Origin of the sequence: Clostridioides sp. ZZV14-6009 (genome assembly GCF_020658095.1) — a bacterium.
GTDB lineage: Bacteria > Bacillota > Clostridia > Peptostreptococcales > Peptostreptococcaceae > Clostridioides.
Map to the genome: position 1 here is coordinate 57,672 of NZ_JAGWDG010000003.1, position 213,108 is coordinate 270,779.

A 213,108-nucleotide genomic window follows, 5' to 3' on the forward strand; every position below is an offset into this window, starting at 1 on the left:
AATCATGCGAAAGATTAACAATGGCTTTTATCATAACCTTTGTTTTTGAGTTAGTCACTATATCTAATATAAGTGACCTATCAATTTTTATAACATCTACTGGTATCCCCTTAAGATTGACAAAATTTGAGTTACCTATACCAAAGTCATCCAATGATATATTCATACCTAAAGATTTAATTTCATAAAGTCTCTCACTAATAAACTTTACATCATTTAAAGCTGTTGTTTCTGTTATTTCTATTTCTACAAGTTTTCTAGGAACATTATATGTATCAAACATTGACTTAAAAAAATCTACTAAATCATTCTTATAAAGTTCTACTCTAGATAAATTTATTGAAACTGGTAAAACATTTATCCCTTCTGAAATCCACTTATCAATAGTAATAAAAACTTCTTCAATCACCCATCTACCAATATTATTTATCAAACCACTTTTCTCAGCTATAGGTATAAAATTATTTGGAGCAACCATACCTAAAGTTGGATGAATCCATCTTATTAATGCTTCTGAACCTATAATTTTATTTGTTCTTGAATCAAATTTAGGCTGGTAGTGAATTATGAACTCTTTGTTTTTAATAGCTAAAAATAAATCTTGTTCTATTTTCATAAGTGATTTTATTTCTTTTTCCATAGCATCATCAAATTCCACATATTCTATATGCTTTAATCCTTTTGATTTAATTCTTGCCATATCAGCATTGTCTATAGCTTTTTTTATGTCAATTTCATTACTATTAAATTTATAAATACCAATAGAAGCTTCAATGTTTATATTCATTTTAAAACTATCTATCTGACTCAAGGTCACAATTTTATTTTTAATAAGGTTTACCAAATTATGAATCTTTTCATCTCTATCTTCAAGTTTTATTATTAATACAAAGACATCGCTTTTTAACTTTCCATAAATAGCTTCATTTCCAAAATAATTTTTTAAGTTGTTTGAGATATTGTCTAATACTTCATCCCCTAGCTTATAACCATATATATCATTTATAAGTTTAAGTCTACATAAATCAAAGCATGCTAACACACAATTTTCTCTCTTATTAGCAAATATATAGCTTTGAATATGTTCTAAAAAATTATCATTCTTAGTAATGTTTATAAGTTTATCTGAATTACTTGTGACATCTAAATTAATTTCATCTTCATATGTCTTAACCTTAAGGTATGAAATAAACATACTTATGCTAAATAAGATTAATAAAATCAAAATTTGACTCTTAATGTCTATTCCAATATGCCTTGTAAGTAAAACTATTCCTAAAATCCCAATTATAATAAAAACTATTTTATTTAACCAACAAATTTTCATTATATTTTTTTTATTCATATAAATTCCCCTATATTATTTTTTAAATTATTTTATGAGCAAACTTTTTCTATATTCTATATTAATTATAAGGCACAATTGATAGTAAATCAATCTAACTTAAAATCACATATAAATAACTCTATTTCTACGATTTTATTTCTCTATTTTTTGCAAATACCAACTAATTTTGACAAAAAAACTATGAAATCAGACATATATAAAGTAGTCTGTAGTTTCATAGTTCTTGAATCTAAATAGTATTTTTAGTATGAAATTATACTTTTAATATAATTCACACCTTTGTATTTTTAATTTAATTTTTACATTTAGATAATAATTAAATTATTTATTTCCCTTAGAATCCAAATATGAAAGTATACCTTGAACAATTCCCTCTGTAAGTTGCTCTTGATATTTCTCATTTATTATTTTTTGCTCTTCTGAAGGCGTTGTTAAAAAACCACACTCTATTAATATAGCTGGCATATTTGATTCTCTAAGTACTTCAAAATTATTTTCAATTATTCCTCTATCCCTTACTTTAACATAAGATACTATTGTACTTTGAACTGTTTGTGCAAGTTCTTTTGAGCCATCTGTAGCTTTATTTCTATACCATGTTTCTATACCTGTTGCTGTATTTCCATTTTTTTCTGCATTTAAGTGTATAGAAACAAGTACATCCGCAGAGCTATTTTTTGCTAAGTTTACTCTATCCATTAATGATACATATGTATCATCAGTTCTAGATACAACTACTTGAATGTCTTTTTGCTTAGCTAATTTATTTGCTAATTTCTTTGAAATTTGTAAAGTGAGGTCTTTTTCATATCTGTTACTAGTTTTACTTTGAGTTCCTTTATCATTTCCTCCATGACCTGGATCTATAAATACAGTATATTTTTTGTTTTTATTTTCATTTTCATCACCAAGGTCAAATTGTTCTGAGTCAACTTTTTGTTGTTGATTTGTTTTATTATTTTTATCCATCCCTTTGACCAAAGCTACTACACCTTGAGTAGCCTTAAATGCAATAAATAAAAATAACACTGTAAAGCAAATCAGTAGTACTAACTTTTTTTTATTTATTTTTCTTTTTTTTCTGTTCAGATGGCTGGTATTTTTAGATTTGTTTCTTGAATTATTGTTATTATTGCTTTTTGACATTTCTTCACCCTTCTTGGTATAGATTTTTACATTTTTTCATATTATTAGTGTTATTTTACCACCAAGAAGTTTTTTTTTCAATAATTTAAAATACTCTACAATCTAAAAACTGAAATTTCTTAATTATCCGCCTAGAGTGACATCTTGTGTATCATACCAACTAAAGGCATCTTTTATATCATCACCTTTGAAATCTGGCCAGTAATTATCTATAACATAAAAGTCTGCATAAATTGATTGCACAGGCAGGAAACCGCTTAATCTACGTCTTCCACCCCATCTAATTATCAAGTCCAGTCTTGACACATCAAATGACTGTATGTAATCCTGTATGTTATTCTTATTTACATTTTCTACCCCTGATATATTATTTAAATCCCAATACCATCCATAATTTACCAGTAAATTTGCTCTTATCTGTCCGTCTTTAGCTTGAATTCGATTTGTATATGGTAATAATTCTTCTGGGAACATTGGAGATTTTGTGTTTCCAACAACTAGTAAGGCTGCACCTTCTTCTATTAGTATATTTGCTGCATCAATACATGCTTTTGTAAACGCTTTAGTCTGAACTGATGGACGTCTTGTATTATCAGTTGTAAACCCATAAAAAGTTACTTCTTCACAACCTAAATCTCTACATAATCTATAAGATTCTAGTCCAGGATCTATTCCACTTTCATATCCTCTATCCTTTGTCATTCCATTTTGACTTGCCCATCTTCTATTTCCATCTGGTATAATTCCTACATGTTTTGGTACTCTCATTTCTAATCACCTCTTAATAGGTATTATTATCAAAATATTACATTATTAATCAAAACTGTAACATTAAATACATTTATTTTTATATAATTATGTAGTAAACTAAATTAAGATAGAGTTAAAAAACTTGGAGGTTTCTCATGAAAAAAATTTTAATGTTGTTTTTTTCAATAATCTTATCCTTTGGAATGGTTAGTTGTTCTTCAAGTAGCGATTATAAAAACGTTTCTACATCAAAAATTGAAAAAGCATTAAAGTCTTCTGATTTACTTATAAAAGAATCAAAAATTTTTGATGCAAAAGAATTTAATTATTTTAATGATGTGGAAGAAGACATTACACAAGGTTTTGTAATCAATTCTTCTGAAAAATTATATCTAGAAGATATCATTGTCATAAAAACTGATGATGTAAATAAAATCTATAAAACTCTAGAAAATTATAAAAAAGACATGATTCAAGCACCTTTTGGAGAAGGACATGGAGAAAAAAGCAATTCTGAAATAGCAAACAATACTATCGTTGAAAAAGCAGGTAAATATGTTTATTTGATTTCTGCTGAAAATGCATCTCAAATAGAGGAAAAGATATTAAGTATTATAAAAAAATAGATATTAGTTATCTAATATCTACCAAATATCAATGTAATTTTCATTTTAATAATATTGTTTAATGAAAATTACATTGATATTTCTTTATTTCAATTCCTTTAAAATAATCTTTTTCATTTAGACCCCCATCATAGATGGCTATCCAATTTTTATGACTTCTTTTATCTTATCTACAACACCATTTTCAGTATTTCTTTTTGCTCTGAATCTAGCAATTTCTTTCAAATACTCATTGGCATTCTCCATGGCATAGCTATGATAAGCACTCTTCATCATTTCTACATCATTCAATTGGTCACCAAATACCATAGTTTCTTCATATTTTATATCTAACATTCTTTGTACTTTTTTTATGGCACTTCCTTTATTTGCACCTTTTGCAGTTAAATCAAGCCACTCTACCCCAGAAATACATACTTGAGCTCTATCAGAAAACTTGTCAAAGTAGATACTATTGTTATGTTCTGCACCTTTGAAGTCAAATATGGCTATCTTTAATATATCACCTTCTACTTTAGTCAAGTCATCTACAACTTTAAACTTTGCATAGTAAGTACTAACTTCTTCTATAAACGCTTCATCTTTGCTCTCTATATAGGCGTATTTTTTACCACTCATTACAATTTTTTTCCCTTTTATACTTCTTGTTGCCTCTATGATTTCATTTACTAACTCTTTATCCAAAGGATTTGATAATATTTCTTTTCCTTTATATACTACTAATGTTCCATTTTCTGAGATAAACATCATATCATCTTTTATATCTTCAAATTTTTTTATAAGATTTTGATACTGCCTGCCACTTGCAGCAGAAAACATTATCCCCCTCTCTCTTAATTTTTTAAATACTTTATAAAACTCTGGATTTATTTCGCTCTTTTCATCTAACAAAGTTCCATCTAAGTCTGTTGCTATTAATTTTATCATACATTTCCTCCCCCAAATTATATAATTTATAATTATTTTTTATTAATTTTTATCAGTTTAATTTTTCAATTCCTATTATACACCAAAAATTCTAAATTACAATTTACACCTTTTGTAAGATAATATAACTACATTCAGGAAAATATTTTTTTCAATATATACATCAACTTATAAAAATTTAAATCTTTATATAATTATATTCCAAGAAAATTAATAATAACTACACGCTTCCTTCTATAAAATATTATAAAAATAATTATATTATGACAAACTTATGCTAATTTATTGTGTTTTTTATTGCTTATGTAACAATTTTTTAATATAATTAACTATGTGTAATTAAAAAATTTAGAAAGTAGGGGATATTATTGTCAGGACTCAAAAAGTTCGTTATATTTCTAGCCCTTTTAGTCATAGCATTTCCTGTTAGTGTATACGGATATGTTTTTACTAAATTAAAAACTATCCAAGATGATAGTATAAATACAGAGGCTCTTAGCAGTAATGACTATAAAAATGAAGAAGATATTACAAATATATTATTATTAGGTACAGATGCAAGACCAGGTGAAGAAGTTTCTCGTTCTGATGCCATGATGATATTAACTATTGATAATAAAAATAAAAGTCTTAAATTAACTTCATTAAATAGAGATACGTATGTCAACATACCAGGACATAGAGAACAAAAATTAACACATGCTTATGTATATGGTCAAGCTAATTTATTAATAGAAACTATAGAAGAAAATTTCCAACTCGATATACAGAATTATGCTGTAGTTGACTTTTTTTCTTTTATGGATATAGTTGATGCTCTAGGAGGGGTTACTGTTACAGTTGATAAGAGTGAAATAAGAGAATTAAACAAATTTATACCTGAAACTTACAAATGGAATAAAAACTCTGACAAAGGCTCTCTTGAGTATATAAGAAGTTCAGGCGAGCAAAAACTAAATGGATATCAAACACTTGCATTTTCTCGTATAAGAAAAAATGATAGTACAGATGAGAGAGATAGAAGACAAAGAAGTGTTATACAAAGTTTAATAAATGGTGTTAAGGATTTACCAGTTACCAAATATCCTAATCTAGTTAATACTATACTTCCATATGTTAAAACTAATATGAGTCCTAATGAAATAATTTCTCTAGGAACAAAACTTTTAAGTATTGGAAACTTAGACTTAAAATCAATGGAATTCCCTCTTTCTACTGAAAATGGTAGAAAAATTGGTAGTGCAGGCTATGTAATTCCTTTTGAAGAATATGAATTAGATGCAATGCACGATTTCATATTTGAAGATATTATGGTTGAAGAGTAAAATATTTATTTAAAGTAATAAAAAATCATGTACAGAATTTGACAGTAAGTACATACCTTTCAAGAAGCAAATTATTTTGTAATTGACAGGTGTGTACTTATTTTTATTGTAAAAAATATACAAACCCTATTTTTCTTTAAAATTTTAATTAATTTTTTACATGATATACTACACATACTTTTAATTATATATAAATTGACAAATTTTCTTATAAATTATATCATTGTCTTTTTTTTGTAACTGAAACAAGTATTGAATATATCTCAATACTTTAATATAATTAAGTGTATGCTATTAAAAAATATACAGGAAAAAGAAGAAAGAAGGGGTACTTTTGTCAAAATTAAAGAAATTTGTTATACTACTGGCTTTCTTGGTAGTAATATTCCCTATAAGCGTCTATGGATATTTTTATTATAAATTATCTACTATTCATGACTCGAGCATAAATAGTGATTTATTAAATAATAATGACCATAAAAATGAAAATGGAATAACTAACATACTACTTATGGGAACAGATGCTAGACCAGATGAAGATTCTTCAAGGTCAGATGCTATGATGATATTAACTATTGATAACAAACATAATGATATCAAACTTACATCATTGGCTCGTGATAGCTATGTAGACATCCCTGGTCATGGTAAACAAAAACTTACTCATGCCTATGCTTATGGACAAGCTGATTTGTTAATACAAACAATTGAAGAGAACTTTAATGTTGATATTCAAAATTATGCTTGTGTTAATTTCGAATCATTTATGTATATAATTGATGCTATTGGTGGCGTTGAAGTTACAATTGAAAAAGGAGAAATAAGTGAATTAAATAAATTTATTCCTGAAACTTATGGTTGGAATAAAAGTGATGATAAAGGTAGCATACAATATATTAGGAAATCTGGAGTACAAACTTTAAATGGATATCAAGCATTATCTTTTGCACGTATCAGACATAATGATACTGCCTTTGCAAGAGATGGAAGACAAAGAGAGATTATACAAGCTATAATCAAGAAAACAGAAACTTTACCTGTTACTAAATATCCAAGTTTATTAGATGCTGTTCTTCCATATGTTAAAACTAATATGAAGCCTAATGCAATACTTTCTCTAGGAGCTCAAGTTTTAAAAATGGGCGACTTAAATATTAAACAATTTGAATTCCCTATTGATGATGAAATTCATAGTACAGGTGGTATATATGGAAAAGCTGGTTGGGTTCTTAGATTTGACCCAGATACTTTAGATATATTACACGATTTTATATTTAATGATATAGAATTTAAACAATAATAACAATAAAAAACATTTAACGCAAATATTATTATAGAATATAAGATTAAATATATAAAAAGAACTATATTACATAATTATTTTCAAGTTATTATCCATGCTTGATTATAAAATGTATATAGTTCTTTTTTTACTTTCTACTTTAATTTAATACTTTTTAATTTAACATTTTCCAATTTGATACTTTTATTTTAATTTGCCTTTATAGCATTTATAATATAGTATCTTTATTAAATTCTTACTATTGAACTAGGTTTAATAAACTGTTTAATGCAGTTTGATTTATTCCATCTCCAGCTTCATATACTAGGCTTGTCTTTTTAGGCTCTAGAGCAGTTTTCTGAGCAGATGTTACACTATTTCCAAGCATAACTACTGGTGATTTTAATTTTGCTGCTAAAGGTCCTGATGTTAATGCATCTACTAACTGATTACTCTTACTTACAAACATTGATGAATATTCAGCATTTGGATAGAATTTCTGTATTACTTTTCCATTTGTTTCTTCTCTATTTTCTCCAGCTATTCTATTTTTAGATACATCATTTGTAATAACTTTATCTAATTTATTTATTACTGAATCAGATATACTTAAATTACCACCTATAAAATATGCATCTTTTACATTTAAATCTGATACCCAATTATAGATTTCATCACTTACATTATCTTTTGATACTAATACGATTGGCTGTTTTTCTTCTCCTGCTTTTGAAGCTATAGAAAGAGAATCTGCTTCACCTGTACCACTTGTTATATATAGTTTGTCTACTGGATTAGTCTTTGCTAATTCTTTTGCTATTAAAAGAGATGTGCTATATCTATCTGAGCCACCCACTCTGTTTATTGATACATTTGATAATGTATCTTTTATCTCACTTTCAACTTTATCTCCAATAGAATTATTTCCTCCTATTAAGATAACTTTACTTGGATTAAGTCTTTTTATTTCATTTTTAGTAGATGTTGGTATATCACCCTTATTTACTAATAATATAGGTGCATCATTTGCAGTAGCAAGTGGAGTTGATGTTATACCATCGACTATAGAATATCCATTTACTAATACTACTGTATCTGAATTTGTAGCCCATCCTTTTTTACTTATTGCAACTGCTGTATCATATCTTTCAGCACCTCTTAATTTTTCCACCTTGACATTAGATGGTGGAGTCACTGGCTGTTCATTACTGTCAGAGTACAAGCTCTTTAAATCATTTTGTATAGATGTACTATTTGCTATATCTTTAGCTGAAAAATACATACTACCCTTTATTTCACTATATTTTCTATTTAATGTTACTTGCTTCACTATTTCTTTTGCTATGTTTTGCCCATTATAACTTGATTGCCCTTGTTTATATATACCTTGTCCTATGTATAAGTCTACATTTGTTCCTTTTACTTCATTTGCCCACCATGAAACTAATTTAGAGTAGTCTGCGGCTTTAAGACCAATTGGCCAGTAAAGTTGTGGAACTACATAATCAACTAATCCTTGTTTTATCCATGCTCTTGTATCTGCATATGTACCTACATAACTTTCATTACCTGATGTATCTGAACCTGTTGGGTCACTACTCTTGTTTCTCCATATTCCAGCTGGACTCACACCAAATACAACTTCAGGCTTTATACTCTTTATAGATGCCTTTACATCTCTAAGTAGAGTATTTACATTTTCTCTTCTCCAATTGTCTTTGTTTTGTCCTTGTCCATATTTTTGATATGTAGCAGTATCGTTGAAACTTACTCCTGGATAGAAATAATCATCAAAATGAACACCATCTATATCATAATTTTGAACTACCTCTGTTATACTATCAACTATGTACTTTCTAACTTCTGGTAAACCTGGGTCATAGTAATACTTATTTCCATGTTTAACTACCCAACTTGGATTTTTCTTTGCTGGATGGTTTGCTGGCAATTTATCTATGCTCTCATCTGCCATAGTTATTCTGTATGGATTAAACCATGCATGGAATTCCATTCCTCTTTTATGTGCTTCTTCTATTAAAAATGGTAATGGGTCATATCCAGGGTCTTTACCTTGAGTACCTGTAAGATATTCAGACCATGTGTTTATCTTTGATTTATATAAAGCATCTGATTTTGGTCTTACTTGAACCACTGCTGTGTTTATTCCTGCACTTTTTAATTTGTCTAATAAGTCTGTGTATTCCTTTTTTTGCTTGGCTTCATTATTTTTAGTCTTAGGCCAATCTAAGTTATAAACTGTAGATATCCAAGCAGCTCTCATTTCCTTATCATTTGACGAATCAGCAAATGAACTTACACTACACATTGTAAGTGTCATTACCAACGATAATAGTAATATACTTGTCTTTTTCATTTCATCCCCCTTAATTTCTTAAATTTATTTTTTTCTACAATATACTCCTTACTAAGTATATCTAAAGTTCATATTATCTGTCAAATATTGAATAATATAGTTAATATTTATATTTAATATTTAATTATAATATGAAATAATTTATTATAAAAAAAACAGCAAAGAAATTTATATTCTTTGCTGTTTTTATAACGTTCATCACTATTTTAATATTAATTAATACTTCACTTTCTATGTAAAACATTAAACATAACTATATTTAATGTTAATATTCAATCCTATGTAAATTAAATCTATTATTATTGTAAAACACGTGTAGCAGTTATAAGTCTTCTAGCATAATTAGTTCCTGGAGCCATACTAGTAACTTTTACTACATCTCCTGTTTGTGGTGAATGTATAAATTTAGAATCTCCTATATACAACCCAACATGATTTATTGAACCACCTGAACCAAAGAAAACTAAATCTCCTGCTTTTAATTCTGCTCTAGATACTTTCTTTCCTACTGTTGCTTGTGATCTTGATACTCTTGGTAAATTAACTCCTGCTCCATTTTTGTAAACATACGAAGTGAACCCAGAACAATCAAAAGAGTTTGGTCCAGTTGCTCCCCATCTATATGGTTTACCTTGTTGCTTAAATGCTAAGTTTAAAACATTTTGTACCTTTGCGTCTACATTTCCACCTTCAATAGTTAAATAATCTCCATTTACCCATCCTGTAACATTGTCAACTGTTCTTATTTTTATCCATCCATTTGAATGTAGTTCTAAAACTTCAACTTTGTCACCTGTGTTTATCTTTCCTACTATTGCATCATTTGCACTAGCTCCACTTCTCATGTTTAAGAAATCACATTGATCTACTGTCGCATTCATAGGTGAATTAGATAACTCTGCTGCACTAGCTGTTATTGCTCCTGCCTCTACTGTAACAACTCCTGCTATTAACACCATTGCTATAAATTTTTTCAATATATGTTTTTTATTTTTAATATTCATCATAATCTCAAATACCTAATCCTTTCGAAAATTTAACATTTTGTTCCTTCATTTCCAATTCCTAATTAACATTCTAACTTACATCAAAATAAATTGCAACCTTTTTTGTAATCTTTTTGTAATCTTTTTGTAATCTTTTGTTTCTTTTTAGTATCTATTTGTTTCTTTTTGCTCCCCCTGGTTACAAATTAGAAATATATTCTACTTCTCTCGAGTTGTTGCAATTTCTTTGATATTAGCATCTTCTGGTTTAATGTAAGTTGGTACTAATTTTCTCATGACACCATCTATTTTTTCAGTTTCTTCATTGTTTGTAATTTCTTTTAAAAGTTTTAAGTATTTTGTTATTTTTTCTCTATCAACATCTATTGGCCTACCAATAAAAATCTTTTTATGCTCTGTATCTAACAGACCTTCTTCTGACATAAGAAGTTCTTCATACAATTTTTCTCCTGGTCTAAGACCAGAAAATTCAATTTTTACATCAACATCTGGTTCAAGCCCACTAAATTTTATTAAATTTTTTGCTAAATCCAATATTTTTACAGGCTCTCCCATATCAAGTACAAATACTTCTCCACCTTTAGCCATAGCTCCAGCCTGTATAACAAGCCCTACAGCCTCTGGTATTGTCATAAAATATCTAATAATATCTGGATGTGTAACAGTTACTGGTCCACCATCTTCAATCTGCTTCTTAAAAAGGGGAATTACACTTCCATTACTTCCAAGTACATTTCCAAATCTAACTGCAACAAACTCAGTCTGACTTTCATCATTCATTGTCTGTATAATCATCTCGGCAGCTCTTTTAGTAGCTCCCATTATATTTGTCGGATTTACAGCTTTGTCTGTAGATATGAGGACAAACTTCTTAGCTCTATATTTTGAAGATAAACCTGCTATATTTAAAGTTCCAAATATATTATTCTTTATAGCCTCACCAGGGCTTGACTCCATAAGAGGAACATGTTTATGAGCTGCTGCATGGAATACCACTTCTGGCTTATATTTATTAAATATTTCATCCATTCTTTTTTCTTCTCTTATTGAAGCTATTATTGCTTTTAAATCCAACTTATTTTTATATTTTCTAAGCAATTCTTGCTGTATTGCATAAGCATTATTTTCATAATTATCAACTATAATAAGCTCTTTAGGATTAAACCCTGCAATCTGTCTGCAAAGCTCTGAACCAATTGAGCCTCCTCCTCCAGTTACAAGGATTACTTTTCCTTCAATATAGTTACTTATCTCTTTTAAATTTGTTCTTATAGGCTCTCTACCCAATAAGTCTTCTATTTCTACCTCTCTAATCTGTTTTATATCAACTTTTCCATCTATAATTTCATAAATTCCTGGTATTGTCTTTATTTTACAATTAGTATTCTTACACATATCAATAATTTCTTTTTTTCTGTGTTTTTCTATGTTGGCAATAGAAAAAATTATTTCATCTACTTTATATTCTTCAACTATATCATTTATCTTTGAAGTTGTTCCTACAATCTTTACATTATGAATTATTCTTCCGATTTTATTTTTATCATCATCGATTATAGCTACTGCTACTTTTTTAAGTTCTGGATTTCGCTTTAATTCTTGTATAACCATCTCTCCAGCATCTCCTGCTCCAATTATAAGAATGTTAGAAACCTTCCCTCTAGAGTATGTCTTATTCATGACTATTCTTATAGCCCTGTAGCCTATTCTCACTCCACTTGTAAACATTATAATAAATATCGTATTTAATACATAAAGCATTATAGGATAATCGAGTCCCAATATTCTATTTATCACATAAGCTGGAATTAGATAAGCTAAAGTTGCAATAAAAATCGAAATAATTTCTTCTTCTCCTGCATATCTCCACAATGTGTTGTAACACTTAAACAATCTAAATGACACTATATGGAGTCCAATATATATACAAACTGAAATTATTACATTATTAACATTGAATACATCTAAATTGCCTGTCAAACTCAAAGACATTCGAAATGCTACTAGCACGCTACAAATATCTAGAATTAATAATGATAGTTGTCTAAATTTATATTTTTTTAAAAGCTTATTAAAAAAGCTTTCTTTCTCTAAATCTATACTTTCTCGCATAACTAGAAGCCCTCCATTAAACAGCAAAAGCTACGCACCTAAGCATAGCCAACAACATCTATCTTTTGCTGTATTTTTCAATTCTTATTTTTTATATTTATCTAATATAGAGTCGTATATTTTTTCTATATCATTAAAATTTAAATTAACTTCATAATTTTCTCTAACAAACTTACGCCCTTTTTTACCCATATTAAGTCTAAGCTCATCATTTTCCATTAGTTTTATTATAGCATTTTTTATTTCTTCTGCTTGCTTTGGCTCTACAATTAGCCCCGTTTCATTTTCCAATACAGATTCTGGATGCCCACCTACATTTGTAACAATAACAGGAACTTCACAAGACTCTGATTCTATTGCAGCTACACCAAAACCCTCTCTCAAAGAAGGAAATACTGTTACATCAAAAGAATTAAAAGTCTTACTGACATCCTCTGGAGATATTCTACCTAAAAATTGAACATTATCTTCCACGCCTAATTCCTTAGTCAGATTCACTAAGTTATCCATTTGACTTCCAGAACCACCTATTTTTAAAATTATTTTCTTTTCTTTATATTCATCTTTCAACATCTTAAATGCTTGTACTAAATATTCAATTCCATATTTTTTTTCCAAACTCTTTATAATTCCTATTACAAAAGCATCTTCTTTTTCTACTTCCATAGGTTTAAATCTATCCATATCTACTCCGAAAAAGGTTACATCTACATGCTTAGTTGTATATTTATTAGCTTCTTTAGCCATGTCTCTACTATTTGAAAATATATAATCTGCTTTTCTAAAGTTATGTTTTATAATTTGTTTTTGTATAAAACCATTGTTTGGGAAATCATAAATATCAGTACCCCAAACAGAAATAATATATGGATGATACCCAAGTAAACTACCTATAAATCCATAACTACTTGCATATTGTGCATGAAGTATATCTGGCTTTATTTCATTTACTAGTTTCTTTATTTGTTTTATTGAACCTAAGTATCCTGTTTTTTTAGAAATATTTTCATTTTTCAGTTCTTCTACATTAGAACCAAAGTCATAAATTTTAATTCCTTCCATGTGACCTCCATTTAAAGAGATAACATGAATGTTGTATCCTTTATTTTTAAAAAAACTACACCATTTTAAAGTATGAGGATTTGACCCATCAGCCAAATAACAAACAGTCTTCATAATATTTACCTTCCTATCGAATAATACTCAATACCTAGTTCTTTCATATCTTCAAGCTTGTAACAATTTCTTCCATCTAGAACTAAAGGATTTTTCATCTTTTCCTTATACTTATGTATATCATAATTTAAGACATCTTTCCACTCTGTCATTATAAAACATATCTCTGCATCTTCTATTGTATCATCTATAGATTTAGCATAAAGTATAGAATCCCCAAATATTTTCTTAGTATTTTCAACTCCTATTGGGTCAAATGCAGTAACTTTTGCTCCTCTTTCAAGTAAATATTTTATATTTGGAATAGATGGGGCTTCTCTTATATCATCAGTATCTGGCTTAAATGTTAATCCTAAAACAGCAACTTTCATATCTTGAAAGCTCTCTACTAGTTTAGATGCCTTTCTAACTAATTTAAGTTTTTGACTTTCATTCACTTCTATAGCAGCCTTTACTGTTTTTAATTCATAACCGTTATGCTCAGACAGCCAATGAAGGGCTTTTGTATCTTTAGGGAAACAAGAACCTCCATAACCTATACCTGCTTTTAAGAATTTACTTCCTATTCTATCATCATAACTCATTCCTAAAGCGACATCTTCCACATTAGCACCTGCTATCTCACAAAGATTTGCAATATCATTCATAAAAGATATCTTAAGTGCTAAAAAGTTATTTGATGCATATTTTATCATTTCAGCACTATTTCTATTAGTTACTATTATAGGTTGATTAAAAGGTTTATAAATTTCTTCCAGTATTCCTCTTGCCCACTCACTTTCCACTCCTATAACAATTCTTGAAGCATGTAAAGTATCTCTTACTGCACTACCTTGTGATAAAAACTCTGGATTAGATGCAAGTTCAACTTTTACATCATTTTTTAAGTTTTTATTTATATAATCTTCTATTTCTTCATTTGTTCCAATTGGTACTGTAGATTTTATTACTACTAAAGTATCTTTTGTTACAGTTTCAGCTATTTGCTTTGCAACTGCCTTTATATAATCTAAATTAGCTGAACCATCACTTCTTTCTGGAGTTCCTACAGCTATTAGTATTATATCTACATCTTCATAAGCTTTTTTATAATCTGTAGTATAATCTATTCTTCCTTTTTCATAATTTCTAACCATAAGTTCTTCTAGGCCTTCTTCATATATAGGTGCTATCCCAAGTTGCATTGATTTAACTTTATGTTCATCTATATCAACACAAATTACATTTTCATTGCCTACCTCTGCTAGACAAACACCTGTTACTAGCCCTACATATCCAGTCCCAGCTATAGCTATTTTCATTTTTTTACCTCCAAGTATATAAAACTTATACTCTTTTTTTAATGGCATTAAAAACATAGAAACAAAATACATATAGGCTTTTTGGTAAACTTAAATTTTCAACATTTCTATAGGTATTCCAAGTTCGTTTTAATGCTTTTATCTTATTGCTTGATATAGAATTTCCAACTAGCCTATAATTCACTAAATCTTCTTGAATTCCATATGCATATTTTTCCTTTTTAAGTAATTGTAACCAAGTTGCAGTATCTTGTCCTCTTCTTACTAAAGGCATACTAAATTCACCTATGACATCCCTATCGATGACTACAGTAGAACACCCTATTATAGTATTTTTAAGTAATCCTTCATAGTCAATCTTTTTAGGTGCTCTTGCAACTTTACTCGTTTTTGTTCCATCTTGTCTCATATATCTATAAGATGTAAAAGAAAACCCGATATTTTCTTTTAACATATGTCCTATCTGAATTTCTAACTTTTTACTATCCCATAAATCATCACTATCTACAAATGCAATAAATCGCCCTTCCGCATTTTCAATACCAACATTCCTAGATACTGCAGCTCCAGAATTTTTTTCAAGCTTTATATATTTTATTCTAGCATCTTCTTTTTGAAAACTTTTTATAATTTCACTTGAATTGTCCTTAGAACAATCATCCACTAATAAAAGCTGCCAATTTTTATAAGTTTGATTTTGGATTGACTTTATTGTCTCTGATAAAAACTCTTCTGAATTATATACAGGAGTAATTATCGATACTAAAGGCTCATTCATATTTTTACTCTCCTTATATAGCAACTAGCAGTACTATACCAACAAGTTTACTTAGATACTAACTTTCTTTGTCCAATATATTTGTAATATCCTAATGGGAACAACACTAAATACAATAATTTATCAGATATTTTTTTGATTTCGCCAAAATAATGACTGTCAGATAACAATGAGTATCTAGCTAAATTTATGTAATTCTTTATCCACATATATGGATATCTACCTAAAGGATATGTATTTTGATTTATTAAATATAAAAACTCTAATGCTCTACCTTTTAATGCATTTTTATTTAATATATTCTTAGTCAAACCATCATCCAAATAATCTCTTATTATCATAGGTTTGTTTACACATTTAACTTTATAGTATTTAGACATTTCATTCCATACTACACTTTCTGGTAAAAATCTCACTTCTTTTCTTTCTGGAAAAGGAAATTTTATAAGCTCATCAGTTACAAATACTATGCTTTTATCTCCCTTAACACCATATTTAAAATATAGGTCTGCAAAGTGACATATTTTTTTATCCTCAGGCATTTCTGTGCCTATTAAATCTCCGCTTGGGTATACACAAAGTCCAACAACCCCACTAAATCCTTCTTTATTTTCTACAGAATTCCATTCATCATTAGCAATTTCAAGAGAATCTTTAATTAAACCATCATCACTATCTACAATGAAAAATAGTTCTCCATCTGCATTTTTCACACCTAGATTTATTGCAGTATGTTTTCCTCCATTTTCTTTGTATATATATCTTATATTTAATTTATCTTCTGATATAAATTTTTCAACTAATTCTTTAGTACCGTCGCTACTTCCATCATCGACAATCAACCATTCAAAGTCGTTGAAATCATATGTTTGAGCTTTTAAATCATTGTACAAATTTTCAAGTAAATGAGCTCTATTGTATGTTGGAGTAAATACAGTAAATTTATATTTATACATTAATTAAATCTTCCTCTCTATCTAACTTTTTTTAATTCCATTTATTCCATAATTAATAAAGTAGTATATAGCTTTGTATAGAGGTATTTTTTCTATATTTCTATATATATTCCAAGTCCACATAGCAGCCTTTATCTTATTACCACTAAGGGAGTTACTAGATTTTCTATATAATGCTAAAACTTCATTTATTCCATGAGCAATATGTCCTCTTTTCAATATAGATAACCACAAGACATAATCTTCATGTCTTACACCACTCATCTTAATTTCAAAATCCAGTTTAGACTTATCAATTACAACAGTAAGACATCCCAAAATATTTCCCTTTAATAACCTTCTGTAATCCACATTAGGAGGCACTTTTATTACTTTATTTAACTTTTTATCATTTTCGTCCATCAGTTCATATGAAGTAAATGAGATTACATAGTCATTTTCTAACATAAAGTTTACTTGTTTTTCTAACTTACTACTATTCCACTGGTCATCACTATCTAAAAAAGCTATAAATTGTCCTGTCGCATTACTTAATGCTAGATTTCTAGCATTAGAGACACCCTTATTAGTCTCAGTCTTTATGCATTTTATTCTACTATCCTGTTGCATATAAGATTTGACTATATTAGGACTATTATCTGTTGAGCAATCATCAATAATTAACATTTCCCATTCTTGATAAGTTTGGTTTAATACTGATTTTATGGTTGCTTCAATAAATTTTTCAGAATTATACATGGGAGTAATTATAGATACTAAATTCTTCTTCATATTACCTTCCTCATCATTTATAAAATATTTATTTAATTTTACTTAATACACAATCATATATCCTCTTGCAGTTCTTATTGTCATTATATCTGAAAAACTTATTTCTTTCATTTTTTTGGTTATCCATAACCTCAAAATTATTTTCAATAATATCAATAAGTTTATTCACAGCTTCATCATTATTATAAGCCAAAGACCCAAACATTTCACTTTTTAAATCTATATACGAATCAACTTTTTCCATATATTCATCTAAATCAAATTGATAAAATAAAATAGGTCTGTTCATATATAGAAAGTCTATGGCAACACTTGAATAATCAGTTATGTTTACAGCTGATTTTCTTATTTCATTTGCTAGAGTTACCCCTTTATCTAAAAATACAATTCGTTTACCAGTTATGTTTTCTTTTATATCATCTATAAACTCATGCATAAGATGATGCATATAAATTTTTACATTTATATCCTTCTCATCTAATATTTTATTTAATTTATCATCATTCAAGAAATTCATTATATTTTTAAAATAATCTGTATCTGTAAATTTTCCTGAACTAAATTTTATCCAGTCTCTCCATGTAGGAGTATATAATATATCTCGTGTTTGTGCAACTTCATTTGTTGGTAAATTGTCATATCTTGCATTTCCAATTATATAAACTGAGTCATCTAACATTCCCCAATCATTTACCATGACATTTCTTTCAAACTCAGAACTTGCTGTAACTATATTATAGCTTTTATATAGGTTATCTATAATATTTTTGAACTTTTTATTCATTGGTTTTCTCTTTTTAAAACTTATAGTTCCATGATTTAAGAACACTTTTATCGTCTTTTTATGAAAATAATTAAGAACAGGTACAGCAAAGTTATAAGGTGCTATATCTGCTGATGGCGCATGTGAAAATACTATAGCTTTTGAATTGTAATAATATAGATAGTTTTCTACACTTCCTCTTATTAATTTTTTGCCTGGAATTTTATCAAATACTTTACTGTCTTTATTTACTACCCAATAAGTTTCTACATCATTATGCTCTTTCAACATATACTCATAAAAGAACTTGGAATTATCATTGTATATATCTCCTGAATGTCCACCTATAAGCCAGATATTTCTACCATTAAACTTATGCTTACTAAATGGATACATAAAAAAAGCCAAAAGCATATTTATTAAAAATTTAACCTTGTCCATAAACACCATCCTCATTATAACTTATACTGTCTAAATCCATTAATTCTTCCTTTTATAGTGGCACTATGATAATCTCTGTTGGAACTCAATATAAGACCGCCTATATTTCTTACAAGTTTTGATGCCATAACCTTTACAAACTTATAATTCTTTCTATAGACTATTTCTTTTTTGCAAAGGGCTCCAAAACCTCTTCCATAGTTATAATCTTTTTGATACTTTTCTTTAGATTTAGAATGTTTTTTTGCAGGATGGTAAATTATATCATTCCCAAAATATTTTCCTTTAAATCCTAAACTCAATAAGTTTAAAACATAATCTATCTCTTCACCAGCACCAAAATCTCCACCAACACCTAATTTTTCATCAAATCTTGTATATTCTTTCTCTCCATAATCAACAAAAAAAGTTATGGATGTTATAGTATTTAAAACGTTGGAACTTGTGATATCACAAGTTCCATCATACATTTTCTTAAATGCATCAATTTTATTTGCATCCATAGTTTTACAACTGTATATTTTATAATCTTTATTTTTATTAAAGAAGTTTATAACTTTTTCTAATGTATCATTTTCGTAGACACAGTCATCATCAGGAAAACCTATAATTTGCCCTTTAGCATTGTCTATTCCTACATTTCTATTATAACTTAATCCCATCTTATCGCTTTTTATATACTTTATATCTAACTTATCAACGTATTTATCAACTATCTCCTTAACTTTGCTATTATCGTTTTGATCTACTACTATAAGTTCAAAGTTTTTGTAAGTTTGATTTTCTAGGCTGTCCATAAGTAAATATATATCATCATATCTATTTAATGTTGGCATTATTAATGATATTAACATTACTACCTCCTACTTTTCACTTTCCACAAATCTACCTCTCTTTTATCGTTTAATATTACTTCTTTTATTAGTAATACTATTGCAAAACTAAATGAAGCTTCTAATAATAAGTTTTCTGCAAAAGAGTATATTAAAAATAGAAATAAAGCTACTAAATACTCTTTTTTATCTTTTTCTATAAAACTTTCTATACCTTTATACATCAAATACATAAATAATATGCAAGCAACTACTCCTAGTACACTAATTATATATATATAAGAACTATCTAATGGATTAGTTGCTTTTATAGCAGCGCTATATGAATTTCCAAAAGGTTTCATAAAATTTCCCTCTTGAGATAAGTATACATTCCAAAACTTAGGTCTACTCGCTAATAATCTATTTAGTACACTACTTTTAGAAAACATTATACCAATAAGTACACTAGATAAAGTAAGTATTATCGGTGATGTCTTTATAAGCATTGGTAGTCCTTTTACTTTTTTTAGGTCTATCAACCTTATTATTTCTACAAATATTAATCCTGCTAATATAGTAAAAAAACCAGTTCTACTATATGTAGTTTGATAAACAAAAAATGCAGATCCAAATAAAATTATTCTATCCCATTTATTATAGTTTTTATATCTTAAGAATATATATGCTGCATATATAGTAACCATATGATAAAATACCCCATTTGGATTACCAAGTCCAAAATCCATTCTTGTAACAAGCGTATCTAATTTTCCTATATATCTATAGTGGACTTCCTGATTAAATACTAATGAAGGAAATAAATTAAATAACAATATAGCTCCTATTAAAAAACATGCAGATATTATTAAATAACTTTTAACTATATATTTATCATCTATTTGTTTAGCTGATACAGCTAGCAAAACAATTAATAATATAGCCCCTTCTCTATTTAATATATAAAGTAATACACAGGCTCCAACTAGCACCATTTCTGTTATACTTTTTCTCTTATCAAATAAAAAAAGTAGCATTAGTATTCCTATTGAAGAATAAAATAACGCTGATTTAATCATCCCTATACTCATATCTGGGTCAATAAATGATATCATATACTTTCTAAGTAATATGATAAACAAAACAAATATATAAAGATATTTTTTAATCATAATATTTCTATCATCGTTTAAAGTCTTCATTTCACTTTCTCCCTTTTAGCTTCGTAAAGTATTACTTGCAAATATTTTACAACACTTCCATATCTTATTTACACCTGTTAAGTGCTTGCTTTCTAAGAAATAATTTCTTTTCTTAGCCCAACTTTTTCCCCACCAATGTATTCCATAAGTATTTTCTGTAATACATTCTGGTGTAAAGTCTTCTTTAAATCCAAAAGGATAAAAATATTCTTTATCATAGACACGGATACCTTCTTCATAGTTATTTTGGTCAATCTTTTTATAATTTTTTTCCATAAGATAAGTCATAACCTTTGGTATTGTAAACAATGAAGAAGTCAGGACTTCTTTTTCATAGTACTCTAATAAGTCTTTAAAAAAAGGATGTCCTTTTTCTACACCTACTATGGCTGCATTCATGTATTCTCCATCATCTTCATATCCACATATAAGCCTATTATTTTCTAAAAGAGGAGTTATATCCTTTAATATTTGCATATCTGTATCCATATAAACTCCACCTTGTTCATAGAGTACTCTTATTCTTGTATAATCTGATATGAATGCCCAAAGCTTTCTTTTATAACATTCTTCCAAAAACTTATTTCCTTTTATTTCTTTCTCTATATCAAAGTTTTTTTCATTCCACTCTACTATCTCATATTCTGGAAGTTTCTCTTTCCAGGAATTTATACATATATTTTCTATATTTCCTTTTGGTCCACCAAACCATACATAATGTATTTTTTTAGGAATCAAATTAACACCTCCTACATATATTCTTGTCTATCTTCTTCTTTTAATTGCTCTACTATCTTTTTGACATCTTGAGCTTTATCTTTTCTACAAACCATAACTGCATCATTTGTAGATACTACTATTAAATCACTAATACCTATTGTCGATATTAATTTGTCATCTGAATATATAATTGAGTTTTTAGTATCTATAGTAATATTTTCACCTCTTTTGATGTTACCTTCATCATCAGTTGGATATATTGCACCTAGAGAGTCCCAAGAACCAACGTCATTCCACCCAAAATCACCAGGAACTACTATAACATCATTACTTCTTTCCATAATACCATAATCTATAGAAATTGATTGTATTGTTGGATATATTTCTTTTATTTTTCCTATTTCATCTTCTGTTCCTAAGTAATTACTGATTTCCTCTAATTTTTCATATACTTTTGGTAAGTATCTCTTAAAATCTTCCAATATCTTAGATACTTTCCATACGAACATTCCACTATTCCATACATATTTTTTAGAGTTTACATATTCTTTAGCAATTTCATAGTTTGGCTTTTCTACGAACTCCACTACCTCATATGCAACATTTTCTATTGTGTTTTCTCTATTGAAATTTATGTATCCATATCCTGTTGATGGAAATGTAGGAGTTATCCCAATAGTTACTAGTTTATCATTATTTTCTGCTATATAGATAGCTTTTTCTAAAATAGATTTAAATTCTTTTTCATCTTTTATATAATGGTCAGCTGGATATACACACATAACACCATCACCATATTTTTTCATTATGTTAAAGGCTGCAAAACCTATAGCTGCTGCCGTATTTCTGGCACATGGTTCTGGCAAGATATTGCTATCTAAACATTTATCTTTTACTGTATCCTTTAAAGCTTCCAATTGCTTCTCATTAGTTACTATAAATAAATCCTCTTTTTTTGCTAGAGAATCTATTCTATTTATAGTTTCATTTATTAAAGCATCTTCTCCACTTAAATTTATAAGCTGTTTAGGTACTTCTTGTCTACTAAGTGGCCAGAAACGAGTCCCTCCTCCACCAGCCATTATGACATTGTATGCTTTCATTATTTATCTCCCCTTAGCTCTTTATATAGAATCCACCACATTTAATATATAAGATATTAAATTATTCAACTTAGATTCTACATCTTCTTGGTTGTCTGAATTTGCTCCAAAGTAAAATTTAATTTTAGGTTCTGTACCTGAAGGTCTTATAGCTATCCAAGAACCATCTTCAAGTAAAAATTTAAGTACATCTGATTTAGGTAAATCATCGACCCCATCTTTATAATCTAAAATCTTATCTACTTTTACATCAGCCACATTATCTATTTTAACACTTCTAAAGTAAAGCATCATCTCTTTTATTTTTTTTATTCCATCTATGCCTTTTAAAGTAACTGACTTTAAGTCCTCTTTGTAGTATCCAAATTTATTATATGTATCTATCAAAGCTTCATACAAATTCATACCTTTTGAAAAATAATATGCTGCCATTTCACATATCATAAGTGAAGATACAACACCATCTTTGTCTCTAGCATGAGTTCCAATTAAGTAACCATAGCTTTCCTCATATCCCATTATAAAGCTTCTATCATTACTTTCTTCAAACGCTTTTATTTTTTCTCCAATAAATTTGAATCCTGTTAAAGTATTTAAACAATCTACATTATAAGCCTTTGCTATTTTTGCACCTAGTTCTGATGTAACTATAGTTTTTATTATTGTAGGATTGTTTTTAGGAAGTTTATTTTCTTCAACTAAACTCTCTAATATATATCTAACTAAAAGTGAGCCAACTTGGTTTCCATTTAATACTACATACTCACCACTAGAATCTTTTACAACAACACCTACTCTGTCACAATCAGGGTCTGTTCCTATTATCAAATCAGTACCATTACTCTTTGCCATTTCAATAGCTATATTAAATACTGACTTTTCTTCAGGATTAGGATACTTAACTGTTGAAAAATTAGAATCTGGCAATTCTTGCTCCTTAACCACCATTACATTTTCAAAGCCACATTCATTTAAGACTCTTCTTACTGGTTTATTTCCAGTTCCATGAATAGGTGTATATATTATTTTTAATTTTTTTCCATATTCATCTATTGTATTTTGTCTTAAAACTTGCTTCTTAACAGCCTTTATAAACTCATCATCTACTTCATTATCTAATATAGTTATTAAATTTTTAGATAAAGCTTCTTCAAAATCTGCACTTTTAATAATACTGTAATCATCAATCTTATTAACTTCTGCAATTATATCATTTGCCATATCTATACAGATTTGACCACCATCTGAGTCATATACCTTATATCCATTGTACTCTTTAGGATTATGGCTTGCTGTTATTACTATTCCCATAGCACACTTTAAATATCTAACAGCAAAAGAAAGTTCTGGTGTAGGTTTTAATTCTTCAAAAATATAAGCCTTTACACCATATGCACTTAAAGTTTTAGCTACTTCTATACAAAACTCTCTTGACATGTATCTACTATCATGTGCTATAATAATTCCTTTTTGCTTTCCTTCTTCACCTTGTGTCTTCATAATATAATTTAAAATTCCAAGTGTTGCACGTCTAACAGTATAAATATTTATTCTATTAGTTCCCGCTCCTATTATACCCCTTAGACCACCTGTCCCAAATTCTAAATTTTTATAGAATCTATCTTGTATTTCTTTTTCATCATCCTTTATATTTAATAGCTCTTCTTTGGTTTGTTCATCAAAATAAGGAGAATTTAACCACATCTCATAATTGTTTTTATAATCCATATTTTCATCCTTTCTGACTCTATTTTAATTTTTTAAGATAAATGTCTATCTTTTAAGTAGTTTTTGTTTTCCTTTTCTCAAAAACTCAAAAGCTAAATCCATTTCTTCTACCTTAAATAAAACTATCAATATTGTATATACAGAAGCCCCACCTAATACTCCAGCTCCAACTGATATAATTTCTTTAATTGTTCCTGCACCTATAAATGCATATAGATTGTTATATATCAATAAAGTGACTACTGCCATCACACCTGATGCTACCAAACTTTTAAGGCCAGTCTTTATGATTTTATCTCCTCCAAAATATCCATTTTTCTTTTTAAGAGATATAAACAATAATATAACTGTAATTATATTAGATGTACTAGTTGATATAGCAATACCTGCATGACCAAGTGGTCTTATCAATATTAAATTAAGAACTATATTTATTATTAAGGCTATACTTCCATTTATCATTGGTGTTTTTGTATCTGAAAGAGAATAGAAGGCTCTATATAAGACATCTCTTACCCCACAAGCCAATAATCCTAGCGAATATAATCTAAGAGCTATAGATGTAAGGTCTGTTGATAAGGCGTCAAACTTACCTCTTTGGAATAATATTCTAACAAGAGGTTCTGCCAATATAATAGCTCCTATAGATATCGGAAGCACCACCAATATAATACAATTTGATGATTTTACAATAGTACTTATAAATCCTTCTTTATTATCTTTACCTGACATTTTTGCCAGCTTAGGATATATAACGGTTATTATAGATGTAACAAATAATGCCATAACAAACTCATTCAGTCTATTTGCATAGTTAAGAGCGGACAACTTCCCATCCCCTAAAGTAGTTGCCAATAACCTGTCAACAAATATATTTAACTGTCCAACAGCTACACCTATTAACATAGGCAGGACTAGATTCACTAGTTCTTTTATGGACTCATCCTTTAAATTTATATATGGTTTATACTTGTAGGACTTCTTAAATGCAAATGGAAGTTGAAACAATAGCTGACTTGCCATAGCAACCAGTGCTCCTGCTGGTAGTATCCATATATTTTTTCCTGCACTTAGTGCTATTGCTACTATTATTATGATATTATATGGAATTCCTATAAGTCCAGGAATTACAAAACTGTCATTCACCTGTAAAAATGAACTAAATATTTTACTTCCACTCAAGAACAAAACTCCTGAAATCATTATTTTAGTAAATAATATTGCTGCTTGAAACTTAGCAGGGTCACTTCTAAATCCTGCTGCAAATACTGTAACAAATTGCTCTGTAAATAAAAGCCCAAAAATAGCTATTATTATAGCCATTATATAGCATATATTTAAAACATTATTAGTAAATTTTAAGGCACCTTCATCTCCGAGTCTTTTCTTCGTCTCAAAGTACATAGGTATATAAGTTGTAGCAATTGCAGAACCTATGACTGCTATGATTAAACCAGGTATATTTAGTGTTAATACAAATACATCTGCATACATACCTGTTCCATAGAAATTTGCAAGTACAAGTTCTCTAAGGAAACCTAATACTTTTGAAAACATAGTGGCGGCCATAATCCACAATGCTGCTTTAGCTGTTTTTGACATTTTATTTCTCCTTATCTAATTTAAACTCTAAAAGTAGAACTTTTAAAACTGCTTATAAACATTATTCTAATTAAGTAAATTTAACCTATGAAAAGCTTCCTTATAAATTAAATACTATATTGACTCATATCTAAGTGCCCTAAATGTAATCAATAGTAATAATAGTATTAATATTATACAAGATAAGAATGTTAGATTAAATATACTCTTAAGTAAACTATAATTACCTACTGTATACCCAACTTCAATTACATCACTTATGTTGTTATCTTTCAAGAATTTATCTTGTGCACGACTTAAATTATCACTACAAATCAGTATTGGCATATTTTCTTTAGCCGATACTACTCCCAAAGAAATATATTCGTTTACATCAGCTCTACTTCCAAAGTCTAATCTAGCAGTATAGATTTTATTTATATCTTTTACATCATAAAACTTCTTTATTAAATCGATATTTGTCGCTGACTTATTTATTTGCTTTATACCTTCTATATTCTTTAAGCTAGAATCAATATCTGCAATAAACTCTTTTGAATCACCTAAGGCATATATTTTTTCAAGGTTTTTACCTTTTAAGAAATCAATTTGTTCTTCAAAACCTTCATCTTGAGCCCATATTATTGGCATTCCACTTTTAGCTGCATAAGAATACACAGATATGGCATTTTCTAATCCTGTAGTTGAGCTAAGTAAAAATGCTTTATCGAATCCTACTGTTCTGTACATTTCTCTAGCTATCTTTAAAGATGTATCATATCTGTCTTTTCCTCTTATTCTTTCTACTTTCATTCCCATTTTTTCTATATTACGTTCAGCATCTTTAGATACTGCCTTTAAACCACCTATTATCGTAACCTTCTCTGGACCTAGTTCTTTTAGATAATTTCTTGTTACTCTACCAAGATTTTTACTCTTAGTTACAACTATTGGAGCATTTTTTGCATATGCTAAAGGTGTTGCACTTATACTGTCTACAATTGACTCTTCATTTACAAGAATTACTTCTTTAGAATTCTTAAATGCTCTTTTATTTAATTCTGTTGAAATCTCTGGTATACTACCTTCTATCAACTCTTTTTTAGGATTTGCATCTGCAAATACTCCTATCGTACTAGAAATAGAGATTAGCAAAACTAACGATAATATAGTAGAAAATTTTTTAATCATAAGTTCTCATTCCTTTTCTTTTTTGTATTTTTTGACAATAAAAAAGCTCTTTTTAAAGAGCTTTTTCATTGATTAGTAATCTAATATTTTAAAATTATCTAGCTCCGTCTCCTGTCAATACTACTTTAACAGTTTTAAAGAGTATCTTAAAGTCAAGTAATATACTCCTATTTTTTATATAGTAAATATCTTCTTTAAGTTTTTCTTCAGGAGTGATTTCGTATCCACCATTTACTTGTGCCCAACCTGTAAGTCCAGGTTTTATAGCAAGCCTGTTGATAAATCCAGGTATTTCCTCATTAAATTGAACAGTAAAGTTTGGTCTCTCTGGTCTAGGGCCTATTAAACCCATGTCCCCCTTTAATATATTAAACAGCTGTGGAATCTCATCAATTCTAGTTTTCCTAATAAACTTTCCAACCTTAGTTATTCTAGGATCATCTTTTTCAGCCCATTGTGCGCCAAATTTTTCTGCGTCTGTTCTCATAGATCTCAATTTATATATATAGAATCTTCTCCCGCATTTTCCTAGTCTTTCTTGCTTATAAGTTATTGGTCCTTTGTCCTCTATTTTAATAAGAATTCCAAATATTGCTATTAAAGGTAAACCTACTACAAGCCCTAATATCGATAAAACTAAATCCATAACTCTTTGGTACAAGTCAAACAACACTGTGCCTTTTACTATGCTATAGTCAATCTCACTTGCAATTTCTTTATCTGCCCCTGGATAGCTTGTAACTTTAGGTATTTCACATTCATCATTAGTATATCCAGACATAGTTACCTCCATATTGGAATAAAAAATTTTTAAATTCTTAATTTCAACGTATTTCTATCTTATTTTTGACTTATTTCTATATTATACTCAATAATGAGCAGTTTATCAATACAATAAACGTCATTGTAAATAATTTGATTCTTTGCAAAAATATATCATCTCTTGCTATATTTTATATTATAACAGGAGATGATATATTTTGCTTTAATATTTTTTATTTTATTTTACTGTATCTTCTATTCCTATTCCAATTTGAGTTCCCATTGTTTTTACTTTTTCTGCTGTATTTAATTTATCCATATCGCTCTTATTGTCTATAAATGCACACTCTACAAGTATTGCAGGATATTTATTGTTTCTTAATACATATAGGTAATCATTTCCATTTGCAAGTGTTCTTGTCTTGATTCCTCTATTTTTCATATTAAATTTCTCTAATATTCTTTTTAAGATATTTGATGCAGCAGTCTTAGTTGTTCCACCATTTTTATCTTTTACTTTGTAAAAAATTTCCACACCATTACCTGCTCCATTAGATGCATTGTAATGTATACTTGTAAATAAATCTGGCTTTATAGTATTTGATAATGTTGTTCTTTCTCCTAAAGCCATCGTTTTATCTGTATCTCTTGTCATAACAACATTTATACCTTTTGAACGTAAGTATTCAGTAGTTGCTAAAGCTGTATTAAGAGTATATTTCTTTTCTTGAGCTCCACCATTTAGTCCACTAGTTGCACCTGAATCAGAACCCCCATGACCTGGGTCTATCACTACAGTCTTTCCTGCTGCTGAACCAGAATTATCTGGTTCTGTTGGTGCATTGTGTTTTGATAAACTAGATGCTATAGAGCTTATAACACTCTCTTTCATTCCATCACCAATTTGATATACTGTTCCTGCTGTTTTTTCTGATAAGTTTGTACTATGATATGCAGAAACGTAAGTTTTTGGAGTTATAAGTATTGGAGATTTCAACTTAGCTGCTAAAGGTCCTGCTGTTATTGAGTCAACTATTATGTCAGATTTTGCAACTAACATTGCACTCAACTCTTTATCTGGATAGAAAGTCTTAATTACCTTTGCATTAGTTTCATGTCTATCAGCTCCAGACACTCTGTTTTTTGAAGTTGCATTTTTTGCTATCTTAGATATTTGGTCTATAATTTTTGATGATAAACTTTGGTCTCCACCTATGTAGTAAGCTTCTTCTAAACCTTGTGAAGATAACCAATTATATGTACTTTCTGGTACAGAATCTTTATTAGCTAATATTATAGGTTGTTGGTCTTCACCTGCTTTTGATGAAATATTAAGAGCATCATACTCACCAGCATATCCATTTGCTATATATATCTTATTAACATCATGATACTTATCGATTTCTTTTGCTATAAGTAAAGATGTTTCATGTCTATCAACTCCACCAATACGAGTTACATTTACATCTACAGCAGATTTAATTTGAGATACTGCCTTCTGTGAAACTGAACCATCATCACCTATGATTATTACATCACTTGGATTTAGACGTTTTAATTCTGCCTTTGTGCTTTCTGGTATATCATCTTTGTTTGCAAGTAATATTGGTGCATCATATGTAGAAGCAAGTGGAGTAGCTGTTATTCCATCTGCTGCTAGTTCTCCATTAACTATTACAACCTTACTAGCTCCATCTTTCCATCCTTGTTTACTTATCTCAACAGCTGTCTCAAATCTAGTAGCTCCTGCAAGTTTTTTTACTGGTGCAGAAGTTTTTCTCATATATTCATTTACTGCTTTTGTCGAGTTAGCATCACTTATTATAAATTCTTGTGTAACATCATAATCTTTAAGATTTAATCCCATAGATTCTAAGTCTTCTTTGTTTAAAACTTTCTGTTCATCTTTACCATTTACTTTTATGCTTTGAAGTTCCCATACATTTAAATATTCTGGGTCTTTATTGTAATTTATTACACCTTCATATGCATCTGTCTTTTCATTGTAATTTAAAGTAGCTTCAAGTGGCATATCATAACACATAAAATTTAATGTTATTGAATCAGCGTTTAATTTTTCCTTAAATTTTACACTTGCATTCGATTTACTTCCTAACACTACACTTTTTCTTTGTAAATTTATATTAATATCTGAATTAGATTCTGTATTTGCAGTAGTATTTTCTGCTGCTAAAGCCACGTTTGGTGCCACCATTGCTATAGACAACATTCCTGTTGCTAATAATTTTGTTCTTTTTCTCATTGTATCCCCCCTAGATTTTTAGATCTTTAAATCTTATTTAATTCTTCTTGAACTTGTTTTATATTACATAAATTCAATATTATGTAAATCTTTTTTCATTATAGCACAAAAGATTACAAATTGTAATCTTTTTGTAATCTTTTATGGCATGTTTTTTTAATTTTCGCTAGGGAAAAACCGGATTATTCCTGAGAATTTCTGCATATTTGAACAAATTAAAGAAATATTTTTTTAAACAAAATACTACATTAAATTTTAATAAATATTTTCTTTTTATACATAAACGACATTATTATAACCCAAAACAATACATACAAGAGAGAAAATACAAGAGAATCCCACGTTGTACCTGCCCAAGGTGTTATAAGTTCATATGTAGTCCATTCCACCAAGGTAGTGGGATAATCTACTTTATCAGTAAGTTTTGGTAAATTCCAAAACACATGACTCAATATCTCAAGACACATATATGTAAAAATAGGGCTACTTCCAAGTGCTATTATTGGAGTAAATATTTTGCTTTTATTTTTGATGTCACATATAAAGTAAAATATTGCCAATAAAATACCATAACTTCCAGCCATTAAAAGTACAAATGAGCTTGACCATAATCTCTTATTAAATGGAAAATATTGATTAAAAGCAAAAGCACATGTAAGTAAAATGATACTCATAATTAATATTTTAAAGAATTTTTTATACTCTCCTATATTTTCTTTTAGAAGTACACATCCCATAGTACAGCCCAACATTCCTGAGGAAATAGCTACTATACTTGTTAAAAATCCGTCTGGTTCAAACTCTGGCTTGTACAAATGTCCTTTAAAAAAATGGAAATCCACTAATTGTGCAAGAGAACCTTCTAATTCAAATCCATAAGGTTTTGCAACTATGTAATACCCCACTATAATAAATGCAGATATACACAAGAAAGTAATTATAGTTGCAGTGCTTCCTACATTTAGCTTTTTTAGTAGTAAATACACTAAACTAGTTACAAGACACACTAGCCCCATACGTTGAAGCACTCCAAGTATTCTCACAGTACTTAAGTCATGATTTCCTAGGTAATTTAAGAAAAATCCAAACAACATTAGTAAAATACTTCTCTTAAATATACTTAGTATTATTCGTATTGTAGACTTATTATTCTTTAGTTTACTGTTTATTGATATTGGAATTGTAACACCTAAAGATATAACAAAGAAAGGGAATGCAAAATCTGCAAGTGTTACACCATGCCATATAGCATGTCTTAGTTGTGGATACATTCTCATCCAAGTCCCAGGATTATTGCAAACTATCATGAGAGCTATTGATAGCCCTCTTATTATATCTATTGATTTAACTCTGCCTTTTATAGTTTTTGTATTTAATTTACCTTCAAATCCACTCTCCATATTACCTCCCCCAAGATTTAACTTTATATTTAGCTTTAGCTATGATTCTATCTAACTATATATCTTCATACATAAGTCTAAAATATAGTTCTCTTAAATATACATCTTTTTAGTTAAGAAATTTCTTTAGAAATCCAAGTTTATCTAGTATGTCTTGTATTTTATTAACTTTCTGGCTTATAGAATCTATAGCTTTTTCAATAGAATCAACCTTAGCTTCTAAATCCTCAACCTGATTTACTTTTTTGTCTATAGTACCATGATTAGTTATATCACTATTGGATGAATTATCTATAAGTTTTCCTATATATCCATCATTAATCAATTTTGTATCATTAGCAGATGCTAATATCATCAACGTATCTATATCTGAATTTCTAGTATTTTCTATAACTCTACCATTTTTGTCACGAACTGACAATATAGTTATTGTATCATGATTATTAAATCCACCTTCACCAATATTTCTAACTATAACATTTACTAGAGTAGCATAGTTATTTACCTCACCATTAGGCATATCAACAGTGATAGTCTTTGAACAATCCCCTTTTATATTCACAGTTATTGGTTTATTTGTTACCATTCTAAAAGCTTCATTTACAGTATCCTCTTTTGGATTAAAGTTAATAATGTCATTAGGACTTGCAATATTTATCATATTAGTTAATTCTTCAACAGTTTTAGCTTCAAAGATAGTCTTATCTTGTAAAGTCTTAATCTCATTAAAAGCTTCTTCATTTCCATTTCCACCAACTTGTGTTACAGTACTTAATTTTTTAGTACTAAGTACATCCCTTTGCTTTGTATTTAGTTTATCACCGACCAAAACAACAGGTGATTCATTTTTTGCTGCCAATACTCCAACTGCCAATGAATCAATAAGTTGATTTTCATTTTTACTTCCATCTTTGGTTACATATAGATTATTTAAATCTACATCAGAATAAAACTTTTCTATAACCTTAGCATTAGTCTCATTTCTATCTTTTCCACTCAATCTTTCTGCATTAGGGAGGCTCTTTTCTACAGCTCTTGAAACAGAATTTGTACCTCCAACTACATATGCTTTTATAACTTTCTCATCTTTTATAAATTTTTCAAATGGTTCTACTCCATTCTTTGGACTAGATAAAACTACAGGCATATTATTTTGAGCAGATGGTGCTCCAACACTTACAGCATCACTTAGCCCTTTTTCCCCATTCACAACAGCTATCTCCTTAACATCTTTAATATCTTTTAGTTTATTTGCTAAAAGTAATGAAGTCTCATATCTATCATTACCACTAATTCTTTCCACATTTAATCCATCATTTTTTAATTGATTCTCTATATCCTTATTTAACACAGCAGTCCCACCAATTAAATAAATATCCTTAGCTCCCAAACGCTTTAGCTCTGTTTTAGTTCTATCATCCAGTTTATTACTTTCTGTTAAAAGTATTGGAGCTCCTTTAGCTTTTGCAAATGGTGTAGCTGAAAGAGCATCAGCTAAAGAACTATCATTCACTAATACAGCATTATTACTTGAACTATATGCTTTTTGACTTATCTTTACAGCAGTTTCATATCTCCCTTCACCTATTAATTTTTCTTCTGTAAGTGCATATGATGAAGTTATAGAAATCCCACTCAAAGTAAGCGCTATTGTCAATATAGTTAAAATAGTTTTTGGTGCTTTCATTTTATTACCCCCTTATTTCGTTTAAAATCTTACTATCTTATATTATAGAGTATCTTTACACTATTTTACAGTTTAAAATTATTACATTTTTCTCTATAGAAAATTTCTCAAGAAATAAGCCCCAACCATATTAACGGTTAGGGCTTATTTCTTTTATATATCTTTAAAGCTATATTAAATATTTTTTAAATTACAAAATATCTAACATTATTATTTTCCTAAAAGAGTATTTAATTCATTAAAAGCACTTTCATTTCCATTTCCGCCAACTCTAATTGGAGTTTCAATCTTCTTAGATTTAAGTACAGTCTTTTGACTTTCATCTAATTTATTTCCAACCAAAACAACTGGAGAATCTGTCTTAGCACCCAATGCTCCTACTGCTAGTCCATCTATTAAGTCACCTTGACTTTTTGAACCATCTTTAACAACAAAAGCATATTTTAAATCTGAATTAGTATAGAACTTATCTATTATCTTAGCATTAGTTTCATTTCTATTACTTCCTGCAAGTCTTGTTGGATTTGAAAGCTTGCTTTCTAAGTTTGATGATAAAGTAGCTGTACCGCCAATTATATAAGACTTAGTTATTTTTGATGAATTTAAAAACTCATCAGCACCTTGTAACTCACTCTTTTCATTAGTAAGTATTATTGGCATATTGTTGTCAGCTGCTGCTGCACCAACACTTATTGCATCTGCAAGTCCATTGACACCATTTGCTACTGCAACTTGTGAAACTGATTTTATACTATTTAGCTTTTGAGCTAGTGATATACTAGTCTTGTATCTATCACTACCACTAATTCTCTCTATTGATATACCCATACTACTAAGTTGAGTTTGTATATTCTTGCTTAAAGAGTTTTCTCCACCTATTAGATAAACTTTTTTAGTTCCTAATCTTTGTAATTCAGCTTTAGTTTTTGAATCTAAGTTATCTTTTCCTGTTAAAAGGATTGGAGAATCAATTGCTGCTGTAAATGGTGTAGCTGTTAAAGCATCCACTATTGCATTTCCATTTACTAGCACTGCATTTTGTGAAGAAGTCCATCCTTTTTTACTAACTTTAACTGCTGTTTCATATCTATCTGCTCCAGTTAAAGATTCTCCTGAAGTAGCTTGTCCAGAAGATGTTTTTGTTATAGCTTTTATAACAAAGTTACAAGGAGAGAACTCACTGTATGTATTTATATCTTCAAATTTATTATTTTGAAGTATGTAACTTTCACCTAAGTTTGCTTTAGCTTCATATAAATAATATGCATCTATATTAGTCTCATATGCTAAAGTAGACTTTTCTTTGTTAGGATTTGCTGTGTTGTCTATAACTACTACTATAGCTCCTTTTCCTTTTGGTAGGTTATAAGAGTTAGTAGCTACATTTATGTATCCAGAGTATGATACTGTTCCATTTGCAAGTTTTGTCATTGAGTTATTTTGAGGAACTCCATTTACTACTGGTGCATAGTATACTTCATATTTTGCTCCTACAGAGTCTGTTTCAAACATAACTGAGTCAAGTTTTTCAGAATCTCTACTAAAATCAAATACATTTGCTGCTGTTATCTTATTTGACATTATTTTACTTAGACCAGCGTATTCAAGTTGGTACATTTTTTTGTCACTATCTGGTTTTGATACTGATTTCATTGCATAGTTATCTGTATCTGTTAGTAATGTCTTATCTTCATAAGAAATCCAGAAAAATCCTTTCATAGAATTGAATTCTCCCCAGCTACTTTTTACTAACCATGCTCCATTTGATTCTGGCTTAACGTCAGATGCAAAATTATCTTTTGAATAATTATCATCCCATCCCACAATTGCTACAGAGTGATTTAAAGGAGCTCTCTTATTTGTACAATTATATGCTGTTTCATCATCATTAAAATAATTTGAATAATGTGCATAACCTGATGTCACTGAACCATATTGCATTATAGCATTTTTTACAGTTTCTTTATCTTTTCCAAGACGAATAACATCTGTCACATTAAACTGTGTAGGTGCAGTATCCATATTTGAAGGTCTAGTTGCACCTTGCTCTTCAGATTTAAGATTATATGGTATATCCTTATCTAATTTAGGCCCTGCCCATGCAGTCAAATATCCTATGGCTGTTACATTTGAACTACCTGTCATATCTGTTAAGTTCCATCCATGTGTTCCACCAGTTGACCACCATCTAAAATGTTCTTCTGAAAGGTCATAAGTTCCATATCCTTTTAACTTTAAATATGATTCTAAAGTTGACATACCAGAAAATGCCCAGCATGTATTAAGGTCTCCCTGATTTTTTGCTGGTGTAGTCAATCCTAAATTCATTGGATTGTATGCTGCACTTGCTTTGTACGATGATGGAAGAGTGCTTCTTCCCTTATTTTGAAGTGTTGTACCTTCCATTTCATGTGGAACTGGTATTACTCCATTATATTTTGCTGTGTCTCCATTTTTGACATCTTCTAGATATTGAAGATAGCTTTCAGAATACTCTGCAGTTTCTACTCCATCTAGAGTTTTATTGTTTTCTGCTGAGACAGGTATTGTTGACACTATTAAAAAGCAAACTGTCAACAATGCCAGTAGGCTTGACAATTTTTTTGATTTGTACTTTCTCATATTTACCCCCTTGTATGTATTTAATTTTTATTATATCAGATTTCTAAATCTAGGTCATATTTTATTTTGATAAAATCTGGATTATTGGTGCATATTAACTGTAAAATATTATAATTTTATTTTTTATTATATTTTACAATATGTTGATTAGTTAATGTATGTGTTATACTAAAGTGTGTTAGTAGTCTTTAAAAAAATTATATTTGATTAGTTTAGGAGGATTATATTTGATTTTTAAAAAGCCTAAGGAGACAATATTATATTTATTTTTTGGAGCATTTACTACCCTTGTAAATATCGTTTCATATTTATTTTTTACTAGAATTATTTCATTTAATTTTATGGTTTCAAATGCTTTGGCATGGATACTTGCTGTTTTGTTTGCTTATGTTACTAATAAGTTTTTTGTGTTTGAAAGTAAGAAAGTTGAGATAAGGTTTTTATTTAAAGAGTTTTTGTCTTTTGTTAGTTTTAGGTTGCTTTCTGGTATTATTGAAATGGTTATTATGTATGTAATGATTGATTTACTTTTTGTAAATGATATTATAGTTAAGGTCTTTACTAATGTAGTTGTTATAGTTTTGAATTATTTATTTAGTAAATTGATAATTTTCAGAAAATAATTAGCTATAAATGAAAGCGATTTAATGAAAAATGTAACAAAAGGGCTGCTTATAGCTTTCCTTTTACAAAAATCTATTACAGCCATCATAAACAATATTGTATATAAACATCTACCACTATTAGATATTTATATATACATCAATAAAAAACTAATAACATATCTCCCTGTAATTATTTATTATAATAATATTTAATTTGCTTTTAAATTACTCTATATTAAAACCATCATTTGTAGCATTAGATACTCCCCACTTATAAACCTTATCTGTTGAAGTATTTATTTCAACAGCTTCTATATATGATCCATTTTCAGCTTTAATTATAAATGCACGATCTGACATAGGGACAATATTCCATTCGTCTGGATCAATTCTATCTCCAATATGTTTGGGTGAAGGCTCAGAATCAATAACTCTATAATACACTTCATAATCAGAATTTCTAGGTTCAGTAGAAATTTCAACTTTTATATAACCTTTTTCAGGTACAGTGCATGGTTCTACTTTTGGATATATTCCATTTGCTTTTTTATCATCATCCTTCACTGTATCATTAATATCTGGTTTTTTGCCACTTATTGATGGTTCTTTATTTCCACTAACGGTTTCAATCTTACCTGAATTTTTTATGCTTAAACTTAAACTACTATTAGAAATTTCAACTATTTTCCCTCTATTTTCTATATATATATCTTCTGATCCTTTATATACATTTATAAGCCATATATTACCTGAACTTTTATTTTCAATTTTACATCCATCATTATCGTATACATCAACATAATTTATTTCCCCTTCATTAATCAATGTACTATTGCCAATATTAAGTATCTTTATAGTCCCATTAACCTCACCAAAATTAGTTATATCTCCATTTGGCATATTTATTGTTATTGTTTGAGTATAAATTCCTTCAAGTTCAACACTTATAGATTTATTTGTATCTATTGTAAAAGACTCTGTAATATCTTTGCCCTTTTTAGGTTTAAACTTTATGATATCATTTGTATCAGCTTTTTTTATAGCGACATTAAGTTCATCAATAGTTTCAACAGTATACTTAGTCTCTTCTTGTATATAAAGTATATCTTCTACAACATTTTCATTCCCTAGACCACCAATTTGAGTAACCTTATCTATAACTTTAGTATTTAGCACATCTTTTTGAGCAATATCCAACTTATTTCCTGCCAATAATATTGGAGAACTATTTTTAGCTGCTAACACACCTACCGCTAAAGAATCTATTAAATCATTCTTATTCTTTGTACCATCTTTTGTCACATAAATGTTTTTTATATCAGTATCTTTATAAAATTCTTCTATAATCTTTGCATTTGTCTCACTTCTACTACTACCTGCTATTCTTGTTGCATTTGGTAGATTTCTTTCTACAGAACTAGAGATAGAGTATGTACCACCTATTACATATGACTTTTCTATATCTTTACTATCTATAAAATTGTCAGCTACTTCAGTTCCATTATTTGTGTCAGAAAGTATTATTGGCATATTTTCTTGAGCAGCTATAGCTCCAACACTTACTGCATCAGCAAGCCCTTTTTCCCCATTTACTACAACTATTTTAGATATAGATTTTTCCTTATTTAGTTTTTCAGCTAGTTTTAAAGAAGTATCATATCTACTATTTCCAGATATTCTTTCAAAATTTATGTTTTCCGCATTTAACTGCTTTTCAATATTTGAACTTAATGCAATTGAACCACCTATCAAATACACATTTTTTACACCAAGTCTTTTTAATTCTGTTTTTGTTCTATTATCTAATTTATTACTTTGAGTTAATAATATTGGTGCATCTTTTGCTTTTGCAAATGGAGTAGCTGATAAAGCATCTGCTATTGAATTATCATTTACTAACACAGCAGTATCAGATTTCGTCCATCCAGCTTGACTTATTTTTATTGCAGTTTCCCATCTTCCAGAACCTGTTAATGTATCTTTTGTAGATGCATTAGATGTACCTCCATATAATGTAACAGACAAAAATGTTATCGTTAATAAAGACACTATCTTTTTTGATATTTTCATTAATTCTTACCTCCTAATTCTTTTATAATATTTTATGGAGCATGTATATACTGTATTTTATTTATAGCTAGTTCATCAAAATGAGATTTTACTGAATGATATCCTATAGCATAATGCCCACTTTCAGGATTCCATTTCTTATATGCATTCATTGCACTTAATAACTTCTCCTCTTGACTAGGTAATACCTCCCATACCTCTACATTTGGATTGACTTTTTTAAAATCTTTATAGTCATATGGTTCTACATAAAATCTTAAGTCTTTTATTTTTCCTTCTTTATATAATTCTAAAGCTGCTTCACCTAATGCTCTATGGTCTTCATGTATACCACTAGCTTTAAATGGAGTAACGGTCTTCACCTTTGCATCTGGATATTCTTTTAAATACTTAAGGATTATTTCCCTTGCTTTTTCTTTATTTAGCTCACCATCATGAGCTCTATTATCTTCTATATGTATATTACTTTCTTTTACACCCATTGCTTCACAACTGTCTTTAAATTCTTCATCTCTCTCTTTTGAAAATGTACTTTCTGATAGAGAATACTTATGCACATCTTTAATATGATAAGAACATGACCCTCCATCATCTAAGACTTTTCTTATTATTGATTTACTACCATCTGTACACAATATTACATGTGTATCACTTTTTTCAACATGCTCAATTATAGCACTACCCATACTTAAAGTTTCATCATCTTGATGTGGTGAAAAAAATAAAGTTGCATCTACCACTACTGTATCCTCCCTATTCCATAAAATGTTATAATTTACAATAAATAGCATAACTATAGAAAAAGATTCCTCTGTTTATTAAGGAATCTTCTCCACAGTATAAGTTATTACCAACCTAGTATCTTAGCTATCTTTTGTATTACTGTCAATTCAACTCCATTACCTATTTGAGTTACTTCTGCACCAAGATTTAATTTTTTATCAAGAGCATTCCTTTGTGAGTCTGTTATATCAGTTTTAGCTAGAAGTATTGGACCTTTACCTGCTGCTAAAGGTCCTGCTGCCAATGCATCTACTAGCATACCATTATTTCCATATCCATCTTTTGCTATATATAGTTTATCTAATTTATCATAATATGTTTCTATGACTTTAGCATTTGTATCGTGTCTTGTTTCTCCTTCAACTCTTTGAACTTTTCTATCTTTATCAATATCAACAAGTTGATTTTCAATTTGGCTAGATACATTGTTAGAACCACCAACTATGCCAATCTCTTTTCCATCCATCAACTTTATGGCTTCTGCTGATAGATCATTCCAACCATTTACTATTATAGGAGCCTTAAGTTCAGCAGCTTTAGCAGCTATACTCATAGCATCAGCTTCCCCTTTTTCACCTACTACAAATGCGTCTTTAAAAGAAGCCATAGCTTTTGCTACTGCTACTGAAGTTGTATGTCTATCATCTCCAGCTAGTCTTTCAACATTTTTAGTTATTGATTCTAGTTGCTTTTTAGCTGTATTTGATACTGCTGACTCTCCACCTACTATATATATTTTAGCAGATGGGCTTTTCTTAATTATATCTTTTATATAATCTAAAGTTACTTTTGGTATTTCATTATCAGCTGCCAACAGTATAGGTGCTTTTTTAGATTGAGCTAGTGGTGTAGCTGCTAACCCATCAACTAATTTATTTGAATTGACTATAACTACATTGTCAGTGTATTTTGTTTGTTTTGCTATAGCTACTGCTGTTGCATATCTATCATCTCCAGCTATTAATTTAACTTTTGAATTTCCTTCTAATGCTGATTTAGTGTCTTTTAACTCTTTTTCGTTAGTACTTTCTACAGTAAGTTCTATCGCTTTTCCAGATGCATCAGTATATTTAACAGTAAATTTATACTTTCCTGTTTCTGAATCTTTTGCTGAAATATCACTAATTGATTTTGATGTACCATTTACTACCATATTGCCTTGAACAGTTAATCTATATCCATCATATAAATCTTGTGGTGAAACTGTGTTTAAATCACTATTTTTTATAGTTATTTCAGCTAATTGAATATCATCAATATTTTTAGCTCCTGCTACACCTAATTTATTGATTTTTTCTACTTTAAAACCTTCTGCAGAAGGATCTAAATTTGTCCCAGTTGAATCAACTGGATTTACTGTTAAATCAACCTTTTCATCGCCAACACCCACTGTTATAGTTTTAGAAGTTACTATTTCTGCTTTATCTCTTAAAGTTATAACTAACTTATCTTTGGCACTATCATATGAAGCTTTTACATCTGCAACTTTATAAATTCCATTAGTTTCAGTTTTAGCTTTTTCTGTTATGGAATTAGCTTCAGCTGAAAGATCTGCTGAATTTTCATATTTTTCAATTGCTTCAGCAACTATTTCATTTGAACTATTTGTTACATGCCCTTTATCTGTTATAGTTACAAGAAGTTCTTTATTTTCTCCCAAAGCATTTACTAATTTTTCTAACTCATCTATATTAGTTATTATTTTTAATTGTGATGAAGTTTCACCAACCTTTATTTCATATATTGGTTGTCCAACTTGAGAACCTCCAGTATATTTTTGAGACATTAGGTCTCTAACTTTTGAAACTAATTCTGTAGCTTCTTTTTTAGTTATTGTTTGTTTTTTTACCTGTGTAGTTTCCGCAGCAAAAATTGGAGCTACTGATGTACTTATCATTGCAGCTGCCATAACTACCGAAAGATTTTTTCTATTCATGGTATTTTCCCCCTAAAAAATTCAGTTTTTTATCAATTTTTCCTTATTTACCAATTATAATATATATCTGACATTATTTCAATAAATAGGATCTATTGTAATAATTAACTATTTACTCTAAAATTCATTTTAGTACTTTATTTTATAAATATTTATGTATACAAAAAAGTAACAAAATTGTAATTTTTTTTTATAATCCAGTTTATAACTAATAGACTTTTCATCTTCTTTATAGTATAATATTAAATGGAAGAAAGAAATTTCAAGCATCTCTTTTTTCCGTATTTCTCACACAGAAAAAGAAGCTGATTTTCAGCTTCTTTTTCATTTACACACATTTAATTGTAATTACAATATAAAAAGTCAAAATATATTATTCTTTTTTTTATTTAATGAAAATTAAATGAATATTTTTTAGTTAAATTTATATAGGTATTGTACTGTTGCTTCCCTTATATTTTTATTTAATGCTTCAAACATGTCATATCCTTCTAAAGCATATTCTTTAAACGGATCTTTTTGGGCGTAAGATTTTAGACCTATATACTGTCTTAACTGTTCCATAGCATCTATATGTTCTATCCAATATTGATCAACTACTTTTAAAAGCACTGTTCTTTCCTTCTCTCTAACCTTATCAATACCAATCATTATTTTTTTCAAATCATATACTCTCTTTGAAATTTCATAAGTACTATCAACTATTTCTTGGACACTTTTCTTATCTACGCTAGGAATTAATAATGTATCTGCTGGCATAAATGTTGCATATAGGTGTTTAAAATATCCATAGTAATCTCTTTTTCTTCCAACCAAATAAACTTCTCCTGCTTTTTCTATTATGTCCTTAACCATTTTTTGAATGTCTTCCTGTATATCCTCATCATTTAATACTTTATTTCTTTCATTATATATAACTTTTCTTTGTTCATTAATAGTATCATCATATTTAAGGACATTTTTCCTTATTTCAAAGTTTTTACCTTCTACACCTTTTTGAGCTCTTTCTATAGCTCTTGTAAGTGCTTTGCTTTCAATAGCTATATTTTCCTTTGAACTTGTTCTCTTCATAAGCTTCTCGATAGTTTTCCCACCATAAAGTTTTATTACATCATCTTCAAGACTTACAAAAAATCTTGATGTTCCAGGGTCTCCTTGACGACCAGAACGTCCTCTAAGCTGATTATCAATTCTTCTTGATTCATGTCTTTCTGTACCAATAACATAAAGACCACCCAAATTTTTAACTTGTTGTTCTTCTTCTTTATCTCCTGCACCTAGAGAGATATCTGTACCTCTACCTGCCATATTTGTAGCAATAGTTATAGCATTTAATTTTCCAGCTTTAGAAATTATTTCTGCTTCTTTATCATGTTGCTTTGCATTTAAAACTTGGTGCTTAATACCTTGTTTCTTAAGCATTTTAGATAACTTTTCAGACTTTTCAACAGAAACTGTTCCTACAAGTATTGGCTGTCTAGTTTTATGTATCCTTATTATTTCTTCTACAACAGCATTATACTTTTCTTCTTCTGTCTTAAACACCTTATCATGTAAATCTCCTCTAATAACGGGTTTATTAGTTGGTATTTGGACAACATTTAGCTTATAAATTGACTCAAATTCACCTTCTTCTGTCTTTGCAGTACCAGTCATACCAGAAAGTTTTCCATATAGTCTAAAGAAATTTTGATAGGTAACAGTAGCCATAGTTTTAGATTCATTATTTATCTTAACACCTTCTTTAGCTTCTATAGCTTGGTGAAGTCCATCTGTATACCTTCTTCCATCCATTACTCTTCCTGTAAATTCGTCAACTATCATTACTTCTCCATTTGAAATAACATAATCAACATCTTTTTCCATAAGTTTGTATCCTCTTAAAGCCTGATTTATATGATGATATAACTCTATGTTCTTTATATCAGTAAGATTTTCTATACCAAAAAATGACTCAGCTTTAATTATACCACTTTCTGTTAATGCTATAGTTTTATCTTTTCTATCCAATTCAAAATCTTTTTCTTCAATCGTTTTTATAAAGCTATTTGCCAATTCATAAAGTTTTAAATCTTCATCACCATCTCCTGCAATAATAAGAGGAGTTCTAGCTTCATCTATTAATATTGAGTCTACCTCATCTACTATAGCAAAGTTTAATTCTCTTTGTACTTTGTAAGATAAATCAGGCACCATATTGTCTCTTAAATAGTCAAACCCAAATTCACTATTTGTACCATAAGTTATATCACATTTATATTGATCTTTTCTTATATTTGGATCTTGGTTAGCTATAATTACTCCTACTGTCATACCAAGAGATTCATAAACTGGTTGCATAAGCTCTTTATCACGTTCTGCTAGGTAATCATTTACTGTAATTACATGTACACCTTTACCTGTAAGAGCATTTAAGTATACTGGTGCTACTTCAACTAGTGTTTTACCTTCACCAGTTTTCATCTCTGCTATCTTACCTTGATGTATTACTATACCACCAATTAGCTGTACTCTATATTGACGCATTCCTAATTTTCTTTTTGATACTTCTCTTACCACAGCAAATGCTTCTGGAAGTATATCATCTAAAGTTTCACCTTTTTTTAGTCTATCCTTAAATATTGATGTCATATTTTTTAATTCTTCATCTGATAAATTTTTCATACTCTCTTCTAGTGCATCTATTTTATCTACTATAGCATTCAATTTCTTTATTTCCTGTTCATCTGCTTTGTCAAGTATTGCATCTATAAATGACATATAATAACCTCCTTTTCTATTGTCCAATTACTATTATACATTAAAAAAGCATAATAGTAGACAATTATTTTAATTTATAGTATAATGATTTTACTTAAATAATTATACATCTTTTTATTTGAGTATTTCTCACATGAAAAAGAGGCTAACACTAGCCTCTTTTTCATTTTATATTCTTTTTTTATTTTAAAAAGCTTCCTAATAACTAGGAAGCTTTTTATTTAATTTAAATTTATTATATTTTATCTAATCTTATAAATCTAATAAATCTTTTATCTTATTGATAACTGAATCAGCAATTCCTCCACCAACTCTAACTATAGTATTATTAGCAGTAGATGAATCATCAACAACCTTACTTATTGCTACATGTTGATCAGAAGATAAATTATCAGTAGCTAATACTATTGGTGCTGGATTAGCTGTACTATCATCTGTTGAACCATAATTTCCTGCTACAGCTGCTGCTGCTAAAGCATCTACTAATTGATCTTCTTTAGTAGATCCATCTTTAGCTACAAAGAAATTATTAGTAGCTTTTCTTGACTCACCTTTAGTACCAAAGTATTCTTTTATAACTTCAGCATTAGTAGCTTGTCTATCATCTCCACTTACTCTAGTTGAAGACTTACCTATAGCATCTTCTACATCTTTCTTAACTTTTGTAGATACAGAATTTTCTCCACCTATTATATCTACATTCTTAGCAGAATCTATAAAATCTTTTGCATCTTTAGATAAAGTATCAGCTTTTCCATCTACTACAACTATTGGTCTAGCTTCTCCATCTTCATCTAATTGAGATGCTACTGGAGCAACACTCATTGCATCTGCCAATCCAGTTCCTCCAACAACAAATGCTTTATCTCTATCTAAATCTACTTCATCAGCTATTGCTAAAGAAGTAGAATATCTATCTTCTCCTGATAGTCTTTCAACTTTAACACCCATATCTTTTAATGTTTGCTCAACATCTTTAGATATAGATTTTTCTCCACCAACTAAATAAACTTTCTTTTTAGAATTTATAGTAGAAGAAGTACTTAAATTCATAACTCTCTTAATTTCATTCTTAACATTATTATCTAACTTATCAGATGAAGTTAATAATAATGGTGCTTTCTTCTCAGCAGCTAAAGGAGATGCAACTAATCCATCAACTATAGCAGTAGATCCAACTAATACAACATTATCTCTCTCCTTAGTATAAAGAGGCTTATCATCTGCATTAGTATTGAAATAATATGTTCTACTTAACTCTATAGCTGTTTCAATTCTATCATCACCAGATATACTTGTTATATCAGAGAAAGTTTTATTATAATCTTTGAAATCTTCTATTCCATCTACAAAATCATCTTCATCAGTTGATTCTATTACTAATTTAAGAGGAGTATCACCATCAGCTAAACCACCAGCAAACTCATCTTTATTTATTTTTCCATAAGAAGAAAATCCTTGTAATCTTTTACCTGTTGCATAGAATACCGCTTTATAAGTACCATCAACATCATATTTACTTCCATCAAGATCATCTGATTTATTTAATGACTCTACATCATTGTATATTTGTTGAACTTCAGTAGGATTGAATTCATATTTTTGTGTTATTGCCTTTAATGCATCATTATCTGTTGCTTTTATAGTTTTTTCATCAGCAGTTACAACTCTAACTTTTACTGTAGCTCCTAATTCACCAGTAATAGTATCTTTAGCTCCTGATTTTTCAAATCCAGCTATTTTTCCATCAACATCAAGAGTAGGCTTACTAAAGTCTAAATCCTCATCTTTTGCACTAACAACTATATCTTTTGTTGAAACTTGAGTCGTTCCATCTTCTTTAAGCAAAGCATTTGCAGTAGTTGCACTAGCTACTGGTACTGCTTTTATAGTAAGCTTTGTTGTATCACCAGTTCCAGTTATTGTTGATTGTGCAACATCAAAGTTAGCTTTAAAAGCTGCTTTTGCTGCATCATCATCAGCTGGTTCAGCAGCAGAAGAACCTGAATAAACTTTAGTCACACCTATAGCAGCAAGAGAATCTTTTGTTACTTTTCCAAGCACACTTGTTGCTAAATCATTCTTTAATCTTAAAAGATCTGTTTCACTATATACTTTTGTTGTATCTGTATCAGCTTTTTTTGTATTTGTAATTTCAAAATCTACATATTCATCTGTGTCTAAACCTTTTAATGTAGTTTCAACATAATCTGTATCAACTACAGTATTATCTATAACATATGATAGTGGTATTTTAACTTCATCTCCACCTGATGACTTAACTTTTTTCTTTATCATTGTTATTTTATTAAGTGTTCCAGCATCCATAGCTTCTTGAATTTTTTGTGTACTATCATAAGCACCAGTCTCATCTTTAGATATGATTGCATTATTTGCTTTTACTAAATCTTTAACCTCATCATAGACATCCTTGTACTTATCCTTTACTATTGTGTACTCTTTAACAGTTGTTGAATCTGCAAACACTGGAGCTGCTGCTGAAACAACTGTTATAGCTGACATAGCTAACGCTAAATTTTTCTTATTCATTTCTTAAATTCCTCCCAACATTATATTAATTACATCTCTTTTATGTACATTAAATTTCCATGTTCATATATTCCAAATATTTCTCACATTTCTATCTTAAACTATATAAAATATATTTTCAATATTTTATGCAATTTTTTTTGATTTTTTTTCCAACATTTTTCGCTATTTTTATTTTTTATATTTTTTTTTAAAATTTAATTTTATTTTTATTCATCTTTAAAGTATTTAATTTTATTTTTTAATTAACTATTTAGAAATTCTATCGTTGAATGAACCTCACCTTGTTCAGAAACAAACATACCAAATCCAAAACTGTAAAACTCTTCACTCAACATGTTAACATTATATTTTGGTGACTTCTTCCATAAATCAAAAATAGACTCAGCCATTTCTTTTGCATCTTTAGAAGTATAAACAGACTTAACATTCATAGGTAAATATGCAATATTTTCACCACTTCTTGCTCCAAATCCAAAAAACACTTCAGCTGCATTTTTTCCGTCAATCTCATGTGCAAATATCTTCTTCTCATCCATATACTTAGACCATGCATTTGCCATTCCAGCTAAAGAATCTAATTCCCTTAAAGGCTTCTTACCTTTTTCTTTTCTATATGAATTAACCAAATTGTACATCTCATTAGAAACCATAGCCTTAAACTCATAACTATTCGGGTCTTTTGTACTTGTATTTACAATTACCTTAACATTTACACTAATCTCACACTTCTGACCAAAATTATCAAAAGTACTTATTTTTAAAACATATGTGCCTGCCTTACTGGTATCTACATTTCCTTCAATATTAGCCTTTAAATCATTTCCATAATAATCAGTAGCAACTATATTCAACATACTATTATCAAACTTATCCCCTACAGAAATCTCAACATCATTAGCAGTTATCGTAGGCAAAGTATTTTTATCAGATGCAGAACTAACACATTGGTCAACAACCTTCCTATCCATTCCACCTAAAGAAGTAACTTCATCAGCACCTCTAAGTACACTCTTATCACTTCCATCATTAACAAGAACTATAGGCTTGTCCTTAGCTAGTGGAGAACCAGCCACAGCATCAACTAACTTATATCCTTGGGATATATAAAACTTCTTTGTTCCCTTATAAAAGCGTTGTATAACTTTCTTATTAGTCTCAAATCTATCCTTACCAGCAATTCTAACAGAATTAGTCTTACTTACAAGTTCATTACTCATTATCTCTTCTGACCCAAGAGAATAACATTGAACATCATCAACCTTAAATGGTATGCTCTTTCCATTAGTAAGTATTACAGGCACTCCATCTCTAGCTGCAACAGAAGATACACTCATTGCATCAGCCTCACCTGTATATCCATTTACAAGAAATACTTTATCACCTTTATTTACTGGCTTAATAGTAGAAATCTCTTTTACTATAAGATAACTAGTCTTTATTCTATCTTCTCCACCAATTCTCTTAACCTCAATACCCTTATTCTTAAGTTGATTTTCTACAGATTTACCTATAGTATCCTCTGTACCTATAACATAAGCATTCTTAACATCCTTTAATCTTTTTTCAACATCAGATGGTATCTTATCTTTTTGTACCAACATTATAGGTGCTTTTGCAACTCCTGATAATCCACTTGCACTTAATCCATCTACTATAGAATTATCAGTATTTACTAATATGACTGTGTCATATATTTGTTTATCTGCTATCAATGCAGAAGTCTCATATCTATCTTTCCCTTGTATCTTCTCTATACTTGAAAGTGCATTGATATTTATTGCCCCTGCCATTATTAATGATACTGTCAATCCTATTGATAATATTCTCTTATTTACCTTCATAAAACTCCTCCTACCAATCTTTTAATAATTCAACTCATTATAAATTACATCCTCAGTAGTTATTCCCTTAAAATTTATAAATGTCTAAAATAAAAAACATCTAAAATACCATAATCTATAAAGCAATAACAAAATAGACTACAAAAAGTACTTTAGATGTGATTTTAAATTTTATGATACCAGTAAATTAATAAAAAAACAAGATTTATGGTAGTTTTTTACAAACTACCTTCGTTACCATTTAAAAATTCTTGAGTAGCATGTACCTGACCATCAGATAATATATAAAGTCCAAATCCAGTACTAGAAAAATCATCACTAAGCATATTTGCATTGTATTCAGGTGACTTTTTCCAAACTTCAAATATAGTCTTTGCCATATCTTTAGCGTCTTGAGTCGTTTGGACATTCTTAGAATTAATATAAATATATGCTATATTTTCCTCGCTTCTCATTCCAAACTCAGAAAATACTTGTGGAGCATTTTTACCATCTATATAATGTGCAAAAACTTTTTTATCCATCATATACTTAGACCATGCACTTGCCATTCCTTCTAGCCTACTAGATACTACTAAAGGTTCTTTACCTTTTTCTTTTCTATAAGAATTAATTAAGTTATACATTTCAGTAGACACCATCTTTTTAAATTCTAGACTATTATAATCATGAGTTTTATCATCTAGCACTTTTATTTCTATTCTTTTTTCTGTACTTTTTCCCCATTCATCTGTAGCCTTTAGTGTCAATATATATGTACCTACTCTATTTGTATCTATAAATCCATCAATTTCTATTGGTAAAACCTTCCCAGTGTTATCTTTAGCTACTATATTCAATTTACTACTATCAAATTTTTCACCTTTATATATCTCTGTAACTCCTATTGTAATTGTTGGATGTTGTCCATTTGACTTTGATGCGCTTATACATTGTTCTATTACCTTGTCACTTAACTCACCTATAGAAGTTATATGTTTAGCTCCTTCTAACACAACTTTGCTACTACCATCATTTACTAATACCATCGGAAAATCTTTAGTTAATGGTGCAGCTGCTATAGCATCTACTAATTGATAGCCATCTGATACATAGAATACATCTGAATTTTTATAAAAGTAGTCTATTACCTTCTTGTTAGTTTCAAATCGGTCAGTTCCTTCTATTCTTACTGAGTTTGTATTCTTAACTATAGCACTACTCATTATTTCTTCTGAGCCTATACAATATGATTGTATACTTTTAACATTAAAAGGCACACTCTTCCCATCTGTAAGTATGATTGGAACTCCATCTCTAGTAGCTACTGATGATACACTCATTGCATCTGCTTCTCCACTGTAGGCATTAGTTAATAGTACCTTATCCACTTTTTTTATAGTTGCTATTTCTTTAGCTATTAGATAACTTGTTTTTAGTCTATCTTCTCCACCAATTCTCTTGACTTCTATATTTTTAGAATTTAATTCTTTTTCTACTGATTTACTTATAGTATCTTCTGTACCTATTATGTATGCTTTTTTGATATTTTTTAAACATCTATTTGTATCTGTTGGTATCTTGTTTTTTTGTGTAAATAATATTGGTGCTTTTTTGGCACCTGACAACCCGCTTGCACTTAATCCATCTGCAAGCGATTTTTCTGTATTCACTAAAATTACTGTTTCATAAGTTTGTCTATCAGCTATCTTTGCTGCTGTTTCATATCTATCTTTACCATATATTTTTTCTACTGATGATGATGCATTTACATTTTTAAAGCTCACCAATATTAATGATACTGCTAGGCCTAATGATAATATTTTTTTGTTCATTTTCATATCCCCCTGATGATTTTTATATTTTATATTTATAAAAGAAGTACTGTTTCTTTATTTTTCCTTTATTTTCTATACATTATAAAGTATATCCTATATAAATATCTTTCGTCTAGATATTAATATCCTATTTCGTCAAAATTTATATAAATTATTTTTAGGTATATTTTTAATATTTTAAGACACAATCTATGTATAAAAACTATTTTATATAATAGTCTGAGGTTAAGATTATACTCTGTTTTAACTAGATTTTTACTAAAATAACTTAAACAAAAAATAAGAATGTACTTTAGGTATATAAATTTATATATCTAAATACATTCTTATTATAGTTATTCTTAATATAGTTATTTTGATTCGATTAGGCTCTTAATCTTATCTACTACTGATGAAGCTATTCCTCCACCCACTTCAAACAACTTAGATGAATTTTTATTTTTTAATGACGATTCTTGTGATTTATCTAACGTATTTGTAGCAAGTACAACTGGTGAATTATTTTTAGCTGCCAATGGTCCAACTGCTAAAGCATCTATAAGCTTATCTTGATTAGCAACCACAACTCCATCCAATTTAGACTGAGAATAGAATTTATCTATTACTTTAGCATTTGTCTCTTGTCTGTTTTGACCTGCTATTCTATTTTTTGATACATCTTTATTTGCTATTTTTCCGACTTGTTCAACAGCCTTGTTAGATATTTTCTCTACTCCACCAATAAAGTATACATTTGACACCTTGTTTGATTTAATAAATTGTTCTGCTTCATTATCTACACCATCTTTTTGTGTAAGTACTATTGGAGTTTTTTCCTTACCAGCTAATGATGCTATTGATAATGAATCTGCTTCTCCATTTCCTGCCCCTATATACAACTTGCTTACATTATTTGTCTTATCAATTTCTTTTGCTATATTAATAGAAGTTTGATACCTTGTATCTCCACCTATTCTTTGTACTGATATTTTTGAATTTACGCTTTTAATAGCTTCAACAACTGAATTTGGCATTGAGTTATTTCCACCTATTACAATTACTTTTGATGGATTTAATCTTTTTAGTTCCTCTATAGTTTTTTGAGGAAGTTTATCATTTGAGGATAAAAGAATTGGTGAGTTTTTTACACTAGCAAGTGGTGTAGCTGTAAGTCCATCCACCATACTTCTATCTTCTCCATTTACTATTACAACTGTATCTGCATTTGTCCAACCACTTTGAGATATTTTAACAGCAGTCTCAAATCTGTCAGCACCTTTTAATTTTTTTACTGTAACATTAGATGTAGAGTCACTTGAACTCCCACCTCCAGAGCCTCCTCCAGATGAGCCACCTGAATTACTTCCACCACCATTATTTTCACCACCAGAATTATCTGGTGGTAATTCATCTGGTTTAGCTAACTCATTTTCAACTACATACTCTAAACTTTTAGGAAGTGTAACTTCAACATACTTACTTATTGTAGCCTTTCTTCCTTTACTTGATTTTTGTGATAATCCAAGCTTCAATATTATATTTGAACCACTTTCTTCGGTTTCTTTACTAACAACAGAATAGTTTATTCTAATATTATTTAATAAATATTCAAGTGATTCACTTTTCTCAACCTTATATTTTTCAGGGTCGTTTTTACTAGAGCCAGTTCCTCCTATTGGTTTTATTTCATCCTCATTGATAAGAGTGAAGTTTAAACTTTCACTAGAATCTACACTTTCATAATCAACTGTTTTATTGTTATAAGTTACAATTTTTAAAGCTGGCTTAGAACGTTCTCCATTACCCAATATTTTATACTTAGCACTTGAATTACTTCCAGATTTTTTTACAGATATTCTACCTATATTTAATGTATTTCCATCTAACAAATCTTCATTTGATGTAACATATATATCTAATGTTGTTGTATTACTTGCTTTATCATATGTTGAAACACAATTAGCATTTGCATTTCCACTTTTTATCTGAGCGTCTATATTATCAGCCCACTTAATCTTTTGTCCTTGCTCATTATCTGCTACTTCCACTTCACCTTGTACTTTTATACTTGCTTGAAATGAATATACTATATTTTCTACTGAATCCACAGATATATCTATAGTATTTACTTTTTCATATGTTTTTGCCCCTTGTAATACTGGAGCTGCATATGCACATGTAGCACTACCAGTTATAGCTACTGCCATAGTCGACACTGCCAAAGTTCTTATAAGAGATTTTCCTTTACTCATAACACCCTTCCTTATCTACCATTAGCTAGGTGCATACAATCAAATATCCACCCAGACTTATTTATTTGATTTATAGACTATCTTAATTTTATATCTACATCCATGTACTATATTTACTTCATATTTAATATTTAATTTTTTATTCTTTAGAATTTTTAATAGCTATTAACATTGACTATTAAATACCATAAGTATCATTTTATTATATTTAAATTTCTATTAACTATTTGTCTCTAACAATATTACCTTTTACTTTATTATTTATAGATATAATCTTCTTGTTACTTACATCAATAACATTTCTTGTAGCTTTTCTAGCTTTACTATTACTATCAGTAAGACTTATAGTCTTTAACTCATCATAATTTTTAGCTTCCACAGGTACATACATTGTATCACTTACAAATCTTTGACCTACTGGAGTATCTCCTTGAAGTTCATTATATCTATATAATTCAGCCTTAACCTTATCACTTAAAGAATCAAAGCTTTCTTTTGGCATATAGTAAACCCATGTACCTTTACTTATTTCACCTAATTCACCTTTTTCTGGTATCTCTGCAAATAAGAGTGCTTCTCCAGATATAGTTTTATTGTTTTTATCTATAAGTAATGGTAAATTAAATGCTGGATTTCCACTGTATTCTCCTGTAATTACTATTGAACCATCTGGAATCTTAGCTTCTTCATTTTCACTTGTATTAGGGTCATCACTTTGATATACATAATCTTCTACTAGTTTTCCAATTCCATTAGTACGAGTTTGGTCTACACTATTTACTGTTCCAATCTCTATATTGTCACCTGGAGGCCCAATTATATCCAACTCTGCAACTTCTATATTAGACTTATTGTTTGATATTAGTTTTACATATCTAGCTTGGTATATCCAAAGTTTACCATCTTTATTAAATGTAACTCTAGCTTCATTATCTTGGTCTTTTCCTCCACCAACTAAGTCTTGTCCATATTCAAAAGTTCCTTGGCTAACATCTTCCCAATTCTTTTTATCATTACTTACTTGTATCTTGTAATTAGTTAAAGGGTTGTATGTTGTACTAGTATCTTTTCTAAGGTTGAATAATCCTTTTAATGAGAACTTTCTAGCTTCAGTTTTTGGCTTTGTATATTTTAACCCTACTATAGGCAATGTCTCTTTCATGTCTACTATTATATATGGATTTTCTTCTACATTTATATCTGGGTCTTTTTGTGGGTCTTTGTTCCACTCAGCTTTACTAATTCTCTTTCCTTTATATGTTGTACTTGCATCATTATCCTTTATATTATCAATTTCTGGATTTTGTAATGGTCCATGTGAGTCATTTTCAGTTCTAACATCACCATCAGAAACAGTGTTTGTTATAAATGACCATGCTGACTTGTTTATTTTTCCTTCATCTGATAATTTTACAGTACCAACTTCAAACTCATCTGTTGGATTTAGATGATAATCGTACGCAACTACTTTATATGTAAATGCTCTATTATTAAGAGGAGATATATTATCAGTAAATTTAGCTTGACTATTTCCTTTTGCATCCACAAATCCTACTGTTCTGTATTTTACTTGAGTTCCATTCTCACCATCTAAATAGTTTCCATCACTTCTTATTATCTCATATCCTAATATCTTATCTTTGTCTTTATCAACATCTAGGTCTATAGATATTTTATTAGATTTAACTAGAGAACCACTTTGTACTCCATCAGCAAAGCCAGCACTTACTTTAGTATCTTCTGCCATACTTACTATATTTTCATTTAAAATCTTTCTTCTAGCTTCATCATTTATATATTGTATCTTTCTAGTCTCTTTTTCGTACTTTTTACTATCCATTATACTGTTTAGCTCTGGTGTAATTTCTACTCCCCATGCCTTAAAGTAATCTCTTAAATCTTTTTCAACAACACTTGATGCCATTGCCACTAACATTTGGTCTTTTGGTAAGTTGTTTATTGGGTCACCACTTGAAAGTGCTCTGTATTTTCTTGAAATTTTAGCATAGAATGTGTCATTGCTTAAATCAGCATCTGAGTTATTCTTTAACATTGAACCAGTAAAGTCATTGTCATAAGCTAAATGTAATTGCCACAACATTCCAAGTCTCTCAAATACATTACTCGGTATACCTAAACTGTTTGAAGTTACATGTTCATATATCTTGTCCATTGTTGAACCTTCAAGTCTTGAATGTGTCTTATCATCAAATGTTTGAGCAAGTAAAGCAAGTACATTATTACTAGTTTCGCTATATGTCATCTTACCAATGTCTGTAACATGTCCTATCTCATGACCTATTCCCCATCCAAATAAACTTCCTCCTGTAGCTTTTCCACTAGCATCTATTTGGAAAGGTACTCCATTCATAAGCCCTGGAACTGAACCATACTCTACTCCTACATGTAAACCAGAAGCATACATAAATGCTCCAATAAACATTCTTTGATATTTTATGTTCATACGAGATTTAGGAGCCATATCATTTTTAGTTATGTCAAATTCATTGTCATCTACAGTTCCATTACCATCTAAGTCTTGTGTCTTAAATACTCCTCTTTCAGAATATATTAAATCCATCATCTGTTCCCATGCAAGCATACTATTGTATAATCTATCTACTTGTGTATTTAAATCAGAATTTCCTTTTGATATTCCTTGATATACAGCTGTTGCTGGAACATTTAGTGTAACTTTATCACTTTCAATATCTGTAGTGTTTAATACACCAGTTGTTTCTGAATATCCATATGAATTACCAATATTCGTTCCTGGATAATATGGTTCTCCCTTTATATCATTCTTATATTTAGTTAATTCTTCTATATAGGCTCTTATCTTTTTCTTAGATTCAGAAACTCCTTCAGGACTCTTATCATTTATCATTCCATTTAAGTTAAGATGTGGTATCTTAGTAGCCCCTGCTACACGTACCTTTATATCTCCACCACTTTGAGTATCATAAGGGTATCTTATGTACAAGCTTCCTCCACACTCTACATCTAAACTATGAAGCTTACTTAACTGAATTACATTTTTACCAGTGTTAAGATTTATTTCTCCACTCTTATATGCACCAGACTCTCCATAGTATTGTGTATATATTAGTTTAGGAGTTCTACCACTTTTACTTCCAACATATATCGTGATTTCATCTCCAGCTCTAGCAGCTACACCCAATGCCTGCCAGTCATTTCCCATACCTAGATTATTAGACTTAACAGTATAGTTTCCGCTCTTATCTTTGTATTTTCCTGAAACATTTATATCTTGATTTACAGTTGTTATATCAGTAAGTGTAGCTCTATCATTATATAAGTCTTGTGCTAGCTTTAATTCTCTATCAATAATTGTCTTATATGGATGATATTCTCCACTAGCTTTATCTGGAGTATTAAGTCTATCTTTTAATTCAGTTATTTTTTCTTGAGTTACATCTTCTTTTAATTCAACTTGTAGGTCATCCATAAATAGATTTCTTACATCATCTTCTATACTGTCATATTCATATAACTTAAGCTCTGATATATTAGACTTATATGAATATGATGAACAAACACTAACTTGTATTTTAGTAGCATTTATTGGTTCCTTTAATCTTACCATTACATATCTATTATTATTTACAGGGTCTGTCTTTGTTTCAAAAGGTACATCTCCCAGGTTATGTAATTGACCATTTTCATCCCAGTATTGTATTTCAAAGTCATTAATTGTCTTATCAGAAACATCAAAACGAGGTGTAGCCATAAAAGTATCCATAGTATAAGCTTTATCGAAAGTTATGATTGGTCCTCTATTCGTTCCTTCAGCTGCATTATATCTTGGGAATGTCCAGTGTGTTGTAAAGTCTCCATCTACTATATTAAATTTATTAAATGGATTTTTATCACTATATTCACTTTTGTCATATCCAGCTGGATAAGTAACATCTACTATATGATTTGTTGGTATTCCAGAACCTGCATCTAACTTAGGAGTATTAATTAGTCTATAGTTAGGTGTTGTTGGAGCATCCACACTTTCAGTTGTTCCTATATATGTTTTAGACATTCCACTAGTGCCTAAATGATTAGTAGCTGTCATTCTAACTTCATATGTTGTATTATCCTTAAGCCCTTCTATTTTTAAACTTGTTCCACGAATAAGTTTGTCATTATATTTTGTCCAAGAACCATTAGAATTTTTTTCTCTATAATATAAATCAAAGTCTTTAGCTTGTTTATGATTTTTCCAACTTACATCAAGAGCCTTAAATCTACCTTTGACATTTATACCTTCTGGTGGTTCTGGCTTTGTATCTGGAACAACTTGAAATTCTATTATACTATCTGGACTAAATTGTATAGGCTTATAGTTTGAGTCTACATTTTCTGGAACTCCATCCAAGTTTTCTGCTGTTGCATCTTTGTATCCACTACTCCAATCTCCATTTAAAGACTGTATGCTAACTCTATATAATCCATATGCTTGTATATCTCTAACATCTATAGTATTTTTACTAGTTTGTAATTTTTTAGTCGATAATACTTTTCCTTTACTGTCAATCGTATCTAATGTAAGTTCGTATGCAGATACGTTTGCTTCGTTATTCCAATAAAAAGATACCTTTTCATTTCCAACAGCAGTACTAGTAGATATTTTATTGATTTTAGGTATATTCATATCTGGTTTTGGTATTTCTTTATATACATTATTTAAAAATTCAACTTTAGATATTTCTGCAAGATTTCTATCATTTGCTGTTGTAGCTGTTATTTTTATTGTTATCTTTTTTACTGCTACTTGTTTACCAAGATTTATTACTATATCGCTATCTTGAACTTCTGCATATGTTTCTACTGCTGACCTACCGTATGTAGATGTTGTAGAACTATCATCTTTGCTGATATTGTCTTCTTGTTTTGATGTATCTTTGTCTGAATCAGACTTATCTGTTGATGAATTTTCTTTATCATTATTTTCTTTATCGTTATTTTCTTTATCAGTTGTATTTGAAGTTGAATCTTCTTTATCATTTTTTTCTTCTTGATTACTGTCTAAGTTATTATTATCAGGCTGCTCTATATTTTCATCTTTATTACTTGTTTCTTCTTGTTCATTGTTTACTTCTTCTTGCTTCTGTTCCTCTTTCAAAGTTTCCACATATTCTTTATTTTCATAAGGAACCTGTTGAACATTACCATCTTTATCTGTAACTTCAACTATTCCTTTTGCTGGAGCATTCCCTTCAGGTGCTTTTATATTTATGACTTCCATATTAAGTGCTTCTGATAAAGCTATATCCATTACTGCTGGTTTTTCTTCTGATATCTTATCACCTGCATTTGCTGGAGATATTTTAACTCCACTATTCTCTCCACTGAATAAATCCTCTACAGTACCCTGAATATTTGTATCACTGTTTTTTTCTAATGTTACTTTACTTGTATCTACTATAGGATTGGTAGATACTATACTCTCTAGGCTTTTTGCATCTTCACTTTGCCCTAAATTTTTCTGAACATAATCTAGGTCAGCAATATCTACCTTTCCATCTCTATTTAAATCATATTCACTTTTATTTGAATTTATATTTTTCAATACATCCTCATAATCACTCTTATCCACTTTTCCATCATTATTTACATCGCCCATCAAGAATAGTTCATAGTTTAAAGGTTGATTTTTATCATCTACACTTGCTCTATTGCTTAATAAAACTCTTTGTGAATAACTTGATATATCAATGTCTTTAATTTCCTTACTATTAAAGCCTCCTCCAGATACTTCTACATTGTATTTTCCAACAGGTAAATTATTAAATACAATATTATAATATGATATATTCTCATCTTTATTTTTTATTTCACTTCTACTTGCAGATAATTTTTTTATAGTATATTCTATGTTATCTGCCCCAATATTTAATATTCCTGAATCTTTTTCTCCAAGCTTTATTATTCCACTATTATTACTATCATCTTTTAATTCCAATTGTATATTGGTTATACTTTCTGATTCATTATTTTTTATTGGAAGTGAAAAATTTAAATCTACTTCAAGATTCCCCTTTAACTTCTCTGTAACTGATTTTTCAACTGCCCTTAACTTCCCCTCTAATATAGGTTCTGCAAAAACGTTTAGTGGTGCACTACACATTGATACTGCTAGCACACAAGATATTGCTTTTTTCATGAAACAACAATCCTCCCTCAATAAATTTCTAATCTCTCATGAATTTAAATACTATAGTTTCAGACAATAAAAAAAGACACTCAAAGAGAATCTTAATTATAAAATAAAAAGACTTTACTCTTTTTAGCAACTGGCTGATATGGCTTTAAAAGCTTTAATCCCTATAGTTTTGCGTCATTAGATTTCCCTAATTTTGCCATTTAATTTTCACTACTTTCTTACCCATTTTATACCATATTTAAACTTTTTGATACAATTTTTTTCTACTAAATTATAAAAAAATAACATTTATATTATTATATTAATATAAATGTTATTTTCCATTATAATTTTATTATTTATATATTATTTTATCACAACTATCATTTTGTATATATTTTTATTATTCTTTATATCTTCCATAAAACTCATGTGTTGCGTATATATTCTTATCTCCTGTTATGGCTATTCCAAATCCCATTATTTCATATCCTTTATGTAGCATATTGGTACCTTCTTCAGGATTTGTCTTCCACTCATTAAAAATAAAATTTCCTATATCATCTGCATCTCTATTTGTGTAAACAGGTTTATCTGGAATTTTATATTTAATTATATTTTCACCCTGAACTGCAACATATCCAGGCTTAATCGCGCTCCAATCTAAGTACTTTAAAAAAGTAGAATATGAATTTTTCCCATTTATTGTATGAGATAAAGTCTTCTTATTTGCCATTAAATTAGACCAGTCATTTGCTAGTCCCTCTAATCTACTTGCTACAGATAACTCTTTTACTCCATTTTCTTTTCTGTATTGTTTTGTAAGAGCATATACTTTTCCCTTTATTCTGTCCTTAAATGCTCTATCATTTGGATTATAGTATAATCCTTGTTGATTTGGAGAAGCTTGATTTATACACTGTTTGATTATATTCTGATTTATTCCTCCAAGTACTGTAAGTTTGTCTGCTCCACTTAAAATACTTTTATTGCTACCATTTTCCACTAAGACTACAGGAGCATTTTTTGCTATTGTAGAAGCGACTAATGCATCTGTCAATTGTAGACCCTTGCTTAAGTAAAACTCTTTACTGTTTTTATAAAACTCTTGTATAACTCTCTTATTGGTGTCAAACCTATCTGTTCCACCTAGCCTAACGGAATTTGTACTTTTGACCAATTCATCACTTATTATCTCACTAGAACCAAGTGCATAACTCTTTAATCCTGTTGTATCAAATCCTACACTATTTCCATCTGTAAGTATTATAGGTACTCCATCTCTTGCAGCTACTGGCGATGCACTTATCGCATCTGCTTCTCCTGTAACTCCATTAGCTATAATTACTTTATCAATACGCTTCATTTCTTTAATTTTCTCAGCTATTTTTACGCTCGTATCAAATCTATTCTCACCAAATATTCTTTGTACAGCCTTCTTTTTAGAAAGTAATTGATTTTCAATATTTTTACTTATTGTCGATTCTGAACCTATTATATATACAGTGTTTGCTTTGTTCAGTCTTTCCATAGTAGTACTTGGAATTTGATTTTGTTTTGTCATTAAAATAGGCGCATTTAAAGCTCCAGCTAAACCACTCGCACTAAGACCATCTGCCAAGCTATTATCTGAATTAATTAGTATTGCTGTACTATAGCTTTGTTTATCCGCTATTTTTGCCGCTGTTTCATACCTATCATTACCTTTTATTTGCTCAACTGATGTCAACGCATTTACTATAGGAGTATTTACCATTACTAAAGATAGTGTAAGTCCTATAGCTAATATCTTTCTACTATTCTTCATATTATTATTTACCCCCAATATATTTTTCATATTTTTTTATCAATATTTTTGTCTATTCTCAATAAAAAGTTACAGTTTTGTTACCATATTTTATATATAATACCATAGTTATCCATATAACTCAAACACTATAATTAAAGTTTTTATTCTCCATAAATTCAAAACATTATAACTTATTTTATTTAATTAAGTAATAAATTCAAAATAATATATGTTAATAAGGTGTTTAATCATTATAAACAATATCATTTATAATAATTTTTTTATAATATTAATTTTACAGTATTATAATCAAAAAATAAGAAAATAAGGTACCTCAAATCAATTCTAAATGAGATACCTTATTTTTATTATTTTTATTTCATTATTTGTATATATTTTATATTGTAGACATCATATCTTATCTAAGCATCTTGTATAATTTTATATTATAGACATTATATCTTATCTAAACACCTTGTATAATTTTATATTATCTAAACAAGCTTATAACATCAGATCTTATATATTATTAGTTCTTAGTAAATAAGTTTATTTTTTCTGCTATTTTTTCAATAGCATTTTTAGCTATTCCTTCACCTATTTGTACTAACTTAGTAGCATTTTTAAGTCTTAACTCAACTACTTCTTCTTGTGACTTAGAAAGTTCTTCTGTAGTTAATACTATTGGTGCTTTTGAACTAGCTGCAAGTGGTGCTGCTGTCAAGGCATCAATTAATGACATTTGCAGATGAAGATAGAAAAAAATATCTTTATCAGTAGATAATCCTAGAGAGGGTATAACTTAAGTAGAGATTAAAGATACTATGGATTTAGTCGTATCTAAAAATATAATAAGTATGAAATAGTAAACTAAACTGTATGTAAGTTTGTGTAAATAAAACTTACATACAACTTTAACTTATTATAAAAAATTAGGTACTGATTAATATAAATACCTAATCGTTAATTTAAGTATATGATATAATTTGCTAAAATCATACATTATATTTAAACCTCTACAATAATTGATTCATTTATAATTGCATCACAATTAGTGAAATACTTAATATTTTTATAGCTTTCATAATTAGTAATAGCCATGATAACAACATCTTGTAAACCACGTGATTTAATTAAATCTTTATCAAATGATATTAGCTTATCCCCTTTTTTTACTTTATCTCCTTTTTTAACAAAAAGGTCAAATCCTTCACCATTCAAAGAAACTGTCTCAATGCCAACATGAAGCAAAATATCCATACCGTTTGATAATTTCAATCCAACTGCATGCTTACTATCATCCATAGTCAAACTTATTTCACCATTACATGGTGAAACTATTAATCCATCATTAGGATATATAGCTAATCCATCCCCTAAAACTTTAGATGAGAAAACAGGATCATTTACCCCAACTATAGGTATTACTTTACCAGAAACAAATGCATGTATTGATGTCTTACTCCTATTTTTCTTGAAAATTGATAACATATTATTAAGCTCATCTCCCAACATAATATTAATCTTTTTTATATAGAACCATTGATTCATATGGCCTTAACTTCATAGAACTATTTAAAATACTATTACTATAGTTTGACAAAATATTTTTATATTTGTCTAAGTCTTTAACATCTAATACAACTTCGTTTTCTTCACCATAGAAATTATTTATAACAATCAGTGACTCATTTTCAAAAGTTCTTTCATATGCAAATATAGAATCGCTATCCTCTAACAATGGCTTGAAATCTCCATACGCTACTACATCTAGCTCTTTTCTTAAAGTAATCATTTTTTTATAATAATATAAAATCGAATCTTTATCTTTTAAATTTTTATCAACATTAATATCCCTATAATTATCAATTACTTGAATCCATGGAGTTCCACTACTAAATCCAGAATTAGTAGTATCATCCCACTGCACTGGAGTTCTAGAGTTATCCCTTGACCTTTCTTGTAAAATCTTATATATCTCTGCTTCATTAATATCTTTTGACCTTAATATTTCATAATAATTTAAACTTTCTACATCCACATATTGATTTATATCATTAAAATATGCGTTAGTCATACCTATTTCTTCACCCTGATAAACATATGGTGTTCCTCTTAAAAAGTGAATCATTGTTCCTAGCATCTTCGCTGACTCTTTATAATATTGTTTATCATCACCAAATCTGGATATAATACGTGGTTGATCATGGTTACTCCAGAAAACAGCTTGCCATCCATTATTATTTTGCATACCTAGTTGCCACTCATTTAAAAGATTTTTTAGCATCATAAAGTCACAATCTTGTAGATCCCATTTGTTTTGATTCTTATAATCTACTTTAAGATGATGGAAGTTAAAGCACATAGACAACTCTTTTTCATCTGGATTAGAATACTTGATACAGTTATCAATAGATGTAGATGACATCTCCCCTACAGTTAGCATATTTCTCTTTACCATTCCACTTTCTATACACATTTCTTTTAATAATTCATGTACCCTACGTCCATCAGTGTAGAAACGTCTTCCATCACCTTCATAATCATCCTCATATTTTTCAGGTTTAGATATTAGATTTACAACATCAAATCTAAATCCTTTAATTCCTTTATTCATCCAGAATTTTAATACATTAACCAATTCTTTTCTTACAGATGGGTTTTCCCAATTTAAATCTGCCTGTGTTTTGTCAAATAAGTGTAAATAATACTCATCGAATTTTTCAACATATTCCCATGCTGAACCACCAAACTTAGAAATCCAATTTGTAGGAGCCTTATGATCTACACCCTTTTTAAATATATAAAAATCCTTATAATATGGATCACCTTCAAGTGCTTTTTTAAACCATTGATGCTCTGTAGATGTATGGTTAAACACCATATCAAGCATTATTTTTATTTCTCTTTGGTCTGCTTCTTTTATTAAATTTTCTAGATCTTTCATAGTTCCATATGACGGATCTATATTATAATAATCAGCTACATCATATCCATTATCTTTTTGAGGTGATACAAAAAATGGTGTTATCCATACATAATCTACTCCTAAGTTTTTAAGATAATCCAATTTTTCTGTAATCCCATTTAAATCTCCAATACCATTACCATTAGTATCATTAAATGATTTTGGGTATATCTGATATACTGTACTTTTTTTAAAATCTAACATAACTCCCCCTTCTACTGTGCACATATTTATATTTAATAATTAATTTTTACTCCATTTAATACATTTAAAAATATTACAAAAACAACAATATATTGGTAAACTACCAATACTGTATCATCCTTTAAAGTTTTGCTCAGTTTTGCTCCTAGACTTCCACCTAGTATAGCCGCCGGAATTATAAATACTAACAAACTTAAATCATATCTTGCATATCCGACAGATAAACCTATTGAAGCTAACTTAGATAGTTGCGAAAATAATATTATAATTATAGAATATACTGTTGTTTCTTTTATAGGTATCCCAAAGAAAAGCATAATAATCGCAATATTAATTGGACCACCACCGATTCCAAGTAATGTAGATAATAAACCTAAAAACCCACCAACCAACACATACCATTTAATATCTTTAAGCTCTAAAGATTTCCACGATTTTTTAGTATACAAATATGCAAATCCTAAAGATATTATTGTTAATATTATTTGAATTCCCATAACTGTATTTTCTGAACTACATATCTTTAGCAAAGTTTGAAATAATGTATTTCCAATCCCCCCTCCAATTACTGATGCACTAGAAATCGCTATAGTTAACTTATAATTTATATTAATTCCGTTTTTTATTTGCTTAATTGTAGATACAATAGCCATTGTAAAGACAGCCACACTTGAATAAAATGATATTTCTGATAATGAGTGTACGCCAATAGCATCAAATAATGGTTTTATTATGACACCTCCTCCCATGCCAGATACAGCACCTACAGTATTAGCAAAAATAATAACAAAAAAATAAATTAATCCAATATGCAATATATTTCACTTCCTTCTTTGTATTAGATAATACGATTTAGTGAATTTAAGATATATGCTAAAACATCGTTATATCCACAGTATGTATTATCCTTATTTATGTACATAGATTTTTGCATTCTTTTACATCCTCCATTACATAATCTGACATATTCACAATTTTTACAGATTTGCGTGAGTTCTTCTTTATTATTAATAAATTGTTGTGCCTTTTTATTATTGAATATCTCTTTAAGAGAATCTTTAGTTATATCTCCTATCTTATATTCATCTAACACATAAAAATCACATGGATATACCCCACCATCAGCTTCTATAACATACTGTATTTGACACTGTCCCGACATGCCACATGTTCCTGTTCTACCTCTTGTTAATAAATTAGCTATATTATCAATTAGTCCAATACTAATATAATTTCCTTTTTTATATTCTTCTTCCCATAATGGGTATATTTGTTTGTAAAAACTTGAAAATCTTTCAGGTTTTAATGCATGTTTTGACTCATTTGAACAATCTAAATCATTTAGACATGGTATAAATTGAATATATTTAATATTATTATCAATAATAAACGAGAATACTTTTTTAGGATATCTCGCAATATTATTAGTCAAAACACATAATATATTGTAGTCAATAGAATTTTTATCAAACATCTCCTTTGTTTTAATAACTTGATTAAATGTTCCTTTTTGATTAGCATCAACCCTATTTTCATTATGATTATTTGACATGCAATCAATAGATAGTCCCACAATAAATCTATTTTCTTTTAAAAATTGACACCACTCCTCATTAATTAAAGTTCCATTTGTTTGAATAACATATTGAACTTTAACCTTACTATTTTTAGTATTTACATATTCAACAAATAATCTAAAAAAGTCTATCCCAGCAAGAGTTGGTTCGCCTCCTTGAAAGGCGAATGTGATAATGTCATTCTCTTCTAGATCTCTATATACATTATCAATTAATTTTTTCATTGTACTATCATTCATTATTCCATAAGATTTAATTTTTCTTGCATCGCTTACATCAGCATAAAAACAATACTTGCATCTTAAATTGCATAATGATGATGCTGGTTTTATAAGTACTGATAAATGCTTCATATATTGTTCTACCCCCTCTTTTTCATCTATACTAATTTTAATATCATAAAATTTACTATAATTATTAAATTGCCTCTATATTAAATTAACTAAAATAGTTAATCACAATATAAAGGCGATTTATTTATCTACATATGTTACACTAATTCATAAGGATGTCTACGCTTTAATTCTTCTACCGCATCTCCACCACGACCTGTTACCTCTAACCTTTTTATGTATTCTTTTAAATGACCTTTGGCATGATGTGGACCACCTTCTCTTATTACAGTCCACAATGGATCTACTTGATTATCCATTGTCATCATCATTTCATCATGCCAATTACTCAATCTATAAACTGCTTCCTTACAAATCTCCGGATGCTCTTTTGCTATATTGTTAGTTTCATATGGATCTTTTTCTAGATCAAATAACATTTCTTTAGGGAATAGATAATATCCATCATGGTATGTTCTTATGTACATATAGTTCTCAAAACGAACTGCTCTCTGACAAACATGAGCCATTTGCCCTATTATCAATTCATCATGCCCTGTTTCAATATCTTCAAATATACTTGATGCATAACTTTCACCATCCCATATACATGGTTTGTCAACATCTACTATATCAGCTACTGTTGGGCATAAGTCAAGGTTATAGTGAAGACCTTTATCCTCCACACCTTTTCTAGAACCAGGCCATTTAATAATCATTGGAATATTCGTTGTTGCCTTATCAGCAGTAGCATGCTCTGCATAAATAGCAAGTTCTCCTAAATTCTCTCCATGGTCAGCAGTTACTATAATCGCTGTATCCTCATAGATACCATTTTCTTTTAGCTTTTCTATTATTTTACCAACATGATAGTCTGCATAATGAATACCAATGTCATATCCATCAATAAATGTTCTTAAATCCTCAAAGTTTGTTAATTTACCAAGTGCTCTTGGCATTTCTGGCTTTGGATTGTCATGGTAAGAATATAGTTCTTGTGATGTATGGGGCCCAACAGCCTTCATATGTTTCTCTAATAGTTCCTCTGTATAAAAATCTTTTAATGGTTCATTTTCAAAAGGATTTCCATACTCACTAGGTGCTCTATATGGTGTATGTGGATCCCAATAGTTCACATATAAAAACCAGTCATCATCATCTGCATTTCTATCTAACCAAGCTTGTATTGTTGGACTTATTTCTTCTGCTGACGCTCTTCCTCTTCTACCAGTATTGTATATTTCATCAAAACCAGCGTAGAATGACCAAGTTGAATGTCTCTCACCAAATGGGCTTATTAATGCTGTTTTCATTCCTTTTTTCCTAAATATTGCTGGTAAGCATTCTTTAGAAAGTCTGTCTTCCATATCTCTATTAATACCTTCGTATCTGAAATCGGCTGCAACACCGCCATGATTAACTACTCCAGTATGTATGCCAAAACGTCCAGTCATTAAAGCTGTTCTTGATGGTAAACATGGTGCGTCTGAACAGTGATAGTTGCTAAATCTTACACCCTCACTAGCTATTTCATCAATATTCGGTGATGTATTTCTATGATACCCATAGCACCCTAAATGATCTGGTCTTAATGAATCGATATCTATTAATAATACTCTCATGTCTAATTCTCCTTATTCCTCTTAACTATTTAATACCTCTGTAAATTCAAGTTCTCCTGATAATTCTTTCTTTTTATATACTGCTGCTGTAAGGAAGAATGGCACTATTATAGCTACAACCATCGCACCTGTAAATATCAGCCAATACTGAGGTTGGATACTTAAAATTGCAGGTAAACCTCCAACACCTATACTATTTGCCATTGTTCCAAAAGCATTGGCTACAGCACAAGCACATGCTGCACCTATCATAGAACAATAGAATGGGAACTTGTATCTTAAATTTACTCCATACATTGCTGGTTCAGTAACACCCAGGTATCCTGATATTGTTGATGGAATAGATATTTCTCTTTCTTCTGTGTTTTTATTCATAACTGCAATAGCTAAACTAGATGATGCTTGTGCAATATTACTTAGCGCTACTAGTGGGAATAATGGTGTAGCACCTAAAGTTGCTATAAGCTGTAAATTTACTGCATTAAATACATAATGTACCCCTGTAATTACAATAGGTGCATATAATAATCCAAACAAGAACGCAAATATTATACTATATGGACCTGTAATTGCAGAACCAACCATATTCCCTATACCATCACCAATAAAACGTCCTACTGGTCCAATAAATGCATGTGCTAATATTACTGATGTTAATAATGTTATAAACGGAACAAAAATCATTGATATAACACTTGGTATAACCTTTTTTAATCCTATTTCCATATAGCTCATTGTCAGAGCTGCTAATACTGCTGGAATAACTTGACTTTGATATCCTACTCTAGCTAGTTGAACAAATCCAAAATCCCAATATAATAATTCACCTGTAGCTAATTGAGCTGGTGGTAATAATTGAGGTGATATTAATGTTAATCCTAATACTATACCTAGTATTTGACTTGTACCCATCTTCTTAGATACTGACCATGTAATACCTACTGGTAAGAAGTGGAATATAGCTTGGGCTGGTAACCATAAAAACTGATACACACCATTCCAAAATACACTTTTTGAAGCTAATGTAGCCCCTCCAAACTGTATATCTCCAATAATATTTCTAAATCCTAATATTAGACCACCTGCTATTATAGCTGGTAATAATGGTATGAATATTTCAGCTAATGAACCTAGTAATCTTTGGAATAAATTTTTTTTAGAACTGTCATTTTTTGATGCTGACTTATGATCTGGATTCATTTTATTTACGTCAATAAATTTTTTGTATACTTTTTCTACCTCTGGCCCTATTACTACTTGAAATTGACCACCATTATGAAGACAACCTTTTACAAATTTAAATTCTTTAATCTTATCTTTGTTAACAATTGATTCATCTTTAAGTACGAATCTTAGTCTTGTTACACAATGTGTAACAGAAATTATATTACTTTCCCCTCCAACATAATCATGAAGTTGCTTTAGTTGAGTATCTGTATGCTTCATATTTCTCCCCCTAAGATAATTATAGTTCAAAAACATCTTAATCTAGTATATACCAGTTGGTATATACTAATTATATACGTTTTCCCGAAGCTGTACAACTATTTTTTTTGTAAATATTGTAATTATTTAGTATACTATATAATGTAAATTAAGGTAGTAGAGAGGTGAATAGAAATATGAACAAGTATTTTTCTATATATACGGACTTAAAAGAACAAATAATTGATGGTGATTATCCTGTAAGAAGTTATTTGCCAAGTGAACAAACTTTAGCTGAGAATTATGATACATCAAGGGAAACGGTTAGAAAGGCACTTAGATTATTATCGGATGAGGGGTATATACAAAAAAAACCACGTAAGGGAAATATGATTATAGATGCAAAAAAATTTGTACTATCTGCATCAAATCTATCTAGCTATAAAGAATTTGCAGAATCTCAAAGCGAACTCGAAATCGAAAGCTCAACCATTGTCCTTGATTTTAATACAATTCCATGTCCTCAATTCTTAAAGGATAGATTTGAGACAAAAAAATTACCAGAAATTCATTATATTTTAAGGCAGCGTAAAATAAATAATGAAACTATAATCCTTGATAAAGATTATTTAGTAAGAAACATAGTTCCTAATTTAACAAAAGATATAGCAGAGGATTCTCTATATGATTATATAGAAAAAAAATTACGCTTAAATTTAAGCTATGCTCGAAAAGAAATTACTGTTGAACCTGTAACTAAAGAGGACAAACAGTATATGGATTTAAATGGTGATACTCATGTTGTAGTTATACGAAGCGAAGTATACCTTGAAGATACACGATTTATCCAGCATACTGAATCTCGACATAGAATTGATAAATTTAGAATTGTGGAGTTTGCCAGAAGAAGAAGTACTTAGATAAAATACAAAAAATTAGGAAGTATATCAAAATAGTCAATTATTTTGATATACTTCTCATCCCTTGTATGTATATATTCCTTATTATTTCAACAGAGCTTAGTGATGAATTACATCATGGGTGTTATTTTAAGGAAGGTTTCATTCGCGCAGATGGAGACAAAAAAAATAAAAAAGGATACCTCATTAATGATAAAAGAACCATTTTGAGATACCCTCTTACAAACAACTAAATCAATACTTTTCTATCTTTCACACTCTTGATTTGCAACTGTACAAGAAGTCTTACAAGCTGATTGACAAGAAGTTTGACACTCTCCACATCCACCTTTTGCAGCACTTTGCTTTAAAGTAGCTTGAGATAAAGTTTTTACATGTTTATTTTCCATTTTCAACGCCTCCATTTCTAATTGTTTCCTATTGATTATATCACAAAACCACTTTAATATAAACTCTATTTAAAGTTGACACCCAATACGCCTCCAATACCTCCTGCTGCTGATATAAGCAATAACTTATAAATCATTCCTACTTCAAATACGAAGCTCTCTTGTGCTAAAAACACAGTCAAAAAAATACACACTATGTACAAAAGTCCAACTAAAAGCCCATACATAAGTCCCTTTTCTTGCATGTGTTTTGAAGTGTAAAAACCGCCTATAGCTGCAGAAATAGTAGTTATAAATGATGCAACCATAGTTATATTATCTCCACCAATATCTGTAAATGTCAAAAATAAGTTATACACTAATAAAACAGCCAAAGTTATTATATATGCATATCCCAAACCTTTAAAAATATAATTAGATTTTCCCATAAAAAAACCTCCTCTCAAATTAATATATATTCGAGAAAAGGCTTTTAAATTACTATTTTACTGTTCTTCTATTTCTTCTTTTCTAGATTGAACTGTACCTATAGCCCATTTTTCAAATGGAACTTTAGTTCTATTTGGTCCTAATTCTAATATTACAACATCATCTTCAACTTTAGCTACATTAGCTACTATTCCACCTATTGTAATGACTTTGTCTCCTACACCTAGGCTACTTCTCATTTCTTTTAATTGTTTGTCTTTTTTCTTTTGAGGTCTAATCATTAGGAAATAAAAGATTGCTATTACTACTATCCATAGACCTACACTCATCATTATTTGTTGCTGTGGCATTAATTTTTCACTCCTTTGTAAATTATACTCTTTTGTAAATCATAATAAATGTTTATATAACAATTTACTTTCTTTAGCTTTGAGTACTATTGAATATTATATATTAAAATGATTATAATTAATAGTGCAAAACCTATATTTCATACCCATATTTTGCAAAAAATTCATTTCTAAAATCAAGTAATCTATCTTCCATTATCGCTTGTCTTATTTGTTTCATTAAATTTAGTAAAAAGTGAAGATTATGAGTAGTTATCAATCTTGCACCCAATATTTCATTTGCTTTTACAAGATGTCTTATATAAGCTCTTGAATAATTTTTGCAAGCGTAACAATCACATTCAGGGTCAAGTGGAGTAAAGTCTTCAGCATAAGTTGCATTTCTAACCACTACTTTACCTTGACTAGTCATTGCAGTTCCATTTCTAGCTATACGAGTAGGTAAAACGCAGTCAAACATATCTACTCCTCTTATAACACCTTCTACCAAATCATCTGGACTACCAACTCCCATTAAGTATCTTGGTTTGTCCTTTGGCATAAATGGAGTTGTGTGTTCTAGTACATCGTACATAAGTGGTTTTGGTTCTCCAACACTAAGTCCACCAATTGCATATCCAGGTAAATCAATACTTGTTATTTCTTTTGCTGATTGCTCTCTTAAATCTTTATACATTCCACCTTGTATTATACCAAATAAAGCTTGCTTGTCTGTATTATTATGGGCATCTTTACATCTTTTTAACCATCTTGTTGTTCTTTCTAATGAATTCTTTACATACTCTCTATCTGCTGGGTATGGTGCACATTCATCAAATGCCATCATTATGTCTGAACCTAACGCATTTTGTATTTCCATAGCTTTTTCTGGAGTTAAAAAATGTTTTGAACCATCTAGATGTGACCTAAATTCTACGCCTTCTTCTTTTATCTTTCTCAAAGGCCCTAAGCTAAATACTTGAAATCCTCCACTGTCTGTAAGTATTGGCTTATCCCAGTTCATAAACTTATGAAGTCCACCAGCTTTTTTTATAAGTTCATGTCCTGGTCTCATATATAGATGATAAGTGTTGCTAAGTATTATTTGTGAACCAATCTCTTTTAATTCTTCTGGTGTCATAGATTTTACTGTTGCTTGAGTCCCAACAGGCATAAATATTGGTGTTTCTATAATTCCATGTGGTGTGTGTAATCTTCCAAGCCTTGCACCACTTTGTTTACAAGTTTTTATCAGTTCATATCTTACTGCGTACATAAATTTCTCCTTAATAATTTTTATTTCTAGTTATTCCATAATATATATTTTTACTAATCTAAACATCTAATATATTTTCTAAATAGATTTATCTTTATCTTCTTTGCTTTGTTGTTCTTTGATTGCTTCTTCATCATGGATACTCGTTATATTAAGAGCACTCTTGTCTTTTGTTACTAAAAACTTTTTTATAGCAAATAGTCCTGCAATAGCTATAACTCCAATTAAAACATCTATCATCCCTTCATTTTTAGGAAGTAATAACATTTTTCTGGCTATAGCATATAGTAGTGCCTCAATAAATGCTCCTGGTATGTGAAGTGATAGCATTACTACAAGCTCAACACCTATCACTAAAAGTAATATTTGTGCTAAGAAATCATTAAGCTGACTGTATTGTACTGGATTTTGAAAATCAACTATATATGCTCCCCACATAAGTCTTAATACATCTATTGTACCTAAAAATACTGCTATCAGAACTACTACTGCTAATACACGTTCAAATATAAAAGCAATCTTTAATATAGGGTTATTCTTTTTTTGTTTTTGTAAACTATGCATCTATTACCTCCCTACTTTATAATCATAGCATCTCCAAAACTGAAGAATCTATATCTTTCTTTTACTGCTTCATTATATGCATTTAATACATTATCTTTTCCACAAATAGCACTTACTAACATGATTAAGGTAGACTCTGGTAGATGGAAATTAGTTATAAGTCTATCCAAAACCTTAAATTTATAACTTGGATATATAAATATGTCTGTCCAACCACTAGTTTCTTTCATCTTGCCATTTTCATCACAAGCTGATTCTATAGTCCTACAACTAGTAGTTCCAACACATACTACATTGTTCCCACTTTCTTTTGCTCTGTTTATTTTGTCAGCTGCATCTTGACTGACCATATAATATTCTGAATGCATCTTATGATTTAAAACATCATCTACTTTTACTGGCCTAAAAGTACCTAAACCAACGTGTAAAGTTATAAATGCTATATCTACACCTTTTTCTTTTATTTCATTTAATAATTCTTCTGTAAAGTGTAGACCTGCTGTAGGTGCCGCTGCTGAGCCATTATGTTTTGAATAAACAGTTTGGTATCTTTCTTTTTCCTCTAATCTAGCAGTTATATATGGAGGAAGTGGCATATTTCCAAGCTCATCTAAAATCTCCTCGAAAATTCCATCATAATGAAACTTTATAATTCTTGAACCTTCATCTGATAAATCTACAACTTCTCCAATCAATTTTCCATTTCCAAAGGAAAACTTAGTTCCTACTTTTGCTCTTTTACCTGGTTTTACTAAAGCTTGCCAAGTATCTTCTTCTGTTCTTTTTAATAATAAAAATTCAATTTTTCCACCAGTCTCAAGTTTTTCCCCTATTAATCTAGCAGGTATAACTCTAGTGTTATTTAAAACTAAACAGTCTCCTGGATTTAAATATTCTATTATGTCTCTAAATACTTTATGCTCAATTTCTCCTGTTTCTTTATCTAATACCATCAATCTTGAACTAGCTCTGTCTTCTATAGGAACTTGAGCTATAAGTTCCTGTGGTAAATCAAATTTAAAATCACTTGTTTTCAATGTCAAACTTCCTCTCTTAAAATTTCTCTAGCTACAATAATATCAAAAAAACAACTTATTTTCTACAATATTACCAGAATATATCAATAAATCCCTATTTTTAACATACAGTATATCCACAATATATAGATATTTTTCCACGATATGCACGTCTTATCCACAATATATAGATACAGTACACACATTTTTCCTTGTATTTATCCACAGTATCTACAGATATAATTACCATTTTGTGGATATGTTTGAATTTTTACCCATTTTAGAAATATTTTAATTTAATGATTATTTGTTTAATTAATACCTCTTTTTGTATTTTTATCTATCACTAGGATAAGGTATTTTTAAATGTTCATAGGCTAGGGGCATGGCTACTCTACCTCTAGGTCCTCTATTTATAAACCCTAGTTGAAGCAAATATGGCTCATACACATCTTCTATTGTATTTCTATCTTCACCAATTGAAGCTGCTAATGTATCAAGACCTACCGGGCCACCCCTAAATTTTTCTATTATAGTCATAAGAAGCTTTTCATCCACAAAATCAAGACCTAAATTATCAACTCCCAAAAGTTCAAGAGCATCCTTTGCAACTTCATCAGTTATCCTTCCATCAGCTCTAACCTGTGCAAAATCTCTAACTCTTTTTAGTAATCTATTTGCTATTCTTGGAGTCCCTCTTGAACGTTTTGCAAGCTCTAAAGCTCCTTGAGATTGTATTTCTGCATCTAAAATATTTGATGACCTAAGCACTATTTTTGAAAGTTCATCAACTGTATAATAATCTAATTTACAAATAACACCAAATCTATCTCTAAGTGGATTTGTAAGCATACCAGCTCTTGTAGTAGCTCCAATAAGTGTAAACTTAGGAAGGTCAAGCCTTATACTTCTTGCAGATGGTCCTTTTCCAATTATTATATCTAAACAAAAATCTTCCATTGCTGGATACAAGACTTCTTCAACACTCCTATTGATTCTATGTATCTCATCTATAAATAAAACATCATTTTCATTCAAATTTGTAAGTATAGCTGCTAAGTCCCCTGCTCTTTCTATTGCGGGTCCTGATGTAATCCTCAAATTTACTCCCATCTCATTAGCTATTATACTCGCTAGCGTAGTTTTTCCAAGCCCTGGTGGTCCATATAAAAGTACATGGTCTAACTGCTCATTTCTTGATTTTGCTGCCTCTATAAATATACTAAGTTGCTCTTTGGATTTTTCTTGACCTAAATAATCTTCTAGTGTCTTTGGTCTTAAACTATTTTCTATATCTATATCTTCCATCTTCATGGTAGATGTTATTATCCTATTTTCATCTTCAAAATCTTGCATCTATACCCCTCCTTCCATAATTTTGGAAATCTACTTTATTTTAAATATTATTTTACATTTACAAATTAAATGCTATTTCATAGATTTACTCATTATATATGTAAGTGCTTTTTTTATAATGTCTTCTGTATTCATCCCATCTTTTTTACATTTTTGAACTGCCTCTTTTGATTCTGCTAAGGTATATCCCAAAGCTACAAGTGCATCTATAGATTCATCTTGAGATATTAAAGTAGGTTTTTGTGATAATAATGTTGGTTCAAATTCTATATTATTTTTATCCACTTTATCCTTAAGTTCTAAAACAATTCTCTCTGCTGTCTTTTTACCAACGCCTGGAGCCTTAGATAGTTTCCCAACATCTTCGCTCAAAATATAAGCTCCTAGTTGTGCTGGTGATGCAAATGATAGTATTGAAAGCCCCACCTTAGGCCCTATTTTTGACACAGATGTAAGCAATTCAAACATCTTTAATTCTTCCCTACTTGCAAAACCACAAAGACTCATATCATCTTCTCTTACTATTAGTTTAGTATATATTTTTGCAGTATTTCCTATTTGCAAATTCATTATTGTATTGGATGACACATTTATCTTATATCCTATATCATTGTTTTCAACAACTATACTGTCTATATATATCTCTTCTACTGTACCTTTTATATAACTATACATACTTCCCACCTATATTCTTTAGAGTTTTTTCAAGTTTATTTGAATGAGCATGGCAAATAGCCACAGCTAGAGCATCTGCAACATCATCTGGTTTTGGAACTTTTTTTAAACTTAAAAATGAGGTTACCATCTGTTGAACTTGTGCTTTATCTGCTCTACCATATCCAACTACACCTTGTTTTACTTGAAGTGGAGTGTATTCATATATTGGTTTACCATTATGTGCACAAGCAAGCATAGTAACTCCTCTAGCCTGTGCTACTGTTATAGCAGTTTTTACATTCTTGTTAAAGAATAGTTCTTCCATTCCAACTTCATCTATATTGTAATTCTTTACTATTGTATCAATTCCTTTATATACGAGTTCTAACCTCTTAGAGATATCCATATGCGCAGGTGTTGTTACTGCTCCATAATCTATTACTTTAAATTTACTATTTTTATATTCAATTATACCATATCCAACTATGGCTATACCTGGGTCAATCCCCAATATCATCATTTTAAAAAATTCCTCCTAAAAATAAAAGAAATACCAAAATGTATTTCTCATAAAAACTTATGTTCTAAATCATTATACCATAAATAATATTAACAAATAATAAAATGGTTTATGTTAAATATAAAATCAAATAAAAAAGTTATATCAAAGCAAACTTATCACTTCAATATAACTTTTATATTTAGTACAAATAAATTATTGTATTTTAATAGGCATTAAATATAGTTTAAATCTTAATATTAACTTGCAAAATCTTCTAATCTTGAATAGGCATCTTCCTCTGTATCCATAACTACACCTTTTTTAAGTTCATCTTGAACGGTCTTAGGAAGTGAATCTACTCTTATTTTTGTTTTTTCTACTAATGTTTTATTTCCACTATCATCGTATTTATACAATGCTATATTTCCATTATCATTTTCAATTGTATATTTACCTTTTATAGTATTGTTCATTGCTTGTACATCTTTATTATCACTGTTTTTAGATTCTACCAATATGATTTCATTTTTATCCATACTCTTTATTTTTTTAGTTGGATATTCTTGTTTAAAATATGATACTATTTCTGATTTTGTCTTATCTAATAATGACTCTGGAACTACTCCAGCCATTGTAAGTACTCTCTTATAGTTAGTTTCGTTTTCGCCTTCGCCTTGAAGCCAAACTTCGCAGTTTTTATTTAATCCAAAAGCTTCTTTTGATTCTTCACTCATATTCGCACTAGTACTTACAACTTTACCAGTTTGAACTCCATTGTTTTTTAATTTTGTTCCTATATAAACTCCACTACTTAATACAAAGACTCCTACTAGTACTAATGCAGATATTTTCCAAGGAAATAATTCTTTTTTCTTCTTTTCAAACATTGATTACGCCTCCTTTTTCTATTATTTTCTCCAAGCTGTAAGTTTTTATACAATTTAGGTAAATTTTAGAAGAAAATATATCTGTATTTCAAATTATTCTAAAAATAGATATTTTCTAAAAGGAAGTTTTCTCTTAAATGTTATATTCTTGCAATTATATGGACATAATTTATAATAAATAATAGTTTAGGAGGTAATAACTTTGGAAAGAATCAATTGTAATGTAACTAACTGCTCACATAATAACAGCCATATATGTTATGCAGATAAAATTTTTATAAATGGTGAACAAGCTCATAATGATAGACATACTTGCTGTAGTTCGTTTTTAGATGAGTCTATTTATAGTAATCTATCTAACAATGTTAACAATAGAAATTGTGAAGAATTAGTTTGTAGTGTCAAGACTTGTAAGTACAATAAAGATGGTAGCTTATGTAATCTTGATAATATATTAGTCGCTCCTGAAACTGATAGAGTAAATCTTTACACTGAAACATGTTGTTCTAGTTTTAAATGTAAATAAGTAAAATATAAATAATATAAGGGTGTCAAAGTTAATCAAAGCAATATACTGTAGAGTATCTACAGGTATTAGTTCGATTATACTTGACACCCTTATTTATTTTAAATAAAATCTCATTGCTATAGTTCTGCATATAATATTATAATTGTAATTAAATTTGATAAATTTCTATAAATTGGTATAATCAATATGTAAATTAAGTTTAAGGTGATATAGTTAATTATGAAAGAAAATATCAGATATATAGTATTATATAATGTTATATTAACTAGAAATGAGGTATTTATGAGTACATTTTATATTCAATTTCTTTATTTTGTAATTTATAGTTTTATAGGATGGTGTTGTGAGACTACATATTGTTCTGTTTTGCAAAAACAATTTGTAAATAGAGGTTTTTTAAATGGACCCTTTTGTCCTATATATGGATTTGGGGCACTAGCAATAGTAGCTACACTGACTCCTTTTGTTCATAATATTCCCTTATTATTTGTATTTAGTATAATTATAACCAGCATAATGGAGTATTTTACAAGTTTTGTATTAGAAAAACTATTTAATATGAAGTGGTGGGATTATTCCAATCACAAGTTCAACATTCATGGAAGAGTTTGCTTAGAAAATTCACTTATGTTTGGTGTATTATCATTAATTGTAATGCTGATAATACATCCTATTGTAGTTGATTTCATAGATTATATTCCTAAAAATATACTATTTATTCTTGGTATATCTATAGAAATTTATTTTGTTTTAGATTTAATAATTACAGTACACACAATTTTACAATTAAATGGTAAATTAAAACAAATCCATCTTATAATTAAGGAATTAAAAGATAAAAAAGAATACTACAAAATCATTACACAAGAAACTATTGAGAATAAGCTTGAGACTTTGGTTGAAAATAGACTTGAGACTTTAGAGGATAGATTTGAAATATTAAAAGAAAGAGAAAATTATCGTTATGCTAAAAACAGAATTGAAGAACTTAAAAACAAACTTAATACTCTACTATCTAGCCACAAATTGCTTCATAGACGTATTATTAAAGCGTTCCCTAATATAAGCTCTAATAAGCATAAAGATATTTTAAATAAAATCAAAGAAGATATTAAATCAATCAAAAAAAAATAAATAATCTAAATCATATGCCATATTGTAATATAAATATTTATAAATACAAATAAGAGGCTGTCTCAAAATAGAGATAAGCCTCTTTTTCATTGTTGAAATGATGAAATAAAAGATTTTCTTCTAACCCATTAATACTTCAACAGCTTCTCTAAGTGTGCTAACTTCTCCAACATTGCCAGGGAAAATTATATATGGCATATTAGGAAATTTACTTTCTTCTCCTGTCATCCATACTGGTATACCAGGTTTTATTTGACCCATTACAGTAGCTTTTTTTACTTTTAGTGCCTTAGTTCCAACATCACTAGATGTAATTCCACCTTTTGCTATAATAAAATTTGGTCTTACATTAAGCATACCAACTATACTAGTCACAGCATCTGAAATTTCTACAGAAACCATAAGTTGTTTATCTTTATCATTCGTATCTAAATCAAAACGCTCACGTCTAGTATACACAGCAACAGTCTTTCCATTAGTTATTTTCTCTTCTACAACTTGTATAACTCTTTTTACTTCATTTTTCAAGCCATTTTCCTGCAAAACTAAATGTTGATTAAACTCTATAAATTCTATAGGATGCTTACAATTTTTAAGTTCTTCTAGTTGCTGAGTAGTTTTATTTACATGTGAACCAACAAGTATAATACCTCCATTAGTATTATCTTTTAATACTAATTCCTCTTTAGTAAGTAATTCCTTATCACTTACCCCACCAAGTACCTTTGTTATAGCAGCAGCGCTTCTAAATATAAATTCTTTACCACTATTTACTGCACGTATAAACGCAATTGTAAATACCTTTACATCTACATAATCTATTGCATTTACAATGATTTTGTTGAAGTTCTTAGCCATTTTAAGCTTTTCTGTTATACTATCAATATTTAGACTTCTAAGTTCCTCTAATGAAACGTATATCATATCACTAGATTTATATTCTCCATTTGTTTTTTCTTCACACCATTCTCCTATATCGGAAGATTTATAGCCAAAGGATTTATCTTTTGCAAATTCAGTCATTCCCGCTGGTACAAGCATCTCTCCTTCTTTTACATAATGTACATTGTCTATGGTAAATCTTCCACCTTCTTTGAAAAATGGCATTATTATTTCACCATCAAATAGTTTCCCTGATAATTTTTCCACCTCATTTTTCAACAAATTAGTTTCAAGAGGATAATGTCCCCTCATTGTTGAATCACTTCGGCTTATAATAATAAAATCTTGATTAACTTTTTGAGAAATATCCACAATATTTTTTGAAATTTCCTTATGCACTTCTGTTGTTTGAGCAACTGTAAATCCCCTTGAGTTAGTAAGTATAAAAAACATACTATTTTCTTCATCAAAGCCTTGTTCTATGCTACTCTTATCCCAATCAGTATATACAGAAACATCATGAACTGTTTGTACTCCAGTTGGGTCATCATCTAATACAATAATCTTTCTATTTAAATTTTTAAGTTCATTTACAAGTAATTTATTTAATTTATCTTCATCTACGGTCTTAAAAGTATCAAGTATATCTATGTTAATTGAATTGACTTCTCTCACTAAAAATCCCCCTTTATGTAATTTATTATAGTATGCTTATGTTTAGTATTTATATTTTTTATAAGCCTGGAAGTGGTACAATACCGTTTATAACACTAAGTAATAAAACCATTATAAATGCTGTAACACCAGCAATTGTACCTCCTATTGTCCATGAATTTAAAGTATCCTTAACTGACAAGCCACTAAATCTTGAAAGTACCCAGAATCCAGAATCATTTGGAAGAGAGAAACCAACACCACCAGCACATATAGCAAGCCCTACTAAAACTGGTGACATACCAGTTGCTAAAATGGTAGGTCCTAAAATTGATGATGTAGTCACTAGTGCTACAGTAGCAGAACCCTGAGAAATTCTAAGCAATGCACTTAATAAGAATCCAAGTACCACAACTGATATACTAAGTCCAGACATAGTGTCAACTAAGAAGTTTCCTATTCCACTAGCATTTATAACACTACCAAATGCTCCTCCTGAGCCTGTTATTAATAATATCAATCCTGCTGAATCAGCAGCTTCAATAACAACATCTCCCATAGGCTTACTTATGTACTTCTTCAAAAATACTATTGCTACCAATATTCCAAGCAATATTGCTATATTCTTATCCCCTATAAATGCAAGTATTCCACTCATTTTAGAACCTTTTTCTAAAAACATACTAAATACGTTTGATACAAGTATAAGAAGTATTGGAAATAATAAAGAAAACATAGAAACTCCAAAACCTGGCACTTTATCAGAGTTATCATTTTCAAGTTCAATACTCTCTTTTCCTTGTTCTAAATTTTTTTCTTTATTATTTTCGTCAATTGCATAAGCTGGATACTTTTCAAAACGTTTTCCATAAATCCATCCTCCTGCAAGAGCTGCTGGAAATGCAACAATTATGGAATAAAGTATAAAACTGCCTACATTTGCATTTACATTTGCTGCAACAGCTAAAGGCCCTGGTGTTGGTATTACAAGTGCATGACCTACTATTGTACCAACTCCTAATGCACACACAAAAACCATAAGAGATTTCTTGGTTACTCTTGAAACATATTTAATTATAGGCATCATTATAACAAATGCTGCATCCATAAACACTGGAATTGAAATTAAAAATCCTGCTGTAGTTATAGCTAATGCACTATTTTTTTCTCCAGTTCTAGCCAGCAATCCCTTTGCAATAGATTCTGTTGCTCTTGATTCTGAAAGTATATTTCCAAATATTATTCCAAGCCCAATTACAATACCAATACTACCTAATGTACTTCCAAATCCAGTTGATATTGTAGTTGAAATTTCATTTATAGGCATCTTAACCATAAATCCTGTAATTATAGATGTTATAAGCAAAGCCAAAAATGGATTTACTTTAAACTTAATAATCGACACAAGCAAAATTCCTATAGATATAATAAATGCTATCAAAAGTCCATATCCTGTAATCATAATCTTTTCCCCTTTATAATTTACTTTATTATCTCTTAACCTTATTTTTTCTTTTATTATGATACCGTAACTCTATTGTCTTTGTATAATATAATCTAAATCTAATTTTAATAATACATACCTACTATCCCATCAATATATTTGCCATTAGTTATTGTGTTTTTTTATTTCAACACCTGCTAATTTTTCAAAATATTGAGCTATTCCACCATGGTCATCTTCTAAATGTCCATGTACTTTTAATGTTTGCATAATTTCTAATAGCTGACTTGTCATAGGTAGTGGCACATCCAAATTGTGTGCTGTCTGCATTACATTTTTTATATCTTTTAGATTGATAGATATTTTTCCACCTGGTTTAAAATCACGATTCATAATCATTGGTATTTTTGCATCCAATATTGTACTGCCAGCTAGACCTCCTCTTATTGCCTTGTACACTTTTTCTGGGTCTGCTCCTGCTTTGGCTGCAAGTACAAATGCTTCAGATACTGCTGCTATTGTAAGATTAACTATTACTTGATTTGTAAGTTTTGTAACACTTCCACTGCCATTGTCTCCAATTAAAATAGATGAACTTCCCATTATATTAAAAAATGGCTCTACTTTTTTATATACTTCTTCTTTACCACCAGCCATAAAAGCAAGTGTTCCATCAATTGCTTTTGGTTCACCTCCACTTACTGGTGAATCTATAAATTCTAAGTTCATTTGCTTTAATTTTTCTGCACATGACATAGATTCTGTGGGAGTAACTGAACTCATATCTACAATTATACTGCCCTCTTTTAAAGTATTTGTTAAACCATCAGCTCCAAATAATATATCTTGAACAATGGCTCCATTTGGAAGTATTGTAAATACAATTTCACACTCTTCACCTATTTCTGAAAGACTTGCATATTTTGCACCATATGATACAAGCTCATCTACAGCAGATTTATTAATATCATATACTAAAAGATTGCATCCACCTTTTATTAAATTCTTAGCCATTGGTTTTCCCATTATTCCTAATCCAATAAATCCTAACTTCATTATACACCCCTCCATATTTTCACATTTTTGAAAACGTTTTTTATGATTTAAAGTATACTACACACCAGTATACCGGTCAACATAAAATATAAAAGTATTTATTTTAACAATAAAGCATTCTTTTTAGCCTTCTATAATAGAATTCAACTCTTATTACCATATTTAATACACACTATTTATGTTAAATAATCCACACTATTTCCATATTATATTTAATCGTACTTTATATTAATTATTTTTCTTTATATTAATTATTTTTATCAATAATTAAGTATCATTCAACTAAACCTTTATTTATATCGCCCAATATATAATTTAAATTTCAAAGGATTGACCTTAATTTTACTATGTTGTATTCTTAACATTATATAAGTTTTTGTATTTTCACATTGTTTAGGGGGTATAAAATATGGCTACATTTAAAAGATTACAAGAACAAGCATATGACTATTTAAAAGAATTAATACTATCTGGTGAAATAATAGAAAATGAAATATATTCTGAAACAAAGCTTGCGAGTGAAATAGGTATCTCAAGAACGCCTATAAGAGATGCTCTTCAAAGACTCAGTCAAGATGGTTTTATAGATATAATTCCAAGTAAGGGTTTTAAAATTCATCAAATCACAGCTAATGAAATTGTAGAGATATTTCAAATACGCTCCGCAATAGAAGGGTTTTGCACTTTTTTAATTACAAGTCAATACAAAGAGCCTAGAGCAATTGAAACTATAGATAAATTAAAGTATCTTTTAGATAAACAAAAATACATTGTATCAAGTGATAAGAATTTAAATACATTTGCAGAATACGATACTCTATTTCACACAACAATCGTCTCATATGCTCAAAATACTGAATTTGATAAGATGTTCAACAGCTATATGTACAGAATAAAAAAATTAGCTCTTGATTCACTATCACATGAGGGAAGACTAGAAACAACATTAAAAGAACATACAGATATTTTTAATAATATATCTAACGGATGTACTGAAGATATTTATAAAACAACACTTATTCATATGGAAACTCCTAAATACATCAATTTAGAAGATTTTTGTAATAATAAATTATTTTAATAATCTATTTATATTTACTAAAATTTTATTTATCTTAAATCAATTTCTTATTTATAAAAAATACTCTATAATTATAGTGTAACTACTATTATTTTAAGGAGTGATTTTTTTGAACAAAGATACTGTAACTAATGAAACTATCGACAAAGATTATGCTATTGAAGAAGTTCGTATGGCCTGTAAACACTTTGGTGATTTATATTTTTATTTTACCAAAGTATTAGTTGAGGAATTTGGAAATGAAAAAACTGCTGAAATATTGAAAAAAGTTTTGTTTGAAAGATCAGAAGAAAGAGCTATTGCTATGAGAGAAAGAGCCAATGAAAATGGAGATGAATTGATTGCTGACAATATTGCTAGTATAACTGATGTTCCATTTTTAGGTTGGGTTCCTGAATTTGAAGAGTTACACTGTCCTTATGGAGCTTCCTGGCTTTCACGCTTTGAAGAAAATCCTTGGTTTAAGGAATTTGCATCCCTTTATTGTGATGTTACTGATACCACTGTTGCTGAGGTATTTACAGGAGATACATCACATAAAATAACAAAAAATATTCTATGGGGAGATAAAATTTGTGAGAGAATATATTTTCATGATGATAATATATCTCAAGGTAAATATACTTATGGAACCAGAAACTGCAAGTAAATAATTTAATTTTTCTATATTTTTATACTATATTTTGTACTTTTTCATATAAATATTATAACTAGTCTTTTATTTTACTTTTGTTTAACTTAAAGATAATTTACTTTTAACTTCTATGAATTATTATATAAGTAATAAAAAATTTATCTTTATAAAATTATAGTCTTTAGGCTTATAATTTACATAATATTTATGCTCTTTATAAAACTTTTTAGAAGCTTCTATTGTTATACTATAAAACTATCTTGAGAAAGGCTGATTAAATGTTTAATAAAATATATGAAAAAAAAGAATTTATAGTTTTTCAAGTTAAAAACGGTTATGTAGTTTATAATACTAGAAAGAATTTTGAAGAAGGTCATACACATTTAAAACATTTTGAAGCAGCAAAAACAGCTATTGACTTAGCTATAAACAAAAAAATTCCTCGAAGTAAAGACGGATATTATCTAACTAGTTTAATTCGCATAAGTGACGATTGTTATTACATCAATAAGTTAAGTGAGTTATTATATGTCAGAGAACAAAAAGGTAAAAAAGAAAAATACTGCAATTCTAGTTATCAGATATAACAAGATTAGTTGTCAAATATAAATATTTTAAGCTTAAAGCTAAAGAGTATCAGTAAGTTTATAAAAAAATAACTTTGCTGATACTCTTTTTAATTATAACATTAGTAATTTAAGTTATAGCTATTATATAAACATATATTTTTTTATTCAGATTCTGTATCTGCAAATTGGCTATTATAAAGCTTCTCATAAAATCCGCCTTTTTCCATTAATTCATCGTGATTACCTTGCTCTATAATACTTCCATTATTCATAACCAAAATCAAATCAGCATTATGAATTGTAGAAAGTCTATGTGCTATAACAAAACTAGTTCTACCATTCATAAGATTTCTCATTGCCTTTTGAAGCATCAATTCTAACCTAGTATCAACAGAGCTAGTAGCCTCATCTAATATCAATATCGAAGGGTCTGATATAAAGGCTCTAGCTATAGTTAAAAGCTGTTTTTCTCCAAGCGATATATTAGATGCTTCTTCATTTAAAAACATATTATATCCATCTGGAAGTGTAGTTATAAAGTGATGTACATTTGCTACTTTTGCTGCTTGTATAATTTCTTCCTTAGTAGCTCCAAATCTACCATATTCTATATTTTCAAAAATAGTACCATTAAATAGCCATGTATCTTGAAGTACCATTCCAAACATTGAACGTAAATCTTCACGTCTCATATCTCTAATATCTACTCCATCAACTTTAATAGCTCCTCCCTTTACATCATAAAATCTCATCAATAAGTTTATTAATGTTGTTTTACCTGCTCCAGTAGGGCCAACAATAGCTACCATTTGACCACTTTTTATTTCTACATTTAAATCTTCTATTAAAGTTTCACTTTCTCCATAGCCAAAATTTACATGTTCAAATGTGACATTTCCTTGTACATTTTCTATCTTAATTGGATTTTCAACATCAGGAATTTCCTCTTCTTCATCCAAAATTTCAAATACACGCTCTATTGCTGCAAAAGAAGATTGTATTACAGTTGATAATTGTGTCATCTGTGAAAGAGGCTGATTTATTTGCCATATGTAACGTACAAATGCTTGTAAATTTCCAACTGTTATCCCTCCACTCACTGCATATATAGAGCCAACTACTGCTACTGCTGCAATTCCAAAATAAGTTACTAATGAAACCATTGGATTCATCATACTTGATATAAACTGTGCCTTAAATCCATTTTCACAAAGTTCTTGATTTACTTTTTTAAATTCTTCTATAGAGTCTTCTTCTTTTCCATATAATTTTATTTCATTAAATCCAGTATACATCTCTTGTACTTTTCCATTTAATTTTCCAAGAGCATTTTGTTGTAATGAAAATCTATTTTGTGATTTTTTTACTATGAACTTAGATACAAAATAACTAATTGGAATTATAAAAAGAGCTATAAATGCCATATATACATTAATTGTAAACATCATGGAAATTGCCAAAATTATTACTAAAATTGAGTTGATAATTTGCATAAAACTCTGCTGTAAAGCATTTGATATTGTATCTACATCATTTGATATACGGCTTAGTACATCTCCAAAACTATTGCTGTCAAAGTAACTAATAGGCAATTTTCTTATCTTATTTTCTACTTCATTTCTTAAGTCTCTCATTGTATTTTGAATAGCATTTGTAAGTAAAAAACTTGAAGCATACGTAAAAATTGCATTAGCAACATATATACATGCTAAGAGTGCCAAAATTTTTACTACATAGTTAAAATTCACAGATGCTCCTGGTATTCCTTTTGCTATACGAATTACATCTTTAGTTAATTGTGTTATTATTAATCCCTCTGTTTTAGGAGCAATTGCATTCATAGTAGCTGCTAAAATTATACATATAATAGCTATAATAAATGAAAATTTATATTGCTTTACAAATGGAAGAAGTCTACCAATTGTTTTTTTAAAACCTTTAGACTTTTTCATTATTCCAATTCCTCCTTTTTCAACTGAGATGTTGCAATTTCATAGTATATTTCACAATTTTTCAATAATTCTTTATGAGTTCCCATTCCAACAACTTTTCCTTCATTTAGTACTATAATTTTATCAGCATCAATAATTGAGCTAATTCTCTGTGCAACAATCAATACAATTGCATTTTTTGTTTCTTTTTTTAGCTTAGAACGAAGTATTGCATCAGTCTTAAAATCTAACGCAGAAAAGCTATCATCAAATATATATATTTCAGGCTTTCTTATAATAGCTCTGGCAATAGAAAGTCTTTGCTTTTGACCTCCAGATACATTAGATCCACCTTCACTAATTAATTCATCAAATTTTCTAGGTTTTTTTGATATAAACTCATATGCCTGTGCAACTTTGGCTGAATGTTCTAATTCTGATGTTCCTGCTTTATTTTTACCAAATCTAATATTATTTGCTATACTACCAGTAAAAAGCAATGCTTTCTGAGGTATAAATCCTATTTTTTTTCTTAAAGCCTTTAAGTCATATTCCCTTATATCTACTCCATTTATCTTAATGCTACCTTCTGTTACATCATAAAATCTAGGTATCAAGTTAATTAGAGTACTCTTTCCACTACCAGTACTACCTATAAAGGCAACTGTTTCACCTGTCTTTGCAGTAAACGAAATATCTTTAAGCACAGAGGCCTCTCCATCTGGATAAGTAAATGTTACATTGTCAAATTCTATAAGTCCTTTATTTTCAGTATCTTTTACTCCATTTTTAGGATTTTTTATAAGTGGCTCTTCTTCTAAAATTTCTTTTATCCTATTTGCTGAAACTTCTGCTCTTGGATACATGATAAATACCATTGAAAAAAGCATAATTGAAAACATAGCATGGAAAAGATATTCCAAAAATGCAACTAATTGTCCAACTTGAATTTCTCCAATATTTATTTTCTCACTGGAAATCCAAAACACAGCTAAAACAGCTATATTTAATAGTAAAAAGAATGCGGGTTGAGTAATTGACATAAGTTTAAACAATTTTTTAGAAACATTAGCATAATATGTATTTGTTTCTTCAAATCTTTTTGTCTCATAGTCATCATTCCCAAATGCTCTGATTACCCTTATTCCAGTTAAATTTTCTCTTGATATAAGGTTTAGTTTATCCAGTCCTTTTTGTTGTTTGGATGATATTGATTGAGAAACTTTTGCTATTATTGCTACTCCAATAATTATAAAAGGCACTGATATAGCTAATACCAAGGAAAGCTCTACACTTGTTCTAATTGTCATGATTATACTTATAATAAACATGACTGGAGTTAATAAAGCTGTTCTAAGAAGTATATTTACAAATTGTTGAATTTGAAATGCATCATTTGTAGTTCTTGTAATCATTGAAGAAATCCCAAATTTATTGTATTCAGTGTGTGAAAACTCTTGAGATTTTTTAAATATATCATTTCTTATATCTCTAGTTACTCCTGTTGATATTTTTGCAGAACAATAACCCAATAATACACTACCTACAACTCCTATAATAGAAATAACAACTATTACTATTCCCATTTGTTTTATGTAAGTTGTGTTTTGATTTGCAATACCATTATCAATTATTTTAGCTATTATTGTTGGTATACCTAATTCAACTAATGCAAAACTAAATATAGCCAGTATATTTAATCCTATTAATAACTTATAATTTTTTAAATAATTTAAAATTAATTTCATATTCTACTCCTTTCTAAATTTTTGAGACAGTGTAATTATTATGTAATAATACCAAGCTTATGAATACTTGCTTTTATAAAAAAAGGAGAAAAGAGTTAGTGCACTCTCTTCTCCAGCATATTCTTTCTAATACACCCTCCGATAAGTCGCTTATATGTTACCATATTTGACAAGTAATGTCAATTCATATATAATTTAAGTTTTTAAATACTTTATTTTATAAAATGATAACAAGCCAGCACATACTTTATACTTGTTTTTTACTATATTCTAATTTTACAAGTTGTTCTAAATTACTAACTTTTTTAAGATTTAAATTTGTTCTCTGTATTCCAGTTTTAAATAATGGAATTCCTCTACCTAATATTGTTGGCAATACATATACAAAATAATCATCAATTAGATTATCTTTTATAAATAATTCTACTATTTCACTTCCTCCAATTATCCAGATATCTTTTCCTTCTTTCTCTGCTCTAATTTGTTCAATTAGTTTTTTAGGTTCCAAATTTGTATACTTTACATTTTCAGTAACTCCACTAGTAGTCTTTGAATACACATAACATTCTTTCCCTTCATAAAACCATTCATTTGGGCTTAGTTCATTTATTATTTGTGTATATGTTGAATTTCCCATAATAACTGTACCAATTGTATCGTAAAAAGTATTATAGTCTTCTTGTTGAGAATCTGAAGCTACTTCATCTAAAAAAGCTACACTACCATCTTCTTCTGCTATATAACCATCTAAACTCATTGCAATATAAAGTACTACTTTTCTCATATTTATTACCTCCAAAATTTATAATATAAGTTTTTTATGCTAAAACAAAATTTTCACTCACTTAAAATACCCTATTAAATAAAACTCAAACAGTTTTAAGTAAAACCACAAAGTAAAACATTATTATATATACAGTTTAATAATCACATAATTTTACAGCTAATAAATATATTGAAAATTCTAATTAATCTAAATAAATATTGCTCTAAATTCATACTAGTTCTATAATATAATTAGAAGATATTTATATTATAGAACTAATCTTATCATAATATTTTATTAATATCATAAAATCAAGACCTATGATTGATTTTACTTTTATTGAAAGGTGGTAAACAACATGAAAATTTCAGAAATTGCTACACCAAGCTTTTTACTAGATTTAGACCAGTTAGAAGAAAATATAAATACAATACAACAAATTTGTACAAAGAACAACAAACAGCTTTGGCCTATGCTTAAAACGCATAAAAGCACATATATTGCAAAACTTCAAAAAGATGCAGGTGCTGCTGGATTTCTTGTTGGAACTCTTGATGAAGCTGAAGCTTTGATAAATGCTGGCTTTAAAGATATTATGTTGGCTTACCCTTACATGGGAGATGCAAATATAAACAGGGTAGTAACTATGGCTTCAAAAATAAATTTAATATGTGCTACAGATAATATAGAATGTGCAAAAGCTTACAGTAGGGCTTTTTCTCTAGCTAAAATTGAATGTAAACTACTTCTTATTGTAGATTGCGGATTACACCGTTTTGGTGTTGAACCAGAAAAAGTAGTCGAACTTGCTACTGAAATTTCAAAACTAGAAAGTATAAATATTGTTGGAATAAGCTCACATCCAGGTCAAGTATACGGTTGTAGTTCTCCAGAAGGTGTGCCAGATGTTTGTATTCAAGAAGATTCTACTATGGAGAAAGCATCTAAATTATTAACTGATAATGGCTTTAATATAGATATTGTAGCTTCTGGAAGCACTCCAACAGTTGAAACTGAGGCTGCTTCTAAAACTATCACTGCTGTAAGACCTGGAAACTATGTATATTATGATGCTATACAAATAGGTCTAGGATGTGCTACTGAAAAGATGTGTGCTCTTACTGTTGTATGTACTGTAATCTCAAAAAATAGTAATGGATATTATTTAGTTGATTGCGGAAGTAAATGTCTTGGATTAGATAAGGGTGCACATGGAAATAGTAGTATTGTTGGATATGGTAGAGTTTGTGAGCATCCAGAACTTACTATTGATTCACTTTCAGAAGAAGTTGGTAAAATTAAAGTAAATGGAGAAACTGATATAAAAATAGGTGATAGAATAAGAATTATACCTAATCACTCTTGTTCTACTGCAAACTTAACTAGTAATTTACTAGGCTTTAGAGGAGATACAATAGAAAAAGTCATTGAAGTAGATATACGCGAAAATTCAAAACATATTGTACTTTAAAAATACATTTATTTTGATATTAGCATGAAAGTATATTTAGTCTAAAATTAATGTTAATGTTGTAAAAAGAAAAATATAAATTCTAGAAATATAAATTTAAAAGAAGTTTACCAAAATAAATTTTTAGTAAACTTCTTTTTTAATTAATATACATATTAATTACTATATATTAATTGCTGTACATCAATTCTTGTATATATTAATTCTTATACACACTTTATAATTAAGTCATAATTTTATTTTTTTTACATTAGTCCCATAACAGTAAGTAAAACTCTTACTATCAACATTCCCACTACTGCATCAAATATAGGAACTGCCAACAACAACATTCTATACTTAGTACTAGCATTTGCTACAAGTACTATTCTCGCATAATGACCAACTAGAGTACCCATTAGCATACATGGCATAATTAATATAGTTGCTTGTGGTGCAGTAATTAGACCTTGTGCAAATAAGTTTGCAGCTGTTGCTGCTCCTGCTGCCTTAGCAAAGAAAGCTGCTATCAAGACTACAACTGATTCCCCAGGTAATCCAAAAATACCCATTACTGGACCAAAAATACTTCCTAAAATATCAACCAAGCCAGTTAATTGTAGAAACTGTACTATTACATATCCCATTACCATGGCTGGTAATATTTGTTCAACTCCTATGTAAAAACCTTTTTTTGCTCCTCCCATAAAAGTTTCAACAATAGTTTTCTTAACTTTATTATTTGCAATTGTATTTCCAGAAGTTTGTTGACTCATACTACGCAACCTCCTTCTTCTTTTTATTTTTCATTTTTATAATTAATCTAACTAAATTAGCTCCAAGCATCTTACAGAATATCTCTATAAGTATTATCGGACCTATTGCCAATAATGCTATTGGTAAAAGTGGAGCTTGAGTATTTATTGTATTTAATATAACTGCTGAACCAGCATATTGATAAGCTACAAATATAGTTCTTTCATCATCTGTTATTTCTCCACTTTCATATAATCCTTTTGTCATTATTGAAGCTACATCTGAACTAGTAAATGAAGATACAAACGCTATACCAGCTACTCCAGGTATGCCAAGTAATGGTTTAAGTAATGGATTAAATATCTTTGATGCAGCTTGCATTCCTCCCATAGATTCCACCACATCAATAAGTCCTACAGCAAAACATACAGTTGGTATTAGAGTAAGTGCAAATAAAAATCCATCTTTTGCACCAGTACCACCTTTTCCCATAAAGTTTATACCGTCTGAGATAGTACCAAATGAACCAGTTAAGTTAGCAAAATCTAATGCTTTTAGAAATCCTTGTCCATTCTGAAAAATTCCAGAAAATAGTATTATCAATATAAATAAAGACACATACCCTTTCCATGTTACTTTATTCTCTCTATCCGTTGTGTCCATATTAAATCCTCCTTTTATATTTCAAATTTATCCAAATTTAAAATAACTTCAGAAATTAATTTTACCCTTTCAAACATAGAATCAACTAATGCATATTCTCTCGATGTATGATTCCATTCTCCCTTTACACCAAATGAACATATTGTAGGAACTTTTCCAATAGTTAAATAACTGGCATCTGAACTTCCTCCAAGTTTTTTAGCATTTATTTCTCCAAAGCCATTTTCTTTTGACACTGTATTTACAAACTCATAAAATTTCATAACATCTTCTGTAGTTTCAAATGCCATCATTTCATTGACAATCTTAACTTCTGTAGAAGTACCCTCTATATAAGTTTCTTTACAGATTTCTTCAATTCTTTTTTTAACATTTTCTGCTTCTTCAACTTTTTCAAATCTAATATCTATTTCTATATTACAATCTTGTGGAATAGAATTTGGTACTCTTCCACCTTTAATAACACTTACAGTAACTGTAGTTCCAAGTTCAAGATTTGTTAATCTTTGTATTTTTAATATTTTATTAGCCATTTCTTCTATTGCATTTCTTCCACCTTCAAAGTCATTTCCTGCATGTGTTTCTACGCCTTTTACATGTACATTACATCCAATTCTTCCTTTTCTACCTACACATAAGCTATTATCTACTAATCCAGTTTCCATATTGAATGCACAAAGACCACCTTGTCCTTCTTTTAGCATAATTTCTCCACCTGCTGAATCCCTATGCCCTGTCTCCTCATCTCCTGAAAATACTATTTTTATTGGTCTTTCATTATATCCTATTTTATTTAAAGCCTTGATTACATATAAAGAAATTACTATTCCACCTTTCATATCCAAAACACCTGGTCCATAAGCTTTTCCTTCTTCTATCTTAAATGGATTTTCTCCAAATGTACCTATTTCAAAGACAGTATCCATATGACCTGAAAAAATTATTGGTTTTCCATTTCTATTAGAACCAAGTGTACCTACTAATGTATTACCATTGTTTCCAACATCTATTAAATTACAATCTAAACCTTCTTTTTCAAATTCAGTCTTTAATTTTTCAGCTAATATATTTACACTTTCTTTGCAATTTGTATAACTCTCAGTATTAACAATATCTTTCCATAAAGAAATTATTTCTTCTCTATTTTCATCAACAAATTTAGAAATATCATTTAAATATGTGCTCATAATATCCTCCTTTATTTTATAAAAAATATAATTTTGTCTTAAAAATAAGGTTCACATTTTTAGAAATTTTAAAAGACTAGTCCTTAATTACAAAATAACATATTTTTTTCCGTCAGTCAACATTTTTTCAGTATTTTCTATATTTTCTGATTTTTCTTGCATTTATTTTTAGACGGTAAAAATAAATTGACTCTTTTTATCTACTATTATAAAATGAGGATATAAATCGGCAATTAGTTACAAGACTTTATAAATTTTAATGGAGGCTTTATGAAATATAAGATTGGTTTTTTAACAGCATCTTATTTTCTGTCAGATAATTTTAAACATGTACTTGAAGAATTAAAAGATGTTTGTGAAGTTACATTTATTGAACTTAAAGGTAAAAATTATTTTAATGATTTACTAAGAATATACAATGAACAAGTAGATAATTTTGATGCCTTTGTTTGTAGTGGTATAATACCATATAGTGAATTGACACTAAAAATAGAGAATATAAAAGTACCTATAAACTTCTTAAAACTTGATGAAAGAGACTTTTACAAATACTTATTTAAACTTTTAAACAGTCAAAAAGACATTGATTTTACAAAATCATTTATGGATTTTTTAAGAGAAGATAACAATTATTATGATATATATTCCTTGATGGATTCTAATAATTGCCCATATACAATCAAAGATTTCAATATTCCACAGCCTGTATATGATTTCAAAAAATTAAATGACAAATTATTAGAGATACACCTTGACTTATTAAAAAACAATAAAATTAACATTTCCTTTACTCGAAACTATGTCATAAGCTGCGAATTAAATAGATTGGGATATAATTGCATTTACATGGTTCCCTCTACAGAATCAATCTTAAACACATTTAAATCTGTGATAAACGAAATAACATTGAAAAATTTGGATAAAAATAAATCTGCAACTTGTATAATTACAATAAATAGCTCAGAGTATATAAATGATGACCTAATATTTAAAAATGATGAGATACAAAATCAAATATACAACACTATCTTAAATTCTTTATCAACAAATGGATTCTATGGAGTTCAAGTCAAAAAAAATGACATGAAAATAGAAATACATACTACTAAAGAAATGCTAAATAATATGACTAAGGACTATACAGAATTTTTTATTTCAGAAGACTTAAAAGAAATTAAGTATAGCTTAAATATTGGTTGGGGAATTGGCAACACAAATATTCATGCAGAACAGAACGCTCGTCAGGCAAATAGTAAATCAGCTTCTCTAGGTGGAAATTGCACATTTATAGTAAATGACACTAATAATATAATAGGACCTTTATATTCAAATAAAAATTCTAATGACCTTGAAGAAAGTTCAATAGCCAATAAAGTTGCTTCTTTCATTCCTTTATCTAATGTAAATGTATCTAAAATTATGAGTATGATTAATGATAGAAATTCAAATAATGTATCAGCGGAAATATTATCAGACTATATGAATATAACTCTTAGGAGTGCAAATAGAATCTTAAGTATCTTATATAAGGCTGGTATCGCAACTATTGTAAACACAAAGCTGGATAATCAAAGAGGTAGACCAAAGAAAATATACAAAGTTGATTTCTTATCTTTTTTAGATAATATCTAGAGATTGAAGTCTAAATTAGTAGCTTTTTTAATAAAAATAACATTTTTCCACTAATTCTCAATAAGCAAAGTTTTTGAATCTGAATATGCAAAATGCCAGAATCCTCATAAACACTATGTTTTTATCAATTCTGGCATTCTTTTTTATTCCGCTATCAGAATTTAAACCCATGATGCTAAAGTAAGCTTTTGCTTTTACCTTACTTCATCAGCATGAAAAATGTATCTTGAACGTACCTCAAACTCTTTATAGAAAGCAAGTTCATTCCTTACTCATTTTTTGAGAGTTGCTTGTTTTTTTGGTATATTTTATTCCATCCTATTAGTAATAAAATAATAAATACACAGGTATCTATAAAAAGAATAACTGTAACGTTCTTGACAATATTGTAGACAAAAAATATTGAGAATACTTCTACGGATAAAGCTACAAAACATAAAAAGTTCGTCAAATAATCTGCAATAGTGTCACTATAGAAAGCTCGTATTTGTAACCATCTACATATAAATGAGCGTAAAATAAATCTGAACACAACACAAATAATTGGATAAGCATAAATAAATTTTTTATCTACACTATTGGCTACACCATTATTCCATTGCACAGGAATTTGAGCTGGCAGTTTTGGAAATGCTATGATTGCAATTAGCAAACAAGCAATGGTAATAATTCCCCATGTAACATTTCCTCCCCATATATATAAGAAACTTACAGAGTCCAGTTTTTTCTTCAACTTCCTTAATTGTCATCTTTAAACACCACCTTTCGATTTATTGAATTACCTAATATCTTTCTTTTTTATTACTCTAAGTCTTCTTTAATGTTTTATTTCATTATTTGATTCGCCAATATTCCATTATCAATAATACCACACTTTGTAACAATCGCCTCCTTGTGTGCATCTAAAACTGCTTGATTATTATATAAAATACAGTATAAACATGGTTTACAGTCAAGTATTTTTATCATTTTTTTGATTCTATTAAAAAAGGCATCGCAAATAAATGCCATGCCTTTCTATTAATCTAGTCTTTTCATATCTTTCTCAGTCCAAAGGTCAAATTAGCTGGTCTTATGGTAAAATTGATAAAAGATATAACAGGTGATATAAGATTTTCTATCATATTAAATAATTAATTGCCCACTTCTCACAATCCCAAATTTTATTAACTATATCATTATAAAATTCTGGCTCATGGCATACTAAAATTATACTGCCTTCATATGATATTAAAGCTTTTTTTAGTTCTTCCTTTGCTTCAGAATCTAAGTGGTTTGTTGGCTCATCTAGTATTAATATATTACTAGGATTATTTATAAGTTTACATAACCTTACTTTAGCTTGTTCTCCACCACTTAATATAGAAAGCTTGCTTTCTATATGTTGATTAGTCAACCCACATCTTGATAGCATTTTTCTTATTTCATATCTTGTGTATGTTGGAAATTCATACCACACCTCATCAATAAGTTTTTTATCACTTATTTCTTTAACTTCCTGTTCAAAATATCCAACATTTTGTTCTTCTCCTACTTCAATACTTCCACTTATTGGTTTATTTATTCCAATCAAGCTTTTTAATAAGGTTGATTTTCCTATACCATTTGCACCTATTAAAGCTATCTTTTCTCCTCTTTCCATAATTAAATTTATAGGTTTACTTAGTGCTGTTTCATATCCTATAACTAAGTTCTTAGCTTCAAATATCATCTTCCCAGATTTTTTGGATATTTTAAAGTCAAAGTGAGGCCTTACTTTTTCCGTTGATATACTTATTCTTTCTATTTTATCTAATTTTTTCTGTCTTGATTTTGCCATCTTACTGGTTGATGCTCTAACTTTATTTTTTGCAATATATTCTTCTAACTTTGATATTTCTCTAATCTGTTTTTCTTGAGCTATTCTTAAATTTCTCTTGTTTTCTTCATACATCTGTTGAAATTTTTCATAATTACCAATATATCTTGTCAATGTCATATTTTCAAGATGACACACCACATTCACAACACTATTCAAAAACTCCAAATCATGTGATATCAATATGAATGCATTTTCATAATTTTGAAGATATTTTCTTAACCATTCTATATGTTCTTCATCCAAATAGTTTGTAGGTTCATCTAAAAGCAATATATCTGGTTCATCTAACAATAGTTTACCTAATAATACCTTTGTCCTTTGACCTCCGCTCAATTCTGAAACATCTCTATCAAGTCCAATATGTCTAAACCCAAGACCTAAGGCAATTGAATCTATCTTTGAATCAATATTGTAAAATTCATTGTTATTTAAAAAGTCTTGTATATTTGCAACTTTTTCAAGAGACTTATTTATCTCATGTTCATTCATTTCTCCCATTTTACTGTATATACTATTCATTTCACTTTCCATATCAAAAAGTTCCTTAAAAGATTCTCTTAAAATATCTTTTATTGTATTACCTTTTTCTAGTTTAGTATGTTGATCCATATATCCAACTCTTACTTTGCTACTCCATTGTATATCACCACTATCTGGAATCAGTTGACTTGTTATTATATTCATAAATGTAGACTTTCCCTCGCCATTTTTTCCAACAAGACCTACATGTTCCCCTCTTAACAGCCTAAAAGATATGTCTTTAAATAATGTTCTATCTCCAAATCCATAACTTATATTATTTACATTTAAAATACTCATTGTTCTATTCCTCTTCTTAAAATTTAGAAATTCCTCAATAAAATCATATCATTTAAATAGATCATACCTCAAGTTCATAAACAAATCTGTACTAATTTTGTACGAAAAAAGAGACTTTGTTAAAAAGTCTCTTCTTAATCTTTTGTTATATAAATCTATCTTTAAAACATTAATATTCTATTTTCAATCACTTTTTTCTTCTCTTATTATTCGTCTTATACTATGCTCCGTTAAATAATAGTCCTTTGTAAGTTCTTTAACAGAAATACCTTTATTGTACTTATCAAATATTTCTTTATTTCTTTTTTTCAAGATATTTCTTGAACCACTATTTTCACCCCAAGCTTTTTTATTTTTAGACTTTCGTGGTATATATAAATAACTACCATCTGTATATTCTTGAATTAATTCAAGTATCTCTTCTGGCAATATATTTTGTGCTTTTTCATACTTCATAGTACTCTGCTCCCATCTACATTTTAAATTGTAAATAAAAGCAAAGACTGCACAAAAACAATTTAGCCTAAATATTATCTTGATTTATTAGGCTCTAAACAAAGTTTTATTGCAATTGTATTTTGCAGTCTTTGCTTAGAGCCAACTGAAATTATAATATCGTTACTCTCTTTCATATTACAAACTCCCTTTCTATCTAATTTAAACTATTACATATTACTAGCTTTAGCTATTATATCTTTTGAAAATCTAACAGCTTCAGATATCTCTTGCTCATCTGGATGACTTTGAGACTCTTCATGACCTTTTAATTGCTCACGAATATGTTCATTTTCAGGATGAAGTTTTATCATTTCTTCATATTTAACCTTTAAACCTTCTGCAATCTTTCCTTGGCATATAAATGACCCAACTATTTCATTATCCTTTGAAAAGACATCTTTCACTTTGTCCATGATGTTAATTCCATAGTTTCCCTTTGTACTTGCTCCCATTGTTCCAAATAAAGCTAGCTTTTTGTTATGAATATTTTCAAAGACTAGTTTTGAATTTTTATCACAAATTCCTTTGTCCACCCAATATCCTAAGAATATTATATCATATTTTTCATAGTCAACATTATTATCAATTACTTCACTGATATTTTTAATTTCTTTTTCGCCTTGAATTGCATCATATATAGATTGAGCAATTTTTTTAGTATTTCCAGTTAAACTTGAATATAAAATTAAACTTTTCATGATATATCCTCCTATATATTAAGTATTTATCTAAAATTTCTTAATACCATTAAATTTTTAATCACTATAAGATTTTATTAATCTAATATACAACCAAATTGAGAATGTGTCTGCAATGCATCTGCACATTTTTTATTGCAGTAGCAACACTTCTTAATATCATCTACTCTTCCTTCTCTTACTTTCTGCAACCAATCACTGTCTGCCAATAGTTGTCTCGACATAGCAACCATATCTACTCTGTTATTTGATATAACATTTTCTATGAAGTCTGGACTAGATAGCTTACCAACACCACAAACTGGAAGGGTTGTGTGTTTTTTAACTTCATCAGCTAAATACAAAAAGCATCCTTCATCTTTAAAATAAGGATGATTATTGACTGGTATGGTGTCTTCTAGTTTGGAATGATTTGCTAATGTTACATGAAAGCTATTTACACCAAGTGATTCAAATTTTTTTACAAAATGCTCCACTTCACAAAATAAAACGCCTGCATTACCATAATGAGGATTTTCTTGTCTAACTGCAAGCTTATAATCTATTGGAATATCCTTTATATCATTACGGATACTACTAATTATTTCACTTGCAAATCTACTTCTATTATCACAACTTCCACCATATTCATCAATTCTACTATTGTATATACTGGATGAAAAGCTTCCTATAAGTCTATCTCCATGAATTTGAATCATATCAAATCCTGCTTTTTTTGCATTTAATGTTGTTACTCTAAACATCTCTATAATATTTTTTATTTCCTCTTTTGGCATATTTGTTACATAATCCTTTACTCCATCATCCATAATTTTTTTTATTTCATCATGTGAAGTAATTCCCAATTTCATGGTATTTCTGATTAAATTCATGTCATAATCTGAACAAAATATTTGTGCTGAAACTTTCGCCCCTGAATCATGTATTGCATCTACAATTTTTTTGTACTCTCTAATTCCATCTTCATTTGATAAGCTTAGAGCCATTTTATGAAAACTAGGTCTAACTGATACATCTCCTATCGTAATCAAAGCTACACCTGATTTAGCAATTTTACAAAACTTGTCAATTCGTTCTTCCAAATTAAGACCCATACTTGTAGGTGCAAAAGATACCCTATTTTTTAATTCTAAATTTCCAATTTTAATTGACTTTAATAAGTTGCAATACATCCTATTCTTCCTCCACTGTTGCCTTTATATCTTTTACTGTATGTAATTTTTTTACTAGGTCTTTGTATCCTTCATCCAAAAACTCTTTTTTTATATTACTATCCCATTTTGAAAATATGTTTTTTATATCTCCTAGTACTTCTTCACCCTTATCTGTTACTCTCAATTGAAAAGCTCTACTATCATTAGGATTTTGAATCTTTTCTATGTAACCATCTTGTTCTAATCTAGATATAGTTCTTGTAGTATGAGCTTTATCCACCTCGAATTCTGTAGAGACATCATTCAAAGAACAATTCCTATTCTTGTTGATATAAATTAAATAAAAATATAAACCATTCGTAAGCTTATATGGCTTTAGACATTTTTCACAATAAAGTTTAAAGTTCCTTTGAAGATAACAAATAATATACGACAAACTCTCATGCTGTAACTTTTTAAAATCCATTCTTAATTTCCCCTCTATAATTCTAATGCAATATATTTGACTATATCAACTATATTATATTAAATCCTTGATACAGTCAAGAATATTTTGCCTTATAACTGTATAATTTTATACTCCCTTATAAAATTATCATAAAATATAATTGTGGTTTAGTTAGAATTTGTAATTTTTTATATACATCATACATAAATATATTTTATATAAAAGTTTATATTTTCAAACAAGAAATTTTTCGAAAATTGTCTAAATTCAGTAAAAATATGGTAATATATACATAAGCAATATAAATCTATAAAAGGGAGTGTTACATATGATATCTAATAAAATGCAAATTTTAGTTGCAAACAGCTCTGTTATAAGAGCCATGTTTGAAGAGGGAAAAAAACTATCCGATATGTACGGAGAAGAAAATGTTTTTGATTTTAGTATAGGAAATCCAAGTGTTGAGCCTCCAGAAACTATTAAAGCAGTTATAAGCGATATTTTAAATGAAGAATCTCCAAATCTAGTTCATGGATATATGAACAACTCAGGATACGAAGATGTAAGAGATGCTATTGCCAAGCACATAAATAAGAAAGATGGATTAAACCTTACAAGAGATAACTTAATTATGACTTGTGGTGCTGCTGGTGGTCTAAATATTATTTTGAAAACTCTTTTAAATCCTGATGATGAAGTTATTGCTTTTGCACCATATTTTGGTGAGTATAAAAATTATACAGAAAACTATGATGGAAAGTTAATAGAAGTTCCTACAAATATAGAAACTTTTGAACCAGATTTAGATGCTCTAAAAAATGCTATTACTCCAAAGACAAGAGCTCTAATAATAAACACTCCAAACAATCCTACTGGTGTTATTTATTCTGAAGAATTGCTAAAAAATCTTGGAGAGTTACTAGACACAAAACAAAAAGAATTTAATACAAATATATATTTAATTTCTGATGAACCATATAGAGAAATAATTTATGATGGTGCTAAAGTTCCTTGTATATTAAAATACTATAAAAATTCATTTATAGGATACTCTTATAGTAAATCATTGTCTCTACCTGGTGAACGTATAGGATATATTGTGGCTAATGGAGAAATGGATGATTTTGATGATGTTATGTCTTCATTAAATGTTGCAAATAGAATACTTGGATTTGTAAATGCTCCTTCTCTTTTTCAAAGAGTTATTGCAAGAAGCTTAGATGCAGAAGTTGATGTAAATATTTACAAGAAGAACTTTGACCTTTTATATAATAGCTTAATAGAAATGGGATTTTCTTGTGTTAAACCTAGTGGTACATTCTATTTATTCCCAAAAGCTCCAATTGAAGATGATAAAAAATTCTGTGCTGATGCTAAACAATTTAATTTACTATTAGTTCCAGGCTCTTCTTTTGGCTGCCCAGGACACTTTAGAGTATCATATTGTGTATCTTATGATAAGGTTAAGAGTTCCCTACCAGCATTTGAAAAATTAGCTAAATTGTACAATTTAAAATAATTAAATAAATATAATTACAAATAATTAGCTACCTTAGTGTAGAATTTTATATTCTATATTAAGGTAGCTTATAATTTTATATCTTATGTTTATATGCCATTTTATACCAATGTACTTGAATATTGTAGTTTATAGTACTAATATAAATTACAAGGAGGTGTTTGATTTGAAAAAAGGTTATGTTTATATAATACTAACTACCATATTTTTTAGTTCAATGGAAATTAGTCTAAAAACTGTTACTAATGACTTTAATCCCATACAAATAACTTTATCAAGATTTTTTGTTGGTGGATTAGTCTTACTACCTTTTGCTATAAAAAGATTAAAATCCCTTAGTATTTCTATTACAAAATCAGATTTAAAATACTTTGCTTTTTTAGGTTTTATGTGTGTTGTAGTAAGTATGTCATTGTACCAGTTAGCTGTACTAAACACAAAAGCATCTGTAGTTGCTGTCTTATTTAGTTGTAATCCAGTATTTGTGATGCTTCTAGCTTATTTAATTCTAAAGGAAAAAATCTATAGGCACAATATAATTTCACTTATATTAGAAGTACTTGGAATTATAATTATTATAAATCCACTGCATACAAGATTAACTTTTAGTGGTATATTCTTAACACTATCTTCTGCCATTATTTTTTCAATGTACACTGTTTTTGGTAAAAGAAAAACATTAAAATTTGGTGGAATAGTTGTGACTTGTTTCAGTTTTATATTAGGTAGTTTAGAAATGCTTGTATTAGTTCTACTTACTAAGATTAATTTTATATCAAATATGTTAAATAAAAATGGGCTCCATGTATTTGCAAATATACCTATTTTTAGTGGTTATACCTTACACAACATACCTACTATGATTTACGTATTTGTATTTGTTACAGGTGTTGGTTATGCACTTTATTTTATGGCAATGGAAGCTACATCTACTAGCCTTACATCTTTAGTATTTTTCTTTAAGCCTGTAATATCTCCAATACTGGCATTACTAATTCTTAAAGAATTTATTCCTATTAATATGATTATAGGAATTTTATTGATAGTGATTGGTTCAATAGTTTCTATTATACCTACAATAATGACTCAAGCTCATAATAAACATATTGAGTCATTATATAAAAGTCAGCAATAAATCATCACATAAAAAATATACATAAGATTAAATTGATTAGTTTTACACACAATATAAAAGGTTGTGTCTCAAAATGAACTTTTTAGTTCATGAGGCACTCTTTTTGTATGAAATCAAATATATTTTTATCATTTCAACAATGAAAAAGAGGCTTATCTCTATTTTGAGACAGCCCCTTAATGTTTTTATATAAATTTTTTATTTTACTAAGTTTTGTAAAAAGCTATAAGTTTGTGGACAAGCTGCTTTTAATTTACTATTTGTGTCTTGATTTAAGTAGTAATATGCAAATGCTTCAGCAAAGAATTCTTCTGGATATACACCTAAATAATTTACATTTCCTAAAGAACGTCCCTCTTTAGCAAATATTTGTTTAAATTGTGCTGATTTAGAAATATCATTCAATGCAAGATGGTCTACTGCATGTGCTGTTTCATGTAATTCTAAGTTTATTGCATCATGACCTTTACCTTTGTTACTAAATCCTATTCTAAGAGCTACTGTACTTCCACCTAAACCAGGAACATCATCCCAAGTTTTACCAGTATTTTCCCATCCCTTAGGAACTACACCTTTTAAATAAGCATATTCTTTTTCATCTGTTAATTTTCCACTTAATAATTTTATTTTTAAGTTATCTTGTTTTAATACATTTAGATATTTTCCATCTATATTTGCAAGTCTATTTATCATAGCATTAGCTTCATTTTTATCGTAATTTCCACTTGGAAGAACCACTATTTGACTAAGTGTTTCTTTATTGTTTTGTAAAGTTGCACTATCTGCATGTGCACTTACTGGAACTGAACTTATTAAGAATATTGATATTATAGCGATTAATAATTTTTTACTTGTTTTCATATTATTCCCTCCTTTGAGTTAGGCCGGGAGTAATAAATTTCAAAATAAAAAAGATACCCAAGAGTATCTTTGTATATACAAAAAGAAATTTTTACTCTTTTCGGCAACTGGCTGGCATAGTTTACTTAAACTTTAGCCCCTATAGCTTTGCGTGACTAGGTTTCCCTAGTTTTGCCTCATTTAATTTTATATTTATATTATATCTTATATCCTTCTCTTTGTCTATAGTTTTCTGGATTTTTTTTCTAAAAAACGATTATTTTTTTACATAATACTCCAAAAAAAAATATCTTCTAACAATATTCGCACTTAATAATATTGTTTTAGAAGATATTTTTTAATATTACTTATATTTTTATAATGTTAGGGTCTAATTGATATTTTTCTTTCTTCTCAATATAATAAGTCCTACAATAGCTCCTAACCCCAAAAGTATTTCTACAGTAATTGTAGTACTATCCCCTGTCTTTGGTGGCACTGGTGGATTTACTACAGTATTATCTTTTCCTGTATTATTCTTTTCCTGTGGCACTGGTGGGTTTACTACCTCTGGTATTGGAACAATTTGTTTAACAGGCTTTTCTATTGCATCTTCTGATGGTGGTATTGATGGATTTACTACCTCTGGTATTGGTGGATTTACCACATTTTCTGATGGTGGTACTGGTGGATTTATTGTTGCTTCCTCTGTATCAGATGGTCTTGATGGTTTACTTGGCTTATCTGTACTTGGTGGCACTGGTGGATTTACTGTTGGTTCATCTGTATCTGGTGGTACTGGTGGATTTACTGGAATATTTTCTTGTTTTACATTTTCTATATTTCCAATATCCACAATTTTACCAATATTTTTTCTATCAATTTCCACCTTTATTTTATCCTTTAATTTTTCATATCCACTTGGAGCCATGGTCTCCACTAAATAATATGTTCCTGGATTTTTGACACTAGATTCAATTATACCATCTTCATTACTAACTAAATCCTTAACTACTACTATTCCAAATGTATTTTCCAAATTAAACTTTGCACCTTCAAGAGCACTTTTATCTGAACTGTCTACTTTTTTAGCTTCAAAAGCATACCCTTGTTTAGTAGTTTCTACTCCAGGAGGACTTGAACCATTAATCTGAGCTACATTTTGTATAGTCTCTCCTACTTTTACATCTGTAAAATCTGCATCAAATGTAACCCAACCTTGTACAGGTTCACCTTCTTTTATCTGCTTAAATTCATATTTATTTACTAATCTTATAGTATTTTTCTCATCTCCAGCTTCTTTTTTAAGTTCAAGATTATCAGAGTATTTTATATTAGATATTTTTAATGCTGGATTTACTTCATCTAAAATATTTACTTGCCCTGCATCATAAACACCATAGGTTGACATGTTTATTTTATACTTAACTATTTGGTTATCATTGCCATCTAATACCTTTTTATCAACCTCTTTTTTGGCACTTATTAATCCAGAGTTCTTCTTAAAACTTATCTCGTCTCTTTTATCTACTTGACTATTATTTGCATCAAGAACAGCTCTATTTGTATAACTATCTTCAATACTAATAACTTTTAATGTATATGCTATAAAAAACTTTGATTCAACTTCTTCTTCACTAAGATTAATTGTAAATCCAGTTATAACTTTTTCTACTTGACCACTTTCATTTCTTTTTTCTTCTGTTTTATATGAAATATTATTTGCAATTTTTTCTTTACTCCAAGGAGTCCAGCCACCATTCATTGGAACTTCTACAACTCTAAAATCATGCCCAGCTTCTCCAGCAGTAGTTAATCTCATACCTTCTGGTATATTATCTGTTATAACCACATTACTTATTGGTGATTTGTCATCATTTATTGAAATTTGATAGTTGATTACTTGACCTACTTGAGTAATATTTGTTGCTCCTGAATGTCCCTTAGTCAAAAGATAATCATTTCCCCTATCAAATACACTTACAGTAGCATCATCTTCTTGCAATTTCTTACCAGCAGATTCTAATCTAGCTATATTCTTATATTTGTTACCATGTTTCGCATTTTCATCACTAATTCTAGCCTTATACTTAACAGTATACGCTTTGTCTATGTCTCCAAAATTAACTGAAATAGAATTTTCACCTTGTTCAATATTAAAATCACTTACTTCTTTTCCATTGCTTGCCACTACACTTACAGAATCTTTTATTAATGTCATTCCTTCAGGAAGCTCATCATATAAAGTAATGTCTTTTAATTCTTCCTCTTTTTCATTTACTTGTATACTATAATTTACATCTTTATTTTTAACTGGCATAAATACAGTAGTTGACTCTCTTCCTTCAACAAGCTTTTTAAGTGTTCCTTTAGCTTCTTCAATGTCTTCTTTATCGCCAGGCTTTATTTCTATATCTACATCTCCACTTCCACTTTCTATCTTTCCAGTAGTTTCAATATGAATTTTTGCACTTGTCTCTTCATCAACTTTATTCACATATGCTTCTAATCCAATTTTTCCTTGCATTACACTTTGACCATTGGGTAATTCTCTAAATGTAAGTGTATACTCTCCATTACTCTCTGTTTTATCAAAACATTCACTTGTATAATCTAAATTAACTTTATTAAACACATCTGGAACCTTAAAAGTTATTGAGTCACCTGCTTGTATCCCTTTTGATGTTGGAGTATAAGTTAATTTAAATGTAATTTTTTTCATTGACTCTGTTTCTATTGTATTATTATTAATTTTTACAACAAATCCATACTCTTCATTCTCTTCATTAAGTTCTTCTTCTAAAGTTTTAAGTAAATTTTCATCCTCTATTGGAGTTTGTTGTGGCTTCTTATTTTCTTCTTGTTTATCTCCTTCTGGAGTTTGTTCTGGCTTTTTATTTTCTTCTTGTTTATCTCCTTCTGGAGTCTGTTCTGGTTTTTTATCTTCTTCTTGTTTATCTCCTTCTGGAGCTTGTTCTGGCTTCTTATTTTCTTCTTGTTTATCTCCTTCTGGAGTCTGTTCTGGTTTCTTATTTTCTTCTTGTTTGTCTCCTCCTGGAGTCTGTTCTGGCTTCTTATTTTCTTCTTGTTTTCCATCTCCAGTTGGTGAATTATTTGAATTACTTTGGATAGACCCACTTCCTTCTAATTCTGACGCATAAGATACAGCTGGATATATTGTAGTAACTATCATACTTAAAATCATAATTAAACTGATTAATAATGCCTTCTTATTTCCTTTCCTCATATAGATTGCTCCCCTCTAATCTATTCGCACTTTTGTAAAGTTCTATAAATACATAATATAATTTAATTTCTTTTATCAAAAAACTATACAAAAAAAGCTATGAAATAAATAAAATTTATATTCATAGCCGGTTGCACCACTGACTCTGTATATCCATAAGGTGCCCAGTAATAGGATATACTTCAACGTCTCTATAATTTTTTTATAAAAATAATTAAAAATTATTATATTCAAATTAAATATAGTTATATATCTATTATATTATGTCTATATTTTATTGTCTATATTTTTTACATTTTTTCCCTTTATTTTTTAATCATCATTAAATGAAATCTTTATCTACAACAATGACACAATTATATTCAGGATTCATCTCCTTAACTAGTTTTGTTATATCTTCTTTTAAATCTTCTTCTGACATACCTTTGGAGAATTCAGAAGGATTAACTACTATATCAAATACTAAATTTTTCTTACTTCCTTTTCCAACTATCCTAAAATCATGCATAGATTTTATAAGACTATTTTTCTTAAGTATTTCTTCAAGTTCTCTTTTTGCTGATATAACTTCTTCATCATCAAGACATATAGGGTCCATATGAATTACCAAATATATATCCAACTTTTCAGATATTTCTCTCTCAGCAGTATCTATAATTTCATGAATTTCCATTATATCTATATTCGACGGAATTTCTGCATGTATAGATGCAATACATCTTCCAACTCCATAATTATGGATTATTAAATCATGTGTACCTATTATATGTTCATAAGATAATAATAATTCTAAAATAGATTTGACCATTTCTTCATCTGGAGCTTCTCCAAGAAGAGGATTTATAGTATCTTTTACAAGAGAAAATCCCGCATAAAGTATTACTAATGATACTACAATACCTACATATCCATCTATGGGCAAATTAGTAAATCTCGCCAAAATAAAAGATATAACTACACAGCTTGATGTAAATACATCTCCCAAAGCATCTAATGACACTGCTTTTAATGCTGATGAATTAATTTTATTTCCCATAAATTTATTAAAACGGCTCAACCATATTTTAACCATTATAGATGCAATTAAAAGTATAAGTGGCACTAATTCAAACTTTATAGGAACTGGATTTGTTATTCTTTCTATAGACGATTTCACAAATTGAAGTCCAACCAACATAACCATAAATGCTACTATCAATGCTGATAGATATTCTATTCTACCATGTCCAAAAGGATGTTCTTTGTCAGCTGGTTTACTTGCTAGTTTAAACCCTATCATAGTTATTGCTGAAGATGCCATATCCGAAAGATTATTAAATGCATCTGCCATTATAGCTATACTTGATGTAAGCATACCTATAGATACCTTTACTATAAATAAAACTAAATTAGATATTATACCTACTATTCCTGCTACATAACCATACTTGTTTCTAACACTTGCACTTTGGACATTTTCACTATCTTTAATAAATGTTTTAACTAGGATTTTTGAAAACACGAAACTACCTCCTTGTTTCATATTTTATGCACAAGTCTAAATTTTTATATCACTATTTATGATAACACAATTTAAATATAAAATTCCTGAAATTTACTCTATCCTAGCAAAATTTTCTTAAAGATTAATCTTTTACTTATTCACGGTTGAACATTCATTCATTATTGAACATTCACTTCTATAATTTTTCTTACTTTTATTAGTAGGCATTTTAGTTGGTGCTTTAGTAGCTACTAAGGCAGATACAATCATTATTAGTACACCTATTAATTTTATAAAAGAGAATGCTTCTCCTAATATAAACCATCCTATCAAAACAGATATTACTAACTCTATAGAACTTACAACTCCTGCAACTGAAAGTTCTATACCCATTTCTATTCCACCAACATAACATATGTATGCAAGTGCTGCTGGGAAAACTCCTATTCCTATAATTAATATTAAAGTACTAATATCAGTTACATGAGATATTATTAACCATGGTTTTGCTATTGGTGTTATAAATATTGAACCAAATAGGAATCCATAAATTATTATTGTAAAGCTAGAGCATTCTTTTAGCGCTCCTTTATTTATTATAGGCATGCATGCATATGTTAATGATGCCCCCAAACCTAATAAGAATCCAAATACATTTATTTCTGCAAATTCAAATCTTCCACCTAAAACTGCAACTATAGCACCTATAAAACATAATAGTATTGATAACCTTTTCATCTTGTTGATATTTTCTTTATATACTATATTTGAAAATAATGCTACAAATAGAGGTGAAGTGTAAAGCAGGACTGCAGCTATAGATATTCCTACACTACTTATAGCTTTAAAGTAACAAACATTAAAAGCTACCTGGCATATTATTCCACTTAACATTGAAAGCCCTATCACTTTTTTACTTGTTTTAAAAACTTCTGGTTTTTTTAATACACTGTATATAGATATCACTAGAAATCCTATAAAAGCTCTTGTAAAAGTAATTTGTTCTACTGTAAGCCCTCTCGCTATTAGATTACTTGAAAATAATCCAGTTGTTGCAAACAATGATCCAGCACAACCAATTAAAATATATCCTTTTTTCATGCAAATTCCCCCTTAAACTATTTCTCTTTATATAATTTAAGCAATTATAATGCCAATATTGAAAACTCTATAATTATTATTTTCAAGCTTAACTGATAAATAAAATTTGCTTATTCTTCTAAAAAGCAATATAATCAATTCATAATTGAATTATGTAATAATTTATATAATTCATTTTTGAATCACACTATAATTTACATAATTTATTTTTGAATTATATTACATCTTATTTAATTCATTTTTGAATTATTATTGTTTATATTCTACAAGTTTTAATTCATTTCTAATTTAAATTATGCTTTTTTATAAATTTTTAATTATTTGGAGGAGGTCAAAATGAAATATCCAAAAGATTTTTTTGAAAATATTTTAGAATTTTCACACGATGAGATATCAGTTTGTGACAAAAACGGAATAACATTATACTGTAATAAATCATTTGAGAACAACTATGGGTTAACAAGAGATGAAGTTTTAGGTAAAAGTGTTATGTATATACAAGAAAAAGGTTGTTTATTTCAGACTCCAGTAACAGAAGTAATAAGAACAAAAAAAGCGGTATCATTAGAACAACAATCTAAAACTGGTATAAAATTGATAATTACTGCAACTCCTTTATTTGATGAAAATGGAGATATCGAATATATAATAGAAAATTGTAGAGATATAACAGAATTAAACAATATAAAAGACAAATTAGAAGCTTCAAAAAAGACTATTGAAATGTATAAAAATGAAGTTGAAATGTACCATAGAAGTACAATACATATATTTGATGATATTGTTTTTAAAAGTGAATCTATGAAATCTATTTTTAAAACAGTTGACCAAATATCAAATTCAAACGTGAATATATTGATTTTAGGTGAGTCTGGGACTGGAAAAACCTCTTTAGCTAGATATATTCACTCTAAAAGTGATAGGAAAGAAGGCCCTTTTATAACTATAAACTGTACTACCATATCCCCTTCACTATTGGAGTCAGAGCTTTTTGGTTATACAAAAGGTGCTTTTACAGGTGCTAATAGCAAAGGTAAAATTGGACTTGTAGAATTGGCAGATGGCGGTACTTTGTTTTTAGATGAAATTGGTGATATTCCTCCTGGTCTTCAGGCTAAATTCCTCCAATTAGCTCAAGATAAAAAATTTATACAAGTTGGTGGTGTAAAAGAAAAAAAAGTTGATATTAGAATCATTTCAGCAACTAATGTGGATTTGTTTGGTCTTGTAAAAGAAAAACTGTTTAGAGAAGATTTATATTATAGGTTAAATGTTGTAAACATTAAAATCCCACCACTTAGAGAACGTATTGAGGACTTACCACTACTTATAGATACTCTATTTAAAAAGTACAATCATAAACTAAATATGAATAAGACTATCTCTAAGTCATTAATAGATAAACTTTCCCTTTATAGATTTCCAGGCAATATTAGAGAGTTAGAAAACTTGATACAGAACTTACTCATAACATCTAATAGTGAAAACATAAATTCTCTGCCTTTATCACTTGCATATATAGATTCAGATTTTGATGGAAACACATCTGAATCATTTAGTAATAAAAGTTTAGATGAATTATTATCTGAGTATGAAGGAGAAATTATAAGAAAAGTACATAGTAAAACTAAAAGTTCTTATAAACTAGCAAGCTATCTAAATATTTCTCAACCAAAAGCATATAGACTTATAAAGAAATATGTGAAATAATTTTTTCTTTTCATTAAATAAAAAGTTACTAATTATTTTTGAAAGAATTTATTATAAATGATAATATACTTCTCTCATGTTGAAAACAATTGTTTTGAATGTATATTAATACCTAAGTTAAAAAACAAAAATAGATAGTATATAATTAACTTAGTCTTGGATAGTATTCCTTACTAACTATCCAAGGCTAGTTTTTATTTAATTTATACTGTATTTTTTTAATATAAGACTCTATTTATATGACCTAATAAGTTTATTATTTTTCAACATTCTAAATGTAAATTTAACTATCTCATTAGATAATAAAATAGTCGATGCAAATAATATTACCTTTATCCACATATCAAACTCTAGTGACACTGAATTGAAGAAACTTTGGAATACTTGGGTAAATATTATTTGAATCACACCTGTCACAACTATTACTTGTAATGCTAATTTATTTTTAAATAGATTTGGTATTGTACTGTTTAATCCAAATTCTCTACAATTTAATGCATTAAAAAGAGCACTGAATGCAAATAAGGAAAATATAACAGTACCTTGTTCTTCTGGAGTTGCTCCCAATATGTTGAAAGCTGATTGTGTAAATACAATTGTAATCATAAGGATAGCATTTATAATAATATTTACAGACATAGACCTAGCTATTATTCCAGAATGTCTATTTATTGGTTTTCTTTTCAATACATAATCTCTAACAGGCTCTAATCCTAATGCTAACGCTGGAGGACCATCCATTATTATGTTTACCCATAATAATTGTATTGTGGTAAAAGGCATATCTTTACCAGTAAGTTGAGATATTATAGCAATTATAAATGCTACTATATTTACAGTAAGCTGGAACTGTATAAACCTTTGAAAGTTTTCATATATACCTCTTCCCCATTTTATTCCCTCTACTATGGTACTGAAACTGTCATCAGTCAATATTATATCAGCTGCATTTTTAGAAACTTCTGTTCCAGAAATACCCATTGCAATTCCCACATCTGCTTGACTAAGTGCAGGAGCATCATTTATACCATCACCTGTCACAGCTACGACTTCTCCACTCTTTTGAAGTGCTGAAACTATTCTCATTTTTGTATCTGGCTTGCTTCTTGCAACGATTGATATTCCCTTGATTTCTTTTCTTAATTCTTCATCTGTAAGCACATCTATATAAGTAGCTTCGACAGCTTTTTTTCCATCATTTAATAGCCCTAACTCATCTCCAATAGCAGTAGCTGTATTGATGTTATCCCCTGTAAGCATTTTTACATCTACCCCAGCACTAAAAGCTTTATCAATAGAATCTTTAACACCTTCTCTTAGTGGGTCTACTATTCCTACAAATCCGCTAAAAATTAAATTTTCTTCTTTTTCATAGCCTCTTGGATTTCCTATTAAATTCAATTCTCCTTCTGATGTTATTGCTACCTCTGTGCGAGATTTAGTCATTTTTTTGTAGGCAAACCCTAAGGTTCTCATAGATTTAATTTGTAACTTTCTAATTTCATCTAAAATACTTTTTTCTATTCTTGGAGTTATTGGAACAATATTTTTACCTTGCTGTACATAAGAACATTTCTTCAGTAATACTTCTGGAGCTCCTTTTGAAAGCAATATATCTGAGTCATCTTGACGAATTAATGTCGACATTTTCTTTTCTTCTGAGCTAAATGGTATTTGTGAGATTAAATAAGTTTGCTTTCTCATTTCAGTATAATCTTTATCATTATGGTATAAAAGTAATGCACACTCTGTTGCACTTCCTATATATTTAAATGAATTTTCTTCTTTTTCTATATCTGCTGTTGAGTTTACTATACAATTTTCTTCAAAATAGCTATTACTCTTATATTCTCCACCACTTACATATTTACCATCAATATAAGCTACTTCTACCATCATTTTATTTTGTGTCAAAGTGCCAGTCTTATCAGAACATATTACAGAAACAGAACCTATAGTTTCACAGGCTTCTTTCTTTGTTACTAATGCATTTATCTTTGCCATCTTTTGCATTGTTATGGCTAAAGTAATATTTATCATAGTTGGCAAACCTTCTGGTACTGTTGCAACTATTAAAGCAATACAAACCATATATGCATTTTTAGCAGGCTCTAATGATTGTAAAAAAGATAAAATACTGCTTGTATCTAAAATTAGCAGACCTCTTCTTTGCATTTGTATAATCATAAACATACATAATAATGTAGCTATTACACCTGATATACCTGCTATTTTAGCACCTAACTTACCTAATTTAATTTGTAACGGAGTTTGCTGTTCTTCATTTGATAAATTTTGTGCTATCTTGCCCATCTCCGTTTTATCACCAATACAAGTAACAACCATTATTCCTCTACCATATGCTACAAGAGTTCCTCCAAATACCATATTTATTTGCTTTGCAGGTATTGTATCTTGTTCAATTATTTCTGTTTTAGAATAAACTACTTCCATATCTAATATGGCATCAGCATTTTTAGCTACATCATCAGACTCTCCTGTAAGCATATCTTCTCTAAGCTTTAAATTTATAGACTGTATAAGTCTCCCATCTGCTGGTATCATATCTCCAGTTTCTATATATACAATATCTCCAGGAACTAAATTGTCTTTTGATATTTTAATTATCTTACCATTTCTAAGTGCTTTTACTTCTATGTTTTCTGTTAATTTTGATAAGGCATGAGCTGCCTTTTTGGATTTTCCTTCGGTTATTATACCTATGGAAATCCCAATAAAAATAGCCCCTAAAATCCCTAATGCATCATGAAGTTCTCCTACAAAAGAACTTATTACTGCTGCCCCCAGGAGAATTAATATCATTGGCTCTGTCAGACTTTCTCCCAACTCGTCCCAAAATGTTCGTCCTTCTTTTATCGTAAATTCATTTAATCCATATCTAAGTTTCCTTTCTTCTACCTCATTATCAGCAAGTCCAACTTCTGGATTTGTCTTTAAGTATTTTAAGACTTCTTTGGTAGGTTTATTATAATACCTCATAACTTTATCCCCCTTGTTAATTATCTATAGAGAATTATATGCTTATGATAGCTTGTATATTACTTTTCAAAAAAAATAAGGTGTTGATTAATCAACACCTTATAGTGGTTATATATTATTAGGTTTTATGTTATAGGCTTTATAGGTTATGAGCTATATAAATCAATATACTTAATCTTCAAAATATCCTTCTGGATACAATGGGAATTTAGCTATAAGTTCCTGAGCTTCTACTTTACATTCATCTAATACTTCTTTATTATCAATATTTTCTGATACCTTATTCATTATTCCTGCTATTTGTACAACTTCTTTTTCTTTAAGACCTCTTTGAGATATTGATGTAAGACCAATACGAACACCACTAGTTACAAATGGTGATTGTGGGTCATCAGGTATAACATTTTTGTTAACTGTTATTCCTACATATTCAAGAGCCTTTTCAAATTGCTTTCCTGTCAAATTTTTACTTCTTAAATCAACCATTACTATATGATTATCAGTTCCACCACTTACTATACTAAATCCATGAGAAATAAGTTCAGCTGCCAAAGTTTTAGCATTCACTACTACTTGCTCCATTATCTTACGAAACTCATCTGTCCCTAAATACAATAGCGAAAACGTTTTTGCTGCAACTGTGTTAAGATGTATAGAACCTAATGTCCCTGGGAAAACACCTTTATCAAGCTTCTTTGCATGTTCAGCTTTACAAAGTATAATACCACTTCTTGGTCCACAGAAAGTTTTTGTTGTAGATGAAGAAACAAAATCTGCATAAGGTACAGGACTAGGTATTACTTTTGCCGCCACCAAACCTGCAACATGAGCCATATCTACCATAAAATAAGCTCCTACTTCTTTTGCAACATTTGAGATTCTTTCATAATCTATCAACCTTGGATATGAACTTGCTCCTGCAATTATAAGTTTTGGTTTACACTCTTTTGCCTTCGCTTCAAGAGCATCATAATCTATACGACCAGTATTTGAATCAACCCCATAAAATTTATATTTATAAATATCATGTAAGAAGTTTACTGTACTACCATGTGTTAAGTGTCCCCCTTGGTCAAGACGCATACTTAAAACAGTATCATTTGGTTTTAATATTGCTGAATATACACAATAATTGGCTGTGGAACCTGAGTAAGGCTGTACATTTACATGTTCTGCTCCAAATATTTCTTTTGCACGTTTTATTGCTAGAGTTTCAAGTTTATCTGCTTCTTCAGAGCCTGCCTGAAAACGAGCCCCTGGATAGCCTTCTTCTGTTTTATTTGTAAATACACATCCACTTAATTCAAGTACTTCTGTTGGTGCTGTACTTTCAGAAGCTATCATCTCAATATTATGCTCTTGTCTAACCAACTCATCAGCTACAATCTTATATAACTCTGGGTCTGAAATTTTTGTTGTTTTTAACATAATAATCCTCCTCTTAATTAAAGTATATTTTTTTTAGTTTAATCTTTATTAATAAATTTATTATAAAGGTCTATAAAATGTAAGATATTCCTCCACCAGGTCCTAATGGTATGCCAATGCCCATGAATAGTAATAATATTATTATTTCTATTAATGTAAATACTACTGAGTATGGAATCATATTCGATATGACAGTACCTATACCTATATCTTTATCATACTTTCTAGCAAAAGCTAATATTACTGGGAAATATGGGAAAAGTGGACTTATTGGATTTGTTGAAGCATCTCCAATACGATAAGCTATTTGAGTTAATGCTGGATTAAAATCTAGTAACATAAACATAGGAACAAATATAGGTGCTAGAATTGCCCATTTTGCAGAAGCACTTCCGACAAATAAATTGATAAATCCAGATAATAATATAAATCCTATTATCAATCCATAACTAGGTATGCCCGATTCTGCTAAAGCTTTTGCCCCTGTTATTGATAAAATTGTTCCTAAGTTACTAAGATTAAATAAATTAATAAACTGAGATGCTATAAATGCTAGGACTATATACCCTCCCATATCACTCATACTACTGCCCATCATAGACACTAATTCTTTGTCATTCTTTATCTTATTACTTACTTTTCCATACACTAATCCTGGAGTTAAAAATATAATAGTAATTATTGGAACTATACCTTTCATTAAAGGTGCATTACTAGATAATATAGAACCAGTTTCTGGATCTTTCATAAATGCATTTTCACCTATGCATAAGGCAACTATCACTACTACTACAACTAACAATGATAATAAAGCGTACTTTATACCCTTATTTTCAAGTTCACTCAATTTCTGTATATCCTTATCATTTGTTGAATCATTATATTTTGAAAAACGAGGAGCTATAAATTTTTCAGTTACAAATGCTCCTGCAAAAGTTAAAACTATCGCTGATATAAAAGCAAAATAAAGGTTCATTGCTGGATTACCTTGGTAAGATGGGTCCATCATTTGAGCTGCTGGTATTGTAAACCCAGCTAACAATACATCTGTAGTACTAAGCATAACATTTGCTGCAAATCCCCCTGCAACACCTGCAAAAGCTGCAAACATACCTACAAGAGGATGTCTTCCAATTCCTAAAAACACAAGTGCTGCAAGTGGTGGTAATATTATAAATCCTACATCTGCTGCTGTATGTGATAACATACCTGCAAATACAATTGCTACAGTTACAAGTTTTTGCGGAACTTTACTTATCCCCTTTTTCATTAACACTTCCATAAATCCAGATTTCTCAGCAACACCTGCTCCAAGCATTGTAACCAATACTAATCCTAATGGAGCAAATGACTGGAAGTTTGTAACTATACTACCTAAATATGATTGAATCTGCTCTTTCTCTAGTAGATTTACTACCTTTACAACTTCTTTTGTAGAAGGATGTATTTCTTCTACTCCTAAACTAGATATAACTGCTGACAATATTAAAACAATTATGCATAGTAATAAAAATATGGTTACTGGGTCTGGAAGTTTATTTCCTGCTCTCTCTACAACATTTAATGCTCTCATCAATAATCCACTATCTTTGTTTTTTTCCTGTGAATTAATTTTCCTCAAACTAATCACCCCCATAAACTTTATCTCCAGAAATGCTCTATCTTAAATTTTATTTTTTTAATTTATCCATATAATTTATAACAGACTGACATAGTACATTTGTGCCTACTAATATAGAATTTTTATCAGCTTTAAATTTAGGATTATGCCACTGATACATACAATCTTGTTCTTTGTTGCCTACTCCTAACCAGTAAAAAAATCCTGGTGCTTTTTCCATAAATATAGAAAAATCTTCTCCTCCTGTAGAAGGTATTGGATCAACTATAGCATCTTCTGAATACAAATCACACACAGACTTACAAGCTATTGTATACATCTCTTTACTGTTTATAACGGCTGGTAGATCAAATAAATAATCTAGCTTTGCAGTTGCTTGATATCCACGAGCTATCTCACAAACTATATTTTCCAAATTTTCAGATATTTTCTTTCGTACTTCATTACTAAAGCTTCTACATGTCCCTGTCATATCTACATTTTCTGAAATCACATTATTTGCAGTTCCTCCATTTATAGTACCTATTGATATAACAGCTGGTTCTAATGGACTTATGTTTCTGCTTACTATGGTTTGAATACCCATTATAATTGCACTTGATGCTACTATAGGATCTATTGTTCTATTTGGTATACCTCCATGACCTCCAAAACCATTTACTTCTATCCTAATAGTATCTACTGCTGCCATTAATCCACCTAACTTAACACCCACTTTTCCACAAGGTATATCTGGGTGATTATGAAGACCAAATATAGCATCAACTTTTGGATTTTCCATTACTCCTCGTTCAACTAGCATCTTCGCACCTTTATTGACTTCTTCTGCTGGTTGAAATATAAACTTTACATTTCCATGGAGACTATCTTTAATGTGAGACAATACATATGCACATCCTACAAGGCAAGATGTATGTATATCATGTCCACATGCATGCATTATACCATCATATTTTGATTTGTATTCAATATCAACCTCTTCATATATTGGTAAAGCATCAATATCGCCTCTTAATGCTACTGTAGGACCATCATACTTTCCTTTTAATAATCCTACTACTCCTGTCTCCATTCCCAGGTCTAATATCTCTATACCTAAACTTACTAATAAATTTTTTATAGCTTTTGTAGTCCTAAATTCTTTAAAACTTAATTCGGGGTGCATATGAATATCTGTAAAAAAATCTAAAATATCTTCTTTATACTTTTCTGAGATTAAAATAAGTTCATGCATACTAACACCTCTCCAAAATTTTATTTTTTGATTTTTTGCTAATTTAACTACAAATTATATAAGTTACTAATATTTATAAAGATAGTTTTTATAAATTTAATTTTGTTTATATATATATTTTACTATATTATTTTAATTAAATATATTATCATATTTTGCAATTTATTTAACTATTTTGACTTTTTAAATTCAGATTATATAAAAAGTTTCTTTAACTAGAAAATATTAATAAGTGGCTCTATTCCTGACTTTGTGTTGATTTCTGTCTACATGTAATTGCTTTATATACCATACAAACTAAAATTAAAAGTCCCATATAACCTGTATATGGATATAAAATATTTACTAGTTTACCAAATGGTAAAAATCCACCTATACAAGCTAAAATAGCTATTACTGTTGTTACCAATTTAAATTTAGGATGCTCATCTTCAACAATTCTATTAGTTACAGACCATAAAAGTGGAACAGCTGTTGTATAAATACCTAATATAAGTGCAACTGAGAAACATACACCTATAATAGGAGCTATATTATCCGCTAAATAAAGTGATGGTATTTCTTTCATGTACAAGTTTCCTATATCTGAAATCATAGCCAAATACATAACTATACCAGCAGTCATAAATACAACTCCACCTAATAAACCTCCCCAGAAAGCATCCTTTTTACTTTCAATAGAAGCTCCCATTCCTGTTAAAAAGACAATCATTACAATAATATTTAATGTATTATATATTACACCTGAAATGATTGGACTTTCTGATGCTTTTGTAACTTCAATATTTTTCATAGCTTCTCCAACCATAGATAAACCATCAAAATGCTTAAATAAGCTTATTAATCCAACAGCAATTGTAAATACTGCTATCACTGGTCCAATACGACCAAGTATACTTACTAATTTTTCTAGACCCATAGATACTGTAATCAAGGTAGCAACAGCCATCAACACTCTTCCAAAATAAGGATTTATACCATAATATTCAGTTAAAGTTGAGCCTGCACCTGAAATCATTACTATAAGAATCCCAAATAAAAATATTGGACTAAACCATTCGTAAAATTTTCCTAAAATCTTCCCACAATAAAAAGTGTAAATTCTTGTTGGTTCTTTAAGTTTTAATTCTCTACCTCTAGTTATAACTTCAGCACCAAGAAATGAAAATAACACCATTGATATTAACGCCCCAATCAGCCCCATATACCCTTGTGAGGCAAAAAATTGGAGTATTTCTTGACCAGTAGCAAATCCAGAACCAATTGCTGTTGCTAAATAAGCACCCGCAATACAGATAATATTTTTCACATTGACTTTGTCTGACATATTAAATTACCTCCATTATAAAGTTACCTTCTTTAACAAATATAAATTCAAAATAAATTAAATGAAAATTCTGTCTTTTTAGAATAGTATTTGACTTACTTTTTTTATTTTTATATCTTTTTATTTTTATTTATATATATTTTTTTATATAAATAGGTACAGCTTTTATAAGGTTTAATATTATTAAATATATTTAAAGCGCTTTAATTTTTATTATAATTAAAGTATACTTACTCAGACATATTCAAACAATTATCTATATTGACTTTTTATTTATCAATTTCGATTTTTAGTATTCAATTTATAAACTTTTGGAGTTACTCCTTTTTCTATCTTAAAGTTTTTATAGAAGTTATTCAGACTATTATATCCAACTATTTCTGCAATCTCATTTATACTTTTTGTAGTATTTTCAAGTAAATCAATAGATTTTTCTATTCTTATATGATTTAGATATGATATAAAAGTCGTATTCAAATTACTTTTAAAAATCCTAGATATATTAGATGGATTGGTTAAAAATAATTTAGCACAATCATTTAACTTTAAGTCATCACTATAATTTAGATTTATATATTCCAGTATTTCATTTAATAAATCATTATTAGTATATTGATATCCGATAATCTTTTCTACAGACTTAGTAAATTCTTTCATATCTAATGGTTTAAGGAGTATATCTTTCACATTTAATCTCAAAGCTTTTTGAGCATATTCAAAATAGTCAAAAGCAGTTATTACTACAAAATTTATTTTTTTAGATAGGTAAGATGTTTTTTCTATTACTTCTAACCCATTGTATATTGGCATTTGAATATCTATAAAAACTATGTCTGGCTCTAAATCAATTATTTTCTCTACTGCTTCATCGCCGGATGTTGCTTTATCAACAATTTTTATTGGCATATCTTTCATTTCTATAAAGTGTGTTATTATTTTTAGAACAGCTTCTTCATCATCTATTATTAGTGCTCTTCTCATGAGAATTCCTCCCTTTTAGCTTAATAATATAAAAAAGCAAGATATATAAAACAACATAAAAACATCTAATATATTTCTTAATATTTATAAAACTTATTAATTTTATATAAGTTCTATACATACTCCTTATAATTTTCAATAGGAATTTTAATCATTATGTAAGTCCCCTCATTATCACTTGACTTTATATCCATATCAAAATTATTTCCATAAGCAGATGTAAATTTTGTATATATTAGAGACAAACCATGACCATTATTACTACGAATACCTGCCTTTATTTTGTCTATACTATTTTCTTCTAAGATAGTTCCATTATTATGAATTTCTATAATAGCATACTGGGAATCTACTCTAGCAATTATTTCTATTCTCTTTTTTGAATCAATATCTCTAAACCCATGTGTAAATGCATTCTCTACAATAGGTTGCATAAAGTTAAAAGGTACAGAAAGGTTATATAGCTTCCTTGGAATAAGGTACTTTACTTTAAGTTCATCTCCATAACGCAATTTCTGTAAATTCAAATAATTTTTAATATATAATATTTCAGATTCTAATTCTACAAATCGTAAATCAGACCTCATTGTATATCTAAACATTTTTGATAAATCTATTATTGCACTATACAAATCATAACTACCATCATCAAGTGCTATGCTTGCCATTGAATTTAGAGTATTAAATAAAAAATGATGATTTATTCTTAAGTTAGTAACCATATCTTGAGCTACCTTTAAATTCATTTCAAGTTGTTCTCCATAGTGATATGTTCTTGCAATAGTTTTCTCTTTTTCCTGTAAATCCTTTCTTATATCATTAAATGAACAAAAATTTATTATGTTTTTAGATATTTGTTTCAAAAGACGTTTTATACTTCTAGCAGCACCTTCTGGTATATCATATAAATTACTATGTGTTGTATCTAAATTTAAATCAGATAATAATACATATCCTCCTCTTATAACACCTATACTATTATTTTTGTATAATATAGGTATATTATATATAGTTATCCCATACTTACATACAAATTGGTTGCTACTTTTTTGATTCATACAATCACAATTTTGAGGAAATTTCATAGGATTACATTTTTCAAAACAAAATAGTGGAAAATAAGGATTTTTTAAAACTATATTCCATGAATCATCATATATAATCAATGGAATTCTAAATGGGTCTATAAATTGACCACGAATTGATTCTACAGCCGCATACAAATTTAAAGTACTTTCGCTATAATTTATTAAAGTCTTCTTCAAATAATTATTAGGATTAATATCTATAACTTCACTCTCTCCTACATCATCTACATTATTGGAAACAATAAGCTCTTTTATTGGTCTATCTCCTGTATTTATAGACTCATGTGTGCTACCAGATTCTATATAAAAAATCATACCTTGGGAAAATGGCTTCCAAACTCCATTTATAATATACAATCCCTCTCCTTCTAAAATATATATCATCTGTTCTTGCCCATAATGAACATGATTAAAATGTTTTTTACCTGGCATAGTCACTGCAATATATATATTCATAGCTTGTTTTGGGTTATTCTCATCATAACTATGTTTCCATTCAATATATCCCCACTCAGTATTTTGAATTTTCATAAAAAAACCCTTTCTGTTTATAGATTATTTATATTCATTTATCTTTAAATAAATTAGTAAATAAAAATGTGCACATACTCTTTCATATGATAGCTATACTATATCAATATTCATTAGTTTGTACACATTATTATATTAATTATTATTTTTTTAATTATTTATAGCTTACTTTATTATTTAAAAATATATATTTCAATTATTATTTAATAATAGAAACACCCATATATGGTCTTAAAACTTCTGGAACTATTACAGAACCATCCGCTTGTTGGTAATTTTCCAATATAGCCGCTACACTTCTTCCAATAGCCAATCCAGAACCATTTAATGTATGTGCATATTCGGCTTTAGAATTTTTATCTCTTTTAAATCTTATTCCAGCTCTTCTAGCTTGAAAATCTTCACAGTTTGAACAAGATGAAATTTCAACATATCTGTTGTAGCTTGGCATCCAAACTTCTACATCATATTTAAAAGAAGCTGTAAAACCTAAGTCACCTGTACATATTTTTACTACTCTATATGGTAAATTTAATAATTGTAGCATAGTCTCAGCATTATTAGTTAATTTTTCTAATTCATTGTAAGATTCTTCTGGTGCTACTATTTTTACCATTTCTACTTTATTAAATTGATGTTGTCTTACCAAACCTCTTGTATCCCTTCCAGCAGAACCAGCTTCTGACCTAAAACAAGGAGTATATGCAGTATAATTTATTGGTAATTGCTCAAACTTAAGTATTTCATTAGCATGTATATTAGTTAATGGAACTTCTGATGTTGGAATTAAAAAGTAATCTAATCCTTCTATCTTGAACATATCCTCTTCAAACTTAGGTAGTTGTCCTGTACCCAAAAAACTATTTCTATTTGCCATAAATGGTGGAATAATTTCTGTGTATCCATTTACTGTTGTATTTGTATCTAGATAAAAATTTAATAATGCCCTTTCTAATCTAGCTCCTAATCCCTTATAAAGAGTGAATCTTGAACCAGTTATTTTCCCAGCTGTTTCAAAATCAAGTATACCTAACTCAGTTCCTATTTCCCAATGAGCTTTAGATTTAAAATCAAAGCTAGTCGTCTTACCCCAAGTTCTCACTTCAACATTATCTTCATCAGTTTCCCCTTGTGGTACTTCTGGATGTGGTACATTTGGAATTCTCATTAACAAATATTCCATCTTGTCCTCTACATCTTTAAGATTTTGGTCTATAACTTTAATCTTGTCAGATAACTCTTTTAGTTTAGCTTTTTCATCTTCTACATCTTTACCTTCTTTTATAAGATTTGGTATATTTTTAGATGCAATATTTAACTCATTTTTCATAACCTCAACTTCTTGAAGAATTTTTCTTCTTTCATCATCTAACTTAACTACTTCATCAAGATTAAAGGCTTTTTCACCCCTTCTTTCCATTGCTTTCCTTATACAATCTAAGTTTTCCCTTATTCTTTTTATATCAAGCATTTTTTCCTCCTCAATACTTTAAGATTGGATGTTATCTCTTAATCTCAGTTAACTTTGATAATAGTATATTTGCTTAAGGTTAAGAAATCTTTTTCTGTCTTATCCGAACCTATTATTTTTATTTAGTTATATTTTACTCACTTTTTTACATATTGTCAAATTATATTTAATTAAATTAATATTATTTAACTTTTTATCATTAACCTTACTTTTACTTTCATTATAATTATACTAATTTTAGCAATCAATTATCTATTTTGACTTTTTCTTTATCAATCTTATATAGTTATCAATTTTTATATAAATTTTTTTACCTTATGATATAATTCTTTATATACTCTTTGTCAGATTTTAGAATAGGAGGATTTTAATTAGTAATTCAAGTATAGGCAGAAAATTGACTTTATGTAGAAAAAAATGGGCATTCTGGAGACGAAGTTGCTTATATACTTAAAGGAAGTGTTGAGCTTAGTTTGGAAGATGATATATTTGAATTAAATGAAGGTGATAGTGTAAAAATACCTTTTGGTATGAGACATAAGTGGGGAAATCCAAATGAAGTTGAAAGTAAGGTAATCTACATAGTAGTGTCCTAAAAATATAAATTTTCAAGGTAGAATTAATAAAATTATGGCAATGACCCTTTAGACCTAATAAGCTAACCATTCAGTCATATATAATATTATTAATTCTACCTATTTTATTAGATTAGATTTTATTTTTACATAATATTTTTTTACGCAATATTTTTACACAATCTCTAAAATAATATAATTCATATCTATTTTAATGAATATAATACTTCCCCTTCTACTATTGTTTGTAAAACTTTAATATCTTTTATTTTAAGAGGGTCAACTGTAAGTGGATTTTCATCTAGTATTATTAAATTAGCTAGTTTACCTTCTTTGATTGAACCCTTTTTATCTTCTTCAAAATATTGATATGCCGCATTTATAGTAACACCCTTTAAAGCTTCCAATGGGCTTATCTTTTCATTTTCACCTATCAATACTCCTTTTTTTGTAATTCTATTAACCGCACACCATATTGTTTCAAGCATATTAGGTGCTATTACAGGTGTATCTTGATGTAAAGTATAAATCAAACCTTTTTCTATAGTTGTTTTAAGAGGACTAATCTTGAATGCTCTACCTTCTCCAAGATTTTTAATATGAATATCTCCCCAGTAGTATGTGTGAGCTACAAAATATGATGGTATCATGTTTATTTTTTTCATTTCATCAACTTGGTCTTCTCTTACAGTTTGAGCATGTATCATCACAGGTCTCATATCATCTTTGATATTTTTTTCCTTTATAACTTTTTCAAATGAATTTATTAGTTGGTCTGCTGCTGCATCTCCATTACAATGAGTTAAAAGTTGCATTTTTTCTTCTACTGAAATTTTTATAAGTTTCTCTACTTCCTCATCTTTATATATAGGATACCCACAATAACCATCTTCTGAATTTTCATATGGTTTCGTTAACCATGCTGTCTTTCCTTGAGGAGAACCATCCAAAAATATCTTATATCCTCCTATTTTAAATCTATTTACATATTTCTTTACAAAATTTTTATTATCATCTTTCACAGATTTACTATTTTTTAAATCTATATATCCTACAATATCCATTTTTAGTCTATTTTGATTTGACATTAATTTTAAAAGATTAAATTGATTATCTGCCATTAATCCTTCTTGCGCTGTTGTAATACCATAACTTAAGTAAATATCTTGTACTTTTTCAATTAGATTACAAATTTCATCTAATGATGGTTGTTTTATTTTAGAGGATACTTTAAAAAATGCATTTTCCTCCAAATATCCATTTGGCTCTTTACTCCCTTTGACTCTGCCTATATGTCCTCCTTCTGGGTCTTGTGTTTCATGAGTAACACCTAATTTTTTTAATCCTAAAGTATTTGCAACTCCCATATGACCAGAAGCGTGTGAAATTAGTATTGGGTTTTCTAAAGACGCACTATCTAATAAATCTTTATCTGGATGCATATTTTCTTCTAAAAAATTGTTATCATAGGAAAACCCAATTATCCATTCACCCTTTTTTATATCCTTTGAATCTTTAAAATCTTGTATTTTCTTTACTATATCTTTAAAGCTAGTTGCATCTTCTAAAGGAACTAATCTTAGTGTAGTAGCAAAAGCTGTCAAATGACTGTGTGAATCTATAAAGGAAGGCATCAATGTTTTTCCCTGTAAATCTATGACTTCTGTTTCATCATTTTTTAAAACTAAAATTTCTTCTTTTGTTCCTATTTTTTTTATTATTTTATCTTTTATAAGAATAGCATCTCCACATATTGAATCTTCCATTGTAATGATATTTCCATTATAATAAATTTTTTCTTTCATAAAATTCTCCTTAAACTGATGTATAAACTCTATAAATTTATATAAATACTTTATATTTTTTACAGTTTTATTTCCTTTTTCATCCTGCTCTATTTTGATAAATTTATTTTATTGTTTTCTAATTAATTATTCGTATTTCATTAAGCTTATTTTTTCATATATTAATATATGAAAATCTCATTTTTAATTATTGTTCACCAAGAAATAAATACTATTCATTATAAATATGATAATTTAATAGTCATTATAATTAATATAAAGAATTATTATATGCTTATAGAAGAAGATACTTAGCATGAATTATTTTTTTGTATAATTGTAATTTGCTAAATCATGATGTATCATTTTAAATATACAGTTGCATCATTATTTACAAGATAAGATACTTTTTTCTCAAATAAAACTTGATGTAATCTGTTGAAATCAACAAATTCAAATATTTTTTAGGAGGTTTTTATGAACAAAGAAAATAAAAATGTAAGAATTGCCGTTGTTCAGGCATCACCAATTATAATGGACTTAGATAAAACTGTTGAAAAAGCATTAGAATTAATTAAAGAAGCTGGTAGAAAAGGGGCAAATATAGTAGTTTTCCCAGAAGCATTTATACCTGCATATCCAAGAGGACTTTCATTTGGATTTGTTGTTGGAAGTAGAACAATGAAAGGTAGAGAAGATTGGAAAAGATACTATGATAATTCTGTACCAGTACCTAGTGCTACAACAGATTTATTAGGAAAAGCGGCCCAAGAAGCAGGGGTATATCTATCAATGGGAATAACAGAAAGAGATGGAAACGATATAAATTGCACTCTTTATTGCACAAACTTATTTTTCTCACCAGAAGGTAAACTTATTGGTAAACATAGAAAGCTTAAACCTACAGGAACAGAAAGATGCATTTGGGGTGAAGGTGATGGAAGCACTCTTACAGTTGTTGATACTCCATATGGAAAAATGGGTTCATTAATTTGTTGGGAAAACTATATGCCATTAGCTAGAACAGCTCTTTATGCTAAAGGTGTAAAACTTTATATAGCTCCTACTGCTGATTCAAGAGAAGAGTGGCAATCAACTATGAAACATATTGCTTTAGAAGGAAGATGCTTCGTTATTGGATGCAATCAATATGTTGAAAAAAATATGTACCCAACTGACCTTAACTATTATAGAGAACTTGATGCAGAACCAGAGATTATGTGTCCAGGTGGAAGTTGTATAGTTGACCCTTTTGGAAAATATGTAGCAGGTCCTGTTTTCAATAAAGAAGAAGTATTAATAGCTGATTTAGATTTAGAACAAATAGTTCTTAGTAGACTAGATTTTGATTCAGAAGGTCACTATTCAAGACCTGATGTATTTGAATTAATTGTTCACGAATAGTCTTTTTATCCAAAAGCTTTACATAAGTTTTTTACATAAAAATTAAAATGAGATACTCTTAAATAAAATAAATTTAAGACATCTCATTTTTTATTTTATGATTTGATATTATAGTTTTACATTAAAACTTATTTAACTATATATTAAAAATCAATTATATATTCAACATTAGTTAACTTAACTATAAACCTAACCTTAACTACAAACCTAAATCAACTACTGTTCTTCCTACATGCTTTCCTTCTATTATTGAATCTATACTCTTACTCAATTCATTTAATGATACTACAGATACCATGTCATCTAAATCTTCTAGCTTCCATTCATTTGATAATAAATCCCATATTTTTAATCTTAAATTCATTGGGCATTCTACAGAATCTATACCATATAAAGTAACACCTTTTAATATAAATGGATATACTGAACTTGTAAAATCAATTCCACCTGCATTACCACATGTTGTAACTGCTCCACAATAATTAGTTGTCTTTATTGCTGTTGATAAAGTATTTCCTCCTACTGTATCTATTACTCCAGCCCATCTTGGTCTAAGTAGAGGTCTCCCTGAATTATCATCTACTTCTGATCTATGTATAACATCTTTAACTCCTAGCTTTAATAATGTTTCTTTTTGTTCTTCCAATTTTCCTGTTGAAACCACAACTGAATAGCCTAATTTAACTAATATTTTAGTTGCAATCACAGCAACTCCTCCAGTACCACCAGTAACTAGTACATATCCCATATCTTTGTCTACAGTATTTACAAATTTATATACAGATAAAGCTGCTGTAAATCCTGCTGTACCATAATCCATTGCTTCTTTTAAAGAAAGATTATTTGGAAGTTTGACAACCCAATTAGAAGGAACTCTTATATATTCTGAAAAACCTCCAGATGTATTCATACCTAAATCATAACCTGTTACTAAAACTTCATCCCCAACTTTAAAATCATCACAACTACTAAATTCTACTACACCAGATGCATCTATTCCTGGAGTATGAGGATATTTTCTAGTGACACCCTTATTTCCATTTGCTGAAAGTGCATCCTTGTAATTTAATGAAGAATATCTTACTTTTATTAGAACATCTCCTTCTGGTAGTGCATCTATATCTCTTTCTATTATATTTCTCTTAAAACTTCCTTCTTCTTCTGTAATATATAGTGATTTAAAATTTTTACTCATAAATTTCCTCCCAATACATTTAGTTTTATGTTAAACTAATTATAGTTGAAAAATAGTTTTATGTCAAACTGCTTTTTATTTCAAAGCACTTCAAATAATTTAAAGATTGGAGATTAATTTATGGAAGATAAATATATCATACATTTTATAAGTAAAACAAAAGCTAATATGCTTAAATTCATTGAAAATAGACTCAATAAAAATGGTTTAAATGAATTGTTGCCTACACATGGAAATATACTCACTGCACTTTATGAAAATAATGGAATACTTACAATGAAAGAAATTGCAACTAAAATAGGAAAAGACAAATCTACTGTTACAGTATTAGTTAATAAACTTATAAACCTCGGATATATAGAAAGACAAAAGTGCGATAGTGATAAGCGTATTACATATATAAAACTTACAGAAAAAGCAATGCTAATAGAGGATACATTCAATAGTATTTCATCGCAAGTTAAAGAAACAGCCTACTGTAACATTACAGAAAAGGAAAAGCAAGAATTCCTTAGAATCTTAAAAAAAATCAATAATAATTTCAAAAATGCTGACTAAATTGAGCATAATTATATCTCGTCTTGGAATAATAAATAAAAAGAATCAAATATTGTAAAAATTTATTGTTAATAGAGAGGTATAATATGAATTTAAAAGACAGTAAAACTAAAGAAAATTTATTAAGAGCTTTTGCAGGTGAAAGCCAGGCTAGAAATAGATATAATATTTCTGCATCTGTAGCAAAAAAAGAAGGATTATATATAATAGAATCTTTATTTAATTATACTGCTGACCAAGAAAAGTCACATGCAAAACAATTTTTTACTAAATTAAAAGAATTTGCTGGAGAAAATATAAGTATATCAGGAGCATATCCTGTAGATTTATATGATAAGACAGCTCAACACCTTAAAGCTGCACAACATAATGAGCTTCAAGAGTGGGATGATGTATATAAAAACTTTGGAAAAACAGCACGTGAAGAAGGTTTTGAAGCTATAGCTAAATTATTTGAAAATATAGCTGAAATAGAAAAAGTTCATGGTGATAGATTTGGTAGATATGCTACTGATTTAGAAGAAGGTACTTTATTTAGAAGAAATGAAGATATCCAATGGATATGTACAAACTGTGGACATATTCATATTGGTAAGGAAGCTCCAAAAGCTTGCCCTGTTTGTCTTCATCCACAAGGGTATTTCTTAGACTTTAAAAATTCATTATTTGAATAAATAAAAATAATCTACTGTATTTAAGCAATTTATTATATTGATACTAACCAATTTTATAAATATTAAATTATTTGAATAATAAAATGAACCATAGAGATTATTGTAACTATACTCTTTCTATAATTTATAATAATTCAATATGGTTCATTTTGTAATTTCTCAGAAACTATAATCTATCTATATCTACTTATAATAAGTAATTTACAATAACCTACTATGATAACTTAATACTTATATCATTTATTTCTTTCATTAAGTCAATTTCAATAATTTTAACTACATCCTTTTCAAATTTCACTTGTTTATAATCCAAGCATCCTATTACAAATGGAACACCAAACTTTCTAAACAAATAAATTCTTCCATTTTCATTGTATATTGATTTAAAATTTTCTTCTATTATATTGACTATCAATTTTAATTCTTCAAATGTTATTGTGGATTTAACTAAAAATTTCTCTATTATGCTCAATATAAGTAATTCTTTTTTACCTATACTCTGCTCTTTTTTATACAAATTTTGAAATATTTCTTTTGTATATTTACATATAGCTTCCTTCTCAAAAATAAAGTCAATATCAAACTCTTTATTGGTATCTTTTTTTGTAAACATGTTTGCAATATCATCAAGAGATGTTTCTTCTTTCATAGATAGTATTAACTCTATTCTTTCTAGTATTTTATCTCTTGGAAAAAAAGTCTCTTGACCTGTAAAAGCTGATTTTTTTATAAACCATTCTTCTGGTATTATATTTTTTCTTTTCCATCTATATAGCTGCCCATAAGATATATTAGTTTTGCTTAATAAATCTTTCTTAGATATCAATTCTTCCATAATTTTTCTAGCCCACCTTTGTACTGTTTTTTACACTCGAATTATCTGAAACTAACAACTTATCACTGTATTCAATATTTTCAACATCACAATTGCTTACTAAAGATATGCTTTTTCCTCGTATATCTTTTATTGAAACATCTTCTAATTCAATAGTATCTCCCTCTATCAAATTGCATTTAAATTTGCCTGAAAAAATGTTAATAAATTTAATTCCAAATGTAAAAATATCTTTACTTCTACCTATTTCTATATTAGTTGCTCCTATCTCTTTACAATAAGAGCCTCCTCCTGAATAGATATATATGTTTTCTCCATTTAAAAGACCATCACATTTTATTGCTCCATGAACCTTTATATCTTCACATTCTATATTTTCTTTATTTTTCATTTCACCATAAACTTTTATATCCTGTGCATAAATACTTTCACTTACAATTAATTGACCTTTTACTGTAACATTATTACACTTTAAGTTTCCATTAATTTTCTGTTGAGCAGTTATAATCAAGTCATCTACTTCTGCATCTCCATCTATACTAAGTTGCCCATTAACTCTTACACGTTCAGCTTTAAGATTACCTTTTATAGTAGCCTTTCCATTTACTACAAAGTTTTTTATACTAATGTCTCCATCAAACTTTACATCTCCAAATACCTTTACTTCATTACATTTGATATTTCCTTTTGACCTAGCACTTCCCATAATGTTTATACTTTCATATTCTCCACTATTGATAAATCCTTCTCCAAGTATTTTTATAGATCCATTTTCCATATTATTACCTCATTCTAAATTTTATTTTAAACATAAATATTACTTATCTTTATTTAGATTTACTTTTTCATTATTTAGATTTACTTTTCCATTTACATTCTTTATTTCAATAACTATTGAGCTTTCATCAATATCTATACTTTCACTATACTCCAAACTCTCAATATAACATCCTTTACCTATTTTAACATTTTTACCTCTTACAATTTTAACTTCACTATTTTCTAAGCTGATTTCATCTGCTTCTATAACATTTGCTAATAATCTACTTTCTGTGTATTTTTTAACTGATAGTAGACCTAGATTTCTAAGATTAGAAGATACTTTTTCAAAATCCCCACTCTTTTTTTCGGCTCTATAAAATCTTTTACAATAATCACCATGTCCCTTTTTTATATTTACACTGCTTGCACCAACTTCGTTTAAATTAGAAGTTCCATGCAAACTTATCTTAAGCTCTTCACAATTTAAAAATCCATCACAATCCAAAATTCCACTTAAGTCAACACTTTCACATTCTATGCTCTTATTGATTTTTAGACATCCTTCTCCGCTAATAATATCTGACTTTAAGTTTCCTCCAACATTGATAATTCCTCCAGATTTAACTTTACTTGATTTTATGTCTCCAGTACATTTAAGAAATCCAAATATTGTCACTTGTGATGCCAATATATTGCCTTCAATTTTACTCAATCCTGCTGTAAAAAATTCATTACATTCTGTTGTTCCAATCACTTTTGCCGAACCTGAAGAATCAAATTTATTACATTTTATATTTCCATCTATTTTTCCTGTACCTGCTATATTAACTTCATCAAAAATTCCGCCTTTACATTTTCCCATTCCATTAAAATTTAGTGAACGTAATTCTCCATCCATAATGATTTCCTTTCAATAACTTATTTTGTTCTTGAATATAATATAACAAAACATTGTTACGTTGTCAAGTATAACAATCTTGATGAATAAAACAATGCTCCTTTAAAGACAGATAAATAAAAAAAATAATAGAGAAGATATTTTATATGAACTATTAATTCTTCTTTCTTAGATTTCCAATTCAAATAAAATACTCCTCTATTATTTAACTATTTATATATATTTGTCTCGTAACTCTCTAAACTTTATAATCTACCAATGAACTTCTATAATCTACATGTTGATAAATTTCTCGATTACATCAGCCAGTCTATCCATATCTTTCGGATACACTTCTCCTATACTTCCTATTCTAAATGTATCTATGTCAGTCAATTTACCTGGATAAATAACAAATCCATTTTCTTTTAAATAAGTGTAGAATTCCATAAATTCAAATTTTGCATTCTTAGGATATAGGAAAGTTGTTATTACAGGTGATTGAGCATCATCATTCACCAATGTATCAAACCCTAGAGATTTTAATCTTGAAGATATTGTAAATTGATTTTCTTTATATCTAGCATATCTTTTTTCGACAGAACCTTCTTCTTCTAGCTCTAGTAATGCTTGATAAAAAGCTCTTACAACATGTGTAGGAGAAGTAAATCTCCATTTACCATTATTATTCTCCATAGTTTCCCACTGAGCGTATACATCAAGAGATAAAGATTTAGCAATTCCCTTGCATTTAGCTAATTCGTCTCTGTTAGCTATTATAAAACCAAATCCTGGAACTCCTTGTATACATTTATTAGAACTACTCACTAGAAAATCTATATTAAAGTCTTCAACATCAATTTCAATTCCACCAAAACTACTCATTGCATCAACTATGTAAACCTTATTATATTCTTTTGCAAGTTTACCTACATCTTTTATAGGATTTAATCTACCTGTAGTAGTTTCACAATGAACCATTGATATATGTGTAATATCTTTATTTTCTTTCAATAAATTTTCCACTCTATTTAGGTCAACTGCTTCTACATCACTAAATGTACAATCAACATATTCTATATTTAAATAACTGCATATATCCTTCATTCTCTTTCCATATGCTCCATTTGCAATTACAAGAAGTTTGCCATTCTTTGGAATAGTGCTTCCTATTGTAGCTTCCACTGAGAAAGTACCACTACCTTGCATTAATACACTTGTGTATTTTTCTGTATTCTTTGTAGCTAAAGACACTAATCTTCTTCTAACATCTTGTACCAAATCATTATACTCAACATCCCATGTACACAAATCTTTTAACATAGATGCTCTTACTGATTTAGTAGTAGATAATGGTCCTGGTGTAAGTAATATATAATCATTTTCTGGTACAAAATCTGATTTAATTGTTTCATTTTCTATTTTTACTAAAACATCTTCTAATTCTGCCATAGTTTCTATAACAAAATGTGCTCCTGCTTCTTTAAACTTCTTTGAAACTGCTTCCATCTTAATTTTTAATTCTTCTTTATCCATATTTTCTACTTCTTCTTGTGTAAGACCTAATTCACTTGAACCTTTTATTACAGCAACACTCCACATTCCTGCATTTATACCTTCTTTTACATCACTTAATGTATCTCCTACTTTTACCATGGCACTCATTGGAGATACGCCCAAAGCTTCAGCATTTTTATAACACATCCAAGGATATGGTCTTCCTTGAGATACTTCTGATGGTGTTACAAGAAAATCTGGCGAATATCCCTTTTTAGCTGCATTTGGTTCAACTATATTCATCATTTCTCTTGTATAACCTGTTGTAGAACCTATTTTTAATCCATTTTTTCTTAATTTCTCAATAGTTTCAACAACATGAGGAATTGGAGTTGTATACTCTTCTAGAGTTTCAAATAACATAGGTTCAAATTCAGCATAAAGTTTGTTTACATCTTCCTCTGTTGGAAATCCTCCAAAATTCTCTACCCAAATATTTTTTATCCTATCCATTTCACACATTTCTCTTATATGGTCTATTTTTAATTTCCCCATAGGTTTTCTTGCTTCTTCCATTGTTACATCTATACCTCTTCTTTTAAATATCTCTATAAATACATTAAGAGGTGCAAAACATCCATAATCTACTGTTGTTCCAGCCCAGTCAAATACTACTGCCTTTATTTTTTCTCCATATAACTTTTTCATATTTATAACCTCCATAGATTTTCAGTTAGAATTTTTGTGTTTTTAGTTGTTTTTACTTTTAAAGTATAACTTTTTTATGTTAATTATACATCATATTTAGGTTAAATGTATATTAAATTTATGTTTTTAGTTGTTTTTAATTGATTCTGTTTGTTTTTAATATCTAATATAAAAATTCCACTAAAACTCTACAAAAAAAATTAAAATTTGTAATCTTATTTCTAGGTTAAACATATGAATTTGTTAAATTTTATAAATTTATTACTTCTATTTTGCTTCTATCCATGTTATATTTGATTCATTTAATTTATCTTTCCATTCACTTGGAGGTTCTGCGTCACAAATAACAAAATCTAATTCATTCAAATCAGCTATCTTGTACATACTGACAATTCCAATCTTAGAACTATCACATAATACAAAACTTTCCTTTGAATTTCTTATATACTCTTTTGACAATAATGCTTTATTTTGGTCTATGCTACTAATTCCAAAGCTATCAATTACACCTTCACTAGATATAAATGCTTTATCTACATATAAGTTTTTCATAGCATCTATTGACATTTGACATGCTGTTCTTTGATGTTTTAAATTTACTTTACCACCAATAAATATAACCTCTCCATCAAATATGCCTTGGTTTTCATATGAAATCAACTTTGATAGCACAGGATAGGAACTAGTAATAACCTTTAGATTTTTTACAGAAACTATGTAATCCACAATTTGTAAATTAGTAGTCCCTTCATCTATTACAATTGATTCATTATCATTCACAAATTTAGCTGCATACTTAGCAATACTTTGTTTCTTTTCTAAATTAGTACTATTTCTTTTTATATGTTCTGGCTCAATTACTCCATAATTTATTTTTACAGCACCACCATAAACCTTCTTCAACTTATTTTCACTTTCTAATTCTTCCAAATACCTTCTTATTGTTTCTGATGATACTTCTAGTTTTTTTACTAATTCTTTAGTATTTACCTTTCCTTTTGCATCTAACAGTTCTAATATTTCTTTTTTTCTATCTATTGAATTTAAAGACAATTAAGTTCCCCTCCTAAATATGTATTCTACTTTTATAAAATTATAATTAACATCTACGTTCATAAAGTAATTCTAATCTATGACAAAAGATATTTCACTCAATTAAAGATAGTATATCTTACAATAGATATTACTATTAATTTATATAGCATGCAATCTTTCATTCATACTTTAAATTTTTCACTATTTTATATATTTACACAACTAAGTTATATCTCTTTACAATAAAAAAATCCATCAAATATCAATATTAGATGGACTTTATAATCTTTTATTATGTAAATTAATAATTAAACATTTAGTCATTAATTTATTTTCTTGTCTCTAAGAATTTTACTAAATTATTTACAGTAGACATATCTTTTCTTTCTAAATCAGTTGGTTGAAGTTCTATTCCAAGTCTATTTTCAATCTCAAGTAAAACTTCAATTATAGCTAATGAGTCTAAAAGCTCTGTTTCAAATAAGTTAAGGTCTAAATCATCTCTTATCTCATCAGTTCCTAATACATCTTCAAATATTTCTATAACTGTTTCCTGCATAAATTTGCCTCCTTAAAATTAAGCTAAATATCCTGAGAATATCAATAATCCAAAACATACAATATGGAATGTAATGAAAATTTGAACTCTCTCAAACCATTTTTCTTTTTTATGCTTCTTATAAAATTTAGATTTTCTCTGATATATATCAGTTAAGACAAGTGCTAAGCCTTGATACACACCATAAGCAATGTAAAACCAAGTTAGTCCATGCCAAAATCCCATTGTTATCATTGTTATCATCTGAGCTACATGAGCAGCAGTAGTTCTTTTCTTAAATCTTTTCTTTCTCATTGAAGACATAACAAATCTTGAAAAAATATAATCTCCAAACCATCTTGAAAGACTTATATGCCATCTTGTCCAAAACTCTTTCATATCTTTACTTATAAATGGTTTATCAAAGTTTATAGGTACTTGTATTCCAAATATATATCCTGTCCCTATAGCAAATAAACTGTATCCTGCAAAATCAAAGAACAGGTATAAACTATATGCATACATATAACTTAAAACATTTATAAACCTCATATCTTTAGGTATTATTGACACCCAATATGTATTTATCAAAAATGCTATAACAAATTTATAACCTACTCCCATAACAATGTTTTTTATTCCAGGCAATAAGTATTCTTCTATATACTCTTTTCTAGATATTTCCTTCTCTAAATCCTGTTCAAATCGTCTTGACCTGTCAATAGGTCCAGAACTCAGTGTTGGAAAAAATAACATAAAATAAAGCATATTTGAAATCTTAACCTCTTTTATAGCACCATCATAAATTTCAATAACCATTTGTATAGCCCTGAAATTTAAGTATGATATTCCAATAAATCCAATCAATCCAAAAGATGTAGCTGGAGATATTTTATTAATTATTATTGGAAGCATTGATGCAAACAAAAAGCCCCAATATATATATTTATTTTTAGTTTTTCTTCTTACATATTCGTATCCTTTGACTATTATTACTTCTAAAATGATAAATATCAACAAGTATTTAAATTGAACATCTATTCCTACAATCAAAAATATCATAAATAAACTTGCCAACATACCATAATACTTTATATTTTTACCCATTAAGCCCAAAATCACTGCTGGTATTGATGTTAATAATAATATGTAAAGATAAAAATAATCTCCATACTGTGAAAAAATCATTAAATTTCCTCCATAAGTTTCTTTCTGTCTATTTTACCATTGATATTTGTTGGAAACTCGGAAATTATTGCAATATTTCTTGGAATCATATACGAAGGTATATACTTTCCTAGTTCCTTTTTTATCATCATCCCATTTTTGATATTACCTAAATCATTTTTCTCATTTAACTCAACAATACCTTTTAAATAAGCAATTTTTTCATCCTTATATATTGGTAAAACTACTGCATTTTTTACATTATGAACTTTTCTCAAATTATTTTCTATATCTTCTATTTCAATCCTAAATCCATTTAACTTGATTTGAAAATCTTTTCTTCCACAATAATATATATTTCCATCTAAGAGATATCCCATATCACCAGTTTTATAAGCTCTCCATTTTACACCATCTATTTCATCATAGAAAAATACTTCATCAGTCTTCTCTTTATTATTGAAGTAACCTTTGGAAACTGATGGTCCAACTATTATAATCTCACCTTTTTCATTTTCTTTCAGCTCATTTCCATTTTCATCAAGTATTTTTATTTTACAATTTTGCATAGGATATCCAACTGGAAGACTCTTTTCATCATCTATAGCTTCTTGAGTCATGTCATTTACACTTACGCCAACAGTGGCTTCAGTTGGTCCATATCCATTGATAACTCTTGTATTTGGAAATCTACTTATAAGCTCTTTAGTAAGATTCTTTGAAAGTGCTTCTCCTATAAATATCATTGATTCAAGCTTAGGAAGCATCTTACTATTAAACTCTTTTTCTGTTACACATACACCTGCAAAAGAAGGAGTTGATACCCATACTGCAATATTAGACTCGCCAAATTGTCTGAATAGCTCTTTATAATCTGCTAGCACATCTTTTGATATTGAAAATAATGTAGCTCCATGAACAAGACCAGGGTATATTGTTGTCACTGAAAGATCAAAAGAATATGCTGCTTGATTCATTATTACTTTTTCACTTCCATCTATATTTAAATATGGGCTTATCCAATCTACAAAACTATCTAAGTTATTTGAGCTTATTTGAACTCCTTTTGGCTTTCCTGTACTACCTGATGTAAATAGTATATATGCATTTTCATCATCTTTTACCCAGTTTTCTTTATCTAATGACTTTCCTTTATATTCACTTATTATATCATTTAATTTATCCTTATCAATTATATTGATATCGCCAAAATCTTTTTCATCACTAAAGTTAAACAACACCTTTGGTTTTACTTCCTTAGTAACTTCAAAAACTCTATCTAATGGAAAGCTAATATCAAGAGGAACATACGCTCTACCTGATTTTAAAGCTCCTATCATACACGCCATTATCATATTTTCTTTATTACCATAGATTACTATAGGAGTATCTTCTTCTTTGTATACATTTTTTAGAAATACTGATATAGCATCTGAACATTCATTTAAATCTTTATAAGAAAGTTTATCTCCATTACATGTCAAAGCTATTCTATCTGTATTTGAATATTTTTTTATTCCTTCAATAATTTTCATATAAAAATTCTCCTTTAAAATCCATTATAAATAAATGGCAACTCTTTAAATGGTGTAAATGTTAAAACACCTATTGCCAATATTATAATCATAGTTAAACAAATACTAGTTACTAATTCTTTATTGCTCTTTAAATATTTTAAATAATCTCTCACAGACATCTACCCATCCTTTCGTTCCAAGATGCATTACATCTCTTAAATAATATTTTTCTGTCCCTTTGTCTTTAAGATTCATAACTTCAAAGCCTTTACTTTCTGCTATGTTCTGCGCCTTATCATAAAACTGATTTCTTTCTTTCTCAGAAATACCAGTTAAATCATAAAATTTGCCCATACTTGGAATTAATACAACAACTGGTTTAATATCTAAGTCCCTACATACATTTAATAAAAGCTTATAACTTTCAAATTCCTTAGATGTTACTAAGTTTACACCCTTATCTCTTCCTCTATATTGCTCTAGACCATCTTTAAAATGTTCATTGTAATAATACTTGTCAATGTTTAGAGGATTATTACCTACTCTCTTTTTAGCATCTTCAATAGCTTTCTTTTTCTCATGTGACCAATTTATAGGTTTTTTTCTTCCTTCTTTTTTGTGTTTATCTAGCCTAATTAATTTCTTGTAAAGTATCCCTTTTTCTTTAAGCTCTATACAGTATTTTCTCCCTTGAAAATAAGGCTCTAACAACGCCTTCTCAGCTTTTTCATACACTGTCTTAGGTTCATATAGCTTGGCATACAATGCTTCTGCCTTATATTCGTCACTACCCCATAAAAGCTTACTTGATTTTTTTACATATTCATTCTTATTTTGTTTAGATATCTTTGGATTATCTAAAAAACGATAAAATTGTATTGGTGAAAACCTAGACTGATAATGGTGACTTGTGACTCCATCTTTTTCCATAAACCATTGCATAGAAATTAACAAGACAACCTTCTTATTATCAATATTAGGATTCATACTTCCTAACACTGCAGCATCTTGTAATGTCTGAGTATAAGCTCTACCAATTGCAAACACCTTATCTTTACTCCTATCCGTATTAAAATAGTACTTTGGATGTTGTTTTGTTGAATTACTAAGTTCTGATGACCCCAAAATCATAATATCTTTTTCTCTTAAAAAATGATTATTTGCTGTAACACCTTTATCCTTTATATCACTTAAAGTATCATCCATAATTGGAAGTAGATTTTTCTCCCTCAAAAGTTCATCAGTTTTAGAATCAAGAAATTTGTCTAACCCAAATAAAAATACTACGCCTATTATAAATGGTGTAATAAAGTATATCAATTTTCTCATATTTTCTCTCCTCTAAAAATATTCAAATTTATGTTATTATTAATCATATTAGTTTTAATATATATATTCAACTACAAAATTGTAATAAAATCTCCAAAACTTTTTTTTATTCTGTTACAAATTTGTAAAAAAAAAGAAGAAAATAACTGAAAAAGGAATCTTTTTAGTGATTTTCTTCTTTTTATAATTTGACATTTTAATACTTAATTATGTATACAATTTAACTTATTTTAAAATTAAATTTATTCAAAAGTATATCTTAGTCCCCATTGCTTTCTTATTTCATCCATTAAATTCATGACATCTATAGATGATTCTAAAGTATTTGCTTTTATTTTATTTGATATACAATTGTTAACATATTCAATTTCATACTTTAAAGCTTTTTTTGTGTCACCATATTCTAGAGTTTCAACTCTTCCACTATCTGTATAAGTTATTGTAGCCTTTGATGCTCTTGGAAAATTCTGATGCAATAGTTCCAGGACCCAATATAGCCCAATTTATATTCTCCATATTTACCACCTCATATACTATATATTATTATATGCTTTTAAATAAATTACAGACTGTCAGCTGGATAAACAATCTTCCCTTGTCTTCTTATCTCATCCATAATCCCCATTACTATCTTTGAATTTTCATGTGAGTTTATATCAGACTCTATTTTGTTATTATTTATAAGAGTTGTAAACTCAATAAGTTCATGGTATATTCCTTCTATTTCTCTAGGTTTCTCTTCTTCTTTTTCCTTTAAAATAGATATATCTTCTTCAGTTCCATCTTTATATCTAATAACTACCTTTTCAAACAGATTAAGTTTTTCAATTATTATACTTCCCTTTTCTCCTTGTATCTCAGATGGTATGTAAGAATCAGCTATTTTAGAGTACTCAACTACTGCATCCATATCGTCATATTGGAATATAGCTAAACCTTCTCCATCTACTCCAGTTTGAAGTATATGAGAAAATGCTTTTACACATTTTGGAGCGCCAAATAGATTCACCATAGGGTGTATGCAGTACACTCCAATATCCATCAATGAACCATTTGACAGTTCTTTTTTAAATGCATTTTCTATAATTCCATTTTTATATTTATCATATCTTGAAGAATACTGACAATAGCTTCCAAAGAATCTTCTTATTTTACCTATCTTATGTAAATTTTCTTTAACTGCTTTAAAATTTGGAACATATGTAATTCTCATAGCTTCCATAAGCAATACATTATTGTCCCTTGCAACCTTTATCATTAATTTTACTTCTTCTAAGTTAGATGCTAATGATTTTTCACACAACACATGTTTTTTGTGTTTTAAACAGGTAATAGCTTGTTTTGAATGCATCGCGTTTGGAGAAGCTATGTATATAGCATCTATATCATCTGATTTAGCCATGGTTTCTAAATCATCAAAAAACAGACTTGCCCCATGTATCTTTCCAAATTCCTTAGCTTTTTCTAAATCTCTTGAATATACAGCAACCAGTTCAAACTCTTCAACCCTAGATGCAGCTCTTAAAAATAGTTTTGATATATTACTTGTACCAATAATACAAAATCTTATTTTACTCACCATTCAAACACTCCTTATTTTTTATAATTTATTTTAACTAAGTAATACTCTATAATAAATAATACTCTATATAAACGTTTGAAACTTATTAAAATATTAACTTCATCAAATAAAAAAGAAAGCTAACTTTAAATGATTTCAACATTTTAGCATAGCTTTCTTTTAACTACAATCTAAACTTATCTTATACTTCTAAAGTTATATTATATCTCTATTTCCTCTCAAGAATTTTATAGTAAAAATTTCATCCACAAACAATGCTATCAATAATATAGTTGCTATAATTGGCCAATAAGGCATTATTAAACTATACAAATTATCAACTACATACACTTGAAGATACCTTACTCCAATAAAAGTCAATATAATCCAGTACATAGAAAATTTTACACATATTATCCCTCTATTATTGTACTTATAGTCTGAATAATCCCAATATACTTTATTAAAATATACCTTCATAATTATACCTGTGATATACTCTACTGTTGTTGGCACTACTAAACATAGTAAAAGCAATGCAAATATATTATTTGGGTCAATAAACCTTGAGACCTCTATTATAATAGACATTGCAATTGCATACATTGGCTTAAATGGACCATTTAAAAATCCATCTTCTTGAAAATGACCTTGAGTAAAATAACTATATAAATTTTCAATTATCCAACCTATAAAACCATACAAGAAAAAATTAAATAAAAAATATAATAGAGAACCTACACTATCCATGAATATTCCTCCTAATTGTTTATAATTATTTTTTCTCATATCCATGGATTTATTCTAAATCAAAGAAATTAAATTTAAATTCTTTGATTTAATATTTCATATTATAGGCTACAACATTCTTTAGAATCTAAACTTTTCAGGTATTCTCTAACTTCCAATAAATTTTCAAGTATCTTATGTGATTGTGCTTTAATTTGTTCATCTGGCTCTTTTAAGTCCGGTACGTTTATACATTTTATACCACCATTATAAGCAGCCTCTACTCCCATAGGGGAATCCTCTATAACAATGCAATTTTTTGGATTAACATTTATCTTTTTAGCTGCTTTTAAGAATATTTCTGGATTTGGTTTAGAATTTACAACATCATCTCCACAAACTATAGCATCAAAGTATTCTTTTAAATTTGCCTTAGCCAATCTTTTAACTGCTCTTTCTCTTTTTGTAGATGTTGCAACTGCCATTTTATATCCATTTTTCTTTAAAAAAGATATTAATTCATTAACTCCTAATTTAATAGGAGCTCCTTCTCTATCCATAAATTCAATCATATTTTTAGTTTTCTCATCATACAAATCTATTATTGGCACAGAGCTATCGTATATCTTAGTAAGACCTTCTATTATCCCTTTACGATTTCTTCCCATAACAGATGTATATATTTCTTTAGTCATAGTATATCCATACTTTTCAAATGTCTCTATCCAAAATTCAAGAGATATTCTCTCTGAATCAAACAAAACTCCATCCATATCAAAAATAATTCCTTCTACTTTTTGCATACAATTCCTCCAATATTTTTTGATATAATTATATTACACTTTTTATGATTAATTTTACAACCCTCAATTTATCCAATTCTAATATAGTGAAATTGTAATTTTCAAAAGTTACACTTTGATTTACTTTAATGTTTGAACCAAGCATATAGGATATCCAACCTCCTATACTATCAAATCCATCATGCTCTATATCAAGACCAAAATACTTATTAATATCATTGATTGATTCAGTTCCATCAACCAAGTAAGAACTTGTTCCTATTTTCTTAATATGAGTTTCTTCTTTATCAAATTCATCTTGAATTTCTCCAACTATCTCTTCCAGTATATCTTCAATTGTTACTACACCAGATGTGCCACCATATTCATCTACCACTATAGCAAGTTGGAGCTTTTCTTTTCTTAATTTCTCAAGAGCCTTATCTATAGTCCAATTTTCTGATATATATATAATATCTCTAAGCATTTCTCCTAGTTCAATTTTATTTCTGCTTATTTTTTGATTATACAAATCTCTTATATGTACAAATCCTAATATATCATCCTTATTTTTCTTACATACTGGATACCTAGTAACACCTTCATCTCTCAAAATAGATAATATCTTTTCCTCTGAGTCACTTTCATATATACAGACCATATCAGTTCTAGGTACCATTATTTCTCTAATTTTCTTTTCTTCAAATTCAAAAATATTGTCAACTAATCTTTGCTCTGATTCATCTATAAGCCCGCTTTTATAACTTTCTTCCACTAATAATCTTATTTCATCACCTGTATGTGGTTCATCAACTTCATCAGCTTGTGAATATCCAAATGGTTTAAGAAATAAATCAGTACTTAGATTGAAAAAGTATATTATTGGGTATGTCAATTTATAAAATCCAATCAGCAAAAAAGATGTACTTAGCATTATTCTCTCTGTATTATAAAGTGCTAAGGCTTTAGGAACAAGCTCCCCTATTACAACTTCTACCATTGTTATAATTAAAAAGGAAATAGAAATTGATATTGTATATATAACACTTTCACTAAGATTAAATATACTTATTATTGGCAATATTAACTCTTTAACTGTAGATTCTCCCATCCACCCTAGTGCAAGCGAACAAAGTGTTATCCCAAGTTGACATGCAGAAAGATAGGAATTTAGATTATCTTTTATTATTTTACATCTTTTAGCATTATTATTACCTTCAGCCATCATAGTATCTATCCTAGAACTACGAAGCTTTACCATAGCAAATTCACAAGCTACAAAAAATGCATTTATTAAAACAAGTACTATTATAAGTGTTACATTTAATAACTCCCGCATAAAATATTGGCCCTTATAACATAAGAAATTTATAAGAACTCAAAGTTCCCCCCTTATATTTATAAAATTTAATTTATAATATATATTCTATCATATTTATTAATATATCTTATTTTATTACAAATAATTTTAAATACAAAATTACCCCTCTTAATATTTATGATGGGTTGTCTCATATATTAAGAGGGGCTAATTAAATTTTACGTATGGGCAATATAAATTTTAGTGGTCTTTTACAGGACTTTTTTCAGTTTCACTTGTTATTCCTAATTCTTCTTTTTCAATATTCCACTTTTCAAGACCATATTTAGATATTTTAACAGCTTCAGCTAGACCTCTCCCAAGTCTTTTTATGGTATTCATGCCTACTTCGTCATCTTTTGCACCTTGTTCCTTTGCATCTTTACTCCAAATACTAGCACCAGTGTATCCTCCAATAAGTCCTCCTGTTACCAATACCTCATGCATTAAAAAGAAATTTATTATTGGTAATCTGGCCATTTCTTGTCCACCATATCTAGTTCCACCAGTAGTTATAGCAGCTCCTACTTTATTTTGCAAATTACATCCATGTACTAAATACATATGTCTTAATCTATTTAACACAGCAGTCAATTGAGCAGTTATTCCCATATCATAAACAGGAGAACCTATTATAAATCCATCTGCTTCTAGCAATTTTTTCTCTAGTTCGCCCATATCATCTTGTATAGTACATTTTTCTGCTTTTCTCATACAAGCATCACAATGTATACATGGACCTATATTTTTTCCTCTTACAGTCCAAAAGTCAACTTCTATACCTGGTATTTCTTTAGCTTCCTCTAAAGCTTGTAGTATTGCATATTCAGTTGCTCCTTTTCTTGGACTTCCACATATTCCTAGTATCTTAGCCATAACTCTATACCTCCCACAAATTTTAATTTAAGCCTCTATTTTTATATCATTAGACTTATTCGATTTTATTGATAATATATATTTAATTATCATCGCTACAATAAATACTGATACTATACAAGAATTTCCAACTAAAGTTCTAATAATCTCTGGAAACTTTTCCAAAGTCTGAGGAACTGAAGTTATACCTATACTTAAAGTAATTGAAACTCCTGCTATAAGATTGTTATCTGACGTAAATCCACATTGACTTATCATATCATAACCAGCCATAGCAATTGATGAAAATACGATTAAAGTGACCCCTCCTATTATGCATGAAGGTATAGTCGTTATGATTGCTCCCAATAATGGTGAAAATCCAACTAAAATTAATACTACTCCTGTAATTGACAATACAAATCTACTAGTAACTTTATTTATAGCTACGATTGCAGCATTTTGACCAAATACTCCTGTTGGTATTGAACTAAATACAGATGCAATTATAGATGTTAATGCATTTCCCATTGTAGCAGACTCTAATTCTTTATCTGTAACCTCTCTATTCATAGCTCCCATTGTAGCAATTGTTGCTGCTCCCATCATATCAGCTATAGCTACCATAAATAAAATGGCAAACATTAATATTAAATCAAGTCTAAACTCTAGACCAAATGCCAATGGTTTTGGAAAAGAAAATATTGGTGTCCCTTGAATTGCAGAAAAATCAACCAATCCAAATGCAAGTGACACTAAATAACCAAATATTATACCTATTAAAATTGCAGCATCTTGAACCAAACCCTTGCCAAATTTCATAAGCAAAATTATAGCTATAACAACTATAAGCCCTATTGCAAAATTTATAGGTTCTCCAAATGTGGCTGAGCCTTCTCCCCCAGCTAAATTTTTTACAGCAGTTGGAAATAGACTAATACCCATACAAGCAATCATTGTACCTGCTATAATTGGAGTAAATAAATGTCTTATCTTCTTAATTCCAAAGGCTATAAAAAACACTACTATTGCTCCTCCAATTTGAGCTCCAAAAAGAGCTTTAAGTCCGTATTTGCCAGCCACTGAAAGACAGGCTCCTAAAAATACGTAATTTGTTCCCATTATTACAGGAAGCTTTGAACCCAGCCTATGCCCTTTAAATAGTGGTATTGAGTACAATTGTAGTAAAGTTGCTATTCCAGCTACCAACATAGCACCTTGCATAAGCATAGTTGACATCTGTTTATCAAGCCCTACTATATTCGATATAAGCATAGCTGGAACCATATTACCAGCTATCATTGAAACAAAATGCTGTAATCCTAAAGGTAAAGCTTCTTTTAAAGGCGGTTTTCCCTCTAGATGAAATTTTGATGTATCGTGCTCTTTCATAAAATAAATCCTCCCATAAATTTTATTTTTCTTTACGACCATGAATTTATTAACAATTAATTTTGAGCTATACACATCTTAATCTAGTTAATTCTTAACTTAAATGATATTTATTTTAACTAAAGTATTATTTATGTATAGTTGTTCAGTGCACTTAATCTTATTATTTATATTCTCTAAGCTTATACTTTTTATTGACATCATGCTCTGCTCTTACAAACTCTAAATTTCCTTCTCCCATTAATTCAGACATTCTTTTCTTTCTATCACTTAGCCAGTCTTTATCAATATTTTTATAGTACTTATAATCTGTCCAATATATTATTGATGTTATTTCTTCTGGATTACTTTCACTAATCCATATCTCAGAACCAGCAAATCCTTCTAATAATTCTAGACCTTTAACCCAAATCTCATAATCTAATTGTAAGTACTTTTCTATTAATTCAGTATTTATCCTAAAAGTTAGTTCTTCAATAAATAAAGGTCTTTCAAATGATTTTAATTTCATATTATATACTTCCCTCTTTAATATTTGACTACTTTTTTATTCAAATGATTTTTTATTTAAATACTTTCAACATAATGCTCTTACATATAATTACTTTTTATTTACTTCTTATAATTTTACTTTCTAACAGGAGGTATGTGTATTGCTTTACCTACTATTCCCATAGTAGCTTCTGCAAAAGCTTCTGGTAAAGTTGGATGTCCATGCATAGTACTGGCAACTTCTTCAACTGTCAACATTGCTTTCATCGCAATTACAGCTTCATGAATTAAATCACTAGCATTGGGCCCTATGATATGAACACCATATATTGTAGTCTTATCTTTTGAAGCAATTACCTTAACCATACCATCTGAATCATTCATTGTAAGAGCCTTTCCATTGCCAGAAAACTGAAATTTGCTAACGACATAGTCTAAGTTTTTATTTTTGGCTTCTTCTTCAGACAATCCAACTGTAGATACCTCTGGAAAAGTAAAAATGGAATTTGGTACTAAATCATAATCTACACTTGTTTTTTCCCCTACAATTCGTTCAACAGCTACTTTGCCTTCTTCAGATGCAACATGTGCAAGCATTATTCCTCCAATCACATCTCCAATTGCATAAATACCTGGTACAGACGTACAGTAATTTTCATCAACTTTTATTCCCTTTTTATCATATTTGATGCCTAAATTATCTAGATTTAGTCCTTCTACATCTAACTCTCTTCCTGTAGATACAAGTACATTATTACAAGCAATCTTTGTTTTTTCTCCATTCTTATTTATATCTACTACTAGTTCTTTATCACTCTTAAATATTTCTTCTACTTTTGATGAAAGTAGTATTTTAATCCCCCTTTTATTAAGTAGTTTAGTTAATCTATTAGATACCTCATTATCAACCATAGGAATTATATTATCCAAGAACTCAACTATAGTTACATCTGAACCAAATTCATTTAAAATTCCTGCAAACTCAATTCCTATAACTCCTCCTCCAATTATTACTACTTTCTGAGGCAAATTAGTTACTTCTAAAGCTTCTTTACTTGTTATTACTCCCTCTAAATCAATTCCTTTAATAGGAGGCTTAGAAGATTTTGAACCAGATGCAATCAAAATATTTTTTCCTTTAATTATCTTCTTTGAACCATCATCTAATTTTATTTCTACAGAATCCTTACCTATTAACTTTGCTTCCCCCTTTTCTACAGTCACTTTATTTGCTTTTAATAATCCTTTTACACCACTAGTTAATGTCTTAACTATATGTTTCTTTCTTTTCTGCACATTTTCCAAGTCTAATTTGTATTTATCAACTTTTATCCCATATTCTTCAGCATGATTAAAATAATTTAAAACCTGTGCATCTTTAAATAGTGTTTTTGTAGGAATACAACCTGTATTTAGGCAAGTACCTCCAAATTCATTTTTTTCTACAATTACAACTTTTAACCCCAATTGAGCTCCTCGAATCGCTGCAACATACCCACCTGGGCCACCACCAATTACGATTAAATCAGTGTTCATATTTATTTTTCCTCCTTTTAAGTTATAGATATTAATATCTATAATTAAAATTTTAGTATCAATATTTATAGCTTGTTAAATCTACTTGATTTTTAATACCATAGCAAAGTTTCTGACGTGTAAAAATAAAATTATTTCTATGCATTCCTACTGTCAATAATTCCGAATGTGGATGTTCTAAGTAGCTATAAGCTGTTGTACAACCTGGAGTCATTTTTCCACCAACAAATACCATAGAATAATTCATAAAATATTCGTCTAATAATTCATTTTCAATTAGATGAGTACAATATGAAGGAGATTCTATACACATTTTTTCTATCCCTAGACTTTTAAGTACATAAAGTAATATCTTAGAGTCTGGAGTACTATCTTTACCAGTTACAATTACAGGACAAACATCAAAATCTTTGTATAATTCTTCAAATTTATAATCATCAACATCCTTAATTGAATTAAAGCTTCCTATACATCTGTGTTTTAAAGGAGAATTTTCTTTTATATAATCCCAACCATTTGGAGATGTAGCTATAACCATTTTATATTCCTGACTCTTATCAACTCTAAATGTATAATGGTCAAATGGAATATCTGTAGCATCAAAAGAAACTACTACTCCACATGGCTGATATTTTTTATTTAAATAGTCTTTTCTTTGCTGTGTCAAACTTTCATCAAATACATGACATGTTATCCCAGGTTCATTTTGCAACGTTCTAGCCCCTATAATCACAGCATCTGAATATGCTCTTAGAACATTTAAAACCCAAAAATCTGCCAAGGCTCCATCTGGATCAACAAAATTATTTTTTCCAATTAAAGGTCCTGCTTTATTGTCTTCATATGCCATTTTTCCATCGGATGAAAGCACCATAGATGAAAATATATATGGTCTTTTATCTTTTGATTTTGGAAAAAACAACTCCGTATAATACTCTAAAGCATCTGGTATACAGACATTTTCATTAGATTCTTCTTTTATAGTGTCTAATATCTTTTCATTTCTATTTAATACATTTATTTTTAAATTATTTTTTGGTATGTTGAAAAACTCAAGCTTATTCATACTTTGACCGCCCTCTCCCAAGTATTTTTTACAATCCATAAATTCTTTTTCCCCATTGTACATTTCCTAGACCAACATCCTCTATTAACTTACTTGATATTTTTTGAGTTTCATATATTACTTTTTCTTCATCTATATTAACTATCTTGTTATTATCCATAACTACTTTTCCATCTATAATAGAAGTTTCTATATTATTTGGAGTAGATGAATATATTAATGAACTAATTGGGTCGTGAACTGGTATAGAAATTGCACTTTTATATGGATTATAAATTATAATATCAGCATTTTTTCCTATCTCTATTGACCCTAAGCAGTCTAATTTATTTATGGATTTTGCTCCTCCAAGTGTTGCCATTTCCAGCACACTTGACGAAGGTAAAAGCTTTGCATCTCTATGAGTAACTTTTTGTAATAATGTAGTCATTTTCATTACTTCTAACATATTTTGAGTATCATTACTCGCTGAACCATCGCAAGCTAAACTTATAGTTAATCCATTTTCAATAAGCTTTGGAATTGGTGCTACTCCTGCCGCTAAAACCATATTAGATACTGGATTATGAGATATTTTAACATCATATTTTTTAAATAGTTCTATGTCTTCATCTGACATTTGTATGCAGTGAACTGCAATAAAGTCAGGTCCTAAAATTCCTACTTTTTCAAGATATGGTACAGTCTTCATACCTCTATCTTCTAAACAGTATTTATCATCGTCCTCAGTTTCAAGTAAATGCATAGTTATTGGAATATGAAGCTCATTGGCTATATTTCTCATTTCTTTGTATCCTTCTTCTGTGTTATCCCATATAATTCCAGGAGCTAATGCTAAACTTATTCTCGAGTGGTCTCTATATTTTTTCTCTAATCTTCTAACATCATCAAAAAACTTTTGTTCTGTATCATGATAAGTACAGCCAAATTCTTTTGGAAATTTACTTGTGTCTGTAAACCCTCTACCAAGTATTCCTCTTATTCCTAAGTCTTCAAATGCTTGAATTATGCTATCATCAAGCCCTTCTTTTCCATGGCAGTACATATAGTCAAGTATAGTAGTTGTGCCTGTTCTAATTGCTTCTATACATCCTGTTAAGGCTGCATAATAGCAACATTCTTCATCTATTTTATGTATAGCCCTTCTAACAGAGCTATCAAGCCAGTCTAACAACAGTTTATCTCTTCCTAATCCCTTTAACAAAGTCTGAAATAGATGAGAATGAGTATTTATAAATCCAGGTAAAACAAATTTACCTCTAGCATCTATAATTTTTTCAGAGATGTATTCTTCTAGTAAATTCGTCTTTCCTATATCAATTATCTTGTTCTTTTCAATTATTATACAAGCATCATTTAGTATTTCCCTCTCATTATTCATTGAAATTAGATAAGCGTTTTTAATTATCAAATCTACTTTTCTCATGCAGTAACCTCCATATAATTTTTTGCTATGTCTTGATTTTGACAGATAGTTTGGAGAGAAAAAATCTTTCGAGAAACGCATAACAAACTATCTGTCAGATTACTGGTGTACTATAAAATTATTTTACATATATTTTAATTACATCCATCTAAAATCCAAAAGATTTTGTGTAACTTCTTGAAGAAAACGTGCTCCAGGTGCTCCGTCTACTACTCTATGGTCATGAGTTAAACTCATATTCATTATTAAACCAGCATAAAATGCACCATCTTTTACAAGAACTTTTTCTATTATACTTCCAATACCTAAAATTGCACTTTCTGGTGTATTTAACACTGGGGTAAAGTATGTTATTCCAAACATCCCTAAGTTAGTTATAGTGATAGTTCCATTACTCATTTCATCAGAATTTAACTTGTTATTTTTAGCTCTTTCACTTAAATCACTTAGTTCAATACATATTGTTTTTAAATCTTTTAAATTTGCATTTTTTATTATAGGTACCACCAAGCCATTTGGAATGTCTACAGCTACACCTATATTAATTTCGTTACTTATTTTAAAATGATTTTCATCAACTATTTGCGTTCTAAGTTTAGGATGATTTTCAAGAGCTTCAGCTACAGCCTTTATTATAAGAGCTGTATAACTTAATTTAACTCCTACTTTTTTATACTTTTCTTTCAATCCTTTATATATTTTTGATAAGCTAGTAATTTCTAATTCAGTGGCAATTGTAGTTTGAGCTGTTGTCAACAAACTCTCATGCATTTTTTTTGCTATTACATTTTGCATTGGTGTCATCTTAGTTACCAAATCATTTTCCCCTATATTTACCTTAATGTTATTAACGTGAGAAATAGGAGTAACTTCTTGCCGTACTTCTTTTTCTACTACTTTATTTTTATTGACTTTCATAACTTCTTCTACTGAATTACTGTTCATAAAATTTTTCAAATCATCAATTGTTATTGCACCATGTATTCCTGTTCCCTCTATATTTGAATAGTTAATTCCTTTTTCCTCAGCTATTTTTTTAGCTCTCGGAGTTATTCTTTTCTCTATATTTAAACCTTTTGCCTTAGTTGTATTTTCTAAATTTAAAATATCTGCCTCTTTTTCATTATCAGTTTTATCTATCAAATCAAATCCACTAATATCTTCATTAGCTTCTGCAATTATACAAATTAGTTCTCCACAATTAGCAATATCGCCCTCTTCAAAAAATATTTTTCTCAATACCCCACTTTCTGGCGCTTCAACAGTATTAGTAATCTTATCAGTTTCAACTTCTAAAATTTCATCACCCTTATTTACTACGCTTCCTTCTTCAATCAACCATGTGCCAATTGTTCCTTCCTCCATAGAAAGACCAAACTTAGGCATCTTAACCTCTGTAATCATTGTTTATCCTCCCCTGACTAATATTGCATAACTTCCTTACAAGCCTTAATTAGATTTTCTAATTTTGGTAAAACAAAATCTTCTAAAACTGGTGCATATGCTACTGGAGCATCAATTGATGTAACTCTTTTTATCGGTGCACTTAGGTACTCAAATACATCTTCATTTATCATTGCAGATATTTCAGCTGCCCATCCTCCAACTCTTGGACCTTCTTGAGCAATAACCAATCGACTAGTTTTCGCAACTGACTCTACTATAGTTTTTTTATCATAAGGAAATACAGTTCTAAGGTCGATTATCTCTACATCAATCCCTTCTTTTTCAAGTTGACTTGCTGCTTTATGTGCTAATCCTAACATCATTTGAGTAGCTACTATAGTAATATCACTTCCAGTTTTCTCAATCTCAGCTTCATATAGAGGAATCTCATATGGCTCAACTGGCACTTCCCCTTTGACATTGTATAGCATCTTATGTTCTAAAAATAATACAGGATTATCGTTTTTTATAGCTGAAAGCAACATCCCTTTAGCTTCATAAGGTGTTGTTGGTGAAACTACTACAAGTCCAGGAGTGTTCATAAACCATGACTCTGCACAAACTGAATGATGATATGCACAGCGTATACCACCTCCCTGTACAGCACGAACAGTAATTGGACAATGTGCTTTTCCTTGGAACATAAAATTTAATTTTGCTGCATTATTTACAAGTTGGTCAAAACAAACTCCCAAAAAATCTGCAAACATTATCTCTGGAACTGGTCTTAACCCACAAAGTGCTGCACCATTTGATAATCCTAATATAGCTGATTCTGATAACGCTGTATCTTTTATTCGATTTGGCCATTTAGCCATTATTCCTTTGGTAATTCCAAAATCTCCACCCATTTTAGCTACATCTTCACCTAGTATAAAAACTCTATCATCATTTTCCATAGCTTGATGAAGTGCTTCATTTATTGCCATTCCATATGAAAGTTTTCTTCCCATTATCTTATCTCCACCTCTCTATCAACATATGTGTGTGTAACTGCATCTTTAATATCTGGTGATGGACTCTCCAATGAGAATCTCAGCATTTCTTGAACATCAGCCTCTATTTCTTCTTCTATTTGCTTAAGTGATTCATCTGACATGCCTTCTCTTTCAATAAGTATCTTTCTAGTTAATTTTATTGGGTCCCTATCTTTCCAATACTTAACTTCTTCTTCTGGTCTATATGCTGCTGGGTCTCCTGCAAAATGACCTTGCCAACGATAAGTAAGAAACTCTATTAAAGTTGGACCTTCACCTTTTCTTGCCCTATCTGCTGCTATTTCCACTATCTCAATTACTGCTTCTACATCATTTCCATCTACCCTAAAACTTGGAATCTCATATCCCTCACCCCAAGTTTTTAACTCTTTTTGAGGATGTGAATCTGTATAGTGTGTAGATATAGCATATTGATTATTAAGTAGGCAATATATTATAGGAAGCTTCCATGTTGCTGCCATATTAAGACTTTCGTGGCAAGCTCCTTCTCCTAAAGTTCCATCTCCTAGAAATACTGCTGTAACATCATCTGTTTCTTTATACACAGATGCAAAAGCTGTACCAAGACAAGTTACCATAGTTGAACCTTGTATTCCATTAAATCCCATATTTCTACATTCAATATCATTTATATGCATTGAACCGCCTCTACCACCATTTATCCCTGTAGCCTTAGCAAAAATTTCTGCCATTACAAGTTTTGGGTCAGTACCACAAAGTGCTATAGTTCCATGACCTCTATGGTCTGGAAATTTATAATCTGTTTTTCTAAGTGCATCAACTATACCTGCTTGACAAGCCTCTTGCCCTATACTTAAATGAACAAATCCTGGTATTGTTCCATTGGCAGCATATATTTCTATTACTTCTTCAAATCTTCGAATCATAACCATGTCACGGTATAATTTTTCTAATCTTAACTTACCTAATGCCATCTTATCTCCCCCTGAATCAATAAATTTTTAAATTGTTTATTTTAAGAAACTTTTTTCGAGTACTGAATAATTTATTTCTCCTGCCGAAAATGATTTTCCAGTGTTTATATTATGTATTTGTATTTTGCCTATTGAATGTACATCATGGTCTACATAGAAAAAGTCTCTTCCTGCCTTCACAAATACATCTTCAAACAATTCCCCATAATTTGGAGATGACGTTTTCCCTGCTAACTGGTGTATAGTCTTTGCAATGGCAGTATCAGTTGAATCTACCCAAAACTCAGTTTCACTACCATAAATCAATGCATCATTTATTCTTCCCATAGTCTTAAGTTCATCTTTTACTATAGGTGCTATTGGTGCTTTTCCTCTCGCAAGTACAATTTGACCTGCATCAAAGTTTTTTTCAAACATCTTATGACATACTTGCTCAATGATTCTTGCTGATACTTGCATTGATGCTACAATACATGTACTTGGTGAAATTAATATATATGTGTCTTCTGGTTTTACTTTACAAGCATTTGCAACCTCTAAGACTGTTTCATTATTGGGATATTTTATATCTTGGATACATAAAACTGCCTCATGATAAGTATCTTTATATGGAGTCATTTCAAAATACCAGTCTGATTCAACTCTTGCTAAAGCTCTTGCTGGTCCTGACCCAATAGTTGCAAATTCACCTTCTCCAAGTTTCCATCCAGCAATCTGTGAACCCATACATGCAATCAATGGTTTATCTATAAATACTTCAACTGCTGAGAAAGAATATTCATCATTTAATTTAAAATCTCCTAATGACACTGTTCCTAGGTCACCTATAGAAGCCCTAGTAAATAAAACACCTGCTTTCCAGCTTCCACTACAATTTAAGCCCATATCAATTATAGTTGCTCCACAATCCATCTTAATAATTTCACATCCCAATGCTTCTGCATCTTCTATTATCTCTCTCACTACCACCATAGCTTTCTTGTTTAAACTTATCATCTTTATACCTCTCAATATATATTTTTATGCTTTCTTACCACATACATCAATTGCAGCTCCCATTATTGGACTTGCTTCATCAGATGCTAAGAAAGTTACAACTTTTGATACTTCTTCCACTTGCAACATTTCTTCAAGCGGTATCGTAACTGCATCATCATAGTTAAATCTTTTTCTTGTATATTCAGTGTTAGTCATCCCTAAATATATCGCATTTACATTGATTCCATACTCTTTTACTTCTTCAGATAATGTTTGAGTAAAACTTACCATTCCTCCTTTAGAAGCAGCATATGCTCCAAAGCCTGGAAAAAAGTGTTTTGCTGCTGTAGAGCTAATATTTATTATTTTTCCATACTTTTTATCAATCATTGTTCTAAGGACAGCCTTAGTACAATAAAAAGTTCCACTTAAATTAGTCTTTATCTGAGCATCCCAATCTTCAATTGTAGTATCAACTACTGGAGCTGATTTATGGAGAGCAACATTATTAATCAATACATCTACACTCTCAAATTTATCTATTACCTCACTAAAACAAACTTCTACATCTTTAGGTTTACTTACATCACAAACTGAAACAAAAGCTTTACCTCCAGATTTAATGATTTGTTCTGCAACATTATCCAATTTGCTTTTGGTTCTACCAATTAAGACTACTATTGCTCCTTCGATAGCAAAATCTAAAGCAAATCCTGCTCCTAACCCCTGCCCTGCTCCTGTTATCACAACAACCTTATCTTTAAACCTTAAATTCAAAATTCATCACACCCTCTACATTTATATAATTTAAACTTACATTTAGAAAAAGGTCTTACATTTTAATATCTAAAGTATTTTAAATAAATATCTTTTTACTTTGTATAACTAATTTCTTTTGTATAAAGCAACATTAAATATTTATATTATCTAGTAAAATACTTTTCTTTATTGGCAAACTATAAAAATCACAATTTAATGCGTTTGATACTGCATTTGCTACTGCTGGTGCTGATGGTACAACAGAACATTCACCTATACTCTTAGCTCCAAATGGACCTCCAGGTTCTCCACATTCTATCAGGCCAACTTTTATTTGGGGCATTTCACTAGCCTTTATCATATGATACGAGCGAAATGAATTAGCTTTTATTTTTCCTCTATTGTCAAATTCAAGTGTTTCAGTCAACGCATATCCTATTCCCATTTGAATTGCTCCTTCAATCTGACCTTCTACAGACATTGGGTTTAAAGCTTTCCCTACATCATGAACTGCAACATATTCCAAAACTCTTACACTTGCCAGTTTAGTATCGACCTCAACTTTAGCAAAATGTACACCATATGAACTTGCTCCAGTTTGAGATGCAAAAGTTTCAGCTCCTATAATCTCTCTTAAACTTACCTTTTGAGCATGTATCATGACATCACATAAAGTGGCTTGTTTGTTGTTATTTTTGATAGAATAGACTCTATCATCCTTAAATTCTATATATTCTTCATCCTCTTTTAAAAGTTGGGATGCTTCCTTTAAAAGTTCTTTTTTTACTGAATTTGCTACTTTTAAAGCTGCATTTCCAGATACAAAAACTCCTCTGCTTGCGTAATCTCCTAAATTCCATGGTGATGCTTCTGTATCTGCCTGTATACATTCTATTTTTTCCTGGCTTATTCCAAGTACTTCAGATATAATTTGTACTTGAACACTTACAGATGCATTTCCCATATCATGAGTACCTGTATATAATACAGCTGAACCATCTTCATTCATTTTCAACATTAAAGCTGTTATATCCCTATGTGCTCCAAAGCATCCATTTCCATGTGAACCAACTGCCATACCTACACCAATCAAAAATCTACCATTTGATTCATTTTGCTGTCTAATTTGTTTTTTCCAGTCAAACATTTCAGCACCTTTTTTTATACAATCTATTGGTCTTGGATTTCCATGAGGACTTTTAAATCTTTGATCTATTCCATCTGGTTCGACTAAGTTCTTAAGCTGTAAATCTAAAATATCCATATTTAGTTTTTTTGCAATTTTATTTAGTTGGGATTGTTGAGCAAAAAAAGCTTGTGGAGAACCATACCCTCTCATTGCTCCTGCAATTGGTGTGTTTGTATACACTGGTATCCCCGTATATCTCATATTTTCAATCTTATATGCTTTAAACACTTTATGACTCATTGCTCCAATTACATTTAAAGCACTTGATGCATATGCTCCTGTATTTGTCAGAACTTTCATATCTTGTGCTATAACTTGACCATCCTTCATAACACCCGTTTTTAGATATACAACTGCGCCATGTCTAGTTCTTGTCGAAGCAATAGTTTCTCTCCTGTTAAGTTCTAGTTTGACTGGCCTCCCTGACAGTTTTGCTAATAATGCTACAATTGGCTCAATTGTAATCTCTAATTTACCTCCAAAAGCTCCTCCAATAGCTGGACTTACTAGTCTAACTTTATTCATTGGTAATCCAAATAACTTAGATAAGATTATCCTAAATCCAAAAGTGTTTTGATTAGGACTGTAAACAGTAAGTTTGCCACTGTAATCATAATCTGCAATCGCCACATGAGTTTCTATTGCACCATGATGTATAGCTGGAAGTGTATACTTATCTTCAAAAATATAATCAGCTTTTTTCATGGCTTCTTCAATATTTCCACACTGCTGTACATTTACTGCAAGCTTGTTTCCCCCTTTATGTATTGGATATGCACCCTCTTGTATTGCTTCTTCTGGATTAAATACTGAGGGTAATTCTTCATATTCAACCTCAATAAGCTTCAATGCTTTTTCAGCCGTTTGTAAATCTTCAGCTGCAACGGCTGCAACTTTATCACCCACAAAACGAACAGTATCATCAAAGATATGTTCAACCTCTGGCAACTCATGTTCATAAAATCTCATGGCACTATTAAAGGCTTTTTGAGGTGAGTTTTTATAAGTGGCTATAGCTTTTACACCTTCTAATTTCTCAGCTTTTGATGTGTCTATTTTTTTAATTTTTGCATGCGCTATAGGGCTGAATAAAACCTTAGCATAAAGCATATTTGGAATTTTCATATCTGCAGTATATCTAAGTTGGCCAGTAGCTTTAAGTACAGCATCTCTTATTGGGACTCTTTCACCAATAACTTTAAAATTATTACTCACAGGTTATACCCCCCATCCTTTTTGCTGATAAAAGTATAGCCTCAACAATTTTTACATATCCTGTACATCTGCAAAGATTATTGTCTATAGACTTTCTAACATCTTCCTCAGAAGGATTTGGATTTTTATCTAACAGGGCTTTTGCCGACATTATCATCCCTGGAGTGCAATACCCACATTGAACAGCTCCACAATCAATAAATGCTTGTTGAATTGGATGTATATTGATACCATCTGACAACCCTTCAATTGTCAATATCTTTTTCCCAACTGCATTTCTTGCTAGAATCAAACATGAATTAACTGCTTCTCCATCTAAAATTATTTTACAAGCTCCACAATCACCAGTACTACATCCACACTTACTTCCAGTTAAATTAAACACTTCTCTTAAAACATAAAGTAAAGTCCAACTTTTTTTTATACTCACCTCTCTCAATCTGCCATTTATATCAAGCTCAATAACATCTATAATCTCCACCTTCTCTCCACATAATTTAATTTTTAATATTTTCTATGAAATTTAATCTTTGATTAATAATTTATCCAAGTTATTTACACTCATTTGACAAGTAAAATCCATAATTACTGTTAAAAAAGGAGGAGCAAGGCGCTCCTCCTGGATATCCTTTCAGATTATACTTTTATTAAAATGAGTATCATATCTTTTGATTATTTAGTTTTTTAAGGTTTTTGGGTAAAAAAAATAGAAGCAAGGCGCTCCTTCTTGGATATCCTTTCAGATTATATTCTGCTCAAATGCAAGCTATTAGGTTTCCTTCAAAGTTCAATCCTATTTTTGGTAAAAAAAATAGAAGCAAGGCGCTCCTTCTTGGATATCCTTTAGAATTACGTTCTCTAAGCTTTACAACTTACTTTACTTTCCACTACATCCTCTTTTTCCTTAGGCAATACGATATTTAGTATTAAAGATAATAGAGCTGTTCCAGATATACCAGTCATTAAAGTGACTACAATGCTTGGTAAAAATGCTAATGCAGCTTGATTAAAATAACCACCCATACCAATGCCCAGCGAAACTGCTAAAATTGTTATGTTACGATTTGTCATCTTTCCCATTCCAATAACCTTAATACCTGATGATGCAATTGTTCCAAACATCATAACTAATGTACCTCCAATAACTGGGTCTGGTGTTAAAGCTAATATTTGGGCAAACTTTGGGAAAAATGCTAATATACCTAACATTACTCCCCCAAGTGCTACTATGTACCTACTTGCAACTCCTGTCATACAAATTATTCCTATGTTTGGACTACCTGATATGACTGGAAGCCCATTAAACAAAGCTGCAAAACAACTTCCAACTCCATCTGCTCTAACAGCTCTCATCAATTCTTTTTGCGTAGGTAGACGGTTTTCAACAGAACTAACAACCCCTGTCGTATCTCCTATTATTTCCATAACTGTCACAATATGAATTGTACATATGGTTATAATAGCGCCCAAGTTGAACTCCAATCCCCAGTATATAGGCTTTGGCACTGCAAACCAATTTGCTTGTGCCATACTAGAAAAGTCAACCATACCAAATATTACTGCTACTACATAGCCTATTACTATTGAAATTATTATGGATGCTACTTTGAGAAAACCTTTTCCAAATTGATTTAAAATAAGTGTCAACAACAATGTAAATACAGCTAAAGAAAAATTAGCAACTACATTAGGTCCATGAGCATCAAAAGATACTGCATAGTCAAATGAAGAGCTCATAAGTGATAAACCTACTGCCAAAACAACACTTCCTGTAACTGTAGGTGTAAAATATTTATGTAAATATTTTACTGCAAGAGGTCCTACTAAAGTTAAAACTAGACTTCCTACAAGTACTGCTCCAAAAGCTCCAGCAATACCAACATCATTATTTGTACTTAAGGCAATTAATGGTGCTACAAAGGTGAAACTTCCACCAGTAACAATTGGCAACCGTGACCCTATTGGTCCAATTCCCATAGATTGCAGTATGGTGCTCACCCCTGCAATCAACATCGAACATTGAATCAAAAATGCAGTCTCACTTAGTGAGAGACCCATGCCCACAGCTACTAAAATGGCACCCGACATAGTACCTGCAAAAGCAGAAAAAACATGTTGCATACTAAGTGGTATTGCTGTTAGAAGCTTTGGCTTGTCATTAAATCCATACTTGTAATTTTCCATATCTTACCCCTTATCGCTCCCGCCATTGCCGCCAAATGTATGGAGCCATGTAATAAATTATTAGTAACCTTAAAAGTTAGAGCCTAATAAATATTGCACAGTTACATTATGAAGTTTTAGTAATACATTTTGAAATTAGAAAAGCTCTAATTTAAGGAGTGGCGGAGGATTAGTTACTAAAAAAATAAAACGTTTGCTTTTAGCATTATTTTTATTTTTTGTAAGCTAGGTAATTAATCCGATTTTTAATTGTATTATACAGTCACGATTTTAGACTGTCAAGATTATTCTGATAATTTAATTTTAGTTTTATTTAGAATTATTAAAGTAAAAATAATAATCAATCTGTAGAATAAAATCAGTATTAAAACACTTTAATTTTTAAATTTACGTTATTTTTTTATCAATATTCGTTTTAATATTTATTTCTATAAAATATATGCAACCTCTTATTTTCGCCATATAACGCTATTTCAGTAAATATAATAAATAATAAATAGTAACTAACATTTATTAAATATCATAAAAATCTTAATTATTGGATAAATATAAATATTTTATCGTTTATTTAATTAAATTAGACATAGTATATATATTTTATAATATAATATTATTTTAATATATATAAAAAGTAATAACTATTTTTTATTATTTTCTCATTCTCTGATATTGAAACTCTCTTTTGCTAGATATTTTTTTAACATTTTCTAGAAGAAGTTTATCTTTATCTACTTACAAAAAATTTCTTTTTCAAAATTATAACCATTTATTTTCCCAATTTTTCTACATATTTCAATAAATAAAAATCTCAATTTTTTTATTATAAAAGTAAATTATTTTTTGTACATTTCTTATTGTACATGCTTTTTATTGTCCATATAAATTAAGATTTAATACTATTATAAAAAAACGAAGAGTGATTTTTATTTAAATAATATTCAAACTTCGTTTTTTTACTATCTATTTATTTAATTTCTAAATTTTTATTATTTTTTAATATTTTATCTTTTTAATACTTCACCACATTGATTTTTAGTAACTTTACCTTCTTCTAATGCAATTTTCCCATTTACAATTACATATTCAACACCTCTAGCTAATAACTGTGGATTTGAGAAGTCAATCTCTTCAGACCTAGGGTAGCTGTAGTTTTCCATATCAATTACTGTTATATCAGCTATTTTACCCTCTTTAAGTATACCTCTATCCTTTATTTTAAACTGGTTAGCTGGCAATGAAGTTACCCTTCTTACTACTTCTTCCAATCTAACACCTGATTTTTTATACATATCAAAGAAAATTGGAAATGCCCCTCTTCTTTGAAGCTCAAACCATGACATATCTCCACCTACACTAAACAAACAATCTGAACCAACCATAACAAATGGATTATTTATTATCTTTTTATCATGTAATTTATCAGGAAAATCTCCCCTGTACATTCCTCCTAGGCAAAATATAAGTTCTTCATCTCCATCTAAAAGTAAATCTAGTAATAACTTATTCTCATCTATACCTTTTTGTATAGCTATTTCACGTATTGATTTCTTTTCCATATCAATATTATTGGTATTTAGAAGTATTATACTTCCTCTATCTCCAAGTATAAATGCCTCTTTTAATATCAGGGCTCTTCCTTCTTCATTCCTAAGGGCATCCATAACGCCATCCATACCTAATTCAAACAAACTAGATGATATTGCCATAATAAATTGAAGTACTCTTTTTTTCTTCATACAATGTCCAGAACTTCTTGGTACTGTATCAACCATAATATCAACACCATTGTCTCTAGCATTTAATATCTCATCAAATGCATCTAGTTCAACTGGGCTTAAATGGGATACTTGTACTCTAGCTCCACTTTTTTCACCAACTTCTATAGTTTCTTTTACTGCATTATATCTTCCTATGTAATCCCTAATATGAGACGTATATATACCATCATGTTCTTTTATTAGTTTTGCAATCTCAACTAATTCATCAATATCAGCATACTTACTTGGTATATATGCCAATCCAGTAGATATTCCAAAAGCCCCACTTTTCATACCATCATTTATTATCTCTGTAATTTCTATTTTTTCTTCTTCTGTAGGTGGTCTATCTTTAGACCCTCCCATAACACTCCATCTTATAGTGCCATGACCCAATAGAAATCCCATATTAATAGCTATTCCACTATTAGATATAAGGTCACAATATCCTGTAAAACTATTCCAATGCTTATTTTTATCTATAAGATACTTTTTTTCTTCTTCAAGTAATAGACCATTCTTATACATATATTCATATACATTTTCAGAAGAATATGGTGTTATAGAATGACCACAATTACCATTTATAGTTGTTGTAACACCTTGTTTTAGGAATTTTTCAAATTTACCATCTAATATTGCTACTATTTCTTCATGAACATGAGGGTCAATAAATCCAGGTGTTACAACTCTTTTATGACAATCTATCATTTTATTTGTATCATCATTTATCTCAGAATCTATTCTCACTATTAAGTTATTTTTTATCGCTATATCTCCATAAAAACCATTTTGTCCAGTACCATCTACTATAAATCCATTTTTTAAAACTAAATCATATACCACATTATTCACCCCTTAAAATATAATTTTATTGCAGTAGCCTTTACTATAATTCTTTATATTTTAAACTTTTTACTTTTTTAATTTTACTAGCCTCTAAGTTTATCTTTTTTACTAGTCCTTAAGTTTATCTTTATGCATAACTCTTGCAATCAATATAGTACCAAATACACATATAAGAACTACTAAAGACTGTGGTATTATACCTTGCTTTGATAATATAATAGTTAATACAGCTATTACAATTGCTACTAATCCTAGCTTTTTATCTTGTAAAAAAACTTGTCCAAATACTGACCCAAACAAAGCTGGTAAAATTAAATTCAATTTTTCTACTACTTCAGGTGGTATTTTAGACAATACACTTCCTCCTAAAATTACTCCAAAAGTCAAAATACTTATATTTACTAGAATAGATACAGCTATTCCTATAGTAGATATTATTGAACCCTCTTCAGTTCCTGATTCAACTTCTGCTGCTTTTTGAGCTGCTATTGAACATGGCAGTCTCATATTAGATATATTTCCAGAAAGAAAGCTCATATAAGTTCCTGGTATTCCTAAAATTGGTGAATAAGAAACTGGCTCTATTATGTAGTTTGGTGCACTCATACTAACGATTGCCATTGTACTTGCTAATAATGCTGATATTGGAGGCATAAGACCAAATCCAAAACTTAAAATTATTCCAGGAACTAATGCTGCTATAATACCTAAAGATAATGTCAATCTCCCATACCTTATCATAAAAGGTAAGTACTCTTCGTTGTATATAGATTTTACTTTACTCATAAAACTCCCCCCTTATATTATTGAACCTATTATCATTCCACTAAACATTGATATGGTAAGACCCCACTCTCTCAGCCATTTTATATTTTTCTTTTTTTCAATCATACATAGTATTACCATTATTATCATCCCACTTATACAAGCAATTGTTCCATTGTCAAAACACAATACTCTATCAGCATTTAAGTATGCAAATGAACCTAACATTGCTCCTACAGATATTATTGGTATAAATGATTTCTTACCACTAGAAATAACATTCGTTATTTTATCTAACTTATGCCCAAATAATAATGTAAATATTATCCACCCTAAAGAACCTAATATCATAGTCCAAACTGCATTTGTAAATGCTACTTTTGTCATCTCAGGAGAACCCAAAGTTATCCCTAGTGCATCTGTTCCAAATCCAGCTGACATAGATTCAAAAATTACAGAACCTATAAATGATAATCTCATCCATGCTATAGGTCCACCCATAGTTACTATAAGTGAAACCATCCCAGCAAATATAGTCATTGATGGGCCTATAGCTGAAATAGCACTACTCTTAACAGCTGATTTTATTTGCTTGTCAGTTATCCCCATCGTCTTCCCAACTTTACAAGATTTTATAGCAAATACAAGAGATTGTACTACTACTATTGACACAGCTACTGTACTTGCTATCCACAAAAGTGGATGATTGGCTAATTTTAAATAATCCATTGCAAAAAACCTCCCTATAAATCCTCAAATTTTATTAAAATATTTAAACCTTATTTCCAGACCTTATTCAACACTCTAAGTATGTTTCCACCCAACACCTTTTCTATTTCCTCATCACTATATCCATGTTTTACTAAATATCTAACAATATTTTTTGAAGTTTCAGTTGGATTTTCAAGACCTTTCACATACTCTACTTTAGGATGTTCCTTTGTGCCAGTTATCTTTTTTATATCAAATTTAGCAGCTAACACTGAATGTAATTTAACATGGTCACCGTATACTGTATCCGGTCCAAAAGCTACATGGTCTATCCCTACTAAACTTTTAATATACTCAAAATGTTCCATAAATGACTCTATTGAATGTTCTTTGTTTTTTTCAGTTATTGTAGTATGTGGTGCTGCTTCTACACCTATAACCCCACCCTTTTTAGCACATGCTATTAGTACTTCATCTGGAGTCAATCTCTTTGTGTTCCATAGACTTCTTGCCCCAACATGACTCAATATTATTGGGTCTTTACTGTGTTCTATAACATCAAGTGTCGTTTGAACTCCAACATGAGAACAATCTATAGCCATTCCAATCTTATTCATTCTTTCAACAGCTTTTCTACCAAAATTCGTAAGTCCACCATCTTTTTCTTCTTTCAATCCTGAACCCAATGCATTAGATTCGCTGTATGTTATACCCATTAACCTTATGCCAAATCCATATAGAATATCTATTCTATCAAGTTCATTTTCTATTGGTGCAGCTCCTTCTAGGGTAGGTATCAAAGCTACTTTTCCTTCTTTTTTTGCTATATATATATCTTCTACTTTTTCACACTTTATAACAAAATCTTGATGAGCTAAGTCACATAATCTCATACCTAAATCAATTAATATATCATCCCATTTCCATCCTGAATTAGATGTTATTGTACATACACCATCCATTAAATTATCAAATATAGCATCATAATACCCTCTTGATAATGCCTCATAAGCACATCTTTGTTTACCTTCTCTATTGTATTCAAATATATCTCTTTCTAAATATTCTGGAAATAAAACAGGATGTTCATGTAAAGATATAAATACTTTTTCATCTACAATACTTTTAACCTTTGCTTCTTGAATATCATCTAACTCAATAAGATACTCATCAACTCTCTTGTCTCCCTTACACATTTCAATAGATGAAATATCTTTTCCCTTTTCCAAATAACTATAGGCTTCATATCCTTTATAAGCTGATTTCATAATAATTTCCTCCAAGTTCTACAATTTTTTATATTTACACTATAGAGCAATTAACATGCCAAAATATAAATTTTAATTGTATACTCAATTATTATAAAAATAAAAACAGTAATAAATTGACGATTTACTACTGTTTATTAGAAATGTTTTTTTATTTTTAATTCACTATTTTAAAAATTATATTAATATTCAAAATTATCTTTATTTATTTCAAACTATTATAGGGGATTTTTAAGGTGTTTTTTTCTTTTGACACCCTATATTTTCCCCTTTATTTTTACATACGATATAAAATTTTTACCTTCATTAGTTATAAAGCTACCCTGTTTTTTTATACCAGATAATAACAATCCATGATTTTTTAATTTATCTATTCTCTGTCTTATTTGGTCTACACTCAAGATAACATCTTTTTCTTTTAAGATTTCTTGTAATTTATTTCTTCCTAATGATATATTTTTATTATTCCAAATTTCTATATTCTTCAATATACAAATACTTTCATTTAAAGAATTCGATTGTTTAAAATCCAAAATAATTGAATCAAACTTTTCATTGACTAAAATATTATTTTCTTCAAATTTAAATTGTTCTGGTAAATGTTCATAGTCCACGATATCTTCTTCTACTATAGTATCAATATAATATATTAAATTTTTAAGCTCTCTTACATTGCCTGGCCACTTATATAATTTTAATGCCTCTATTGATTTTTCTGTAAAACATTTATTACTGTTTATTTCATTTAAAAAATACTCACTTATAAGAGGTACATCTTCTTTTCGCTCTCTAAGTTTAGGTATTTCTATATGTAGTACATTAATCCTATAATATAAATCTTCTCTAAAAGAACCTTCTTTAATTTTCTGTTTTAAATTTTTATTTGTTGCAGCTATAATTCTAACATCTATTGGTATGATTTTACTTCCACCCATTCTCATAACTTCTTTTTCTTGTAAAACTCTTAAAAGCCTTTGTTGTACATCTAAGGATATGTCACCTATTTCATCTAAAAAAATTGTCCCTGTATGAGCTCTTTCAAATATCCCCATTTTTCCACCTTTTATTGCTCCTGTAAAGCTTCCTTCTTCATAGCCAAAAAGTTCACTTTCAATAAGAGTATCTGATAAAGAAGATAAGTTAACTGCAATAAATGGTTTATTCTTTCTCAGAGATTCATTATGTATTGCTTGAGCAAATATCTCTTTTCCAGTTCCATTTTCTCCAAGTATTAAAACTGAAAAATCTGTAGCTGCTATTTTCCTTGCAATATTAATCTTTTCTTTTATTATCTTACTTTCACCCACAACATTCTCAAATGTGTACTTTGATACGAATCCTTTTGTCTGAAATTTATTATAGATTTTATCTTCAAGTGTTTGTATATCACTTATGTCTTTAATACTTATAATACTCTTTACACGTTCATGATTTTCGTATACATTTACCTTATTAATTATAAGTTTTTTATTATTTAGATTTACTACTTCATCATTAACTTCATCCTCTTGAAAAAACATTTTTTTAACAACCTTGTCACTAAACAAATCCATAAAGTTATTAGATATAATTTTATTTTGGTCTATTCCAACTAGATTTGAGAATATTTTATTACAGTATATAAATTTGCCTAATTTATCAATAGAGGCTATTCCTTCATCAATAATCTCTAAGAAACTCTTCATAGTTTTGTTCATAGTTGTATAATACCTATATCCACTTACAGTATCTTCATTATATTTTTCTTTAATAATATGTAATTTATCTATTGATATATTAAGTTTTGTAAAAATTTCTATGACTGTATTTATATCGATTATTTTATCACCTATATCAATTATTTGTTTTACATTTTGTGGCACATTATTTCTACTACCTGTAATAATTCCAACCTCGCAATTTACCTTATCACACCCTGGATAATATGGTATAAGATTAATATGAATTAAACCTAACTTTTTAATTATCTTAGCTGTTTCATCTGCTGACTCCTTATAATCATCTATAACCATAACTTCAGAATCATTTTCTATGCTAATTATCTGATTTATATGTTCAATATTTATTGTACGATGTATTATCACAATAGGTATATTTTTATCAATATTATTGTGTATATATTCTTTTATATCATTATCTGAACATACTATTAATTCATACTTTAATATCTCTATATTTATTTTATCTATGTAAACCATATTATCTATATTGCAAAATTCTCCAAAAATATTTTCTAATTGTTCTGAGATATCCATATTTATTTTGTCATCAGTTGATACAAATAAAATATTATGTTTTTTCATATCACCACCTCCTGCTTACTGAATATAGAAAACAACAATTTGGTTTATTGTAGCACTTTTTGAAAAAATTTTAAATCTTAAAAGTCATATTTTATGCTATTTGGTAATATTTTCTACCAAAAAAAATAAAGGAGGTGTCTCAAAATGAACTTTTTAATTTATGAGGCACTCTTTTTTGTATGAAATCAACTAATCAACTATATTTTCATCATTTCAACAATGAAAAAGAGGCCTTTCTCTATTTTGAGACAGCCCCTTTTATATAACATCATCATATCTTTAATTATTAATAAAATATTTCTATTCCTCTAAAAACTGTAAAAATTCTTGATTAAATAATTTAAGCTCATCATAGAATATAGCATGACCGCTATACTCAAAAGTATATAAAACTGAGTCTTCTATCCTTTCATTCATAAAAACTGCAAATTCATATGGGCAAACTTGGTCTAATTTTCCATGGAATATACCTGTAGGCACTCTTACACATTTTAAATCATTAAATAGTTCTTCATCTCTTAAAGCTACAGCTGTTCCAATTGTTCCTATCCCTGATGCACTAAAACCAATATCATTAAACCACCTTCTAAAACTTTCTGATGGATTTGATGCAAACACTTTTTCCCCAAAATTAGTTACCATTTCAGGTCTATCTGTACATGCTTGAGCTATTAACTTATTAACATCTTCACGTGTCATACCATATGGAAATTCTGGATGCCTTTTTACAAATGATGGTGCCGCAGCAGCAGCTAAGACTAGTTTTGATACTCCATATCCATTAAATAAACTCATATATCTAAGTACAATTGCTCCACCCATTGAAAATCCCACAAGAGTAAAATCTTCTAATCCAATAGCATGTACCACCTTATAAATATCATCAGCCATCTGACTATAAGTATATCCTCCTGCTGTTGCATCAGAGTTACCAAAACCTCTTAAATCAATTGAAACTGTTCTGTAGCCAAGTTTTGGCAGTATATTAGTTTGATATTCAAATATCTTATGTCCTAATGGCCAGCCATGTATAAATAGAACTGTTTTTTTAGCCTTTGGATTTAAATCATACACTGCTATATTTATGTCATTCACACGTACATAATACATATCATTAGCAACTCCCTTCAAGAAAATGTATGATAGTTGTTTTATATATATGAATAAAATAGTTAATAATTAAACATTATATTCTATTTACAGTACTTTTCTATTGCTTTTTTAAACAAACCTACATGAACCTTTTCATCTAAAATTATTCTATTTAATATAGCTTTTATATAAGGGTCTTCAATAATACTTATATCCTTATAATAATTCTCAATAGCCACATACTCTAAATGTAAATCCGATTTTAATCTACTACAAATAGAATCTCCATAAAATACAAAACCACCATTCCAATATGCACCACATGAACTTGAAGAACCTCTATATATAGGATTTCCACCTAATAATCTTATAGTTTTTGCTAATATCTCCATATGTAACATTTCTGTTATAGATATATTTATCCACATTTCATTTAACTCTTTATAATTTTCATCTAAATCAAAGTTATGGTATAAGTACTGATTTACACTTGTAAATTCACTTGATACACCAGCATAATCATCCATTAATAGTTCTGCATAATACTTATTTTTTCCCAATACTTTTATTTCTGGGTATGGCTCGTCACTTGAGTATCCCTTTCTCTTATGCATATCATAGTGTGCATCATTCATGGTATCTCCTCCTTTAGATTTAAATATTGATATTAATTATATGCATCAAAGATTTAACATATGCTTTTATTAGGATGGTTAGGGTTTAATAAATAACTTAAATTAATAAAAAATCCATGCTAATAGAAATTAACATGGATTCATATTTATCTTTATATTTGTGCAATTATTTTCTATCTCTATTTATCTTTTCCTGCTACTGATAATTCTTTAATAACAATTGAAGGTGAACCTATACTGCTCATTGGAAATTCTAAGTCATTCCCTATAACTTCAATATCTTTTAATAAATCAAAGTAATTACCAGCTACTGTAATTTGTTCTACTGGAAATGATTTTTTACCATCTTTAATATAAAAACCTTTAGCTGCTAAAGAAAAATCTCCTGTTACTGAATTTGCACCTGAATGAAGCCCTGCAAAACTAGTAACCATCAAACCTTCCCCTACTTCTTTCATAATATCATCTAAAGATATATTTCCTTTCTCTATATATAAATTAGTTGGATATATACTTATAGGTGATGCATATGAAGCTTTTATTCCATTTCCCGTAGTCTTTACTTTTGCTTTATTAGCGGTCTTTAAATTATGAAGTAATGTCATAAGTTTACCATTTGAAATAACTTCTTTTTTAAAAGTAGCTACACCCTCATCATCAAAAGGAGTAGATGCCATACCATTTTCTAAAAGTGGGTCATCAACTATTGTAACTATAGGAGACGCTATCATTTCTCCTTCTCTATCTTTCAACAAAGATAATCCTTTTTGAGCTGAGTCTGCATTAAATATTCCAGAAAATGTACTAAGTAAAGATACCATTGCTTCATTAAATAATATAGTTTTATATTTGCCTGATGGTATACTCTTTCCGCCTATTTTAGATAACGCATTTTCAACTCCGAGCTTTGCTATTTCCTTTGGATTTATTTCTTCAATAGTAGTTGCTATATTGTATCCTACTCCATCATATTTTTGTCCATTGTCTTGTATAACTGGTACTACAAACCCTATAAGCAGATTAGTTTTATTACTTAACTCTAATCCTTTAGTATTATATATGCCACTACTTGCTACTGAATAAGATATAGTACAACTAGATAAGTTTACTACCTTATCTGAATAAGCTTTAGTCTCTTCTTCCATTTGTAAAGCTAATTCAATCAACTTATCTGCTTCTAAATTTTCTAGTTCCTTAGAATAAGTCTTTACTTCATTATAGTATTTGTCGCCTTCATATATAAATTGTACATCTTCATTTTCGATAGCTCTTACCCCATCTTTTACATTTTTTATCAACATATCAACAGCTTTATCATCTAAAATTTCTGTATAAGAATATCCTATCTTCCCACTTATCTTTCCTCTAAATGATAAGCCAAATGATTTATCAAGATTGTATTTTTCAACTTCTTCTTCATATATATTTATAATTAGATTTTCCACTGTGGAATAATACACTTCACACTCTTCAAAGCCTTCATTTAGAGCTTTCTTAAATAGTAAATCTTTAAAATTTTTAAGTTCCATACTTATTCCTCCTATCTTCCACCTACAGTAATTTCTTTTACTCTTATCATAGGTTGACCTACGTTGGTTGGTATACTTCCTGATACTGAACCACACATACCTTGAGCTTGTTCTAAGTTATCCCCAACCATGTCTATATTCATAAGTACATCACTACCTTTTCCAATTAAACTAGCTCCTCTAACTGCTTCTTTTATTTCTCCATTTTTTATTAAATAACCTTCTGAAACTGCAAAATTAAACTCTCCTGTTACAGGATTTACAGAGCCTCCACCCATTTTTTTGGCATATAGACCATCTGATATTGACTTTATAATATCCTTTGGCTTATCTTCTCCAGCAGCAATATAAGTATTAGTCATTCTCGAAGTAGGAGCAAATTTATAACTCTGTCTACGAGAACTTCCTGTAGGCTTCATTCCCATTCGTCTACCATTAAGTTTATCTATCATATAAGACTTTAAAATTCCATTTTCGATTAAGATATTTTTTTGAGTTTTGTTTCCTTCATCATCTATGTTCATAGAACCCCAATAGTTTGGTATTGTCCCATCATCTATCGCTGTAATTTTTGTAGATGCAATTTGTTGACCTAATTTATCTGCAAATACAGAATTTCCTTTTGCAACTGCTGTAGCTTCCAAAGAGTGTCCACAAGCTTCATGAAATATTACTCCTCCAAATCCATTATCTATTGCCACCATCATATTACCTGCTGGGCAGTTTTTTGCATGTAGCATAGTATGTGCTACTCTAGCAGATTCTCTTCCATAGTATTCTGGGTCTATATCTTCAAATATTTCAAATCCTTTACACCCTCCAGGTCCTTCAAATCCCGTTTGATTTTCATTACCTTTAGATGCAATTGAACTTATTCCCAATCTAGTTCTTATTCTTCTATCTTCCACATAAATTCCTTCAGTATTTGCAATTAGTACTTTTTGGTCTTTATCTGAATAAGTTACATTTACTTGTGATATATCACTACTAAATTCTTTTGCACTTTTATATGCAATTTTCATGACATTTACTTTATCTATATTACCTATTGAATTTGGATAGATTTTTATATTATGTAGATTGTTTATTTTAATACTGTCATTTAATATAACACTCTTCCCCTCTTCTAACTTGCCTAAAGCAATAGCAGCTTTATACGCTATGTCTAATAAACTATTCAATGAATTATCACTTGTATATGCATATATACTCTTTAATCCTTTAAATATTCTTATTCCTATACCATAGTTTCTTCCACCTATTGCATTTTCTACTTTATTATCTATTAAGCCAATAGAATTATTTATAGTGTCTTCTTCAAAAATCTCAGCAAAATCTCCGCCAGTAATTAAACACTTTTCCAATACCTTTGAAACTATATCTTTTGAAAGCATAAATCTACCTCCTATTTTAAATTTTTATTTAACTTTTATTCAATCTTTTTTACTTGTTAATCATCATTATATACCAAATTACTTATGAATATATTATACATATGTTTTACACTAAAATGTTATCATATTTTTATTTATACATACCCATTTATATAAACATTTAAAATGTATAATATTATTTGCTATAGAAAATAATACACTCATACATAATAAATGTTAGGAGTGAAATATATGAATCAAGAATATGTAAAAGGCAAGCCTATTTTTACCAGTATAAATAAAATTCCAAGACAATTTCCATACCTTACTGATGATATTGATACAGATGTTATAATCGTTGGAGGTGGTATAACAGGATGTATTTGTGCATACTATCTAGCTAAAAACAATATAAAATCAGTTATCCTTGAAAAAGGAAGGATTGCACATGGAAGTACTAGTGTAACCACATCACTTTTACAATATGAATTGGATGACAATTTGATAGATTTAACAGAAGTCATGACTCTAACTGATGCCTTAAAAGCATACAATCTTTGCGTATCAGCACTTGAAGAATTAGATAAATTTATAGAATTACATGGAAATAAGTGTGATTATGCAAAAAGAGACACTTTGCTTTACACTGCCAGTAAACTTGAAATTAAAGCTATAAAAGAAGAATATAATCTAAGAAAAGAAAATGGATTTGATGTTGAATATATCGATGAATCTACAAACCCTTTTAGTTTCGATTTAAAGTCTGGATTGATAGCAAAAAATGGTGGACGAGAAATAGACCCATACAAGTATAGTCATCATCTCATTGATGTAAGTCTGAAAAAAGGTCTTGAAGTATATGAAAATACAGAAGTAAAAAAAGTAGACTTTTCAGATGATAAAGTAACAGCTGAAGTATCTTATGGCTATAAAGTTTATGGCAAAAAACTAATTGTGGCTACAGGATATAATACAAGTTTATTTACAAATAGAAACTTCGCAACTAAATCTAATACTTTTAATATAGCTACAAAACCACTTAAAGACATTGATTCTTGGAAAGACAATATTCTGATTAGAGACAATTGTGACCCATATAATTATCTAAGAACCACTAAAGATAATAGATTGATTATAGGTGGCGAAGATGTAGACTTCAGTGATATAGAAAATGAAACTTTAGCAAATAAAAAATATGACATTCTTGAACAAAGACTAAAAGGTATGTTTAAAGACATAAAAGATATACAAGTTGATTACAAGTATTGTGGTTGCTTTGCTTCTACTTTAGATAACTTAGGTTTTATTGGACCTGATAACAAAAATCACAACTTATGGTACTGTTTAGGTTATGGAGCTAATGGAATACTTTTTGCAATCCTAGGAGGTATAATGCTTAGTAAGCTATATCTTGGAGAAGAAGATAAAAATATGAGATTATTTAAGGTAAATAGATTTGACAAATAGATGTTATTATATATTAAAAGACTGTATTTAAAAAAGCTTTAGAATTCTAAAATCTTATTTTTATACAGTCTTTTATAATAATTTATTTAAAAATACTTTATTTATAATTAAATATAAAGTAAAATATTAAAATATCACTGATAAAATTTAGTTATAATAATAATCTTTAAGTTTATTTGATGAAATATGGAGGAATTATTATGAAAGAAATACTTGTTATTGCTCCTACTAAAGGAACCTATGAAAAATCGATTCACATAGTAAAAAAATATAAGTATACAAACATTGACGTTGTATTTGGTAACTTAAAAGAAGGAATACCACTCGCCGAAAAAAGTATTAACCATGGTACTAGAATTATCATAAGTAGAGGTGGAACTTACAATATGTTAAAAGAAACGTATAACATACCTATAGTTGAGATTAAAGTAGATGCTTATGATATTATAGAAAGCTATAAGGAAGTTAAAAATTCAAATGAACCATTTGGGATAATTGGATTTAATAATGTTATATATGGCTTTGATATTATAGAAGAAATATTGAATAAGAAAATAACGATGATTGAAATTGAAAAGGAAGAAGAAATTTATAATGCTATAGAAAAATATAGAAAAAAAGGCATCAATACATATATAGGTGATACTACTGTTGCACATATTGTTGAAAGACTTAATTGTAAGGGAATATTAATTGAATCTAGAGAAGAAAACATACTTAGAGCCATTCAACAAGCTGAACAAATACTAGACGCAACTAAAGATGAACAAAAAAGAAGATTACAGATAGAAGCTATGACAGATTTTGTACATGATGGAATAATAACAGTTGATAAAAATTTTAAAATCACATTATTTAATAAGAGTGCTGAAAAAATATTTGGTATAAAGAAAGAAAATGCACTTTATCATAATGTTATAGATATTATTCCAAATACAGTTTTACCTCAAGTAGTTGAAACCATGGAACCACAAATTGGTGAAATACAGAATATAGGAAGTACAAAAATCATCACAAATAGAGTTCCAATTATCGTTGATGGTCAAATTCAAGGGGCAGTTTCTACATTTCAAGACAGTAAGGAAATAAGTTCATTTGAACACACAATAAGAAGAAGTCTATTAAACAAAGGTCTCTCTGCCAAATATACATTTGATGATATAATCTATGCAAGTGAAAAAACAAAAGATTGTATAGAAGTTGCAAAAAAATATGCTTGTTATGATACTCCAATGATTATTACAGGGGAATCTGGTGTTGGTAAAGAGCTATTTTGTCAAAGTATTCATAATTATAGCAAACGTAAAAATGCTCCTTTTGTTGCTGTAAACTGTGCTGCAATACCTCCATCTTTAATAGAAAGTGAGTTTTTTGGTTATGAAGAGGGCTCATTCACAGGAGCAAGAAAAAAAGGAAAAACAGGTGTATTTGAATTGGCACATGAAGGAACAATTTTTCTCGATGAAATAAGTGAAATTCCAATTGAACTTCAAGGAAGATTATTAAGAGTCTTACAAGAAAAGCAAGTTATGAGAATTGGTGGTGATAAAGTTATTCCCATAGATGTAAAAATAATTTGTGCTTCAAATAAAGACCTAAAAGATATGATGCGTGATGGTTTATTTAGACGAGACCTTTACTTTAGAATAAATATATTAACATTGTACCTTCCTTCACTCAAAGAGAGAAAAGAAGATATAATAAAATTATCAGAATTTTTCATAAAAAAATATTCAGCTAAATACAATAAGATACCTTTAATTATCACTCCAAATATCAGACAAGCTCTTCTTGAAAAAGAATATGAAGGAAACATAAGAGAATTAGAAGGAATAATCGAGAGAGCTGTTATTATAGAATCATTTGATTCAATTTTATCAGAAAAATACAATAGTGAATGTGCAAATACTATAACTGATACAGATAAGGCTGATTTTAAATATAATAACTTAGACTTAAAAACACTAGAAAAAAAATATATATACAAAGTCTATAATGAAAATAATAGAAACACTACAAAAACTTGTGAAATACTAAAAATCACTCGCTCTACTCTATGGAGAAAGTTAAAAGAAATCGAAAGTGATGTTTAAAAATAATACATATATAATATATCGAAACGTTTTATGTTTAATTTTAATACATAAAACGTTTATTTTTTTCTATTTAAAATTCTACTACATAATAAATAGATTATTTTTTTCGCTATATTTTTCCATATATTTTTTTTAATCTAAGTAATCTACAGTATTTTATACGAATATTAAAAATACTTATAAAAATTAAAACTATATGACACCTCTATTGGCATAGTAATTGCTTTTAAATACTTATATAAAAATTAAAAGGAGTGATACTAGATGCATATCTTAAAATCGGTGAAAAAGATACCAGGAGGACTTATGGTCTGTCCCCTGCTATTGGGAGCACTATTTAATACAGTATGTCCACAGGCTCTTGAAATTGGAGGATTTACAACTTCCTTATTTAAAACTGGTGCAATGAGTATACTTGCTCTATTTTGTCTATGTAATGGCGCTCAAATCAACATAAGACAAGCAGGCAAACCTTTGACTAAGGGCATAGTACTCACGGCAACAAAATTTATAATTGGTGCAGTACTAGGTATTATTGTTAGTAAATTCATTGGTCCTAAAGGCATAATTGGTATTACACCTCTTGCTATAGTTGCTACTATGACTAATTCAAATGGAGGTCTATTTGCTGCTCTTGCTGGTGAATATGGAGATTCTACAGATGTTGGTGCGATATCTATATTATCTCTAAATGATGGTCCATTTTTTACGATGCTTGCCTTTGGGGTAACTGGACTTGCAAATGTACCTATAGTAGCTTTATTTGCAGCACTCATACCAATACTACTTGGATTTATACTTGGTAATCTCGATGAAGATATACGAGAATTTCTTGCACCTGGTACAACATTATTAATACCTTTCTTTGCTTTTCCTCTAGGAGCTGCATTAAACTTTAACCAAATTATAACTGCTGGATTCCCTGGAGTTATACTAGGTCTTGCTGTAACTCTAATAACAGGTATGGGTGGATATTTTGTAATGAAACTTATACGTGCAGAACATCCAGCAGTAGGTGCAGCTACTGGTACAACAGCAGGTAATGCAGCTGGTACTCCTGAAGCTTTAGCCGCTATTGACCCTACACTTGCCACAATTGCGGCCGTTTCAACAGTACAAGTTGCTGCTGCTATCATTGTTACAGCAATATGTTGTCCAATGCTCGTCTCCTATTTGGATAAAAGAGAAAAAAGAAAAAAAGCTATTTTTAAAACAAATAAAAACATAGAAGTAAACTAATATTTTGAGGAGGTAAAAGTATGAACGCAATTATTCATGCAAATGAAAAAGACAATCTAGTTACATGTGTTAGACCTTTAGTTAAAGGTGAAAAAGTTTCAATTGATGGAAAATCTTATATAGTAAATGATAATATTCCTGTTTTTCATAAGATGGCTACAGAAGATGTAAAAAAAGGTGATGTTGTTTATAAATATGGCGAGATTATAGGAATTGCAACAGTTGACATAAAAACTGGTGACTATGTTCATGTACATAATATTGAAAGTACACGTGGTCGTGGAGATAAAAAATAGGAGGTAATAAAAATGAAATTAATGGGTTATTTAAGAGAAAATGGACAATATGGTATTCGTAATCATGTTTTAGTTATTCCAACATCTGTCTGTTCAAGTGAGACAGCCATAAGAATTGCAGCACTTGTTCCTGAAGCAATAGCTATCCCACATCAACATGGATGTTGTCAAATTGGCTCTGATATAGAGCTTACAGCAAAAACATTAATAGGATTTGGTAAAAACCCTAATGTAGCTGCTGTTTTAGTAATTGGCCTTGGATGTGATGGTATTCAAGCAAAAGATTTAGCATCTGAAATATCTACAACAGGAAAAAAAGTTGACTATGTTGTTATACAAGAATGTGGTGGAACACTAAAAGCAATAGCTAAAGGTGCTGAAATAGCAGGTCATATGGCTCGTGAAATATCAAAAGAAGTAAGAGTTGAATTTGATATGAGCGAAATTACATTGGCACTTGAATGTGGTGGCTCTGATCCAACAAGTGGAATCGCATCAAACCCTTCAATAGGAATTGCATCAAATCTTCTTATAGACGAAGGTGGAAGTAGTATATTAAGTGAGACTACAGAAGTAATTGGTGCAGAACATTTATTGGCTACTCGCTTTGAAGATGAAAACATGAAAGAAAAGTTTCTTAAATTTGTAAGTGATGTAGAAAAAAGAGCAATCACTATGGGAGAAGATTTACGCAGTGGTCAACCTACTCCAGGTAATAAAGCTGGTGGATTATCAACAATTGAAGAAAAATCACTTGGCTGTATGTATAAAGCAGGGGACAAACCATTCAAAGGTGCTCTTGAATATGCTGAGATTTTACCTTCAGATAAGAAAGGATTATATTTTATGGATACTCCAGGTCAAGATATAGATTCTATCACTGGTATGGTAGCAGGTGGTGCACAGATTGTAATCTTCTCAACTGGTAGAGGTACTCCAACAGGAAGCCCAATTTCACCAGTTATTAAAATTACTGGAAACAGTGATACATACAACAAAATGATAGATAATATTGATATAAATGCAGGTAGAATTATAACAGAAGGTGCTAAAATTAAAGATATAGGTAAAGAAATATTCGATGAAATAGTAGAAGTATGTAATGGCAAACACACTAAAGCTGAAAGCCTTGGTCATAGAGAATTTGGTATTTACAGAATTTCATCTACATTCTAGTTTGTAATAAATATAAGGTATTGTTTTATAAATTCAATATTTATGCAGAGACTATAAATTAAAAATCCTTTATAAATGTTTTTTCAACCCCAAAAAGAACTGTATCAAAATAGTTAAAATAATTTTGAAAACAGTTCTTTTTTTATTTATAAAATATTATAACTCATAACAATATTATTTAATTAAATTCCAGTATAAATTATAAGAATATCTTCCCTACTTTTTAAAAGAATCTACATAAGAATAAGCGTAAAAATAAAATTTAGCGCCTTCACAGATATAAATATTTGGTATAATATGTCTGAGAGGAGTCTTCTTTGTAAGCCAATAAAAGATGGAGGATGGAATATAAAAAATGTATACTAAAAGCGCACAAAATAAAAAAATAATAATTACTTTATTGCTAACTCTTATTATAATTGTGTCCTTAGTTTGTATTACTTTTGTTATGACACTACATAAAGTAACTCATAGTGAAACAGAACGCTATCTTACAGAAATCTCAGAGAGTGTCTCCACTACAATTAATGTAAAATGTAAAAGTATATTTAAAATATTATACTCTATAGGGGATACTTATTTTCAGTTTAGTGATAACAATAAAAATGTCACTGAATATTTATCTAAAAAATCAAAATTATTGGAGTTTGATTGGTTAGGTATTGTCAATTCTAATGGGAGTTTTATAGGCACTGATGAAAGTACAGGTAATGTTAAAGGACAATATTTTTATAGAAAAGCTCTTCAAGGTGAAGAGACAATTACTCCAATCAAATCTCAATCTGGTATATATGGAATTTTATATTCTGTACCACTTTATAAAAATGATAAAATAGTCGGAGCTGTTACTGCTTGGAATACTCTTGATACTATGAGAACTTTACTAAGCGTGGAAAGTTTTGGTGGTGAAGGATTTTCTCAAATCATTGACAAAAATGGAAATTTTATTGTAAGTTCAGACAACAAAAACGCGCCAAAAAATGTTGTAAACTTTTTCGACACAATTAAAAAACATGGAAGCTATACTGGTAAAAATACTCTTGGAGAAATGAAAGCAAACTTAAAAGAGAACAAAAAAGGTTCTATGTACTTTACATTGGATGATGGTATTTATAAAGCAATGCACTATGTTCCTCTGGAAGAAGAAAATCTATACCTACTTTCAATTGTTCCAGTAAAAGTAGCAAATGCACAGTTTGATTTACTTCTAAAAAAAGTAGTTTTTATCAACATTTTAATTATTATATTATTTTTATTACTTATCATATCAATTATATTTATAAATCGCAAAAATAGAGAACAACTTATAAAAATCGCCTATGTAGACCCTGTAACTAAAGGCTATAGTAAGGCACGTTTTGATATGGAAGCTAAAGAAATCATACAATCATCTTCATCAGGAACCTATTCATTAGTATCTATAAATATTCAGAAGTTCAAACTTATTAATGATTCTTTTGGTAGTGACGCTGGAGATAAAACATTAAAATACATACATGATGTAATTGCTAATTATTTGGAACGAAAAGAATTACTTTGTAGAGTTTCTAATGACCAGTTTAATATTCTTATTAAAACTATTTCACAGAAAGAAATTCTTAAGTACATAGAAAATATTACAAACGATATTAACAGTTTTAATAAAGATAAAGAATGTAAATATTTCATAGCTCTTTCTATAGGCGTCTATAAAATTGATGACCCAAATATACCACTAGTATCAATTCAAGACCGTTCAAATGTAGCACGAAAAAATATTAAAGGAAATGCTGTAAATCATCCACTTTACACATGTGTATTTTATAGTGATTTAGAACGTTTGAGAATGCTTAAAGAAAAAGAAATGGAAAATAGAATGGAAGAAGCATTAGATAATAATGAATTTGTAGTCTACCTCCAACCTAAGGTAGACCTTAAAAACAATAATATTGTAGGTGCAGAAGCGTTAGTACGATGGCAAGACCCAGATAAAGGTCTTATTCCACCAAATGATTTTATTCCTTTCTTTGAAAAGAATGGCTTCATCATCAAACTTGACCATTATGTGTTTGAAAAATCATGTGCCATGATACGAAAATGGATAGACAATGGAGAAACTCCAATACCTATTTCAGTTAATTTTTCACGTGCCCATTTAAATAATAAAGATTTTTTGAAAAAATACAAAACAATTCGTGATAAATACGATGTTCCTGCTAAACTTTTGGAAATCGAATTAACTGAAACACTTGTATTTGATAACTTACAAATGTTACTCAATGTAATAGACCAAATCCATGAGGAAGGTTTTCAATGTTCACTAGATGATTTTGGAAGCGGATATTCTTCACTTAACATGCTAAAAGAAATAAAAGTCGATACTCTAAAACTTGACCGAGCATTTTTTAGTGCTCCCAATGCAGATAATATATCTGAAAATCATGTAATAGAATCTGTAGTTGAACTGGCAAAAAAATTAAATATGAATAGTATATCGGAGGGTGTTGAAACAATCTTACAGATGGAATATCTAAAGAAAATTAATTGTGATATGATACAAGGATATGTTTTTTCTAAACCTATACCTCAAGAAATATTTGAAAAAATGGCTTTTGGAAAAACACTAGATGAAGTCAATACAAGCGATGCCATAAAATAATAGCCTGTCTCTATAAAATGATTTTAATCATTTTGAGACAGGACTTTTTATTTTTCAATATTTTAGGCTTGATTCATCTTAAATTCTCTTCTTAAGAACAATAATACAATTATCATAGCAATAAAATCTGCAATTGGCTGTGCTAACCAAACCCCATCTAAATTAAATCGAATTGGAAGTACAATAATCAATGGTATAAATAAGATAAACTGTCTCAAAAGAGTCAAAAACATAGAATGTTTAACTTTACTTACACATTGAAAATACACAGGTCCAACAATAGAAATCCCCATTATAGGCAAGGTGATTAAATTTATATTTATACCTCTTACAGCTATTTCCATTAGATTTGAATCTTTGTTGAATATGCCAACAAATACTTCAGGAAATACCTGCACTACTAAAAATCCAAAAGATAATATAACTATAGATACTAAGATAGACAGTATTAGGGTTTTCTTTGCACGGTCAAATTGCTTTGCTCCATAATTATATGATATTATAGTTTGCATACCTTGATTTAGACCAAATACAGGCATCATAAACATCAACAAAATAGATGTAAGAGCTGTCATAGCTCCAATAGCCAAATCTCCACCATAAACCTTTAGAGAATTATTAGTAAGTACATGAGTTATACTTATCGCTACTTCCATTGCAAATGGTGTCATACCTATTGCAAATATTTTTTTTGTTATATTTATATCTAATTTTAAATTGTATTTTTTTAATTTTAAATTAGATTTCCCTCTTATAAAATAATGTGCTACCCAAATAAATACCACGACTTGACAGAGTACAGTTGCTATAGCTGCACCTTTTATACCTAAGTTAAACACAAATATAAATATTGGGTCTAATATCAAATTTAGTATACAACCTACTATCATTGTTCTAGCTGCTAACTTAGGATTTCCCTCTGCTCTAATTGCATTATTTAAAGAAAATGCAATTAGATTAAATGGAGTTCCAAGCAATATAACACTCATATAGTCTTTTGCATAAGATATTGAATCTTTGCTTGCTCCCAAAAGAAAAAGTATGTCTTCTAAAAAAACTAATCCTAATACAGTTATAATTATAGATATAATTATAGATAGTGTAAGGGCATTACCCAATATTTTTTCTGCTTCTTTCTTATTTTTTTCTCCTAACTTTATAGATAAGCTTGTACTAGCACCTACTGATACTAACATTCCAAAAGCTATTATTAGTGTAAATACTGGCATAGTTACACCAAGTCCTGCAATAGCTATAGACCCAACTCCTTCCATAGAGCCAATAAAAGCTCTATCTACTACATTGTAAAGTGAAGTTACCATCATCGCTATTATTGCAGGTATTGAATACCTAAATAATAAAATCCATATTTTTTCATGTCTTAATGCTTCTTGATTTTCCATGTTGTCACCATTTATACCATGTCATAAGTTATACAAATTGGTTTATTTGTCCTTGGGTCTGTTGCTATTTCTGCATCGATATTAAACAACTCCTTTAGATTATCTTTTGTCATAACATCGTACGCATTACCTTGACAAACTATCTTACCTTTCTTAATACCTATCATGTGGTCAGCAAATCGTGCTGCGTTATTAAGTTCATGTATTACCATGACAATAGTTCTTCCTTGTTTTTTGTTTAATTCATCTAATAATTTTAGTATTTCTAATTGATGAGCTAAATCTAAATATGTTGTAGGCTCATCTAATAAAAGTATATCAGTCTCTTGTGCCAAAGCCATAGCTATCCATGCTCTTTGTCTTTGTCCTCCTGATAAATCTTCCATACTTCTATCCTTAAACTCTGAAATTCCAGTAACCTCTAAGCTCCAATTTACAATATCTCTGTCTTCTTTACTAGAATTTCCAAATCCACTTTTATGAGGGAATCTTCCATATGAAATTAGCTCTGAAACAGTAAGACCACTAGGAGCTTGAGGACTTTGTGGAAGTACAGCCATACTTTTCGCTATCTCCTTAGATTTTTTCTTATATATATCTTCTCCATTTATATATATATTTCCATTTTTAGGGCTAATAATTCTTCCTATTGTTTTAAGTATTGTAGACTTTCCACAACCATTAGCCCCTATTATAGTAGTTATCTTTCCTTTTGGTATATTTAAATTTAAATCTTTTATAATATCTGTATTTCCATATGATACATTTAGATTTTTAGTATTTATACAATTCATAACAACACCCTTTCCTAATCATTTGCCAACATTAAATAAATAAAGTATGGTACTCCTATTATAGAGACAACTATACCTACTGGTATTTCTATAGGAGCAAGAATATTTCTAGATATAGTGTCTGCCACTAAAAGTAATAATGTACCTATCAACGCTGATACTGGTATTAGTCTTTTATGTCTTGGACCTATTATCTTTCTTCCTATGTGTGGTGCTATTAAACCTAAAAACGAAATACTCCCTGCTACGGATGTTGATACACCAGATAAAATCACTGCATATATTATGAGTCTTCTTCTTTGCTTCTCTACATCTACACCAAGACTTGTAGACACTTCATCACCTAAGTTCAAGACATCTATATACTTAGCCTTATACATAGTTATTCCCATAAAAATCACTATAAATGGAAGTACAGCTATTACATATTTCCAACTAGTTCCCCAGATGCTACCTGATGTCCATACCATAACTCTATTAAATTCTTGTGTTGTAAATTTTAATTGAAATATCGTCAAAATTGAAGTAAAAGCGATATTTACGCCTATACCAATTAGTAGTAACCTTGATGAATTTATTCCACCTTTCCATGCAAGAGAATATATCAAAAATGCTCCAAACAAAGCTCCTACAAGTGCAACAACTGGCATTGTAAATACAGTGAGATTACTCATGCCTTCATAAACATTACCATTCATAAGATATATATAAACAACTACAAATAATGCTGCTCCTGAATTTATACCCAAAATTCCAGAGTCAGCCAAATCATTCTTTGTAACTCCTTGAAGTATTACACCTGCTGTTGATAATGCTGAACCAACCAATAACGCTATTATTATTCTTGGTAATCTCAGTTTAAATATTGCAATTTCATGATTACGCTGACCTTGACCTATAAAAGTCTTTATAACATCCATTGGTTCTATAGAAAATGAACCTAAATTTAAACTAACTAGAAAAGCAATAAAAATAAGTACCATCAAAATTGATATAACAAGTAAAGTTTTAGAATTTGTTTTTATAATATTTTTCATAGCACCTATTTATTCCCCTTTCTAACAAGATATATAAATATTGGAACTCCTATAAGAGCAGTTATAGAGCCAACTGGAGTCTCATATGGAGGATTTATCATTCTACTTAATATATCCGTATATACAAGTAGCACAGCTCCTAGAACCAAAGAACTTGGTATTATATACTTATAATCTGAGCCTACTATTCCTTTAGCTATTTGAGGAACTATGAGACCTATAAAAATAATATTACCTGATACTGAGACAGATGCTCCAGTCATTAATATTACTAAGACTATACATATAAACCTAACAATGTCAGTTTTTTGTCCTAGCCCTATTGCCACTTCTTCTCCAAGACTTAGGATAGTTATTCTTGGGGCCATAATCATAGATAGTATAAATCCAATACCTCCAACTATAAATAATAGCTTTATACCTTCCCACGTCACGCCTACAAGTCCTCCTGATATCCAAAAACTTAATTGCTGAGATAGATTAAAGTACATGGATATTGCAGATGCCAAAGAAATTAACAATGTTCCAAGAGCTACCCCTGCAAGAGCTAATTTTACGTTATTAACTCTTCCTCTTGATTTGGAACTTATAAAATATATAAATAAACCACTTATACTTGCTCCAATAAATGCAAATATCATTATGCTAAAGCTCCCATGTATAAGTTTAGGAAATTTTTGTTGAAGTACTAATGATATTGCAATTGCAAATGTAGCTCCCTGTGTAATTCCTATAACAGAAGGTTCAGCTATAGGATTTCTTGTTATTCCTTGCATTATAGCACCTGAAACTGCTAAAAATCCTCCAACAAGTGCTGCTGCTATTGCCCTTGGAAGTCTAACATCCTTCACTATTCTCATATTTATTCCATCTTCCATATTTGTCAAACTACTTATAACAGTCGATAGATTCATATCTTTAGCCCCAATAGTTATGGATAATACAATTCCAAATACAAGCGCAACTATACTTATTAATATCAACGAATAAGTCAGATTTTTTTTACTAAGTGTAGTCAATTATCCTACCTCCTTTTCCCTTTTAATTGTTAGTACAGTAATATTAATTAGGTATTTTATAATTTTAAACTTATTAAAAATAGGTGTGAAAAATGAACATCATTATCTCACACCTAATAAGTTAAGAATTACTTTGTTAATTCATTTTTAACTGATTCTAATAACAACTCTTTTCCAATTGGATTATATGATTGGCTGAAAAATGGAGCTGCATCAAGTATTGTTACGTTTCCATCTTTTACTGCTCTTATTTGAGCCCATATAGCACTATTTTCTAAATCTTTTTTATCTGATTCTGTAGCTATCACAATTATATGGTCTGCATCTATATCTGTAAGACCTTCCATACTTACCATTGGTAATGTTATTCCATCTTGCTTTGGCATATTTTTAGGTCTAGCTAATTTCATATCATCATTAATTAAAGTTCCAATTCCTCCATCACTAAACACCATAAATTGCCCTGAACTTGCTAACACTGGTAAATAAGTTTTTTCTCCATTTTTTTCTACAACTTCTTTACCTAGTTTTGTAGCTTTTTCATCATACTTTTGTAACCAATCCTTAGCTTCGTCTTCTTTATCAAATATTTTTGAAACATCAGTTAACTTACTTCTCCAGTCATTTGCATAATCTTTCATCATGACTACAGGAGCTATTTCTTTTAATTGGTCATAGATTTTTTCTTGTCTTTGACTCATTATTATTAAATCTGGATTTGCTTCTAATATAGCTTCCATATCCATAGTATCCATCATAGAGTGACCTACTATCTTTACATCTTTAAGTTCTTCTCTTATGTAACTTGGTAATTTATCAGTTTCATATGAGTCTATATTTGCTGTTGCAATAGGTGTATAGCCAGCTATTAATAATTCCTCACTACTTCCTGATATATCAACTATTTTTTTAGGATTTGATGGTATCTTCACCTCTGCCTTAACAGATTGTACAACTCTTGTATCTGATTTTTCTTTATTATCTGTGTTACTATCTGAACATGCTGTAACAAGTACTAACGTAGTTATAATAGATATAAATATTGCTAATGATTTTATTTTTTTCATGATTATTTCTCCTACTTGTTTATTATACTTATATGATATTGATTATCATAAGCACATATTTATTATAGCATTTTTCTAGTTTTAGTCAATATTATTTTGCAAAAGGATAAAAATTCCTAATTAATCTTAATTATATATACTACAGATAAGGTTTTCTTTTATTTAACAATAAATTTTATACCTGTTTTTTATGTAAATATAATAAATAGAATGACTTTTCAGTTAAACAATGATAAAATGCAAGGTACAAAACAGTAATTTAGTAAGGAGGATTTAAATCGTGGTACATTTAGTATATTGTGATAATGCAGGGAAAAAAGGAGAAAAGGTCTTAGACAAAATTTTAGCGGGAACTAAGACGATGGTAATTAGAGGTGCTGCTGGTAGAAAAATACCACATAGCAGAGTATTTCAAGGAGAATTACTTTATTTTATGGAAAAAGGAACTTCAAAAATTTCTGCAAAGGCTACTGTTAAAAAAGTAGACAACTATGTTAAATTAACAGAAGACGAAATTTGCAAAGTTCTAGATGAAAATCAATCAAAATTAAATTTATCCGAAAAGCAAAAAATTCGTTGGCATAAAAAGTGTTTATGCTTGGTTGAGTTTGAAAACGTTCAAGAAATAACACCTCTTGATTTCGACCACCAAGGGAATATGGATGATTGGCTTATTATTGAAAAAATTGAAGATGTAGTTGTTGGTACTAGTATACCTTACAATTACGAAAAATCTAAATTTTAAAATATTAATAAAATAATAAGAGATTCCTAAGTTATAACTTTTAAATTTATTCTAATAAAAAAGAGTGTCTTTAATAATTATAGAAATTATTAAAAACACTCTTTCATAATAGTTAAATTAGACTACTTGCTTTCCAATCTTTCATACAAATCTACAAATTCTTCTGCTAGTTGTTGAAAGTTCATAGATGTCATTAAATGGTCTTGTGCATGAACTAATATAACACTCATTTCAGTTTTATTACCACTAGCTTCATTTTGTATTAATTCTGTCTGGAATTTATGTGCTTTATGAATTGATTCTTTTGACTTTTCAATGCACGCTCTAGCATCATCTATATTTCCGTTCTTTGCTTCTTTTATAGCTTCAAAAGCTAGACCTTTTGCATCACCTGCAAATCCAATTATTCCAAAAGATATTTCTATCATCTTCTCATCCATCTGTATTACCTCCTAAATATCTCTATAGCTTGATATGACTAATCCATTTTCTCTCAAAAACTCTCTGACTTTTTTAGATGTAAGTATTTTGTGCTCTTTCGTTCTATCAATTGCATAAGATGTAGAATTTAAAATATAATCATCTAAAAAAGCTGGGTGAGACATAATATCCACTACATCATACTTCATTATTTCTTCTATATTTTTTATAAAATATTCTTCACTCACATTTTCTTTATAAAAGCTATCTATTAATGGAACTATTTTTGAATACTCTAAATCGTATTCAAAACCTCCTCTTATTGGAAGATTATACTTATTTACAATTTTCTCTATTATTGGTTTTAAATTTACTAGAGTATGAATATGATGATGACTATCTAAATGAGATATGTCTATTCCAAGTTCTTTTACTCTATCTATTTGAGCACAAAGTTCTCTATAAATCTCGTCATAATCCATTTTTTTAATAATTTCGTCTGTAATTCTTCTAATAAAAAAACCTTCTTTATCAACAATAGTTTTTAAGTTAGACAATAATGGTCTACCACAACTTAAAGTCATATGAACTCCACAATTTAAATCTCTATTTTCTTTAAGTAGCTTTACTCCATGTTCTACACCAGGCATATTTGCCATCATAGATGTAGACTTAACTATTCCATTATTATGAGCTGATATTATACCATAATTCACAGCTTCGCAATATCCAAAGTCATCTGCATTTATTATAATTTTAGTCATACCATAACCTACTTTCTATAAACTATCTATTAAATCTAGGAAGATAATCTTTATGAGCTTCTAACATTTCATCTAATATAGTTTTTGCCAAATCATCAGATGGAATCAATGGGTTTATACAAAGTGCCAATAGAGCAGAATCATAATCTCCATATACAGCTGCTTTGGCTGCTAAAACTTCAAATGACTTAATTTGACTTACTAACCCATGTACAGAATCTGGTAAATATCCTATACTTAATGGTCTTGGTCCATTTTTTGTTATTACACTACTTACTTCTACTGCCTGCTCATCTTTAAAGTCTCTTATAGCCCCATTATTTAATGTATTAACTACTTGGATGTCTTTTTTATCATTGTATATAGAACTTATTAGATTACAAGCAGCATCACTATAATAAGCTCCTCCTCTTTTTTCAAGTTGAGGTGGTTTTATATCTAGTTTTTCATCTTTATATAATTCAAATAATTGTTCTTCTAATTCTTTAACCACTTGACCTCTAGCTTTTCCCTCTTTAAACTCTAATAACTCATCTTCAAGCATTTCTTTAGTTTTATAATAATATCTATGATATGGGCAAGGTATAGCACCTAAAGATTTTATAAAATCAGCATTAAAATCAATTGCCTTTATATTTTGCATACTTATATCTGCTTTAACAAACTTATCTATTGCTTCATTTGTAACATCTTCTCCATCTAAAGCTACATTAAGACCATAAACCATATGATTAAGACCTGCAAAATCCATACTTATTCTATCACTTTCTACATTGAATAGTTTAGCTACATCATTTTTTAAATGAATTGGGACATTGCATAGACCTATATATTTTTTAAAGTTAGTGTATTTGAATACAGCTTCTGTTATTATTCCTGTTGGATTTGTAAAGTTCACCATCCATGCATTTGGACATAATTCTTCCACATCTTTTATTATATCAAATATAACTGGTATTGTACGAAGAGCTTTAAACAACCCACCTGCACCATTAGTTTCCTGTCCCATAACTCCATGAGATAAAGGAATAGTTTCATCTTTAATTCTTGCATCTAAAAGGCCTACTCTGAGTTGTGTTGTTACAAAATCTGCGTCTTTTAAAGCTTCTCTTCTATCTAAAGTAAGATTTATTTTCATATCTATTCCAGCTTTTTTTACCATTCTTTTAGCTAGATTCCCTACTATATCTAGTTTTTCTTTTCCATCTTCTATATCTACAAGCCATAATTCCTTTACAGGTAGCTCCTTATATCTATTTATAAAACCTTCTACAAGTTCAGGAGTATAACTTGAACCTCCTCCAATTGTAACTATTTTTAGCCCATTTTTCATCTCATTATACCATCCTTACTTATAATTTAGTATATATTACAGAACTTTATCTGTTTATTGTTGAATAAAATTACCTAGTTGTTAATTTTTGTTAATTTTTTAGCTTCCATTTTTTCAGATGCTATAACAAATGGAATGTATATTAATATTGACAATATTAAATTAAATAGTGCTAAAGCTCCTCCACTCCAGTCACCTGTGGCCATTGCTCCACCTAATATAGGAGGTGTTACCCAAGGTATTTTAGGTAAAATTACTGGTGCTACTAATCCAAAATCTATTGCTAAATATGATACAGCACTACACACTACTGGTGCAAGTACAAATGGAATCATAAAAATAGGATTTAAAACTATTGGAAGCCCAAATATTAATGGTTCTCCTATATTAAATATTGCTGGAGGTCCCCCTAACAATATCATCTCTTTACGTCTTCTTCCTGCTATTAATAAAGCTACAACTAATCCTAATACCATTCCTGAACCACCTAAATACACAAATGCATCAAAGAATGAACCTGCAAGTACATGATATCCTTCAGTTGCACCTGCTTGAGCTAAGGCAGCGTTTTCTCCACCTAATTTCATAAGTATTGTTTCTGTAAAAGGAAGTGCTATATTTGCACCATGAAGACCAACAGTCCAAAGTATATGAATTATAAATGCAATAAGCATTGTAGAACCTAAACTATCAGCTACGTTTGATAGTGGTGCTCCTAAGTAAGTATTCAAAATATCTGTTAAGAAACTTCCATCTGAAAGCATTTTTATAAATATTCCTATTACAGTAAATATCATTATAGTTAACATTCCTGGTATTAACTTTGCAAATGAGCTTGAAACTGCTGGTGGAACTCCATCTGGCATTTTTATAGTTAATTTCTTTACTTTAGATAATCTTACAAATATCTCAGCAGATAATAACCCTATTAATATAGAAGAGAAGAGTGCTGCTGTTCCTAAGTAAGTCTGTTGTATCATTCCCCATCCTTCAACTGCGCTAGTACCACCTTCTGGAACTATCTTACCAATTTGTGGAGCCATTATAAAAAATATAGATAGTGCTATAAGACCAGCTTGTAATCCATCACTTTCATAAGACTTTGCTAGGAAATAGGCAACACCTATTACTAAAAATACTGCCATCGTACCTATAGCTCCCCACCAAAGGTCTTCTCCAAACATAGTCCAATTTTCTCCAAATATACTTGCCATCAGATTTTTATACGCTTCTAATGGCAAGTTGTTTATCAATGTTCCCAATGCACCTACCATAGTTATAGGTATCATTGCTATAAATGCATCCCTTACTGCTACTAAGTGCCTTTGAGCCCCTACCTTTGCAGCTACAGGCACTATATATTTATCCATAAATGACATGAATTTTTCCATTTTACATCCTCCAGTACAATTTTATTTTGAATTATTTAATTCTACTGCTCTATCTAGGACAGCTTTCCCATTACATCTTCCATAATCCATCATATTTATAACTTCTACTGGAATATTATGTGGTTTTGCCATTTCAGTTGCTTTTCCTAATACATATCTAACTTGAGGTCCTAAAAGTAAGACATCACAATTTTCTATTTCATTTTTTAAGTTCACTTCTGATATAGCCCATATTTTTGCTTCTATACCGTTTTCCTTCGCGACATCCTCCATTTTTGTAACCAATAAACTAGTTGACATCCCTGCTGAACAAGCTAACATTATTTTTATCATTTTCTTACCTCCAAATTAGAATTTATTAAGTATCTTTTTAAGTCACAATATCTTTAAATTATACATTTAAAGTGTCCTTATTTATTAATTTTTATTTTAATGTATATATTTTATTTTTAAATGTATATACATTTATTTCTTGATATTATTATATATCAAATGTATATACATTTCAAGAAAACTTTTTCATTTTTTCTTAATTTTTATTCGACAACAGCACTTAAAGTTAAAGTATATCCATGATGATATGTGTGTGAGTATTCAAAAACCTCACTATTTTGTAACTTACAAACTTGATTTATATATAAAAGTGCTTCTGGCTCTTCAATCTTTAAATTAGTCATACATTCCTCATTTGATATTACAGCTTGTACTTCTCTCTCTGACATAGCTATTTTATATCCACATACTTCTTCTACAAAATTATAAAGTGAATTTTCACAATGAATCTTATTTAAATTTGGAAATAACTTAACTGGCATATATGTAATCATATATGAAACCCTTGTTTCATCTGCCAATCTTACTCTTTTTATCTCCCATACATTTTCTCCTAAGCTAATGTTCAATTTACTTGATAATTCTTCATCTGCTTGAACTATTTCAAGAGATACCAATATATTAGATACTTTATAACCTTTATTTTCCATCTCCTTAGTAAATCCACTTACAGAAGATATATTATCGTATATTTTATTTGCGAGCACTATACTTCCTACACCTCTTTGTCTAGTTATATAACCTTCCTTAACTAGATTATTTAATGCTGACCTTACAGTCATTCTAGTCACATTAAATTCTTCGCTTAATTGCTTTTCAGATGGGATTAAATCCCCTTCTTTCAAACTATCTGAATTTATTAGTTCTCTTACATGATTTTCTATAACTTTATAAATTGGTTCTTTCATTTAATTCACTCCTCATCAATTCGAACTTTTATATGATAAGTTAATTTTATATACAAATAAACAAAATGTCTATACATTTAATACAAATTAAATTTTATTTAGATACCTTATATAATTTCCCAAGTTTAAGCAGATATATAAATAAACTTATCATTAATATTCCCTTTAATATACTTGATAGTGTTATACTCCACCAAACACCATTTAATCCTAATATTTCTGGTCTAGATATAAAATAAGCTAATGGTACTCTTGCACCAGTCAATACAGTAACTATTATAGAAGGTATATAGGTTCTTCCTAACCCTTTAAAAGCTCCTGTTGTTATTATTTCCAAACACATAAAAAATTGAGAGTATCCTAATATTTTAAGATACATCGCTCCTTTTTCTATTGCTTCACTTTCATCTATAAAAACAGAAAAAATACTTCCACCTGCAAATATCAATACTAAGGTTGTCATTATTCCAAGTATAGAAGATACAATTATAGCTATTTTACATCCTTTATTTATTCTAGAGTACTTTTTGGCTCCATAATTTTGTCCAACAAAGCTTCCTAATGCAACAGCCAATCCTTCAGCAGTCATCCATGATATTGCTTCTATTTGTGACCCTACTTTTTGCACTGCAACTGCAACAGGTCCCCATGAAGCTACTATTACACCAAGTAACATTGAAAATATTGTAAACATTCCACTTTGTATAGCTACAGGAAAACCTAATTTATATAGCACTTTATAGTATTTAAGTTCTATTTTTCTGAAGATTTTTATCTTAAAATACTCCTCTTTACTCTTAAATATTATATATAGAAAACACGTAGTAACTACTATTTGTGCAAATACAGTAGCAATAGCAGCCCCTGCAACTCCAAGTTTTGGAGCAGGTCCCCATCCAAAAATTAGCACAGGGTCAAGTATAATATTGGTTATTAGGCCTATTGTATTGATGCAAAAAGGTGTTCTACTATTCCCAAGTCCATTGAAAATTGCTGTAAATACTGGATTGATAAAATAAAATACCATACCTAAAGCTACTATTATTAAATATTGTCTGGACATAGATATAACTTCTAAATCTCCCAATCTGAAAAACCCTATTAGTTGTTTATTGAGTACTATCAAAACCATAGTATACATTATTGCCAACATAATATTTATTTCTACTGCTGATTTTATATATGATTTAGTTGTGCTTATATTATTTTCTCCTATACTTTGTGCTACCTTTACTTCCCCACCTACTTTTGAAATCATAATAAATGCCATTGCAAGCCATGGAAAAAATCCAGCTGTCCCAACTGCGGCTACTGCTTTACTTCCAGCTTTACCAACCCATATCATGTCTATCATATTATATCCCATTTGTATAAATGAAGTCCCCATTATTGGAAGTGATAGTCTAAGTAACTTTTCAGTAATCCTTCCTTCTGTTAAATCAAGTCTATTTTTCATTTTCCACCTCTGTCTTTATAATCTATCATGTGTTATTTCTCTATAACAGTATACTTAACACTTTGGATATTTACATTATTATTTCCAATCATGAATACAAATTTTACTCTATACAATATACCCTATTTATAAAAATTTAATTATAATAATCATTTTTAATAGTTTAATATAAATCATAGGTCTATATAGCTTCAAAATTTATCAACTCTAGAAAAATACTACAGTGTTTGTCTTTGACTTATGGCAATATATATAATTATATCCCTATATCACTATTATAGTTCTTATTTTAATATCAGTTAAGCAAGTATATCAAAATCACTAGCAAACTTGTTATATAAGCTAAGATGCTCCACTATGTTTTCCAAATATTGACAAGATTTTTTTGGGTTGATATACTAATACTTAAAATATTTTAAATTCGTGTGAGGTGAAGCAATGAACATAAATGAATATATTAAAGACTCTGTTTTAGTTTTTGATGGTGCAATGGGTACATACTATTCTAAACTAAAAAATAGTCCTTTCAATTGTGAAATGGCCAATATAAACGATTCATCTACAATATTATCTATACACAAGGAATATATAAAAGCTGGATGTATGGCTATTAAGACAAATACTTTTGCAGCAAATGAAACACTTCTAGAGTGTGATTTTAAAACGGTCAAAGATATTATAAAAAGTGGCTATGAAATTGCATTAGAGGCAACAAGAAATACAGATGTATTTATATTTGCTGATATTGGCCCAATACCTGCTCTAAATGATAGAGATTTGTTACCTGATTATAAGAAAATAGTAGATGTATTTTTAGAAATTGGAGCAACTAATTTTCTATTTGAAACATTTAGTAGTGATGAATATTTACCAGAAATCTCAAGTTATATAAAGGAAAAACAACCAAACGCATTTATCTTAACAGAATTTGCAGTTAATCCAGAGGGCTTTACTAGGCTTGGAAAAAGTGGAACTAATATCTTTAAATCTATTTCCAAGGACAAAAATATTGATGCATTAGGATTTAATTGTATCTCTGGTCCCCACCATTTATTACATTTTATAAAGACACTTGATATTAATGACAATATAGTTTCTATTATGCCTAATGCAGGCTATCCAACTATTATCAATAATCGTACATTTTTTGAAGATAACTCAGACTATTTTTCAGAACAGATGCTAGAAATATTAAATCAAGGAGTTCATATACTAGGTGGATGCTGTGGTACAACACCTGAATTTATTAAAAAGACTGTTGAAATAATAAATTCTTCATACAAAGGCAATGTTGACATAAAAAATGATATTTCTCCAAAAGAAAAAATTAAATCTGTAACAAAAAACGAGCTCTTAGAAAAGCTTGCTGTAGGTAAAAAAATTATAGCAGTTGAACTAGACCCTCCTATTGATACAGATATTGATTTTTTTATGAATAGTGCTGAAAAACTAAAAAACTATGGAGTTGATGCAATAACAATTGCTGACTGCCCTATAGCAAGAGCAAGAGTTGATAGTAGTTTATTAGCTTGCAAAATAAAGAGAGAATTAGACATCACCCCTATACCACATATGACATGTAGGGATAGAAACATTAATGCTACAAAAGCTCTTCTTTTAGGATTAAATATTGAAAACATAAACAATGTGTTAGTAGTAACTGGGGACCCTATACCTTCTGCTGAAAGAGATGAAATAAAAGCTATGTTTAGTTTCAACTCCTCTATACTAGCAAATTACATAAAAACTTTAAATGAAAATACCTTTAATACGCCATTTAATATATTTGGAGCTTTAAATATAAATGCAACAAACTTTGATTCTCAACTTAAGCATGCTAAGATTAAAATAGAAAATGGAGTTACTATGTTTTTAACTCAACCAGTTTTAACAGAACAAGCTCTATTAAACTTAAAAAAAGTTAAGGAAATACTTCCTGCAAAGATATTGGGTGGAATTATACCTGTAGTAAGTTACAAAAATGCTTGTTTTATGAATAATGAAATTTCAGGAATTACTGTCTCACAAGAAATTATAGATATGTACAAAGACGCTTCAAAGGAAGAAGCTACTAAACTTGCTATCAATATATCAACTCAAATAGCAAAAGAAATTGAACCTTATGTAGATGGTTATTATATCATTACACCATTTAAAAGAATTGACATAGTATGTGATATATTAGCAGGTATTGACAAATAAAATAATTATAATACAAATACTATTAAGATATTATAATGTTTATTTATTAAAGTATAGTGTAATTCTAGAAAGCCTTGTATTTGAATCCTTTAAGCTAAATTATAGATTGTAATTTTTAGATGATTTTGATAATATATATGTATATTATGGTAATATTTATAGCTATACATTAATTATGAGGAGATTTTGTGAAACATTTTTTCACAAAAAATTTGGGATATGGAAATAAATAAAAAATTCAATAGAGTTGATATGCAAGTTTCAATACTTACTGCAATTATTGTAATAATTTCTTCTTCATGTGTTTATTTTTTTAATTATGCACTCACTTATAATGATATGATTTATACTTTAAGTGAGAGGTCAAGACATATATATAAATATGTAGAAAAAAATCTTGACAAAGATACCTTTATTGAAATTAATTCTGAAAAAGACCACTCAAAAGAGTCTTATAAAAGTGCTAAGGTGCTATTGGAATCTGTAAAAAATACTACTGGAGTTATGTACCTATACACTGCAAAAAAAACAAAAGACAACTCCTTGGTATATGTTGTTGATGGTTTAGATTCATCTAGAAGTGATTTTAGAAATGCTGGTGATTTGATAGAAAAAGAGATTTGGGGTGACCTTAACAAAGCACTAGATAATAATATATTGCTACCTAAAAAAATAAAGAAAACGTCCTGGGGACACATATTTATATCGTATTTTCCTATCCATAATGATGCCGGTAAAGTCGTTGGAGTAATGGGAATTGAATTTGAAGCAAAACATCAATACAATACTTTTAGATTTATAAGTATAGTTACTCCTTTTATAGCTTTATTAACTTGTTTAATATCCGCATTAGTAGCAGTAATCCTATTTAAACGTATATCTAATCCTACATATACTGATTTTGCCAATACTGATTATCTAACAGGCTTAAAAAATAGAAATGCTTTTGAAATAGATATGAATAACTTAAACAATTCAAATCTCAAAATACCAATTTCTATAATGTCAATAGATTTAGATGGTCTTAAAAAAATCAATGATAAATTTGGCCATCAAACAGGAGATTTATACATCAAAAATGCAAGTAAAATTATACAAGATGTAATAAATAAAAAGCATATAGTTTATCGTGTTGGTGGAGATGAGTATATAATTATTTTGAAAGATTCCTATCGTGAAGAAATAGATAGTATTGTCGATAAGATTAACTTAAAAATAATTGAAGAAAACTCTACTAATGAATTAAATTTATCCATGTCTATTGGATATGCTGTCTTTGATGAAAACTTAGATACCTCTTTATTTGATACATACCATCGTGCAGATTCTGAAATGTATTATAACAAAAGAAAAACTAATAAAAAAGATTAATATTTATTTTAAATTTATATAAAAAAGTCTATTCTATAAACAATAAATTATAAGAATAGACTTATTTATATGTGTATTTTTATACAATAACTTCTTTAATTAAAATTTGCTCTTTTTTCCAAACGATTTTTTATAAATTCATGAATTACTTTAACTAGTACATTTGTAATTAATATCAATACAGCCAGTGCTGCTGCTTGTGCTGTACTTCCCTTATCATCCAACTGTACAATTGATATAGCTGCAACCTTCGAACTTGCTGTATATATAAAGACTAGCGCTGATATTGTTACCATAGAATTTAAGAAAAAATACATAAAATTTTCTAAAACTGCTGGCAAACAAAGTGGTATTGTTACATTCTTAAGAATTGATGCACTATTTATTCCCATCGATTTTGCCACCATGTCTAATTCTTTGTCTACTTTCTTAATAGCTGTAGTTGCAGTTATAAATGCCACTGAGAAAAAGTGTACTACATTACATATAACCATGATAAATAATGTTCCATACAATCCATTAAATAAGTTTTTAATGTATATTGTATCCATCAAATTAAACTCTAATTTATTAAAAAATAGTACATAAGCTATACCTAACACTAACCCTGGTAATGCCATAGGCAATGTACTTAAAAAATATCCAAATGACTTTAAATATGGAGCTTTTTCTGTTTTTTCGTTTAGATATGCAAATAAGAAAACAAAACTTGTACCAAGAATCGCTGTCAGTAATGACATTTCTATTGAATTTATAAATGGCTTAATTCCATCAATACTACTTTTCATAGAAAAGTGTTCAAGTGTGAGTCTTAAATCATATGGCCAAACAGATATTAGTGAAGATAAGATTACAGTCAACATTACAGCTATTATTCCAAATGCAATAATTCCTACAATGACTCCAAACATACTGTCTCTTAACTTATTAGATTTAACCTTATATGGGATTGATTTTGAATTTATATATGAATTTTGATTTTTTTCGATTTTTTTAGTTACTATAAAAGATATTATTGCAGGTATTAAAAGTAATATTGATACAGTTGCTCCCATAGGCATATTTTGCTGCCCTATAATTTGCTTGTATACATCTATTGATAATACATTGAAATCTCCTCCAATAACTTTTGGAGCTCCAAAGTCTGTAAAGCACAATGTGAAGGATACAAATGTTGAGCTTATTAAAGAGTACTTAATACTAGGTATCGTTATACTTAAAAACTCTCTTATCTTGCTTATTCCCATAGCATTGCTAGCTTCATATAATCTATAGTCAGTTGAGTTTAGTGATATATAAAGTATTTGAAATGATTGAGGAAATACATATATAATTTGTGCTAATACTATTCCAATTGAACCATATATCGGAATATTTATTCCAAGTAAATTAGTCACTACTCCTTGGTTTCCAAATAAATATACCAGACCTATAGCGTGCATCATTGTAGGAGCAAACATAGGAAACATCGCTATAGATTTAAGAAGTCCTTTAAACTTAATCTTTGTTCTTGTTAGTGCATATGCATAGACTAGTGCAAGCGTTAAAGATATTATAGTTGATATAACAGATACAAATATTGTATTTTTCAGAGAATTTAACAGTGCTTCAGAAGCTAAATATTCTCTAAAATTTTGTAACCCAACAAAAACTCCATCTTTATCTAAAAATGCTTGTACAAACAGATAGATTATGGGTGCCAATAAAAATATTACCAAAGACATAACTAATACTGTAAGTATACATTTTTTTATATCTAAATTCATTTTAGATTTAATATTTATACTTTTAGAACTTATAGCATTATTATTCATATATTTATGCTCCTTTAACTTTTGGATACTTTAAATAGTATTTTTCATCTATACTTACACTTACAAAGTCGCCTTCTACTAAATTTAAATTAACCCATTCTTTTATAGAAACATCACTTATTATAAAGTTTTCATTTAATTTATCTTTTATTTCCACTCTCAATAGATTCCCTCTAAATTCTATATTAGATATTGTTCCATGATAATTTTCTTTTGTTGACTTTTCTATTTGAACATATTCTGGTCTTACAGTTAATATAGAATCTCCTCTATCAAAACAGTTTGTATCTCCTATAAATTGAGCTGTAAATAGGTTTTGAGGATTTTGATATATTTCTTCTGGAGTCCCTATCTGCATTATGTCACCACCATTTAAGATTGCAATTTTGTCTGCCATAGTTATAGCTTCTTCCTGGTCATGTGTTACCATTATTGTTGTTATATTTAATTCTTTCTGTAACTTTTTAATATCCATTCTAAGTTTGTGTCTAACCTTTGCATCAAGTGCAGACATTGGCTCATCTAAAAGTAAAAACTTTGGTTCAAGTGCTAATGCTCTTGCTATTGCAATTCTCTGTTGTTGACCTCCTGACAATGCTTTAGGATACTTATGAGCTTCATTACTCAATCCAACTGTTTCAAGCACTTCTCTAACCTTCTTATCTATCTTTTCTTTTGGTACCTTTCTTTCTTTAAGCGGAAAAGCTATATTGTTATATGCTGTCATATTTGGAAATAATGCATATGATTGAAATACTATCCCAAAACCTCTCTTTGATGGCTCTAAATCTGTGATATCTTTATCTTGAAGAATTATAGCTCCACTATTTACATCTTCAAGCCCTGCTATTATTCTAAGTAATGTAGTTTTTCCACATCCACTAGGCCCAAGTAAACATAGAAATTCACCTTCTTCAATATCTAAACTAATATTATTTAACACTCTTTTTTGGTCATAACTCTTGAACACATTATTTATTTTTAAGTAACTCATATCTAATCTCCCCTTATACAATTATATTTGTTTTTTTAATTTTGTTTTTTAATTTTTCTTATAAGTTTTTTTCTCTATTTTTATTAAAAAATCCATTTAACTTTTACTTACTTTCAGATTTTGAACCATATTTTGATTCCCAAGTTTTTAACACTTCACTTCTATTTTTTGATGCAGAGTTTAAATCAACTTCTTTAATCAACTGTTCTAATGGACGTTTAGAGTAACCTTTTGGTACAGTATTATCTGTCTTTATAGAAGTCACTGCTACTTCATGTGCATATCTGTCCATAGCTGAATCACTTATTGCCCAGTCTAAAAACAATTTTGCTTCTTTTTTTATATTATCTTTCTTAACCAAAGCATTTGCTTCTAAATCCCAACCTGAACCTTCTTTTGGAAATACTACTTCTATAGGTTCTCCACTAGACAATTGCTGTGTAGCTCTATATCCAAGTGTAATGCCTATTGGGTATTCTCCTGAACCAGCTAGTTTTGCAGGTTTTGAACCTGAATGTGTATATGTAGCTATATTCTTATGTAGTTTATCCATATAATTATAAGCTTCTTTTTCACCCATCATTTGGATAAGTCCTGATACTGTAAGATAACCTGTACCAGATGATGCTGGATTTGGCATTGTTATAAGACCTTTGTACTCTGGTTTTATTAAATCATTATATCCTTTTGGAACATCCAACCCTAATTTTTCAAGTTCTTTATAATTAACTACTAATGCTGTCTCTGGTACACTCATACCTACCCATGATACATTTTTTCCAGTATCCTTAAATCTCTTATCTACCTTGTCATAGTTTTTAGGCTTATATGCTTCAAGTGCCCCATCTTCTTTTAGTTCTATCATATTCATTGCTGATAATCCCCATATAACATCTGCTTGTGGATTATCCTTTTCTGCTAATAATTTTGAAGCTATTACACCATGAGAATCCATCACTATTTCTACATCAATATTAGGATACTCTTCTCTAAATCCTTCCATATAGTAAGCTATTTGCTCTTCTTCTAATGCTGCATATATTGTAAGTTTATTATTTCCTTTTCCTTGAGTAGTTTGTGGTGTTGTTGATATGCAACTTGTCATAAATGCAATTACTACAATACACAGACAAGTAAATATAAATTCTTTCATATCTTCCCCCTTTTTTGTGTTTTTATATTTTTTTAATTGTTTTTTATTGTTTTTGCTTATGTTTATATAATACACCTAATTTGTTAATATGAAGTTAAGTGTAAATTAACAATTCGTTAATTTTTAGAAATTTTTGTTAAATTTATTATTTTTTTACAAAGTTCTATGCATATAGACCCTTGTATCTTCATAAAACTTCTTATAAAAAACACCCTTTTACCCATACGAGTATGATTTTATTTGAAGTTTTTTTATATACAAGGTAGAATATACATAACTTTTACATCAGGAGTGTTGAAATATTGTACAAAATAAGCCTAACTCCTATAAACTAGGACGTTAGGCTTATTTTGTATAAGTATTTAATTATCCAACTAAATCATTTTTCTTTTTTTCTTCAAGTGATTTTTTAAGCACCATATCCTTAACCTTCATAAGTCTAGTAGTACTTGCTCTCTCATTTTCTTCAAGCTTCATAGCAATATACTTAATAGTTTCAATGTAATTTGGTATCATTACATTTTCAAGAGCATTAACACGTCTACGTGTCTTTTCTATCTCTTGTGCAAGAAGCTGTGCACTTTTTTCACTTTCTGCAAGTCTTAAAAGTGGTTCCATTGCATCTGAAAATGCTTCCATAGCAGAATCTAATTCCCCTGATGTAAAAGCAAGACCATAAGGATAAATATCACTTTGATTGTTTTCAGTTTTAAAGTCAAACACAGGAACATCAACACTCATTATATTTCTTGTAGAAACACCTACAGAAACAGATTGTTTTGGCATCATAAGTGCTGAACCTAGATACTCCTGACTCATAACTGCCCTTGCAATTATAAAATTTTTATAAGCAGCATCAAGAGCATTTTCTGCTTCTTCACGTAATCGCTTATTTTCTCTTACAATTTCAAGAAATTGTTTCATAAGTTCATCAAGCTTATCTTTAAGAAGCTTATGACCTCTTGTTGCAGTTTTAAGGAGTTTCTTAAGTCTAGTCATTTCCATACGTGTTGGATTTATATTTAATCTAGCCACAGATATCACTCCTTAGGCATATATTTTTCAAAATATTCATCACGAATACGTTTAAGTTCACTTTTGGGTAACATACTAAGAAGCTTCCATCCAATTTCTAATGTCTGCTCAATAGTTCTGTCAGTTCTAAACCCTTGTGAAACGTATTCTTTCTCAAATTCATCTGCAAATTTTGCATACATTAAATCAATTTCAGAAAGTGCAGATTCACCCAGTATTGCCATAAGTTCTTTTGCATCTTTACCTCTTGAGTATGCTGCAAAAAGCTGGTTCATTGTATCTGCATGGTCCTCACGAGTCTTACCTTTACCAATCCCCTTATCTTTAAGACGAGAAAGTGATGGTAAAACATCTATAGGAGGCTGTATATCTTTTTTGTAAAGTTCACGGTTAAGTATAATTTGTCCTTCTGTAATGTATCCTGTAAGGTCAGGAATTGGATGTGTTTTATCATCCTCAGGCATTGTAAGTATTGGAATCATTGTTATAGACCCTTCATGCCCTTTCATTTTTCCTGCTCTTTCATACATTGTAGCAAGGTCAGTATAAAGATAACCTGGATATCCACGACGTCCTGGAACTTCTTTTTTAGCTGCAGAAACTTCACGTAATGCTTCTGCATAGTTTGTAATATCTGTTATTATAACAAGTACATGCATATCTTGCTCAAAAGCAAGGTATTCTGCTGCTGTAAGTGCCATTCTAGGTGTAGATACACGCTCTACTGCTGGGTCATTTGCAAGGTTTACAAATACCACAGAACGGTCGATTGCACCAGTTGCTTTAAAATCACTTATGAAGAAATCTGCATCTTCAAAAGTTATACCAACAGCTGCAAATACAACGGCAAACTTAGAGTCAGTTCCACGAACTTTTGCTTGTCTTGCAATTTGAACTGCAAGATTAGCATGTGGCAAACCAGAACCTGAGAATATAGGAAGTTTTTGCCCTCTAACCAAGGTATTAAGTCCGTCTATTGCAGAAACACCAGTCTGTATAAACTCAGCTGGATAATCACGCGCTGCTGGATTTATAGGTGCACCATTTATATCAAGTCTCTTATCTGGTATAATTTCTGGTCCACCATCAATAGGTTTACCCATCCCACTAAAAACACGACCTAATATGTCTGGTGAAACTCCAAAATCAAGACTCTTTCCTAAAAAACGTACTTTACTTTCAGCAAGGTTTATACCTGTTGAACTTTCAAAAAGTTGGACAAGTGCAGTATCTTCATTTACTTCTAGAACTTTACAACGACGAATTTCTCCACTTGAAAGCTCAATTTCTCCAAGTTCATCAAATTTTACACCTTCTACGCCGTTTATTAGCATAAGAGGACCGGCTACCTCTTGTATTGACTTATATTCCTTTATCATAGTTCTTCAGCCCCCCTCTTTTTAATAAGGTCAGCAAGCTCGTTGTCTATTTCATCTTCAATTGCATCGTAAGCAGCATCTAGTTTATCTTCTTCTACATACTTAGCACGACCAATCTTTTCAAGAACTGAAAGCTTGATAATATCATTTATAGTAACATTTTGCTTAATAGCATCTTGTGCTGACTTATAGAATTTTAGAATAAGCCCCATCATTCTATATTGTTTATGAAGTGATGTATAAGTATCAACTTCATGGAAAGAGTTTTGATGAAGGAAGTCCTCTCTTATAGAACGAGTAACTTCTAATATCAATCTATCTCCATCTGAAAGTGAGTCAACACCAACCAATTGAACTATCTCTTGAAGCTCAGATTCAACTTGCAAAAGTTTCATAGCTTGAGCTCTTTGAGCTGAGAAATTATCATTTACATTTTTATCTGCCCATACATCAACTTTCTCCTGATAAAGTGAATAACTTGTTAACCAGTTAATTGCTGGGAAGTGACGTTTGTATGCTAATGAAGCATCAAGTCCCCAGAATACTTTTACTATACGAAGTGTTGCTTGGCTGACAGGTTCTGATGTATCGCCACCAGGAGGAGAAACAGCACCAATTGCTGTAAGAGTTCCTTCTCTGTCATCCATACCTAGACAGTTTACTTTTCCTGCTCTCTCATAGAATTGAGCAAGACGCGAACCTAAATACGCTGGGTAACCTTCTTCACCTGGCATCTCTTCCAAACGACCACTCATCTCTCTAAGAGCCTCTGCCCATCTTGATGTAGAGTCTGCCATAAGTGCAACACTGTATCCCATATCTCTAAAATATTCAGCTATTGTAATACCAGTGTATATAGAGGCCTCACGTGCAGCAACTGGCATATCTGATGTATTGGCTATAAGTACTGTTCTTTGCATAAGTGACTCGCCTGTTCTTGGGTCTTTTAGTTCAGGGAATTCAAGAAGAACATCTGTCATTTCATTTCCACGTTCTCCACATCCTATATATACAACTATATCTGCATCTGCCCATTTAGCAAGCTGATGCTGTGTAACAGTTTTTCCACTTCCAAAAGGCCCTGGAATAGCTGCTACACCACCTTTTGTAATTGGGAAAAATGTATCTATAACTCTTTGACCTGTAACAAGAAGTGAATCTGGTGTTTTCTTTTCCCTATATGGTCTTTCTTTTCTAACTGGCCACTTTTGCATCATAGTTACAGCTATATCATTACCTTTTTCATCTGTGATAACACAAACTGTATCCTCAACAGTAAATTCTCCAGAATATATTTCTTTTATAGTACCTTTTACTCCATAAGGAACCATAATCTTACATTCCACTACAGCAGTTTCTTGAACTACCCCAATTATATCTCCTGCTACTACTTTATCACCAGCAGACTTTTTAGGTTTGAATTCCCATTTAATTGTTCTATCAAGTGAAGATACTTCAACACCTTTAGTTATATTAGTACCTGAAATCTCATACATTTTTTCAAGTGGACGTTGAATACCATCATAAATAGTTGAAATAAGACCTGGCCCAAGCTCAACACTCATAGGCATTCCAAGAGAAACCACTTCTTCTCCTGGTCCTAGACCAGAAGTTTCCTCATAAACCTGTATAGAAGCCTTATCTCCATGCATTTCAATAATCTCGCCTATAAGATGTTTATCAGAAACTCTTACGACGTCAAACATATTCGCATCTCTCATGCCCTCCGCTACGACAAGCGGTCCTGACACCTTTACAATTGTGCCTGTTTTCATATTCTCTCACCTGCAATCATATACTTTATCAAAATTTAAATATTCCCTCCTATATTTTATCAATACATTTTTTTAGCATTAACAAAATTTGAGATTGTCTCTTATTCAATTTGCATCTATTCTTTAAATAATATATCTGCACCTATAGCACGTTTACTAGATTCTCTTACTTCATTCATACCTAATCCCATACTTCCTCCAATACCTGGAATAACTATAATAGCAGGAAGTTGATAGTCTTTGTATTTTGCTATTGATTCTTTTGCAAGCAATGACGCCTGTTCTGTAATATAAATTATCGCATATTCATCTTCAACCAACTTATGTATACTTTTTTTAATTTCGTCACTATCATAGGCTGGGAAGATATCTATTCCAAGAGCTAAAAATCCCATGATGCTATCTTTATCTCCAACTACTCCTACTTTATACATAAGCATCCCTTAGCCTTTCTTTTATAGTATCTGCGTCTATATTATTAAGCTTACTAGTCATAATAATCCTAATTGTTTTTATTTCTGATTCTTTAGCATATAAATATGCAATTAGCGGTTCTAGTGTAAGAGGTTTAAATTTTGCGTCTCTAACATATTCCATAAGATAATCATCACAAAGTTTTTCAAAGACAGTAAATCCACTATCCATACCATTTTTACAGACATCAGAGTAAGAAGTAGATTTAAAACATGATGCTGGAGTGTCTGAAGAAAAAGCTTCTAAGAATTTTTCTTTATCAAGTGAACCACCTGAAACAAACACATTCATAAACATATCAAAATCTTTCTTCATATTTTTAACTCTTATAAAACTCTTTAGATTTGTTAAATCACAAACTTTCATAACATAATCTATTACAAATTTATTTTGGCTTTCTGTAGCTGTCTCTTTCATACTTGAAAAAGTTGCTTTATCTAAAACAATATCAACCATTTGACCATTTTGTGTTTTACTATAAATCTCAAATGCATCTGTTATTGCTCCTGCCATTATCTTAGGTAAATCACTAAAACTACGATTTGCTAAAGATTCTTTAAGCTTAGCAAGTGGAATTGTACCTCCATCAATTAAGTACTTTTCGCCATCTACACCAGAGATTTCTTCTTTAATCAAAACTTTTAAGTTATGATAATCATTTTTATAAAGGAATACATCAACAAATTTTTCTTCAGGGGCTAGACCTTTAAGAATTTCATATGTTTTAGATAATTCTTGAGTCAAAACATTCTCAAAATTGTGAACATTATTGTTTGACGAATCCGTATAACCTGCTTCTGCTATAATTCTTAAAGAGTCTTCAGGGCTTTTAGCTTCTGCCATTTGAATAAACATTTGTCTGTTAAGAAGCTGTTTTTCAAGCACTCTTATTCGTGCCACGGCATAGGGATAAGTTTTTTCTTCTGCCATTTTTTAACCCCCCTCCTTAATTAAACAAAATTTCTGCTGCAATTTGCTCAATATCTTCATGCTCTACTGCAATTATAGCTTCAAACGAATAATTATACTCAATATCACCTTTTTTAACTATGAAACCTCCAGTAATATCTCTAGTTTCATCAGACACTTTGATGTCTTTTTTAGATAATACATCTTTTAATGTTTTTCTATCTTTTTTAGATAATACTATCTCAGAACCATCTGTACAATTCGCTTTTTCAATCATATTTAATATAATTTTTTCATATTCACTATCTTTAAGATTTAGAAGTTTATTTTTAGCTTCTAAAATTACTTCTTCTAAAATCTGTTGTTTCTTTGATAATATTTGTTTCTTTGCCTCCATATAAGCTCCTGATATTTCTTTAGAAGCTGCTTTTTCTGCTTCTGCCTCTGCAAGCTTTGTATAGGAAGCCATTTCCTTTTCAGCTTTTTCATTAGCTGAGCTTATCTTTGAATCTGTTTCAATTTTAGCTTTATCCAATATTTCTTGCGCCTCTTGCTTGGCATCAGCTATAATTCTGTCAATCATTTTTTGTTCATTACCCATAGGAGTGCTTCCTCCTTTTCATTTTTTTTACTTATGAATTATATTCTATAATTATCCAATTGCAATTCCATTGTAAGCTAAGAAAGAAACAAGTAGTCCTAAAAGAGCATATGTTTCAACTATAGCTGCAAATGTTATAGCTTTACCAAGTTCTTCAGGTCTTTTAGCAACTATTCCAACCCCTGCTGCTGCTGCCTTACCTTGTGCAATACCTGATACTAAACCAACTAGACCAATTGGAAGCCCTGCCATAAGAAGTTGTAAACCTTGAGCTGATGTTGGTATCGCATCTCCACCAATAATTCCTGCTTTTGATAAAATAAGGAAAGCTATGATAAATCCATATAGACCTTGTGTACCAGGAAGAAGTTGTAAAACTAGAAGTTGACCGAATTTACTAGGGTCTTCTGTTACAACACCTGCTGCGGCTTGCCCTGCTATTGAAGTACCTTTAGCAGAACCCATACCTGCAAATAACGCTGCTATAGCAGCTCCTGATATTGCCAAAAATTGACCATTTCCTAACGCGTTTAAAAATTCCATATTTACATCTCCTTTTTATTAATGCTTGTATATTTTGTTTTATACTTAAACGGAACAAAAGGAACTCCTCCGCCTTCATAAAACTTATTGAAAAATTCTACATACTGTAACCTACTTGTATGAACATATGCACCTAGTGCATTTATAAGAAGGTTTATTGTGTGTCCTACAACACCAATTACAACTGCAAATATTGGACCAGCTATAGCCCCTAAAAGATTGATAACCTGCCCTATAACTCCTGTTGTTAGACAAAGAGCCATAATTCTTGTATAAGATAATATATCAGCAAAATAACTTGTTATACCATAAAGACTTGAAAATCCTTTAAAAAGCTTAACAGGTACTCCTTTAAAGCTTCTCCCTTGAGTAAGAACAAGACCTATAGCACCTATAATTGCTAAATATTTTCCTACTTCAGAAAATACGCCTATATCTCCTGCAACAAAAGGTATTATAAGTAGACATACCCCTGTTATACATAAATACCAAAATCCTACGTCACAAATTGCATCTATGACCTTTCCATCTCTTATTAGTGTATATGCTTTAATTCCTAAACCTACATATATATGGATAATACCGAACAGTAATGACATCCCCATAAGTACCATAACATCCTCTAAAGGATTAATTAAAGCTTTTATAGGAATTAAATCCCCCAAAATACCCCCGAATATAAGACCCCATATAGTAGTTGAAACTCCACAAATACCAATAAGTTTAATTAAATTTCCTTCACCCTTTTTCATCTTTGATTTGTATATAATAAATCCACAAACTAGGGCAATTATTATCCCATATGCAGCATCACTTAGCATCATTCCAAAGAATATAACATAAAAGAAAGTCATAATTGTATTTGGGTCAATATCTTTTGTGCTTGGACAACTGTACATGTTTGTTACACTTTCAAAAGGTGTTACAAGTTTATTGTTTTCAAGTAGAATTGGGAAACCTTCTTCTTTATTTCCTTCCTCTGTTTGAACACAACAATCAAACTTTTCTGTGATTTCATTAATTAGCTCACTGGCACTTTTACTTGGCAACCAACCATTAAGACAGAATGTTGTTTTTGTTTTTACAAGTCTCTCTATAATCTTTTTCTGGTCTCTTTCTATAGTGTAAAAATCATATAGATTTTCAAGCATGTGTATATTATTTCCATGATTTTTGATTTCTTCTGTCTTATTTTTAGAAACGTTTTCCTGTCTAATTATCATTTCATTGTATTTCTTGATAGCTTGTGATGGTGTTCCTTCCTCACTTGGTAATGTAACTATTGAAAAATTAAATTCTTTAAGAACTTCTGTAGCATTATCAAAAGTTTCTTTTAAAGTAATTAAATAAACATAGTTCATTAACTTGTCAGAGTCAATAATTCCAAGAACACTTTCTGGCACTTCATCCTCTAGTCTAACTCTTAAAGCATCAATATTTGCGTTTGTGGGTATCGTTCCTAGAATAGTTTTTGTATACTTAGTTTCCATCTTTTCAAAAGGAACATCAAAGTTTACCCATGGCTCTAACATACTTTTATTATTATTTAATAAATTTATGTTACTCCTTATTGTACCTATCTCTTTATTTAGATTATTTAACTCCAAAACTTCAGCATAAATTTCCTCTTCTTTTTCACTGTCAATTTTGTTAAATTCTCTTTTTGGTGCAAACATAGCTTTTTTTTGTTTCACTAGTGAAGAAACAATGTCAATCGCTTGATTCACATGTGCCATCTTCTGTTCTAGCATTATAACCTCTGACTCCTCACCATCTTTTGTAAGATGATTTTTTAACTCATCCATTTCAGTAAGAAAGGCACTATCATCAATTTGAACAAATCCACGGTTCATAAGTAGCTTTAAAATTTGGCTTTTTTGAGCTTCTAAGCCAACAATAGATATCTTGTTCATATTAACTATTGCCATATTATCTCACTACCTTTCCAATAACCGCCTCGATTGCCTTACTTCGTCTTTCTGTCGCAGTTTTTTCAATTTTCAGACATTCACTTTTAGCATCTGCCAAGATTTTATCAACCTCTGCTTTACTGTCGGTGACTGCCTTCTCAACAAGAGTTTCTTCCATAAGCTTTGCTTGCTTTTTTACATCAGCCAAGATGCTTTCACATTCGTTTACAGCATCAGCTCTGATAGACTCTGCATCAGTAACAGCTTTTACTTTAATACTGTCTGCTGTCTGCTCTGCCTCAACAATGCTTTTTATTATTTCAAAAGCCATCCAAATCACCTCTCTTACCTTTTTACTATGTATATAACTAATTAGAGTTTTTTATTCTAATTAGATTACTACCTCATTGTTAAAGTATAAACAGCATTTTTATATAATAATTAATTTTTTTCAACGTTTATTTTTTAATAAAACACATTTTAGAGTAGTACTTGCTTAGACTTACATTCTTTTTTGACTTACTTTTAGACTATGACATGAGTATGATTTTTAAATATCATTATTTTCAATAATTATAATTTAAAGCAATATGGTTTGTCAATAGCGTTATTTTGTTTTGAAATTAACGTTTTATCGACATTTTTAATTTTTATTTCAATTTTTTTTTACGTATAATTTTATTTTTTCCATATAAATTATTTTTATCTTTTTTTTCAACACCTGAGATGGTAAAACTTATTGTTTTTTTTGAATTTTTAGAAATATCTTATATTTTTTCATCTAACTTTTATAAATCATTAGCTCATATCGATTTTTGTCAGCTTATTTTAGTTTAATTTTTTCTAAATTTATTAGAAATAAGTTAATCCTTTTTTAAGATTGATAAAATTTACACTTATTTTTAAATATTTTAATCTCTCAATTATTTTCTTAACTTTAAATATATAATATAACTAATTAGTTTATATATTATATATTCGCCAACATGATGAAAAAGTCCTCGAACCAATCACTCCAATCTTCAATAGGATATGCAGCTCCTCCATTTACGCTTTTTAGAAGATTGGATGTATATTCTTCTCCTATAGAAAAAAGTTCACCTATGGTTATATCATATCCTCTATATGTAACTACTTTACAAAATGAATCCATAACATCACGTTGTTTTCTTGTTTCCATAATCTCTTTCGTGAACTACCATCCACTTAACTACCTACGGTAATGTTTGAAGTGGTGGCTTCTTGGTCAAGATAACTATTGTTATCA

General features: G+C 29.3%; 170 protein-coding genes, 2 pseudogenes and 3 riboswitches (1 of these 175 cut by a window edge). Of the genes and pseudogenes, 28 read left to right on the forward strand and 144 right to left on the reverse strand.

Annotated elements, in window-relative coordinates; all coding sequences use genetic code 11:
- The 3 genes from KGF36_RS06385 to KGF36_RS06395 all read right to left on the reverse strand — a co-directional run.
- Window positions 1-1,345, reverse strand: partial view of a GGDEF domain-containing phosphodiesterase gene (locus tag KGF36_RS06385; protein WP_227827532.1) — the 5' portion only. 206 nt of this gene lie to the left of the window's left edge; 1,345 of the gene's 1,551 nt are visible here — the first part of the coding sequence; it begins with the start codon at window positions 1,343-1,345; the stop codon falls past the left edge of the window.
- Between the two features lie 324 nt (window positions 1,346-1,669).
- A complete protein-coding gene (locus KGF36_RS06390) occupies window positions 1,670-2,494 on the reverse strand; it encodes an N-acetylmuramoyl-L-alanine amidase (RefSeq protein WP_227827533.1) in 825 nt (274 codons plus the stop codon).
- A 123-nt stretch (window positions 2,495-2,617) separates the two neighbouring features.
- On the reverse strand, window positions 2,618-3,262 hold the full coding sequence (locus KGF36_RS06395) for an undecaprenyl diphosphate synthase family protein (RefSeq protein WP_227842595.1): 645 nt from the start codon (window positions 3,260-3,262) through the stop codon (window positions 2,618-2,620).
- 137 nt (window positions 3,263-3,399) lie between these two features.
- On the opposite strand from KGF36_RS06395, the gene KGF36_RS06400 reads away from it, so the two are divergent.
- Window positions 3,400-3,870, forward strand: a complete 471-nt coding sequence (locus KGF36_RS06400) for a DUF4358 domain-containing protein (protein WP_227827535.1) — start codon at window positions 3,400-3,402, stop codon at window positions 3,868-3,870.
- Between the two features lie 138 nt (window positions 3,871-4,008).
- Here KGF36_RS06400 and KGF36_RS06405 read toward each other — a convergent pair whose 3' ends face one another.
- Window positions 4,009-4,797, reverse strand: a complete 789-nt coding sequence (locus KGF36_RS06405) for an HAD family hydrolase (RefSeq protein WP_227827536.1) — start codon at window positions 4,795-4,797, stop codon at window positions 4,009-4,011.
- Window positions 4,798-5,165: 368 nt separating this feature from the next.
- On the opposite strand from KGF36_RS06405, the gene KGF36_RS06410 reads away from it, so the two are divergent.
- Window positions 5,166-6,122 carry an LCP family protein gene (locus KGF36_RS06410; protein WP_227854617.1) on the forward strand — a complete coding sequence of 319 codons (957 nt, stop codon included), beginning with the start codon at window positions 5,166-5,168 and terminating at the stop codon, window positions 6,120-6,122.
- A gap of 334 nt (window positions 6,123-6,456) precedes the next feature.
- The gene (locus tag KGF36_RS06415) at window positions 6,457-7,422 is read left to right on the forward strand and encodes an LCP family protein (protein ID WP_227827538.1); all 966 of its coding nucleotides are present in this window, start codon (window positions 6,457-6,459) and stop codon (window positions 7,420-7,422) included.
- Window positions 7,423-7,663: 241 nt separating this feature from the next.
- Here KGF36_RS06415 and KGF36_RS06420 read toward each other — a convergent pair whose 3' ends face one another.
- From KGF36_RS06420 to KGF36_RS06520, 21 genes are all read right to left on the reverse strand, one after another.
- Complete coding sequence (locus KGF36_RS06420; protein WP_227854618.1) at window positions 7,664-9,778, reverse strand: cell wall-binding glycosyl-hydrolase Cwp19; 2,115 nt, start codon at window positions 9,776-9,778, stop codon at window positions 7,664-7,666.
- A 299-nt stretch (window positions 9,779-10,077) separates the two neighbouring features.
- Complete coding sequence (locus tag KGF36_RS06425) at window positions 10,078-10,782, reverse strand: SH3 domain-containing C40 family peptidase (protein WP_227854619.1); 705 nt, start codon at window positions 10,780-10,782, stop codon at window positions 10,078-10,080.
- A gap of 201 nt (window positions 10,783-10,983) precedes the next feature.
- Window positions 10,984-12,897: a polysaccharide biosynthesis protein gene (locus KGF36_RS06430; protein ID WP_227827541.1), complete on the reverse strand. Its 1,914-nt coding sequence runs from the start codon at window positions 12,895-12,897 to the stop codon at window positions 10,984-10,986.
- 84 nt (window positions 12,898-12,981) lie between these two features.
- A complete protein-coding gene (locus KGF36_RS06435; protein WP_227842591.1) occupies window positions 12,982-14,073 on the reverse strand; it encodes a glycosyltransferase family 4 protein in 1,092 nt (363 codons plus the stop codon).
- Between the two features lie 5 nt (window positions 14,074-14,078).
- Window positions 14,079-15,446 (reverse strand): UDP-glucose dehydrogenase family protein, encoded by a 1,368-nt coding sequence (locus KGF36_RS06440; protein ID WP_413894728.1) that lies wholly within the window; start codon window positions 15,444-15,446, stop codon window positions 14,079-14,081.
- Window positions 15,400-16,152, reverse strand: a complete 753-nt coding sequence (locus KGF36_RS06445; protein WP_227842590.1) for a glycosyltransferase family 2 protein — start codon at window positions 16,150-16,152, stop codon at window positions 15,400-15,402. Before KGF36_RS06445 ends, KGF36_RS06440 begins: the two co-directional genes overlap by 47 nt.
- Window positions 16,153-16,199: 47 nt before the next feature.
- Window positions 16,200-17,108, reverse strand: coding sequence for a glycosyltransferase family A protein (locus KGF36_RS06450; RefSeq protein ID WP_227827544.1), 909 nt, complete (start codon window positions 17,106-17,108; stop codon window positions 16,200-16,202).
- A 21-nt stretch (window positions 17,109-17,129) separates the two neighbouring features.
- Window positions 17,130-17,879 (reverse strand): glycosyltransferase family 2 protein, encoded by a 750-nt coding sequence (locus KGF36_RS06455; protein WP_227827545.1) that lies wholly within the window; start codon window positions 17,877-17,879, stop codon window positions 17,130-17,132.
- A 28-nt stretch (window positions 17,880-17,907) separates the two neighbouring features.
- Window positions 17,908-19,083, reverse strand: coding sequence for a CDP-glycerol glycerophosphotransferase family protein (locus KGF36_RS06460; RefSeq protein WP_227827546.1), 1,176 nt, complete (start codon window positions 19,081-19,083; stop codon window positions 17,908-17,910).
- Between the two features lie 14 nt (window positions 19,084-19,097).
- On the reverse strand, window positions 19,098-19,937 hold the full coding sequence (locus KGF36_RS06465; RefSeq protein WP_227854620.1) for a glycosyltransferase family 2 protein: 840 nt from the start codon (window positions 19,935-19,937) through the stop codon (window positions 19,098-19,100).
- Window positions 19,938-19,939: 2 nt separating this feature from the next.
- Window positions 19,940-21,097 (reverse strand): polysaccharide polymerase, encoded by a 1,158-nt coding sequence (locus tag KGF36_RS06470; protein ID WP_227854621.1) that lies wholly within the window; start codon window positions 21,095-21,097, stop codon window positions 19,940-19,942.
- 15 nt (window positions 21,098-21,112) lie between these two features.
- Window positions 21,113-21,835 (reverse strand): glycosyltransferase, encoded by a 723-nt coding sequence (locus KGF36_RS06475; RefSeq protein WP_227827549.1) that lies wholly within the window; start codon window positions 21,833-21,835, stop codon window positions 21,113-21,115.
- Between the two features lie 11 nt (window positions 21,836-21,846).
- Window positions 21,847-22,920 (reverse strand): mannose-1-phosphate guanylyltransferase, encoded by a 1,074-nt coding sequence (locus tag KGF36_RS06480; RefSeq protein WP_227839523.1) that lies wholly within the window; start codon window positions 22,918-22,920, stop codon window positions 21,847-21,849.
- Window positions 22,921-22,941: 21 nt separating this feature from the next.
- On the reverse strand, window positions 22,942-24,648 hold the full coding sequence (locus KGF36_RS06485; RefSeq protein ID WP_227854622.1) for a phospho-sugar mutase: 1,707 nt from the start codon (window positions 24,646-24,648) through the stop codon (window positions 22,942-22,944).
- A 45-nt stretch (window positions 24,649-24,693) separates the two neighbouring features.
- On the reverse strand, window positions 24,694-26,250 hold the full coding sequence (gene murJ, locus KGF36_RS06490; RefSeq protein ID WP_227842587.1) for a murein biosynthesis integral membrane protein MurJ: 1,557 nt from the start codon (window positions 26,248-26,250) through the stop codon (window positions 24,694-24,696).
- 114 nt (window positions 26,251-26,364) lie between these two features.
- On the reverse strand, window positions 26,365-27,420 hold the full coding sequence (locus KGF36_RS06495) for a cell wall-binding protein Cwp7 (RefSeq protein WP_227827553.1): 1,056 nt from the start codon (window positions 27,418-27,420) through the stop codon (window positions 26,365-26,367).
- Between the two features lie 94 nt (window positions 27,421-27,514).
- Window positions 27,515-28,201 carry a sugar transferase gene (locus KGF36_RS06500; protein WP_227827554.1) on the reverse strand — a complete coding sequence of 229 codons (687 nt, stop codon included), beginning with the start codon at window positions 28,199-28,201 and terminating at the stop codon, window positions 27,515-27,517.
- 219 nt (window positions 28,202-28,420) lie between these two features.
- A complete protein-coding gene (locus tag KGF36_RS06505; RefSeq protein ID WP_227839522.1) occupies window positions 28,421-30,445 on the reverse strand; it encodes an N-acetylmuramoyl-L-alanine amidase in 2,025 nt (674 codons plus the stop codon).
- Window positions 30,446-30,693: 248 nt separating this feature from the next.
- On the reverse strand, window positions 30,694-31,845 hold the full coding sequence (locus tag KGF36_RS06510; RefSeq protein ID WP_227854623.1) for a DUF5009 domain-containing protein: 1,152 nt from the start codon (window positions 31,843-31,845) through the stop codon (window positions 30,694-30,696).
- Between the two features lie 109 nt (window positions 31,846-31,954).
- A complete protein-coding gene (locus tag KGF36_RS06515) occupies window positions 31,955-33,532 on the reverse strand; it encodes a cell wall-binding repeat-containing protein (RefSeq protein WP_227854624.1) in 1,578 nt (525 codons plus the stop codon).
- 210 nt (window positions 33,533-33,742) lie between these two features.
- Entirely contained in the window at window positions 33,743-36,154 is a 2,412-nt protein-coding gene (locus KGF36_RS06520; protein ID WP_227854625.1) for a cell wall-binding cysteine protease Cwp84, read from the reverse strand.
- Window positions 36,155-36,381: 227 nt separating this feature from the next.
- Between KGF36_RS06520 and KGF36_RS06525 the strand changes: the two genes are divergently transcribed.
- Entirely contained in the window at window positions 36,382-36,777 is a 396-nt protein-coding gene (locus tag KGF36_RS06525) for a GtrA family protein (RefSeq protein WP_227854626.1), read from the forward strand.
- 207 nt (window positions 36,778-36,984) lie between these two features.
- On the opposite strand, the gene KGF36_RS06530 is transcribed toward KGF36_RS06525, so the two are convergent.
- The 17 genes and pseudogenes from KGF36_RS06530 to treB form a co-directional block, all read right to left on the reverse strand.
- Window positions 36,985-38,829, reverse strand: a complete 1,845-nt coding sequence (locus KGF36_RS06530) for a cell wall-binding repeat-containing protein (protein WP_227854627.1) — start codon at window positions 38,827-38,829, stop codon at window positions 36,985-36,987.
- Between the two features lie 32 nt (window positions 38,830-38,861).
- Window positions 38,862-39,569 (reverse strand): PIG-L family deacetylase, encoded by a 708-nt coding sequence (locus KGF36_RS06535; protein ID WP_227854628.1) that lies wholly within the window; start codon window positions 39,567-39,569, stop codon window positions 38,862-38,864.
- 107 nt (window positions 39,570-39,676) lie between these two features.
- Entirely contained in the window at window positions 39,677-41,548 is a 1,872-nt protein-coding gene (locus tag KGF36_RS06540; protein ID WP_227854629.1) for a cell wall-binding repeat-containing protein, read from the reverse strand.
- 414 nt (window positions 41,549-41,962) lie between these two features.
- Entirely contained in the window at window positions 41,963-44,308 is a 2,346-nt protein-coding gene (gene secA / locus KGF36_RS06545; RefSeq protein ID WP_227854630.1) for a preprotein translocase subunit SecA, read from the reverse strand.
- A gap of 252 nt (window positions 44,309-44,560) precedes the next feature.
- Window positions 44,561-46,858, reverse strand: a complete 2,298-nt coding sequence (gene slpA / locus KGF36_RS06550; protein ID WP_227854631.1) for an S-layer protein SlpA — start codon at window positions 46,856-46,858, stop codon at window positions 44,561-44,563.
- Between the two features lie 245 nt (window positions 46,859-47,103).
- The gene (locus KGF36_RS06555; protein WP_227854632.1) at window positions 47,104-48,702 is read right to left on the reverse strand and encodes a cell wall-binding repeat-containing protein; all 1,599 of its coding nucleotides are present in this window, start codon (window positions 48,700-48,702) and stop codon (window positions 47,104-47,106) included.
- A 218-nt stretch (window positions 48,703-48,920) separates the two neighbouring features.
- The gene (locus KGF36_RS06560; RefSeq protein ID WP_227854633.1) at window positions 48,921-50,522 is read right to left on the reverse strand and encodes a cell wall-binding repeat-containing protein; all 1,602 of its coding nucleotides are present in this window, start codon (window positions 50,520-50,522) and stop codon (window positions 48,921-48,923) included.
- 347 nt (window positions 50,523-50,869) lie between these two features.
- Window positions 50,870-52,750, reverse strand: coding sequence for a cell wall-binding repeat-containing protein (locus KGF36_RS06565; protein ID WP_227854634.1), 1,881 nt, complete (start codon window positions 52,748-52,750; stop codon window positions 50,870-50,872).
- A gap of 223 nt (window positions 52,751-52,973) precedes the next feature.
- A complete protein-coding gene (locus KGF36_RS06570) occupies window positions 52,974-58,928 on the reverse strand; it encodes a M60 family metallopeptidase (RefSeq protein WP_227854635.1) in 5,955 nt (1,984 codons plus the stop codon).
- Window positions 58,929-59,050: 122 nt separating this feature from the next.
- Window positions 59,051-59,136: riboswitch (cyclic di-GMP riboswitch) on the reverse strand.
- Window positions 59,137-59,310: 174 nt separating this feature from the next.
- On the reverse strand, window positions 59,311-60,714 hold the full coding sequence (locus tag KGF36_RS06575) for a cell wall-binding protein Cwp9 (RefSeq protein WP_227854636.1): 1,404 nt from the start codon (window positions 60,712-60,714) through the stop codon (window positions 59,311-59,313).
- Between the two features lie 511 nt (window positions 60,715-61,225).
- A pseudogene (locus tag KGF36_RS06580) lies at window positions 61,226-61,432 on the reverse strand (cell wall-binding repeat-containing protein); the annotation flags it as partial.
- A gap of 272 nt (window positions 61,433-61,704) precedes the next feature.
- Window positions 61,705-62,187, reverse strand: coding sequence for a PTS glucose transporter subunit IIA (locus KGF36_RS06585; RefSeq protein ID WP_227854637.1), 483 nt, complete (start codon window positions 62,185-62,187; stop codon window positions 61,705-61,707).
- 28 nt (window positions 62,188-62,215) lie between these two features.
- A complete protein-coding gene (treC, locus tag KGF36_RS06590) occupies window positions 62,216-63,868 on the reverse strand; it encodes an alpha,alpha-phosphotrehalase (RefSeq protein WP_227827570.1) in 1,653 nt (550 codons plus the stop codon).
- Window positions 63,869-63,900: 32 nt separating this feature from the next.
- On the reverse strand, window positions 63,901-64,683 hold the full coding sequence (locus tag KGF36_RS06595) for a sulfite exporter TauE/SafE family protein (RefSeq protein WP_227827571.1): 783 nt from the start codon (window positions 64,681-64,683) through the stop codon (window positions 63,901-63,903).
- Window positions 64,684-64,706: 23 nt separating this feature from the next.
- Window positions 64,707-65,798: a radical SAM/SPASM domain-containing protein gene (locus KGF36_RS06600; protein ID WP_227827572.1), complete on the reverse strand. Its 1,092-nt coding sequence runs from the start codon at window positions 65,796-65,798 to the stop codon at window positions 64,707-64,709.
- 137 nt (window positions 65,799-65,935) lie between these two features.
- Entirely contained in the window at window positions 65,936-67,399 is a 1,464-nt protein-coding gene (locus KGF36_RS06605) for a sulfatase (protein WP_227827573.1), read from the reverse strand.
- Between the two features lie 21 nt (window positions 67,400-67,420).
- Window positions 67,421-68,845 carry a PTS trehalose transporter subunit IIBC gene (treB, locus tag KGF36_RS06610; RefSeq protein ID WP_227827574.1) on the reverse strand — a complete coding sequence of 475 codons (1,425 nt, stop codon included), beginning with the start codon at window positions 68,843-68,845 and terminating at the stop codon, window positions 67,421-67,423.
- Between the two features lie 176 nt (window positions 68,846-69,021).
- Between treB and treR the strand changes: the two genes are divergently transcribed.
- Window positions 69,022-69,744, forward strand: coding sequence for a trehalose operon repressor (gene treR, locus KGF36_RS06615; protein WP_227827575.1), 723 nt, complete (start codon window positions 69,022-69,024; stop codon window positions 69,742-69,744).
- A gap of 245 nt (window positions 69,745-69,989) precedes the next feature.
- On the opposite strand, the gene scfA is transcribed toward treR, so the two are convergent.
- From scfA to KGF36_RS06665, 10 genes are all read right to left on the reverse strand, one after another.
- Complete coding sequence (scfA, locus tag KGF36_RS06620) at window positions 69,990-70,133, reverse strand: six-cysteine ranthipeptide SCIFF (RefSeq protein WP_009891067.1); 144 nt, start codon at window positions 70,131-70,133, stop codon at window positions 69,990-69,992.
- A 65-nt stretch (window positions 70,134-70,198) separates the two neighbouring features.
- Entirely contained in the window at window positions 70,199-70,561 is a 363-nt protein-coding gene (locus tag KGF36_RS06625; protein ID WP_227827576.1) for a TIGR04086 family membrane protein, read from the reverse strand.
- A gap of 57 nt (window positions 70,562-70,618) precedes the next feature.
- Entirely contained in the window at window positions 70,619-70,912 is a 294-nt protein-coding gene (yajC, locus tag KGF36_RS06630; RefSeq protein ID WP_227827577.1) for a preprotein translocase subunit YajC, read from the reverse strand.
- Between the two features lie 133 nt (window positions 70,913-71,045).
- On the reverse strand, window positions 71,046-72,167 hold the full coding sequence (tgt, locus tag KGF36_RS06635; protein ID WP_227850215.1) for a tRNA guanosine(34) transglycosylase Tgt: 1,122 nt from the start codon (window positions 72,165-72,167) through the stop codon (window positions 71,046-71,048).
- A gap of 78 nt (window positions 72,168-72,245) precedes the next feature.
- A complete protein-coding gene (locus KGF36_RS06640) occupies window positions 72,246-72,731 on the reverse strand; it encodes a phosphate-starvation-inducible PsiE family protein (protein ID WP_227482100.1) in 486 nt (161 codons plus the stop codon).
- An 11-nt stretch (window positions 72,732-72,742) separates the two neighbouring features.
- Window positions 72,743-73,768 (reverse strand): tRNA preQ1(34) S-adenosylmethionine ribosyltransferase-isomerase QueA, encoded by a 1,026-nt coding sequence (gene queA, locus KGF36_RS06645; protein ID WP_227827579.1) that lies wholly within the window; start codon window positions 73,766-73,768, stop codon window positions 72,743-72,745.
- A gap of 315 nt (window positions 73,769-74,083) precedes the next feature.
- The gene (ruvB, locus tag KGF36_RS06650; protein WP_227827580.1) at window positions 74,084-75,103 is read right to left on the reverse strand and encodes a Holliday junction branch migration DNA helicase RuvB; all 1,020 of its coding nucleotides are present in this window, start codon (window positions 75,101-75,103) and stop codon (window positions 74,084-74,086) included.
- A 72-nt stretch (window positions 75,104-75,175) separates the two neighbouring features.
- Window positions 75,176-75,778: a Holliday junction branch migration protein RuvA gene (ruvA, locus tag KGF36_RS06655; RefSeq protein ID WP_227827581.1), complete on the reverse strand. Its 603-nt coding sequence runs from the start codon at window positions 75,776-75,778 to the stop codon at window positions 75,176-75,178.
- On the reverse strand, window positions 75,771-76,280 hold the full coding sequence (gene ruvC, locus KGF36_RS06660; RefSeq protein WP_227827582.1) for a crossover junction endodeoxyribonuclease RuvC: 510 nt from the start codon (window positions 76,278-76,280) through the stop codon (window positions 75,771-75,773). The genes ruvA and ruvC overlap by 8 nt, the downstream gene beginning before the upstream one ends.
- A gap of 239 nt (window positions 76,281-76,519) precedes the next feature.
- Window positions 76,520-77,149, reverse strand: a complete 630-nt coding sequence (locus KGF36_RS06665; RefSeq protein WP_227827583.1) for a hypothetical protein — start codon at window positions 77,147-77,149, stop codon at window positions 76,520-76,522.
- A 202-nt stretch (window positions 77,150-77,351) separates the two neighbouring features.
- Between KGF36_RS06665 and KGF36_RS06670 the strand changes: the two genes are divergently transcribed.
- Window positions 77,352-77,675, forward strand: coding sequence for a DUF1540 domain-containing protein (locus KGF36_RS06670; RefSeq protein ID WP_227827584.1), 324 nt, complete (start codon window positions 77,352-77,354; stop codon window positions 77,673-77,675).
- Window positions 77,676-77,960: 285 nt separating this feature from the next.
- On the forward strand, window positions 77,961-78,812 hold the full coding sequence (locus KGF36_RS06675; protein WP_227827585.1) for a putative ABC transporter permease: 852 nt from the start codon (window positions 77,961-77,963) through the stop codon (window positions 78,810-78,812).
- 120 nt (window positions 78,813-78,932) lie between these two features.
- Here KGF36_RS06675 and KGF36_RS06680 read toward each other — a convergent pair whose 3' ends face one another.
- From KGF36_RS06680 to garR, 3 genes are all read right to left on the reverse strand, one after another.
- On the reverse strand, window positions 78,933-80,369 hold the full coding sequence (locus tag KGF36_RS06680; protein ID WP_227850216.1) for a four-carbon acid sugar kinase family protein: 1,437 nt from the start codon (window positions 80,367-80,369) through the stop codon (window positions 78,933-78,935).
- Between the two features lie 58 nt (window positions 80,370-80,427).
- The gene (locus KGF36_RS06685) at window positions 80,428-81,810 is read right to left on the reverse strand and encodes a gluconate:H+ symporter (RefSeq protein ID WP_227827587.1); all 1,383 of its coding nucleotides are present in this window, start codon (window positions 81,808-81,810) and stop codon (window positions 80,428-80,430) included.
- Window positions 81,811-81,957: 147 nt separating this feature from the next.
- Window positions 81,958-82,848, reverse strand: coding sequence for a 2-hydroxy-3-oxopropionate reductase (gene garR, locus KGF36_RS06690; protein WP_227827588.1), 891 nt, complete (start codon window positions 82,846-82,848; stop codon window positions 81,958-81,960).
- A gap of 409 nt (window positions 82,849-83,257) precedes the next feature.
- On the opposite strand from garR, the gene KGF36_RS06695 reads away from it, so the two are divergent.
- The 3 genes from KGF36_RS06695 (at window position 83,258) to KGF36_RS06705 (ending at window position 85,150) form a co-directional block, all read left to right on the forward strand.
- A complete protein-coding gene (locus tag KGF36_RS06695; RefSeq protein ID WP_227827589.1) occupies window positions 83,258-83,929 on the forward strand; it encodes a GntR family transcriptional regulator in 672 nt (223 codons plus the stop codon).
- 100 nt (window positions 83,930-84,029) lie between these two features.
- A complete protein-coding gene (locus KGF36_RS06700; RefSeq protein ID WP_227827590.1) occupies window positions 84,030-84,578 on the forward strand; it encodes a hypothetical protein in 549 nt (182 codons plus the stop codon).
- A gap of 263 nt (window positions 84,579-84,841) precedes the next feature.
- Window positions 84,842-85,150 (forward strand): hypothetical protein, encoded by a 309-nt coding sequence (locus KGF36_RS06705; RefSeq protein ID WP_227827591.1) that lies wholly within the window; start codon window positions 84,842-84,844, stop codon window positions 85,148-85,150.
- Window positions 85,151-85,293: 143 nt separating this feature from the next.
- Here the strand turns inward: KGF36_RS06705 and KGF36_RS06710 are convergent, their stop codons facing one another.
- The 3 genes from KGF36_RS06710 to KGF36_RS06720 form a co-directional block, all read right to left on the reverse strand.
- Window positions 85,294-87,084: an ABC transporter ATP-binding protein gene (locus tag KGF36_RS06710; protein ID WP_227854638.1), complete on the reverse strand. Its 1,791-nt coding sequence runs from the start codon at window positions 87,082-87,084 to the stop codon at window positions 85,294-85,296.
- Window positions 87,084-88,811 carry an ABC transporter ATP-binding protein gene (locus tag KGF36_RS06715; RefSeq protein WP_227827593.1) on the reverse strand — a complete coding sequence of 576 codons (1,728 nt, stop codon included), beginning with the start codon at window positions 88,809-88,811 and terminating at the stop codon, window positions 87,084-87,086. Before KGF36_RS06715 ends, KGF36_RS06710 begins: the two co-directional genes overlap by 1 nt.
- Before the next feature lie 247 nt (window positions 88,812-89,058).
- Window positions 89,059-89,595 (reverse strand): dihydrofolate reductase family protein, encoded by a 537-nt coding sequence (locus KGF36_RS06720; RefSeq protein ID WP_227827594.1) that lies wholly within the window; start codon window positions 89,593-89,595, stop codon window positions 89,059-89,061.
- 340 nt (window positions 89,596-89,935) lie between these two features.
- Here KGF36_RS06720 and KGF36_RS06725 point away from each other — a divergent pair, with 340 nt between their 5' ends.
- Entirely contained in the window at window positions 89,936-91,048 is a 1,113-nt protein-coding gene (locus KGF36_RS06725) for an alanine racemase (protein WP_227827595.1), read from the forward strand.
- A 245-nt stretch (window positions 91,049-91,293) separates the two neighbouring features.
- Here KGF36_RS06725 and KGF36_RS06730 read toward each other — a convergent pair whose 3' ends face one another.
- From KGF36_RS06730 to KGF36_RS06740, 3 genes are read right to left on the reverse strand one after another with little or no spacing between them, the layout of a single operon-like run.
- The gene (locus KGF36_RS06730) at window positions 91,294-91,803 is read right to left on the reverse strand and encodes a nucleoside recognition domain-containing protein (RefSeq protein WP_227827596.1); all 510 of its coding nucleotides are present in this window, start codon (window positions 91,801-91,803) and stop codon (window positions 91,294-91,296) included.
- 1 nt (window position 91,804) lies between these two features.
- Window positions 91,805-92,446 carry a nucleoside recognition domain-containing protein gene (locus KGF36_RS06735; RefSeq protein WP_227827597.1) on the reverse strand — a complete coding sequence of 214 codons (642 nt, stop codon included), beginning with the start codon at window positions 92,444-92,446 and terminating at the stop codon, window positions 91,805-91,807.
- Window positions 92,447-92,460: 14 nt separating this feature from the next.
- Window positions 92,461-93,633, reverse strand: coding sequence for a M20 family metallopeptidase (locus KGF36_RS06740; protein ID WP_227854639.1), 1,173 nt, complete (start codon window positions 93,631-93,633; stop codon window positions 92,461-92,463).
- Window positions 93,634-93,903: 270 nt separating this feature from the next.
- Here KGF36_RS06740 and KGF36_RS06745 point away from each other — a divergent pair, with 270 nt between their 5' ends.
- Complete coding sequence (locus KGF36_RS06745; protein ID WP_227827599.1) at window positions 93,904-95,265, forward strand: hypothetical protein; 1,362 nt, start codon at window positions 93,904-93,906, stop codon at window positions 95,263-95,265.
- 268 nt (window positions 95,266-95,533) lie between these two features.
- Here KGF36_RS06745 and KGF36_RS06750 read toward each other — a convergent pair whose 3' ends face one another.
- The 6 genes from KGF36_RS06750 to bilQ all read right to left on the reverse strand — a co-directional run bounded on the left by KGF36_RS06750 (window position 95,534) and on the right by bilQ (window position 100,761).
- Window positions 95,534-95,998, reverse strand: a complete 465-nt coding sequence (locus KGF36_RS06750; protein WP_227827600.1) for a DUF1648 domain-containing protein — start codon at window positions 95,996-95,998, stop codon at window positions 95,534-95,536.
- A gap of 387 nt (window positions 95,999-96,385) precedes the next feature.
- Window positions 96,386-97,945, reverse strand: a complete 1,560-nt coding sequence (locus KGF36_RS06755; RefSeq protein WP_227842565.1) for an ABC-F family ATP-binding cassette domain-containing protein — start codon at window positions 97,943-97,945, stop codon at window positions 96,386-96,388.
- A gap of 183 nt (window positions 97,946-98,128) precedes the next feature.
- A complete protein-coding gene (locus tag KGF36_RS06760; protein ID WP_227854640.1) occupies window positions 98,129-98,401 on the reverse strand; it encodes a CD3324 family protein in 273 nt (90 codons plus the stop codon).
- 209 nt (window positions 98,402-98,610) lie between these two features.
- A complete protein-coding gene (bilS, locus tag KGF36_RS06765; protein ID WP_227840451.1) occupies window positions 98,611-99,141 on the reverse strand; it encodes a flavodoxin family protein BilS in 531 nt (176 codons plus the stop codon).
- 77 nt (window positions 99,142-99,218) lie between these two features.
- A complete protein-coding gene (gene bilR / locus KGF36_RS06770; protein ID WP_227827605.1) occupies window positions 99,219-100,313 on the reverse strand; it encodes a bilirubin reductase in 1,095 nt (364 codons plus the stop codon).
- Window position 100,314: 1 nt separating this feature from the next.
- Window positions 100,315-100,761, reverse strand: a complete 447-nt coding sequence (gene bilQ / locus KGF36_RS06775; RefSeq protein WP_227827606.1) for a bilirubin utilization transcriptional regulator BilQ — start codon at window positions 100,759-100,761, stop codon at window positions 100,315-100,317.
- A 310-nt stretch (window positions 100,762-101,071) separates the two neighbouring features.
- On the opposite strand from bilQ, the gene KGF36_RS06780 reads away from it, so the two are divergent.
- A complete protein-coding gene (locus KGF36_RS06780; protein WP_227827607.1) occupies window positions 101,072-102,262 on the forward strand; it encodes a pyridoxal phosphate-dependent aminotransferase in 1,191 nt (396 codons plus the stop codon).
- Window positions 102,263-102,428: 166 nt separating this feature from the next.
- Entirely contained in the window at window positions 102,429-103,397 is a 969-nt protein-coding gene (locus KGF36_RS06785; protein WP_227854641.1) for a DMT family transporter, read from the forward strand.
- A 198-nt stretch (window positions 103,398-103,595) separates the two neighbouring features.
- Here the strand turns inward: KGF36_RS06785 and KGF36_RS06790 are convergent, their stop codons facing one another.
- The 4 genes from KGF36_RS06790 to KGF36_RS06805 form a co-directional block, all read right to left on the reverse strand.
- The gene (locus KGF36_RS06790; protein WP_227827609.1) at window positions 103,596-104,258 is read right to left on the reverse strand and encodes an anthrax toxin lethal factor-related metalloendopeptidase; all 663 of its coding nucleotides are present in this window, start codon (window positions 104,256-104,258) and stop codon (window positions 103,596-103,598) included.
- Between the two features lie 99 nt (window positions 104,259-104,357).
- Window positions 104,358-104,444, reverse strand: a riboswitch (cyclic di-GMP riboswitch).
- 184 nt (window positions 104,445-104,628) lie between these two features.
- Window positions 104,629-107,484: an SrtB-anchored collagen-binding adhesin gene (locus KGF36_RS06795; RefSeq protein WP_227827610.1), complete on the reverse strand. Its 2,856-nt coding sequence runs from the start codon at window positions 107,482-107,484 to the stop codon at window positions 104,629-104,631.
- Window positions 107,485-107,600: 116 nt separating this feature from the next.
- A riboswitch (cyclic di-GMP riboswitch) is annotated at window positions 107,601-107,686 on the reverse strand.
- Between the two features lie 120 nt (window positions 107,687-107,806).
- Window positions 107,807-108,985, reverse strand: coding sequence for a cation diffusion facilitator family transporter (locus KGF36_RS06800; RefSeq protein ID WP_227827611.1), 1,179 nt, complete (start codon window positions 108,983-108,985; stop codon window positions 107,807-107,809).
- Between the two features lie 132 nt (window positions 108,986-109,117).
- Entirely contained in the window at window positions 109,118-110,068 is a 951-nt protein-coding gene (locus KGF36_RS06805; protein WP_227827612.1) for a DMT family transporter, read from the reverse strand.
- Between the two features lie 336 nt (window positions 110,069-110,404).
- Between KGF36_RS06805 and KGF36_RS06810 the strand changes: the two genes are divergently transcribed.
- On the forward strand, window positions 110,405-111,778 hold the full coding sequence (locus tag KGF36_RS06810) for a sigma-54 interaction domain-containing protein (protein WP_227827613.1): 1,374 nt from the start codon (window positions 110,405-110,407) through the stop codon (window positions 111,776-111,778).
- Between the two features lie 231 nt (window positions 111,779-112,009).
- Here KGF36_RS06810 and KGF36_RS06815 read toward each other — a convergent pair whose 3' ends face one another.
- The 8 genes from KGF36_RS06815 to serS form a co-directional block, all read right to left on the reverse strand.
- Entirely contained in the window at window positions 112,010-114,778 is a 2,769-nt protein-coding gene (locus KGF36_RS06815; RefSeq protein ID WP_227827614.1) for a calcium-translocating P-type ATPase, PMCA-type, read from the reverse strand.
- A gap of 171 nt (window positions 114,779-114,949) precedes the next feature.
- A complete protein-coding gene (glyA, locus tag KGF36_RS06820; RefSeq protein ID WP_227854642.1) occupies window positions 114,950-116,206 on the reverse strand; it encodes a serine hydroxymethyltransferase in 1,257 nt (418 codons plus the stop codon).
- A 70-nt stretch (window positions 116,207-116,276) separates the two neighbouring features.
- Window positions 116,277-117,779, reverse strand: a complete 1,503-nt coding sequence (locus KGF36_RS06825) for an AbgT family transporter (RefSeq protein ID WP_227827689.1) — start codon at window positions 117,777-117,779, stop codon at window positions 116,277-116,279.
- Between the two features lie 97 nt (window positions 117,780-117,876).
- Window positions 117,877-119,061 (reverse strand): M20 family metallopeptidase, encoded by a 1,185-nt coding sequence (locus KGF36_RS06830; protein WP_227827616.1) that lies wholly within the window; start codon window positions 119,059-119,061, stop codon window positions 117,877-117,879.
- A 238-nt stretch (window positions 119,062-119,299) separates the two neighbouring features.
- Window positions 119,300-120,388, reverse strand: coding sequence for a hypothetical protein (locus tag KGF36_RS06835; RefSeq protein ID WP_227827617.1), 1,089 nt, complete (start codon window positions 120,386-120,388; stop codon window positions 119,300-119,302).
- Between the two features lie 276 nt (window positions 120,389-120,664).
- Window positions 120,665-121,369: a response regulator transcription factor gene (locus KGF36_RS06840; RefSeq protein ID WP_227827618.1), complete on the reverse strand. Its 705-nt coding sequence runs from the start codon at window positions 121,367-121,369 to the stop codon at window positions 120,665-120,667.
- 113 nt (window positions 121,370-121,482) lie between these two features.
- Entirely contained in the window at window positions 121,483-122,988 is a 1,506-nt protein-coding gene (locus KGF36_RS06845) for a histidine kinase (protein ID WP_227827619.1), read from the reverse strand.
- A gap of 199 nt (window positions 122,989-123,187) precedes the next feature.
- Entirely contained in the window at window positions 123,188-124,459 is a 1,272-nt protein-coding gene (gene serS, locus KGF36_RS06850; RefSeq protein ID WP_227827620.1) for a serine--tRNA ligase, read from the reverse strand.
- Window positions 124,460-124,890: 431 nt separating this feature from the next.
- On the opposite strand from serS, the pseudogene KGF36_RS06855 reads away from it, so the two are divergent.
- Window positions 124,891-125,055 (forward strand): annotated as a pseudogene (locus KGF36_RS06855) (cupin domain-containing protein); the annotation flags it as partial.
- Between the two features lie 185 nt (window positions 125,056-125,240).
- Here KGF36_RS06855 and KGF36_RS06860 read toward each other — a convergent pair.
- On the reverse strand, window positions 125,241-126,839 hold the full coding sequence (locus tag KGF36_RS06860) for an amidohydrolase (protein WP_227827621.1): 1,599 nt from the start codon (window positions 126,837-126,839) through the stop codon (window positions 125,241-125,243).
- Between the two features lie 456 nt (window positions 126,840-127,295).
- Here KGF36_RS06860 and KGF36_RS06865 point away from each other — a divergent pair, with 456 nt between their 5' ends.
- Entirely contained in the window at window positions 127,296-128,222 is a 927-nt protein-coding gene (locus KGF36_RS06865; protein ID WP_227827622.1) for a carbon-nitrogen hydrolase family protein, read from the forward strand.
- A gap of 199 nt (window positions 128,223-128,421) precedes the next feature.
- On the opposite strand, the gene KGF36_RS06870 is transcribed toward KGF36_RS06865, so the two are convergent.
- The gene (locus KGF36_RS06870; RefSeq protein WP_227854643.1) at window positions 128,422-129,417 is read right to left on the reverse strand and encodes a YhdH/YhfP family quinone oxidoreductase; all 996 of its coding nucleotides are present in this window, start codon (window positions 129,415-129,417) and stop codon (window positions 128,422-128,424) included.
- 120 nt (window positions 129,418-129,537) lie between these two features.
- Between KGF36_RS06870 and KGF36_RS06875 the strand changes: the two genes are divergently transcribed.
- Window positions 129,538-129,975, forward strand: coding sequence for a MarR family winged helix-turn-helix transcriptional regulator (locus KGF36_RS06875; protein ID WP_227827624.1), 438 nt, complete (start codon window positions 129,538-129,540; stop codon window positions 129,973-129,975).
- A gap of 86 nt (window positions 129,976-130,061) precedes the next feature.
- On the forward strand, window positions 130,062-130,649 hold the full coding sequence (gene rbr / locus KGF36_RS06880; protein ID WP_227434375.1) for a rubrerythrin: 588 nt from the start codon (window positions 130,062-130,064) through the stop codon (window positions 130,647-130,649).
- 214 nt (window positions 130,650-130,863) lie between these two features.
- On the opposite strand, the gene KGF36_RS06885 is transcribed toward rbr, so the two are convergent.
- The 38 genes from KGF36_RS06885 to KGF36_RS07070 form a co-directional block, all read right to left on the reverse strand.
- Window positions 130,864-131,484, reverse strand: coding sequence for a YhbD family protein (locus KGF36_RS06885; protein ID WP_227842557.1), 621 nt, complete (start codon window positions 131,482-131,484; stop codon window positions 130,864-130,866).
- 7 nt (window positions 131,485-131,491) lie between these two features.
- The gene (locus KGF36_RS06890) at window positions 131,492-132,262 is read right to left on the reverse strand and encodes a polymer-forming cytoskeletal protein (RefSeq protein WP_227827626.1); all 771 of its coding nucleotides are present in this window, start codon (window positions 132,260-132,262) and stop codon (window positions 131,492-131,494) included.
- 39 nt (window positions 132,263-132,301) lie between these two features.
- Window positions 132,302-133,144 carry a hypothetical protein gene (locus KGF36_RS06895; RefSeq protein ID WP_227827627.1) on the reverse strand — a complete coding sequence of 281 codons (843 nt, stop codon included), beginning with the start codon at window positions 133,142-133,144 and terminating at the stop codon, window positions 132,302-132,304.
- A 273-nt stretch (window positions 133,145-133,417) separates the two neighbouring features.
- Entirely contained in the window at window positions 133,418-135,328 is a 1,911-nt protein-coding gene (phnW, locus tag KGF36_RS20380) for a 2-aminoethylphosphonate--pyruvate transaminase (RefSeq protein ID WP_227854644.1), read from the reverse strand.
- A 267-nt stretch (window positions 135,329-135,595) separates the two neighbouring features.
- On the reverse strand, window positions 135,596-136,381 hold the full coding sequence (locus KGF36_RS06905; RefSeq protein WP_227839578.1) for a DeoR/GlpR family DNA-binding transcription regulator: 786 nt from the start codon (window positions 136,379-136,381) through the stop codon (window positions 135,596-135,598).
- Between the two features lie 310 nt (window positions 136,382-136,691).
- Window positions 136,692-136,922, reverse strand: coding sequence for a D-alanine--poly(phosphoribitol) ligase subunit DltC (dltC, locus tag KGF36_RS06910; protein ID WP_227434367.1), 231 nt, complete (start codon window positions 136,920-136,922; stop codon window positions 136,692-136,694).
- An 18-nt stretch (window positions 136,923-136,940) separates the two neighbouring features.
- A complete protein-coding gene (dltB, locus tag KGF36_RS06915) occupies window positions 136,941-138,089 on the reverse strand; it encodes a D-alanyl-lipoteichoic acid biosynthesis protein DltB (RefSeq protein WP_227850225.1) in 1,149 nt (382 codons plus the stop codon).
- Window positions 138,089-139,603: a D-alanine--poly(phosphoribitol) ligase gene (locus KGF36_RS06920; RefSeq protein WP_227850226.1), complete on the reverse strand. Its 1,515-nt coding sequence runs from the start codon at window positions 139,601-139,603 to the stop codon at window positions 138,089-138,091. Before KGF36_RS06920 ends, dltB begins: the two co-directional genes overlap by 1 nt.
- Before the next feature lie 14 nt (window positions 139,604-139,617).
- The gene (locus tag KGF36_RS06925) at window positions 139,618-139,758 is read right to left on the reverse strand and encodes a hypothetical protein (RefSeq protein ID WP_227434522.1); all 141 of its coding nucleotides are present in this window, start codon (window positions 139,756-139,758) and stop codon (window positions 139,618-139,620) included.
- The gene (gene dltD / locus KGF36_RS06930) at window positions 139,724-140,914 is read right to left on the reverse strand and encodes a D-alanyl-lipoteichoic acid biosynthesis protein DltD (RefSeq protein WP_227854645.1); all 1,191 of its coding nucleotides are present in this window, start codon (window positions 140,912-140,914) and stop codon (window positions 139,724-139,726) included. Before dltD ends, KGF36_RS06925 begins: the two co-directional genes overlap by 35 nt.
- 242 nt (window positions 140,915-141,156) lie before the next feature.
- The gene (locus tag KGF36_RS06935; protein ID WP_227850228.1) at window positions 141,157-141,390 is read right to left on the reverse strand and encodes a hypothetical protein; all 234 of its coding nucleotides are present in this window, start codon (window positions 141,388-141,390) and stop codon (window positions 141,157-141,159) included.
- Window positions 141,391-141,476: 86 nt separating this feature from the next.
- Window positions 141,477-142,496 (reverse strand): Gfo/Idh/MocA family protein, encoded by a 1,020-nt coding sequence (locus KGF36_RS06940; protein WP_227827634.1) that lies wholly within the window; start codon window positions 142,494-142,496, stop codon window positions 141,477-141,479.
- Window positions 142,497-142,691: 195 nt separating this feature from the next.
- Entirely contained in the window at window positions 142,692-143,225 is a 534-nt protein-coding gene (locus tag KGF36_RS06945; RefSeq protein WP_227842553.1) for a putative ABC transporter permease, read from the reverse strand.
- 101 nt (window positions 143,226-143,326) lie between these two features.
- A complete protein-coding gene (locus KGF36_RS06950) occupies window positions 143,327-144,007 on the reverse strand; it encodes an HAD family hydrolase (RefSeq protein ID WP_227827636.1) in 681 nt (226 codons plus the stop codon).
- Window positions 144,008-144,035: 28 nt separating this feature from the next.
- Window positions 144,036-145,325, reverse strand: coding sequence for a hemolysin family protein (locus KGF36_RS06955; protein WP_227827637.1), 1,290 nt, complete (start codon window positions 145,323-145,325; stop codon window positions 144,036-144,038).
- A 222-nt stretch (window positions 145,326-145,547) separates the two neighbouring features.
- On the reverse strand, window positions 145,548-146,222 hold the full coding sequence (locus KGF36_RS06960; protein WP_227827638.1) for a flavodoxin family protein: 675 nt from the start codon (window positions 146,220-146,222) through the stop codon (window positions 145,548-145,550).
- Between the two features lie 27 nt (window positions 146,223-146,249).
- On the reverse strand, window positions 146,250-147,593 hold the full coding sequence (locus KGF36_RS06965) for a uracil-xanthine permease family protein (protein WP_227827639.1): 1,344 nt from the start codon (window positions 147,591-147,593) through the stop codon (window positions 146,250-146,252).
- A gap of 163 nt (window positions 147,594-147,756) precedes the next feature.
- The gene (locus tag KGF36_RS06970; RefSeq protein ID WP_227827640.1) at window positions 147,757-148,104 is read right to left on the reverse strand and encodes a TIGR03792 family protein; all 348 of its coding nucleotides are present in this window, start codon (window positions 148,102-148,104) and stop codon (window positions 147,757-147,759) included.
- Window positions 148,105-148,220: 116 nt separating this feature from the next.
- Window positions 148,221-149,621: a dihydrolipoyl dehydrogenase gene (lpdA, locus tag KGF36_RS06975; protein WP_227854646.1), complete on the reverse strand. Its 1,401-nt coding sequence runs from the start codon at window positions 149,619-149,621 to the stop codon at window positions 148,221-148,223.
- 58 nt (window positions 149,622-149,679) lie between these two features.
- Complete coding sequence (locus KGF36_RS06980; RefSeq protein ID WP_227850230.1) at window positions 149,680-150,726, reverse strand: dihydrofolate reductase family protein; 1,047 nt, start codon at window positions 150,724-150,726, stop codon at window positions 149,680-149,682.
- The gene (locus tag KGF36_RS06985) at window positions 150,716-152,113 is read right to left on the reverse strand and encodes an amidohydrolase family protein (RefSeq protein WP_227827643.1); all 1,398 of its coding nucleotides are present in this window, start codon (window positions 152,111-152,113) and stop codon (window positions 150,716-150,718) included. Before KGF36_RS06985 ends, KGF36_RS06980 begins: the two co-directional genes overlap by 11 nt.
- Window positions 152,114-152,251: 138 nt before the next feature.
- Window positions 152,252-153,517, reverse strand: a complete 1,266-nt coding sequence (locus KGF36_RS06990) for a dihydrolipoamide acetyltransferase family protein (RefSeq protein WP_227842550.1) — start codon at window positions 153,515-153,517, stop codon at window positions 152,252-152,254.
- A gap of 17 nt (window positions 153,518-153,534) precedes the next feature.
- Complete coding sequence (locus KGF36_RS06995; RefSeq protein ID WP_227827645.1) at window positions 153,535-154,512, reverse strand: alpha-ketoacid dehydrogenase subunit beta; 978 nt, start codon at window positions 154,510-154,512, stop codon at window positions 153,535-153,537.
- Window positions 154,512-155,492 (reverse strand): thiamine pyrophosphate-dependent dehydrogenase E1 component subunit alpha, encoded by a 981-nt coding sequence (locus KGF36_RS07000; protein WP_227827646.1) that lies wholly within the window; start codon window positions 155,490-155,492, stop codon window positions 154,512-154,514. The genes KGF36_RS06995 and KGF36_RS07000 overlap by 1 nt, the downstream gene beginning before the upstream one ends.
- 36 nt (window positions 155,493-155,528) lie before the next feature.
- Window positions 155,529-156,488: a methenyltetrahydromethanopterin cyclohydrolase gene (mch, locus tag KGF36_RS07005; protein ID WP_227827647.1), complete on the reverse strand. Its 960-nt coding sequence runs from the start codon at window positions 156,486-156,488 to the stop codon at window positions 155,529-155,531.
- Window positions 156,489-156,512: 24 nt separating this feature from the next.
- Window positions 156,513-157,247, reverse strand: a complete 735-nt coding sequence (locus KGF36_RS07010) for an SDR family NAD(P)-dependent oxidoreductase (protein WP_227827648.1) — start codon at window positions 157,245-157,247, stop codon at window positions 156,513-156,515.
- Window positions 157,248-157,380: 133 nt separating this feature from the next.
- A complete protein-coding gene (locus KGF36_RS07015) occupies window positions 157,381-159,633 on the reverse strand; it encodes a molybdopterin cofactor-binding domain-containing protein (protein ID WP_227854647.1) in 2,253 nt (750 codons plus the stop codon).
- Window positions 159,626-160,114, reverse strand: coding sequence for a (2Fe-2S)-binding protein (locus KGF36_RS07020; RefSeq protein WP_413840514.1), 489 nt, complete (start codon window positions 160,112-160,114; stop codon window positions 159,626-159,628). Before KGF36_RS07020 ends, KGF36_RS07015 begins: the two co-directional genes overlap by 8 nt.
- A gap of 377 nt (window positions 160,115-160,491) precedes the next feature.
- Complete coding sequence (locus tag KGF36_RS07025) at window positions 160,492-161,817, reverse strand: uracil-xanthine permease family protein (RefSeq protein ID WP_227827650.1); 1,326 nt, start codon at window positions 161,815-161,817, stop codon at window positions 160,492-160,494.
- A gap of 1,001 nt (window positions 161,818-162,818) precedes the next feature.
- A complete protein-coding gene (locus tag KGF36_RS07030) occupies window positions 162,819-164,420 on the reverse strand; it encodes an N-acyl-D-amino-acid deacylase family protein (RefSeq protein WP_227827651.1) in 1,602 nt (533 codons plus the stop codon).
- A gap of 111 nt (window positions 164,421-164,531) precedes the next feature.
- Window positions 164,532-165,209, reverse strand: a complete 678-nt coding sequence (locus KGF36_RS07035) for a hypothetical protein (RefSeq protein WP_227827652.1) — start codon at window positions 165,207-165,209, stop codon at window positions 164,532-164,534.
- A gap of 12 nt (window positions 165,210-165,221) precedes the next feature.
- Window positions 165,222-165,917, reverse strand: coding sequence for a DUF5058 family protein (locus KGF36_RS07040; protein WP_227854648.1), 696 nt, complete (start codon window positions 165,915-165,917; stop codon window positions 165,222-165,224).
- Window positions 165,918-165,967: 50 nt separating this feature from the next.
- Window positions 165,968-167,167 (reverse strand): dipeptidase, encoded by a 1,200-nt coding sequence (locus KGF36_RS07045; protein ID WP_227842546.1) that lies wholly within the window; start codon window positions 167,165-167,167, stop codon window positions 165,968-165,970.
- A gap of 257 nt (window positions 167,168-167,424) precedes the next feature.
- Window positions 167,425-169,470 (reverse strand): sigma-54 interaction domain-containing protein, encoded by a 2,046-nt coding sequence (locus KGF36_RS07050; RefSeq protein ID WP_227827655.1) that lies wholly within the window; start codon window positions 169,468-169,470, stop codon window positions 167,425-167,427.
- Window positions 169,471-169,770: 300 nt separating this feature from the next.
- Entirely contained in the window at window positions 169,771-170,580 is an 810-nt protein-coding gene (locus KGF36_RS07055; protein WP_227827656.1) for an alpha/beta fold hydrolase, read from the reverse strand.
- An 83-nt stretch (window positions 170,581-170,663) separates the two neighbouring features.
- A complete protein-coding gene (locus tag KGF36_RS07060; RefSeq protein ID WP_227827657.1) occupies window positions 170,664-171,197 on the reverse strand; it encodes a ferritin-like domain-containing protein in 534 nt (177 codons plus the stop codon).
- Window positions 171,198-171,376: 179 nt separating this feature from the next.
- The gene (locus KGF36_RS07065; RefSeq protein ID WP_227850232.1) at window positions 171,377-172,726 is read right to left on the reverse strand and encodes a metallopeptidase TldD-related protein; all 1,350 of its coding nucleotides are present in this window, start codon (window positions 172,724-172,726) and stop codon (window positions 171,377-171,379) included.
- An 11-nt stretch (window positions 172,727-172,737) separates the two neighbouring features.
- On the reverse strand, window positions 172,738-174,120 hold the full coding sequence (locus KGF36_RS07070; protein WP_227827659.1) for a TldD/PmbA family protein: 1,383 nt from the start codon (window positions 174,118-174,120) through the stop codon (window positions 172,738-172,740).
- A gap of 231 nt (window positions 174,121-174,351) precedes the next feature.
- Here KGF36_RS07070 and KGF36_RS07075 point away from each other — a divergent pair, with 231 nt between their 5' ends.
- From KGF36_RS07075 to KGF36_RS07100, 6 genes are all read left to right on the forward strand, one after another.
- On the forward strand, window positions 174,352-175,566 hold the full coding sequence (locus KGF36_RS07075) for an FAD-dependent oxidoreductase (RefSeq protein WP_227842545.1): 1,215 nt from the start codon (window positions 174,352-174,354) through the stop codon (window positions 175,564-175,566).
- 200 nt (window positions 175,567-175,766) lie between these two features.
- The gene (locus KGF36_RS07080) at window positions 175,767-177,659 is read left to right on the forward strand and encodes a sigma 54-interacting transcriptional regulator (protein ID WP_227827661.1); all 1,893 of its coding nucleotides are present in this window, start codon (window positions 175,767-175,769) and stop codon (window positions 177,657-177,659) included.
- Between the two features lie 267 nt (window positions 177,660-177,926).
- Window positions 177,927-178,901, forward strand: coding sequence for a 2-keto-3-deoxygluconate permease (locus KGF36_RS07085; RefSeq protein ID WP_227839653.1), 975 nt, complete (start codon window positions 177,927-177,929; stop codon window positions 178,899-178,901).
- 20 nt (window positions 178,902-178,921) lie between these two features.
- Entirely contained in the window at window positions 178,922-179,197 is a 276-nt protein-coding gene (locus KGF36_RS07090; RefSeq protein WP_009891186.1) for a UxaA family hydrolase, read from the forward strand.
- Between the two features lie 12 nt (window positions 179,198-179,209).
- Window positions 179,210-180,373, forward strand: a complete 1,164-nt coding sequence (locus KGF36_RS07095; RefSeq protein ID WP_227842544.1) for a UxaA family hydrolase — start codon at window positions 179,210-179,212, stop codon at window positions 180,371-180,373.
- A gap of 355 nt (window positions 180,374-180,728) precedes the next feature.
- Window positions 180,729-183,011 carry an EAL domain-containing protein gene (locus KGF36_RS07100; protein WP_227827664.1) on the forward strand — a complete coding sequence of 761 codons (2,283 nt, stop codon included), beginning with the start codon at window positions 180,729-180,731 and terminating at the stop codon, window positions 183,009-183,011.
- 62 nt (window positions 183,012-183,073) lie between these two features.
- Here KGF36_RS07100 and KGF36_RS07105 read toward each other — a convergent pair whose 3' ends face one another.
- The 5 genes from KGF36_RS07105 to KGF36_RS07125 form a co-directional block, all read right to left on the reverse strand.
- Window positions 183,074-184,414, reverse strand: a complete 1,341-nt coding sequence (locus KGF36_RS07105; protein ID WP_227842543.1) for an MATE family efflux transporter — start codon at window positions 184,412-184,414, stop codon at window positions 183,074-183,076.
- Between the two features lie 11 nt (window positions 184,415-184,425).
- Window positions 184,426-185,208 carry an ABC transporter ATP-binding protein gene (locus tag KGF36_RS07110; RefSeq protein WP_227827666.1) on the reverse strand — a complete coding sequence of 261 codons (783 nt, stop codon included), beginning with the start codon at window positions 185,206-185,208 and terminating at the stop codon, window positions 184,426-184,428.
- A 14-nt stretch (window positions 185,209-185,222) separates the two neighbouring features.
- Window positions 185,223-186,245, reverse strand: coding sequence for a FecCD family ABC transporter permease (locus KGF36_RS07115; RefSeq protein WP_227827667.1), 1,023 nt, complete (start codon window positions 186,243-186,245; stop codon window positions 185,223-185,225).
- A 5-nt stretch (window positions 186,246-186,250) separates the two neighbouring features.
- On the reverse strand, window positions 186,251-187,264 hold the full coding sequence (locus tag KGF36_RS07120; RefSeq protein ID WP_227827668.1) for a FecCD family ABC transporter permease: 1,014 nt from the start codon (window positions 187,262-187,264) through the stop codon (window positions 186,251-186,253).
- Window positions 187,265-187,392: 128 nt separating this feature from the next.
- Entirely contained in the window at window positions 187,393-188,331 is a 939-nt protein-coding gene (locus tag KGF36_RS07125) for an ABC transporter substrate-binding protein (RefSeq protein ID WP_227854649.1), read from the reverse strand.
- A gap of 280 nt (window positions 188,332-188,611) precedes the next feature.
- Here KGF36_RS07125 and KGF36_RS07130 point away from each other — a divergent pair, with 280 nt between their 5' ends.
- Window positions 188,612-189,076 carry a hypothetical protein gene (locus KGF36_RS07130; RefSeq protein ID WP_227827670.1) on the forward strand — a complete coding sequence of 155 codons (465 nt, stop codon included), beginning with the start codon at window positions 188,612-188,614 and terminating at the stop codon, window positions 189,074-189,076.
- 122 nt (window positions 189,077-189,198) lie between these two features.
- Here KGF36_RS07130 and KGF36_RS07135 read toward each other — a convergent pair whose 3' ends face one another.
- The 7 genes from KGF36_RS07135 to KGF36_RS07165 all read right to left on the reverse strand — a co-directional run bounded on the left by KGF36_RS07135 (window position 189,199) and on the right by KGF36_RS07165 (window position 195,681).
- Window positions 189,199-189,516 (reverse strand): PTS lactose/cellobiose transporter subunit IIA, encoded by a 318-nt coding sequence (locus KGF36_RS07135; protein ID WP_227827671.1) that lies wholly within the window; start codon window positions 189,514-189,516, stop codon window positions 189,199-189,201.
- 12 nt (window positions 189,517-189,528) lie between these two features.
- Window positions 189,529-190,260, reverse strand: coding sequence for a chitin disaccharide deacetylase (gene chbG / locus KGF36_RS07140; protein ID WP_227827672.1), 732 nt, complete (start codon window positions 190,258-190,260; stop codon window positions 189,529-189,531).
- Between the two features lie 22 nt (window positions 190,261-190,282).
- Window positions 190,283-191,593 (reverse strand): 6-phospho-beta-glucosidase, encoded by a 1,311-nt coding sequence (locus tag KGF36_RS07145; protein WP_227842542.1) that lies wholly within the window; start codon window positions 191,591-191,593, stop codon window positions 190,283-190,285.
- A gap of 74 nt (window positions 191,594-191,667) precedes the next feature.
- Window positions 191,668-192,984 (reverse strand): PTS transporter subunit EIIC, encoded by a 1,317-nt coding sequence (locus KGF36_RS07150; protein ID WP_227854650.1) that lies wholly within the window; start codon window positions 192,982-192,984, stop codon window positions 191,668-191,670.
- Window positions 192,985-193,005: 21 nt separating this feature from the next.
- Entirely contained in the window at window positions 193,006-193,317 is a 312-nt protein-coding gene (locus tag KGF36_RS07155) for a PTS sugar transporter subunit IIB (protein WP_227854651.1), read from the reverse strand.
- Between the two features lie 203 nt (window positions 193,318-193,520).
- Entirely contained in the window at window positions 193,521-194,225 is a 705-nt protein-coding gene (locus KGF36_RS07160) for a GntR family transcriptional regulator (RefSeq protein WP_227827676.1), read from the reverse strand.
- Between the two features lie 94 nt (window positions 194,226-194,319).
- Window positions 194,320-195,681 (reverse strand): MATE family efflux transporter, encoded by a 1,362-nt coding sequence (locus KGF36_RS07165; protein ID WP_227842540.1) that lies wholly within the window; start codon window positions 195,679-195,681, stop codon window positions 194,320-194,322.
- Window positions 195,682-196,119: 438 nt separating this feature from the next.
- On the opposite strand from KGF36_RS07165, the gene KGF36_RS07170 reads away from it, so the two are divergent.
- Both KGF36_RS07170 and KGF36_RS07175 read left to right on the forward strand, forming a co-directional pair.
- Complete coding sequence (locus KGF36_RS07170; RefSeq protein ID WP_227842539.1) at window positions 196,120-197,883, forward strand: bifunctional homocysteine S-methyltransferase/methylenetetrahydrofolate reductase; 1,764 nt, start codon at window positions 196,120-196,122, stop codon at window positions 197,881-197,883.
- A 219-nt stretch (window positions 197,884-198,102) separates the two neighbouring features.
- A complete protein-coding gene (locus KGF36_RS07175; RefSeq protein WP_227839667.1) occupies window positions 198,103-199,254 on the forward strand; it encodes a GGDEF domain-containing protein in 1,152 nt (383 codons plus the stop codon).
- A 95-nt stretch (window positions 199,255-199,349) separates the two neighbouring features.
- Here KGF36_RS07175 and KGF36_RS07180 read toward each other — a convergent pair whose 3' ends face one another.
- From KGF36_RS07180 to KGF36_RS07240, 13 genes are all read right to left on the reverse strand, one after another.
- Entirely contained in the window at window positions 199,350-201,068 is a 1,719-nt protein-coding gene (locus KGF36_RS07180; RefSeq protein WP_227854652.1) for a putative 2-aminoethylphosphonate ABC transporter permease subunit, read from the reverse strand.
- A gap of 4 nt (window positions 201,069-201,072) precedes the next feature.
- A complete protein-coding gene (locus KGF36_RS07185) occupies window positions 201,073-202,062 on the reverse strand; it encodes an ABC transporter ATP-binding protein (RefSeq protein WP_227827681.1) in 990 nt (329 codons plus the stop codon).
- A gap of 103 nt (window positions 202,063-202,165) precedes the next feature.
- Window positions 202,166-203,215, reverse strand: coding sequence for a putative 2-aminoethylphosphonate ABC transporter substrate-binding protein (locus KGF36_RS07190; protein WP_227827682.1), 1,050 nt, complete (start codon window positions 203,213-203,215; stop codon window positions 202,166-202,168).
- Between the two features lie 366 nt (window positions 203,216-203,581).
- Complete coding sequence (locus KGF36_RS07195; protein ID WP_227854653.1) at window positions 203,582-204,250, reverse strand: V-type ATP synthase subunit D; 669 nt, start codon at window positions 204,248-204,250, stop codon at window positions 203,582-203,584.
- 5 nt (window positions 204,251-204,255) lie between these two features.
- A complete protein-coding gene (locus tag KGF36_RS07200) occupies window positions 204,256-205,629 on the reverse strand; it encodes a V-type ATP synthase subunit B (protein WP_227433968.1) in 1,374 nt (457 codons plus the stop codon).
- On the reverse strand, window positions 205,626-207,404 hold the full coding sequence (locus KGF36_RS07205; protein ID WP_227433967.1) for a V-type ATP synthase subunit A: 1,779 nt from the start codon (window positions 207,402-207,404) through the stop codon (window positions 205,626-205,628). The genes KGF36_RS07200 and KGF36_RS07205 overlap by 4 nt, the downstream gene beginning before the upstream one ends.
- Window positions 207,405-207,520: 116 nt before the next feature.
- Window positions 207,521-207,838: a V-type ATP synthase subunit F gene (locus KGF36_RS07210; protein ID WP_009893746.1), complete on the reverse strand. Its 318-nt coding sequence runs from the start codon at window positions 207,836-207,838 to the stop codon at window positions 207,521-207,523.
- On the reverse strand, window positions 207,831-208,808 hold the full coding sequence (locus tag KGF36_RS07215) for a V-type ATP synthase subunit C (protein ID WP_227839670.1): 978 nt from the start codon (window positions 208,806-208,808) through the stop codon (window positions 207,831-207,833). The genes KGF36_RS07210 and KGF36_RS07215 overlap by 8 nt, the downstream gene beginning before the upstream one ends.
- A gap of 16 nt (window positions 208,809-208,824) precedes the next feature.
- On the reverse strand, window positions 208,825-209,388 hold the full coding sequence (locus tag KGF36_RS07220; RefSeq protein ID WP_227827684.1) for a V-type ATP synthase subunit E: 564 nt from the start codon (window positions 209,386-209,388) through the stop codon (window positions 208,825-208,827).
- Between the two features lie 51 nt (window positions 209,389-209,439).
- On the reverse strand, window positions 209,440-209,931 hold the full coding sequence (locus KGF36_RS07225; protein WP_003422657.1) for a V-type ATP synthase subunit K: 492 nt from the start codon (window positions 209,929-209,931) through the stop codon (window positions 209,440-209,442).
- A 2-nt stretch (window positions 209,932-209,933) separates the two neighbouring features.
- Window positions 209,934-211,859: a V-type ATP synthase subunit I gene (locus KGF36_RS07230; RefSeq protein ID WP_227827685.1), complete on the reverse strand. Its 1,926-nt coding sequence runs from the start codon at window positions 211,857-211,859 to the stop codon at window positions 209,934-209,936.
- Between the two features lies 1 nt (window position 211,860).
- Window positions 211,861-212,172: a hypothetical protein gene (locus KGF36_RS07235; RefSeq protein WP_227827686.1), complete on the reverse strand. Its 312-nt coding sequence runs from the start codon at window positions 212,170-212,172 to the stop codon at window positions 211,861-211,863.
- A gap of 639 nt (window positions 212,173-212,811) precedes the next feature.
- Window positions 212,812-213,021 carry a hypothetical protein gene (locus KGF36_RS07240; RefSeq protein ID WP_227827687.1) on the reverse strand — a complete coding sequence of 70 codons (210 nt, stop codon included), beginning with the start codon at window positions 213,019-213,021 and terminating at the stop codon, window positions 212,812-212,814.
- Window positions 213,022-213,108: the final 87 nt, after the last annotated feature.

Bases quoted from the DNA above. Each gene is read 5' to 3' on its own strand.
- KGF36_RS06805 (WP_227827612.1), bottom strand. From the start codon at position 110,068: ATGAAAAAAGGATATATTTTAATTGGTTGTGCTGGATCATTGTTTGCA.
- KGF36_RS06725 (WP_227827595.1), top strand. From the start codon at position 89,936: ATGAAAATTTCAGAAATTGCTACACCAAGCTTTTTACTAGATTTAGAC.
- KGF36_RS06685 (WP_227827587.1), bottom strand. From the start codon at position 81,810: ATGATTACAGGATATGGACTTTTGATAGCATTTATTATATCTATAGGA.
- KGF36_RS07050 (WP_227827655.1), bottom strand. From the start codon at position 169,470: ATGAAAAAACATAATATTTTATTTGTATCAACTGATGACAAAATAAAT.
- KGF36_RS06675 (WP_227827585.1), top strand. From the start codon at position 77,961: ATGAGTACATTTTATATTCAATTTCTTTATTTTGTAATTTATAGTTTT.
- KGF36_RS07215 (WP_227839670.1), bottom strand. From the start codon at position 208,808: ATGGCAGAAGAAAAAACTTATCCCTATGCCGTGGCACGAATAAGAGTG.
- KGF36_RS06835 (WP_227827617.1), bottom strand. From the start codon at position 120,388: ATGTCAGACAAAGTCAATGTGAAAAATATTATCTGTATTGCGGGTGCT.
- KGF36_RS07055 (WP_227827656.1), bottom strand. From the start codon at position 170,580: ATGTATTATGTACGTGTGAATGACATAAATATAGCAGTGTATGATTTA.
- KGF36_RS06575 (WP_227854636.1), bottom strand. From the start codon at position 60,714: ATGAAGAATAGTAGAAAGATATTAGCTATAGGACTTACACTATCTTTA.
- KGF36_RS06520 (WP_227854625.1), bottom strand. From the start codon at position 36,154: ATGAGAAAGTACAAATCAAAAAAATTGTCAAGCCTACTGGCATTGTTG.
- KGF36_RS06420 (WP_227854618.1), bottom strand. From the start codon at position 9,778: ATGAAAAAGACAAGTATATTACTATTATCGTTGGTAATGACACTTACA.
- glyA (WP_227854642.1), bottom strand. From the start codon at position 116,206: ATGTTAAAAACAACAAAAATTTCAGACCCAGAGTTATATAAGATTGTA.
- KGF36_RS06995 (WP_227827645.1), bottom strand. From the start codon at position 154,512: ATGGGAAGAAAACTTTCATATGGAATGGCAATAAATGAAGCACTTCAT.
- KGF36_RS06965 (WP_227827639.1), bottom strand. From the start codon at position 147,593: ATGAAAGAGCACGATACATCAAAATTTCATCTAGAGGGAAAACCGCCT.
- tgt (WP_227850215.1), bottom strand. From the start codon at position 72,167: ATGTACGCAGTAAGATATGAACTGATAAAAACTTGTAAACAAAGTGGT.
- KGF36_RS06400 (WP_227827535.1), top strand. From the start codon at position 3,400: ATGAAAAAAATTTTAATGTTGTTTTTTTCAATAATCTTATCCTTTGGA.
- KGF36_RS06885 (WP_227842557.1), bottom strand. From the start codon at position 131,484: ATGGAAGAATTGATATCTAAGAAAGATTTATTAAGCAAAACTAATATA.
- KGF36_RS07135 (WP_227827671.1), bottom strand. From the start codon at position 189,516: ATGGATGAGAAGATGATAGAAATATCTTTTGGAATAATTGGATTTGCA.
- scfA (WP_009891067.1), bottom strand. From the start codon at position 70,133: ATGGAAAATAAACATGTAAAAACTTTATCTCAAGCTACTTTAAAGCAA.
- KGF36_RS06970 (WP_227827640.1), bottom strand. From the start codon at position 148,104: ATGAAATTAAAATCATTTGAAAGACCTTTATTTATTGAAGAACTAACT.
- KGF36_RS06435 (WP_227842591.1), bottom strand. From the start codon at position 14,073: ATGAAGACTGTTTGTTATTTGGCTGATGGGTCAAATCCTCATACTTTA.
- KGF36_RS06845 (WP_227827619.1), bottom strand. From the start codon at position 122,988: ATGAAAATTCAAAATACTGAGTGGGGATATATTGAATGGAAACATAGT.
- KGF36_RS06780 (WP_227827607.1), top strand. From the start codon at position 101,072: ATGATATCTAATAAAATGCAAATTTTAGTTGCAAACAGCTCTGTTATA.
- KGF36_RS06815 (WP_227827614.1), bottom strand. From the start codon at position 114,778: ATGAGGTATTATAATAAACCTACCAAAGAAGTCTTAAAATACTTAAAG.
- KGF36_RS07190 (WP_227827682.1), bottom strand. From the start codon at position 203,215: ATGAAAGAATTTATATTTACTTGTCTGTGTATTGTAGTAATTGCATTT.
- KGF36_RS07060 (WP_227827657.1), bottom strand. From the start codon at position 171,197: ATGAATGATGCACACTATGATATGCATAAGAGAAAGGGATACTCAAGT.
- KGF36_RS06560 (WP_227854633.1), bottom strand. From the start codon at position 50,522: ATGAAAATGAACAAAAAAATATTATCATTAGGCCTAGCAGTATCATTA.
- KGF36_RS06505 (WP_227839522.1), bottom strand. From the start codon at position 30,445: ATGAGAAAAAGAACAAAATTATTAGCAACAGGAATGTTGTCTATAGCA.
- KGF36_RS07175 (WP_227839667.1), top strand. From the start codon at position 198,103: ATGGAAATAAATAAAAAATTCAATAGAGTTGATATGCAAGTTTCAATA.
- KGF36_RS06405 (WP_227827536.1), bottom strand. From the start codon at position 4,797: ATGATAAAATTAATAGCAACAGACTTAGATGGAACTTTGTTAGATGAA.
- KGF36_RS06455 (WP_227827545.1), bottom strand. From the start codon at position 17,879: ATGAAGAAGAATTTAGTATCTATAATTACTCCCATGTATAATTCTGAA.
- KGF36_RS07145 (WP_227842542.1), bottom strand. From the start codon at position 191,593: ATGAAAAATGGGCTAAAAATAGTTACAATTGGAGGAGGTTCAAGTTAT.
- KGF36_RS06395 (WP_227842595.1), bottom strand. From the start codon at position 3,262: ATGAGAGTACCAAAACATGTAGGAATTATACCAGATGGAAATAGAAGA.
- KGF36_RS06955 (WP_227827637.1), bottom strand. From the start codon at position 145,325: ATGCGGGAGTTATTAAATGTAACACTTATAATAGTACTTGTTTTAATA.
- lpdA (WP_227854646.1), bottom strand. From the start codon at position 149,621: ATGAACACTGATTTAATCGTAATTGGTGGTGGCCCAGGTGGGTATGTT.
- KGF36_RS07025 (WP_227827650.1), bottom strand. From the start codon at position 161,817: ATGGAAAATTACAAGTATGGATTTAATGACAAGCCAAAGCTTCTAACA.
- KGF36_RS07065 (WP_227850232.1), bottom strand. From the start codon at position 172,726: ATGGAACTTAAAAATTTTAAAGATTTACTATTTAAGAAAGCTCTAAAT.
- KGF36_RS06795 (WP_227827610.1), bottom strand. From the start codon at position 107,484: ATGAGGAAAGGAAATAAGAAGGCATTATTAATCAGTTTAATTATGATT.
- KGF36_RS07070 (WP_227827659.1), bottom strand. From the start codon at position 174,120: ATGCTTTCAAAAGATATAGTTTCAAAGGTATTGGAAAAGTGTTTAATT.
- KGF36_RS07150 (WP_227854650.1), bottom strand. From the start codon at position 192,984: ATGGAAAAATTCATGTCATTTATGGATAAATATATAGTGCCTGTAGCT.
- KGF36_RS06515 (WP_227854624.1), bottom strand. From the start codon at position 33,532: ATGAAAGCACCAAAAACTATTTTAACTATATTGACAATAGCGCTTACT.
- KGF36_RS07155 (WP_227854651.1), bottom strand. From the start codon at position 193,317: ATGATAAAAATAATGTTAGCTTGTTCAGCAGGGATGTCAACTAGTTTA.
- secA (WP_227854630.1), bottom strand. From the start codon at position 44,308: ATGTCATTTATAGATGCAATACTTGACAAAGCAGATGAACAGGAAATA.
- KGF36_RS06480 (WP_227839523.1), bottom strand. From the start codon at position 22,920: ATGAAAGCATACAATGTCATAATGGCTGGTGGAGGAGGGACTCGTTTC.
- KGF36_RS06985 (WP_227827643.1), bottom strand. From the start codon at position 152,113: ATGAGAAAAGTAGATTTGATAATTAAAAACGCTTATCTAATTTCAATG.
- KGF36_RS06990 (WP_227842550.1), bottom strand. From the start codon at position 153,517: ATGATTACAGAGGTTAAGATGCCTAAGTTTGGTCTTTCTATGGAGGAA.
- murJ (WP_227842587.1), bottom strand. From the start codon at position 26,250: ATGTCAAAAACAGCTAAAGCAGCATTGTGGATTATGGCCGCCACTATG.
- KGF36_RS07000 (WP_227827646.1), bottom strand. From the start codon at position 155,492: ATGGCATTAGGTAAGTTAAGATTAGAAAAATTATACCGTGACATGGTT.
- KGF36_RS07100 (WP_227827664.1), top strand. From the start codon at position 180,729: ATGTATACTAAAAGCGCACAAAATAAAAAAATAATAATTACTTTATTG.
- KGF36_RS06710 (WP_227854638.1), bottom strand. From the start codon at position 87,084: ATGAAAAAGTCTAAAGGTTTTAAAAAAACAATTGGTAGACTTCTTCCA.
- bilS (WP_227840451.1), bottom strand. From the start codon at position 99,141: ATGAAAAGTTTAATTTTATATTCAAGTTTAACTGGAAATACTAAAAAA.
- KGF36_RS06825 (WP_227827689.1), bottom strand. From the start codon at position 117,779: ATGAGAGCATTAAATGTTGTAGAGAGAGCAGGAAATAAACTTCCAGAC.
- KGF36_RS07240 (WP_227827687.1), bottom strand. From the start codon at position 213,021: ATGGAAACAAGAAAACAACGTGATGTTATGGATTCATTTTGTAAAGTA.
- KGF36_RS07115 (WP_227827667.1), bottom strand. From the start codon at position 186,245: ATGAAAAATATTATAAAAACAAATTCTAAAACTTTACTTGTTATATCA.
- KGF36_RS06390 (WP_227827533.1), bottom strand. From the start codon at position 2,494: ATGTCAAAAAGCAATAATAACAATAATTCAAGAAACAAATCTAAAAAT.
- KGF36_RS06760 (WP_227854640.1), bottom strand. From the start codon at position 98,401: ATGAAGTATGAAAAAGCACAAAATATATTGCCAGAAGAGATACTTGAA.
- mch (WP_227827647.1), bottom strand. From the start codon at position 156,488: ATGATAAGTTTAAACAAGAAAGCTATGGTGGTAGTGAGAGAGATAATA.
- KGF36_RS07200 (WP_227433968.1), bottom strand. From the start codon at position 205,629: ATGATAAAGGAATATAAGTCAATACAAGAGGTAGCCGGTCCTCTTATG.
- KGF36_RS06950 (WP_227827636.1), bottom strand. From the start codon at position 144,007: ATGCAAAAAGTAGAAGGAATTATTTTTGATATGGATGGAGTTTTGTTT.
- KGF36_RS06465 (WP_227854620.1), bottom strand. From the start codon at position 19,937: ATGTTAATATCATTAATAATGCCAACATTAAATAGATATGATGATATA.
- KGF36_RS06570 (WP_227854635.1), bottom strand. From the start codon at position 58,928: ATGAAAAAAGCAATATCTTGTGTGCTAGCAGTATCAATGTGTAGTGCA.
- KGF36_RS06705 (WP_227827591.1), top strand. From the start codon at position 84,842: ATGTTTAATAAAATATATGAAAAAAAAGAATTTATAGTTTTTCAAGTT.
- KGF36_RS06500 (WP_227827554.1), bottom strand. From the start codon at position 28,201: ATGTCTGGATATACTAATGATGAATGTGAAATACCTAAAGTTACAAGC.
- KGF36_RS06695 (WP_227827589.1), top strand. From the start codon at position 83,258: ATGGCTACATTTAAAAGATTACAAGAACAAGCATATGACTATTTAAAA.
- KGF36_RS06445 (WP_227842590.1), bottom strand. From the start codon at position 16,152: ATGAATGAGCCTTTAGTATCGATAATTACTCCTGTATATAATTCAGAA.
- KGF36_RS06740 (WP_227854639.1), bottom strand. From the start codon at position 93,633: ATGAGCACATATTTAAATGATATTTCTAAATTTGTTGATGAAAATAGA.
- KGF36_RS07105 (WP_227842543.1), bottom strand. From the start codon at position 184,414: ATGGAAAATCAAGAAGCATTAAGACATGAAAAAATATGGATTTTATTA.
- KGF36_RS06790 (WP_227827609.1), bottom strand. From the start codon at position 104,258: ATGAAAACAAGTAAAAAATTATTAATCGCTATAATATCAATATTCTTA.
- KGF36_RS06600 (WP_227827572.1), bottom strand. From the start codon at position 65,798: ATGAAGCATTTATCAGTACTTATAAAACCAGCATCATCATTATGCAAT.
- KGF36_RS06585 (WP_227854637.1), bottom strand. From the start codon at position 62,187: ATGTTATCAATTTTCAAGAAAAATAGGAGTAAGACATCAATACATGCA.
- KGF36_RS06870 (WP_227854643.1), bottom strand. From the start codon at position 129,417: ATGAGTAAAAATTTTAAATCACTATATATTACAGAAGAAGAAGGAAGT.
- KGF36_RS07110 (WP_227827666.1), bottom strand. From the start codon at position 185,208: ATGAATTGTATAAATACTAAAAATCTAAATGTATCATATGGAAATACA.
- KGF36_RS06920 (WP_227850226.1), bottom strand. From the start codon at position 139,603: ATGAAAATTATTGAAGGAATAAAAAAATATTCAAATACAGATAGAATA.
- KGF36_RS06730 (WP_227827596.1), bottom strand. From the start codon at position 91,803: ATGAGTCAACAAACTTCTGGAAATACAATTGCAAATAATAAAGTTAAG.
- dltD (WP_227854645.1), bottom strand. From the start codon at position 140,914: ATGAGAAAATTGATATACTTTATTACACCATTTATAATAGGCGTAGTA.
- KGF36_RS06945 (WP_227842553.1), bottom strand. From the start codon at position 143,225: ATGGATAGTGTAGGTTCTCTATTATATTTTTTATTTAATTTTTTCTTG.
- KGF36_RS06555 (WP_227854632.1), bottom strand. From the start codon at position 48,702: ATGAAGGTAAATAAGAGAATATTATCAATAGGATTGACAGTATCATTA.
- KGF36_RS06875 (WP_227827624.1), top strand. From the start codon at position 129,538: ATGGAAGATAAATATATCATACATTTTATAAGTAAAACAAAAGCTAAT.
- KGF36_RS06540 (WP_227854629.1), bottom strand. From the start codon at position 41,548: ATGAATAGAAAAAATCTTTCGGTAGTTATGGCAGCTGCAATGATAAGT.
- KGF36_RS07040 (WP_227854648.1), bottom strand. From the start codon at position 165,917: ATGGATTATTTAAAATTAGCCAATCATCCACTTTTGTGGATAGCAAGT.
- KGF36_RS06485 (WP_227854622.1), bottom strand. From the start codon at position 24,648: ATGGATTATAAAAACAATTATGAGATGTGGTTAAATTCTCCTTATTTT.
- KGF36_RS06530 (WP_227854627.1), bottom strand. From the start codon at position 38,829: ATGAAAATATCAAAAAAGATAGTGTCTTTATTAACGATAACATTTTTG.
- KGF36_RS07035 (WP_227827652.1), bottom strand. From the start codon at position 165,209: ATGAGTAAAGTAAAATCTATATACAACGAAGAGTACTTACCTTTTATG.
- KGF36_RS06755 (WP_227842565.1), bottom strand. From the start codon at position 97,945: ATGAGTATTTTAAATGTAAATAATATAAGTTATGGATTTGGAGATAGA.
- KGF36_RS06720 (WP_227827594.1), bottom strand. From the start codon at position 89,595: ATGAGAAAAGTAGTACTTTATATTGCAATGAGTTTAGATGGTTATATA.
- KGF36_RS07220 (WP_227827684.1), bottom strand. From the start codon at position 209,388: ATGGGTAATGAACAAAAAATGATTGACAGAATTATAGCTGATGCCAAG.
- KGF36_RS07180 (WP_227854652.1), bottom strand. From the start codon at position 201,068: ATGAATAATAATGCTATAAGTTCTAAAAGTATAAATATTAAATCTAAA.
- ruvA (WP_227827581.1), bottom strand. From the start codon at position 75,778: ATGTATAGTTATATAAAAGGTACAGTAGAAGAGATATATATAGACAGT.
- KGF36_RS06440 (WP_413894728.1), bottom strand. From the start codon at position 15,446: ATGTATTTTGTTTCTATGTTTTTAATGCCATTAAAAAAAGAGTATAAG.
- KGF36_RS06495 (WP_227827553.1), bottom strand. From the start codon at position 27,420: ATGATTAAAAAATTTTCTACTATATTATCGTTAGTTTTGCTAATCTCT.
- treC (WP_227827570.1), bottom strand. From the start codon at position 63,868: ATGTTAGATTTTAAAAAAAGTACAGTATATCAGATATACCCAAAATCA.
- treB (WP_227827574.1), bottom strand. From the start codon at position 68,845: ATGAAGCATACAGATACTCAACTAAAGCAACTTCATGATTATGTTGGA.
- KGF36_RS07185 (WP_227827681.1), bottom strand. From the start codon at position 202,062: ATGAGTTACTTAAAAATAAATAATGTGTTCAAGAGTTATGACCAAAAA.
- KGF36_RS07075 (WP_227842545.1), top strand. From the start codon at position 174,352: ATGAATCAAGAATATGTAAAAGGCAAGCCTATTTTTACCAGTATAAAT.
- KGF36_RS06510 (WP_227854623.1), bottom strand. From the start codon at position 31,845: ATGGAGAGTGGATTTGAAGGTAAATTAAATACAAAAACTATAAAAGGC.
- KGF36_RS07235 (WP_227827686.1), bottom strand. From the start codon at position 212,172: ATGGCTTTTGAAATAATAAAAAGCATTGTTGAGGCAGAGCAGACAGCA.
- KGF36_RS07165 (WP_227842540.1), bottom strand. From the start codon at position 195,681: ATGAAAAATAGACTTGATTTAACAGAAGGAAGGATTACTGAAAAGTTA.
- KGF36_RS07125 (WP_227854649.1), bottom strand. From the start codon at position 188,331: ATGAAAAAAATAAAATCATTAGCAATATTTATATCTATTATAACTACG.
- KGF36_RS07230 (WP_227827685.1), bottom strand. From the start codon at position 211,859: ATGGCAATAGTTAATATGAACAAGATATCTATTGTTGGCTTAGAAGCT.
- KGF36_RS06625 (WP_227827576.1), bottom strand. From the start codon at position 70,561: ATGGGAAAATCTAATTATATTTTTAAAGGTTTGGGATATGCATATATA.
- KGF36_RS06895 (WP_227827627.1), bottom strand. From the start codon at position 133,144: ATGGATGGAGAATTACGTTCACTAAATTTTAATGGAATGGGAAAATGT.
- dltB (WP_227850225.1), bottom strand. From the start codon at position 138,089: ATGATTTTTTCACAGTATGGAGATTATTTTTATCTTTACATATTATTA.
- bilQ (WP_227827606.1), bottom strand. From the start codon at position 100,761: ATGGATTTTAAAAAGTTACAGCATGAGAGTTTGTCGTATATTATTTGT.
- KGF36_RS07210 (WP_009893746.1), bottom strand. From the start codon at position 207,838: ATGTATAAAGTAGGAGTAGTTGGAGATAAAGATAGCATCATGGGATTT.
- KGF36_RS06865 (WP_227827622.1), top strand. From the start codon at position 127,296: ATGAACAAAGAAAATAAAAATGTAAGAATTGCCGTTGTTCAGGCATCA.
- slpA (WP_227854631.1), bottom strand. From the start codon at position 46,858: ATGAATAAGAAAAATTTAGCGTTAGCTATGTCAGCTATAACAGTTGTT.
- KGF36_RS07170 (WP_227842539.1), top strand. From the start codon at position 196,120: ATGAACATAAATGAATATATTAAAGACTCTGTTTTAGTTTTTGATGGT.
- chbG (WP_227827672.1), bottom strand. From the start codon at position 190,260: ATGACTAAAATTATAATAAATGCAGATGACTTTGGATATTGCGAAGCT.
- rbr (WP_227434375.1), top strand. From the start codon at position 130,062: ATGAATTTAAAAGACAGTAAAACTAAAGAAAATTTATTAAGAGCTTTT.
- KGF36_RS06565 (WP_227854634.1), bottom strand. From the start codon at position 52,750: ATGAGTAAAGGAAAATCTCTTATAAGAACTTTGGCAGTGTCGACTATG.
- KGF36_RS06450 (WP_227827544.1), bottom strand. From the start codon at position 17,108: ATGTATAAATATAAATTTACTGTATTTACTCCAACATACAATAGAGCT.
- KGF36_RS06470 (WP_227854621.1), bottom strand. From the start codon at position 21,097: ATGAAGACTTTAAACGATGATAGAAATATTATGATTAAAAAATATCTT.
- KGF36_RS06425 (WP_227854619.1), bottom strand. From the start codon at position 10,782: ATGAATATTAAAAATAAAAAACATATATTGAAAAAATTTATAGCAATG.
- KGF36_RS06830 (WP_227827616.1), bottom strand. From the start codon at position 119,061: ATGCATGAACTTATTTTAATCTCAGAAAAGTATAAAGAAGATATTTTA.
- KGF36_RS06840 (WP_227827618.1), bottom strand. From the start codon at position 121,369: ATGAGAAGAGCACTAATAATAGATGATGAAGAAGCTGTTCTAAAAATA.
- KGF36_RS06890 (WP_227827626.1), bottom strand. From the start codon at position 132,262: ATGGAAAATGGATCTATAAAAATACTTGGAGAAGGATTTATCAATAGT.
- KGF36_RS06735 (WP_227827597.1), bottom strand. From the start codon at position 92,446: ATGGACACAACGGATAGAGAGAATAAAGTAACATGGAAAGGGTATGTG.
- KGF36_RS06715 (WP_227827593.1), bottom strand. From the start codon at position 88,811: ATGAAATTAATTTTAAATTATTTAAAAAATTATAAGTTATTAATAGGA.
- KGF36_RS07095 (WP_227842544.1), top strand. From the start codon at position 179,210: ATGAAATTAATGGGTTATTTAAGAGAAAATGGACAATATGGTATTCGT.
- KGF36_RS07090 (WP_009891186.1), top strand. From the start codon at position 178,922: ATGAACGCAATTATTCATGCAAATGAAAAAGACAATCTAGTTACATGT.
- KGF36_RS07085 (WP_227839653.1), top strand. From the start codon at position 177,927: ATGCATATCTTAAAATCGGTGAAAAAGATACCAGGAGGACTTATGGTC.
- treR (WP_227827575.1), top strand. From the start codon at position 69,022: ATGAACAAGTATTTTTCTATATATACGGACTTAAAAGAACAAATAATT.
- KGF36_RS07225 (WP_003422657.1), bottom strand. From the start codon at position 209,931: ATGGAATTTTTAAACGCGTTAGGAAATGGTCAATTTTTGGCAATATCA.
- phnW (WP_227854644.1), bottom strand. From the start codon at position 135,328: ATGAAAAAGTTATATGGAGAAAAAATAAAGGCAGTAGTATTTGACTGG.
- KGF36_RS06940 (WP_227827634.1), bottom strand. From the start codon at position 142,496: ATGGTGAGTAAAATAAGATTTTGTATTATTGGTACAAGTAATATATCA.
- KGF36_RS07160 (WP_227827676.1), bottom strand. From the start codon at position 194,225: ATGAAAGAACCAATTTATAAAGTTATAGAAAATCATGTAAGAGAACTA.
- ruvC (WP_227827582.1), bottom strand. From the start codon at position 76,280: ATGATGATATTGGGGATTGACCCAGGTATAGCCATAGTTGGATATGGT.
- serS (WP_227827620.1), bottom strand. From the start codon at position 124,459: ATGCTTGATATAAAAAGAATAAGGGAAAACTTAGATTGTATAAGGAAA.
- garR (WP_227827588.1), bottom strand. From the start codon at position 82,848: ATGAAGTTAGGATTTATTGGATTAGGAATAATGGGAAAACCAATGGCT.
- KGF36_RS06810 (WP_227827613.1), top strand. From the start codon at position 110,405: ATGAAATATCCAAAAGATTTTTTTGAAAATATTTTAGAATTTTCACAC.
- KGF36_RS06745 (WP_227827599.1), top strand. From the start codon at position 93,904: ATGAAATATAAGATTGGTTTTTTAACAGCATCTTATTTTCTGTCAGAT.
- KGF36_RS06640 (WP_227482100.1), bottom strand. From the start codon at position 72,731: ATGCATAGTTTACAAAAACAAAAAAAGAATAACCCTATATTAAAGATT.
- KGF36_RS06665 (WP_227827583.1), bottom strand. From the start codon at position 77,149: ATGTTTGAAAAGAAGAAAAAAGAATTATTTCCTTGGAAAATATCTGCA.
- KGF36_RS06960 (WP_227827638.1), bottom strand. From the start codon at position 146,222: ATGGCTAAGATACTAGGAATATGTGGAAGTCCAAGAAAAGGAGCAACT.
- KGF36_RS06605 (WP_227827573.1), bottom strand. From the start codon at position 67,399: ATGAGAGTATTATTAATAGATATCGATTCATTAAGACCAGATCATTTA.
- bilR (WP_227827605.1), bottom strand. From the start codon at position 100,313: ATGTATTGCAACTTATTAAAGTCAATTAAAATTGGAAATTTAGAATTA.
- KGF36_RS06460 (WP_227827546.1), bottom strand. From the start codon at position 19,083: ATGGACAAGGTTAAATTTTTAATAAATATGCTTTTGGCTTTTTTTATG.
- KGF36_RS06430 (WP_227827541.1), bottom strand. From the start codon at position 12,897: ATGCGAGAAAGTATAGATTTAGAGAAAGAAAGCTTTTTTAATAAGCTT.
- KGF36_RS07045 (WP_227842546.1), bottom strand. From the start codon at position 167,167: ATGAAATCAGCTTATAAAGGATATGAAGCCTATAGTTATTTGGAAAAG.
- KGF36_RS07080 (WP_227827661.1), top strand. From the start codon at position 175,767: ATGAAAGAAATACTTGTTATTGCTCCTACTAAAGGAACCTATGAAAAA.
- KGF36_RS06860 (WP_227827621.1), bottom strand. From the start codon at position 126,839: ATGAAAGAAAAAATTTATTATAATGGAAATATCATTACAATGGAAGAT.
- KGF36_RS06980 (WP_227850230.1), bottom strand. From the start codon at position 150,726: ATGGATTGTAAAAAATACTTGGGAGAGGGCGGTCAAAGTATGAATAAG.
- KGF36_RS07205 (WP_227433967.1), bottom strand. From the start codon at position 207,404: ATGAAAACAGGCACAATTGTAAAGGTGTCAGGACCGCTTGTCGTAGCG.
- ruvB (WP_227827580.1), bottom strand. From the start codon at position 75,103: ATGCAAGATTTTGAAGATGAAAATAGGATAATAACATCTACCATGAAG.
- yajC (WP_227827577.1), bottom strand. From the start codon at position 70,912: ATGCCACAGCAACAAATAATGATGAGTGTAGGTCTATGGATAGTAGTA.
- dltC (WP_227434367.1), bottom strand. From the start codon at position 136,922: ATGCAGGAAACAGTTATAGAAATATTTGAAGATGTATTAGGAACTGAT.